Source organism: Bacillus cereus group sp. RP29 (assembly GCF_040459765.1).
GTDB classification, from domain to species: Bacteria; Bacillota; Bacilli; order Bacillales; family Bacillaceae_G; genus Bacillus_A; species Bacillus_A paranthracis.
Genome location: NZ_JARVHN010000001.1, coordinates 3226522 through 3457207 on the forward strand (window position 1 = coordinate 3226522; position 230686 = coordinate 3457207).

Genomic DNA, 230686 nt, shown 5'->3' on the forward strand with positions numbered 1-230686 from the left:
CTTTATATGCATGCTCGAAGTTTTGAAATGTATAATTCCCATATGCAGTATGATCTCCTCTAAAGATCCTATTAAAAATGATCTCCTTGGCCTCAATAAGAGTACACTGCTGCGAATTCATAACTAATCTAAAATAGGATTTAAAGTATTCGACACTAAGCTGGCTTCCATTATTAATAATCATATAATCACCTTATTTCATTTATTTAACGACCTATCTTAACACTTCTTCTCTCCATCAAAATGTTATCTTTCCAAATTCCATTCACCTGCCCTATTTTCTCTCTTATCCCTACAATTCTAAATCCATTCTTTTCATGGATTTTAATGCTTGAAATATTTTCCGCAAAAATATTTGCCTGCAATGTCCAATAATTATTTTCCTCTGATAAATCTACAAGCTCTTTGAGTAATCTGAATCCAACATTATTCCCTATATAGTTTGGATGAACATATACACTCGTTTCTCCTACACCCACATATGCACATCTTGATGATATTTTACTAACAGAAGCCCATCCAATAATAATTTGATTTACTTTAGCTACAATACATGTCTTAAGATCACGGTTCATTTTCCATTTATACCAATCCGGACATTGTGTCTCAAAAGTAGCTGTTTTAGTTGAAATACCCTTTAAGTAAATATCACTAACCTGAGGCCAATCCTTTTCTGTTAGCTGAACAATACTATACTCCATAACTTTCATCCCTTCTACTATTTTGCTTTGAAATATTATTACTACGTTTTAAGGCCCTTAGTCAATATGCTAAGGACCTTAAGATAATTATTTATTCAAAACTTTCAAAACAGATTCCATTTGAGGCTTTGTAGCAAAACTCACTAATGTTCCATTCACCACTACCGCCGGTGTAACGTAACGCAATACAGAATCTTCACTAATGTTCCCAAAGCCACGCTCTTGGATTAACTGACTTAATTTCTTTTGAGCTAATACGCGATCCATTGACAATTCGTAGTTATACAAATGAACATTAACCATTTTATCGAAGTGTTCTTTTAATTGTTCCTTTAATTCTAAGCTTTCTTCAAAAAATTGATTACTCTCTTCACAGCAACCCTCTTCTGAATTATTATCACTGTCACAACAGTCAGTTTGGTTAGTAACAACGCTAGGAAAAATCTCTATTAAATCATTTTTATTCATAGTCATATCCCCCTTAAACTGTCTCATATAAACGATGTACTGGCTTAGGTGGTAATGGACTAAAACATTCATTGTATGTTTCACTCCAATTACTACCTAACTCTTTATTAATAGCACCGATAGAATCTGCTACAACTAAGTTAAGGATAGCAGGAGTTGCCTCAATACGAATATTTAATACGATTCTAAATTCTTTTCCTTCTTTTACATTTTCAACTGTAAATGTAGGTGCATCACCTGTTTGAACCATACTAGCTTTTACATATCCACCTTCAAATCCTACATGTACTTTTAAATGAGCGATAGCCATTTTTTCACGGATAAAGTGCTTATTAAGATTATCCAACAATTTTTCAGCCCATTCACGAGGGTTTATATCTTGCTCTGCTTTGATATCTCCTAAAATATTCATCCAAGCTAACTGCGCTTCACCCTCAGCATACAGTTCATAATCAATATCTAAAACTTTATCTCCGCCTAAATCAGTCGTCAGCCATGTATGAGTTAAAGCTTCTAAGTTATCTCCTCTTTCAGCAGAAAAAGTTTGAATGATAGTTTGCGGGTACCTCTGTTGTAAATATGCTTTCAGTTTAGCAATCTCCTCTTCAGAATAGCGGTCCACTTTATTTAAAGCAATAATATCAGCTTCAGCTAATTGCTTTTCAAAAATATAACTAACTGATTGAGAGAAAAACGGTTTCGTATTTTCATCAAGATTAAGCTCATGTAGCAACCTTGCTGGCTCTACTACAATAGTTAATGGAGCTGTCTTAAACTTATCTGCATAATACTGTTTTAACGGTTGAATAACAGTGGCAGCAAGATCCGTACAGCTTCCAACAGCCTCTGCAATAATTACATCTGGTTGTTTTTCTTTCATTAAAGTGTTTAAGTTATTGTATAAGTCATCGAATTGACAGCAAAAGCAGCCTCCTGTCACCTCTTTAGACTCTAATCCATTTGCACGAGCTAATTCAGTATCGATTAACTCTTTCCCTTGGTCATTTGTTACAATTGCAACTCTATAACCTTCTTTTTCTAACTTTAACGCTGATTTAATCATAGTCGTAGTCTTACCTGCTCCTAAAAATCCTCCTAATAAAACAAGTCTTGCTGTAGACATTTATCGTTCCCCCTATTTTTTATTGTTCATGTATAAATTTATAGACTATTGCTGCTAATAACGCTCCTAACGTTGTTGCAACTAGGTATATCCATAAGTACTCAAACGTACCAGAGATTAAAGCTGGTCCAAAAGATCTTGCTGGATTCATTGATGCACCGCTAATTGGTCCACCAAACATTGCTTCAAGTGCTACAGTTGAACCTATGGCAACCCCAGCAAAGGATTTTGTTGCCTTTCCATGTGTAGCTGAAGTAAAAATAACCATCATTAATATAAATGTTAATACAAATTCAAGAATGAAACTTTGTGTCCAGGATTGACTTGGCAATGTTGCACCCAAATTCGCAATATCCCCAAATATGGAAAGTAAAAATAAGCTAGCGAATGAAGCACCAAACATTTGAATTAAAATATATAGGATAGCTTCTCTTCTAGAAATTTCTTTAGCCGATAATAACGCAATTGTCACAGCAGGGTTAAAATGAGCACCTGATATATGACCAAACGAATAGATTAATGCAAGAACTACTAACCCGAAAGTGATTGCTACACCTATGTGCGTTAAACTTTGAGTTATAGAATTAACAATAATTGCGCCCGTTCCCGCGAAAACTAGTGTGAATGTTCCGATAAATTCAGCTAATAATTTCCTTTTTAATTCTTTTGAATACGCAATTTCACGAAAAGAGTCTAATTTGACAGTGGTAACATAAGAACTCACGACTGATTTATCTCTCATACAAGTTCACATCTCACTAACATTTTAAACAACATCTTTTAAAGATTCCTTCCTCCGGTGGAGTCAACATTTCAAAATATAACTCGTCAATCTTTGAATCTGGATGTTTCCAGTCGTAATGGAACTCATATTCTGTTAACTCTAAGTCTTGAATAGATTGTTTATGCAATAACGGAGATCCTTTATATAGATAAAGTCTTGTTTCATATTGAATTGGATCAATAATATTTCCTAACTCATTGTCTTCTACAAATGATCTAAATGTTGTTAAATCCTCAAAAGTTGTCCAAGGATTGAACATAATAAAAGTAGGATTTAATTTAATATCTATTTCTCTTAAATATGCAATTCCTTGTTCAATATCAGCGACAGAAGTATCTTTTGCTACCGCATCTAAAACCTCTTCTGAAGGGAATTCTAGAGCTGAAGTAATAAATTTAACTCCTAGTTCTTTCATTTCAGCAAGTGTCTTCTTGTTCTCAAGAATGTGATCTACACGAGTTGTGAAATCGTAAGTTAATTCTGGAAATTCTTCGTGTAGCTTTCTTAAAATCTTAATGCCATGATATTTAGCATTAAAGAAATCGGCATCAATAAAAGTTAAATGCGTCATGCCGCCCTCTACTAAGTTTCGAACATCTTGCAAAACAATTTCTTCTGGAACTAAAATAACTTTTCCATCATAAGCGGCAAATACTGAGCAGTATAAACATTTATGATGACACCCTCTTGCAATTTCAGTAGATCCAACCACTTGATCAGATCCAAGTAAACGATTGATTTGTTTTTGTGGATATTTATGTAATGCTGGAAGTAAATGTCTTGAAGGAATATCTAGATGATTGCGTGCCATATATGGATGAACTGATTCTCCTTTAATTGCTTGTTCTGCACTTAAAACTCCAGGTAGGCTCTCTTGAGTTTCTCCTGATAAATGTTTAGCTAACAAAGTTAGAGGATGTTCCCATTCCCCACTTATACAAGAATCACTGTAACGACCCGCAAGTCGATTTGCATTTATAGTTGCATGTTGCCCAAAGAATGTAATATGAGCATCAGGATTTATCTCAGCTACTTTTTTTGCCACTTCAATCCCTGCTGTAACAGCATCAAATAATGGAACAGAAATAGCAACCAATTGTTTGTCTTTAAATTTCTCTTCAACTAAACCTTCTACATATGTATCTAGGATTTCTACATCAAAGCCCGCTTTAACTAGTGGTGTAGCAGCTGTTGCAATTGTGTTGGGCTGAAATCCTCCTTCAAAATTAGAAACCAATAAGATATTCAACTTCTTTCCCCCTATTTCATACTTCAACAATTTCAATATCATTTGTTATACATAATCAACCAATAACACATTCTTGTAACGTTAACTTACGGCCATACTGGATCAATTAAAAACACTACAGTTGCTGCAAAAAGAACTACTTTCATCCCAAATAATTGAACTTTTGTTTTCATAAATTATTTCCCCCTGTTATTAACCTTTTTAACATTTTTTTAAAAATTAGTTTTTGTTACTAACTTTAACTAAATCATAATTCAACAGGTAATCATTGTCAATACATTATTAACATTTATTTTACATTTACTTTTTGTTCAAAATTGTTAATAATAGTGAGTAAGTAGTAAAACACAATATGATTGGAGTTATAATATGTTAGGTCAACGTATCAAAGAGCTAAGAAAACAAAAAAAACTAACTCAAGAGAAGTTAGCTGATGGTATTATTACACGTAGTTATTTAAGTCAAATAGAAAAGGGATTAATTCAACCTTCTTATGAAGTATTAGAGGCTTTAAGCAATAAATTAAACTGTTCTGTAGAGGATTTCTTCGATGTTGTGGAAAACAAAGAATTAACACTCTCTCAAATAAAAAAAGATATTAAGGCAGCAGAAAACCACACTACAGCAAATCTATGGGATAAAGTTAAGAACTTTATTGAGCAAAAGAACTATTTTAACCACCCAGATGTAAATAAGTATGATGAAGGAATTTTGAATTGGATACATGGTAAATATTACGAGCATATTCATGATTTCAATCACGCAATTCCATACTTTACAAAAAGCATTTCCTTATTAAAAGAAGGTAACTATGTAAATGAACTTGTTAGATCGTTAGATTCTCTAGGATACTTATATAGTAGAATTAACAATCACGAAACAGCTCTCTCTACACTGAATAGAGCTTATAAAATAATAATTCATGAACAAATTAGTGGAATTCTACGTGTTTCTTTACTTGCTAATTTAGGTATTGTCCATGGCCGGTTAAGCGAATATTATTCAGCAATTAACTTCTTAGAAGAAGCAATTGAACAAAACGAACAAACACGAACTCATTATAAAGCTGGCGAAATCTATATGGCACTTGGTATTTGTAATATGGAACTCCAACGCTTCGATCAAGCAAAAAAAGCAAATGAAAAAGCCCTTAAGTTTTTCAAACTAAATGAAAACAAACTTTATGAAGCAGGAACATACACAAATCTTGGTATTCTTTCTTCTTATAAAAAAGAGTTTCATCAAGCTCAGTTATCATTTAAAACAGCTCTTAATCTTTATACTCAAAACAATGCAAAACCTAATGAAATTATGAACGTACAGGTCGAATTAGCTAGAAGTTATTTCGCTCAAAAAGATTATGAATCAGCAAAATCAATTTGCTTCGACACGATTGAAACTAAATCGAAGAATAAACATAAAGCACAAGCTTATGAATTGCTGGGCGACATTTACCTTGAAGAACCTAATGAAGAATTAGCACTAAAGTATTATCTGGAGGCAAAAGAAATTGCCGAGTTTATATCGCCAAATAATAAACAAGTTTGTAGACAAATTTGCAAAAAAATTGGAGATTGTTATGTTGTATTGAAAGACTTCGAGAAATCTGCCTATTACTACCAAGAGTGTTTCTAAGTAAAAAAGAACAGTGAATTTATATTGAATTCACTGTTCTTTTTATTTTAGCTATTTGTTAGAAATCAAGTAATTTAAAGAAAAGTATAGGTGTTAATAAATTTTTTCATTTCTCTTTCTAATCCAAATAAATGTCTTATCTTTTGCTAGTGTATAAAAGCAACTTCATTATTATAGTTAGAATAATAATATTTTTTATTTTAAACCTACATTTTCTGTATAATCAGTCTTTTTATAATCTAATTCTTTTCCCACTTCTTTAATTTCCTCATAAGTTTCATCTTTATTAAGCCTATATACTCTCTCTACTTTATCTCCAGAAGATGTGTTATAGATTAATTCAATATATTCCCCATCTTCATAAACTATAATTTGTGTGTTTTTTCTTTTCAAACTCCCTTCCCCATGTTTTTGGTGCGCTTCATTTTCTAATTTAATTACTTGATTAATATTTTTATTGTATTTTTCTTTTCCACTTTCACATGCAAACAAGGTAACAATTACTGTTAGAACACAAATTAGAATTTTTAATTTTCTCAACCAAGTTCCTCCTTTTTTAATGAAAAGTTAGGTACAGGTAATTTATTTTATTTTACAACAAATTAGAATAATTTTACATATTTACAAGGAAAAGAAAGGGATTATTAATATATTCATAGAAATATTATATTTAAGTGCAAAAAATTACAGAAAGAGGGAGTAAAGTGAAAAAAAGTAAAAAGATTGTTTTTTCGTTACTCGGCTTATTGTTATTTGCTACAGTTTTACCATCATCTATTAAAGCGTATATGCATAATGGTTCAAAGATTTCAAACCCAAATAATGCCTACTATTGGATTCATGGTGAATTTAGTAAATATGGGTTAAAAAACGAGGTTTTAAGGGGCATCACCGCTTGGAATCCTTCCTCAAAAATTCAATTTACTAAAGAGTCCAGTCTCCCTGGGGGAGCAAATGTCAAAATTGAATATGTAGATAGATATAATGGAGATATTTATGGCATTTTTCGCGGTAGCGGTAATGTCACTCTTTTTAAAAAATGGCGTGTAGAATTAGACTCAACAACAAGAAAAGAAACTGCAGTTCATGAAGTAGGACATGCCCTCGGTTTAGGACACACTCAAAAAAGCAATAACAGTATTTCTGTAATGCGACAGTATGACTTTAATTATAAAGATTATCCACAATCAGATGATTGGGCTGGAATTAATGCAAGATATTAAAAGGGGGCATTATACAGATGAAAAAAACACTTAAGTTCCTGTCGATAATCGTAGTATTAAGCTTTATCACATTTTTATTTATAGGAAATCCCTTTGTTGAATCTAAGTCAAAAGAGGTCACGTTCGATGCAAAAACTGATGGCTTTAACACTTTGGAAGAACTAGAAAATAATTCTCCAATTATTGTGCGTGGAATAAAAACAGATGAAAAAGAGACAAAAATTTATAGATCTGAAGTTGATGGCGAAGTAAATGGAGGTTTCACTTTATCTGGTTTCAAAGTAAATAACGTATATAAAAATAGTAAACAGGATACTAATATATTAGCGGGCAAAGAAATTCAAATAACCGAAAATGCTTATTATGATAAACAAACAAATACAACTTACAATATCAATGGCTACACAAACATGGTTAAAGAAAAAGAATACTTATTATTCTTAATCCCAGTAGATGATGGCAATTATGCAACTCGTGCCGTTACATTTGGGAAAGTACCTTTATATACACAGAAGACAACCATCAATAAATCCTCTACACTTTCAGAAGATCATATTCAAAGTGATGGTGTTATAGAAAGTATTTTCAAAGATGCACGAGGAAAGTATAAAGATTAATACCAAGAACTATCCAAGTTAAATAAAGCAGAACCCATTCTGGTTCTGCTTTATTTGTTTCTATGTTACTTCGAAAGCAAATTGTTTCATTCTTTTATTATATAATACAAATAACATTAATAAATCCATATAACCTTTATAGCTCTATAGATAATTTATATGATTGTTTTCAAAATATAATATACAACCACCGCTATAATACCAGCCCCTGGCAGAGTCACTATCCACGACAAAATAATATCTCTAATTACAGACCAATTAATCGTTTTTGCCCCTTGCTTCATACCTGCTCCAATGATAGCAGAAGTACTTACATGCGTTGTTGATACCGGTAACCCTAATTGACTAGAAGACATTACTAAGCAAGTTGTCGTTATTACAGAAGATAAAGAACTATTTTCATCAAGTTTTGTTACTTTACGTGCTAATAAATTTGTTACAGCTAATCCCTTCACAAGACTACCAATACTCATTGCAACAGTAACCAAAAGGAATAAGGATAAGTACGATTCATCTCCACCATTTTCAAATCCATTTAATGTTGCTACGAGTAACGCGATTGCTACTATTTTAGGAGTATCATTAACAGATCGTACAAAACAAATAAGTCCACTAGATAACCAAGCAATACCCTTTCCTGCTTGAGGATTAATATGAATTTTATTAACAAATAGATTAAGAATCCAGGCTACTCCGAGACCTAATACAGGACTCAAAAGTAAAGGCAATACAATTTTGCTCACTAAATTTCCCCATAAAACACTGGATACACCATGAGATATACAAGCTACCAAAATTACTGCTCCTATAATTGCGTGGGTTGTTGATACTGGTAATGAAAATTTAGTAGCTAGTGCCACCCATAAAGTTGCCCCAATAGCCATAGCCAATGCCATAGTAGCTGAAAGTTGATAAGAAGAGTTCATTAATCCCTCTGTAAATAGCTTTAATATTTTTGACGCGAAGAAAACCGAAAGCCCTCCTCCTATTGCAGTCATTATAGAACCATATAATAGTGCTGTCTTTTCCGTAGCAATTTCAGCAGCCACAAGAGGCGCAACGCCTTTCGAAACATCATTTCCACCGTTCTCTACGGCTAACCACGCTACAATACTTAAACCAATAAAAGTCATAAATGAATAACCTGGAAAAATACCCAAAGCATAAAATATCATTGTAATTACACACGCCAGTACTAATCCTGTCAAAGGATTGGATGTGAAATTAAACTTCTTATTTATTACTGTTTCCTGTCCAGAACTAACTTCAATAGGTTGTTGATACACACTTTCTTTCATAAACCCCATCATCCTTAATATATATTTAGTTTAAATATCCCTTTTATCCATCACCCAAGTTCCAATATGCTATATATTTTCATGTTGTCTCCCCTTACAAACATAAAACTTTCTCTTAATCAACATATTGGAGGAAAAGAACAATGAAATTCATTTTGATTCCACTGCTCTTTTAATTAACATTTCATAAACCGCTGGAGAAACTAACTTCTTGATTTCTTCATGATTTACTTCATAAAAAGACCATTGCGCTTGATTATGTTTTGTTATGATTTTGCTACTCAACAACAGCTTTAAATGATAAGACATCTTAGATTGAGGCATCTTAAAAATTTCTTGTAAATCGGAAACACACAATCGATTATTTTGTGAAATTTCATAAAGAATCTTGAGTCTTGTTTCATCCGCCAGTGCCTTGAATTTTATTACATTGTCATTAAGCATCCTAAACTACATCTCCACTAATTCACTAATAGCCAATTCAAAGCAACCATTCAACGAATCAGCTATCTTTTTTGAACTTTCTTTTGTATTACCATCAACAATATAATAGCCAATACGATCAAAGTTACTAGTTGTCTTATTTACTCTTTCCCCTTTATTTACATACCAGTGTATTTCTTTAATAGATTCTGCTCTAAAGTTTTCATTGAAAGATATGTAACCTTCTTTATCAGCAATTAAAAAGCGAATTGAAGAAGAAGAAACTAATTCTTTGTTGCAACAACTATTTTTAATAGGCAAACCTAGGTTAATTCTTAATGCTATTCTACGTAAATCTATTCCTGTCACATACTCTACAAGATCAGTTATTCTATCTCCTCCAGGTCTAGCATTAACCTCAATAACCTTAGGTCCGTCACTTGTCACTTTAACTTCAGTATGAGTTACCCCAAAGTCAACACCTATAACATCTAAAGCATTTATTACAGTCTCGTGAATAGATGTTTCTATATCTTCCTCAAGAACTGCTGGGAAGTTATGTCCCACCTCCACAGACAGAGGAAAAGGAGTTACTACCTTTTCAGTAACACCTACTATAGTAGTTTTACCATCTATAGTATAAGATTCAATGCTATATTCTGGTCCATCTAAATATTCTTCTACAATTGCTTCAGGATCTAGAGTTTGTCCCACTAGATTTAATTTTGAGTGACTAATTACATCTACAGCTTGTTTGACTTCATTGTAATCTTTACAAAGATATACGTTCTTACTTCCCGAATCATTAGAAGGTTTGACAATTACCGGGAAAGAAAAGTCTTCTAATTTCTCATTCAAGTTATCAAGTTCCCTAATAAGAACAAATTTCACAGAACTTACATTTGAATCATTTAACTTTTTACGAGCTAATTTCTTATTCCGACAAGTAATGGCCGTTTCATAGGATAAGAATGAATTAATCTCTAAAATTTCACCAACTTTTGCGGCAAGTGGAATACGATATTCGTTTAATGTGTAAACGCCTACTATATTATATTTCTCACTTAACTCCTTACATTTTCCAACAACAGTTTCTTCATCATTTAGATCAATTTCTACTGGTACTTCAACACTGAACATTTCATCAAAGGAAATATTCTTTCTTATCAAAATAACGCCATAACCTAATTCTTTTACTAAATCAACTTCATTATCTCGAGGACTAATAACAAGCACATACTGGTTATTCATATTGCTCCTCCTTATTCACAGCAAGTCGATGTTGTTTTTGTTTCTACTTTGATATCAAGTAGGCTTCTTGTTTTTTCTGCACTTACTGCAATAGCAATCGCATTTACATGACCAAGTTCTTCTTTTGTAAATCCAATTTGTCTCGCTTGTAACACAGCACTTTTCAGTAACTTTTCATTACCTGTTACAGTAGCTGCTGTAAGAATAGCTACAACTTTTTCTTTATCAGTTAGAACTCCCCCCTCAATAACCTCATTGAAAAAACCTTCAAATTTCTCATTTAAATTTTCGTTTAATGCTAACATTATATTTCTCTCCTTTATTAACATTTTTAACTTTTTTAAAAATGCATTATTTTGTTAACTAAATAATACCTATATTATTAACATCAGTCAACAAAAATTCAGAAAAATAAAAATGATAAAAAAGTAAATACGTGTTGACAATGCAATTAGTTGTATTTTACAATCAATTTAGAAACAGTTGCAGAATACAACTAATAATAACTTTAGAAAAGTGGTGGGAATATGACTGATATCTTAGGTTATAAAAAAGAGGCTTATCAACTTCGTCAAATGCTTCAAATTTTAATTAGAAGGTTTGGTTTATTAGAAAAGGAAGGCGCACAATGTTGTGGTGTTTCCCTTATACAAAGTCATATCTTATTTGAGGTACAACGTCAGAAAAATCCTTCTTTAAATGAATTAGCTTCTTCATTAGGATTAGATAATAGTACATTAAGTCGTCACATTCAGGGTCTTGTAAATAAGAATCTTGTAGAAAGAACACAATCTCCTACAGATCGACGATATTTATCTATTACCTTAACCCCTGAAGGTGAGAAATACGAAAATGAAATTGGAAAGCAAATGAACACATATATCGAAGAAATACTATCAAATGTTCCAAAAGAAAAACGTATGCAGGTATTAGAAAGTATTGATTTAATATTGGAGGCTATGCAAAGAAGTAGTTGCTGCTAAAGCCTCCTTCTTCTAAGATCTATAGTTGTAAAATACAACTGTTGAAAATAACAATTATATATTAAGGAGGGATTTATATGTCAGAAACATTGACAAGAATATTTTTTGAATTTTTATCATTAAGTAAGAACTTATTAGTTTTATTTATCGGTATTACACTTTTTATTAACTTCATTCAAGCCTATGTACCTTTTGACAAGCTTGAAAAATTAATGGGCAGCAAAAATCCATTTATCGGGAATCTATCCGGAGCCATCCTTGGCTTTGTTACCCCTTTTTGCTCTTGCTCTACAGTCCCATTACTTGTCACAATGATAAATCGAAACATTCCGTTTCAAACAGTAATGACATTCTTATTTACTTCTCCACTACTTGACCCTTGGATTTTAGCATTGATGGCTTACATATATGGAATGAAAATAACAGTAATCTACACAATAGCTACCTTCTTCTTCTCAATGATTATTGGTTGGATCCTAGATAAACGTGATTATAAGCAATATGTAAAAAAAGTTATGGTTAAAGGGAATATTGCTGAACAAGATTTAGCAAGAAGAAAAAGTTTAGTTTTAAATATAAAAGAATCTGTTAGAGAAACAGTTGAATTAATGCGCTCTGTAATCCTTTATGTTCTAATTGGAGCATTAATTGGAGCAATTATTAAAGAAGCTGTCCCAATGAATTTCCTAATGTTCATTTCAGATCAAAATCAATGGTGGGTTGTTCCTGTCGCAGCTATCGTTGGGGTTCCATTATACATTCGTCTATCAACTATGCTACCTATCGCACAAGCATTACTTATTAAAGGATTTCCGATTGCACCAACTATGGCTTTATTAATTGGAGGAGCTGGGGCAAGTCTTCCAGAAATTATTATGTTGAAGAGTATTTTCCACAAGAGATTACTTGGTGCATTTATTGTTTCTGTGTTTACAATGGCCACTTTCTCTGGCTATTTATTCTTAATACTAAATTTATAATGGAGGATGATAACTATGGGTTTACTATCAATTTTTAAAAGGGACAAAAAAGAAAAGGATTGCTGTAACATTGAAATTATTGAAATAAAAGATGAGCAAAGTGAAAAAGAAAGTTGCTGCTCTAAGAATACTGAAAAAGAAGATAAAAATTCATAATAGCTATTATTACCCTAAATCAGCTAAATCTTCATACGAAGGGATGGGATCAAATTGATCAATGAATATGAGTTTTTAATGTTCGCTAAACAGAAGCAAGAAAAAGAAAGAACTCAGTCAAAAACTTTGGAGTTTAGTTCAACTAGTTCTAATAAAAATAAGGTTATTAATCTATTTGAGAGACGAAGAAATAGCCAACAATTAAAACCTTGTTGTGTAGAATGTTGCTAAGCAGTGAGTATTAGCTATTCACATGTAGTACTAACAAAACAGGTAAAACAAAACACCTTGACTTTAATTTAAGTTAGGGTGTTTTGTTTTAAGTATTAACTTGCTTAAATAAGGTACTTTACCATGCATCGCTAGCAAATTATCAAATTGTTTGTAAAGTTATAGTTAATTAATGTTGAATGTAAATATATTTTTCTGTAAGAATGCACCATTCTTCTCTATTTACCTATACTTATATTTTTACAAATTTATTATAAAATATATATTTATTTAAAATATTTTATTCAAAATGTATTATTGGAGTTTTTATGGAGACAAGGCGGTTGTTTGTTCTCCTTTTCTAAAATCACATAATTTTCAAATATATAAAAATCATATCTTAATATTTGGTGTATACTATAATCAACTCGTGGTTATAGTGTTTGCTCCGATTCAAATTATGAGATAGTTTGTTTCATCTTTTTACATTATCCCAAAAAACTTGTAGGGATTCCTACAAGTTTTTTTGTTCTTCTGATCAAATACGATCGGAAGTCTTCCATCACTTAAATACGCGAGTTTATATTTTTTATTACATTTGAAAATTCCTTTAAGAGGACAGTTTTCGGTGTTAATTCATTTGATTGTATATATGTATTAAATTTCGAACCTAATTTTTTTAGATTATCTAGCTCCAATCTACACTCTGAATTTATTCTTAAATCGTTATATCTCTTTTCAAATACATCAATCATAACCCCAATATTCCGATTCGAAAGTTTAATTATCTTATGAGATAATTCGTCCATATTACAATAAGAAAATACAGGTGTATTATAATATACACCATTCACATCTATTACAAATTGCTGGAAGTTCTTATTCAGATCTTCAATTAACTTATTAAAATCGTTAAATTCTTTTTTTGCCAGTAATGCTCTATTAATTTCAACTGTTTTGCTATTAAATTCTTGTAAATCACTATCCTCCGGATTTACTTCATAACCCCAGAATAAGGTAACTGAATCTACATAATCTGTAGCTTGCTCCCCAGCTTTTTGTAGCCCTTCATATAACTCTTGCTTAAGTTCGCTAATTTCCTTTTTAAATAGCCCTACTTTTATTAATTCTCTGTATAGTACAAAAGCTTTAAAATACCACGTAAATTTCATTTCTCCATTAATCAGTTTACGATAAGCTGTATCCCTAGCATCAATAAACACATCATCATCTAATACCATATACCCACTTCTTAACAATTTTATATAGGATGGTGTATCATCTTTAAATTGAATTTTAATTGCATTCATTTCATTTTCAAAAATTTCTACATTAAATATTCCTTTTCGAACTAGTATTTCGGAGAATTTAAAGTAAATAAGATCATTGTAATTATTAGAGTCATTAAAATACTTAATTTTAAAAGCTTTAATGTAATCTTTTGGTTTATTTTTAATTATCATATCTGAATATGTGACATGTGATAAGAAATCAGAATTAGATTTTATAACTTCTAGTTTATCACTTTCTTCTATACCAGTTTTAATTTCAAATGAAGCGGCAAGCGTAAATTTAAGTATTGAAGAAAGTATTTGACCTTCTAAATCCTTATATTTTTCATTATAGTGTCCATAAATTATTTTGAAATCATCTAAAGCTTGTTTCAGGATACGAATATTTTTAGTACCACTATTTTGAGAAGTTGTTTCTATTATTGATAAATTATCCATCAAAAAAACTCTTAATGAATCGTCCTGATAACTTTGAATTATTTCCGTTGTAATTTCAGTATAATCTGAATTTAATGATAAAGTTTTTCCTATAAGCTTTTCTTTTATTCTCTTGTATGTATCCGTTTTATTAAATAATGATCGTAGTTTATTTTCAATTAATTCGTTAGATTCAACATTTGTCCCTGTAAATGCACCTTCTTTTTCCAAAACAATTGAAGAAGTGATCATTTTCATTTCATAATTTTGAGTATTTAATCGAGTGGATATTTCGTCTTCGTTCCCAATAATAATAACTTTAACACCATCATGTTCCACAAAATTATTAATGTAACCTAATATATCTGCAATATCACAATTAGCTCTTTCTAAGTCATCAAAACATAAAACAGTATCATTAAAATTCAGTAAGTTTTCATAATTTATTTCTGTGTTCATGGCCTCTGATATAATGGGTATCTCAAGTTTTTTCACAACTCCAACAGCCATTTTCCCTAACTCTGTTAATTTTCCTCCCCATTTACTTTCACTTATACTTTTAAACGTTTCACTATTTTTAAAAACATGATCTACTACAATTCTTTTATTAATTTCTTCAATACTAGTAACACCATAAAGAGATAGATAGGCGGTCTTTTGCTTCTTGCCTTTTAATTCAATGTTTTCAATCTCATTCTTAAGGACGTTGTTCCAAAAATAAGTTTTCCCACAGCCCCATTCCCCGTTAATTAAAATTGCATAGTTTGTATCTTCTTGTTTTACATAATTAATGACACTATCAATCATATAATTCACTTGTTAGCCCCCTTATAATTAACAATTTTATCATTTTAACTTTGATTTGAACTATATTGTCGAAAAGTATTAGAATTAGGATACTACAGCGATAATCTGCTTTTTATTACTTTTAGCTTTATGCGTGGGACTTACTTTGGAGTTATGAAGATAATACGAAAGAATTAAATGATATATGCGCTACTATTGGTACTTTTTTCTATGTTATATAGAAACTATATAATAAGAATGAAATCTGATTTTCTTTACCTAGAAGATTTTGAAAGCATATAGAACACTTTAAACAAGAATTTGAAAAATATATCAATTATTATAATCACAAACGGATTAAGGCAAAATTAAAAGGCATGAATCCCGTACAATATAGAACTCATGCCCTAAAGGCTGCCTAATGAAGGGTCAGTTCATACTTGTATCTGCTTTTTTCTTAATATAATGTTATGCATGATATATTATTTATCTCACAAAAGAAAACAATTTCTTGAGTCTTGAAAAATCGCTATGCTGCTCTTTTTCAAGACTCATTCTCCTTTATTTATATTGTTTTCTTACATGTAATAACGCTCTAAAATTTTCAGTTATAAACTAATTTCTACAAATTAAGTGCTCTATGTTTAGTATCTCTATTCTGTTTTATTCAAAAATAAATATAGATGTTTTCTTACTTCCGGTAAACTATCAGAATTACATATATCCTTCCACTTAATTAATATATCAGGTATATTTTTCCCATTTTTCTCGAATGACTTATAAGATACACCAGCCAGTCTCACACATAATTGTTTGTAATTTGCATATTCCGCCCTTGAAAATAGTTGAAACTTACTTTCTTGCATAATAACGTTTATATCAGTTTCTTCAATTAAATATTCCAATCCCTCTAGTATATAATCCCACTGCATCTCATTTAATGCATTAGGGACATAAAGTAAACATGTTCCTATATCTTGTAATATGTGATCTAACCCGGGTTGCCTACGGCTATAAATTTTATTTACCCAATTATAAAGGAGAATAATTGGGATTTCAGATACAATTTTTCTGTTGTTATATATAATCCAGAACAAGCAACCTTGACTAGAGTACTTTACTTTCTCTTCATCATTCGAATCCAATTCCTTTTTTAATTTTTGATATATGTAATTAGTTTCATATATCTCTAAGTGCAAAGTTGAAGGAAGAATATGAGAAATTATAATACCCCTCTCTTCAATTTCTTCAAATAAACTTCTTATTTTTTCCCTTGTTCTATTATCAATAACCTTTAATTTCGGAAAAATAACATGAATCATTAGATAAGTCAGATTATATATATCAGTTATAGGATGTCCTTGAAACATATCTTCATCTAGTATTCTATTTTCTCTCTCACTATCCCACCAAACCAATATTTTTTTTAATAGTTCCATGCAATCTTCTTCACTGTAATTTATATCTTCAGGATCCACCTTGTCTGAAAATATTGAATTGGCACTATTAATCCATTCATTTACGAACTTTTTATATTTACTTGCCCCATTATATACACCATCCTTTACAAAAATAGATGGCACATCTTGTTCTATTATCCAATTATAATAATTTTGCTGAACCTGCTCTTCATTTTTCTTAGGCAAACGTAAAAAGCTACTATTATATAAAATTGAAGTTTTAGGTAATCCAGTCTCATTATCAACATTAGTATATAAAGCTTCAGCAAATTCTCCACATTGCTCTTCAGTTAGTCCATGAATCTGGAACAATTTAAATAATCTTAATACTGCCCGATCCCTGGTAGTGACAGACGAATGTCTAACCAATTTTATTAACCTTGTAATAGCCTGTCCCAAAGTTTCATCCGGTCTATAAACCCTATAATTTTCACCCCATTCTATAAAATGAAACGGTTCAAGCCATGTTGAATCCATCCGCTCATCCAAACCATTTTCTCCAATTATCGGAAGTTCTAATAATTCGTTTAATTGCTGACATATTTCCTCATCGTGCATGCCATACAGTACTCTTTTAAACATAGACCTTAAATTAAAATGTAAAGGGTAACAGTTCTGAATTTCTTTAGAATTATACATTTTTATCATTAAACTAAAAATTTCTTCCTTTTTCTCTTTTGAAAAGCGAAAATATATTCTAGAAATGATTTCTAACAAATTAGGAAAATGTCTATGAGAAAATCCATAAATATCCTCTCCCTGAGATATCCCCTTTAATGCTTGCTTGAGGGCAGGAACAAATAACTCATAGAAATATTCAACTCTCTCATCAGTTAAAGAAACAATATACGCCCTAGTAAATTTATTCTTTATTGCTTTAGAATCGCCTGTTCTAATTAAAGCGCTCATAGATAATAATGGTGCAACAAAATCTATCCACCTGGTAGCATTTATAACAGATTTATTAAAGACTGCTATAATCTGGCACCTCTTAGGCATAGCAACTTCTTCAAACAAACGTAAAAATTCAAAAGATAGATGTACTTTTTCATTATTAGCGCCATAAGAAAAGTGATTAGTTTTTATCCCTGGATCAAAATCCTCATTCACTTTTTTCTTCAAATCAGGAGCAGAATCTTTTAATAATGAATCCATAATCTCAATTTCTTGGAAAGGACTACATTTGTATTGTGAAAGTTTCATCCATCTGTCACGATACTCACCAAGGTCCTTGAAACGCATGCCATCATGTTTAATCATTCTTAGTAAATACATTGTCCAGCCTTCTTGAGAAAGTAAAGAGATATCTATTCTATTGGCCTGTAATCGTATGCGAATTTCTTCTAACGCTTCTTCGCACTCCCTTTCAGCTTCAATGATTTCACCTAATTCGGCAAATATAGATGCCCTTTTAACCTGCCAAAAAGGAGTGTTTTTATTTTTAGGCCATTCTTTTAAAATCCGCTTAACACCATCCTGATCTAGCTTAAACAAATGAAAGAGTGCCTGTTCATAATACCATCTTGAAATCCATTCAGAATTTATTTGCACACTATCTTTAGTAGTATTTAACCACCAGTTAAACTCTTCCACATTATGATTACATCTGGCTTCTCTTATGATTGAAAATATTAATTCAACCCAACATTTTTGGAGAAATTGCCAATCGATATTTGAATCCAGATTTGACTTAAAATTCTTAAGTTGTTCTGGATTTCTATGCAGATAATTAGTTTGAAAAATCTCATTAAATTTCTCAATAATTATAATCATTTTATTCTTCCATCTGGGCTCTATCGGTAATAATGATGTCTCAATCCTCCAATTCAATTCATATATAAGCATTAACGCATCCACATCCGTTAACTTATGAATATTATTAAGTATTTCATCAATTACCCAATCTGTTTCTAACCAAAGATCTTTTCTATTCCTTCTAGGAGTAATTACCCATCCCGGATGTAACAAACGAATATGCTTCCAATACCTTGCAATCTTCAGTAATTCTTCTTCTTTAATTTCCTCTCCATAACCAAAATCGCTTCTTATCGATTCGTTCTTATAATTCTTTACTGGAATATCTGGTATATCCTCATGACCGTCATATTCTATTGTTTCTAAACTAGGCCATCCTAACACATCTGCCTTTCTACCACATTTTAGGTTTAAGAGGAACCATTCTAATGCCTTTTTATGCTTTAATACTCCTGGGTACTTATGATCAGGAAATAAAGGCGAGAAATCAATCGGAATAATCCCTCTAGCTTCTAGCATTCTCCGTTGTGTAGAGGAAACAAATCCACAAAAATAAATAGGTGGCGTATTTTCACCTAGATTATCTCTTACCCAACCTATCCAATTTAAAAAATTCGGATCATCCCCTGAAAAACCAACTAAACATAATACATTCTCCATAATAGTTTGTTGTACCATATTAACAAATGGAGCATATTTTTTAGGATAAGTTCGATAGTCTTCTTCAGTAAAAATAAATGGCCTATGTGACGGGAAACTTCCATGTAATTTTACGATTCTAGGTTTCAGACGATTCGGTATATCTGAGGTATTTAGTACTAAACTATAATTTCTATCATATATATATTTTGTTGTTCTTTCTAAAAGCGTATCATAATTTGTTGTGTAGACATCAGCCCAAGGCAGTGATAACAACATTTTATGTAAGTTACCAGGTACATAATTTTCATCTGGTAGCGAATTTAAAATTAGTTGATCAAGAGCCTGTCTCCCGAAAACTTCTTCATATTCACTTGCAAGCTTTAAAACATCCTGGTTATAACTACTATCATAAGGGTGTAATTCCCTCTTCATTTTTTCTCCCAGTTGATTCCATAGCAAAAAGGAATCTGAATTATACGATAATTTTTCGGCATTTAAACTAAAACCAGCCCCTACCATTATAGAAACATTCCCATATTCCCTTCCACACCAAAGGCTTTCTCTTATCTTTTCAATATGATGTTGATCAGGTAAATAAGTCATATCCCCCATAACACTCCCTCCTCTTTTATTAATAATTTTATTATTACCACGCACATAAAGATAGTAAAATATTCCTTTAAATAACATTTCTTCTCGATCTGTAGCTTTTAAATAAAGTTTGATTAAAAAAATGCTACGAACTTTGATTTTATAATAGAAGACTCCCTGTTATTTTGAAAAGATTGATCAAAATAATAGGAAGTCAACTTTATTTAATATATCTATTTCCTTTCTGATTCTTTCAGTAAGATTTTGTAAATAAACCTCATTAATAATTTTCTAATAACCATATCAAAAGGTACACCTTTAGATACATTTTTAACTTTCATGTACTTGGTGTTAAGTGCACCCCTTGAACCATCTATAAAAGTATACCTTTACAGATACATAGAAAACTATAAAAAATCACGTCTATAAATGTCTATTTTAAACTTTACAGACATCTGTTTATTTTATATACTTTTACAGACATAATTGGTAAAATCACCAGTGAGGTGTAGTATATGAAACATAAAAAATTTGGTTATGTTCGAGTTTCAAGTAAAGATCAAAACGAAGAACGACAAATTCAGAATATGAAGGATTTAGGGATAGAAGATCGGGATATTTTCATTGATAAAGAATCTGGGAAAAATATGGAGCGAGAGAACTATCAAATGCTAAAACGTCTTGTTCGTGCAGAAGATACCATTGTATTTGATTCCTTAACAAGACTTGGGAGAAATATGAATGATACATTAGAAGAATTTAGGTACTATGAAAAGCATAGAATAAATTTACAATTTATAAAGGAACCATATATTAACATCAATTACACTGGAGAAAGTACAAATGATGTCATCCAGAGTGCAATTCAAAAAGCAACTCTTACAATATTATCAGCCTTTGCAGAAAAAGAGCGAATTGATATTAAACAACGTCAAGCTGAAGGAATTGCTCTTGCCAGGAAGCAAGGTAAACGTTTAGGACGTCCGCCTGTCGAAATAACAGAAGAATTTATGGATGCTTACAAGGAATGGAAATCTGGTTCAATTACAGCCGTAGGAGCTATGAAAAAGTATGGTATCAAACGTTCCTCATTTTATAAACTTGCCAAACAGTATGAGGAAAATTAAATTGTATATGTTTTGACAAATTCATTTTAAAGTGTGGGTGGGACCCCATGCCCATCAACTTAAGAATTCAGAATTACCCCAAAACGAAAAAATGAGCTTTTTTGTTACAAGTTAGCACAAAATTTAGTCCTGGGGGTACTATAAAATTTTAGCTTGATGGCGATGGGGTGACCCCTTAATTAAACTTTATTTCAAAGCTACAAGAGTTATCAATCTTACTTAATTTGTTTATTTAACCCTCTTATAAATATTTATAGGTTTTTAAAATCATCTAATAGTGAACGTTTAGGTTGTTGCCCATCTATATTCACAACATTACGATTACTATCGAAATCCATAGACAAAAATTGATCTGCTTTTAAATTAAATATATTTTGAAAAGCATCTTTAACTATAGCATGCATTTCTTCTCCCATTTCCATTAAGTTTCTAATTTTAGGATTACTAACAGCACCATGATTGAACAACTTAAAAATTGTTTCTTGCTGTAATTTTATTTTTCTTTCTAAAGCTGCTATACATATGTTTCGTTCATTCAACCTTTCCTTCAACTGATTTATTTCATCTTGCAGCGCGTTATTTTTGTCCTGGCTTAAAGTTAATTCTTTTTCATACGGAAAAAGATTTTTTTGTAATTGCTTTAGATCCTTACAATGCTCCTTTATAATCTCCTCTATTTTAGGTAATTGCACTGTATTGCAACTATTTTGAGCTAAGGTCTTAGGAACAATAGCATTATACTCTTCAATTAACTGGAATCCTCTTCTTTCAGTTCGAACCCAATAGTTATCCGATATTTCTTCATCTAACCAGGGAATACTCCCCTCTCTAAATAGCTTTTTCGCATACTCGCTTAAAGTTCTTTTAGGAATTTCTGACCTAATCCCTTTATCCTCTACAAAGCTCAAGATAATTCCCTTAATTTTATCTTCTGGGTATTCCTTCTTTCTTCTGCCAACCTTACTCATCTTCTAACCAACTTCCATATTTCTCTGTAAATCCATCAATATTTTCAAGTAATCCCTTAAGTCTTTTTGAATGTATAGCTAAGTCATTCGTTAATTTTAAATTGACCTTACTATATACCTTACTAACTAACTTTAAATGTAAATTAAACACGGTTTTATATAAGGCAAGTGCTTCCTCCCGACTCTCTAGCATCCATTGTTCAATTGTTTCCCTCTTTTCTATAAACTCATCATACTCGATTCTCCAGTATCCACATCGAAAACATTGTGTTTGACAATCTTTAATTATTGCTGTGCAATTCCCTATCTCAAGTTTATCCCATTCATGTTTAGATGTTTTAGCCGGTGAGAAAATAAATTTTTCCCTAAACATTTTCCCTATATTTGAGATATTATTCGAAGGGGTAACATTGGAATTGTGTCCCTTTAAAAATTGACCTGTAAAACTAAACATTTTAATTAACTTGGATATACCTGAATCTGTTAAAAAAAATTCATGCTGTTGATAATGTCGCTGTCCGTAAACTGTATCATGTCCACCCAATCTCGCTATTTCCACTGGATGAAAACCTTGAATCATTAATGATAGAAAAGCTATATGCCTTGTGTCATTGGGTCTTAAACGGCGTTCAAAATCAAAAACTATACTATTATTTCTACTCTGTCTAATCTCTTGCTCTGAATCTTCTCCTACTGATCTAACAGTGAAATTGTATGGAGAAGTCGCAATTACGTCATCATAAAAATCGTTTAATATGGTATGAAATATCCATGTTGTTAAAACATTAGGATTCCTTTTTATTTTTGATGAATTCAATTTATTAGCTAAAGATATCCCTTTGTATGCTCGATAAGAAAGTAATGTTTTGGAGTAACCGTATTCCTCGGTCAATTCTATATATTCTTTCACCATATTATAAAGCTTACAAGATATCTCTATCCTTTCAACCTCTGTTTTTTTGGCTCTACTTTTTTTATTTTTAATTCTAGATAAATAAAGATAATATCGATTCCCTTCATTATCTACACAGTCTCTTCTCAAAAGAAGAAATTCCCCAATTCTTATTGGAATAACTGTCGTTAAATGCCACCAAATACGTACCGGATAAAAATAAGTATACTTCCAATCCGTATTATTAGATTGTGTGTAGAAGTCATTTAAAACCCAAGCAAATTTAAGACAATCCTTTACGGTTGGAATAGTTCGAGTCTTTGGTTTTGAATATGGAATAGTTGACAAGAAGTTTAAATATTCCTTGGCTCCTTCAAAGTTATCATAGTAATTAAAAAAATTTAGTAAAGCTGAAGCTATTGAAGATTTTGTTCTATCTCCTTTTAACATAATTTTCCCAATAAAATCTTCTAATAGACGCATTCTAAAACACTCTGTTGTTATAAGCTCATCAAGTACGTATCTAAAGCTTGTGTGGACAGTTTTAAAATGATATTGAACTAGTAAACTCGCTACCCAACATTTCATTACCAATGTCAATGTTTCTAACTGATTTAATTGCTTTCCTTGCAGCTCTTCTTCCAATCTATTAAACCGAAAATAAAATATAATATCTTTTTCTTCATCGTAAAGCTTCCATAAATTTTTATGAAAATCCACCTCTGAAAGTCGATTTATTTCCATGCTTTTCAAGTTTTCAATAGCAAGTTCTATACTATATTCTAATTCAAAAGCTTCATCACTTAGCTCTGCAATCTCGATACTTTTTTTTACACTAGCTGTCTCTCGCACCTTTACATCTCCCTTCCTTTCGGAAGATACTGGCTAAGGGAAGGCAATTGAAGTAAAATACTCTCAAATTGCTCCTGACTCATATTAAAGAACTCATAAATACAGGATCCAAACTTAGCTTCAGCTTCTTTGAAAAGTTTTAAATCCTTTACAAAAAGAAGTGCATCTCTTTCATTATCCCCTTTATATCTAGGGGTTTCTTTATTCTCAACTAGACTTACAATATGTTTGAGAATCCTTTCAGTAATTGCTGAAAGTGCATAAAAATTGTAAATAGCGAATGGGCACCCTATACAAGTTTCTCTGTTTGGGTACATACAATCTTCTGCTGATAATATACATTGAACATGACTTGTTTTGGAATACAACATATCTAAATTTAATATGTTGTACATATTGTGGATTACCTCTTCATCTAACCCATGAATAATATCTTTTACAATATGCTCTTGCTTAGACAAATAAAGTAAAACATCTGCAATGCCTTCTAACCTCAAATCCTTCCCAATCTTTTCATATATAACATTAATTTGCTGAGTTCTTTCAGCGATATCCTGTGTTGTTCCAAACAAGATATCCGCAAATCCATCTGCTATAAAACCAAAATAATCTCTAGTAAAAATTTGACCACTAAGGAAATCAATATCTCGTTGACTTATGTAAATATACATGTTAGTTGTTTCAATTGATTTATGATTTCGAATAAATTTTAATACTTCAATCTCATGTGCTGAATCTTTATATTTATTAATTATACTAAAGGCAAAAGTTATAAAAGTCCTATTCATTTTTAATGATGAAAATTTAAGGTTAGGCTTTGAAAAATCACAAAAAAATCTCTTATATGGATAACTAGTCAATACTCGATTTTTCGTACGAAAATCTATTAATGAGTCACTTAAAGGATTAAGCTCCCGAGCTCTGATTTCACATAATACTGCTGCATAGGCAACTGGCAATGTTAATTGTTCAGAACAATAAAAATAACGCTCCGCTCCAGTTTTTGAATGTTTCAAATTCTTCATTTGTAATTTTCTTATAATCCTTTTAGCATCTTCCATCGATATATTATTATTCTGAAGCCATTCTATGTTACCCTCTATACTGGTTCCCTCAAAATTTATTCTTGGAATTTCCGTGCAATCCCAATGTCTCCAAGCATTGTTTAAATGGACTAACATATACAACCAAACCGAATCATATCGGTCATAATACTTATTCTTGGAATTACCGTTTACAAATTTATCAATTGCTCCTTTTACGCTATAAATTGCCCTATCCTTATGAACAGCAAGATCAGAAATATAATCAAAAAATTCCTTATACTCTTCCGGTGTATAAACATTAACTTGACTCTTTTTCTTACTTTCCACTTTATAAGGACTATTTATTTCGTTTAACTTAAAACTTTTCTTGCAAGAAGAATAGCCATTCCCCTTACCAAATTCTTTTAAAAATATATAAATTGGTTTTTTTATATGAATTCCTGTATTTTGATTAAAAAACATCAAATTAAGCTCTTTAGAGGAGTACATAAAAATCTCTTTTCCCACAAGTCTTTGAGCTAATATTTTAGTAGCTACAAAATACTCTAAAACCCTCGAAGCTTTTGAAGCACTATTTTGTCCACCATATAATGTGGATTTGGAACGTATAAATTTAAGCCACAATAACTCTGTCTCTTTACAATAAACAGAAAATTCAACCCCTTCAGCCTCTAATCTATATAAGACATTATCATATATAGATCCTCTATCCAGATAAAGGTTCAACCTTTCATTTCTACGCTCATATTCTTTAATAATATCCTTCTTTAAATACAAGTACTTATTAAAAAGATATCTTGAAATACCCCTTACTAATAAAGGTACTTCAATTGTCTTGATATCCTCTTTTATGGTATCTACATTTATTCCATACTCTTTAAATATTTCATTTCGAGTATAATATTTTGATCTAAGGCTATTATCCATTTTTTCTATTCTTTTTTTTAAAGACAATACTTCTTCCTTTACAAAAAAAATATTTCTTCCAGCTTTTTTATGAGTTTTGAGGAGCTCTTCCTCCAAAAATTTCTTATAATTATAACTATTCAAATTGAGTATTTTGCAAGTATCTTGCTTAATTATTAAACTTCCATCAGCTACATTTAGTCGAATCTTCTCTCCAACTGTCTTTTCCCTATATTTTAAAAAGGCTTTTATATCTTCCTTTTTATAAAATGTAAATTCTTTCTTTTTTATAAATTGTATTTTCTTTATATTAAATTTATTAACTATCTCAATTGCATGACTGTAACCTATAGATGCCATCCTCAGAAATTCATTTGTAGATACATACTTATCCAAAATGTTAATTATCTCACTTTTTTTAACATATTGACTTGCTTTTTGATATTCCTTATTATCCAAAGTTAATAATGGATATTTTAACGTTTTAATATGAATCAGTCCTTCTTCTGCAAGTAAAGTAAGATTTTTATAGTATACATAAGTTAATCTTTTATTTTCTAAATTTTTGATCCCCAGATACTTCCACAACTGCTTTACAGTAAAGTATTCTCTACTAAGCTTCATTTCCCACGCTTCATGTTTTTTTAAATCATTTTTACAAAGCAAAATCTTCTTTCCCTCATGTTTAGCTCTAATAATATTATTATCTATAAGAAAATTTAGACCTCTATTAGTAATTTTATAATCTAACTGATTTACATTTACATATTCTTGGTTCATTGCTTTAATCCGCTCCAATTATGTTTATATCGATCAAAAATATTTCTTGTATAAGATGAACTTTCCAAAGAATCTACATTATCTTTGTTCTCTCCATAGACGCTAGTAAGAATATTAACATGCTCTTGTACCCTGCTATAGGATGTTCTCTTTTCAACATACTCAAAAGTTGCTGTCAGCGTCTTATCTCCTCGCAAATTAGCAATTTCTTCAATACTTAGCCCTAAATCAATAAGAAAATTTGTAAAAACTCCTCTACCTATATGTGTAGACCAAGGTAGACTTGTTAAGAATTCTAAATCTTCATAACGACGATTAATTCTTAACTTCTCTAAAAAACGCTGTTTCACTCTATAAAACCGCTTAGTATATCCTGTTCCACTTAACGGTAAACCGGTACTCTTGGAAATAAAGAGGGCATTGTTATTTTTATACCCCCATTGTTTTTCAAACTTTTTCAAGCGTTCCATGTGAATATAATAAATATCCCAAAGCTTTTGGTCACTTAAAACAAAAACTTCTCTAGGTCTCTTAACTTGTACATCATACTTAGAAGATAAATGTGCAAATAATTTTTCTTGATTATCTTTAATCACTAACCACATTCCATCATTCCCTCTAAAGCCTTTTTCATAAATTGATTCCCTTGTTAAATTTACAACTTCCCCCACTCTCAGACCTGCAAGAATTTGAAAACAAACTCCTAATGCTATATCACTGGATTCTGCTTCTTCAATAAACTCATAAGCTAATCTATATCGATTAGGGCCAAAATCTTTTAATTTTAACTTCTCGTTTACTTGATTTCTATTTGGACGCTCAATGTCAAAGATAGATTGACTAAATATAGAAAGAGGTTGTCCTACTTTTTTACTATCTTGTCGATAGAAGACTTGAAAATTTTGATCTATTAATTCATGCTCTTTTAAGTATATAAAAAATTTTGTAAGTATCCTTTCGCAATAATCCGAATGCTTAAAACTAACCCCTTCATAAGTCAAATGTGGAATAAAATCTCCACCATGCTTAAGTTGTAATCCTCTTAATCCCTTAATACTTAATTCATTGTATCCCGCAATATCATCTTCAATATTACTGTAAATAAAATTAAGGAATTTACATACTACCCTTGCTGCTTTAAGTTGAGTATGATAGCCTACTCCCCTATTCCTATATACCTTTCTTATAAAATCTGTAATAGGATGTGGAATAATTAATTCATTAACCTTATTTTTTATACAAATCATTACTACTTCATCTGATTTAATCTCTTTTCCTATCCACCTCTGCAAAGTCACACTTTTTGGCATCCAATACAATTTCCCATCCAAATCCTGCATTTTTCCCTTCCCCCTAGTATCCTAAAAAACACTTGTATTAATATTCGCTGATAACACTTCACAATAAATCTTTTTCAAGATTACCACAAACCATATATCCGTTCTATTATTAAAATAACATTACATTTACCTTTTTTAATTTATGTACAAATAAAAACTACACACCATCACATATATAGTGTGTAGTTTTTATTCCCTTTTCATCCCTGAATATCAGCTTAATTAAATTCTACTTCCCCCATACATTTTAATTTCTGCACAATAATGTACGGAGAAGATTCATCATAAGTTATACCACCTCACATATTTTTCTTCATTGTAAATAAAAATGTATGAAGGGTAAAAAGCGTAAAATAATATATTTTAAAGTAAAAAAGATTATTTTTTATGCTATAAAAGAAAAAAAGAAACCTTACATATTTTAAACATGTAAGGTTTCAAAAATTATACTTCACTGCATGAAATGTAATATCCTCCACGAGCCATCTTTATTTCCGCACGATACAATACTTCTTCTAAGTAAAAAGTTATCGGTTTTACTTTACTCTCAAATTTAAGTTGTTCATTACATTCAGCTGCATAACTTTCAATAGCTGAAGTAATAACTTCTCCCGATGGATACGTTAAAGCATCATCTAGTTCTATGAAAAAACTTTTAGAAAATAATTTTTTCATAATCCCTTTCTTCTCTTTCATCATATTCCATCCACTTCAATTTAAAGTTACCAACATCCATATTATACCACATCATCAATTTATCTTTGAAAATAAAAAAATCCTGCATTTTTCATGCAGGATTTTTTATTAGTCATTTTTCGTAAAGTAAGAAACGAAACGAAGAATTTCTAAGTATAACCAAACTAATGTAAGCATTAGTCCCATTGCAGTGTACCACTCCATATATTTCGGAGCTTGACTACGTACACCATTTTCGATTAAATCGAAATCTAGTAATAAGTTTAGTGCAGCAACTACGATAACAACTGCACTAATAATAATACCGATTGTACCGCCTTGGTGAATGTACGGAACCGTTACACCAAACATGTTTAGTAGAAATACGACTAAGTACATAACCATAATTCCAAGTGTTGCTGCCATCACGCCTGTACGGAATTTATCCGTTACTTTTACTACACGTGTTGCATATAACACTAACATTGCAAATAGAATTGAGATTGTTAGTAAAACAGCATTTAAAACGATAGAATCGCCAAATTTCATTGTATAAACCGCTGAAATACTACCTAACACAACCCCTTCTACTGCTGCATAGATTGGTGCACCAAAAGGTGAAATACGTGGGAAGAACATAGATGCAAATGCGATGATTGCCGCAACGATTAAAGCGCCAATTAATACTGGCATCTTCATCGTACCCTCTATCATCTGTATGTATGAATAGACAGACGTTGCAAGTAGCAAGATAAGCATAATAAACGTTTTGCCTACTGTTCCGCCAATAGTCATCGCAGAAGCACTTGCTCCCTCTTTACGGAATGCCTCTTTTTTCAACATTGGATTAGATGTTCTCATTTTTTCCCTCCTAAAATAGGTTCTACCAATAGTGTAAAGTTTTTCTCTTTACTTTTCAATATATGCAGCTTGTTTTTATTTTAATCCTTCAACAATGTCCGATAGTTCACTCCATCTTTCCATCGTTTTTTCTAGCTCTTCTTCTGTTTTCTGCTGTGCTTCAGACAATTCTTGCGCTTTCGTAAAATCAGAACCAACATTCGCAAGCTCTTCTCCAATTGATTCTAGCTTTTCTTCAAGTTCCGCAATTGTATCTTCAATAGTTTCCCATTCGCGCTGCTCGTTATATGAAAGTTTACGCTTACGTTGTTGTTTCGGTGCTTCTTCCACTACTTTTTTCTCTTTCTGTACTTCCGCTTTCTCAATAAGTTCTCTCGTTTTTTCCATTTCTAAATAATCCGTATAACTACCTAGAAATTCACGCACTTCTCCTTCTCCCTTAAAGATGAATAATTCATCTACTACTTTATCTAAGAAGTAACGGTCATGTGATACAGTTAAAACGACACCGGGGAAATCTTCTAAATAATCTTCTAATACAGTTAATGTTTGTGTATCTAGATCATTCGTAGGCTCATCGAGTAATAGTACGTTCGGTTCTCCCATTAATATACGTAATAAATATAAACGTCTTCTTTCACCGCCAGATAATTTGCCAAGCGGTGTACCATGTGAATGCGGCGGGAATAAGAAACGTTCTAACATTTGAGACGCACCAATTACTTTTCCGTCTGTCGTATGAATGACTTCAGCGATTTCTTTAATGTATTCAATCATACGTTGATTTAAATTCATCTCTTCATTTTCTTGCGTATAGTAAGCGATTTTTACTGTTTGCCCAACTTCAATTTCACCACTATCAGGAGATATTTTACCTGCAAGCATATTTAATAGCGAAGATTTCCCGCTTCCATTCGCTCCAATAATTCCGATACGATCGCCTGGTTTCACGATATGATTGAAGTTGTTTAATACCGTTTTATTATCGAATTTTTTCGTTACATCTTTTAACTCAAGTACTTTTTTCCCAAGACGGCTACCGCTAAGCGCAATATCAACAGACTGTTTTGCAGCTGGACCTTCTTGGCCTTTTAACTCCTCAAAACGTTGAATACGTGCCTTTTGCTTTGTTGAACGAGCTTTCGCACCACGACGAATCCACGCTAGTTCACGGCGATATAAGTTTTGACGTTTTGATTCCTGCGCAAGTTCTTGTTCTTCACGAAGTGCTTTCGCTTCTAAAAACGTACTGTAATTCCCTTCATAACTATACAGTTTTCCATTGTCTAATTCGAAAATACGATTCGTCACACGATCTAAGAAATAACGATCATGAGTTACAAGTAATACTGCACCTGTGTACCTTGCTAAATATTCCTCTAACCACTCAACTGTCTCATGGTCAAGATGGTTCGTAGGCTCATCTAAAATTAATAGATCCGGTGTTTCAATAAAACACTGCGCCATCGCAATACGTTTTTTCTGCCCACCAGATAAATTTCCAACAGTTGCTGTGAAATCCGTAATTCCTAGTTTCGTTAATAACGATTTTGCATTCGCATTTGCTTCCCACGCACTCATTGCGTCCATACGTTGTTGCACTGCAAATAATTGTTCCTGTACCTTTTCATTACTTGGATCTTTTTCGATATGTAATAGCGCCTTTTCATAATCACGAAGAAGACGAATTAAAGGTGTATCACCATGGAAGACTTGTTCTAATACTGTTAATTGTTCATCAAACTCTGGTTGCTGTGATAAATAACTAATTGTATACCCACGTGAATGAGTCATATCACCTGTGTCAGGAATTTCTGCCCCTGCAATAATTTTTAACAACGTTGATTTACCAGTACCATTTACACCAATAATTCCGGCACGTTGTCCTTCTGCAATACTAAATGATAATCCATCAAATAACGGTTTCTCTCCATATGATTTTGATAAGTTTTCCACAGTTAACATTTTCATATTTGTGCATTCCACTCTTTCATAAATTGTTCAATAAACTGTTCCATATAACGATGACGAACTTCAGCCTCTTGTTTTGCTGCATTCGTATTCATTAAGTCTTTTAGTTTTAAAAGTTTTTCATAAAAATGATTTAAAGATGGGTCATTATTTTTTCTATATTCTTCTTTCGTCATCACTTCACGAGGAGGAATAGTTGGATCATACATTAGTCTCCCTTTCGCTCCGCCATACGCAAATGTGCGAGCTATTCCAATTGCACCAAGAGCGTCTAAGCGATCTGCATCTTGAACAATCTTCCCTTCAATTGACTCCACTTTACCGCCATGACCACCTTTATAAGACATATTGGCGATGATATGAAGAACATGCTTGCTTTCCTCTTCTTCAACATGTAACTCTTCTAACCAATCAGAAACTTTTTTCATTCCTGCTTCTTCACTTTCATTTAACTTCTCATCTGCCACATCGTGAAGTAATGCTGCCATTTCAATTATAAAACGATTTCCTCCTTCTTGCTCGGATAAAGAAATCGCCAGTTTATGTACACGCTCAATATGATACCAATCATGCCCACTGGCATCTTTTTCTAAAATATGTTTTACAAAAGTAATTGTTTTTTCTATCTTTTCTTGTTTTGTCATTTTATCTTCACCCAGTTACTTATTGTAACACGCCCGCATTTTTTCATCACATATTTTCTTGTCCGCCCATACACTAGGTGGTAGGCATCATCATGAAGGAGGAATAAATATGTTCTATAATAATCAACCGCCTTACCCACAACAACCATTTTACCCTCAGCAACAAGAACAAAGATATACAGAACAATATGAAGAACAAGAGCAACAATATGAACAAAATCCATATGCAGCACCGCAAACTCAAGAACAACAATTTCAACAAAATCCATATGCAGTACCACAAACTCAAGAGCAACAATTTCAACAAAATCCATATGTAGCACCGCAAACTCAAGAACAACAATTTCAACAAAATCCATATGCAGCACCGCAAAATCAGGAACTTCAATATCCACAAAATCCATATGTAACACCACAAACTCAAGAACAACAATTTCAACCAAACCCATACCCAACTCAGCCACAACAAACTCAATACCAACAACAAATGTATCAACCAAACTACGACGCACGTGTCTCACCACCTAAACCGCCAACATTAGATATTACACAACCACAAATTTTACCGCCTGGACCAACACTGGATATTACACAGCCTCAAATCTTACCACCTGGACCAATTACAGAACCAACGCAACAACAGATTCAACAAGTTGTCGGTACACAGTTCTTACCTTTAAAGAAACCTGTACTAGATTTCGTAAAACCTTGGGTAGATTATGGTTTAAATGAAGCGAAACATACATCACAGAAACACGCTTTAACAGAAGTTGCTGCGATTATGTTTTTAGTTGGGAAAGGATTTAATCCGACAATTGCGCATTATATTGTAGAATCTTGGGAGAAAAATGAGCAGTTTTAGGGTTATTTTATCTAAAACAAATGAAAGTTCCCCATAATATCTATGGGGAACTTTCATTACTATTTCTAAGCAGAATAATGAATCACCATACCTTTGATTTTAACTACTCTACAAAAGAGGTTTAATAATAATTAGTCCCAACTACCCTTCACAACGGTCTAGTAATTTAATTGGAAAACTTCAAGTAATAGAGCTATAAAACGATGAATTCTAAAATGGTTCTTGAAGTAATTGGAGAATTTATATAAAGAGAAATAATTATAATTCTTTATATAAATTCAATCTCGGTACATACCTTTCTGCAAACCTAATATTTTCCAACTATTATTAACTCTTCACTATTTCACTTTATTAGGTTGAGGGTAATCTTCGTCTTCAATTGTATCAATTAATTCTAAAATTATTCGTATTTTATATGATGTTCGAAGGTTATTATTTATTATAGAAAAGATTGATATTATGAAATAGAAAACCCAAGTACCTGTATTAATTATGTAATCAAATTCCTTAGATACATGCACATTCACTATCGCATTTTGTTCTTTTATATACCAAAGTAATACACCCGTTCCAAGCGTAATAAGGGTTTTTACTATCAAATCATAACTTTCTAGATTTTTTTCAATTACCTTTAAATGTGCGGATAATAATTTCACTTTCAATTTTCCTAATTTCACTAATTCTTCTCTAATTAGTTCTAAATTGTTTAGAAAATTATACTTTGGTTTTTTCTTTAATAATTTTTTTTCAAAAGTTCCATACCCTTTAAAATCTGCCTCTGTCCATTCATATAAACTATTATATTTCTTATTTTCCTTTCTAATAATTCTCTTCCTTAAAATAGAACTATTTAAAAAATCATATAAGATTTTTAATATAAATACGCTACTAAGTATTGAAAATAGTGCTTTTCCCAATATAGGATTAATTGTTAATCCTACGATTATCGCTATAACCCCCCCCATTATTCCAGTGAATATATAAATCATAATTCTCTTAAACACTTCTAAGCGACCTCCTTTGTCCATATATATATATATCAGAAAACCTTTTTATTAATAAAAATAGTTTACACAAAACCTGTTATCTTTATATTTTAATATAAATAAAACTTATTATATAGATTTATTTTGTAAAATTCAATTATTTATTTTTACCTACTAAAAGGGCTCAACATTTAACACGTAACCCCAAAAATAAAACTATTTAAACAATAAAGACCGTTACAATATGACAAAAAAATATCAGATTGAAAACTATACAAATTTTTAATATTTTACATAAAGTTATAAAAAATGCGGTAAAATTATAGATTCTCGAGGGGGAAAAATATGCACCTTGAAGAGAATCATTCCTAAAACCCTTACTGTATCAGTATTAATATGAATACATCGCGTAATCTTATAATAAGAATGGAAAGCTTTAGAATTATTTATTAAAAAAACATCAAAAATACCAAATCCTTTATATCACAAAGGATTTGGTATTTTTGAATATCTAGAATTCACCGCTAAATATAAGAAGAAATTAACGGATACTCGTCTGGTACAATAACGTGTCCAGACCCAAGGAGCTGCAACATGAAATAACGTATCTAACCTAACAAGACTAACAACTTTTCCAAATTCCTTTTGTTAATACTCTTCTTTAAGACCTTTTCTTCCTAGGACCTATAATCAATTTAATCGCCGTTCTTTCTTGATCATTAATAGTAACCTCTTGAAATGCTGGAACAAAGGCTAAGTCAATACCACCTGGAGCAACAAATCCTCTTGCGATTGCAATTGCTTTAATCGCTTGGTTTAATGAACCCGCTCCAATCGCTTGAATTTCTACATTTCCACTTGTTCTTAGTACACCTGCAATTGCGCCTGCGACTGAATTGGGGCTTGATTTTGAAGATACTTTTAATATATTTTCCATGTAAGTTGCTCCCTCTATTATTTAATTACTCTTTTGTTACCGTATAAAATATTTCAACGTATCTTTAACTACTATTCACACCAAAAGCAAACAATACTACATATGTACATTCATTCGATACTTTTTCTCTTCTTCCTGCCGTGCTACATAAATAAAGGTCAACGACTCCAAACCTTATATATACAAATATTTAAAAGATATAAATTCACTTAAACAATCACATCATTGTAGCTGAAGATACTCGTTTTACTTTTGCAGGTGCAATTACAATTTAAAAAGCATCCCTGCTACATTTCAAGAATTCGCTACCCAATACTTAACCTTTGTGCCTTCAAAAATTCCCTTTGTACCTTTTTGTTAATCTAATAAACATGAAAAAGCACCGAACTTTACTACTACAAAAGTTCGGTACTTTTTTCTCATTCTTTCTTATTTCTCCACATAAACCGACTTAACGATTGTACGATTATATGGTTGTCCTTCTTTATTCATCCCTTTTATATCCATCGTAACGTTATATACTCCTGGTTGCTTTATGTCCTTCAAAGCACCAGTAAATGTATTGTTATTCACATTTTGTAATTCATTATATTCAGAGACTAGTTTCCCTTCTTTATTCACGACTCTTACTGTTATGGAAAGATTTCCTTTCATTTCAGGTGCCACAGGTGATTTTTTCAGTTTATACTCAGATTTATTTGCTTTTACTTTTGTAGGCATTTGAAGAACAAATGGTGCGCTATTCTTGTAATCGCTTACAACTAAATATGCATCTTTCGACTGCTTCGCCATCATTTTAACTTTCCATTCTCCTACATCCATTTTATCAAATTTAAATGTTTTAATTGTCGCGCCACCAAAGAAAGATTCATCTTCACCAGTAGTTATAACACTATCCTTATTTGTATACACTTTTCCTTTTGGTGATATCATTTGTACTTCTACATCCGACGAAGCAGTTAATATAGAAACAATTCCTTCTGCCTTTTTATCAACCGCAACAGTTTGCTCTATCCACTGATTTTGTGGCAATTCCCCTCCTAAAATGCTTTGATTTGAAGTTGTATTTAATTGTTCTATATTTTCATTTGAACTAGTGCTGGATGCTACTAAAGCTGGAACCGGTACATTTGCTGTACGTAAATACGGTTCAATTCGTGAGAACACAGCAGATCCTTTTCGTATATTATCATGATCAAATCTAGAATCTGTAAATAAATGCGTTCCATACGGCAGCTTAGCACTCCACTCATTTACTAGTCCATCATTTGAACCGTATGATGACAAATATAATCCACCCATTGATAACGCCGAAAATACAGGGCCCCAGCTAGTCCCAGTAACTGTATAATAACGGTTTAATTTAGCTGCTGGATTATTATCAATCGTTGAACGAAATTTTGCCATTTCGCCCATTTGTAATGAATACGTACCATCATCTTTTTGACCTAATATAGAAGCAAGCCATCCTGCCCACCAACTATATGATAAATCCGCTAAGTTTGATCCATGATGTGGCGTCGCAAGTGTAATAACATTTCCGACAAATCGATTTGCCCCATATTCTACTAATGCAGCTTGTGTATCGATACCACCTTTACTATGTGCTACAATATTAACTTTTTTACCGAAATGATTATATATTTCTTCTAATTTTTGTGCTAACAATTTTCCGTTATCCCACTGACTAGCTGACCCTTTCCCAGCAGCATCATATAATTGTATAAATACTGTTTGATAGCCTGCTTTCAAAGCATAGTCATACATATCATTCATATCGTGATATACTGTCTTTCCATACCAACTATCAGCATTCCCATTCCTTCCTTGCACAAAGAGAATTGGAGGCTTACTTTCATCATAATTAGCAGGTTTTTGACCTAAAAACCATTCTCCAGGTGTAAAGACTTCTTGATCTGGAAAGCCTGTTTTAAGCTCTTTTACAACTTCTGCTCGCACATTTGTGCTAATCATTGGAACCATGATAAAAAATACAATTAGTAAGGCAACACATCTTCTCATCAATCGCATGTTACTCCCCCCACATTTTTTGAAAGAAGGTGCTCGTTGTAATATTTTTTATCTTCTCTCTTAATACTAGATAATCTTTGTACTTAAACAAGACCCTGTCCCTATTCTTAAGAGATTACTAGTCCCCCTTCTTCCTTAACACACGTTATTCTCTTTGTTTCTATCTCTTCCTTTTGAGTGAATGCTACAAAAAAGTTTCTCAACAATTGTTAACTTTACTGAATCTAATATCCCCCAATTATTATTGTTTATATAAAGCATACAAATCTTGAAAAAACTTTAGTAAAAAAACACTTTATTATCAGCTAGTTATAAAAAAAGTTAATGAATATATGTGCTTTTATTTAATTAAATACAAACTAAACAAAATAGAAGCTAATATTGTAAGACTTTCCTATCATTAAATATTAAACTGAATTTTATGAATAGATACTAATATTTCCAGAAACATATATTATGATAATTTTCGCAGACTTGAATTAAACTTTTAGAAGTACTAACCTATTGGTGAGCAGAAGAAAATTCTGTAAAAAGAAAGGAGAATGCTTTATGATGACCGATTTACAAAAGGAGTTTTTTAAACGATTAAAAATTCCTGCAAAAGAAATAACATTTGATGATTTAGATGCAATTCTCTTAAAAATGGGATTGATTCTCCCCTATGAAAATCTCGATATTATGGCTGGTACTATTAAAAACATCTCAAAAAATAACTTAATAGAAAAGTTACTTATTCAAAAACGAGGCGGTCTTTGTTATGAATTAAACTCCTTATTGTATTACTTTTTAATGGATTGTGGATTTCAAGTATATAAAGTAGCTGGTACTGTTTATGACCTTTATGATAATAAATGGAAACCCGATGATGGTCATGTCATTATCATATTACATCATAATAATAAAGATTATGTTATAGACGCCGGTTTTGCCTCTCATCTACCTTTACATCCAGTCCCTTTTAACGGAAAAGTCATCTCTTCTCAAACGGGTGAATATCGAATTCGCAAACGAATTACCCGAAAAGGTACACACATTTTAGAAATGAGAAAAGGAGCTAACGGGGAATCTACAAATTTCTTGCAATCTGAACCTTCAGATGAATGGAAAATAGGCTATGCCTTCACTTTAAATCCAATAGATGAGAAAAAGGTTAATAATATCCAGAAAATCATTGTAGAACATAAAGAATCTCCTTTTAATAAAGGAGCTATCACTTGTAAATTAACTAATTATGGTCACATATCATTAACAAATAAAAATTATACAGAAACCTTTAAAGGCACCAAAAATAAACGTCCAATAGAATTAAAAGATTATGCTCGCATTCTTCGTGAATCTTTTGGAATAACGCAAGTGAAATATGTAGGAAAAACACTAGAAAGAGGTTAGCTGACTAAAAGTATTTCATAATAAAGCAGATTCCATATTTAGAATCTGCTTTATTTTATATTTTGTTATAAAGAAATTTGTTTTGCTCTTATCCTTTAATTTTCAATGATATACTCATCATCATATTTATCGTATTGGAGCCCTGACCCTATTTTTGATTCCGTAACTTGATCTCTTAAAAACGGTGCAGCTTCCATCTTGCTAGTTGCAATTTCAATTCCATATTTCTTCGTTAAATGGGCTAATTCTATTAAAAACCACTCTCTTCGCAATGTAACTGGAATATCAAATGTCCTTCTTTTCATATATAATAGCACCTCTTTAATTTTCATAACTTAAAAAACATTATAGTATATGCATGTCCATTTTAAATGTGCTATTAATAAAATATAATTTTAGTTTACATAAAATTATTATGTAATAGTAGAAAGAGGCTTGTCCTCCTCTTTCTACTGCAGAGATTTAAATTAAGAACATCTTGGTACACCGAAAGCTAAGAATAAACCTGCTACTCCCGCTGTAATCGGTACTTTCAAAGTAATTACATCGTCTACCTTCGTTACTAGAAAGTAAGCATTACCTTCTTGTAACACACAATTCACTAACAATTGAAATTCCATTCAAATCTCCTCCTTTCAATCGATATACTATACTTTATGAATTCTCTTTAAAAACGTAATAGGAAATATATCTATTTTTCCTTATATACAAAATAAATGTTTATAAGTCTATTAAAAATATTAATTTTCTAAATTTATATAAATCGTGTAATATCTAGTAAGTTCCTATATAATCAATAATGAAAATCTTACAAATGGAGGTATAAAAATGGCAATTTTGAGTAATATTGGTGCAGCTTTATTTTTTATTGCTTTTATTCTTTTAATCTTATGTATTATTTCATTTTTCAAGAAAAATGGAAAAGCAACACAGTATGGTCGTCCTACTGTTATTCTTTTTATGATTTCGATTATATTGATGGTAACTGGCTCAACAAATTCAGAACATCCAGTCATCGAATTTTTTACTATTTTAAGTTTCATTTTATTTATTTTCTTCCTTGTACTAGCAATCTTATCTGTAATTAAAAAGACAGGTGTAGCAAAAAAACAATTTATTATCACTGCTATTTTATTTGTTATTTTTGGTGCGTTATCAAGTATTTCAAATCCTACTTCTGAAAAAACGACAGCAACTAGTAAAAAAGTTGCTTCTAACACTACAGAACAAAAAGATAGCGACAAAAAAGAACTAGAAAAAAAAGAAGCAGACGAAAAAGCTCAAAAGCAAGAAGATGAGAAGCGTCAAGCCGAGGAACAAGCTCGTAAGCAAGAGGATGAAAAACGCCAGGCTGATGAACAAGCTCGTAAACAACAAGAAGAACAAAAACGTCTTGCTGATGAACAAACTCGCAAACAACAAGAGGAACAAAAACGCCAGGCTGATGAACAAGCTCGTAAACAACAAGAAGAACAAAAACGCCAGGCTGATGAACAAGCTCGTAAACAACAAGAGGAACAAAAACGCCAGGCTGATGAACAGGCTCGTAAACAACAAGAAGAACAAAAACGCCAGGCTGATGAACAGGCTCGTAAACAACAAGAAGAACAAAAACGCCAGGCTGATGAACAAGCTCGTAAACAACAAGAAGAGCAAAAAACACAGCAAACTCAAACACAACCTGCTTCAGGAAATACTAGTAGTGCATATTACAAAAATTGTGCCGCAGTTAGAGCTGCTGGGAAAGCTCCCCTATATAAAGGACAACCAGGTTATGCCTCACATCTTGATCGTGATGGCGATGGAGTCGCATGTGAAAAATAGCAATAAAAAAGAAGCTTCTAGTAAGCTTCTTTTTTATTATTACGTATAAGATCTAATTACTCTTCCATTCTTTTAAGCCCTATATCAATTCAAAATGGCATCTTATTTTTTAAATACTTGTACTATTAACCATTAACTGGAGCAATACTCCAATTAATGATTTCAATATTTTTCACCTCCACTTTCCCTTTGACAAGAACATGTGGAATTAAGTGAAACATCCCAAATCTTCTACCATTTTTGTATTCATCTCTATAATATTCTTTGGTGCAGGTATTTAATTGCTTTAATTCTTTATATTCATTAAAATTGATGAATTCTATTTCACATTCTTTTAATTCGCTATTTGCTCCACCCCAATTGTGCTTTGAGTACTTGTATATTGCCATACACTGACCCTTCAGTGCGCTAATAGGAATTTTATAAAACAATTTATTTGTATGAATGTTTACTCCTATTTCCAACAATACTTTATAAATCTCATAAGGATGCAGTGGTAAAAAATGCACGACATCATTCCATAAACATTCTAGTTTTGGTATTTTACGTATTAATAAGTTCTCTCTTTGAGTATGATCTTTATATTTTTGTATATACTCACGATATAAATTTGGATATACCCTTTTCAATTCATTTAATGGGATTAAATATTCTCCTTTTAGTTCTTCTGGTACCATATGATAAACATATTCCATAAAAACCTCCTATAAAAGATATACTTCCTATCCCAAAATTCTTCGCCATCTTTTCTATAATGTCCTCTGTTGAAGAATAATCCTATTATTCTCAAATCAGACACATAATAAGTGATTTCAATCACCACGTTGTTTTTCATTTATCGCTATTCTTAATTTAGATATTACATTTAAACTTTATGGAGGCATTCATATGGAACATACATTTACTGAAACTTCTATTGTCGGTGAGATTGTTACACAGTTTCCGAAAGCTAGTGATCTTTTTAAATCCTATAGAATAGATTTTTGTTGTGGCGGTAATAAGCCACTTATTGATGCAATTCATGAAAGAAATTTATCAGCTACTGAAGTAATTACAGAGTTAAATACGCTTTATCATAATACGAAACGATTAAATGAATCTGAAATTGATTGGAAAAATGCTTCTTATCGTGAATTGATTGATTATGTAATTCATAAGCATCATCGTTATTTAAATGAAGAGTTACCACAGTTAAGTCCTTATGTGACGAAAGTATTACGTGTTCATGGAGCAAATCAGCCGCATTTAGCTAAAATTCATAAGCTATTTCATGAACTTAAAATGGAATTAGAACAGCATTTAATTAAAGAAGAAACAGAAGATTTCCCATTAATTTTAGAATTTGAAAAAAATCCAACTGATGAAAACTATGCAAAGTTACGTAAAGTAGTAGATGAACTAGAAAATGAACATAACCACGCTGGCAACATTATTAAAGAGCTTCGTAAAGTTACACATGACTTTACTCCTCCAGAAGGAGCTTGCGGCACTTATCGACTTGTTTACAATCGCCTTGAAGCGTTAGAGTCTGATTTATTTGAGCACATTCATGTAGAAAATAATATTTTATTTCCACGTGCCATTACGAGAGCGTAAATAAAGTGCAGGACATGAGTATACATACTGATGTCCTGCTTTTTCATTTTGCGAAACCTATCCACATCACCCTCACATAAATCAGAATTTTAACAATTTGTGAATCATTATAAAAATGTGATAAATATCACATCTCCCCCTTTCTTGATTTTCTATAATAAAAATATAATCCTTTGTTCAACATTTCACATAAAAAGGGGAAACGAAAATGAAAAAACGTTTAGTTATGATCGGAAATGGTATGGCTGGCATACGTTGTATGGAAGAAATATTAAAACATGATTGTGATTCATATGAGATTACTATTTTTGGAGATGAACCACACCCAAACTATAATCGCATTATGCTCTCTCATGTTTTACAAGGTAAAACAAATATACAAGATATCATTATGAATGAATACAGTTGGTATGAAGAAAACGAAATAACTTTGTATACAAATGAAAGAGTTCAAAGTATTGACCGAGAAGAAAAAGTTATTATTACAGAAAAGAATCGTACTCTTACATATGACAAGCTTATTATTGCAACAGGTTCTAGTGCTTTTATTTTACCGGTTGAAGGTTCCACTCTTCCTGGTGTAACAGGTTTTCGAACTATTGAAGATACACAGTTTATGATGGATACTGCTAAAGAAAAGAAAAAGGCCGTTGTCATTGGTGGTGGATTACTTGGTTTAGAAGCAGCAAGAGGTCTTATTGACTTAGGAATGGACGTACATGTTGTTCATTTAATGCCTAGCTTAATGGAGCAACAACTAGATACGAAAGCAGCTTCTCTACTGCGTGAAGATTTAGAAGCACAAGGCATGAAGTTTTTAATGGAAAAGAAAACTGTAAAAATTCTTGGTACAAACCATGTTGAGGGCATTCAATTTGAAGATGGTGAAGTTGTAGATTGTGATTTAATCGTAATGGCTGTCGGTATCCGACCAAATACGCAAATAGCAAGAGATGCTGGTTTAATTGTCAATCGCGGCATTGTAGTCAATGACTATATGCTAACAAATGATGAGTCCATTTATGCAGTTGGCGAATGTGCAGAACATGACGGTATCGCATATGGACTTGTTGCCCCTCTTTATGAACAAGGTGCAATATTAGCGAAACATATAACAAATTTACAAACTGATGGATATTCGGGCAGTATCGTCGGTACGCAATTAAAAGTTGCTGGTTGTGATTTATTCTCTGCAGGCCAAATTTATGAAGATGATCAAACGAAAGCAATATCCATCTTTAATGAATGCAAACGTTCCTATAAAAAAGTATTAATTCGTGACAATAAAGTCGTTGGTATCGTTTTATATGGTGACACAGCTGATGGTACACGCCTCTTTAGCATGTTAAAGAAAGAAGAAGATATACAAGAATATACACCAGCGTCCATTCTTCACAAAGCTGGTGAAGAAAGTGAACTTGATGTTGCTACAATGAGTGCAGATGACACGATTTGTGGATGTAATGGTGTTACGAAAGGAACAATCGTTCATGCCATTTTAGAACAAGAGTTAACGACTTTTGAAGAAGTTAAAGGCTGTACGAAAGCCGCAGGGTCTTGTGGTAAATGTCGTCCGCTTGTAGAACAAGTTTTATCTCATACACTCGGAGATGCTTTTGATGCCTCAGCCCAGTCTGCTGGTATGTGCGGATGTACACCTTTATCACGTGATGAAGTCGTAGCGGCAATTCATGAAAAAGGCTTAAAATCACCAAAAGAAGTACGAAATGTTCTTGGTTTTGTACATGAAGATGGCTGTTCAAAATGTCGTCCTGCTTTGAACTACTATTTACGTATGGCGATTCCAGAAGAATATGAAGATGATAAAGCCTCCCGTTTCGTTAATGAAAGAATGAATGGTAACATCCAGCACGATGGTACATTCTCTGTTATTCCACGTATGTACGGAGGCGTTACAACAGCAGATGATTTAATGAAAATTGCTGAAGTTGCGAAAAAGTATGATGTTCCACTTGTGAAAATTACCGGTGCAAGTCGAATTGGCTTATACGGTGTTAAGAAACAAGATTTACCTAACGTATGGGCTGACTTAAATATGACTTCTGGATATGCGTATTCAAAATCTCTTCGTAATGTAAAATCATGTGTTGGCTCTCGTTTCTGCCGTTTCGGTACGAAAGATTCATTAGGACTTGGTATGCTCCTTGAACAATCATTAGAAATGGTAGATACACCTCATAAAATGAAGATGGGTGTAACGGGCTGTCCGCGTAACTGTGCGGAAGTACTTACGAAAGATTTTGGCGTTGTTTGTGTCGAAAATGGATACCAACTTTATATTGGTGGAAATGGTGGTACAGAAGTACGTGAAGCTGATTTTGTAATGATTGTCCCTACTGAAGATGATGTTCTTCACATCGCTACAGCTTACATGCAATATTATCGTGAAACTGGTATTTACGGAGAGCGTACTGCCTACTGGACAGAACGATTAGGCTTCGATCACATAAAAGAAATACTGCAAGATGCAAATATGGTCACTAAGTTAAATGAACGTTTCCAAACGGCCCGTGGCACATATAAAGAAGCTTGGGGACAAGCACTAGAAACGAAATCATTAAAAGCGATGTATGAAGTAGAAACTGTGAAATAAGGAGCTGTGATCTATATGATACAAACGAAAGATAAATTAAAAGTTATGCGTGCAGAAGATCTTCCTATTCAAATCGGTAAAGAGGTCCAAATGAAAGGTATGTCTATCGCCCTATTCCGCCTTTCAAATGGCGATATTCGAGCTGTAGAAAATCGTTGTCCTCATAAAAACGGACCATTAGCCGAAGGAATTGTATCTGGTGAATTCGTCTTTTGTCCACTGCATGATTGGAAGATTTCATTACTAACAGGTGAAGTTCAAAAACCTGATGACGGTTGTATTCAAACGTACGAAGTAGAAGTCATTGATGGTGACATTTATATATATATGTAATTTACAAAAGGAAGCCTCCCCCCCTGGCTTCCTTTTAAATAAAACTAGATGAGGTGCAATTATATGAACGGATATGTATATTTAGTTGGTGCAGGACCAGGTGATGAAGGGCTTATTACAAAGAAAGCGATAGAGTGTTTAAAACGTGCAGATATTGTTTTATATGACCGTTTACTAAACCCTTTCTTTCTTAGCTATACAAAACAAACATGTGAACTTATGTATTGCGGAAAAATGCCAAAGAATCATATTATGCGACAAGAAATGATTAACGCACACCTTCTTCAATTTGCAAAAGAGGGAAAAATTGTTGTCCGATTAAAAGGCGGAGATCCATCTATTTTTGGCCGTGTTGGTGAAGAAGCAGAAACTTTAGCAGCAGCAAATATTCCATATGAAATTGTACCAGGCATTACATCTAGCATCGCCGCTAGTAGCTATGCAGGTATCCCCCTTACCCACCGTAACTACAGTAATAGCGTTACTTTACTAACCGGACATGCAAAAGGTCCTTTAACCGATCATGGAAAATATAATTCATCTCACAATAGCGATACGATTGCCTACTACATGGGTATAAAAAACTTACCTACAATTTGCGAAAACTTACGACAAGCAGGAAAGAAAGAAGATACACCAGTAGCAGTCATTGAATGGGGTACAACTGGTAAACAGCGCGTTGTCACAGGGACACTATCTACCATTGTTTCTATCGTCAAAAATGAAAATATTTCTAACCCTTCTATGACAATTGTTGGTGATGTCGTTTCCTTACGTAATCAAATCGCTTGGAAAGAACGTAAACCATTACATGGTAAAAAAGTTTTATTTACATCCGCAACAAATAAAACAAGTGTAATGAAGCAAAGGTTACAAGAAGCTGGTGCAGAAATATATCAAATTCCAACTTTCAAAAAGGAAGAATATACATTAACCCTTGAACAAATCAATGAAATTTTTAACGTTGATCGCCTTGTTTTTTGTTCAGCTGAAAGTGTAGAAATTTTGATGCAATCATGTAGTAAATACCAGAAAGATATTCGTTCCTTACAGGCAGAGCTGCAACACATGAACGTTGCCACTCAAGAAAAACTTATGCAATATGGCCTACTAAGTAAAGAAGCAAAGTTCTCTTCCGATACAACTGTTTATTTAGGCAGAAATATTAATCGGATTGCATTTATTCAAGAGAAAATTGGTGCCGGCTCCTATATGATGACTCATAAGTATACAATTGATCATCGTTTCGATGAAGTCCATTCTCGTATGCTTTCAGAATTCTTATGGGATAGCATTGTATTTGAAGGACGCGCTTCTATTGATACGTTTCTAGCAGAAGTAAAACGTCTTGGCTTTATCGATATTGTTACTCTCCCATTCTCATATACCGACGTTCCAACTTTACACTATGCAAATAAAGTCGGGTTTCATAACATTGATCATCAATTACAAGAAACTCTTATGCAGAAAGACATGGTAAGACAATGAAAGGAATTGTATATGTTGGACACGGTAGTCGCTTGCAAGAAGGGAACGAACAATTCATTCACTTTATTCAATCTGTTATGAAAGAACGTAACGAAAGCATTCAAAAAATAGCTTTTCTAGAACTAACGACACCTACCATTTCGGATGCAGTTACAGAAACGATACTAGAGGGAGCAACTGAAATAATGATTGTACCTGTTTTATTATTTGCAGCAGCTCACTATAAATGTGATATTCCTTTTGAGATAGAAAAAATGCAAAAGCAATATCAATATATAACATTTTCAGTTGTACCACCTTTTAGTACGCATCCGCATATGGTTGAACTTGTAGTGAAAAGAATACGTGAAGCTATGCCAATGCAAAATAGTAGTATTTTACTCGTAGGAAGAGGTAGTAGTGACCCCCAGCCCATACATGAATTACAGCAAATTGGAGTAGCTGTCGAACAAAAACTCAGTATACCAGTATCGTGCTCCTTTTTAACGAAAGGAACGCCCTCTTTTACTGCTGAGCTAAAGACAATAACATCAACTGCATCCCATGTATATATCATGCCGTACCTTCTATTTACCGGATTATTGCTTCAAAAAATTAAGTTTCATACAAAAAAATACGATCACGTTACAACTTGTAACTGTCTTCAGTTTGATACATATATGAAATTAACATTACTAGAACGAATGGAGGAATATGTGTATGTATAACATGTACCCTCTTATGTTTAATCTACATAATAAAGTGGTCGTTATCATTGGTGGAGGTAAAATCGCATATCGAAAAGCGTCTGGATTAAAAGATACAGGCGCTTTTGTCACCGTTGTCAGCCCAGAAATTTGCAAGGAAATGAAGGAACTTCCTTATATTACTTGGAAGCAAAAAACTTTTAGTAATGATGATATTAAAGATGCTCATCTTATTTATGCAGCTACAAATCAACATGCTGTAAATATGATGGTCAAACAGGCCGCCCATGATTTTCAATGGGTTAACGTTGTAAGTGACGGTACAGAATCATCGTTTCACACACCGGGTGTCATCCGAAATGGTGAATATGTTGTAACGATTTCAACTTCAGGTAAAGATCCATCGTTTACGAAGCGTTTGAAGCAAGAACTAACATCTATATTGCCTAAACTTATAAAAAAGATTTCTCGTACACATAAATTGTAGTCTATTTCTTAGTTAAAATCGTAATTACCTTTGGACAAACGTTTGTTAGGGGACGTTTGTTCTTTTTGTTGTAGTTCCGTTCTTTTATTCCATAAGCAATCTACGAAGAAAATGAATGGTGTTTGCAACTTGTAAGCAAGTAAATTTCATGACAAGTGCAACATTACGAGCAACTCTTTCTATTCAGTTTTTATATTGGATATTCATTCAACCAATTTAGCGCTTGTTCATAATCGTCAAAAAACTCTACGGATTCTTTTGTATTGGATTGTTGCAAATACTTCAGTATCTCTCCTTCTTCAAGAAGAAATGCAATTGCCTTGCTATGATTCAAAATAGTTTCATTGAAGAACTTCTCTTTCCATACTTTTTGAACAGAAAAATGATTTGGCGTGTATCCTTTTCTATCCACCAACAATTTGTATTTCCGCCCCTCAGAAATAAATTGCTGACAAACCTGCTCAAAGCCATTAAACCATTCATACACATCCTCTGTTTTAATCTGGCCAATTAGATGGGTAACAATCAAATCTCCTGAAATAGTTGTACTAATATTCTGTTTACTCATTTTAGAATCATCTCCCTTAAATACAATTATGAGGAAAAACCTCATAAAATCAATAAAGATAAAATTCTTACTTGACACTCCCGCCCCATCGCTATCATCCTAAGCTCATGTAATCTTAATTATAAGCGAGATTGCGTCTTTTTTCGCAAGTCTATATGTAAATGCTTTAAAGATTTGTATACGAAATAAACCTTAATGAGTTTCCTTTTTTGAATTAAGCCGCTTAATTCTCAGACACGATACAATTGTAAACGACACCTAATATATGAAAGACTGCTTTTTCTCATATCGATTCCCTTCCATCACTCGCCACCTCAAATCTATTCGTTTTTGCATGTAAATTCAAAACAAAATATATGACAAATAAATAACGACAGTTACTGTAACAATACTAAAAAGTGTTGAAAATAAAACGATTTGCGCATGTAGTTCAGGCTCTATTTGATACTCCATAGCAATGGTTGCTGTATTTCTTGAAGTAGGAAAAGAACTTGCAACAAATAATGATTGTGCAACAATACCATCAATGTTTAGTAGGTAGATCATGGTAAGTGCTACTAATGGTCCCATCAGTAACCTTCCAATTAAAGCCCATGTTATGACTCGATGGAAAAATTTAAGCTTAATGTTGGATAATTGCGCCCCTAGCAATATGAGTGCTATTGCAACAAAACCATTTGCAAGCTGATTAAGAGGTAGCAAGATAGAATTAGGTAATTGAATTGTAAAAGATTGAAAGAGAATCCCTAATACGAGCGCATGAAATACAGGCAGTCTTAGAAATGATTGAATAATACCTCCGATTGTTTTTATTGCTGATAGTAAGTTATATATTCCATATGAATAGGTTAAAAGATTCTGGAAAATAACAATGAAAATCTGAATGGAAACCCCCACTGGATTGTGACTAAAAATCAATTGACTTACTGGTAATCCATAATTACCGGAATTCATTAACGAAATGCTATTTTTTAGAGCTGCACTTTCCCCTTTTTCTAACTTTAATATTTTTGAAATAAAATGACTTACTATGATCAGACTTAGACTGTAAAGCATTAAATAGTATATTATCTGGAGCAACAAATCTATTTCTATACGAATATCATATATATTCACAAATACAGCCGCAGGCATCAAGCAATACGTAATAAGTGTAGATAGTTGCTTTAAGTCAAATTGAAACTTTCTTTGTAAGATTGCACCAATTAGCATCAATATTAATATCGGTAATATTACGTCTAATATAATAAATACAAACATGTAAAACCTCATTCTAAATATATTTTAGTTGGATTAAACGCTTTACTACCTATGGATCACATTTAATTCATCGGAAAACACCATTAGTTCTCAATAATCAGAAAAAACACTTATTTCATTCCCCTCCCCTCTCTTTTCTTTAACATAACAAATATGAGCCATAAAGAAAATTATGGATTATTTATAGAAATGTATAATTTTATCTTATCGACCTAAACTGTATTTTTTAGTTTAAGTGTACTATTTCACAATATCTATTAGCCTTACTAAAGAATCTGGTCCTAAAAAATATAGCGAAGCCTATTATATTACGAAAAGAACCACCCCAAAATACTTTGGGACGGCTCTTTTTCTTTATTAATGATTCTTTAACATCACTAACAGCTTTTCTTGACTATACATCCATACTGTAATGATTAAACAAGCAAGTGCGACTTCTGATAATGCCATAAATCCAATTGCATAATGACCTGTTAGTTGGAACAGTAATGTTAAAATTAGTGGCGGGAAGAATCCTCCGAGTCCGCCTAAAGCTGAAACGAGTCCATTTACAATACCAGCTTGTTCTGAGAAATACATCGGAACGAGTTTGAAAATTGTACCATTACCGATACCTGCGCAAAATGCGACTAATAGGCAACCAAATGTATATACGTTCATGCTTGGCATAAATGATAAAAGAATACCTGAAAGTGTTAAACCGATAAATACGAAGATTAATATTTTAAATGGATTAAACTTATCACCCAGCCAACCACCAATCGGACGCATAATTGTTGCGAGTACGATGAATCCGGCTGTCCGCATACCTGCATCTACTTTCTCTAATCCGAAATGAGATACTAAAAAGTTTGGTAAATATACTGTAAATGCAACAAATGATCCGAAAGTTAAAAAGTAAAAGATACATAAAAACCAAAGTTTCTCATTTTTATATACACCTTTTATTTGTTCCATTAGTGGTGTATTCACTTTTTTCTCTTTACGATCACCTAATAAAAAGTTCATAAGTGCAAACGCTGCAAGTAAAATTAAATAACATTGTACTGTCGTTCTCCAGCCAACTGAAGTTGCGATAACAGGCGCTAAAAATGAAGTAATTGCTGTTCCAGCGTTACCGACACCGTAAATACCATTTACAAAACCGTGACTCTCTTTTGGAAAGTATTTTGGTAAAGAAGTTACTCCTACAGAGAATACAGCACCACCGATTCCTACAAATAATCCACCAATAATTAAATCCATCATAGAATTGGCAACACTAATATAAAAAACAGGAAATAATAATAGAATAAAACTAATAAAGAATAATTTTCTTGCTCCGAAACGATTGGTCCAATAACCAATTGGAATGCGAAGAACAGAACCTAAAATAACGGGTACTGCTGTTACCATAGAAATTTGTCCCGCAGTTAATGGAATATCCACTTTAATATAGGGCATCAATGATGATAAAATAACCCACACCATAAAACCGATAATTAGATTAGAAGTTTGTAAACTTAATTGAAAATTAGGACTTTTCATCCTGTTCCCTCCTATGTATACGTAGTTATATTCATTCCCTCCAGCCTAATCACGTTCTTACATGATTAGGCTGAAAAGAATCAACCACCACTTACTGGCGGAATCATTGCTACGACATCACCAGTTTGAATAATGTCATCCTCATTTGCGTATTCTTCATTTATCGCGACCATAATCTCGTTTGAAATTGCTACATTATATTCCTTAATCAGAACTTCCTTCAGCTTCGCGACTGTAATATTTTCACAATCTATGTGTAATGCTGGCTTACTTACTTCTTCTTGTAAATGTGCAAATAATAGTACTTCAATCAAATTCTCATCTCCTTTCCAGGCTCGCCATTACCATATGCTGTTTTCTCTAACTGATCGCCTATCCACGACTCACTATCTTCCCAAAACTCTTTTTTCCATATCGGAATAATTTGTTTTATACGTTCCATAATATATTCATTCGCCTCATAAGCAGCTTTCCGATGCGGTGTAGCAACAGCAACGACAACAGCCAAATCAGAAATTTGTAATGTACCAATGCGATGTGTAATTGCCACATATGTTCCAGGCCATTTCTCCCCTACTTCGGTACCAATTCTCTCAAGCTGTTTCTCCGCCATCGTCTTATAAGCTACATACTCTAAATAAAGCGTACGTCGGCCTTTCGTAAATTCTCTAACAGTGCCAATAAAAGTAGTAATCGCACCACACTCACGCCGAATTACTTTGTTTGTCACTTCTTCAATTGATATAGGTGTATCAATTACTTCATAATACGTATGTGTCATTTCGCACCTCTTATCTTTGTATAAATTAGCAACCTATTTTTCTATTATTTGTATGAACGAAGCGATTCTTTCCATGGCCATTCACTTCCGCTGGTTAATTCTAATAACAGTACCGAAACAGTAATTCCAGCTTTAAATCCTCTCGTTCCCCCTGGCAAAACAATAAATGCATTCGCTTCTGCAAGTGAAGAAATTGCGCTAGATTTATCTAAACCAACTGGTGTAACTTGCAATTGACCATCTACAATTTCTACTCTCCCTCTTACAAATCGAGTAAACGGATTTGCTTTCGGAAAGTCTTTTTGTAAAATTGCCTCTGCACGAAATACGTGCGAATCTTTTCTATGCAAGTATGTTCCAATGACTGGTCTAACATATAATTCACAACCGACATAACAAGCTGAAGGATTACCAGATAAACCAAATAGTAGTTTTCCTTCTACCTCAGCTACAGTTGTCACACTTCCTGGTCGCATCGCTATTTTGTTAAAAAGTACATTAGCTTGTAATCTCTCATAAATAGCAGGCAAATAGTCATAGTCTCCTACTGAAACGCCACCAGTCGTAATTAAAATATCAACTTCTTTTATCGCCTTTTTTACATTGTTATAACACGTCTCAAAATCGTCAACGAATTGTCCATAATACCGTACAACTCCGCCCGCTCGTTCAATTTGCGCTGCTATCATATAGGAGTTACTATTTCGAATCTCCCCTGGCTTTAATTGTTCATGTACTTCAAGCAGTTCGCTACCCGTCGTTACTATTCCAATAATCGGCCGTTTTACAACATGTACGGAACTATAACCAAACGTAGCAAGAAGTGCTGCAACTCCAGGATTAATAACAGTCCCTTCTTTCACAAGGATAGTATTTTGTTTTACATCTTCACCTTTAAAAGAAATGTTATCACCGGCTGCGAAACAGCGTTTTAATGTCATATAAGTCTTTTCGTTTTTTTCAAATCCTTCCGTTAGTTCTAACATAACAACCGCATTACACCCTCTCGGAATTGCGGCCCCTGTCATAATACGGACAGCTTGAAATGCTTTCACTTCTTCTGTAAAAACAACCCCTGCTCCAATTTCACCAATCACTTCAAACTGAATGGGATTACTGCTACTTGCTTCTTTTGTATCTTCCGCTCTAATCGCAAATCCGTCGTACGGAGAGCGATCAAAATGCGGGACATCATGATCTGCAATAACATCTTCTCCAAGCGTTCTTCCGTAACTTTCTATAAGAGAAACCTCTTCTGTTTCACCTTGATAAGCATATTTCATTACTCGTGCAACTGCTTCCACCACTGGAATTGGTATACGTTTTGCTAACATTCTTTTTCACCTCGTTTTAATAAGGAGAAACTTTCTTTCTGTTCATCCTATATATTTTGCGTACAATCGTTTTCCTATTTTCACATCATTTGTCCCATGAACAAATGCCCTACCGTCTGTAAATAAAACGAAACGATATTCATCAATTAGAAATGATAGTAAGTACGGCGTTTTTTGGACATGTACAATTTTTTGTAATCTTTTTTTAATTTCGTTTAAATTTAGAGCTCTCTTTATTCCTGGACGGATTTGAACTGTATTCCGTCCGCATAGCACCTCCGTTTTCACCTGTGATTCAAATGTTAAACTTGGGTACGTACGTGTATTTCCGCAAGATGGACATGTACTTTTTTTCTGTTTATTTACTTTTAATGAGAGAAATTGATTGTTCCAAATATCAAATGATAACATTGTTCCTCGTAGCGTCTCGAAATCATCCACCAATATTTTCATTGCTTCTGTCACTTGGTGAGCAACAACCATCTGTACAGCTGGCTGAATAATTCCCGCTGTATCACATGTTGCACCGCCCATCGGATGATCCATTAAGCAGCGAAAACATGGTGTTTTTCCTGGAAGAATTGTGTACGTTACACCGTAACTTCCAATGCATCCACCGTATATCCAAGGTATATTTTCTTTTTGTGAAATATCATTTATAAGTAGACGCGTATCAAAGTTGTCAGTCGCATCTAATATGAGATCCACTTCTTTCGTTAACTCTTCCATTTCTTTCATTGTGACATCCGTTACAACTGGTACAATTTCCACCTCAGAATTAATCCTTCTTACATGTTCTGCCGCTGCAATTGCTTTTGGTTTGCATTGTTTTGCATCTTCTTCTGTATATAACTGTTGCCGTTGTAAATTACTCCATTCGACATAGTCACGATCGGCAATTGTCAATTTCCCAATTCCCATCCGAACGAGCGCTTCTGCATTTGCAGCTCCTAGCGCCCCCGCACCAATTAAGAGCACATGCTTTTCCCTTATTTTCCTTTGTCCCATTTCACCTATTCCAGAAAACAATACTTGTCTTGAATATCGCTCTTGCATAAGGAATCCTCCTTTCGCTATCCACCAATGTAAGACATCTCAACTTTTTGACGTTTATTTGTACTTTCCGCCGTTCTTTCATCTGAATATCGATCTGTTCTATATCGCCATGTATGTTGTAAAATTTTTAATAGTGATGCATCAGAAATATTTTCTCGAAGAAGCGATCGTAAATCCGTTCCTTTTTCTCCAAATAAGCACGTATAAAACTTGCCGTCTGCCGAAATACGGGCTCTCGTACAAGAAGAACAAAATGACTCAGATACTGAAGTAATAAATCCAACTTCGGCATCGCTTCCTACATATCGATACAATTTCGCAACTTCTCCAAAGTAACGAGGTTTAACAGGTTCAATTGGATATACACGATTAATTTTCTCTATTAATTGTTCCTTCGTAACGACTTGTTCAAAGTTCCATCCGTTCGTACTGCCTACATCCATAAACTCAATGAAACGTAACTGTATTTCTTGTTCTTTAAAATACTGAGCCATAGGAAGAATTTTACTATCATTCATCCCTTTTTTTACGACCATATTTACCTTTACTTCTAATCCAGCTTCCTTCGCTGCTTCAATTCCTTTCAGTACAGGTTTCGTACTTACATGTCTTCCATTAATTTTTTGGAAGACATGATCCTCTATTGCATCTAAACTAATATTTACACGCTTTAATCCTGCTTCTTTTAGCGCCTTAGCTTGTTTTGCTAAATGAATTCCGTTTGTTGTGAGCCCAATATCTTTTAAGCCTTCTAGCTTTGCAAGTCTTCCAATTAACTTCGGTAAGTCTTTACGCAATAAAGGTTCACCGCCAGTAAGCCTAATTTTATTAACTCCCATACTTATAAATAATCTCGCTAACCTTTCTATTTCATCAAACGTTAATAAACACTCTTCCTGTAAAAAAGCATAATCAGGTCCGAACACTTCAGCAGGCATACAATATGTGCACCTAAAATTACAACGATCAATAACTGAAATGCGTAAATCTTGAAGTGGTCGCTTTAAAGAATCTTTCATGTTCTCGTGCATCTATATCCCTTCTTTTCTGCTGCAATCCTTAGTAAGCTTTCATTTTTTTATTTGCCTTTATTATAAAAAAGAAGCTACATATTCAATGTGACTTTTCTCACATCACTTTCCCCATTCAAAAACTTTTCACAAATCCGTTCGCATTTTGTTCACATCTTCAGGCCATACTCCTTACGGTCATTGAAATTTTACATTATTTTTAAAATAGCTCTTGCATTTTCATCATATTTACACTCAAAATAGGAAATGTATTGCTTATAAGAAGAAAGGTGATTGCTGTGGCAAACAGTATGACATTATCTCAAGATTTAAAAGAATTACTTGCATCTGTTGAATATAAAATGCAGATAAAAAAAGGTAGTTTTATTTTTCAAGAAGGTATGGAGGCAACCGAACTCTATATCATCCACTCAGGAAAAGTACAAATTAGTAAACTTAGTGCTGACGGACAAGAACTAACACTTCGAATTTGTTCGGCATACGACATTATTGGAGAATTAACATTGTTCACGGATAATGCGAAGTATTTATTAAATTCAAAATGCCTTGAAGATGTTGAAGTAGGCGTTATAAAGCGTGAAGCGTTAGAAAAAGAATTACTCCAAAAACCAGCTCTTGTATTTGAATTTATGAAATGGATTAGTGAACATTTAAGAAGAATGCAAACGAAGTTCCGAGATTTAGTATTACACGGCAAAAAAGGTGCCTTATATTCTACTCTCATACGAATGACAAATAGTTATGGTGTTTTAAAGGAAAATGGTATTCTCATCGATTTACTGTTAACGAATCAAGAACTTGCTAATTTCTGTGCAACTTCACGTGAAAGTGTAAATCGAATGTTAAATGAATTAAAAAAGCAAGGTACAATTTCTATTCATAAAGGAAAGATTACAATACACGATTTACAATTTTTAAAATGTGAAATTGCTTGTGAAGATTGTTCTGCTTCTGTTTGTAGTATTGATTAGCGTCTTATTTAGGTACTTATACCTATAAGGAAAGCCGAGGTCTCCAATTAGATCTCGGCTTTCCTTATAAATTACGAAACATATAAAACTAATTTATTTTTTCAATTCATTTGGAATACGTCTTCTGTAAATTACATAGCTACGGCTTACATATTTAATTGGGGCACTAAATACGTGTACCAGTCTAGTAAATGGCCATACTGCGAAAAGCCCCATTCCCGCAAGAATATGAATTTTAAACCATACAGGTACTTCCTTCATATAATCAACTTTCGGTTGAAAAACGAAGAGGCTTCGGAACCATGGACCGATCGTTGTACGATAATCAAATCCTTTTGAGTCGATATTTAAAAACGTTGAAGAAAGTCCTGCTAGCATTACGATAAGTAATAGAATAAGCGCAATATAATCTCCCTTTGTACTCGTTGCAATGATACGTTTTACCGTTACGCGGCGGTATGTTAATATAATTAAACCGATGATTGAAGCAACCCCTGCTGGAAGCCCAAAACTAATTGCTACTACATGATACATATGCTCAGAAATACCTATGGAACGGTATACAGCTTCTGGAATTAAAATCCCCATAACATGCCCGCCAATTACGAACATAATCCCAAAGTGGAATAATATACTTCCGATTCGGAGCATTTTCTTTTCTAATAGTTCACTAGATTTTGATGTCCAACCAAATTGATCATAGTTGTATCTGAAAATATGTCCACCGATAAAGATTGCAAAAATGATATAGGGAAACAATACCCATAGAAATTGATCCATCATTTTGACAACTCTCCTTTCTAATTTGTCTGTACACCCCATGTATCGATAGCAAGTAAAACAGCCGAAAGAATTGGTTCATACATACTATCTGCTTCTTTTAACTGAACGTGTAATGCTTGTATATTCTCCTTGTATTTACTCATAATTGGTTCACTGTCTTGCTCATTTGCATTTGCAAAAAACTCGAGTAATAGCGGTAAGTAATCAGGTAGTTCTTTATCTGTTACTTCAAAACCAGATTTTTTATAGTGCTGTTTTAACTCTAGTAATTCAATACCTCTTTCTCTTTGTTCACCGGTGTTCATATACGTTAAATACATATTTGTCTTCTTACCAAAATCAAATGTATATACGTAACTATCAATAAGTTGATCGTTCGTTTTATGTAGTGCTTGTTTTATAAATGTTGTAAGTGATGCTTTAACGTCTTCTTGTTCAATCGCTTCAATCTCTTCTAGTAATTCAGTTAAAGCTTCTCTCCACCCAAGTTCCGGGTAAGAGAGAAGGAATGAAGAACAAGAAAAAGCAGTTTGTAAACTTTGTCTCATAATTTTCTGCCCCTTTATTTAAGAAATTGTCATACAAGAGCCTGGACCACCTGTGAATGATAAACCACAGCTTCCTTGTTCGCTATATAAATCTGCCACTTGTTCACGGTGAGATGTCGGGATGACGAAGCGATCTTTATATTTTGCAATGGCAAGAAGACGATACATATCTTCTACATCCTGTTTCGTTAAACCAAGTTCTTTTAATACAGCTTCATTTGGTTCTTTATTAATTTGCAGTGCTCTCATATGCGTTCGCATAACAGCCATTTTTTTCAATGTAAGTCGAATGTGTGATTCATCTCCTGCAGTGAGTAGATTCGCTAAATATTGAATTGGAATACGCATATTATCGATAGCAGGGAAAATCTCTTCTGCTTGCCAGTTACTACCTTTCCCTTCCACCATATTCATAATTGGGCTAAGCGGTGGGATATACCAAACCATTGGCATTGTACGATACTCTGGGTGAAGTGGTAGAGCAATTTTCCAATCGATAATCATTTTATAGATTGGTGACTGTTGTGCCGCTTTAATCCACTCTTCAGGAATGCCTTGTTTTTTCGCTTCAGCTGCTACTTCAGGATCATTTGGATCTAGGAAAACAGTAAGCTGAGATTCATATAAATCTTTTTCATTCTCAACAGAAGCCGCTTCTTTTACTTTGTCAGCGTCATATAGCATTACCCCAATATATCTGATACGTCCTACACATGTTTCCGAACAAATTGTTGGCATACCAGCTTCAATACGTGGGAAACACATTGTACATTTTTCCGCTTTATTCGTTTGCCAATTAAAGTACACTTTTTTATATGGGCAAGACGATACGCAGAATCTCCATGCACGACATGCGTTTTGATCCACAAGAACAATCCCATCTTCTTCCCGTTTATACATCGCACCAGATGGACAAGACGATACGCAAGATGGATTCATACAATGTTCGCATATGCGTGGTAAATACATCATAAAGACATTTTCAAAATCGGTTTTAATTTCTTCTTCCATTTTCTTTACGTTCGGATCTTGTAATCCTGTTATATGTCCACCAGCTAAATCATCTTCCCAGTTTGGACCCCATTCAATTTTGTCGATAAATTCGCCTGTAATTGCTGATTTCGGACGAGCAACTGGCTGATGCTTACGCTGCGGACTATTTGTTAACGTTTCATAATCATAGTTCCACGGTTCAAAGTAATCATCAATTGTTGGTTGATCTGGATTGTGGAAAATATTCATAAGGCGCTTCATTTTCGAACCGGATTTCAGCTGAATTTCACCATTTTTCAATTCCCAGCCACCTTTATATTTCTCCTGATCTTCCCATTGCTTCGGATAACCAATGCCAGGTTTCGTTTCTACGTTATTGAAATACATATATTCAGCACCTGGACGATTTGTCCAGGTGTTTTTGCACGTTACGCTACAAGTATGGCAGCCGATGCATTTATCTAGGTTCATTACCATTCCGACTTGTGCTTTAATCTTCAAGCCAATCTACCTCCTTCAGTTTGCGAATTACAACGTTTAAATCGCGCTGGTTCCCAGTTGGACCATAATAGTTAAATCCATAACTTAATTGACCGTATCCACCAATCATATGTGTCGGTTTTACGTGAATTCGAGTTGGACTATTATGCGTTCCCCCGCGATTACTTGTTAATTTCGTTCCAGGTACGTTAATGTGGCGATCTTGCGCATGGTGCATAAACGCCATTCCTCTCGGTATACGGTGCGTTACAACTGCACGTGCTACAACAACACCGTTACGGTTAAAGCACTCAATCCAATCATTATCTGCAACACCAGCTTCTTCAGCATCTTCTTTATTCATCCAAACAGTTGGACCACCTCTAAATAGCGTTAACATCGGTAATGAATCAAAGTACATACTATGAATGGACCACTTATTATGCGGTGTTAAATAGTTTAGTGTAATCTCTTTCCCTTCTACTTCAGGTCGTGATTTACGGAACGGTTTATGTTGCAGAATTGGTTTAAATGTTGCCATCGTTTCACCAAATTCTTTCATCATGTCATGATCTAAATAGAAAGATTGTCGTCCAGTGATTGTTCTCCAAGGGATGAGACGTTCTACATTTGTTGTAAATGGTGAGTAACGGCGCCCACCTTTTTCAGAACCTGTAAAGGCTGGAGAAGTAATTACTGTTTTTGGCTGCGCTGTAATTTGTTCAAATGTGAAGCATTCTTCTTCACGTTCTTCTGCTAAATCACGTAATTTTAAATCTGTTTGTTTTTCAAGTGCTTCCCATGCTTTTACAGCCATATGACCATTTGTTGTAGAAGAAAGCGTTAATACCGCTTCAGCAGCATTGATTGCTTCTTTTATGTCTGGACAACCTTTCGCAATAGAATCTGTTCGAACAACTCCTAATCGGCTTTTTAATTGCTCATACTCTTTTTCTGCCGACCAAGAAATTCCTTTCGTACCAATCGGTTGTTTCCCGGCATTTGGTCCAAGTGCCGTCATTTTGTCATAAATCGTTTTATAATCCCTTTCGACAACATGAATTTGCGGCATCGTTTTACCTGGTATTGGTTCACACTCTCCTTTGCTCCAATCTTTAATCTTACCAAGTGGTTGTGCTAATTCTTGCGGTGTATCGTGAAGAAGTGGTGTTGCCACAACTTCTTTCATTGGGTCAAGATCAATTTTCTCTGCTAAATCTGACACAGCTTTAGAAAGTGAAGTGAAAATATCCCAGTCAGAACGTGCTTCCCATGGTGAACCGATTGCTGGATTAAACGGATGAACAAATGGATGCATATCTGTACTGCTTAAATCGTGTTTTTCGTACCAAGTTGAAGCTGGTAAGACGATATCAGAATAAAGTGCTGTTCCAGCCATACGGAAATCTAAATTAATAAGTAGATCAAGCTTCCCTTCTGGTGCATCCTCATGCCACTTAATTTCTTCTGGTCGTAACGAATCACTATCGTCATTCATTAATCCATTTGTTGTACCTAATAAATGTTTTAAGAAATATTCGTGCCCTTTACCGGAACTTGAAATTAAGTTCGCACGCCATACGAATAAGTTGCGCGGGAAGTTATTTTTGTTATCTGGATCTTCAATCGCAAATTTTAGTTCTTTTTCTTTTAATTTTTGTGCAACATATTTTCCGATTTCTTCTTGTGTTGTTGCACCAGCAGCAACAGCTTCTTTATATAGTTCAATTCCATTTTTCTCGAATGTCGGATACGAAGGTAACCAGCCAAGTCGTGCCGCTAATACGTTGTAATCACCGTGATGTTGATAACGAGAGTTGCCTTCGACTGGTGATGCTAAATGTCCAACTGGTGTATCTTCATAACGCCATTGATCTGTTACGAAATAGAAGAAAGATGTACCATTTTGTAATTTCGGTGGCCCTTGCCAATCTTTTGCCATCGCAATTGTTTGCCATCCTTCTGCTGGTCGCAATTTTTCTTGCCCAACGTAATGCGCCCAGCCACCGCCGTTTACACCTTGCGCTCCGACAAGAAGAACAAGATTTAAAACTGCGCGATAAATTGTATCAGAGTTAAACCAATGGTTAATACCAGCTCCAACAATAATCATTGAGCGACCGTTCGTATCAACAGCATTTTGCGCGAACTCACGAGCGATTTGAATGATTAGATCTCGTTTCACTCCCGTCATTTTCTCTTGCCATGCAGGTGTAAACGGCACGTCATCATTGAAGTCTTTCGGCTCTTGTCCACCAAGCCCTCGGTTCACACCGTAATTTGCTAACGTTAAGTCATATACAGTAGTAACGAACACTTCGCCCTCTTCTGTCATAACCTTTTTCACTGGAATTGTACGTTCTAATACTTTGTTTCCATTATCAGAGAAGTACGGGATTTGTACAGTTCCAACATGATCTTCCATTCCAAGTACAGAAAGACGTGGATCAATCTTTTCGCCTGTTTCTTCATCTTCTAAACGTAAATTCCATTTCTTTTCGTTATCCCAACGTGACCCCATTGTGCCATGAGGTGTTGCAAAATCATTCGTGTTCTCGTTCCAAAGTACAGGTTTCCATTCTCCTAACTTTGTTTCGCGTCCAATATCAGAAGCATTTAAGAATCGATCCGCAACGAATTGGTCTCCTTTTTGTTTCAATGTAACGAAGAAAGGAAAATCAGTATATTGCTTCGCATACTTTGTGAAGTATTCCACTTGATTATCTACGTAAAATTCTTGTAAGATCACGTGCCCCATTGCCATCGCAAGTGCGCCGTCTGTACCTTGTTTCACACTAATCCAATCATCCGCAAACTTTGTTGACTCAGCAAAATCAGGACTGACAGAAACGACTTTCGTTCCTTTATATCGAACCTCCGCTAAAAAGTGTGCGTCTGGTGTTCTTGTCATCGGTACATTTGAACCCCATGTCATAATGTAACCAGAGTTATACCAGTCACTACTTTCTGGTACATCTGTTTGATCACCCCAAATTTGCGGAGAAGCTGGTGGTAAATCTGCGTACCAATCATAGAAACTAAGCATCGGTCCACCCATAAGTTGCATAAAACGGCTACCTGCAGCATGACTTAACATCGACATAGCTGGAATTGGTGAAAAGCCAACATTTCGGTCTGGACCGTATTTCATTACTGTATATAATAATGAAGCTGAAACGAGTTGTAACACTTCATCCCAATTCGCACGAACGAATCCCCCTTTACCACGTGCCTGCTTATACTTGCGTGCTTTTTCAGGGTTTTCCACAATACTTTTCCAAGCATCTAATGGTGACTCATTATTTTGTAATTCCTCTTGCCACATACTCCAAAGAACACCACGTACATACGGATATTTCACACGAAGTGGACTATAAATGTACCAAGAAAAACTCGCTCCACGTGGACATCCTCGTGGTTCAAAGTCAGGCATATCTGGACCTGTTGTTGGATAGTTAAGCTCCTGTCCTTCCCAAGTTACAATTCCATCTTTCACATAAATGTTCCAACTACATGAACCAGTACAGTTCACACCATGTGTAGAACGAATTACTTTATCATGCTGCCAACGCTTTCTGTACACATTTTCCCATTCACGATCTTCATATGTTTCTTGTGTATGATTATCGTTATAACGATCTATTGGTGAAAAATATTTTAAACGTCTCATTAGTGCTGAAGGTTTCTTCTTCATACTGTTCACTCCTTTAATACGTCTCTCTTACATACCCTTACTATAAGAGAGGTTGTAAAATACAGATGTGACATTTCGCACAGTTCAAGAGATTGTCAAAAATTCCGAAAAAAATATAAAAAGGTGAAAATCTAATCATTGTGGAGGGCTCACATCCTTCACTGACTGTTAAGTTACTTCCTTGCTTCTAGCAAAGTTTAAGATGAAGTACAGATAATAATGAGCTTGTAAAAAAATTTCTTATATAATAGAGGAAGTAATTTGGGAGTAGTTAAATTTGATATACCTAAATCGTTAGATGAGTTAATAAATGAAAATACAATACTTTAAATTCACCATATCAAGGGCAACTATCCTGAAAATAGTTGAACAAAAAACGCCAGGAAATCCATATGAATTGTCAGCAACTTGGATTGAATCAATAGAAGAATACACCAAGAATGTCAGGATTTTAAGATAATAATAAAAGGAGTATATTATGAAATTAGAACCGCTTTATGCAGAAAACATTATCGTAGCCGTCATATATAAAAATGAGTTTAGATGGTATGTAACAGATAAAGAACTATGGTTTTTAGATTATAATAAATTAGATAATGCATATAAAAATTTAGGTATAAGCATTGAAGATAATGACGAAACAGAAGAAAGAAATGGAATAAAAGTATTAGATCATGAAAATGTAGAAGTATTTTTAGTAAGGATTAATAAATATAAAACAACTAAAGAAGAATTAAATTATTTACTACTTGAAAATATTAAAAGGAAAAATGCAGGAGAAGATCTATTAGATTTTAGTCCAATCTTATTAATTAACTTTGATAATAAAATACTATATTCAATGTTTCCAGAACCGGCATCATATGAAAACTATGTACCAAAAGATTGGAGTGGTACATATGAAGATTTCACTGAATTCATACCTACATCAGAGAAATATTGGATAGATAAGTTTAATAATAATTTACTTTTACTATAATTTAAGTAGGAAAATAGAGATGATAGTATAAGAATTTATTACCTTAATAGAGCTTATGAGATTAATAGAGAAGTAAATAGAGTCACTAAAGCCAGAAATAAAGGAGTAAAATAGTCATGAAATATCCATATAGTTTTGAAGTGCTTAACAGTAGTGATTTAGTTATGAGACTTCCTCAAGAAATTAAACTTGTTGAAACTTTTTTAGGAATTGAAGTTACATCTTTTGGAGATTGGATTTTAGAAGAAATACATAATGTTTTAAACGGAGAAAAAAATTATGTAGTAGTAAATGGCAACATTTGCAGTTTAGAAATTCGGAACGACACAACTACTGTGTTAGACAATTTAGCCGAAGATGGTAAAGGAGAATATTGTGAGATTGAAACAATGGAATTGGTAGAATTAATTCATATTTGGTTAAATAAACGAAAAGAATATAAGAAAGATAAAAAATAAAGGAGTGTAATAATTTAAATAACTGGCCTCTTCATGAGAAGTCGACTTTATTTTTTATTTACAAAGGGGTATTAATATATGTTCCAAACTATACGCGTAGGGTTTCCTACGCTATTTATTTTGCTCATTGAGGTCAATCTTTCCTTCCCCTCTTCTACTTTTACCGACGATACTATTCTATATCAAGATATATTTCACATAAAAAGAGAAATCATTATTTACCATATTGCCCTTAGTTACTGAAACAATTATACTAGATGTAATCAGAATAAATAATCTGAATATTCTTAGAATTAAAGGTAATAGTTTTATACTCGCACATAGAGAGGTACGTTCTATTTTCCACTAAATAGATTAGAAAACGATAATAACATTAGGAGGATTACGATGCACCAACTTGATTCATTACATCCCATTATAGAAAAAATAATGAACAATATTGAAAAAATAATGGTCGGAAAAAGAAAAGAAACGATTTTAGCTTTGACAGCTCTCTTAGCTGAAGGTCATGTACTATTAGAAGATGTTCCTGGCGTTGGGAAAACAATGTTAGTACGCGCTCTTTCTAAATCTATTGATGCTGATTACAAGCGAATTCAATTCACACCTGATTTACTACCGTCAGATGTAACAGGTGTTTCTATTTACAATCCGAAAGAGCTCCAATTCGAGTTCAAGCCTGGACCAATCATGGGGAATTTTATACTTGCTGATGAAATTAATCGTACATCTCCCAAAACACAATCTGCCTTACTTGAAAGTATGGAAGAAGGCAATATTACAATAGATGGTATGACAAGACCGTTACCAAAACCATTCTTTGTAATGGCTACACAAAATCCAGTCGAATATGAGGGAACATATCCTTTACCAGAAGCCCAGCTCGATCGTTTCTTATTGAAGCTAAAAATGGGATATCCTTCACCAGAAGAAGAATTTGAAGTTTTAAACCGGATGGAAAAAACAAATCCCCTCTCCCTTTTACAAGCTATTACTACAATAGAAGAATTACTTTATTTGCAACAAAGCGCACGGGAAATAAGCATGGACAAAGCAATCAAGCATTACATTGTAAAGCTTGTTAGTCAAACTCGCTCTTATAGTTCTATACAACTAGGTGCAAGTCCACGTGGCTCGATTGCTTTAATGAAAGCTTCACAAGCTTATGCATTCATCCATGGCAGAAATTATGTTATTCCAGACGATGTTAAATTTTTAGCTCCTTACGTGTTAGCTCACAGACTCATTCTAAAAATGGAAGCAAAATTTGAAGGAATAACAGGGGAACAAGTTATTTCAAAAATCGTTGCGCGAACTACCGTGCCGACTCAAAGGAAGATGAACCTTTGATGAAACGCATGCTACGAGCACTATATCACGTTTTGAAGTTATTACTAATCCCTTTATGCCTAGTGTTAACATTTGTGTACGCTATGCTTCAAGGAGGATTTGTAAGTTGGTTTTTATTTTACAGTATGGTTCCTATTGGCCTTTATTCACTATTATTCCCCTTCTACGCTTTACGGGGTGCTGAAGTAAAAAGAATAACAAATCAAAACGATTATGTAGCAGGAGAACGATTTGTAAGCACGATTACAATAAAAAGAAAATTTCCTTTCCCCTTACTTTATTTAGTTATAGAAGATGAACTGCCACCACACCTTACAAGTTGTAGACAAACAAAGATGAATAAAACAATACTCTTTCCAGGATTAAAACGAAATTTTTCGTTTCAATATGCAATTGACACAATCCCTAGGGGAGAGCACACTTTTTCAAGCATACGCGTCAAAACTGGTGATCTATTCGGTATGATGGAGAAAGAAGTAACTTTTTCAGTTCCGGATACATTTTTAGTCTATCCTCAGTATGTAGATATAACGTATCAGCAATTGGAAAACCATTTCGAGCAAGGAGCGCTCTCAGCAAATATAAATTTCACAAAAGACTCTACCATTTCTGTCGGTGTGAGAGACTATAAACCTGGTGACCGCTTTTCATGGATTGATTGGAAAGCAACTGCAAGAACAAACAACATTATGACGAAAGAGTTTGAACAACAGCGCAGCCATAATATTATGATATTCATAGACAGAACTGAGTCTCCTCTATTCGAATCAGTCGTCACATTTACTGCCTCTATTGTCAGGGCTGTATTGAAGCAAAATTCACCAGCGTCATTTGTGTCTGTCGGAAAAGAACGAACTTTTTTCCCTTTAGACAATGGAGATAGTCAGTTGCAGCAAATCTTTTGTCATTTAGCGAAAGTACAAGCGGACAGTGTATTCCCGCTCTCCCGGAGTGTAGAAATGGAATTAAGAAAAGTTTATGAGCCCGTAACAATTATACTCGTGACAAGCGATCTTTCTCCCGATATTCAAAAGGCAGCTGACTATGCCGCTATACAAAATAGAAAATTACTAGTTTTTGTCGTGAAAGAAAAACCGAATCAACTCTCACATCGAGAACTCAGTGTTTTAGAAACTCTACAAAAACGAAAAATATTTGTAAATGTGGTTTATGAAAACCGATATACAAACGTGTTTTTTGAGGTGAGCAAATGACAACATTACAAACAAAATACAAATGGGATATGAGCAGATTCTTCATGCATGCATGCGCATTTCTACTTTTACTAGAATGGATACAACCCCTTTTAGGTATTACAAACGTAGGTAGATTAGATATTTTTGTAATATTTATAGGAATTTGCTTCACACTCTCTTTTTTTCAAACAAAGTGGCAGATTCCGATAAAGATCGTGACAATTTTATTCATCATTCATCTCCTATATTATAAAAATATTTTTATAAATCCATCTTGGCTAACGAAATTTTTTACTGATATTTCTCGAAATTCCTCCCTGTTATTCCAGGGGAATTTGCTAGATATTTCTCCAGTTTTTCCAACCGTTTTATTTTTTCTATCATTTTGGTTTTTGAGTGCTTTCATCTCTTTTTGGTTGATTCATAAAAAGCGTGGATTGTTATTTCTTATATTGACTATTATTTATATCACAATTTTTCATAACTTACATTTATACAATGCAAACTACGCTATTATTCGTACTGTTGTCATCGGCTTTTTTATGCTTAGTCTTCTTCGCATAGAACGAATAAAAGAGAGTGAACACTTACAAAATTATGCTAGAGAAATCTCAAAATTACTTAGACCTATTACAATATTTATTGTATTGTCAGCAACCATCGCATACTTTGCTCCAAAATTTGGCCCTCAATGGCCAAACCCAATGGATTTTTTACAATTCAACACATCCGAAGTAAGTAAAAAACAAGAAGTTTCTAAAATTGGCTATGGTTTAGATGACTCAAAATTAGGCGGTCCTTTTACGGCAGATCCTACAATTGTTTTCACAGCACAAACGCAAAACAAACAATATTGGAGAGTAGAAACGAAAGATTTTTATACAGGAAAAGGCTGGGAAGTTTCTGAAAAGCAAAAAAAGGTTACTTTTAAAAATAATAACGACGTCGTAAGTTGGTACGAACAAAATACAAAAACAGAGACAACTAAGGCAACAATCACCATGCAAAAAAGGTATCCTCACCTTACCTATCCAGCAGGATTAATATCAGTTGAGGCTTCTTCCGATGTATCATACAGCGTTGACCCATTTTCAGAAAAAATCTATACGATGGACGGAGACTCTTCCACTACTTTACATTCATATAAAGTAACATATGAGGTCCCGGAGTTTTCCATAGAAAACTTGAAAGCTGTAAAAATGAATGAAGGTCAAGAAACAAATCCTTATTTCATGACAAAGTACACGCAACTTCCCAAATCATTACCGCAGCGAGTAAGAGACTTAGCTGTAAGTCTAACAAAGGATAAAGACACCCGATACGATAAAGTATTAGCTATTGAAAACTATTTCACCGACCATTCTTTTATATATGAAACAACGAATGTCTCATTCCCTGCCCAAAACCAAGATTATGTAGATCAATTTCTTTTCGATACAAAAAGTGGCTACTGTAATAATTTCTCGACATCTATGATCGTGTTACTTCGTTCTGCTGGAATTCCCGCTCGCTGGGTAAAAGGTTATACAGAAGGAACTCTTGATAATACGCTTGTGGGTGCTGAAGGTGAGGATGTTTATAAAATCGCGAACGATAACGCACACTCTTGGGTCGAAGTATACTTCCCTGGATACGGATGGATTCCATTTGAACCAACAAAAGGATTTACGAATCCCTATAATTTTATAAATAATACTCCTGCTCCTACTTTACAAAATAACGAAGTATATAATTCTAATAACGAACCAATACAACAACGAAACAATGAAGCAAAGCTCAAAAGTTTAATAGAAGATACAGAAGAAGCTTCTACTAAAAAGATTCCAAATTCTAAAAATGGATTTTCTTGGTGGTACGTATTCCTCTCTACAATACCGATTAGTATTATAGGATACCTTCTATTCATCACTAGAATGAAATGGATTACGCTTTTTATCATTCATTTCTATAAATATCGAAAAGATGATGCCGTTTATACAAAAGCTTACGATTCTCTCCTAAAACAATTTGCGCGAATTGGTATACGACGAGATGAGAGTCAAACATTCCGAGAATATGCTCTCCATGTTGATACACTTTACAACTCGGCCGATATGCAACAACTTACTTTCAATTATGAGAATGCTATATATCAAAAAGGACAAGCCGCAGCAGAATGGAAAAAATCCGTACACTTATGGGAAGTGCTTATGAAAAAAGCTGCTTCTCCACCTAAATCAAATGACTTCCATTCAGCGATTTAATATTGACAATGTGAATGTAAATAAAATGCCTCAAAGAACAAAATAGTTCTTTGAGGCATTTTTTAATAAAGTGAAACTCCTAGTTATTCGCCAAGTACCTTCTCAATCTCAACCTCTAAATCCACCGGCTTCGTTTGCGGTGCAAAACGCCCTACTACTTTTCCGTCTTTTCCAATTAGAAATTTTGTAAAGTTCCATTTTACTGCTTTCATACCGAGTAAACCTGGTGCTTGTTCTGTCATGTATGTATACAGAGGATGAGCCTTATCACCTTTTACATCAATTTTTGCAAACATTGGGAAGTTTACACCGTAGTTTAATTCACAAAAACTAGTAATATCTGCTTCTGTTCCTGGTTCTTGCCCTCCGAATTGGTTACAAGGGAAACCGAGTATTTCTAGCCCTTGTTCTTTATATTTATCATATACTTCTTGTAATCCTTTATATTGCGGTGTAAACCCGCATTTACTAGCTACATTTACAATAAGAAGTGCTTTTCCTTCGTAATCTTTTAACGATTTTTCTTCACCTGTAATTGTTTTAGCTGAAAAATCATAAATTGTCATTGTCCTTACCCCTCTCTTCACTATCATTCTATGTTTATACTATACTACATTCGTGAATATACGGCTCTTATTACGTATTTACACGTTAAAATGATAGCGCTTTATTTATGTTTAAAAATTCGACACAATCTACTAGACTTTTATGATGGAAAGTTTTACAATTAAATTGTGAACAAAATGTGACAGTTTATATTCTATTATTATAGAAAAGGATGGTGTTCAATATGAAAACTGCACAACATGAAACGATTTCAAATCGCGAGTTTTATTTCGTACTATATATGATGTTATTGTATGTGATTGGCTGGGTAATCGATGTAAATGGTTTATTTTTAAGCTCCTACTTTAATTTAGCGGGAGAGATTATGCTTCCATTAGTTGGCGGCATTGTTGGACTATTCGTTATGTCTATTAATAAACAACAAAGACAATAAGAACATTACAAAAAGGCAGAAGACGAAACTTTCGTTTTCTGCCTTTTTGTATTTTTAGCGTATAATAGTTACATACCGTATACAAGGAGTGGTAAAGATGAAAAAAGTAGAACAATTATCTTCTCACCTATATCTGATTGATGATTTTGATTTACAACATAATGAACGAACTGGTACGTACGTTTTATTAGGTGATGATATTACTTTAATTGAAACTTGTGCAGCCCCTTCTCTTCCGTATATTTTAGACGGCTTACAACAATTACATATTGATTTAAACGAAGTTAAAAACATTATCGTTACACATGTTCATTTAGATCACGCCGGTGCTGCTGGTTTAATGATGGAAAAATGCCCAAATGCTACTTTATATGTGCATTCTCGCGGTGCTCGTCATATGATTGACCCAACAAAACTCATTTTAGGTGCAAAAGCTGTGTACAAAGAAGATTTCGATAAACTTTTTGATCCAATTCTTCCAATTGAAGAAGAACGTGTTCATATTGTACAACATGGTGATACGTTACAAATTGCAGAAGACCGCATCCTTACATTTTATGATACACCGGGACATGCAAAGCACCATATTAGCATTCACGATTCATTAACAAACGGCATTTTTACTGGCGATACAATTGGAATTTATTATAGAGAACTCGCAGACCTTGGTGTAGAACTGTATCTACCATCAACGTCCCCTTCACAATTCCAACCAGATGCGATGATTGCTTCTAAAAATCATATTCAAAGTATGAATGTAGATACTATTTATTTCGGCCATTACGGCGCATCATCCAATGTTACAGAAGTATATAAGCAACTAGAACATTGGTTACCTATTTTCGTTCATACTGGTAAAGAGGTCTTTGAAAAATATAATGATTTCGATGAAGCTACTAAAGCTTTGCAAACTGTATTAATGGATAAGGTCTCTTCTCACCTTACAAAGTTAAACGTTCCATCAGATCATTCCGTTTATAACATTTTACATCTAGATATAGAAATTAGTGCGATGGGCATTATAGATTATTTCACGAAGCAAGAAAAAGCAAACACCACTATTAAATAACTGTAAAAGAAGAGATATACAACAGTAGTTATTGTATATCTCTTCTTTTTTTGAATATATTTTGAGTAAAGGATGGTGGAATATAATGCAAAAAGTGATGCTATACCTCTGCTTTACATTATTTATCGTCTTATTATTATTTGTCGGAGTGAAAATTCAATTTTATTTAGATACAGACGCACAAGTAAACTTTAACGTTTATCCAAGATTATTCTACTTTACACTCTTCCCTCTTATAGTCGGCATTTTATTACGATTCCTTCAATCTATTAATCGTGAAACAAGTAAACAAAACTGGCGCTTTCAACCGGATAAATTTATCGCCATTACTGTGCCTACACTATTCATTTCCTTTTCTCCAGCTCTACTCTTTTCACCAGTTGGTGCGTACCTACCTTATTTAGCTAATATTATTCTTATAAATACAACTTTTGTTACGATAATTAGTTTAATAGCTGGTTATTCACTGTTAGATTCCTTTATACAAAAAGACACTGCAAATATGAAAAAATATAATTAATGACCAATGCTTAAATATCATTGGTTTCGGCGGTTTATTTATAAATGCAATATTACTTGTAAAAGTCGCTACACATGAGAAAAGGAAATTTATATTAAACTAAAGGGGATCACGTACTAAGTCAAATTACGTTTCAATAAAGAAAGCTCAAAGCAAAAGCTATGAGCTTTCTAACTTATCTTACCTTTTCGTCTACATACTCCATAAACTGCTCCGCTTTAATAAACCTTTCTTTGTACGCCTCAGGTATTTCTTCTACTTTTATTGCACCAGTTGATTTTGTCTTCACTCGTACGATTTCATGTGTCATTAAAGCTTCCATATAGCGATCAAACTCTTCTTGCGTTAATACTTCTTTACTTGATTTATGACCATTTAATTTATCAAAGTATGGTTGAAGGCCCATACTTACCTTTTTCATTTCTTCTCTTTTTTCTGATGATAATGCATCATAATCAATATTACCGTTCGAATCTCCGTACGCAAGCTTTGCATTCGTTAATTTCTTTAGTTCTTTTGTAAACACTTCATATTCTTTCGTACCCATTTCATCTTTCGCTTCTGATAACTTTGCACTAAAACGCATGTACGCCTCTAATGTCATCGTTCCAGCATGCTTTTTTAAATTCTCAAAAGATCCGTATATACCATCTGCTATAATAGATTGATACGCAAAACCAGTCGTCGGGATTAAAAACGCCGCTGCAAGTACTCCTGCGATAAGGCGTTTCTTCTTCTTACTTCCCCCACGCTTCATTTTTATTTGAACGATTACTTTTTCTTTCAACTCCGGCGGCGCAACAATCCCCTTCGCTTCTTCTTGTATAGATTCTCGAACTCTACAATCTAAACTCATTTCACATTCCCTACCTCTCCTAAAAAGATTTCTTCTACTTGCTCTTTTTGACGTAGTTTCTTTAAAGCCAAATGAATTCTAGATTTCACAGTACCAATTGGAATATGTAATATTTCTGCTACTTCTTCTTGTGAGTAGTCGTGCAAGTACCTTAAAATAATAACTTGTTTCAATTTATACGGTAATTTATGAATAAGTTCGATTAGTTTTCGATTTGATATTTTACTTACAACATCGTTAGAAAAATCACTTTGTACCGGTTTTCTTTGCTCTTCTGCTTTTTTTATAATTCGTAGTCGCATCCACCTCTTTCTTCTATAAGAGTGAATTTGTTTAATTACAAGTCCAATTAGCCAAGGACGAAATGGCTTCTCGCTATCATACTTACGAAGCGATTCATATAGCTGTATGTATATTTCTTGAACGACATCATCTACATCCGCTTTATCATCTATTAAAAAATGTGCTGTCTTATATACTTCGTGAATCGTTACATCATATAATTCGCTATACGCTTCTTTATTTCCTGATAAAGTTAATTGGATCAAATCTGTATACACTGTTTCATCCTTCATATACCACCCCTCCTTTGTCTTACACTTTATATTGGCAAGTAATCTATATTTCGTTCGATTTTTTCAAAAGTTTTTTATATAAATTAATATAATGATTCAATACGTTCATAAGCTTCACTTATAACCTTGCATAACTATTATATAATTTTCCAATTCCTGATAAAGATTTAAAATGATTTATATAGTCAAATTTAGGGGGATAAATAATGAAAGCTATCATTGTAACATCGTTCGGTGGTCCTGAAGTGATGAAATATACAGATGTGGATATGCCGGTTATTTCAGAAAATCAAGTTTTAATTCGCGTTGTTGCTACAAGTGTAAATTTCGCTGATATTAAATCACGTTATGGCAAAAAAGGAAATAAAGTACTACCTTTTATTCCAGGGATAGATGTCGCTGGTATAGTAGAACGTGTCGACTCTCATGTGAAAAATATAAACCCTGGACAACGTGTCATTGCTTTTCCTCAAAATGGATCTTACGCAGAATACGTTGTTTCAAATGAAAATCTTACTTTCGTTTTACCTGATGAAGTCGACTTTCAAACTGCAGCAGCTTGTCCGATTGTATCTTTTACAAGCTACGATTTACTCGCAAATGTTGCAAAGCTTCAACAAGGTGAATCAGTACTCATTCATGCGGCTGCTGGTGGAATTGGTACTACAGCTATTCAACTTGCAAAACTATTAGGGGCTGGAAAAGTTATCGGTACTGTCGGAAGTGAAGCAAAAAAAGAAATTCCTTTATATGCTGGAGCTGATTATGTAATTTGTCATCAGAATGAAGATTTTGTAGAGAAAGTCAATGAGCTGACAAACGGTGAAGGGGTTGATGTAATTTTAGATTCTATTTCTGGAACTGTTTCGGAAAGAAGTTTAAAATGTCTTGCTTATTACGGCCGCCTCGTTCATTTCGGTAATGCTAGTGGTGAAATTGGCAATTTTCAAACGAAAGATTTACATGCAAGTTGCCGTTCTATACTCGGTTTTAGCTTTGGAACTACACGAAAAAAACGTCCTGAACTACTCCAAGAAACTGCAAATGAAGTATTCCGTTATTTGCGTGACGGACGTTTGCAAATCAAGGCTACAAAATCTTTTCCACTCCAAGATGCAGGGAAAGCACATGAATGGGTCGAAAGTAGAAAAAGTACAGGGAAAGTAATACTAACTGTTCAGTCCTCTTCCTGAAATGAATACTTGAAACCGAGGTGTCATTCATGGGATCACGAATTATGCATGCTATTATCGCTAACGGTATTGCCGAAAAACTATGTATTCAAGATAGAACTTCTTTCATACTCGGAGGTGTAGCACCTGATGCGGTTCATTCAGCAGAAGAAAAAGGAACTTCACACTTTTACGCTGGCACAACGAAAAATTATACGAGAAGGATAGCTTTTAATTCTTTTTTTCAAAAATATAAAGCTCAAATGGATTCCCCTTTTCTCTTAGGCTATTACACTCACCTCATTGCTGATGATAATTGGCTAAGCGGCTTTTTTCTTCCTTGGCTAAAAAATAGAATAGAAAATGACGAGACGATCGCACCTATGTACTATAACGATTTTAAATTGTTAAATGCAAAGTTGCTTCATCATTACGATAAAGAACAACAGCTCTTCTCGCTTCTCAATCAAGATGCTCACATTGTCGATATTGAAGAGGTTTCTAAAGAAAATGTTTTAGAATTTCGAAAATATCTTTTTGAAGATATGTTGTATCCAAAGCAACATTTGCATGAAGACTTACAGGTGTTTACTTTTAATCAAATTGTCGGTTATATGGAAACCGCTATTGAAAAAGGAACATTTTTTATTAAACAACTCTCTCATGATAAATTCATTTCAAAGATTTAATCCCCCTCAATATGTTTGAGGGGGATTTTCACATAACAATATTATTATCGGTTCTTTTCCATAACCGCAAAATAATTCCCTTCACTATCAGCAAAGTTAAATACTTTACCAGAAGGCATAGTTACCATTTCGCCAACAGTAACATTTTTATTTTTTAAATCTGCATATAATTGATCAAGATTTTCTGAGAAGAACATTAAAGACGGTGTACCAAGATTCAATTCTGGGCTCATCTTAGAGATAACTTCTTTATTATGTAATATAATGCTCGTTTCAGCACCGTTAGTTGGAGCGATTTCAATCCATCTCATTCCTTGTTTATTATCTTCCTCTGCAACTACATGAAATCCTACCTTTTCCGTCCAAAAATTTACTGCCTCATCTTGATTATTTACATATAACATAATTTGTCCTACTTTATGGATCATTGCATTTCCCCCTAATGGTTTTTATATTCTATGTAGCTTTCTACAAATACTATCGTTATTCCTTTTGAGTTGGTATGTACTTCTTTGCAAAATTTATCGACTGACTCATCCCATCCAGTTCATCAAAATAATCATTTCTTTCAATCATGTTATATCCATTGAATCCAATTTCATCTAATACCTTGAAGAATATATCGAAATCCACTTCACCATTTCCTACTGCTACTTCAATATACTTACTTGAACTATCGCTTTTCACTTTTGTACAATCTTTAATATGAGTTTGTACTATATAATCTTTTAATAGCAATAAACCTTCTACCGGATTTTCATTTACATCACTAATTAAATTTGCTGGGTCAAAGTTAACCGCTAATCCTTTTGAATTTATATTTTCTATAAATCGCTTTAACACTATCGCTTTTTCAGATCCTGTCTCAATAGCGAAAAATCCTCCAAATCTGAACGCTAAGTCTCCTATTTCATTACAAACACGTATCATTTTATCATAGTACTCACTATTTTCATCATCAGGGATTTTCCCAATATGGGCAGTTACTATGTTAGCTCCTAACCTTAACCCTTTATCAGTAATATATTTAAGACTCTCTATTGCACATCCAGCTTCAGTTCCTATCATTCCATTTTCTCCGAAGCTAATTGCTAATGACGGGACTTGAATCTCATTAAAAGATAAGTTTTCTTTTAATGTGTTCCATTGTACCTTTGAAATGTTAGCTAAGTTGAAAGTCGAATTCATAGCATATAATTGAATATATTCTAACCCCCATTCTCTCGCCTTCTTTATTCCTTCGTTTACTTCAATATGTTTCGTATTTAAAAACATTCCTAATTTCCTATCCATATGTGTACCTTCTTTTTATTATTTCGTATCAGTTTAATATTCGACTTTTTTTATATTATTTCCTCGTATAAACGAAATAAATAAACTACCCTTTTTTCGATACTCCCAGTAAAAGCATATATATGATAGGCACATAAAAAACACTAATACAATTCCCATTATCACTTGATTACAAATAAAAAAGACGTAACTACAAATAGTTACGCCTTCCTCATCATTTATCTAGGCTTTTTCTTCCCAGTAAATGCTAGTTTCTTTTTCTTTGGTGCTTTCGGTTTTGTTTCTACAAATGATCCTTTGAACATTTCTTGCTTCGTAAATACGATACCTAGTTTTTTCGCAAATTGTAGTAATTTACGCTCTTCTTGCGGTGTTACAAGAGATACAACAGTTCCTTCTTTACCCATACGTCCAGTACGTCCAGAGCGGTGAATATATTGGTCTACTGTGTCTGGTAATTCCAAGTGAATTACATGTGTTAAATCGTCAATATCGATACCGCGTGCTGCAATATCAGTAGCAAGTAAAATTTCTAATTTTCCTCCGCGGAAAGCACGCATCGTCGCTTCACGCTCTTGTTTACTTGCTTCTGCATGAAGAGCCGCTGCTTTCATTTTACGGAATTTCAATTTCTCTGTAATTTCGTCTAAACGGAATGGGTCGTTTAAGAAAGCAACTGCTTTTACATCGCCCATATGCATAATTCTTCTTACGTAATCATTTTTCTCGCGTCGCTCACAAATGATATACGTATGCTCAACTAAGCTTTTTGACTCTGCTCGTGTTACACGTACTAATTGTGGTTCAACTGCTAAGTCACGTGCCGCATCTTCTGCAGCTTTTGTCATTGTAGCCGAGAAGAATACTAATTGACGATCGCGCATCGTAGATTTAATTACATCTTGTACAGCGCCCATCATCTTTTGTTTTACAATTTGATCAAACTCATCAAATACAATTGTTTTCACTTCATGCATTTTTAGCTTTTTCATACGAATTAATTCTAAAATACGTCCCGGTGAACCGACAATCACTCTTGGGTGTTTCTTTAATTTTTCTACTTGGCGCTTAATATCTGCACCACCAATTAAAGATGCACCTGAAATTTCAGTTCCTGCTGTAAACTTTTGAACCTCTTCATGAATTTGCATGACAAGTTCACGTGTTGGTGCTAAAACAACAACTTGTGGCTGTTTTACTTCAGGATTAATTTTATGTAAAAGGGGTAATAAGTACGCTAATGTTTTTCCTGTTCCAGTTGGAGATTCAGCTATAACGTCTTGTCCTTCTAAAATAGTTGGAATCGCTTGTTTTTGAATTTCAGTTAACTCTTTAAAACCAGCCTTCTCCCAAGCTTGTTGTAAAAATGGTTGCATATCTTTTATCATTTGTTTTTCTCCTTTATCTCTATTTTTGAAGAAAATGTTGTATTGTTCGCACCGTTTCTATCATGTGTGAAATAACAGCTATTAAATCATCAACATGGTCTTCTGTAATCGCTTTTTGAAATAGAACCTCTACCTTATTATGATATGAAATCGCTTGCTTATTATATTCGTATGAAAGTTTTTGCGTAATCATTCTTTCTTTTCCCCATATAGAATGCATGAAAGTTTCAATTTCTTCGCACATTACTTCTGGTTTTTCTATCGGGAATGAAAATGCTAATTTCATTTCACAACCTGGTGTAAATTGTGGTACTTCTAATATTTCACCAGACAAGTTCTTTGCATCTACAGATAGTGAAAATGTTGCTTCTACTAACGGTTCGAATGGTTCTGTTAATTGAAATGAAATATGATATATACGACTTAATGAAGCAAGGTCCATCATATCTTTTCGATCAGTTACAAGAATATCTCCATGTAAATCAAAATCATAAACAGCGCCTTCTACGATTACTTTTAAATTATCAAAAGCAGTTGGATCAAACATAATTTCCTCCAAAAAACAGGCGCCTTTCGATGGAAAGGCGCCACTTGATGTATATATAGTTTACAGATAAACGAGATGAATTACAACCTTTTAGAATAAACCTACTGCTTTTCCATCTTCATTTACATCCATTTGTAGTGCTGCTGGTTGTTTTGGAAGGCCTGGCATTGTTAACATTGTTCCTGTTAACGCAACGATAAAGCCTGCACCAATAGATGGTTTTAGCTCACGAATTGTAACGATAAAGTCAGATGGACGACCTAATTTCGTTGCATCGTCAGAAAGAGAGTATTGTGTTTTCGCCATACAAATTGGTAGGTTACTCCAACCTTCGCTTTCATATTGAGCTAATTGTTTACGTGCTTTCGGAGCAAATTCAATATCTTTTGCGCCGTACACTTTTTGAGCAATTGTACGAATTTTCTCTTCTAATGGTAATTCTAATTCATAAAGTGGTGCGTAGTTGTTTTCACCTTTTTCAATTTCTTTTAACACTTTTTCAGCAAGGTCAACTCCGCCTTGGCCACCTTTCTCCCAAACTTCTGTTAAGGATACCGCATAGCCACGCTCATTACACCATTCTTGTAAGTATGCAACTTCTGCATCTGTATCTGTAATGAATTTATTAATTGCAATTACGAAAGGCACACCGAAGCTTTGAATTGTTTCAACGTGCTTCTGTAAGTTCTCCATACCTTTTGCTAATGCATCTACATTTTCTTCTTTTAATTGATCTTTTGCTACGCCACCATGCATTTTAAGCGCACGAATCGTCGCAACAATAACAACTGCTTCTGGTTTAATGCCAGCTGCACGAGCTTTAATATCTAAAAACTTCTCAGCACCTAAATCTGCACCAAATCCAGCTTCTGTAATAACATAATCACCTAATTTTGCTGCCATTGTAGTAGCGATAACACTGTTACAACCGTGAGCGATATTCGCAAATGGTCCGCCGTGAATGATAGCTGGTGTATTTTCTAACGTTTGCACTAAGTTTGGCTTTAATGCATCTTTTAATAATAATGTTAACGCACCTTCTACCCCTAAATCTTTAACCGTTACAGGTTGATTTGCAAAATTATAAGCAACTACGATGCGTGATAGACGTGCTTTTAAATCTTGAATATCTGTTGCAAGGCAGAATACGGCCATAATTTCAGATGCTACTGTAATATCAAAACCGTCTTCACGTGGTACACCTTGAACCGGTCCACCAAGACCAATTACTACGTTACGAAGGGCACGATCATTTAAGTCAACACAACGTTTCCAAACGATTTTACGCGTATCAATTCCAAGTGTGTTTCCTTGTTGGATATGATTATCAATAAACGCCGCTAACGCGTTATTAGCAGTTGTGATCGCATGGATATCTCCAGTAAAGTGAAGGTTAATGTCTTCCATTGGTACAACCTGTGAAAAACCACCACCTGCTGCTCCGCCTTTTAGCCCCATCGTTGGTCCAAGAGATGGTTCGCGAAGTGCAATTACTGTTTTCTTACCAATTTTATTAAAAGCTTGACCTAAACCAACTGTTACTGTTGATTTACCTTCTCCAGCTGGAGTTGGGTTAATCGCTGTTACTAAAACAACTTTACCGTCTTTCTCATTCTGTAAGCGCTTAAAAATATCAAGAGATAACTTACCTTTATAATGACCGTATGGCTCTAATTCATCTTCTAAAATATTTAATTCAGCTGCAATTTCTTGAATCTTCTTCATACTTGCTTCTTGTGCGATTTCAATGTCGGATTTAACTGTTGTAGTAGTTGTCATATACCCTAGTCCCCCTTTAATTGGTTCTGATGATATTGTATCAGTTTTTTGTATTTTCTGCACTTATTTACCTCCTAAAAATTCTTTCATTTCTTTATGCTTTTTTAACATAAATACCCATAAGAATGTTAACGATTGTTGTAACTCTGTAGATAGTTGACCTAACATCTTCTCATTTACTCCGCGCTTATATACACCGATACCATCTACAACTTTAAAACCTTGTTCTTTTACTAACTGTTCAAATTCCCAAGGCATCATCGTATTACACACAACGTCTTTGCCGTATAAACGAGGATAACTGTTCTCTCTTGGCTTTGCTGTCGGTCCTAAAATTGCAATACATGCATATCCATCACTTTTTAGAACACGCTTTATCTCATTTAATGCTCGTAATGGCTCCTCGGTCCATTCTAAAGAATTAATTGCCATAATTGCTTCAAATTGTTCATTTTCAAATGGTAAGGAAGAAAGATCTCCTTTTATAAAAGATAAATCAGGCCCTTCTCCGCGCTCCTTCCCTTTTTGAATCATCACTTCTGATATATCCACTCCAACTGCTTTATAGCCCGCGCGACTTAATTTATATGTACCGTATCCATCACCACAACCAACGTCAAGCACCTTGGCTTCTTTCTTCACATATTGTTCAAAAAATGGAATAATCGTACTCCTACTCCCACTATCCCACATCTCCTGACTATTTTGATTCCAAAACTCTGCACTACTATCCCATTTCTTTTCTGCTGATTCATGCCAATTAAATTTCGTCATATATTCCCCTACCTTCACGCTTTATCACTCATTTCATTCTACATCATTTTCCAAAATTCCTGTTTTATCTTCATAAGGAAATGTACATGCTAATGAAGGAATCTTTATTCTCCAATTTTTGCTTTACTTGGGTTTAACTCATACTCATGTTCTTCTCTTGATGAAAGATACTATAGGTACACCCAATTGAAAGAGAGGGATGTACATGCGAAGAAAGAGAAATCATCATTTTAAAAGTGGTGAAAAAAACGAAGAGTATGCAGCTGAAATATCACCAGCTGGCTTACCAATTAGACATAAGCGTAAAGAAATTGCAAATGAAATAGAAGGTACAAATACCGGTGCAATGATAGGCTATGTCGCTTTATTTCTTTCGCTTTTCTCCATTGCATTTTATCCAGTTACACTCGGTTCCCTTGCGATTTTAGTTGGCTTATTAGCTGTCAATTTCGGAGCAAGAACACTTGGATATACAGCAATTGGTTTTGGGAGTTTTTCTGTTTTATTTACTTTACTTTATCCGCTTGCTTTGTCAGCGTTTTAAAAAAACACACCAAGTTATACTTGGTGTGTTCATTCGTGATACAACATAATATGACCGCATCCACAGCAATGTTTCGCTGTAATTTCTTGAAACACTGGATAATTTTCTTCATCCCTATGCTCAATAAACACCTTTTCAAATCGATACATATTTGGTGCATACGCCCAATCTTGTTTTGTACGTGCGTATAACGTTGAGGAAAAAAACTCCTCACCGCCACAAACAATACATTCCTTCTTCATCAATATCCCTCCTATGCTTGTCTTACTTCATCTATATGAACATAAGCATAAGAAAAAGACCTTCTATTACTAGAAAGTCTTCTCTGAAACAAAAAGAAATGTACCAAACATTCCTACCCCGCTATATTCTTTCGTAACATCAGCTTCTGTTTTAAATGTTTGCTTTACAGTCATAAAGAATACACCATTTCGTGCATCTGTACTTTCAAATTTTAGTTTTTCTTTTTTACCATCTACATTTTGTGTGCATTCAAAACTACTCTCGTCACATTTCAATGCATACTTATCTTCTAGATACAATTTAAAATCTGATTCTTTCGGACAAGTTATAAGTAAAATTGCCACAAGAATAATACTTACAATACCCACAATTGTATAATACTTCTTCATTTGTACTCCTTTCAAAAGACAAGAAAACTTGACTGCATGCGCCAAGTTTTCTTAGTCCACAACCCATTGCCACTCTTGTTCTTTCTTATCAAAAATAAGCCAACCAGTCTCTGTTGCTTCTTCTTTCAATTCATCGATATTATCTAGTACCTCATCCGTACTTTCATACGAACCAACTACATATACCGGAATTTCAAGACCCCTTCTTGACTCAATTTTCCCTGCCAGATCAATATAAAGACCATCTTCCATTAATGGAAGAAGCCCCATAATCACTTCTTTTGAAATTGCTGGGAAAATTTTTGATTTTTGGAAGAAAGAAAAACGTTTCTTACCGAAAGCACCGAGTTTATAAGGAATAACTTTACTTAACATCCCTACAAAGTCTGCAATTCTACGATAATACACTTTGTTGTACCATCCGTCATCATGTGAAAAATAAACAAATCTATTTTTCAATAACGGAAAGAACGTTCTTGCAAGTGGTTCTTTTTTGTGAGCCAAATATAAAAGCTCTGCAATTTCTTTTGGCTCTAGTTCATCTAAATCGCTTGCATCATCAAAATCTACCCAACAAAATTCATCAAATTCATCAATCTCTGCTTGAATTAACTTATGTATATTTTCTTCCTCAACATATTCAAATAAAGTATGATAATGAAAATCTGTCCATTCAAAGTTATGCTTTAAAAGCAACACTTGATGAAGCGGTGAAGGGATGTTACTTGCAAACTCTTTAAACGTAATTCCTGATGTAATAAAACAATGACCTCGACGATTACCATTAATATATATCATATTCTTTACTTGGTCAGATCCTCCAGACAAAGCACCTAGCCACCTTCGTTTTATATGTTTCAATTCTATAGCATATTTTAACATGAAAAATTTTAGAAACATAGAAAAAACTTCAAAAACTATTTACAATTTCATGTGTTTTATTACATAGTGATTACAAGAAAAAACACCTGCTCGTGAGCAGGCGTTTTTAAAGGATTTCATCTGGGTTTTGAGGATGATGATTTCCCTCTTTCTTTTCATCTTTTTGGAACATCGATTGAATTTTATCAATTGTTTGTGGAGCTAATTCAATCATTTTTTCCGCTAAATGTGTCGCATTTTGTAAATGAAGAATATTTACTCCATCTTTATTCACCACAAGAAATGCTACTGGTGTAATAGAAACACCACCCGCGCTACCGCCACCAAATGCAGGGTTACCGTTCGCTCTTTGTCCATCATTCGTTTGGAAATCAGAACCTCCTGCTCCAAAACCGAACGCTACTTTAGAAACCGTTAACACTACACCACCGTCAGCCGTCTGAACAGGCTCTCCAACAATCGTATTTACATCGACCATTTCTTTTAAATTTTCCATTGCTGCTTTCATTAACCCTTGAATTGGATGATCCACCGTTCATAACCTCCTTTGTCATATCTTTCCTAGTTTTTCCGAAAGTTTGTGAACTAAACATAAAATTTTATATTGCTTTCAAAAAACTTAAGTTGTAATATTTAGAAAAATAAAAAAGGGGTCGATTCGTTATGATGAGAAAATTAACAAAGAAAGATCATGAACAAGTATTCGCTTACCTAAAAGAAGAAGCAGCCCTTAACTTATTTATTATTGGAGATATTGAAGCTTTCGGTTATGATACAGATTTTCAAGAACTATGGGGAGTATTTAAAGAGGATGGAACATTAAAATCAATTTTACTCCGCTTCCACGATTCATTTATCCCATATAGTAAAGAAGAATTTGCCGCCTCTGACTATGTGGCACTTCTTTCAGCGTATAAGCCGCTTAAACTATCTGGCAAGTCAACTATCGTAGAAAAATTTGAAACTTCTCCTGCTATTCAACTAGGTGTCAAAAGTGATATGTATTTTTGTGAATGTCTAAATGGCAACAACTTACCTAGCACGCCTATCCAAGAAACAATTAAACTTGCCACACTAGATGACTTAGAACGAATTATGCAATTACGAAATAACATCACTGAATTCCGAACTGCTCATGAATCAGAAAAAATTTTACGGCAAGCTATTGAAACAAATACAGGACATACATATTATATTGAAAAAGACGGCGCAATCATCGCATCCGCCTCTACTTCCGCTGAAAATTCATTATCCGCAATGGTTGTTGGCGTATGTACGCATCCGAATTACCGCGGAAATGGATTTGCTTCACTCATATTACAAAAAATGATTCAAGACTTTACGAACGAAGGCCGAACACTTTGTTTATTTTATAACAATCCAGCTGCTGGACGTATTTATAAACGACTAGGATTTAAAGACATTGGAATGTGGACGATGTATCGATAATAAGAAGTACTCTATAAGAGGAAATAGTTGTAACTTAGCAATAAAAGCAGATTACACAAAAACTTCAAACCGTTGTTATGAAGAAACTACTTGAGGAGCGAGGACTCTAACTAAAAAATGGTATGCATTCAAACTAAATTTAGACAGATAAACGCCCCAATTGTTGCATCTACTCCAGCAATTGAGGCTACCTGTTTATTCTCAAATTCTTTCCGCTACAAATAGAAATATTTATGAAAGATTTATCTCACTTATGTCACTATTATCTTTACGTGCAAATGCCCTTCTTAATATTACTGCTTCTTATTATACTTTACTTTAAAATCAATATATTCCTGTCTCGCATCCTGATTATTACCTTGCTGACTATCAAAATATGTGTGTATCTGTGATATATATTTTACTAACTTGCCTTCATCATTTCTCTTCTTATAATTCATTACGATACTTACTTGTAATATCTGCTCTAAGCCATTTTTAGAATCTATATGCAATGCGATTGATCCACCACCATATTCATCATATTGTATTTTCAAGTTATCATTAATAATGCTCTGAAAATCTGATTCAGTTAATTTGTATCCAACAGTACTAGGTTGATCAAACTTTTTTATATCACCTTTGGGCTTCATCTTTAGTTTCCCTATTCCTTTTAAACGATCTACAATTAAGTTCACGTATGAAACATCTAGATTTGAATCCGGACTTTGCACCTTTTCATTTTTATACATAATATTTGTACTATAATTAACTTCTTCTTTATAATTTTTATTATCTACTTCCGAGGTAATTTCTTGTGTTGTATTTCCATATAAACTTTTATCTTTCGTATTATATATGCCTTTCGAAGTTTGATAGATTGTTTTACTGTGCTCTCCATCTTCCTTTTGCTCATATGTACTATATATACCTCTTTGTTTCACATACGCATATCCATCATCACTCGCAGACATAACCGTTTTCATGTCACCTTCATCCAAAGCTTTGACAAATGGCTCATACTCTATCTTCGTCTCCCCAAAACCACATCCACTTAATAAACTTGATACTATTAACAGAACTATCATCATCCTAGCTTTCTTCTTTAACTTCATACTGACACCCCGCTGATTTCTCTAGGCATTTTTAGGTTCATTACATTCCCATTTTGATAGTAATATAGTTCACCTTTACTTACCGGTATTTATTAACTCATACAGATTATATTGAAGATACTTTAATTTTTAATAGCATTGATTTATATACAATCCTTAATTGCTTATATATTCTATTCGAATTTTCAGAAACCAAAACTTATTTTATTTCTTTAGTTTTCTTTTTTCCTTCTCTTCATAAAGCTTTAGTCTTTTCTGACGTTCCCTTTCGTGTTCCTCCCATGAAATATAAAATGATGGAAATTTAAATCTACAATAGGCTAATAATTGGAACTCTGCTGCACCTATGGCTACCGCGTACATTACAAGGGTTCCTGCCATATACCCCACTAAAACCCCTGTTTCATAATTATTATGAACATAAATTAAGATAAGAAGGGTTAGTACATATATCGTAACACCAATCATTGCATTGCCTTTTGTTTTACTAAAAAATGAAGTTGCTCTTTCATCCATACTAAATGCCCCACTCTCTGCTTGTTTAAAGGTATCAATCGTTGTCACCAGATGAACAAAAACTGCTCCTAGAAACAATAAACCCACATACAATAATGTAATTTGATCAATTGAATAATTCGAAATTACTGGAAGTATAAACAATGTGAATCCTATAGTTCCTAGCTGAAATGCAAATAATAATATCACAAGTGCTTGCAACTTTTGATATTTGAAACGAGCTTTTGGAATTAGATATAGAATGAAAAAGATTACTTGCAAACCATATAACACTAATTCAATACTAACAATTATTTTGTCAAAGAGAGTCGGATAGTATCCCCAGCCAATCTTAATTAATGCTACCAAAATAAAAAGCATGAATAATGAACTATAAACTATTCCTCCAAACATAAATCCCACAGAGTCTTCTGGGCTTAAGCGATTTCTACATGTTATTTTAAATTCATCTAAATCTTTTTCTTTTATATTCCACATATAATTACACCATCTTTTCTAAAATCATGTAATAACTCTATTTTTGTAGACAAACTGAGAGTAAATAAATGTTTTTGGTATTTCATATTAAACTAGCCTTTTTTACTTTTTCTAATAAACATAACATATAACAATAGCATCGATATTAACCCTATCCCACCGCCCAACACCCCTCCATATTCTTCTAGATATATGCAAAGAAATATACTACCAATAAAAAATATTATTCCGAAGATAACAATCCACTTCCCCAGAAACTCTGCTACTTTATATAGAATTAAAGAGATAAACATAATCCCAACAATAATAGGTGCTATTACACTTTCAAATAAACCTTTTTCTTTTTTTGCAGCTTTAGAATCTTTATTCAAGATATTACATTCCTCCCTTTACTAGTTAATTTATGAATAATGTATTCATTCTATCTTCAATGTAAGTTTACGAGTATCATTTATAACTTTCATTTCAGTTTTTGTTCTTTCTCTCTTATTCTTTTTCTATTTGCTATAAATTCTTGGTGTTCCTTTTCATGTTGTTTCCACGTAATATTAAATGATGGAAATTTAAAGCGACAATACACCAATAGGACGAATTCTGCTGATACTACAGCGAATATATATAATATTATTGTTTGTACAACATAAATTGCCATTTGACTAAATGTATAATTAAGATTTAGAAAAATTAATATAAGTAGAACCATTACACCAATTGTCATTCCAATCGATAAATATAATTTTGCGTTAGTAAAAAATGAGACAGCTGGTCCTTCCGATTTATATCCTCCATGTTTTGCCTTTTTAAAAACATCAATTGTAGTTACAATGTGAGTACAAAGCGCCCCTAACATTATTAAACAAATATAAACTAACGTTTTATTATTACTTGGAAAATCAAACATTCCTTCAACCATCATAACGATAAATGGTAATGTTGCTAATTGAAAAGAATAAAATAAAGTCACGATGGCTTGGAGTTTCTGTAATTTAAAAGCTACCTTTGAAGACATGAAAATTATTAAAAAAATCAACTCCAAAATGTATAACTTTACCTCAGATCGTACCAAAAATATTTCAAATGGTGTTAAAGAAATCTTATCACCGTTCAGCAAAACACCTAAAAACATGATGAACATTGGTATAGAAGTATATGCAAAAACTCCTACATAAAAGATTCTTATATAATCCGGACTTAATCGGTTTTTATTTGCAATTTTGAATAAACCTAAATCTTCTTCCTTTATTTTAAGCATCCATCATTCCTCATTTCGACGCAAAACTTATTTCTTTATTTTGTTTGCTTCTTTTCCTTCTCTTCATACATCTTTAGTCTTTTCTGACGTTCTCTTTCATGTTCCTCCCACGAAATATAAAATGACGGAAACTTAAATCTACAATAGACTAATAATTGGAACTCTGCTGCGCCTATGGCTATCGCGTACATGATGAATGTAAATATAAAGTAACCAAACATTATGCTCAATGAGTAATTATTTTGTATATAAATTAAAACGAGAAGAATTAGTACATAAATTACCACACCAAACATTACATTTTTCTTTTCCTTATTAAAAAATGAAGTAGATCTTTCTCCCATACTAAACGCACCTTTACTTGCTTGTTTAAAAGTATCAAATGTTGTTACACCATGAACAAGTATTGCTCCTAATACTAGTAAACCTACATAAATAAGCGTAATAAAATTAATAGAATAATTACTCATCCCTGGAAGAACAAATGCCGTAAGACCTATAGTACCTAACTGAAACGCATATAATAATATCACCAATGTCTGGAGCTTTTGAAATTTAAAACGTACCTTAGGGATCAGATATATAATAAAAAAGATTACTTGTAGGCTATATAACAACAATTCCATTCTGACCATTACTGTGTCAAAAAGAGTCGGATAGTAATCCCAGCCAAATCTAATTAATGCTCCAAAAATAAAAAGCATCAATAACGAACTATAAAGCATTCCACCAAACATAAACAACATAGCTCCTTCAGGGCTTAAACGATGTCTACATGTAATTCTAAATTCATCTAGATCTTCTTCTTTTATGTTCCACATTTGTTAGCTTCACCTTTCCCCGAACTATAGTATATTACCAAAATAAAGATTCAATTTTCTTAGTCACTGATTTTATACCTTTTTATTTTCATCGCCACTCTTAACTATCTCTTTTGTTGTACTGCGCCTTGTATTTTAAATATTCCTGTCTCGCATCTTGGTTATTATCCTGTTTTCTATTAAAATACGTTATTATTTGGAACATATTTTCTATTAATTTTCCATCCTCATTCTTTTCTTTAAAATCTATATCTATCCTCATTTGCAAAATTTGTTTTGGATTTTTTGAGGCATCCAGGTGCAATACGATTGTTGCTCCATCAAATTCATCGTATTGTATCTTTAATTTATTATTAATAATATCTTTAAATTCAGATTCAGTTAGTCGATATCCAACTGAATTAGGCTGATCAAACTTTTTTATATCATTCTCGGGCTTCATCTTTAGTTTCCCTATCCCATTTAAACGATCTACAATTAAGTTTACGTATGAAACATCTAGATTTGAATCCGAACTTTTCACCTGTCCATTTTCATACTTAACATGAGTACTATAAATAGTTTCTTTTTTATAATTTACATTTGTCCTTTTCCCCTTGTCTTTTTCTATATCAGTCGCAACTGTTTGTATCGCCTCTCCATATAAACTTTTATCTTTTGTATTATATACACCTTCCGTAGTTTGACGAATTGTCTTACTGTGCTCTCCATCTTCTTTTTGCTCAAACGTACTATAAATACCTCTTTGAGTCACATAAGCATATCCATCATCACTCGCAGACATAACCGTTTTCATATCCCCTTCATCCAATGCCTTTACTAATCTCTCATACTCTATTTTTGTTTCCCCGAAACTGCACGCACTTAGTAAAAACGTTACTGTCATTACAATAACTATTTTTTTAACTAACCTTTTACTCATGCCATAATTACACCTTTCCCCTTATTTTATACATTACTTATTATTCAAATATTGTTTTTCATACTCCTCATATCGGGTTTTAGAAGCTTTATCGTTATCTTCTTTACTATTTAAATAGATTGCTATTTTTTGATCATGCCTTATTAATCGGCCTTCTTTATTCTTTTTTTCATATCCCATTGTGATGCTTATTGTAGTGAATTCCATTGGATTTTCTTTTGAATCTTTCGCCGAACTAAATTCCATTAATAATATTCCTTCATCAAATTTATCGTAGTCCGCCTTTAACTTATCATTAATTATTTCTTGAAATTCCGATTCGGTTAAGTAATATGTTACCTTGGATGACTCACTAAATCTTTTTTTATCTTTTTTGGGTCTTAAACTATCTATTCCCTTTAATCTATTAAATATAAATCGAACATTCGAAACATCCAAATTTTGATCTGGACTTTTTGATTGATTATCTTCATATTTAATACTAGTTCTATATACAATCTCTTCTTTTTTTTGCTCACTATTTAATGAACTAGCAATTTCTTGCAAAGTTGTTCCATAGAACTTTTTTTCTTTAATATTGTATACTCCTCCTGTTGTTTGATATACAACGCTAATGCGATTATCATTTTCCGCCCAAAACGTGCTATCCCTAATCTCTTCTTTTACATAAGCATACCCGCCATCACTCGCAGACATAACCGTCTTCATATCACCTTCATCCAACGCCTTTACTAATCTCTCATACTCTATCTTCGTCTCCCCAAAACCACATCCACTTAATAAATTTGCTATTATTGACAGAACTATCATCATCTTGGCTTTCTTCTTTAACTTCATACTGACACCCCGTTGATTTCTCTAGGCATTTTTAAGTTCATTATGTTTCTTTTTGGAAAGTAATACATTTCACCTTTACTTACTGATATTTACTTACTCATACAGATTATATTGAAGATACTTTAATTTTTAATAGCATCGATTTCTATACAATCCTTAATTGTTCATATATTCTGTTCGAATTTTCAGAAACAAAAACTTATTTTGCTTTCTTTTCCTCTCTCTCTTTATAACGCTTTAAGAATTCCTGACGTTCCCTTTCATGCTCCTCCCACGAAATATAAAATGATGGAAATTTAAATCTACAATAGGCTAATAATTGGAACTCTGCTGCACCTATGGCTACCGCGTACATGATTAGAGTTCCTCCCGCATACAATCCTAAAATATTTTGTGTATAATCATTATGCACATAAATTAAAATGAGAAGAGTTAACACATAAATTAGAGCACACTTATTGCAGTCCTCTTTGTTTTACTAAAAAATGAAGAGGACTCTTCTCCCGTATTAAATGCCCCTTTACTTGCCTGTCTAAAAGTATCAATAGTCGCTAAAATATGTAAAATGACTGCACCTAAAAATAATAACCCGACATACATTAATGTAACTTGATCAATTGAATAATTTGACGCTCCTGGAATTATCAACATTGTAAATGTTATAGTGCCTAGCTGAAACGCATATAATAGTACCACGAGTGTTTGTAGTTTCTAAAATTTAAATCGCATCTTAGGAAACAAATAAATAATAAAAAAAATTACTTGAAGACTATAAAGCACTAACTCAAGGCTAACAATTATTTTATCAAAGAGAGTCGGGTAATAACTCCAACCAAACCTTATTAACCCTCCAATAAGAAAAAACATTATTAAAGAAATAAAAAACATCGTTCCAAACATAAATCCTGTCGCCCAATCGAGACTTAAGCGATTCTTGCAAGTACTTTTAAATTCATTTAAATCTTCTTCTTTTATATTCCATATATAATTACACCATCTTTTCTAAAATCATGTAATAACTCTATTTTTGTAGACAAACTAAGAGTAAATAAGTGTTTTTGGTATTTCATATTAAACTAGCCTTTTTTACTTTTTTTAACAAACACAAAATACAGCGATAGCATTAGTATTAAGCCTATTCCACAAACCAATACACCTCCATATTCTTTCTGGTATAAAAAAATAAACATAGTAACAATATAGCTCGGTATTGACAAAATAATGAGCCACTTCCCCAGAAACTCTGCTATTTTATATAGAATTAAAAAGATAAACATACTCCCCACAATAATAGGTGCTATTACACTTTCAAATAAACCTTTTTCTTTTTTTACAGCTTTAGAATCTTTATTCAAGATATTACATTCCTCCCTTTACTAGTTAATTTATGAATAATGTATTCATTCTATCTTCAATATAAGTTTACAAGTATCATTTACAACTTTCATTTCAGTTTTTGTTTCGCTTTTGTTCTTTCTCTCTTATTCTTTTTCTATTTGCTATAAATTCTTGGCGTTCCTTTTCATGTTGTTCCCACGTAATATTAAATGATGGGAATTTGAAGCGACAATACACTAACAGGACGAATTCTGCTGATACTACAGCAAATGTATATAATATTATTGTTTGTATCACATAAATTGCCATTTCATCAAATGCATAATTAAGGTTTAAAAAAATAAATACAAGTAGAACTATTACAATGATTGTCATTCCAATCAATAAATATAATTTCGTATTAGTAAAAAACGAGACAGCCTTTCCTTCCAATTTATATCCCCCATGCTTTGCTTTTCTAAAAACATCAATCGTTGCCACAATGTGCATACAGATTGCACCTAATAGTATTAAACCAACATAAACCAGTGTTTTATTATCACATGGAAAATCAAAGATTTCTTCCACCACCATAGCCATAAATGGTAATGTTGCTAACTGAAAAGAATAAAATACAGTCACAATGGTTTGGAGTTTCTGTAATTTAAAAGCAATTTTTTTAGACATGAATAACATTAAAAAAACGAACTCCAAAATATACAATTTCACTTCAGTTTGTACAACCATCTTCTCAAAAGGAGTTAAAGAAATCTTATCACCATTCAGCAAAAAAATTAAAAACATAATAAGCATGGGTATAGAAGTATATGCAAAAACTCCTACATAAAAGATTCTTATATAATCCGGACTTAATCGATTTCTATTTTCAATTTCAAAAAGACCCATATCTTCTTCTCTTATATTCCACATTCAGTTTTTTCACCTTCTATATAGTTTTAAATAATTCTCATACACTTAAATTCTATTTCACCCTTATTTACTTTTCGTTTTGAATTTTTTATTTTGTTTTCGAGTTCTCCCACGCATTCTCTCATTTTCTTCCCAAGTCATATTAAATGATTTAAATTTGAATCTACAGTACACCAATAGCTGGAATTCTGCTGCACCAACGGCTACTGTATATAGTAAAACAGTACCTATTACATATCCAATAAAAGTATCAAACGTATAATCATTATGAAAATAAATCAAAATAAGTAGGATTAATGCGTATATTAAAGCCCCTTTCATCATAGTTTCTTTTGTTTTACTAAAAAAGGAAGCGGATCTTTCATTCATGCTAAATGCACCTTCACTTGCCTGATTAAACGTATCAATCGTTGTCACAATATGAACAATCACTGCTCCTATAAATAAGAAACCTACATATACTAATGTAATCTAACTTTTTAAGTACATTCATCTTTGTGTAACTAAATTTAGATAATCTTTTATGTATAATTACCGTACATAATCAGAATGCTTTTGATAGTTCAAATAGCCTTCTTTCTCCTCAAAAGCTCTAAATATTCTTCTCTCTTTCACTTAAGCATATCCCTCATACTCTATTTTTGTTTCCCCGAAACTGCACTCACTTAGTAAAAACATTACTGTCATCACAATTGTATCAAGATAATATAGCTCTTTAATTTTATCTTCAGAAAGGTGATAACCTCCCATCAACAATATGCTAGGAGGTTATTACAGTTATTTAAAATTTGTTTTTTATTTTAATGGATTCGATTTTTGCAAATAATAATGTTATTTAATTTGAGAGAAGCGAATACTAAAAACATACTGCTTAATAACTCGTAATTAAGTCTTCACCCTCATATCTAGGGTCTTTCTCAACTTTACCATCTTTTGTTTTGATGATTTTTAGTCTACCTAACCACTCTGCTCCGTTATATGTCTCTTCACTTACCCATACATTATGCTTTTTACCATCTACCTCAACTACTAGTGTGGGGTGTGTAAACATGAATTCCTTCTCTACATGCCTACCTACAATTTCTGCATGTAATGATGTACCTTCTTCAACTAGTTTACTATTTTGATACCCTTCGATAATAGGTAATCCAATAAATACAAAGAATATCAGTCCAAATACGATTACTTTCTTCTTTGTACTCCATTTATTCTTTTCTTTCAATTCCTTCTGTCTCGCTTCTCTTTCTTCCCGTTCATCCAAACTCTCATTTAAAGCATCTTCCCATGCCTTAATTTCCGCTTCGATTTCTGCTTCAGCTCTTGCTAGTTTTTCTAGTTGTTCATCGGTTGCTACCATCTCATATGAGTTATCTCCAACCAAACGAATTTCAGTACCATTTTCTTTTACTTTTCGCAAGTCTTTTTCTGTACAATTAAACTCTCGAATGATTTCCCCTTGTGTGTTTACCAATCTAACGTAAATGTTTTTTTCTCCTTCTTCTTAAACATCTGCACTCCCCCTTATTTGTTTCCTATCATAGATAACCCTATTGCAATTAAGAGAAAGAAAACGATAATAAGGAAAGTCTTCCCTTTGCTTACTTGTGTTGTAGAACCTTCCAAGACAGCCCATATAAAAATTGGGAAAAGAAGAATACCTAGAAGAATATCAACTAACTTTTTTCTACTCTTCTTTAGTGGTTTTTCTTCTACTATCGGTTTTATCTGAACAGCTTCTTTTCTTATTTGTTTCGGTTTCTTTTTCTTGCGTCTATGATTCACCCAACTTACTCCTTTTAGAATAACTTTTTCCTAACTATAAAAATACCGAAATATCCCCATTTTCCATTTTATAAACCTGTCCAGATATTACAAAATCTGTGGCTTTAATGGCGCCATCCAAAGGACCATATTCATTTATAAGACTGCGGCAATTCTTCATATTGGTCCCGTATACGTACTTAACCACATCCTTATTTAAAACAGGCGCAGGATTTAAAGCTAATACGTTTATATTATCTTCTTGATGTCTTAATGCAACTGTATTCGCTGCTCCGCCACCTAAAGAGTGCCCTAGTAAAGTTATCTTCTTTCCTTTATTACTCGCCTTGACTTTTTCATAAAATTTTTCTGCTTGACTATACTGAAATTCCGCTAATGATCCCAATATAGGTGAATTAGTTAAATTATGCAGCCAAATTGCTCCATCGGTTGCTAAATAGCCTATTTGGCTCGGTTGGTTTCCAACGTATACAATGAAAATTTCATGCGTGTTTCTTTCCTCTAAAGCATATGCCCCAAATCCAGTCACTGAATGAATATCATCAGAAACTATAAGATTAGCATTAAAGTTGTCTTGTAACTTCTGTTTATTTATTATTGGATCAGAATTATTATATTTTTTTCTTGTCCATTATAATCATAAATATCTCTTGCCGATAATCTTAATTTTCCTACATCACTACTTAATTTATAATCTTCCTCGTTCACCATATTCTCCCCCTTATATATTAATGGCTTTCTTTAAATTTCTTTTCATATTGTAAGTAATCTTTTTTTGATTTCCGATTATTTTCTTCTTTATTATGTAAATATGTTGTTATTTCTTGATCATGCCTAATCATATTATTTTCTTCATTTCTTTGTTTATAGCCTATCGAAATTGTTATCTCTGTTATTTCCATCGGATTTTCCTTTGTATCCTTAGCAGAATTAAATTCAATTAGTAGTGTTGCATAACTAAACTTCTCATACTCTAATCCTAAATTCCCATTAAATAGCTCTTTAAATTGAGTTTCTGATAAATTATAGCTTATCGTAGCTGGTTGGCTGAAGCTTTTTTTATTCACATTTGGTTTCAATTCTTTTATTCCTTGCACTCTATTGAGCATTAATTTTATATTAGACATATCTCCCCCTCGATTTGAAGCTTCTAGCTGTCCATTTTCGTATCTTATATCTGACTTGAATACAACTTCTTCTTTATATTGTGGGTTGTCACTATGTTTTTCATCCTCAACTGGAGTATTGACTTTCTTTTGTGCCTCACCAAAAAGAATATTATCTTTAATACTATAAATACCTTGCGTTGTTTGATAAACTACTCCTATTTGCTTATTATTATCCTCAATAAAAGTGCTATCCCTAACCTCTTCTTTCACATACGCATACCCATCATCACTCGCAGACATAACTGTCTTCATGTCCCCTTCATCCAATGCCTCTACTAATCTCTCATACTCTATCTTTGTCTCTCCAAAACCACATCCACTTAATAAACTTGCTACTATTGACAGTACTATCATCATCTTAGCTTTCTTCTTTAACTTCATACTGACACCCTTATTCAATCAAAATAAGCTTTCCTCTTTCCATTTTGGAAGAGGAAAGCTTATTTCCTTTTAAATTTATTTTTTTCCCTTTATTTCTAACTCTTGTGCTTGTTGTTGCTTTTTATTTTTTTCAATTACTTTTTCAACAAACTCATTCCGCCACATTTTAAACTTAGCTGCGAATTGACCTTCAATTTTATTTCGATACCCTTCAAATTTAACCTCTGCAATATCCGTGTGGTTAAATAATTTATACGTCTCTTCGGTTAAACCCACTGGATGCAACACTCCGCCATAATCATAGAATGTGTTTTCATCAAGTAATAAACCTCTCGTAGTAATTACATACTCCGCATCTTCCTCTTCTTTAAGACCCAATCTTACAACACTGCCTAAAGGTAATACTTTATCCATATAGTCTTTCATATTAATTCACTGTCCCTTTTAGTACGCTAATTTTCTCTTCTATTTTTTGTCTTTTTTTCTCTAATTGACGGATACGATCAATAAATGCCTCACGTGTTTTTCCTTGTAATGTGCTATCAATACTACTCTCTAACCTTCTAATATCTCCCGTTAAAGATGCAGCTGCTTTTTCCAATTGCACTACAACGTTTATAATTTGTTCTCGTCCACCACTAGCTGGAAATGTACTATGAACTCTTGACATTATCGTATGTAAATCCACCTTCATACCCCTCTCTTTTAAATTTATAAACTTGGAGTTTTAATAATATGAAACTGCTCCTAATTCTTCGTCTTTTGCAAACATAGAAAATACCGCTTCTGAAACATCGTCGTTTAATTGTTTTAAATCTTTCGATAACTCCTTCACATCTTTAGCAATTTCACCTAATAAAGAACGGTTTATCCCCCTACTGTTATCATTCATAAAGAGATTTAACAATGAGTGACGATGACTTAATATATGTTCAGATACAATTGCAGCTACATTTGTATCAACTACAAAATCTCCTTTAAACAAATCTAGTAAATCTTGCACGTAAGAAGCTGCAACTTCTTTTGCAATATCTAAAATTTCACTTGTAGCTAAATATACTACAACACTTCCAGCTAAAAAATTTATAGCAGTATTAAATACAGACTCTAATACTTCTAAAACTTTTTCCTTACATTTCGCTAAAGTTGTTTCAATCCATTCTACAGCGATATCTACCGCTCCTTTTATTTCAACTGTAGCCATTATACTAAATTGGATTGCTTCTGCTGTAATTTGGGATTTTAGCCCTTCATACTTTGTATTTAATCTTGAAAAACCTTCTTGAACTATATCTTTTAGCTTTTCAAGCTCCTTGCTACCTTGCATAACGTCCGAGTACCATAATATCCCACCTAAAATAGTAGAAATTGGCGTTACGCTTAGTATCAAATTAATTGCATTTCCAGCTATTTTTTCTTCCTGGATAGAAACTTTTCTATGAAATACGTCATTTATAGTTCCTGTATATATTGCACCAGTAGATTGGGAAAGCTCCAGAATCCCCGGAATAATATCCCACCCTGTATCATTATCACTTGCTAGTTTATCAATCCATATTAGATGTCCATTCTCATCATAATCCTTCACTGTAAAAGCATATGAGTGACCAGCTTGATTCGGAATTTTATACATTCTTCCCGGAAGTGTGAAGTCTGCTGCCTTTATCCCAATATGTAGTGGATCATTCTGATTAATGATATTCCGAACATTTTTCATATCAAAGCCATTACCAAACTTATCTACATCTCGATTTAAAACTGGTGCTGGATTTAGCGCCAAAACATCAATATCGTCTTCTTGATGCCTTAATGCTACTGTATTTGCAATACCTCCGCCCAAAGAATGTCCTGTTATACTAATGGTTTTACCATCAGCATATTGTTTCACTTTTTCGTAAAATGCCTCTCCTTGATCATATTGTTTTACTTCTAACTCATGTTCCCAATCATTAAACACTAATTTATTTGCATTGGTTAAATTATGACCACCTATCTCCGCATCCACTACTACATCACTATTATTGTCTTTTCCAGCTTCCGTTCCAACATACGAAATAACAACTTCTCCTGTTTTATTATCCTTAAAGGCATAAGCTGCAAATCCTGTATCTTTATCCACTTCAACTTCTATAAGTGTTGCACCAAATTTTTCTTCTAAAGTATTTATGTTTAATTCCCTGCCGTTTTCTCCTGTTTTATTATATGGCTCTTCGCTGTTATTGAAACTATATATATCTTCTCCTGCTAGTTTCAATTTCCCCCAATCCGAAGTCAATCTATAATTTTCTGTCTTTTCCACACCTTTCGTCAAACCACTTCACCTTCCCATTTAATTACTTATTTTTATATTGTTTTTCATAATTTACAAACTCTTTCTTAGCTTCCTGATTGTTATCTTTTTTACTACTAAAATAAACATATATTTGTTGACTATGCGTTAACATTTTACCTTCATCATTTTTCTTCTCATAGTCAATTGAAATTGTTAATTCTGTTATTTGCATTGGGTGTTTTTCATTGTCTATTGAATCGTTAAAGTTAAGTACAATTGATGCATTTTCAAATTTATTATATTGCAATTTTAATTTATCATTAATTATTTCTTGAAATTGTGCTTCTGTTAAAGTAAATCCAACTGAATTTGGTTCATTAAATTTTTTTCTATTACCATCTGCTTTCAGTTTTAAATTCCCTACACCTTGTAATCTATTAAATATCAATTTCACAGGAGAAATATCTAAATTTGAATCCGAACCTTGAAGTTTTCCGTTTTTATACATAAAGTTGGTATTATATTTTTCTTCTTCTTTATAATTAATATCCTTATGCCTATACTTTATATCTTTTGTTTTACTTGTTATTTTTTGAGACGTTATTCCATATAACAATTTTTCTTTCAAATTATATATACCTTCAGTAGTTTGATATAGTGTATTATGAATTCTGTCATCACCATTTTTTTCTGTCGTAAAATCAATAACCCGTTCCTTCACATACGCATACCCATCATCACTCGCAGACATAACCTTTCTCATGTCACCTTCATCCAAAGCTTTGACAAATGGCTTATAATCTATTTGCTTTTCTCCAAAACCACATCCACTTAATAAACTTGCCACTATTGACACGACTATCATCACCTTAGCTTTCTTCTTTAATTTCATACTGTCACCTCGTTAGTTACTCTAGGCATTTTTAGTTTCATTATGTTCCCTTTTTGATAGTAATACACTTCATCTTTACCTAATGGTGCTTCGTTGCTTATATATTTTATGTTGAAGATACTTTGATCATTTAATGGCATTGCGATAATTGCTGCTGTTAGTTTACTTCTCATTTTCATAGGTAGAGCTTCACGATTTCGGTCCATGTAGTCGTGGTGACCTGCTAATACAAAGTAAATACCTACTGTACGAGATAAATCAATTAAAGTCGCTGCATCCTCCATTTCTAAATAAACAAATTTACTAAACTCTTCAACATTTGTCATGATAATGAGTTGTTTTGTGAATGCAGGAATTTCTCTACCTTCTTGTCTTGCTTGTGCTAATTCAAGAGCTCGTTCACGAATTACTTCCATCCAATACTTCGCATGCATATTGATTTCATTTTCGTCTACAATGTAGTGCGTCACATCGTCTTTATATTGAACGAAACTATACTCTGCTGTATCCACCAACGTCACACTTTCAAAATAATCTTTATTCAATTGAGATAGGATGCTAGATACAATTTGTTTTCTCATACTATCATCTACACTATAAATCATTAAATGATCATTCACTGCAATATCATGAGCTACAACTTCTACGTTTGCAAAATCAAGCCCCATTGGAATTCTTGCTACTTGTAGAGCTTTTGTAACGTCTTTATTTTTACGATAAGTAGCAATATCAATCACTTCTGGCATCATTGGAATTGCCTTCGGACGTTCTCCATCCCATTCTCGATCCATATCATTTGCTTCTTGTTGTAATAATTGAATTTGCTGTAATTCATCTTCTGCTTTCGTAGGTAGTGCAACCTGGAATAATGTAGGAGATTCTAGTTTTATTAACGCTCTTCCTGCTGTTTCTTCCACTTTTATATCAGATCTCCCTACAATACTAGCTACTTCACTTTGATCAATCATATATAGGCAAGTTTGGATTTTAATATTATTGTACAATTGAATTCTAAGTGCATTTTGTCGCCCTGCACTAATTAAGGTATGAATTCCTAAACTTGCACCATCTCGGACAATTTGCATAATTAGCATTTCAAAGCTTTCATAGAACTTCGCTTCTTTTACTGCATCATAATTGTCGATTGCAATAATAATATGTGGTATTTCTTTCCCGCTTGCCTTTTCATACATTTCAATATTTGCAACGTCATATTCACTTAATAATCGTTTACGATTTTTCATTTCTTGAGTTAATCTTTCAACAAACTTTAAACATTTTTCAGATTCATCAATCGTAATCGTATCCGCTACATGAGGTAATCCTTTCAAAGGTAGAAGACCATTTGTTCCAAGGTCCACTAAATACACATGCAAATGCTCCGGACTATGCTGACGAGCTACATCCATAATGACTGATTGTAAGAATGTTGATTTTCCGTAGCCTGGGCTTGAGAAGACCGCTACGTGTCCGTCTTTACTAATATCTAATGTTAATGGTGTTTGTGATTGTAATTCAGGCTGATCTAGTAGACCAACTGTTGCTTGTAATGGTTTCTTTTCTTTCGTCCATGCTTCTTTGAACTGAATTGCATGTAAGTCTTGTAAATATACGCTTTCTGGAAGTGGTGGTAACCACGGTCTAGCTAACGCTTCAATTTCATTTATTTCTGCGTAATCGTGAATGTAGTCAATAACAGCATCCAGTTCAGATGGTACGCTTATTACTTCTTTACTACTACCAAGTCCACTTAAGTCTTCGCTTAATATTTCATATTGTCCTAGATCATTTATTGCATATATCGTTGCGTCTAAATGTTCTTTATCTTCTTTGTTTTCTACATAGTCTGCTCCACTCCAAGCTGATTGGAATAGTTCATATATTTCATTATTCCCAACTTGTAAGTAAGCACGTCCTGGTAATGTAATTTCAGCAGCATCTGGTGTTTTTAAAATTTCATTACTATCTGACGTATTTTGAACTTTTAATGCTAGTTTGAATTTCGAGTTACTCCAAATTTGATCATCTACAACACCACTCGGTTTTTGCGTAGCTAATATTAAATGGATTCCGAGCGAACGACCGATACGCGCTGTTGAAACTAACTCTTTCATAAACTCTGGTTGTTCTGACTTCAGTTCCGCGAATTCATCACTAATTAAAAATAGATGTGGCATCGGTTCACTTACTAAGCCTTCTTTATACAGTTTTTGATACTGATTAATATGGTTTACATCATTTTCCCCAAATAATCGTTGTCTTTTTTGTAATTCAGCTTTAATTGATGCGAGCGCTCTCATACTTTGTGCTCCATCTAAGTTCGTAATTGTTCCTAATAAATGCGGTAAGTTTTTGAATAAATTCGCCATACCGCCACCTTTATAGTCAATTAATAAAAAGGCTACTTCGTACGGATGGAAATTAACTGCTAGAGATAAAATGTACGATTGTATAATTTCCGATTTACCTGAACCTGTTGTACCTGCTATTAACCCGTGTGGTCCGTGTGCTTTTTCGTGTAAGTTTAAGTTTACGATATCTTCTTTACCACGTAATCCAAGTGGTACAGCTAAAGATTTATGCGCTGCATTTTTCTCCCAGCGACTTGTGATATTTAGTTCTTTTACTTTCTCAACACCGTACATCTCTAAAAATGTTACACTTTCTGGGATACTATTTTTTAAGTTTTGCAAATGATTTAAAGGTGCTAATGCTCGTGAAATGTCTTCTAAATTGAACCCTTTCGGTACGTGATTGAGTTTAAATTGACGGTTTACAAGCTCTCCTTGTTCTAAGATGATGTTCCCTTGTTTTGCATCTCTTATATCAATTACCGTTTTCACGTGCTCTGGTAAACTTTGCATAACATCTTGTACAAATACAAGTGATACACCTAATTGACTTGGATCATCATTAAAGAATTCCATAACAACATGATCTAGTATTAGTTTTTCATCTGTAATGAGAACAACATAGTGCGGTGCAAAGTACATTTTTTCATTCGTTGAACTTTTTTCATCTAGTTTTAATTTTCGTTCTTTCAATATTTGATACAAACTATTTAACACTTGATCACGGCTACGGTCATGGTATACAAATCCACGTACATTTATATCGCGAACACTTCCATGTGGTAACCAGCGCATCCAATTCCATTTTTCTTTTTCCTCTTCAGGAAAAATAGTAATAAACTGCAAGTCATAATAACTATGGAATAACGCGGTTTGTACAACTAATAATTGTAATTGTTCTAGCACTAAAGAGCGTTGTCCAATATAGCCAACCGGTCCATTTATCAAATCTGTTACAACAGGTACATCTTCCAAAGTAAGATAACGCTGTCTTAGTTCACGCGCTATATCAATTAACTCATCTTTCGTTTGACTAAATTCTTCTTCATTAAATTGGATTTCAAAACTCGTATTAGCTTGTCCTGTCCCAACGCTAAATGTTAAGAAATCATGATGTAACATTGTTTTTTCATAAATACGTGGATTTACTTGCATAGCCATATTACGTATCACTTCAACATTTGGATAATGATAATGTAATGCATGGCGCTGTTTTTCACTTTCTGCATGTAAGTCTTTCGTTTTTTGTTTTATATACGCTCTATAACTTTTATCACGTTCAACAATGTCAATTTTATATTGCTTTAAATTTTTTATATATGATGTGACAGAAACAATAATTGTTACTAATGTCATCGCAATCGATGCAATAATAAACATCCCATATTTCATAAAGATAGCAAGTAATACGGTTACGACAATCATGACAAGAGAAGGTGCAATAATTCTTGCCAAATGTTCAGTCGGTTTTGACGGCATACTTGAAGGTTTTGCAATTGTCATTTTCTCTTCTGGTTCACGGTAAATAATACGCGGTGAACGATGATAATCTGGATAACCACTTTGATAATTTGTTTCTGATTCTACTAAAATAGGTAACGTAGATTTCACGTTCTCTTCTGAAGAAAGTACTTGAATGTCTTCATTGCCTATTTCTACTAAAACACCATCAAAATATAATACGTCTCCCGCTTCTAACATAACGCTATCTTTTAGCTTCGTATAATTATGAAATACATCCCCGTCATATACATTCACTTTAAAAGAATCGTACAACGTTTCACGAGATAGCATTAAATCTACATTTGTCCCAATAATAGAAATATCATCATAACTGTTTTGACTAATTGTAAGAGAATGTTTCGTTCCGATATCAAACACTTTAGTTGTGCCGATAATAGAGATAAAGATTTTCAAGCTCACATCTTTAGTTTTTCCAATCTCAAATTCCTTATTGAATTCTATTAATTGATTTTGTACCATCCAAGCATTTACTTCATTATTCCACGTTAATTCTATTTCTTGTTCTAAACTTGGATTCGTAATATCATTTGTCCACTCTTTTCCAATCGACACTATTGATTGCTCATTTGGATGTAATGTGCACTTATATATTTTGTCTCCATAAGTCAATACTAATAGTTGCTCCATGCCTGTTCACTGCTCCTTTTCAACTGTCTCATCAAGTGCTTACTCTTTTTTCTCTGTGTCCGACAAATTTTTATCACTTGATGAATTGCCATATTTCTTTTTATATTCATCTAATTGTTGCTCATATGTTTTTAATTTTTGATCACGCTCTTCTCCTGATAAATCCGGATTATTTTTCAATGATTCAATTTGTTTAACAAGGCCGTACATAATAAGCTGAGGATCATCAAGTGTTTTAGCTAAATCTAATGATTTATCAAAATTACCTTTTCCGTTATACATCCAATACAGCAAATACTTTTCATCACTTTTCAAACTAATGTTTTTCATAATCGATTTCTTTTGATCTTCACCTAATTTTTCAGCTGTAATGTATGCAAATGCTAACTCATATTTAGATGCAATCGGTAATGATTCAAATTCCTCTTCACTTAACTGCGTAATGACTTTGTCATAATCAGTTGCTATGAAACCCGCATTTGCTTCTAATAATTTATTTTGATAAGGAAGTTTTATAAAAGTGAAATATATTAAAGGAGCAGCTAAAATAACTGTCGCCGCTATGAAGGAAAAAGCTAAGTATTTAAACGATTTATAGCTTTTTTTAGGTACTAACTGCATATTTTTTTCTGTTTTTGTTTGTTCCTTCTCAAAGCTGTCATCAAGAAACTGCAGTAATGCATCTAGGCTTTCCATTTGAGCAACGGTCTGTTCAAATGTTGTTTCTTTTGCATCTTTTAGTAACCCAGCATACAAATCATCAAAGTTATGTTTTTGGGAGAATAAAGCAATAATTAAACACTTATATTGTGTTAAAAATTGCTCTTCTAATAACGGGGTTGGTGGAACAATATCTCGAATTCCTCTATGTATAATACTTGGTATTAAATTCGCATTAAAAACTATATTGTCTGGATGTAAAAAGAACGTGATTCGCTTATTTAAATATTTACGAAACTGCGCAACATTCCGAAGTAGTCTTAATTTCTCATTTCTTCCAAAACGGCTAAGATCGTCCCACTTATATAATTTTTTATCCACTTGAAATACAAACGTAAACATATCATCCGTTTCTTCTATCGTTAATGGCACGAATTCAGATGATACGCCCGTAATTATATCGAATTGACGGAAGTCTTTTATACGTGTTTGAGATTTGGTCATCTCCAATTTCCAATTTTCTTTTTCTATTTGAAATTGATAGTTCATTGCATCAATTTGAATTATTTTTTCCGTCATGTTTATCCTCTTCTCCTTTTCTTTATACCCGTAATAACTTATTTTCAAATAACTAAAAGTAAGAAATATTCTTTATAAAATTTGTAAAATATCGCCATCTGTTATTTGGTGATCAATTAAACGATCGTTATCTGTTAAAACAATTGACTTATTTTTCACTTTCATTACAAAATGTGAACCTTCATGATTATCAATCTTTAGCGTATCTAATAAGTTTTTCAATAAATATTTAATGGATTGATGATTCGGAATACGCAAATCATATGTATTTCCATTCCATTTATTAAAATCTACTGTCACATTTATATGTGTTTGTATTGCCATCGCTTTACCTCCAACTTTTACGAAGAACCGTATAAATACCGATACAAATAAGTATAATGCCGCCGCCAAATAATAATATTACTGTTATACTAATTGGCTCTGCATTCATTGTTTCATTACTTGCTACTTCATCTGCACTTTTTCTCACAATGTATTCACTGCTAAACAAACTATTTTTCGTATCTTTAACACTATTATTCTCTTTTTGTTTTATAAAAAGAGAATCTCTTAAAGATTCCATCTCTTTTTGTTCTTTCTTTTTCTTTTTTTGAATTTCTTCTTCTATATCTTTATTAAATAATTCAATTGATGCTTTATCTAATTCCGTTTCCTTATGTTCCTTTTTATTTTTTTCTTGGTCTTTATCTTCAAAGCGATCTACTTTAAACTGAATCTTTCCATCATCACCAAGATAACTGTCGGCCGCGCTCCTTATCGGTAGCGCGACAAACAGTAAAAGGAAACAAATAAATGATAACTTAACCACTATGCTCCATTGTTTGATCATTTACTTCTTTTTCCTCCCATTTCTTGTGCCATACAAATAGATTACTAGCTAATCCTATAATGGCAATTACAAACAATACGATAAAAATAAATTTTCCAGTATCTTTACCGCTAATAAAATCATTTAAAAAACCTTCTATATATTGAAGTGGTGAAAATTGACGCATTTTACCTACAGAAGACATTTGATCTACTTTACTTCCAACTGCTTCAGTTAAAAATAGATACATACTTAAAAATACTAATAAGATAAACATCCCTACCATTTTTATTTGTCGCAGTAAGTATGTTGAAACTAGTACAAACGCCATCATAATAAATGTGATAAACGCAATCCATAGTAAACTTTGATCCTGACCGAATTTTAAAAGACGGCCTGAAATGATTCCTATACTAATTCCTTCCACAATCGATATTCCAAATGCTACTACTGTAGTTGGTACATTCATATCAATTAAAGAGAATCTCTCTTCAAAATGATCTGATTGCGTTCGTTTCTTTTCTTGATTGGCAATTGCGTATGCTGTAAATAGCGCAACAATGAAACAAGTTAATACGATTAAGTACGGTGTAAAAGCATTACCTGCTACAATTACCCCATCATTTTGTTTCTGAACTGGACTAGATAAAAACTCATATAGCATTTCATTTTGACGATCTCCAATACGACTATTTGCCAAAATCTTCGTAAAGTTTTTCGAGAATGCTTTGTCATCTTCCATTTTCTTCGTAAAATCATTTAATAAAGAATCTGCTTTTGAAACAATTGTCGTTCCGCTTTCTTGAATTTCTTTTGCTTGTCCATTAATTTGATCAAATGTTTTATATACATCATCTGATGTCGCTAAACTATGCTTCGAACTCTCTACTAATGACTGCGTTTGCATCGTTAAAGATTTAATACCAGAGTCTAATGATAGTACAGCTGTTTGTTCACCTGCATTATTAGTCGTTAATACTTGTTGTTCTTCAGCTAACTTTAAGCTACTCTCACGCCATTTCGCTAAACCTTTTAAATATTCACCTAAATTTTGATTCATACTAGTTGCTTGTTGCATCGTTTCATTTAATTTCTCTGCTAGTAGCATTGAATTTTGATCTGCACTAGTAATGAGCTGTTGGTAAGAGTCCATTTTTTGTTTTAAACCAATCATATCTTGTTTTACTTCACTCGTAATACTAGCTGATACAAGATTTGAAATTAAATCAATTACACTTTGCTTATTTAACATATAGTACAATGAATGATCAGTAGCAATCGCATCTAAACTTCCCTCTTCAAGCTTAGGCCCCACATCATTCGTTCTTAAATCAATACCATAATACATTTGATAAAGACTCATTAAACCTTGATAACTTTGAACGGTCTCGACTGCTTCTTTAATTAATACATTAGATGTATTATCTGTTAACTTCTCAGTTTTTTGATGTACAATATAATTATTTGTACGTTCAATAACTGTTGAGCCACCACCTTGATTTGGGTTTCCTCCGTTTCCGTTATCTGTCCCCGTTCCGCCTCCTGGGTTTCCTCCGTTTCCGTTATCTGTTCCCGTTCCGCCTCCTGGGTTTCCTCCGTTTCCGTTATCTGTCCCCGTTCCGCCTCCTGGGTTTCCTCCGTTTCCGTTATCTGTCCCCGTTCCGCCTCCTGGGTTTCCTCCGTTTCCGTTATCTGTCCCCGTTCCGCCTCCTGGGTTTCCTCCGTTTCCGTTATCTGTCCCCGTTCCGCCTCCTGGGTTTCCTCCGTTTCCGTTATCTGTCCCCGTTCCGCCTCCTGGGTTTCCTCCGTTCCCGTTTTCTGTTCCCGTTCCGCCTTCTGGGTTTCCTCCGTTTCCGTTATCTGTCCCCGTTCCGCCTCCTGGGTTTCCTCCGTTTCCGTTATCTGTTCCCGTTCCGCCTTCTGGGTTTCCTCCGGTGTTATTATTATTCTGTTCTGTCTTTTGAATGATAGGCTTGTTAACAGTGTGTACTAGCGGCATTATTCCATACTGCGCTTTATTAACTACATTTTCTACTTTGCTGTTTCCTGTTTTTGTTCCTTCATTCTCTTTATTTGGTTCTTCTTTATTTGGTTCTTCCTTATTTGGTTCTTCTTTTCCAGTACTAGTTTCTTTCTCGTAATTACCATTCAATTTCCATTCCCACGTTATTGGAGAGAAAACATCTATATTGATATTTGGATCTATTAACTTCACATGGAGGCTAATTTTCAAATCTCCTTCATTACGTGCTGATATTGTAATTGATCCGTTTTGTTGAAATTCACTTGTACGGTCCACACCATCAATTAATAATGAATCTGTACTTCCATAGAGCTCAAAGCCACTAGGTATACTTATATTCATAGTTTGCGAAGAATCCATTCCAATTACTTTCGCTGTATCGTTGAATATAATTCCATCTTTAGATAAGCTTTCTTTTATTTCTTTAATTGAATTCCCTAAAGATATTTTATTTACAGGGTCATAATAAAAGTTATTTTCTTTATTATATTTATTCGTAAATTTGATTACGTTTTTCAGTTGTAATTTCGTTACATCCGGCAAATCACTTTGAACGATTTCTTCCATGTTCAAACTAGGCAACTTCGCAATTAAATTTTCAATTTGTTGTTTAATACGAAGATCTGGTTGTTTCATTAACGAATTTATAACTACTTCATGTTGTCCATCATTTGATATAGACTTTTGTAATCGTTTAAGAATTGTCGCTTGTATGTCACTCTCTAATTTCCCTGCAAGTTCTGTATCATATTCTGACACTTGTTTTTTTACATCTGTTAAATATTTTTGTATCGCTGAAGCATCTGCTAAAATACTAGGATCTTTCTCTGAAAGCGTAAATTGATTTGCGATAATTTTATTTGCAGATTCCAATGCGCTTAACTGCTTTAAAGTATCCCCTGAATTCATATCGCTCATATACTGATTAAATTGATTTGTAAAATTATTCGCTAACAGATTATTATCAGTTTGCATTTTTTGAAAGTTATTAAATCCTTCTAAATACGTATTATTAGATTTATTACCTTCATCTAAAGCTTGACCAAACCCTTTTAAAACATCTTGGAATCCTTTAAAACTATTAACAGAAATACCAGTGTAATCTTGTACCGTTTTAAATTGATTTGTATAATTTGCCAAAGGACTATGTACATCTTTTTTGTACATAGTTGTTTGAGCGGTTCCTTTTTCAATTATTTTACCTATATTATCTTGTGCACCTTGTAACTTACCGATAATACTTGCAAAATAAACATCGATGATTTGCTTATTAAAATCCTCTAAGATAGCAGAGGCTGTATTTTCTGCCTCAGCTTTCAAATCTTTATTTCCAGTTGCATTTACTTTGTAATTTAATGTTAATTTCTCTGGAAGTTCTGAATCAATCGCAACAGCTTTTCTTGAAAAATCGTTAGGTATTACAATCATCATATTGTAATTATTATTTTTCAAACCACTTTCTGCTACACCACGACTCACTACGTACCATTCTTGTTTCGTGTTTTTATTTACATTTTTTACAAATTGATCTCCAAACGCTATTTTATTCCCTTCAAATACAGTACCTTGATCTTCATTTACCAATGCAACTGTCATTTTGGGCGTGGTGTTCTCATTTGCTTTTTTAACATTTTGGTTTAACGCTAAATAGGAGATCCCTGTTGATAACACAAGAGCTAAAATAATAAACAACAAGATGCTCCACTTGAACTTTTTCACTACTTATCACTCCTGCAACTGCGAGTCTATTAAGTTAAAGACTTCGTATCTTACTCTAGTTTTAAAGTAATTTAGCCATACAACCTATAGTTGCATGGCTAAATTATATATTTCTTTTTTATCTGTCTTATTGTAGACCGAAATTACGAGAAAGATCTTCGTCATGTCTTGCAACAGCTTCTGCAGTTTTATTAAGCTGCATATTAATTTCTTGTAATAGCTGTGCGAAGTTTTGTACTTTTGGCTTTAATTGATTGAACTGTTGATCAAAGCCTTCGAAAGCACGACCTTCCCATTCTCCTCTTAATTCATTTTGTAAGTTTTGTAATTGACGTAAAATGTCCTCAATTTGATTTGCACTTTGTCCATATCGAGTCGCTTTCGATTTAAGCTCCTCTGGTGACATGCGAATTTGTCCTGCCATTATTAAATCCCCCTTAAAATTTAAAAATAGTAAAATTAACCAATAATCAATTCTACAAATTGATTATATCAATAATTTAAAAATTTCTAAACAAAAAAATGATATTTTTCCAAATTTTCTCTTTTATTATAATAACATTATATTATATAATTCCAATTTATCATTTTTGAGGCATACTCTATAAAGCGACTATAAATTTAAAGAAAACCTTTTATTTTATATATCTTTAAGAACTTATCCATTTTTAATTTCAACAATAAATTGTTTACTAAATCATGATTTTCCCATCTCCACTGACTGTTCTTTCTCACCAATCAAATTTTTAAGCAAATTGTGCTATTCCAGCTTCAAAAGCTTCCTTGTCATTATTAATCACCCCAAATAACGCTTCCTGAAGCGCAAATGTACTTTTATAAAAATATATTCTTTCCTTTACTTCTTCCAAATTGGGATAATAAGCTGAAAAGAATTGTAAAAACCCCTCTCCATAGCCAGCTAATATCCCAGCAAAATCATAAGCAGGATCTCCAATACTTGCACCACCAAAATCTATGACTCCAGAAATATCCTGTTTTGTTGCACTATATAAAATATTTGTCATACCAAAATCCCCATGAATAAGACTGGGTGTAAAATTAAAATGACTCTCTTCATTTAAATACGTTTCAAAAGATAATGAAACTTCTTTTTTTGCCTCTTCTCTCATGTATGGATAAACATAATCTTTCAATTGACTATATAAACTATTTATTTCTGAATACATATCAGCACTATCATATTGCATAATACCTTCAAATGTAGATAACGGAATTTCATGCAACTCTTTTAAAAATCCCGCCAATGTGCACGCAAGTTTCTGTAATTGTTTCTCTTCATTTATTCCCGTAAAGATATTTTTCCAAAATGGGTCTCCTTCAATCATTTCATATCCTGCAAATACTTTCCCTGGTACTTCATCTTGAAACCCTTGATAACTCGGGTTGGGAATTTGAAGCGTAATGAAGGGTCTTATTTTCTCTAGCAACTGCGTTTCTATTCGCAGTTGCTGAATACCTTTTTCATATTTCGGAAACCGAAATACTATATTATCATTTACAATTAATACATCATTATTTTGGCCTATTTCATTTATATAAGCGGATCTTATTTTTAATTCTGGATATACTCTTTGTAAATACGAAATATACTCATTTTCTTTTCTCATTCTTTCCCTCCTCCCACTCACAATATTTTTCTCACTTCAAAGTCATAATTACCTGTCTTTCAACAAAACCAAACTCTTCGTACATCTCTTTTGCAAAATTCCCAGCAAATACATTCAAACGAATTTCTGAATAATTCTTTTGTAATTCCTTAATACCAGCCTCCATTAATTTTCTTGATAACCCTTTCCCGAGGTACTCTGGAAAAACATACAATTCGTATATAAACCCTAGTTTGTCATGAGAAAAATAGTCCGTATTTTCCCCTATCAATATCCATCCCATTACATTGTTTTCTTCTTTAACGACTAAATAATACGCTCCTTTTTCTACAATCGGCCTTGTAATTTCAATCGCTTTCTCTGTATTTAACCGACAATTTCCTCTCGTACCTTCAAAAAGCGATTGAGCTGCATATTGTATTATTTCGTCCGTTTCTTTCCGGTTTGCCTTTTCTATCATTTTTCACAACTCTCCTCTTTAATAGGCATTAATATCGCTCGTTCAAGATCCTCCGCTTCCATAACAATTGCCATTAATCCATGCTCTGTACTTGTCTCATGAAATTCGCCCTTCTCCCAAAACACAGCCTGTCCCGCCTTCACCTTCACTTTTTCTTTATCTGCTCCGCATACATATCCTTCTCCGTCCACAATAAGAAGCAGTTGCGATACAACTGCTTCATGATATCCAATTATTCCATTCTCTTTTAAATGCATAGCACCGATATGTATATTCCCTTGATGGTTTACTATTTTCGACATTATGAAATTAGATTGAAATGCTGTAATTTGCTTTCCTACTTTTTCACTAAAATCAAAAATCTTCACTTCTAGTCCTCCTTATATGTATAAAACCATCCTTACTGTCTGCATCATATGTCCTTCAAAATCTTCTTCAAATTCCTCTAATTGCGCAAAACCTTTCGCTTTATAAAAACGTTTTCCTTTTTCATTCGCTGCTTCTACATGAATGTATAGTTTCCGAATTCCTTTTAATACCGTTAACCCTTTTTGTAATAAAGCACTTCCTATCCCTTTCCCTTGTTGATCTGGTAACAAATAAATCGCGCCTAATTCTGCTTCGTTTTGCAGTCTAACAGGTGAAAAATTTGCAAAGCCAATTACTTCTCCCTCTTCTTCTGCAACGAATAAATGTGTATTCTCAAGACGATATTTCATTTTTTCGTCAGAATAAGCCTCGTCTAAAAAACTGTCTTGAATCTCTCCCGGAATAATGCCTTCGTATGTATCATGCCAAGCTATTTTCGCTACTGATTGTACAGCATGAATATCTTCTTGCTTCATTTCTCTAATTACATATGTCATCTCGATGTCTCCATTCTCTTTACATTATATTCTGCTAATATACTAGAAGAAATGGCAGAACCATTTTCATAATCCACCTTAATTAATTTTAATTTTTCAACGCTTCCCATTCTTCACGAATCATTCCCATTCGAATAGAGTCATAGTACGTTCCGTTATAATAACGGCATTTGCGCATTCTACCTTCTAAGCTCATTCCTATTTTCTCCGCTACTTTCATCATACGTTCATTACCAGACCAAGTCGTGAGCCCTACTCTACCAATCTCCATCTTTTCAAATAGTAAATCCCGATATAACGTTAACGCTTCTGTACCGTAACCGCCATTCCAGTAAGCCGGATTATAAATGACAATTCCCATCTCCAACCAACGCGTCGGTTTATACTCCCAATAAAATCCGACCGTCCCTATAACTTGACCGTTATGTTCTATAATTAAATTGGATAGCGGTTCTTCTTTTAAACGAGTTTGCATCTTTTCCTTATAGGCTGAGTATTCTTGCATCGAAAACGGAAAATACGGTGCATCCCATTTTTTCCATTCTGGATTTTCTTCTTTAAACACGAGATTCCATAATGTTTTTATATCTGATTCTTCAATTGTACGAATTGTTACTCTATCCCCTTTTATGATTACGCTTTTCATAATTTCCTCCTACACTCCTCTTTATTTCATATATAATTATAATGTTTTTTCTGAAAAATCAAAACAGATATCGTTTATTATATTGTATAATTTTGTTATAAGATACCAATTATTCATGTAGAAAGCTGGTGATTCAATGAATAATCGATTTAGTATTACTTTATTTCTCACTATTGTTACGACAAATATTATTCTCTATTTCTTCTTACCATCAAATATTGTTACGAAATGGGACTTCAATGGAACGCCTACATCAACAATGGATAAAGCTACTTTTGTTATCGTAAATATAATTATATGTTCTTTCGTATTCTTTTTATTTTTAGCTTTATCTAAAGCAGCGAGTAATCAGAAATTTCTCCTTTGGATCGGCAATACTATTTTACTATTCTTATTTTTTGTCGATATTGTCATTGCCCTTATCGCTCTTGGCTTTTCACTTCCTCTTGATCATTTTATATTTTTAGGATTAGGGCTTTTATTTATATTAATAGGTTATTTCAGTTCCAAAATTGATACGACTGAATCAACTGTTTCATTGGAATGGAATGATAAGCACCTCGAAAAAAGAGCTTCAAATATTTGTAGTATTTCAATGATAATAGCAGGTATTTTACTAGCGGGGCTTCCATTTATCGTTTCTACTCCTTATAGAGGTTATGCTATACTAACAATTATTTTAGGAATGACGCTTGTCATTTTACCGAGTACGATTTATTTACTTATTAAAGATAGCAAGCAATCTACTTCTTAAAAAAAATAGGAGGTTACATCCCTCCTATTTCAGCTAAATATTTTCTTTTTCGTCTTTTCTATCTCAACTAAAATCCCTTTCTCTATCCAGCCTTCTACTCCATCTTTTTTAATTAAATCATATCCTGAGCAGCTACCATCAATGAGAGAAACAATATCCCCTTTTTTTACGCTTATTTGCGCACAAGATATATCCGTTTTCACTGTGTATTCACCTGAATCAAGTTGCTTAATATATTCATCTTTCACATAAAGTAATGTATTCGTTTCCCTTTGCCTGCATATTGTGTAATCTTGCTTCTTCTCCATAGGCTCTATGTAATAATGTGGATAGGTAACCCCGCCCTGCATTGTTGCATCGGCATGAAAATCTGCTATTACTTCATATTCTGGAAAATAGTCTACATATGTATAAGAAAACTTATCACTTGCACTTGCACTTGCACTTGTCCTCTGAATGATAAATGCATTTAATTGTCCTGCCTCTTTAATCGTATTTCCACCGTCAATTGCAATAATCTTTTTTTCCTTATCAATAACAGGATTGTTAGATGGTGCCTTCTCTGAATAGTTTACAACAGGCCAATGACCGACAACTACATACTTATTTGCTTTATGTGATTGATTGAAAAACTCCGGCATTGCTATCGCATTTTTTCGTTCTGTCTCTTTCCAATCTTCTCTATCTTCAAGGCCAGCATGTACAAAGATATAATCCTCCGTTTCAATCGCTGTTGGTAATTCTGTTAGCCACTTTATTTCTTTTGAGAAATGGCTCATTAATTTTGTTTTCAATTCACGGATATCACTTTCTTTATGAACGTTAATATTCAATTGCGCTAGCCATTCATTAAAAATTGTATTTTTTCGCGTACACAAATAATTTATTAAAGCAGGATTTTCATTTACAAGTGCTTCAACTACAACTTCACAATTCCCTTCTATTACATACACATTTGGCTTACTAACTACTAGATCCATCACATAGTTTACGACGCCAATACTATTTCTTCCTTTCTCACAAAGATCGCCATTAATAATTAAATAATCTTCATCTTGAAAATTAACTTTATGTAGTAGTTCCTTAAAAAGGTCTAATTCTCCATGAATATCAGAAATAATGATGACTCTTACATCATTTGGTATAGATAATTTCTTTATTTTTTCCAAGTATAAACGCCCCTAACATTCTCTAAATTCAAGATTCCATTTTAAATTTCTAATATTCGACAAATCATATCGCTAGACCTATCCCTAGCTCAAAACTGAAAAAGAAAATAGGTTCCATATATTTTTACACACGGAACCTACTTAGTATTATAACTCTTTATAAAAAGAATAACTTACCTTATTAAAGCCCTCTCTTTCATAAAAACGATGTGCATCAATTCTTGGAAATGCAGATGTAAGTACGATAGAACTGCACCCTTCTTCTTTCCCCCATTTTTCTACATATGACAGCAGAACATTACCATACCCTTTTGATCTATGAGCTTCCGCGGTTACAAGGTCATATACATAAACATGTTTCTCATTATAAAAATTCGTACAAATTGCTACACCAGCTAGACTAACAACTTCATTCTCTTCGTTACGCAGCGAAAATAGTTTATAATTTTCTTCTTTCATTTTTTGAAATAAAGAACTTGCTTCTTCTCTTGAAAGTTTTGTTCGTAATTGCTGTAATACGGGAAATACTTCATGTAAATCAGCTTCTGTTACTACTTCTTTAATATTCATTATGATTCTCCCCTTACTATTTATAAAATTTTCTAAATGTTATATCATCATTATAGAAAGTAACTGCCCTTAACTTAAGTGACAGTTCTATTCTTTTTTATAAGGCCAGTATAAAAAGGAGCGTCTACAAATGGATCTGACTATCCCATTAGTGTTACAAAATAAAACACCTATTTACTTACAAATTTACGAATATATGAAACGAGAAATCTCTCATGGATCACTACGTGCCGGTACACGTCTTCCTTCTCACAGAAATTTAGCTATGCAACTTAATGTGAGTCGTATTACAGTTGAATCCGCTTATCAACAATTACTAGCTGAAGGTTACGTAGAAAGCAAACCGAAACGCGGGATTTTTGTTGCGGAAGTAGATATTGATGTCATTCAAAAGAAACAACAAATTGCGTCAAGCAGTACTAACAATAAAGAAAAAGAACAATATGATTATGATTGTAGTCAAGGACTTATTGATCAAAAAGCTTTTCCCATAACAAACTGGAAAAGAGCGTTACACGAAACTTTATTTCAGTATGAAAATGAATTATTTGCTAAAGAAGATCCACAAGGTGAGCTCGTTCTACGAGAACATATTTCAAAGTATTTATATCATGCTCGCGGGGTACATTCTTCACCTGATCAAATTATTATTGGAGCAGGTACGCAGCCTCTTCTTTGGCTACTCCTTCAACTACTTGGTTCAAAAAAAGAATACGGAATCGAAAATCCTGGATTTCACCGTATACCTGCTATGATTCAAAGTTGTGGCCTTCCTGTTCACCCGATCCCTTTAGACGATAAAGGGATTCATATTTCCGCTTTACGTGAATCCGGTTCCAATGTGGCATATGTCACTCCATCTCATCAATTTCCACTCGGAATCATTATGCCATTATCTAGAAGACTCGAGTTATTAAAATGGGCGAATGATTGTAATGGTTATATTATTGAAGATGATTACGACGGGGAATTTCGCTATATAGGAAAACCTATTCCTTCTTTACAAGGGCTAGATTCAAATGAACGTGTTATTTATATGGGAACTTTCTCGAAATCTTTTTTACCTTCTTTACGAATGGGATATATCGTTTTACCACCTCATCTTTTAAAAGTCTATAAAGAACTTGGTGGTATGTTTAAACAAACTGTCTCTACAATGCAACAACTTACCTTCGCCACCTTTATTCAAAATGGGGATTGGGAACGTCATCTTAACCGAAGTCGTACGTTATATAAAAGAAAACATATTTCTTTAATTAAATCTATTAAAAGCGAAATGGGAAATAACGTGCATATACTCGGTGAACAATCCGGGCTTCATATTGTACTTCACGTTCATAACGGGATGAATGAACAAGAACTTATTCATGCAGCTGCAAAAGAACGTATTAAGTTATACCCTCTCTCCACATACGATTCTGTTTATAATGTAAGGGAGGAGTCATATATATTGCTCGGTTTTGGCAGTATTCCAGAGGAATGTATTGAAACTGTTGTCAAATTACTGAAAAAAGCGTGGTTCCCTAAATAAAAATAGCTCCACGCAAGTTATACTTACGTGGAGCTATTTTTATGCACTATTTTTCTGATCTCATTGCCCTTCCCGGACGTTTGACACCAGTTGTTTCTGTTGAATAGGAAGCTTCAATAATAGCAGTTGGATCTACAGAGAGAACGAGATCTTTCATTTTCGGATAAATGAAACGGTTTGTAATACAATAAATGATTCTCTTATGTTCTCCTAAAAAACCACCTTCTCCATGTAGATACGTAACGGATAATTGCAATTCTTTCATAAGTAGATCGCCTATTTCTTTATTTTTACCAGAAATAATCATAACGCTCTTTCCTTGATTAATGCCATCTAATATGAAATCAATCATCTTCGTAACAATATAGAAAATTGCTAATGAGAACATCGCTTGTTCAATTGAAAACAAAATGGCAACAAAGATGAAAATAACCGCATTTACAGCAAGTAAAAATGTACTAATCGGCACTTTAAAATGTTTATTCATCCAAACAGCTAACATTTCTGATCCATCAATTGCTCCGCCCATTTTTACTACAATTCCTACACCAACACCAAATAGAACTCCTCCATAAAGAACAATTAACAATTCAGAAGTTGTAATTGCTGGAAATGGTTTCAAATAAATCAATCCGAGTGTTGTCACAACATTTGCATAGGACGTACGGATAAAGAACTTCTTTCCCATTACTTTTGCAGTAAATAATAAAATCGGGATATTAATCCCCAAGAACACTCCATAAAGCGGCAATCCTGCAACTTTATTCGCCATAATAGCAATGGCTGTTACCCCGCCATCTACTAATCCATTAGGCGCTAAAATAAGCTCTAATGAACCTGCTACAATAATTGAGCCAATTGTTAATAATACGTATTCAAATACTTTCTTCATTCATTACCCCCAAAACTTATATATTTTCTTAGTATTATTTTAACGTAATTTCTCTACTAATACAAAGATATCAGTTTATATACACAAAAGTTTCACCTTTATAGTGATTTTTATGTAATTTTTTATTGAAACACACTTACCCATTGTAGTAAGTGTGCCTCAAACATTTATTTAAGTTTCAAGTACGAATTCATTTTCATTTTAAATATTTCATCAACTGCCCTTTTATATCCACCAGCCTTTCGAAGTGACTCTCCAACTTTACGACTATTTTCCTTAAACGTTACATCATTCATCACTTTCTTTACAGACTCTCGTAACAATTCAGAAGTGAGTTCTTTACGATTTAGCCTTATTCCAGCCCCTACTTCATTTACTCGTTTCGCAACTAAAGGCTGATCTCCTGTTACCGGAATTACAACTAACGGGACACCGTAATATAGTGCTTCACTCGAACTATTCATACCACCGTGTGTCACGAATACATCAGCATGCTGTAATACTTCTAACTGTGGCACATAATTATACAACTTAAAGTTATCCGGAATGTTTTCAATTTGACTTATATTTATCTTCTTACCAACAACTAATACGACTGTCTCTTCTACATCTTTAAAAGCTTCAAAACATTTTTCATATAGCTCAGGTTGTTCATTAAAAACTGTTCCCATAGAAATGAAAATCACTTTTTCATCTTTTAAATGTTCAATAGGAAAGCTACCTACTTCTTTTCGAGTAGCAATTGATGGACCGACAAACTTATATGATTCATCAAATACATCTGAACGCGGCTGATATTCTTTTGAAGTATACACAATCGTAATATCACCAGGATGGTTCATAATATCATACATACTAGTACACTTCATTCCATACTGCTTATTCCATTTTTCCATTCCCGCTAAACAAGATTGATACAATGGATTCATTTCATCTACTTCTCTTGATTCATGTTCATCGTTAAAAGTAATGTACTGATTAAAAGCAAACGTTGTACAAGAAGAAACACTAGGTAATTTTAAAACATTGGCTATAATACGTCCTACTGGAAAATGATTATCATATATCAAATAATCGTACTTTTCCCCTTTTGTTTCTTCTACAATTTGAGTAACAATACGTTCTGATGCTTCCATCATATGAGATAGCATCGTCAAAGGACTCCCACCTTCATTTACTCGCTCCATAATATTAATTTGAGAGAGAAAATTCTCAAACTCTCGGAATTGTGCACCTGTTGCTTCAATCTTCTTTCTAAAATCTTCAATACAATACGAAACAACTGTCTCCCCTCGCCGAATTAACTCACTTACAATAGCTAAAGTCGGATTTATATGACCTTCTCCAGGGAAATTTATTACGAGTACGTTTGCCATCATATCCTCTCCTATCTAATATTATTAATAATTAATTATATTAATTAATTTAAAACTATTATAAAGGAATCTATTCTATTTCTTCACATTTTTCTCTTCATTTTATTATTGAGAAATATTTTTCATAACCTACTTTATACTCCTATTGAAAGTGTGCTTAGTTCTTCATTTACTGAAAAATATGAGATTTATATTTTGTATTTTTACAGATTTATCATTCAAAAATTATTTTGATAATTCATACAAAAGTAGAAAAATATAATTTTCACACTGATTTCTCACCGTAAATTTATTTAAGTTCTATGTTGTCCCTATCATTATCCACTTCGTACACATTCTGTTATATAATGAATTTATCGAATTTACAGAAAAAGGAGCGATTTCATGCTACAACAACTATTCGCTTCACCTATTTTATCTATTCAAACTTTACACCCAGGTTATGAAGAACATGCAAGCGATGTATTTCTTGTTAAAACAGCATTTGAAGAAGTTATTGTTCGTTCCTCAAAAATGACTGAAGAACCAAACAATGATTTTTGGTGGGGATGTAAAAACCTATTTGGAATTGATCCGAGGAACGTACATCATTTAGAGCATATACACGAATTATTGAAAAAGCATACTAACTTGCCCATCCCCACTATTTTACAAAAACATGTTTTAAATGGTCGGAAGTTTGTTAGTGTCGAAAAACTAACAGGAAATACGCTGCAATCCTTTATCGGACAATCTGATTCAATTTTATTCAGCCTTGGAAAAGGACTAGCAGAAATTCATTCGTTTCAAGCAAAGTTTATAGGAAACCCACCAGGTACTTTCCAAGTTCCACTAGAAGAATGTAAGTCTCACATATTAAAAGTCAGTAAAGAACTTGTAAATAGATTTTATTCCAATAATGCGAGCATCCGTAACGCATTTCCTACTTTTGAACAACAACTTTCTTCCTTACCGGTACCAAAGGAATCTACGCTCGTTTTAATTGATATGGACCCTACTCAGTTTTTATCAGATGGTACAACTATTACAGGTTTAGTAGATACAGAAGCTTACGCAGTTGCTCCCCGAGAATTTGATTTTATCGGCTTAGAATATGTATTTACAGAAAAGGAAGCTCATGCTTTTAAACAAGGTTATGAAACCATCATGCCTATTCCTAATCTTGTAGCATGTAGACGTCCTTATCGATATTTGTACCGTTTATTATCTGTTCAGGGCAGTGTGGAGTTAGGAAAGTGGCTAAATCATCCATCCTATTTTTAAATACGAAGGTGAGGGGTTGTGAAATGAATATTGAACGAAAGAAATCTTTAACAGTAAACGAAATTCAGCAAATGAAAGATTTAGCTCATATTTGCGAGCAACACGATCAAATTGATTACTCTTCAGATTTACATGTAAACTTTTTAACTGCTCGTAATAAAGAAGAGATACATGACTTTTTACTCTATGACGATACTCAATTAGTCGGTGCATTAAGTATGTATGACTTTGAAAGACCTACCAAACTTGAGTTAATAGGCTTTGTTCATCCGAACTATAGGAAACAATATATAGGTACTACTCTTTTACAAACCGCAATGAAAGAAATACGATTAAGAGAGGCAGACGAAGCTCTTCTTATTATGAATGGGGAGTCTGCTTCTGGGAAAGCATTTGCAATACATATGAAGCTGCCTTATTTATATAGTGAATATAGTATGGAGTTCAAAGCAAATGAAGCGCAAAAAAGAACGAAGAATGCTATACAACTTACTCTTGCATCTTCAAAATCACTGCTTGATCTGATTGAAATTTCTAGTAAATCGTTTGGAGATTCAGTAGAAAACACCGCTACATGGTTACAAAAGATGATGGATTCATCTTCCCATCAAGTTTACAGTGCTCTTATCGATGAAAAAGTGATAGGAACAATTACAGTTTCTAAAGAAGACCAATCTACTACACTATCAGGATTCGCCGTTCACCCTTCTTATCAAGGGAAAGGATACGGTAAAGATATTCTTACGTCCATGATACATACCCTTATTACAAAAGGAGTTTCAACAATTAAATTAGACGTCGAAACGAAAAATAACAATGCTTTAAAACTATATACACAATGTGGTTTTGAAATGAAAGCGAAGCATGACTATTATAATGTAAAGAATTTCGGGGTAAATACATATGTCTAAAAAACTAATATATTCTGATTATGATATTTTCGCATCCATTTATAATAAACATTGGGGGCATTATGCTGAACACTCCTATCTACTTTTGGAAAAACTCATTTTACAATATGCACCACCACATTCTCATATTTTAGATCTTTGCTGCGGGACTGGTCACCTTACTAAGAAATTAATTGAGAATCATTTTGTAGTAACTGGTATAGATGGTTCTGCTCAAATGATTGAATACGCACGTCAAAACGCTCCAGACGCAGCCTTTATCGTCGATGATGCTCGCTATTTCAATATAAATGAGCAATTTCAATATGTTATCTCTACTGGCGATAGCTTAAACCATATTTTAAAATTAGATGAATTAAAAAGTGTTTTTCGTAATGTTTATTCTATATTACATAGTGAAGGTACATTCGTATTTGATATGAATATGGAAAAAGGTTTTCTAGAAAACTGGAGCGCTTCCTTTCACATTTCAGAAACGGAATATGTTTGTACAATCGATTCTACATATGATAATGACAATAAAAAAGCAGTCATGAACTTTATACTATTTCAACATGACATAGATAATAATTGGACAAGAAGTGACTTTTCTTTTGAAGAAGCTTGTTATTCCAATGAAGAAATAATTTCTTCGCTAGAATCCGTAGGTTTTAAGGACATTCAATCACACGGTACAAACAGAGCATTTTTCATTTGTCAAAAATAAAAAAAACTGAATCATAACGATTCAGTTTTTTCTTAGTATATTTACAATAGCAGTCGTTTCATTATTTTCTTTATATACACGTGGAATTCTTCTGTCTAACATACATGTAACTTCATAGTTAATTGTACCTAACATATCCGCTATTTCTTCTACTGCAATATTTTCTTCGCCTTGTTTACCGTAGAATACTACTTCGTCTCCCACTTGTACTGGCATTGCTTTTGAAACGTCTAACATGAGCTGATCCATACAAACACGACCAATAACAGGTACTCGAACTCCATTTATTAATGCATACCCTTTATTAGATAACTGACGGTTATAGCCATCCGCATAACCAATCGGTATAGTGGCAATCCATTCTTCACCAGTCGTTACATACGTATTCCCATAACTTACACCGCGATTTTTCTTTGCATGCTTAATATGAGCTACTTTTGATTTTAACGACAACGCAGGCTGCAGAGAAACAACTGAATGATCTACCTCTTTTGAAGGATACATTCCATAAATTCCAATACCTACACGAACCATATTTTGAAATGTATTGCTAAGTTCCATTGAACCTGCACTATTTGAACTATGAATATATGGAATATGAATTCCTAATTCTTTTGCTGTATTGACAGCTTTTTCAAATAAACTTGTTTGCATATTCGTATATGATTTATCGATTTCATCTGCCGTAGAGTAATGTGTAAACATTCCTACTACCTCTACATACTCCATACGTTTTAATTCCTCTAAAAATGGTTTAACCTCTTCTTCCTGTAAACCAATGCGACTCATTCCTGTATCAATTTTCACCTGAATTTGCGCCTTCTTTTGTAGACGGTTTGCGATTTCATTTATACCTTGTAAATCTTCACTTCTATAAACAGTCATCATTACATCATATTGAATTGCTTCTTCCGCAGATGCTACTGACGTATAGCCTAAAATTAAAATCGGCACGTTAATTCCTGCTTCTCTTAACTCTATCGCTTCATCTACAAATGCAACTGCAAGCTGATTTATTCCTGCTTCAATAGCAGCTTTTGCAACTTCAACTGCCCCATGACCATACCCATTCGCTTTTACAGCAGCCATCATTGCAATATTTTCATCATTCACACGTTTTTTAAATTCTTTTACATTATGTTTTACTGCATTTAAGTCAACTTCAACAATTGTATCTCTTCCATATTTCAAACTCATTGGTCTAACTCCTAACTCAATAATTGCATTCCATTCTATTTCACGTTTCATATGACCTTTTACAATATAATACTTTTCAATATGCTAGTCAAACTACTAGAATTTTCGGAATTTTGAGCATGATATAATATCCTCAAGAAACTATTATATACGGAGAAGAGGAGAATTACAATGTTTGTACAATCTGCATTACACCAACTACAAGTTGCTGTTGATACTTCTATTCAAATGCTTAACCGATATAAAGAAGACGAATTAAAAATACAACCCATTCACTCGAAGCGATCATTTTTTGAAATGTGTGCACATCTTTCTCTTATTTGCCATGCTGATTTACTCATTTTAAATGGTAGTACGGAAAAAGAGTTACGTACCTTTTATTTAGAACATACACCAGAAACAATTGCGTACATGCAACAAATAATGCTTGAAGGATACAACCTTCTCTCTAAAACATTTCTTTCCTATTCCCATGAAGAATTAGCGGCAGTTATGACTGCCTATTGGGGTGTTTCTTATTCTCGGTTTGAATGGTTACTTGAAATTGTTGCACACTTTTATCATCATCGTGGACAAATACATATTTTATTATGCGAGCACATTAAAGATCCTAACGTACCTTTATTTCAATAAAGGTACGTTAGACGACACAATGCTTTTCTAAGGCAAATAAAATACCACCTTCACTCGCCTTCTTTGTAACGAAATCAGCTCTTGTTTTTAACTCTTCTCCGCCATTCCCCATCGCAATACCTAATCCTACATACTCTAACATCTCAATATCATTGCTACCGTCACCAAAAGCAATGGCTTCTGATTTGCAAATGTTTAGGTGTTCTAATACCTTTTGAATTGCAGTTACCTTCGATACTTTATTATCTTCCAACACATTCATAACATAACCGTGAAAACGTTCAAACGTAAGTGCTGGATATCTTTCAAGAAATTTTTGAGCTTCTATTTCATCTGCATACAGACATAAACAATAGATTTCTTCTGACAAATTCCTGCTTTTTTCTGGATACTTCTCTAAATTCAACGTCTCGCTAAGCGCTTGCATTACACGTCCATTATGTGCGGCTATTCCGTTCATTGCAAAATCCTCTGTAAAATAAGAAACACCGTGACCATGTAATGCAGCAAACTCTGAGAGATCATGAACGATTTCACTTGAAAGTACTGATTTATGTATAACTGTTTCCCCACACTTGATATGTGCACCATTTGCAGAAATAATTGTATTTATGCCCAGCGCATTAAATTGTGAGCATAAACTATACGGTCTCCCTGTCGTAACAACTACATGAATCCCTTTATCTATTAACCTAAGTATCGCTTCTTTTGTACTTTCGTGCATACTTCTATCAATCTCACTTAAAAGTGTACCGTCAACATCGAAAAATACAACTTTGTACATAATTCTCTACATCCCGTGCAAATGATTCGTATCATTAATGAAATGTACCGTTTTTTGTTCACCGTCAATTTCAATTAAGCTTATTCCCGTATCTCCCATTTTAAAATAATAGTCCATTGAAATTGGCATTTTGAAAAACGCACGTAATAGACTATTTATTACACCACCGTGTGCAACGATTGCAATTCGGTCATATGTATTCTCCGTCACGATTTTAGAAAAGATGCCTTCTATTCTCATTCTAAATCCAATAAATGATTCCCCGTTTTCAAAACGATCATGAAGAAACTGTGGCTCGGGATATTTCTTAGCTTCTTCAAATGAAAGACCTGCTTGCACTCCATTATTGAACTCCATTAATTCCTCTTCTAATTGAATTGGACACCCAATTCCCTCTGCTAACGTTTCACCAGTTTCACGAGCACGTTTTAATGTACTTGCCCAAATGAAATCTGGTGGAAAATCTGCTTTCACTTTCTGTACAAGTCTTTGCACCTGCTCTCTTCCCTTTTCTGTTAATTCAAAGTCAGCTCGTCCTTCATGTACGTTTAAAATATCAGCTTCTGATTCTCCGTGGCGTATTAGTAGTATTTGCATGTTTCTTCACTCCCTTTTTTAATATCCGAAAAATTCCATTATATCATACTCTGAATTTTCTATAATAAAAAAGAGAAATGGCATCCCATTTCTCTTTTTCACTCTTATTGTTCTTTTTCTGTATTATTTAAAGGCAGTTTCTTCGCTTGTTTTTCTTTAAAGATTTCTCCAATTGCCCCGAGAGTACCCAGTGTTTCAATTGCATTAGATGGAATAAAGACTTTATTTGCTGGCCCTTTCGCGACTTCAGCTAATGATTCAAATGATTTGTAAGCAAGTATACGTTCATCTAAATCCGCTTCTCGAAGTAATTGAATTCGATTTTGTTCTGCTTTTGCAATTTCCTCAATCGCTCTTGCTTCCCCTTGTGCTTCTAATTCTTTTGCTTCTTTAATACCTTCCGCTTCTCGAATACGTGCTTCTTTATCCCCTTCAGCCATTAGGATTTTACTTTGCTTTTCCCCTTCAGCACGAAGGACTTTATCTTGCTTTGCAGCTTCAGCTTCTAATATGATCGCACGTTTATTACGTTCTGCTTTCATTTGTTTTTCCATTGACGCTTGCACATCTTTAGGCGGATTAATATCGACAACTTCAACACGTTCAATGCGAACGCCCCATTTTTCTGTTGCTTCATCAAGCGCTAAGCGAATTTCTGTTGAAATTTTTTCACGACCAGATAACGTTTCATCCAGTTCCATTTTACCAATGATTTGACGCATCGTTGCTGAAGTAATGTTACGAACACCGTATTCATAGTTCGAAATACCATATGTCGCAAGTTCCGGTTCAACGACTTGATAGAAAATAATTGTATCAATTTCCACTTGTACATTATCTTTCGTAATTACCTTCTGCGGTGGTACGTTCGTTTGTTGAATACGTAAGTCATGATATACACGAACACGATCCACAATCGGTATTAATAAATTTAATCCTGGCTGCATTACACGCTGAAACTTACCAAATCTTTCAACAACTCCAACTTTTTGCTGTGGAATAATTTTTATTGTTAATGCGATAAATGTAACAACAATTAGTGCAAAAATAATCGTTAACGTTAATGCTACCATATTTATTCACTCTCCTTTTTTACTTGTAATATAGTACTATGCCTCTTTATAACAATAACTTTTTCTCCGGCATCAATTGGATCATCTGCAATAGCTGTCCAAGTATCTCCATCCACTTTCACAATGCCGTTCGCCTCATTTGTAATCGCTTGCATAACAATCCCTTTTTTACCTGCAAGCATATCTACTGTATCAGTAAAACCTTTTGCTTCTCGAAAGTTTTTTGAAATTCTTTTCGTAAAGAAAGTCAATGTTAAACTTACAATCCCACCAACAATAACTTGTAACAGTAGTGCTTCAGGAACAAACAAAGCAATTAGACCTCCGACAACAGCTCCAATTCCAAGCCAAAGCATGTAAAATGTAATCGACAGCATTTCCGCAATAAATAAAATACCAGCTATTATAAACCAAATTACCCAAGCAGCCATATGCAACCCTCACTTTCTTTCTCATTTTCTATATGTATATGAAGAAAAGAATGGTTTATCCGCCCTTTCTAATACGTGGGCGCTTACTACAAGCTATTGTACATTTTCACTGTTACAATGAGTATTATTAAAATACTATATTAATATATTCTTCATTATACATGAAATTTCCTTTCAAAAAGTGACAAAAAATTTAATTCTTTCAAAATTTTATTTTTTAATTATAATTATTATAACTACTTTCATATTTTTCCAGAAAGGTTGTGTGCTTATTGCAAAAACGTTCATTGACTTACTTTTTAGGATCGAAAATATGCATTACTCTCGCTGACATCGTATACATAATGATTATTACTACTCATATGTATATTACAACTAAATCAGCTACAATAACTGCTCTGTTTCCATTGCTCCAAGTCATAACTAATCTTATAGCAAATACATCTGCACCACTTATCATAAATCGTTTTCCATCTTATTCATTACTGTTTACACTACAATGGATAAAAACTGCTCTATTATTTTTATTCATGATATTATTCCCGGCCCTTTCCACAAACATTGTAGTACTATTCATTTTCATTTTTTTCATTTCATTATGTAGTGGCTGGAGCGCTCCATTACTATACGGTATTCTTCCGCGCCTTACACCGAAAGAAAAATTAGTAAAAGTAAATAGTATTTTTTCCTTTTCCACACAAATTGCACAAGCCGCTGCTTATTCATTTACAAGTATTATTGTTCTTCTCGTCGGCGCTACTACTACACTTATGATGAATAACATATTGATGATTTTCGGATGTGTTGCACTACACTTTTCATTACGATCCATACATACTGAACGAGTAATAAAGCCTTCTTCTTCAAAAGGTGATACTTTATTGGAAGGTTGGAAGCTCTTATTTCAAAACCCTTCTCTCCGTACTGTTACATGTATGGACTTAATTGAAACTTTTGCAGGGACGATATGGATCGGTGCTATTACGATGGCTTATGTAACAACTGTCCTTCATAAAGGAGAAGAATGGTGGGGATTTATTAATACAAGTTATTATGTTGGGACGTTAATTGGCGGTCTATTAGCGTGGAAAATGAGTACATACATTCAAAACAATTTAATACGCTCTATGGCGATAGGCTCTCTTCTGTTTAGTATTCTTACATTTTTATATGGTATAACAAGTAGCGGATTCATCGCGCTGTTCCTATGCATTCTAATGGGCCCATGTTACCAAATTAGAGATATTTCTCAAACAACTGTTTTACAATCCAGCGTCGCTCCATCTTTATTATCAAAGATGTATACAGCTCACGGCGCTCTTCTCTCAACAGCTTCTGGCCTTTCTATGCTGAGTGTTGGCATTGTTACCGATTTGTTCGGTGTTCGTACGATCTATATTCTCGCTTCAATCCTTATATTGTGCTCTGCTTGTTTATCATTTAACTTATTAAAATATGATAAGACAAAGCAAAAAAACATGTCACTTTAATGAACAAAATAAATAGGACAGGATTTCCTGCCCTATTTATTTTATTTATGATAAGTTAGGAGATTTCCGATGCTTTGTCGCTTGTTCAAAAGCGTATGCGAGTTTAATTAAAGTCCCCTCACGAAAAGCAGTGCTTGCAAGCGTAATTCCAAATGGTCTCCCGTTATCCATATATCCCGCAGGTATTGCTATAGACGGATAACCTGCTTTCGCACATATAGTGGAGCCTATATAAGAAGGGAACAGAATCGCATCAAGATTATATTTTTCCATTGCAAAATCAATGCCTTGTTCTTGTGAAAAATATATATCTTCTAATCTTGCATTTAAATACTCTGGATTTCTTAACGTATTAGGAAAATCTTTTCTTCTTTCTAACTTAGTTTGTCCATATCTCAGAGCTCTTTCTGCTATGTTTTCATTAAACTCCATTAACTCTGAAATAGAATGGACTGGTATAGTAGAAGGCAATTTCGAAAGATAGTTATCTAAACTATGCTTTAATTCATAAAGCGATACACCCCAGCTCCATTCTCTATGAAAAGACGGAATATTAATATCCTCTACTACTGTCGCACCCTTACTACGTAATACTTCAATTGTTTCCTTAAACAAATTCTCATCATACTCACCAGATTTATAATAATCTTTTGGTGCGTTGTTATATACACCAATCTTTGTTCCATTTAAACCGTTAACATCCAAATACTTTGTATAATCATGTTCTGCTATCCCTTCACTTTTACGAGTAGCTACATCTTTCTCATCTATCCCTGTTAAACTCCCTAGCAAAATAGCAGCATCTGTTACTGTTCTAGCAAATGGCCCCGCTGTATCTTGCGAATACGTAAATGGAATAATACCTCTACGACTAATTAAACCAACAGTCGGTTTAATACCGACTACAGAGTTTTGAACAGCTGGACTCAAAATAGAACCATCTGTTTCTGTTCCAACCGATACTACTGTAAAGTTAGCAGCAACTGCTATGGCAGATCCTGTACTTGAGCCACCAACAAACATATCATCCTCACCCGTACCGTAAGGGTTTATTGTTTGCCCACCTCTTGCACTATATCCAGCCCACATTTCAAATGACATTGCATTTGCTAATTCTGTCATATTTGTTTTCCCTATTATCACTGCTCCTGCTTCTCGCAGCTTCGTAACGAGAAATGCATCTTCACTACTTATATGTTGTTCTAGCGCAATTGTACCTGCGCTTGTATGCATAGAGTCGTTCGTTTCAATATTGTCTTTAAGTAAAACCGGTATGCCATGTAATGGACCTCTTACACCTTTAATCTTTCTTTCATGATCTAACGCTTCTGCAATAAAAATAGCGTCTGGATTTATTTCTAAAATAGAATTAATTTTCGGTCCGTCTTGATCATACTTTGCAATTCTATGAAGATAATACATAACTAATTCTTTTGAAGTTAACTTTTCATCTTCCATCGCTGTTTGTATATCATGAATTGTTAATTCTTTTTGTAATAGTGTATTGAACTGCATCTCCATTTTCATTCTCCTTCTATAACCCTTTATTGATAGCATGTCTCTATTACTTTTTCATTTTCTCCGCTCCTCACATATACAACTACAATCCCTCTATAAGAATTCAACTTACCAATATAAAAACCTTTTATTTCCTGAAAAATAAAAAGAGTCTGAAACGTATAAACGTCCGCTTCAGACTCTTTTCTTACTTTACATATACTTCATCTAACAAGTGTAAAAACTCACCTTGTTTCCCGGCTAATTCAGGGCATTTTACAATATCAACCCAGTCGTAGCAAAATACTAATGCTTCATCTTCCTTACCAGCACTTACAATATGTTCCCAACTATCTTTTACATCTGTTAGTAATGTTACATGGAAGAAATGGCGTTTTTGATATTCCTTTTTTTCTTTCACATGTATGATGTAATCAGCTAGGAATCGTTCTATGCATAAATGACGTAATCCAGTCTCTTCTTGTACTTCACGTAAAATCGCTGCTTCTAATGTTTCCCCTTCTTCCACTGTTCCTCCTGGTATTTGTATACCAGCTTCAGGTATATCACGATGTTTAAAAACAAGCAGTTGCATAACTCCTTCTTTTTCTCTTGTCACATATGCGTGTACTTTTTTCTTATATAACACCGTCATAATCCTTCTCTCCCCTCAATTGTTCACTGCGCTACTTCTTCAAGTGTTAGTTGATTTTCATATAAATATGTAGCTTGTGGATTTCCCACATACCTCACGTGCCATGGTTCAAATCGATAGCCCGTAATCGATTCTTTCTCCTTTGTATATCGGATGACAAAACCAAATTTATGGGCATTTTCAGAAAGCCACTGCCCTTCTTTCGTTTCACCAAAAATTGTCTCTAACTGAAACTTAGCAGATTGTGATGTGATATCCATAGCTAGTCCTGTTTGATGTTCACTCGTTCCAGGAACTGCACTCGACATTGCCGTTTTGGCTTCTCCATCTTGTTTTTTATACATTGTATTTAACGCTTTTTGCCGATCAAAAGATCTAAATCCAGAGACTGCAAATAAGAAAACACGCTCCTTATCCGCTTGCTGAAACATTTCCTCAAGCGCACCGGCCGCCTCTTTCCTCATTTTTTTCTTTTCTTGATCACCTTCACTAGAATAGCGCACTTTCGGAATAACTAAATCTGGCGGTCTATACCCGTCTGGTAAACGCCTACTTTTATTCACAAGCACAAGCATTGAATTCGGATTACTAATTACCGCAATATCTCCATCCATATTCGCAATCGTTTCTTTCGCTTTCGGAAATATGTTATTTACATTCACCTCGCGCGCTTGCTTATCCTTATACATTTTATAATTGATTCCTGCTACTCCAACAATGAGTATCGCCGCTACGATACCAAGTAGTATCCATCTTTTTTTCATATAACGACCTCTTATTTTAATAATTTGGCCATTTCATACTCATCGATGTTCTCTCCATCGATAATAAGAGCAGCTCTTTTGACACCTTCTTTCTCAAATCCAGCTTTTTTATATAGTGCCTGAGCTCTTGTATTGTGGGCCATTACCGTTAATTCTAAACGCCATACATCATGTAATCTTGCCCACTTCTCGACCTCTTTAAACAATCTAGTCCCAATACCTCGCCCGCTATACTCTTGCAAAATCCCAATTACAATACTTGCTACATGTCTCTTTCTTTGAATATGATTTCCATTCACTAAAATAAACCCTACTATTCTCTCTTCTTCAACTGCTACCAATATTGTTGCATATTTATTTTCTACAAAGCGCTGAATCATTTGCTCTTGTTGCTCGGCTGTGAATTTCCTTTCTCCTGGTTCATACAACATAAATTTTGTTTCTTCATCTAATTGCTTACTTAATTGCAAAAATGATGCTGCATCTTCTACTTTGATTTCCCTAATCACTTCAATCACCCTACCAATTTCATAATAAAAAGCTTTCCTTGTAAAAAGATTTTCTCTACTTTCCCGAAAATCCCTTTGTAAATCTCCCAGTATAATTTGACAAATTTCGATCTTACTATAACATCGACAAATTATGTCTATTCTGTGACGCATCATTAATTACAAAAAAACGCAAGCTTTACACTCACGTTTTTTCAGACTCTCGCATTCATTTCTGTTTCACTTTATCCATTCACTTTTTCTGCCTGCCAGAAATATTCACCAAACGCTTTAGCTAGCGCATCAATCGATCGATTTAGTTCTTCCTCTGTATTATCTACGCCACCAACTTCAATTAATATCGCTTGTCCTGACAAATCTTGATTGTAGACACCATTTCCTGTTTGGAATCCTTTTTGAATGACACCACGACTAACGCCTGGATATTTCTTACTAATCGTCTCATGTAAAGCCGTTGCTAATTGCAAGTTTTTTTCATAGTTTTTGTTACCTTTCCCTACTACAAACGCAAGCTTCGCATATGATTTATCACCGATTATTTTTGTCGTGACATTTTTCCGAGCACTATCACGATGTAAATCAAAGAAGTATTGTAATTCTTTATTGCCGGCCATTGCTTCTTGTACAATTTCCCGTGACATTTTATAGGAACTATTACTATTTAACCCTTTACTAATCAACTTTTGACCAACATCAGTCTTGTCGTTAGTTGCTCCGATTCCTTCATTTGCTAATTGTTCACGAAATCGGTCGCCGACTATTGAAATATTCGTTACGGAACTTGTGGCTTTATTCGGATTTGGATCATTTGTTAAATTCAATAATGGCAAATAAGATTCCCAGCTATGCGAATGATAAATAAATGCAACTTGTCGTTTTCCTGTCGTTTGAGCTGGTTGCTTTTTCTCTTTATTCGTATCCGGCTTTTGAGCCTGTCCACCTTCTCCAGTCCGTTCTTTTACTACTTCTTCAAGTGGAACGCTCGACTCTATAGGCAAGTTAGAATAATTTGTTCCTTCACCCGCAATAACAATTTCTGTATCGTACTTACCGAAACCAGGTAGCTCTTTGCCGACAAAACTGCGTACATCGTTAAAACGAATATTCGTAGCCATAGAAAAGAGAAACGAAGATATTGAAAAATCTTGATTTAAATTTCTATATTCCTGTGTAAAATAATGATTCTCTTTCCCAAGAACGTACATGTAACCATTCATTGATAACTCATTTAACCAATTATATAAATACGTTGACTTTGTCTCTTTCATAGAAGTTACCATCATACTAATAAGAAAAAAAGTCGCTAGTACTGTAGCAATAATAAATAATACTAACTTACGTACACTCGTGAATTTCACATAAAAAAAGCCTCGATTCATACTATCACCTCTCTATTTCAAGTTATGTACAAGCTCTAGAGAATAGACCGTCTAAATTCAGGCTATATTGTTAATGAGGTGAAATGAATTGAAACTACTAATAGGAACACTCCCCGTTGTACTATCATTTATTTTTTATTGGCTTGCTAAGCATCCTACCATCCGTGTTGTGTTACATATTTCAGCATATCTAGCACTTTATGTACTCGGTACAATCATTTCTATTCATATATATGATGTTTTAATACAAGACTTAGTTTTTATGACAAGTATTCATGGGATTTTACTAAATCCATTTTTTCTTATATCAGGAGCGTATATAGGGATATACACTTTGTACCTACTTTTGTCCTACATTATTACAAATATAGAAAATGGAGCGCAATGAAATGCAACCACCGTTCATCTGTCATACATGCAAAAAAAGAATTACGCGAAAGAAAGATCTTATTACTACCACATGGTACTTCCGCTTTTATGTATTTCATAGTGATTGTTTTAAACGACAGCAAGTTTTTATCTCACGATTTATCCCTGTGAATACACTTATTAATTTCTTTCTTATTATATATGGGCTGATTGTTGGTAGCATTCTTATGACTGTAGAGCCATCTATCATTTGGCTTGTTTTCTTACTTCCAATTTTATATCGGTTTCTTTCCTATTATTATGTTGAACGTTTTTTCTCTAAATGAAAGTTAGACTTTCCTCTAGGAATACTTAAACATTCCCACTCATTTTCTTTTAACATTTTACCAATGTAAATCATTTGTCCAATATGCAAAGCATAATGAGAAATTTGTCTTTCAATTGCTTGCATGACAGTATGTGCTTCACCGCGAATATATACCGTCTGCAATAAATGTTCTGACGTTAGTGCATTCATCGTTTTAAAAACATATTCCCAACCTTCATTCCATGCTGCGAGTACCTCTTTCTTAGAAGAATAACCACCTTCAAATTCAGCATCTCGGTTACGATCTATTTTTTCACCGTCAGATGTTAAAAAATCCGTCCATCTAGAACGCATATTACCGTGCAGATGCTTAATTATAATTGCTATGCTATTTGTTACTTCATGAGAAGACCATTCAATCTGTTCATATGATAATTGTGAAAGCACCCGTTCCCCTTGTTTCTTTGTTGCTTCAAAATTCGAAATGGCACACTGTACGTATTCGCGTCCAATATCCATGTTCCCCCGCCTTTACATTAACTAATTTTTGTTCCATTTGGTAATTCCATATTAGGCTGCAGTAATACGACATCACCCGCTTCAGGTACTCCTCCTAAAACAAGTACTTCTGATTTAAATCCCGCTACACGCTTTGGCGGAAAATTTACAACAGCAACGATTTGCTGACCGATTAAATCTTCTGGGTTATATCTCTTCGTAATTTGAGCACTTGACTGTTTCATTCCAAGCTCTCCAAAATCAATTTCTAGTTTAATCGCTGGAACTCTCGCTTCTTTAAATTCCTCTGCATGTGTTACAGTCCCAATCCGTAAATCCAAAGTTAAAAAATCTTCAAAATTAGCCATTTTATCACTCCTTTCATTTATTACTTAGACAAAACAAAAAAATCCCCTTTAAAAAAAGAAAGGCGCCTAAGCACCTTTCTTTTGTAATTCACTTGATTCATTTGATTTATAGAAGAAGAAACCGAGGATCCCGCCAATACATGATGGGATTAACCATCCTATTCCTTCTTTATATAATGGTAACATTTGTAGTACGTTAGAAATCGCGTCAATTTTAATATTCGCACTTTCTAAACCGTTAAAGAAACTAATTAACAACGCACCTAAAATAGCTCCAATATAAATGGTATTACGCTTCCCAATCCATTTATGGAAGTAAGAAAGTACAATTAATACGATTGCAACTGGATAAATAATCATTAACACTGGTAAAGTAACTGCGATTAATTGTGTTAAACCTAGGTTAGATACAATTAAACTAAATACACATACCATTGTTACAATCGTTTTATGCGAAAGTTTTGGGAATAAGTTTGTAAAGAAGCCAGCACAAGCTGATGTTAATCCAACAGAAGTTGTTAAACAAGCAAGTACAATAACAAGTCCTAATAAAATTTTACCACTTGTTCCATATAACTCATTTACAACATTCGTTAAAATAAGTCCACCATTCTCTGATACCCCAAGTGATGTACTTGTTGAACCAAGATAAGCAAGTGATAAATAGATTAACGTTAAACCAAGTACAGCGATAATACCTGATACTACTGTTATTTTTGCAATTTGATTACTCTCTTTTATTCCTTTAGAGCGGATAACTTGTACAACTACAATTCCAAATACAAGCGCACTAATTGCGTCCATCGTTAAATATCCTTGAATAAATCCACCAAAGAAAGCATTTTCCTTGTATGCTTCTAGCGGTGCAACTGGTTCTCCAATCGGATCAACAATTGCCTTTCCGACAATTACAGCAACAATTAATACTAACAATGGTGTAAGAAATTTCCCGAACCAATCCACTAATTTTGATGGATTTAAAGATAAATACCAAGTTATTCCGAAGAAAATTATAGTGAAAAGAAATAGCATGTACCATTCGGAAACTAATGCCTCTGATAAAAATGGCTTCATACCCATTTCAAATGAAACGGCTCCCGTACGCGGAATCGCGAAAAAAGGTCCAATCGCTAAATAACTAATTAATGGGAAAACAAACGCAAATATAGGGTGAACTCTAGAAGATAGCGCTTTCAAGTCCCCCTCTACAAACGCGACAGCTGTTACAGCTAATAGGGGTAATCCGACTCCCGTTACAAGGAATCCAATTGTAGCAACCCAAACATTCTCTCCAGCTTGTTGCCCTAAAACTGGTGGAAAAATTAAATTTCCTGCTCCTAAAAATAGTGCAAATAACATTAAACCAATTGCTACCGTATCACCTGGCCTTAAACGTCCCTTCATGCTTTTCATTTGCATAGCACTTTTTCATTGTTTATCTCTATTTTCACAATATGCTATGCATCCTCCTCTCTGTTCAAGCTGATAAAATATGCCCCTTACAAAGCAGTGTCTTTCTCCATAATTTCTCCAGTCCCCTTATTTTTACTCTAATTATTAATTTTTGATTTTTGATTTTTTTGAATTTTTAAATCATCAGAGTGGTATTGCGCGGAGTATAGTTGTCAGACCTCTTTGTTTTTATCACACATATAGTAACATATTTAGTTGAAAAATAAAAACATATTTTCAAATTGACTTTTTTGAAAATCAAAATTATCTACATTTTTTATTCTTTTGCACAAATATTGTTTCAAACTCACTTATTATCCTATCGTTATTTTCAAATAATTTTATACACGTAACATAACAAAAGCCATCCAACATAATTGAAGTGACCCCCGAAAGTTAGACAGGTCGTTTCATTAGGCAGCCTCTAGGGTATGAGCCCGGTATTGTACTGGGCTCATACCCTTTAATTTTGCCTTAATTCTTTTATGGTTATAGTATTCTATATACTTTGCTAATTCTTGTTTGAAATGTGTTATATTTTCAAATTCTTTTCGATACAGAAATTCCGATTTCATGATACCGAAGAAATTTTCAATAACGGCATTGTCATAACAGTTTCCTTTGCGAGACATACTTTGAGTTATGCCACAATTCTTAAGAGAATGACGGTATTGTTTCATTTGATAGTGCCAACCTTGATCAGAGTGAATGAGGAGTTTATCCGGATCGGTTACACAATAAAGTGCTTGGTCCAACATCGTTGAAACAAGGGAATAGGTCGGTCTGGGACCAATTGTATACGTGATAATTTCACCATTAAATAAATCCAACATTGGTGATAGGTATAACTTCTCCCCAAATAATTTAAACTCCGTAATATCTGTAACCCACTTTTCATTTGGTTTTTCAGCTTGGAAGTTGCGATTTAAAATATTTGGCGCAATTTTCCCAACTGTCCCTTTGTAAGAGCGATATTTTTTCATACGAACCAGACATTTTAATCCTAATTCTTTCATAAGGCGATACACTTTTTTATGATTTACTTTGTGTCCACGATTCATAAGTTCATCACGAATACGACGATAGCCATAACACCCATCGTGTTCATTATAAATAGCTTGAATCAGTTCTTTTACCTCCGCATTTGGATCAGGACGATTAAAACGTTTCATCCAGTAATAGTACGTACTACGTGGAATGTTTGCGAGTTGAAGTAACTCCTTGATAGGAAATTCATGCCTTAACTCGTAGATTACTTGCGCTTTGTCTTGTTTGGTGATTTTTCTTTGTTTTGAACTAAGGCATTCAACTTTTTTAAATATGCATTTTCCATACGTAAACGCTCATTTTCCGCTTGTAAGGCTTTGATTGATCCTTCATCTACTGGTTTTATTTTTTTATCTTTCATGGTTGGACGCCCCTTTTTCTTTAATTGTAGGGCATCCAATCCTCCTGTTTCATAAGCTATTTTCCATTTCCGAAGTGTTTCATAAGACGGTATATTGAAAAGTGCCGCTGTTTCTCTGATAGATGTCCCGTGTTCATTCATATAATAAAGTACATCTAGTTTATACTGCGCTGGGTAGAATGTATAGCACTTTTCAAAGGCCTTTTCACCTGAAGACTCATATCGTCTAATCCACTCACGAAGTACGCTAGGGTTAACTCCTACAGATTTAGCAATTATTTTTCCACTTTCTGTACCATCTAAATATCGTTTCACCGCTTGGATTTTTTCTTTTGAAGAAAATTTAGCCATAAAAAATGCACCTCCAATTGTTAGACTGTGTCTAACAATTGGGGTGCACTTCAAATTAGACGGCTTTTGCATATTATTCTATCGTTTCAACTTCACGTGGATTTTTCATCTCTTCCACATACACCACTCTAAATCCGTGATCTTCTAAATCTTTCAATAACGTCTCTAATTCACCATCGTTAAACTCTTCTCCTAATGTAAACATAATTCTACGAACTAATAAGGCATCATTATCAAAAGTCATTAAACTTTGGATACCTGTATATTTTTTTAATACTGTCGATAATTTTTGAATAGCCCCATTATAATCTTGTGTCCCAATCATGACAGAATATTTACTAGAATGAACGCCCCAAGCATCTTCTAATAGCTCAAAAACTTTTTTATGCGTTAAAATCCCAAGAAAGACTCCTTTTTCATCAACTACTGATAAATAAGGTAATTTTTTTATTGTAAAAAATACTTTAAAGAACGAAGAATCTTCTCTGACATATCCTTCTTTATCGTTTAATAGTTGTAATACACTCTCTTCCAGTGAACCTTTATATTCTAAAATATCTACTTTATATATATTCCCTAAATATTTCTCTTTTTTTTCATCTAAAACTGGTACACAACGATAACCAGTTTTATTTAAATGCTCTAGCGCTTCCCCTACTGTAATTGAACTTGAGCAAAATAAAACTTCCCTTTTCGGCACATAATTCCCTTTAATCCTCATAAACAGCCTCCTTATGTTAAAATACTTTCTGTGCCATAACTATATTATATTTTCAGAAAAAAATAAATAATTTATTTTATTTTTCTGAAAATTATTCATTTTCTTGTCATAATTTATTCACGTTTCATTCAATTCTATCCACTACAATACTAAACTTCTTTAAGAAAAATATATTGTAACTTACTCCGAAAAAAGCTAAAATAAGAATAAGAATTTTCTGAATATTCAAAGAGTAGGTGATTACATGTCTTTATTGCGCTCACATATATATAAATTTATCGTTGGTGTTCTCATTATATTTATCATTAGTCCTATTCCAACTTTATTCATTACACATAAATACTCATACATCACCGGCTTTATAAGCATTTTCCATAACTTCGCACAACTTTCTTCGATGACAATTCCAAAGATTGATTGGATGCACGAATCTATCTTTTTCTCAGCAAATGAGATGGTACATACTGCTAATCAATCAACACCGTTATTCCCTTACATGTGGGAAATATATTTTTTATCGATTGTTCGTTTTACCTTTACTCTTGCAATCGGATTCTTCATCAGCTTAGGGATTGGCCATTTATTTTTTAAAGCACCTCAATCGGTTAAAAAGTTCGCTTCTTTATTAAGATGGATTCCTTATTCTTTATGTACTGTATTATTACAATGCGCAGTCTTATTACTACTCCTATACATCACAAAATTTATAAAGATTCCTTACTACTCATCTTTTATCATCGTTTGTAGTACTTCCATGATTATCGTTATGCAAGCAATAAAAAAATGGATTCCTTTCTTAAGTAATACAAATGAATATGAAATAAAACAAGCTTCTTTCCTTGTAGATACATTGTTTTTAGCGCTTACTTCGAATCATAAATCTATTTTAGGTTCCATTATTCTTTCATTCGTTTTTATGGAATGCGTTTTTCACGCAAGTGGACTATTGCAATTTATCGTTCAATTCGGCGGAAATGCACCTATTATTGTTACAATTAGCTTATTACTTTTGTATATCCCGTATTGTATACTCTCATTCCTTCAAACGCTATGGACGACAAACCACTTTAAACAACAATCATACGCTTTAACGAGAAGTATTCCAAAACCTTAATTTAAAATAACCCTCTAGAATCTGAAAGTAGAGGGTTATTCCTTTTGTATAGCGGACAAAATAACAGCAAATTCAAAAACCATTGCAGAAACATACCAATATTTACCCTTTTTCTTTGACTATTCTTTTCATTTGGATTTATTATAAAAGTATAACATAATTGCAGGAGGTGACATCTTTATTCCAAACGACGGAATAGAGAATACACTTGGACATATTAAATATTTTTCTCATCTTTGTTCTTATCCTTATTTCCGGCTTTTTCGTTGCATCAGAATTTGCTGTTGTAAAAGTACGAAAAAGTCGAATTGACCAGCTTGCAAACGAAGGCAATAAACAAGCTTTAGCTGCAAGAAGTGTCATTTCTAATTTAGATGTTTATTTATCAGCTTGTCAGCTCGGGATTACAATTACTTCTTTAGGGCTTGGTTGGCTTGGTGAACCGACTGTGGAACATTTACTACGACCGCTCTTTGAAAAGATTAATATTACTGGAACAATGGCAAATACTTTATCATTTATTATTGCTTTTAGTGTGATTACATTTTTCCATGTTGTATTAGGTGAATTAGTTCCAAAGTCATTCGCAATTCAAAAAGCAGAGGCGATTACGCTTAAGTTTGCACGACCACTTATTTTATTTGATAAAATTATGTACCCATTCATTTGGTTACTTAATAGTACTGCTATCTTTTTCACAAAACTACTCGGTTTAGAACCTGCGAAAGAAAATGAACTTGCCCATTCTGAAGAGGAACTACGACTCATTTTAGGTGAAAGTTTCAAAAGCGGCGAAATAAATCAAACCGAATATAAATATGTAAATAATATTTTTGAATTTGACGACCGAGTTGCGAAAGAAATTATGGTCCCTCGTACAGAAATGATTTGCTTATCTACTGAAAATACGTTAGAAGAAAATATGGACATCGTCGCAACTGAAAAGTATACACGCTACCCTATCATCGAAAAAGATAAAGATGATATTATCGGTATGATCAATACGAAAGAAGTATTTCACGATCAAACGAAAGGCATTCATAAGCCACTTGAATCTTACATACATCCAGTACTAACTGTATTTGAAACTGTTCCAATTCGTAAAACACTAGTACATCTACAAAAGAATCGCGTTCAGATGGCAATCGTTATGGATGAATATGGTGGTACTGCTGGACTTTTAACAATGGAAGATATTCTTGAAGAAATCATTGGAGAAATTCAAGATGAGTTTGATGCAGATGAATCACCCATGATTGAAAAACGTACGCCTAAACTTACTGTTCTAGATGGAAAAGTACTTATTTCTGAAGTAAATGATATGTTTGGCTTACATATTGATGAGAGCGACTTAGATACAATTGGAGGCTGGCTATTATCGCAAGCAGTTGACGTAAATATTGAAGCTGGCTACTCCATCGAATATGCCGGTTTTCAATTTAAGGCATTAGAACTTGATGGACATCAAGTCAAAAAAATTGCTGTACATAAATTAGATATACAAAAGGAGTTATAAAGTGACTGTTTTCTTAACAATCTGTATCATTGCCTGTTTCATTATTTCATTTCTAGCTTTTATTTATCCTATTATCCCGGGCATCCTAGCTGTCTGGGCTGGATATTTCATTTACCATTTTGGTATAAATGGCGGAGAACTAACGATTTCTTTTTGGATTATTCAAGCTATTTTCACACTATTCATTTTCGTTGCTGATTTTATTGCAAATGGATATTTCTTGAAGAAATACGGTAGTTCTAAATGGGGCGAACGTGTCGGAATGATTTCGATCATTGCCGGATCTTTCTTCTTCCCACCATTCGGACTTATTATCATACCGTTCTTAGCGGTATTTATAACCGAATTAATGCATAAAAAAACGCCAAAAGACGCTTTTCTAGTAGGAGTTGCTACTGTAGTTGGTTTTTTAAGCAGTACAGTAGCGAAAGCCATTCTCCAAATCATTATGATTATCATATTTGTATGTTATATCGTCTTTTAACCATCCCAATTTCGGGATGGTTTTTTAATATGAAATACCTACTCGACTATTCTCATATTTGTTTTCACTACACAGATTCCATGTAAATTGCGCTGTATCACCAACTGTTATTTTTGCTCCTCCTTCTGGTAATACATCTTTTTCAGTTCGATATATACCTGTCACATCACCGTCAATTAAATGCGTCGGACAAACGACCGTCCAGCATAAATTACTACTACTAAGTATCTTATATGCAGCTAAATGATCTTCTGCTGCTGTTGTCGACTTTCTCTTTGATTCCGTTGATTGAAAACGATATAAATTTAGATTTGTTCTTGCTTGTAAAATACCGGCTGTTCCTATTGTAATGATTTTACGAACTCCTTCTTCTTCCATTTTCTTTATTATTTGTGGCATACTCTTCGCTAACGTCCCATTTTGATCCGTTCCAAGTGCACTAATTACTATATCGCTTCCTTTTATCGCTTTCTTTATATCATTTTCATTTAATACATTACCTTCTATAACTCGTAATCTTTCATGATTTATTTCTACCCTACTTGAATCACGCGCTAATGCAGTCACTTCTGCTGAATCTTTTAATGCTAATTTAATTATGTTTGAACCTACTCGCCCTGTTGCTCCCAATATACATACTTTCATTTGTTTTCCTCCTCTTTCATTCTTTCTCTATTTTTCAATAATCTCAATCAATTTACAACAAAAAAGCTTCCTCACATAAAAGAGGAAGCTCTATTATTACATTATTTCTTTTCTTTAGAATCCGTAGACTTCTCAGTTCCACTTGTTTCTTTATCCTTTTTATCCTCTTGTTGTGTTGTTGTATCGTCTTCTTTCTTCTTGTCCTCACCTTTACTACAACCTACCATTAATAAAGAACTTGCAAGTGCCATAGCAGTTAATGATTTAACCCATTTGTTCATTTGCGTTTCCTCCTTTTGATAGAATATGTACAATCCCATATTACTCTCTATTTTTAAAGGAAAGATTGAAAAATAGTAAATAAACGGTAAATGTTTGTAAATTTTCTGATAATAAATATGTACATATATTCATTTTTCTCTACGAAAAGTAAAAAACTAAGGCGCCTATCTTTCGGCCTTAGTCTCTTATGCAAATTTCTCATTTTCATATACATGTTTAATCTTATACTCTTTCTTCACGACATATTGCCATACACTATAGGCATAACGATTCATTTTCAGGAAGCAGTTTTCTAAAAACGAGCGAAATTCTGGATTTGCAACTTCAACTGCCACTTGAGCAAACTTTAACGCTAACCGTTTCAAATGCGAAATATAACAAGTTGCAATATACATATCACCTGTATATTTACTATCAGTTTCCTTTTCCATTTCATGAAAATGAAATGAAATTGGTTCACAAGTTATATGCTGTACATTCTCTCCTTCTTGAAAATTCACTTGTTCATTATATGCTTGCAACATATATGGTAAATGATGCTGTAATAGCTCCTTTAATTCTTCGTCTCTTACCTGTCCTGTATACTCCCCAACCTTATATATAAGCATATAACTATACCTCATCAATTCTTTCATACAATCCATGAAAGTGCCTCCCTACTTTTTGTCTATATGCTATAAATATGATGCTATAACATTTGCTATTCTTGCTAAAAACCAATCCCATTTACTAATTTTCTCAAAATCTTCTTCCGAAAATCTTTTTGATTTATGGAAGTCTTCTTTTAGTCGATCCCATACGTCAGCAACAACTGTTTTATCATATACGACACAATTAGATTCACAATTTAAATAAAAACTTCTATTATCAAAATTCGCTGTACCTATATCAACAATTTCTCCATCAATGATTGTTACTTTCCCGTGAAAAAAACCATTCCGATATTGATAGATCTCCGCTCCAGCATGGTTCATCTCTCTCAAATACGGATAGGCAGCTTGTTTTAACAATACTGCATCACTTTTAAATGGTACGAGAATTTTCACATTGACACCGCGGTTTAATGCACCTTTTAACTCTTTCATCATTTCTTTACTTGGTACAAAATATGGTGTAGCAATAATTAAAGACTTTTTAGCCTGCTTTAAAAACGCTCCATATTTTTCCCATAACCCTTTTCCATCTGAAAATAAATATTGATATTTTACATTCCCAATTGCAGGTAGACTTTCATGTACAGGCATTTTTTCTCCCGTATCTTCTTTCCAGTCAGCAGCAAATTTTCTTTCCATATCCGTGGCACCATTCCCCTTAACCCGCACATGATAATCACGCCACTGGCCAAATTTCGGATCTTGTCCAAGGTATTCCTTTCCGATGTTAAAGCCGCCGATATATGATACTTTTCCGTCTATCGTAACAATTCGTCTATGATTTCGCTGATGCAACGAATAGAATAAATGTTTCAATTTAGGTTTTTTACTAAACGTAAACTGGACACCATTGCTTTGTAGTTGACGAATTACCTTTTTCTTCAGCTTATATCCACCTATTCGATCGACTGACAATTTCACTTCTACTCCGCTAGATGCCTTTTTCTCGAGCAACTGCAAAAACTCTTTGCTTATTTCATCTTTACCTACAATATAAAAATGGATATATATGTACTTCTCCGCATTACGTATATCCTCAAATAAATTCGTATATAACTCTTCACCGTTCGTATACAGTTGAAATTCACCTAATCTAACTTGTCCTACTTCATATTCACTAGCCATTTTTTTCCCCATTTCCACATCGATGTTCATCCAAATGAATACACCTATTACACAAAGGATTACAACGAAAAAGTGTTTCATGGATATTTTCCTTTCTCCACTTACTGTTATTTCTATATCTTCCCTTTTTTAATACAATATCATTCAAGAAAATATGTCATTGCATGATATATGTCCATATCAAACGATAGCTCATTTGCATATTGTATGTTGTATCTTAAAATAAAAGGAGGAAATAACAATGGGCTTCGCACATGGTAATGGATTCGCGTTATTAGTCGTATTATTTATCCTCTTAATCATCGTCGGTGCTGCTTGCTTCTGCTAAGTAGTTATTGTCACATGATATGCGGATAGAAAAACTATAAAAGCGGACACCTATTTTTAGGTGTCCGCTTTTCATATGAAGAACATTTCGCTCTGTTATAATACTTTTAACAACTAAATATTCAATTCAAAAAGTTAGTAATGTAGCTACTTTCTTACTCTCTGCCTTACGTATATGACGTTGTTCTGCACGTAACACTGCAATGCGATGTAATTCTTTCTCTTCTTCTGTTTCAGGGATTACTCGCGGCACAGGAACTGGATTATTTTCCTTACTCAGTGCAACAAAAGTAACAAAAGACGTTGCCGCGATACGCTTCTCACCTGAAATTAAATCTTCCGCTACTACCTTCACAAATACTTCCATAGACGTTCTACCCGTCCAAATTACGAAGGATTCATAACTAACACAATCTGAAGAGCGAACTGGATGTAAGAAATCAACCCAATCCATAGAGGCTGTTACACATTCTTTTCTTGCATGCCTCGTTGCTGAAATAGAAGCAACCATATCCATCTCGGCTAATATCTTTCCACCAAATAACGTGTTATGATCATTTAAATCTGTTGGAAATACTCGGCTCGTTTTGAACACCCTTGATTCATTGGCTGTTTTCCCCTTTACTTCTGTCATTGTTATCACCCCTTTAATGATGTATCCTTAATATCTCAATAATCGCTATACTAAATGAACTACACGTTTAATATTAACAACATTCAGAACTTTTAGTCCATAAAAAAGAACCGATGTTATCAATCGGCTCCTCTAAATACATATTGTTCTTTTGGCTGTTCAACTTTATTCCATTTCGTTACTTCTAAAACAGGAATGTTCGCATGGAACGGCTGATAAAATTCAGTAGAAATTTCTCCCTCTATTTGAATCCAATCATCGTTTTTCCATTCTACACCTTCTGGCTTTTTCACTAACATACCATATACACCAGAATCCGCTACACAATGTATAATACCGAAACGGAATAAGAAGTATTGTTCTTTTTTAGAAGAATCATCTTTGAAAACAAAACCTTTAAATGATAATTTTTTCCCAGTAAACTCACCAGGGTAATTGTAAATCGTCTCCATTCCTTTTAGGAAGTTTTCATCATTTAAAGTAACACTATCCTTTGTTACAAACTCTTTCTTCCCTTTCTCCATTACACCACGGTATCCTTCTTTTCCGTAATATATACTCGTATCAGGTCTTAAAAATTGCCTTCTCATAAATGGATCTGTACTTTCTGCTTGTGCAACAGGAAAATGAAACCCTTTTGCCTTAACAATATCTGAATCTAACGTTGCAATCGGGAAAAACAAACCTGAGACTATCGGAAAACAAAACAATGTGTACGAAAATGCTTTTTTCCACCAAGTATTTTCATCTTTCGAATGATCATGCCCGCAATGGCTATGATCACAACCACAATTATGCTGTTCTCTTTCTTTTTGATGTTCTTTTTGGAAAACGATTATAATTTGAACAACAGTTAAAAAACCTAATATAATAGCTGCTGTTTTTGATAAGTAGGCATACTTCATATTAATATACTTCGTAATATTACCTGAAATATGAAGCTGCGCGATTAAGATTGTAAAACCTAATAATATATATGCTCGAAACATAACCTACCACCCCATCGCATAAATGAGTAGTGAGCTTGCATAAACAACAACTGTAACTGTAACTGTAACGACAATTACAAATTTTGTTTTAAATGTCGCAAGCATCATAAACATATTTTTAATATCCACCATCGGTCCATATACGAGGAACGCGATAAGTGATGCTGTTGAAAATGTACTTTGGAATGACGAAGCAATAAATGCATCTGCTTCTGAACAAAGTGATAAAATGTAAGCAAGTCCCATCATAACAGCTGGTGAAGAGAACGGCCCTTGTCCTATAGCAAGAAGTGTTGAAGTTTGTACGAACGTTTGAACTGCAGCTGCAATTAATGCACCTAATACTAAATATTTTCCCATCGAGAAAAATTCCTCAACAGCATGCGTACATACATCCCACATTTTTTTACGTAATGGACGCTTATGATTCACTTCTGGGAAGTGATCATCTCGTAATTGATGTTCTTTAAACATAAATGATAATATAATTCCAACAATGATTGCTACGATAATCGCTACAATAGAACGATACCATACCATGTGCATACTACTTCCAAAGGCAACGTATGTTGCAAATAATACGACCGGATTAATAATTGGACCAGTTAACATAAATGCAATCCCGGCATATGGCGGAACCCCTTTTCCAATTAATCGCCTAACAATCGGAACGATTCCACATTCACAACCTGGAAACATCATCCCTAAAAAAGTAGCCATTAAAACAGACAGAAATCGGTTTTTCGGCATCCATTTTGCTACCATATCTTCTGTCACAAACATTTGAATGAATCCTGAAATAAATACACCAATGAGCACAAAAGGAAGTGCTTCGATCAATATGGAGATAAAGATTGTATTCATTTGCAGGAATGCTTTCGGTAATTGAAACAATTCCATGATGTATTTCCTCCAACTTTTCATTAACAATATGTAATTTTAACCCCATTTTATTGATTGGACAAGACTTATACGGAATTCATCCCTTTCATATACATTACATTTTATAAGTTATATTCTATTCAAAATTTGGGATTTCATAGCAAAAAAGCTGCTCTAGCGCAGTTACACAACTATGCTAGAGCAGCTTTCTTATCGTTAAAAGTAACGTTTCTTCCAAAATACAAATGCTAAAGCGCAAGATAATGTTGCACATATTATGAGTACAATTACAAAACCTTGAGCCTCACCTTCAAATGGAACCTTTACGTTCATTCCGAAGAAACTAGAGACCATTGTTGGTAATGATAAAATGATTGTAATAGACGTTAACAGTTTCATAACACTGTTCAAATTATTCGATATAACAGAGCTAAAAGTATTCATCATTCCACTTAGAATATGACTATATATTTCCGCCATTTCAATAGCCTGTTTATTTTCAATTAATACATCTTCTAATAAATCTTGATCGTCTTCATACATTTTTAAAAATGTACTGTTACGCATTAATTTTTGAATTACAATTTTATTCGCCTTCAATGATGTTGTAAAGTAAACTAAACTTTTTTCAAGACCTAGCAATGTGAAAATCTCTTTATTTTTCATCGACTGATTTAATTGATGCTCTAAATCGATTGTCTTTCTGTTAATTTGCTTTAAGTATCTTAAATAGTAAGTAGAAATCGTATATAAGAGCTGAAGTGCAAAGCGTGTCTTTTTAAACGTATAAAATTCTTTAATACGTTGATTAATAAAACGTTCAAAAATTGGATTTTCTTCTAAACAAATTGTCACAAAGCAATCTGGCATTACAATCATACCTATTGGAATCGTGTCATAAATCGAATTTCCTTCTTCATCATGTCTAACTGTTGGAATATCCACGATTATTAAAGTATTATTGTCTTCCTTTTCAATACGAGAGCGTTCTTCATCATCTAAAGGGTCTTTAATGAAATCTAAGTCCACATTTAAAGTTTGTACTAGATATTGAATTTCTTCTTCCGTTGGATGAAGTACATTAATCCAGCAACCCTTTTGCATTTCCTCAACCTCTTGTAGTTTTCCGTTTCGGTCTGTTAAATAAATATTTAACATACTATCACCCCGATTCTTTTTACATGTAGGAATCTACCTCTCTTACATAACAGTTTTTGAACCGCCATTCTCAGCATATGAAACATACGTTTAAATTTCAATAGAAAAATTATTTTGAAAACGTTTTTATAAGAAAAATATTATAAAGTGAAACTTTAATAAGTGGGGGGCTTCATCCCCCCACTTATTTTCAGCCCTCACCAATCGGGCTTTTACGGGCAGCCCGCCCCCAACCAAACTTCTTTTCTTTCGCTGAATTTTGAGGTGAGGATCTTACTGCCCGTTAAAGCGGGATAAACAAAGAAAAAGACAGAGTGCTCTCTGCCTTAAAAAGCTTATGTTGCCTTTATAACATATTTAGAAAGCATCCACAAGTTAAAGCCAACTGAAATCGTATAACCAGCGTATGTTGAAATAATAAAACTTACATAATCAAAATACGGAAGCAATACAATATTTAAAACGATCTTCACAATAATGCCAATCACTAACCCTAGCACTGTTTTCTGTTGTTGATTAATTCCTTGCAACATTGCAGCCGTTACTGTAAAAAGCGAAAATAGTATACAAGCAGGAGCGTAATACTGTAAAATAACGCTTCCCATCTCCGGATCATTTCCGGCACCAAATAAAAGAGTATACACTGGTTTTGCTAACACCATCATTCCAATTGCCGCGGGTACCGTAATACCTACTACTAATAGATTCGTCCTCGTAAAATGTTTGTACAGTAACTTCACATTTCCTGCTGTATAAGCTTTTGTCATCTCAGGTACGAGTGACATACTAAAAGCAGTCGCAACGGAAACTGGGATAAGTACAACCATCTGAACAAGTCCAATTATCGCATTAATCTTCTCCGCTTCTCCTTGCATATATCCTATTTGTATAAGTAATTTATTAATTGTAAATGTGTCAATCGTCTGATACAACGGAATTGCTAAACCAACCACAACAAATGGTATTGAATATGTAAAGAGCTCCTTATATAGTGAAAAAAAAGATTTCGTTGTTTGCGGTATACTTGCCATTTCTTTTTTCTTTAAGTGCTTTCTCCTCCTTATGTAATACGCACTTAAAACAGTTAGTCCACCTATCGCTCCCATAAAAGCACCGAACGTTGAAATACCAACAGCTAGTGAGATAGAAGCTTTTAAAACATATAAAACGACAAAGCTTCCTATCAAGATGGTTAAGACTCGAAAAAATTGCTCTACAACTACACTTAGAGCAGAAGGCCCCATCGATTGAAATCCTTGAAAAAAGCCCCTTAATAAACTCATTACTGGTACGAGTATTAACGCAAAACTGACAATTTGAATATTAGTAGTGACCGCCGCTACACTATTCCCCGTTTGATCATTTCCATCGATTACAAGTTTAGCCAAATGCGGAGCTAGCATATATAACGTAAAACACGAAATAACTCCCATTATAAACATAAAAACAATTCCACTTTTCAACACTCTCTTAACCGTATGATAATCATTTAATTGATCATATTTTGATACCATCTTTGAAACTGCAAGTGGTAGTCCCATCGTCGCAATGCTAAGCATAATTGTATATGGACGATAAGCATACGTGTATAAAACGTACCCACTCGTACCGACCATAGCTGTAAATGGTATAACATATATAAACCCTAACATTTTAGATATCATCGTTGCCATTGTTAAAAATATCGTTCCACGTATAAACGGTGACCCTTTCATCACATTCCTCCGCTACGCTTTATTATTACACATTATGGACAACTCCTTTTTTTTAGAACCAAAACAAATAAAAAAGCCAATGAAAAATCATTGACTTTAACGCGCTGCTTTTTTCTTTTTGAAATACTTTAAACCGAAGTATAGAGCAACAAAGAGAACCGCTCCTATAATTATGTAATGTGTGTAGTCAGATGCATACTCTTTAATATGTCGCCAATTTCCACCAAGCTTTTCACCTAAATATATAAATAGTATTGACCACGGAATAATCGCAACTACTGTATACAGTGTGAATAGTTTTAATGGCATCTTAGCTAATCCTGCTGGAATAGAAATTGCATGACGTACGACTGGGATAAAACGTGCCGAAAAGATTACTCCTGCTCCGTAACGCTTAAACCAATTTTCTGCTATGTCTAAATGGTGTTTATTAATAAGCAGATATTTCCCATATTTCTCTACAACTGGACGTCCACCATAGTATCCAAGCCAATATAAAAAGATTTGGGCTAAAGTACCACCGATTGTTCCAGCAATAACTGCACCGACAAAGCTAATTTTACCATCTGCGACTAAAAAGCCAGCATACGAAAGTACAATTTCACTTGGGATAATTTCAATCATTAAAGCTAGCGCTACTCCAAAGTAACCTAAACTTGCAAAAAATTGCAATAACTGATCTATTATGCTTGCTAACATCTTATTTTCTATCTCCTTTTTTCTTCACATACCATCTCATTATTACATAAAGGTTGCATTCTGCCAATATCTTCATGCCGACAATATCACAGGCATACGCATTATTAATCTATTACTATTTCTTTCTGAGGTTCTTTTATGTAGGCAAACATTTGTTTAATTTGCTCTTCTGTATTTCTAGCAATCGATAAATTAGGCAATTCATTTTCACCAAAAAACTCCACATCATCTGTTTCAATACTAGTTTTCTTTTCACCGCCAATAATTTTACAGCCAATAAAAATTTTATATACATGCGTTGCTGAAGGCGATGGTTGATGTTTTTCTTTATCAAATATAGCGAGTAACTTAAAATGATCTACCTCATAACCTGTCTCTTCGAAAACCTCTTTTGCTGCTACTTCTGTCGGCGTATAACCGATATCAGCCCATCCACCTGGCAATGCCCATTTCCCATCACTTTTTTCTTTCACAAATAATAACTTTTCATTTTGAAAAACGACTGCTCTTATATCGACTTTAGGTGTTTGATAGCCTGTCTCACTTGCAAATAACTTCTCTACAACTTCCCAATCTGTCTTTGTATAATGTGACATCATCGAAATGGAAATATCCCGTAATTGTTGGAAACGTTCTATATCATACACATCCTTAGAATACGTTAAACCCGCTTGAGCTATAGATTGTATTTGTTTTACCCAATCAATCCATTTTACCGTCATGTTTCCACATCTCCATCCTTTATTAAGTATATATTACGCCAATTCTACCAATACTTCTTTATTATACAAAAAAAGAGATTGATAATGTTCCAATCTCTTTCAAAATTAATCCAATTCATGTAAATGATCTTGTATATACTTTCTTCTTTTATTTATATATTCCTCAATCATATCAGCTTCTTGATCAAATATTTCTAATTTTCCTTTCATATATGGATCTTGTAGTAAATAAGGACGAATCGACTCACACAAACTTTCTACTTTCGGCATCATAAATGAAACGGTAAATTGTTCTTCTAATATTTCTTCCAAAATACCTCGGTATTGCTTTCTAAATACAGGTATATCTAACAATCTTGCACTTAACGTGTTATAACCTTGAATACGAATATATTCATGATTAAGTGGTCTCCCTTGTACATCTCGCCCCCAAGTCGCATCATAATCCCACGGTATTACTTCAAATAAATTTGTTTCATCATTATGATATAGTGCATAGTTATGAACGAAACCATCAAAGTTTTGTGTAAAAATAACGCCAGCTAACCATCGTAAATATTTATCAACATGCAAAAACTTCCCAATTTCTTTTTCATAAGATTCCCTCGACAAAGCGTTCGCTTGAAATACAAATTCACTCAGCTGTTCTTCACTATTTTCATTCGAGTATTTAAATTCATAACCCGCAAAGAGCTCGGTCTTAACATCTTTATCTCTCTCACTCATTAAAGAAAAATTCGCATCATCATCTATCGCATAATAAATAGAACCACTCGGTAATCCTCTATTTTTCAAAAAGTTTTCGTCAACTGATTCTAACTGTAAATATACACCTTGAATTTGACCATTAATTTTTATAAACACATGTTGTGATTTCGGTGAAAGTACACCAATATCATGAAAAAAGTCTAAAGATAATTTATTTCGTATGAGAGACGGATCCATAAACTCAGAATTTAAATGAATCTCTTTCGCACCTTGAAATTTTTTAGGCTTATAAAACATAACATGATAAGATTTTTTCTCAAATTCACGAATATGAGCACCACGGTATACGATATCAATATCATACTTCTTTTTTCCATAAGTTAATTTTGCTGGTACTGGACTGTCTGACCAAATGTCTTTTTTCAATTCCACTAAGTACATTGGATGAATAAAAAAATCATATGAAGGTAGCATGTTTTCTCATCCCTTCTCAGTTCTCTTCATTCAATGTATGCAACTCGCCTTGTCCATACATCCGCTATCATCTATTTATATAAAATTACACTCTTGTCCTGTTCAGAAAGATACCTACATACATATCCTGTTAAGGAAAAAGAATACCTTTTCAACTTAATACATGATAAGGAGGATTTCTATGAAACGTGATATTAGAAAAGCGGTTGAAGAAATCAAAAGTGCTGGGATGGAGGATTTCTTACACCAAGATCCAAGTACTTTTGAATGCGATGATGATAAATTCACTCATCATACTTGTACAACCGGATGTAAATGTACAACTGGGGGTAAATGTCCAAGAACAAGATGTACTCGCGTGAAACATTGTACGTTCGTTACAAAATGTACGCATGTGAAAAAATGGACATTTGTTACGAAATGTACTCGTGTACGCGTTCAAAAATGGACGTTCGTTACGAAAGTGACGCGTAGAAAAGAATGCGTTTTAGTTACAAAACGTACTCGCAGAAAACATTGTACATTCATTACAAAATGCATACGCTTTGAAAAGAAATTTTTCTGGACTAAACGAAGTTTCTGTAAAAAGTGCGAATTCTTCCCGCATAGACACGGTGGCTCTTGCGATGATTCATGCGATCATGGTAAAGACTGTCACGATGATGGACACAAATGGAATGATTGCAAAGGCGGACATAAATTCCCATCTTGCAAACACAAGAAATTTGATCACTTCTGGTATAAAAAACGTAATTGTTAGTTTTTATGCCTACAAAAAAAGGCCGTTTTGCGGCCTTTTTTACGTTTATCCCGCTTTATTGAAAATGACTTATATCTGCAAATTGCTTCACTTCACCTTTACCATCTTCAAATTCTATTATACTGAGACTAGCACTATGCATAAATGGATCATTCCACACATTTTCTATTTCAATACCCGCAAAATGTCCTACAAGTAATTTTGCTGCTGCCGCATGGGAGACAATTAATATACTTTCTCCTTTATGCTTTTCTAAAAGAATCTGCATCCCCTCAATTACCCTTTTATGAACAGCCTCAAAATTTTCTCCTGATGTTGACTGAAAAAGATGTGGCTCATACCAAAATAACTGTATGTCGTCTGGATATTGCCTTTCTATATCATCAATTGTCTGTCCTTCCCATATACCCATGCTAATTTCATAGAAATGCTCATCCGCGATTATCGGTATATCACGTTCTCCCTTTATTAACTCTGCAGTATGAAGGGTTCTTTCACTCGGACTACTATAGATTGCATGAATAGATAAATCTTTCATTCGCTCTCCTAATTGCTTAGCTTGCAGTATACCATTTTCAGTTAAAGCAGAATTTTTCCGTCCTTGCATTCGCTTCGCTACATTCCATTCCGTTTCACCATGCCTTGTTACATATACCGTTGTCTTCACTTCAATTCCCCCTTACCATGTTGGCCGCAATTCCCACGGTTCTACTCGTCCTACAATCCATTCATTACATTTACGTTCAATTCCTTTTATTACCCCATCCGATATTTCTTCATGAGTAAGCCATCTTGCGTATGTATCTTCTAATATAAAACCTAAAATTATTCTATGATAGCTACATCGCGTACCACCTATTTTTTGTGAGGCTATTCTCGACGCTTTACTGCCTAAAATATGAAAAACTTCGTATGTTTCAGGCGACAAGTCTAATTCTCTACAAATAAGTGATAACGCATCTTTTGCACTTGAGTGTATCCATGCGACAACTAATGTTATTGGGCCATTCCGCTCAATTGTGCTTTTAATAGCTACCTTTACATCGTCATCATTATGATAATCTAACGGAAGGCATGTGATATTTTCTGGTATAGCACTCTCTCGTTTAACATTTTCTAATTTCACTTCATCTCTTCCAATAATAGAAACATGAAACCCTTGCTCACAAAGCCACATAGACACCCTCTTTAGCATTCCTGTTCCACCAATTACTAGCGCATGCAACTTTCTTTGCCCCCCTTAATAAAACGTCATATGAGGTTTATCTTCCCTATAATAATTAAGCCTGTCTTGCAATGTCCCTGAATGAAACTCAAATTTGTGGCCGTCAGGATCAACAAAATAGATAGATTCACAGTCCCTTACATCCCGTTCTCTTCCTTGTAAAATATGAACATCGTTTTCCTCTAATCGCTGCAGTAGACGTTCAAAGTCTTTCTGTTCAACAGAAAACGCAATATGCGTATAAGATTGATGAATCTCATTTCTTGGAATATGTATTTCTTCATTAAGCGCTATCCATACTCCACATATATTAAAATATGCAAGTTTTCTTCCTCTAACTAATAATTCTCCTTCCAATACTTTTTCGTAAAATGTAATAGAATCTTCTAAATTAGATACTGAAAAACAAAGATGATTGATTCCTTTTAACAACTCTAATTCCTCCTATACAAATAAAAGATGAGCGAAAATTCTCTCATCTTTTATTATACTATTTTTTTGTAATATATGCCCATTTATAACTGAAGTCCCCACCAAACGTATGATTTGCAATACCTTTTACGTATGGTTTCTCTAAGTATGCGGTACTTTGTTGGTACGTAGGAGAAATGGCAGCATCTTGACCAATTAAGATTTTTTCCGCTTCTGCAAGTGCATTCCAGCGTGCTTTATCATCTTTTAATAGCTCTCCTTTTGATTTTGCTACTAACTCATCATACTTCGGATTAGAATAGTCCATTTCATTAAATGAGCTGCCAGTAACAAACATATCAATATAAGTCATTGGATCTGGGTAATCTGGACTCCATGCAGATAACGAGAATTCATATTCAAATTTCTTTTCTAAATCCAACTTCTGCTTATATGGCTGTTGTTTTAAATTCACTTTAATACCAGGTAAGTTTTTCTCTAACTCTTCTTTAATAAAGTCTCCTACTTTTTTACGACTACCGTTATCATCATTTAGTAATTCTACTGTAATTGTATCTTGGCCAAGTTCTTTCTTCGCTTCTTCCCATATTTTTTTTGCTTTTGCTGCATTATCTTTACTGTCACGGAAATTTTTATTTACAGTACGGAAATCTTTCCCATCAGGTCCTGTCGTAAATTTTTCAGGTACTAAGAAATATGCTGGCAATGATCCGTCATTTAAAATAACATTTGCAATTCCTTTTTTATCATATGCTAGATCAATTGCTTCACGAACCTTTTGGTTTTTAAACGTTGCATTTTTTTGGTTAAATCGTAAGAAATACATACGCGGATCTAACTTCGTTTTAAATTCATCTGGCTTATTCTTTTTATATTTATCAACAAATTCAGAAGTTAAAATAACACGGTCCGCTTGATCACTATCATATAAATTTACTCCTGTGCTTGTTTCCTTCACAATATTCACATTAATTTCTTCTAACTTCACAGTATCTTTATCCCAATAATTAGGATTTTTCTTTAACTGATAACTTCTTTCATGTTTCCATTCACTCATCGTAAACGGTCCATTATATAATAATTTATCTGCTTCTAATCCGTATTTATCTCCTTGTTCTTTCACATATTTTTCATTTAAAGGGAAGAATGTTGGGAATGAAGTAAGCTCAAGAAAATATGGTGCTGGTTGTTCTAATTCTACTACTAACGTTTTATCATCCTTCGCTTTCACTCCTAATTGATCTAACGGTAACTCTCCTTTATTTACTTTCTGTGCATTTTTCACATCAAATAAAATAAATGCATACTCAGCTGCCGTTGCTTTATCTAATGTACGTTGCCATGCATATACAAAATCTTGCGCTCGAACTGGATCACCATTTGACCATTTTGCATCACGTAATTCAAATGTATATGTCTTTTTATCTTCACTAATTTTCACATCTTTTGCCATACCTGGAGTTGGTTTATTATCCTTATCTAAACGATATAATCCTTCCATTGCATTTACAAAGGCACGGAATGATACAGAGTCTGTTGATTTTGACGTATCCATTGAAGGAATTTCTGCTGTTTCTAGTAAGTTTAATACTTGCTTATCTGCTACCTCCTTACCTGCTTCTTTCTTCGTTGTAGATGCCTTCTCCCCATTTCCGCAACCTGCAACTAATATACTAGTCGATAATGCAACTGCAGCAATCGTTGTTACCTTTCTCTTCATTGTTCCTTCCCCCAATCTATATGTATAAATGAAAGCCAGTATAATACATATTATTATACAAAAGATTCAGATTATTTCAAATATTATTTTCGTATATACAAAAAAAGAAGCGGATAGAGAGCTCTACTATCCACTTCTTTTTCTTTTACTTGTAATCCATCCTCTATGTCAAATGGATTTTGAACTTTAAATATTTCGTCCATTATCTTTAAAAATTCTTCCTCATTTTTAGATTCGCCATTAATCATAAGTGAGTATGGCTCAATCTCACCCAATTTATAATCAACAACAAATTGGATCGTAACCTTTTTCTTCGACATATCCGGACTATCCCCTTGGAACTCTACCAATTCTAATCCTTCAGTGCCACGATAATATGCCCAACCCGGATTTCTAAAATAATTTTCAAACGATTCACCAATTGAAAGGAATGGATATTCATATAGCGAGCTTGTACGAACTTTTTGAATAATATCTCGATCAGTCGGGAAAAAGAAATGGCTGATAAAAATACTAGCAACCGCTAAAATCGTAACAATTGTTGCTCCCATTTTACTCGTTCCACCACTATCACGAATGAGGTACTTTTCAACCGATCCATCTTGAATTTCTCTTGCTTTTATTCGATATATACGCCTTTCTGCAAATTGATAATATAATCCATTCGCAAAAATCGCCATTCCAAATAAAATAAAAACGAGTAATAGAAACGTAAGAGGCACCATATTAATGATCGGCAATGCTACGTTGAAGCCCATATAATAAGAAAACGCATCACACGCTAATAATAACACTACAAATAAAGCTGCAGGTAAATAATACTTACGATATCCGAGCCAACCTACATTGAAAATAGCTGCCCAACCATTCCAGCTCCACCTAGCAATCCGCTTTTCCTCAAGCTCCCATTTCCTTTTGTAATACGGATATTGTCTCCCTACATATACTTCTAATTCCTTGTCTATTAGCGAGCTTCCTTCACTCTGTTCAGTATGCAAATTCCGCTGGCAACTTTCACAATTCAGCTGATTTCCCTCGCAAAGTTGCCCACAATTTATACATTTCAAAACAATCCCTCTTCCCATCCATACGTCATTTCAAAATACCTTCGTGTTTTAATAACCACTCTTTCCTCCATAAACCACCCGCATACCCAACAAGTTTTCCGCTCTTCCCTATTACACGATGACACGGAACGATTATTGAAATGGGATTGCGACTATTTGCTCCTCCTATTGCTCGTACAGCTTTCGTATTTCCGACCTTCTCGGCAATATCTAAATATGAAGCACTTACGCCATAAGGAATCGTATAGAGCGCATCCCATACGTTTTTTTGAAATGATGTTCCCTCAGCAGACAGCGGAACTGTGAACTCTTTTCTCTTTCCCTTAAAATATTCATCTAATTCATTTATACATTGATCTATCATTTCATTTGTATGTTCTTCTTGTCTCTCATCAACAAATATAACAGACGTAATTCCTTTATCGTTCGCTGTAATTTCTAGCAAGCCTAATTCACTTTCATAATAAGCCTGATACATATGCCATCCTCCAATTCAATTCATATTTGTTATTGTAACACGAATAGACAAAATTTTTCGTATAAGCGTTTTATTCGAGAAACAAAAACGAGAATGATACAATGTAAGAAAATTCAATCTAGGAGGCTATTGGATGAATTACAAACTTTTTTCACCTTATACAATTAAAGACGTTACATTAAAAAACCGGATTGTTATGTCACCTATGTGCATGTATTCATCGAAAAACGAGGATGGCCAAATAACGAATTTCCATCTTATTCATTATGGAACAAGAGCTGCTGGTCAAGTTGGTTTAGTTATGATTGAAGCAACAGCCGTGTTACCTGAAGGTCGAATTTCAAATAAAGACTTAGGCATTTGGGATGACAGTTTAATTGAAGGCTTACATAAAGCGACAACTTTTATACACGATAATGGTGCAAGAGCTGCCATTCAACTCGCTCATGCTGGAAGAAAAGCAGAATTAGAAACAGATGCGTTAGCTCCTTCAGCCATTCCATTTAATGAAACAATGAAAATGCCAATAGAAATGAGCAAACACCAAATTAAAGATACTGTATTAGCTTTTCAGCAAGCTGCAGTACGATCCAAACAAGCTGGATTTGACGTTATTGAAATACACGGTGCTCACGGTTATCTTATTAATGAATTTCTTTCTCCACTTACCAATAAGCGGACTGATGAATATGGTGGTTCACCTGAAAATCGATATCGTTTCTTACGTGAAATCATTGAATCGATAAATGAAGTTTGGAACGGACCGTTATTTGTTCGTATTTCAGCAAATGATTATCATCCTGACGGGTTAACAGTTCAAAATTATGTACAATATACAAAATGGATGAAAGAACAAGGAGTAGATTTAATCGATTGTAGCTCTGGGGCTGTTGTACCTGCGCGCATCGATGTTTACCCTGGGTATCAAGTACAATATGCTAAACATATTAAAGAGCATGCTAACATTGCAACTGGTGCAGTTGGATTGATTACGACCGGGGCACAAGCAGAGCAAATTTTAAATAATAACGAAGCAGATTTAATTTTTATCGGACGTGAGTTACTTCGCAATCCTTACTTCCCAAGAATAGCCGCCAATGAACTTGGCTTTGAATTAGAAGAACCGTATCAATACGAGCGAGCGCCTGGGAAAATCAGTACAAATAAATAAAACCGAGAAGCTTTTCTTCTCGGTTTTATTTATTCTATCGTTGTAATTTCATTCGAATTATAAATGTGGATACCTGATTCTTCTCGCAAAGCAGTTATATACATCCCTTTTGCCACATCTTTAGCGGAAATTGGTTTATACTTTTTGAAGGCTCCTTTAAATATAAAAGGAATCATACGAGATAATTTTTCCGCCATTCTTTCACCAAAGCGAAATTCTTGTCGATTTCCCACTAATAAAGATGGCCTAAAAATGTGAATACCACCAATTACTAACTTTTGCAATTCCTCTTCCATTCTTCCTTTCACTTGTGAATAAAAGAAAAACGATTTAGGATTCGCTCCCATTGAGGACACAACAAGGAAATTTTGCACCCCTTGTTTTTCAGCTAAACAAGCCGCTCGTAACGTATATTCATAATCTACCTTTTTGAAATTAGCTTTCGTTTTTGCTTTTTTGATTGTTGTTCCTAGACAACTAAATACGTCATCTACAGCAAAGAACTCTTTATATTCCTCTAATGCCAAATAATCTACTTGCTTTTGCTGTAACTTTTCATGTTGCCATTGCATTGGTTCTCTTACAAAAATAGTAACCGAATCGTAGTAATCTGATTCAAGTAATAGACGCGTTATCTCTTGCCCAACTAAACCACTTGCACCAAGTACTAACGCTGTTCGCTTATTCATATATGCATATACCTCTTATTTTACTTTTCTCTCCTTTAGTAACATACAACTTTTAGGAGTTTCCTTCTCTCATTTTACCACAAGTAAAGCACTATGCGTACGCATAGTGCTTTACTCACTCTTTTTTCTCATCTTTCTCTCGTAATTTTGTTACGGTTGATGCATCTCCTAAATTACTTATTAATCTTCTTAAAAAAATTAAGACTACGGCTAATGGTAATACTACCGCTAATATCAATAAAATAGCTTCCATTAAGTAACCCAAACACTCAGCCCCCTCTACACCCTCCTTTCATATATATGAACACAGCGTTGTCACATATGCATGTATTCGCAAAAATAACACACCTATATTTGACAACTTTATAACAAAATCAAATCGGAATGATTATTATTTATTGCAACTTTATAAAAGATGTATTATACTAAGTTCGCAAACTGAAACGTAATTATTCCGTTTTGTGTTAAAATGATATTTTTCTTCTATAATTGGGGAAAATATATCCGTAAAAAAAGAAAAGAGGAGAACTTCATGCCTAAAAGATTGACTATATTTTCATTCTTACTTATTTTCACTTTAATTTTTACTGGCTGCTCAAATACAAAAGAAGGTAATGCCAAGAAAGACGGAAAGCTAACTGTTTATACAACTATTTTTCCTCTTGCAGATTTCGCAAAAAAAATTGGTGGCGACTATGTAACTGTTGAAGCAATTTATCCGCCTGGTGCCGATTCTCATACATTTGAGCCAAGTCAGAAACAAACAGTACAAGTTGCAAAAGCCGATTTATTCGTTTATAACGGTGCTGAATTAGAACCATTTGCTGAAAAAATGGAAAAAACATTACAAAAAGAAAACGTTAAAATTGTAAATGCATCAAAAGGTATTGAACTGCGTACTTCTACTGAAGAAGAGCATCATGATCACGGAGACGGCCATAAAGAGGATGAACATCATCACGATAAAGACCCACACATTTGGTTAGACCCTACTCTAGCAATGAAACAAGCAGAAAAAATTAAAAATGCACTTGTAGCATTACAACCTGACCATAAACAAGAGTTCGAAAAAAACTTTGCAGCACTTCAAACAAAATTTACTGATTTAGATGATCAATTTAAAGCAGCAGTTGCGAATGCAAAAACGAAAGATATTTTAGTTTCTCATGCGGCTTATGGATACTGGGAACAACGCTATGGCCTGAAACAAATTGCTATAGCCGGTATTTCAGCTTCTGATGAACCATCTCAAAAACAACTTGCTGACATTACAAAAACAGTAAAAGAACATAATCTAAAATATATTTTATTTGAAACATTTTCTACTCCAAAAGTAGCATCCGTTATTCAAAAAGAAACAGGTACAAAGATTTTACGCTTAAATCACTTAGCTACTATTTCTGAAGACGATGCGAAAAATAATAAAGATTACTTCACTTTAATGGAAGAAAACGTAAACACATTGAAAGAAGCTACTAACTAACCAACTTTTGATAAGAAGCTGAATACGACATTCAGCTTCTTTTTTTATGTGTTTCTGCTTGACTTGACCAAAATAACAAGTAAAATTATCCATATTAGCTTTTAAGCTATATTAATTTAGAAGGTGAGTTGGAATTATGACTCTTCACATTTGTGAAGTAACAGAAAAAAATTGGCGTTCGGTAGCTGCTTTAAACGTCGCAAAAGACCAGCAACAATTTATTGAAAGCAATGCGTTTTCTTTAGCAGAATCATTATATGAGGGAAACGGAACGTCAGTAGGTTTATATGATGGAGAAACACTTGTAGGATATGCAATGTATGGATGGTATTGTGAAAAACGTAAAAGCGTATGGTTAGACCGCTTTATGATTGACCAACAATATCAAGGAAAAGGATACGCAAAACGTTTCCTTCGCTTGCTTATTCAATTCTTACAAAATAAATTTGAATGTAAAACAATTTATTTAAGTTTACACCCAGACAACAAACTTGCAATGGGATTATATGAGTCATTTGGCTTCCGTTTAAATGGCGATATTGATGATGAAGGCCCTGTTGTAGGTGTTGTAATGGAGTTACTTTTAGATGAACATACAAACCTGTGAAAACAGGTTTTTTTAGTCCTTCGTTTTTGGCAATCTAGTATTTTTCTACAAAACACTTAGTTAAGTCCAAAAAATAAGCCTGCAATAAACGCAGACTTATTTCACACACTCCTCGAAATGTGCTTGGAACCATTCTTTATTAATATCTTTTCCGATGAAAACAACTTCACTTACTCGATCTTCGCCCTCTTGCCACTCTCTATCATACGAAGCAGCAAATAACGTATGTACGCCTTGGAAAACGATACGTTTATCCACTCCATCAATCGATAAAATTCCTTTGTAGCGATATAAATATTCTCCTAGTTCTTGAACGACAGCTGACATCCACTCATTTAGTTTTTGTAAATCTAACGGACGCTCTTCGCGTAGTACAAACGATTTTACACCTTCTAAATGATTATGCTCTGTATGAGGATAAATTTGTAACGTATCTTTCGTTTTAAACGTTTGAATTTGTAGTAACGATGGAATATCCACATCACAATTAGTCGACTGAATTAACTTTGCAGTCGGGTTTATTCCTTGCAATTCATGTAAGAGATTTTCTTTTTCACTCTCTTCAATTAAATCTAACTTATTCACTAATACAACATCAGCAAATGCAATTTGTTCTTTTGCTTCTAGCCCTTTTTCAAAATGTTTATGTATATGATAACTATCTACTACTGTTACAACACCATTAATTTGGTATGCAGATTGAATAACAGGATCTAAAAAGAATGTTTGAATAATAGGACCTGGATTTGCAAGACCCGTCGTTTCAATTACTAATCCATCAAAGTCCATTTTCCCTTCTGCTTTTACGTCCAGTAATTGTTTTAACGCAACGAGTAAATCCTCACGTACAGTACAGCATAAACAGCCGTTTGTCATTTCCATAATTTCTTCTTCAACATTCATAATCAACTGATTATCAATACCAATTTGCCCGATTTCATTTACGATCACCGCCAATTTCTGACCGTGATTCTCTGATAAAATGCGATTTAATAATGTCGTTTTCCCTGATCCAAGAAAACCAGTTAATATTGTTACTGGAATCATTTTGTACCTCTCCTTATAGCTATATGTTTCTACATTATAGCATATAGAAAAAATCGTTTTTGTAGCAAAACATATTTATTGTATGTACGACACTGTAACTATATAATAATATGTAGCAAGAAAGCCTTTTCAAAATATTATTCATTCATCAAGGGGGCACTTATAATGGAACGAGTTCAAATGGCCGAAACACTCGAATTTTCTCGTATGATTCAAGGTTTTTGGCGTTTAGCAGAATGGAATATGACAAAACAAGAATTACTTTCTTTCATTGAAGATTGTATGGATATGGGAATTACTACTTTTGATCATGCTGATATTTATGGCGGTTATACGTGTAAAGGACTGTTCGGATAGGCATTACAACTAAAGCCTTCCTTACGTGAAAACATGCAAATCATCACAAAATGTGGAATCGCTCCCCCATCACCGAAATTTCCAGAGCGTTATGTTGCTCACTACAACACTAGTGCAAAACATATTATTCAAAGTGCAGAAGCTTCACTTAAAAATTTACATACAGATTATATTGACGTATTACTTATCCATCGTCCTGATCCTTTCATGGATCCAAATGAAGTGGCAGAAGCGTTCTCACGCTTAAGACAAGAAGGAAAAGTTCGTCATTTCGGTGTATCTAACTTTTTACCTTCCCAATTCAATATGTTAAGTTCATACTTAGATTTCCCGCTTATTACGAACCAAATTGAAGTATCAGCTCTGCAGCTTGAGCATTTTGAAAAGGGAACAATTGATTTATGTCAGGAAAAACGAATCAATCCAATGATTTGGTCACCTCTTGCTGGCGGAGAAATCTTTACTGGTCAATCAGAACGTGCTGTACGTGTACGTGAAACTGTGCAAAAAGTTGCTACTGAGCTAGGTGTTTCTAGTATCGATACGGTTATGTATGCTTGGTTACTTGCACATCCAGCTAAAATGTTGCCAATCATCGGCTCTGGTAAATTAGATCGTGTTAAAACAGCCACTCTTGCTACAAAAGTTAACTTAGACCGTCAACAATGGTTTACAATTTTCGAAAGCTCTAACGGACATCCTGTACCATAATACACAAAAAGAAGAGCCGTTTCTCTACAGCTCTTCTTTTTCATATGTATTTCTAGTCATCGCAAATACACACATATCCCTTAAGCCATTTCCATCTACTGCAACACTCGCACTTTCTAAAACACCCTCTAATTTAAAACCTAATTTCTCAGGGATCGCTCTACTTTTCTTATTTAAAGAATCACAACGAATTTCTACGCGGTTTGCTTTCAGTTCAGAAAAAGCATAGTCTGTTATCCCCTTTGCAGCCTCAACCATATAGCCCTTTCCACTAAACCTCGAATCAATCCAATACCCGATTTCAAATTGGGGTATATCCCAATTAATGCGATGCAATCCGCTAGATGCGATAAACTCGCCTGTTTCTTTCGAAAAAACTAGTAATCTTAAGTCCTCACGCTGTAAAAATTGAATATGTGATTTTCTAATACTCACTTCTACTTCTTCCTCTGTTTGCTCTTTTTGTGCAAAAACCATCCATGGTTTTAATTCTTTCATAGAAGCTTGAATGGCATCGTATACAGCTTTACCATCACCTGGTTTCGGCATTCGAATCAATAGCCTTTCAGTATAAAATTCAGAAGGAAAATCGAATAATAATGGATTCACTGTAAACACTCCCTATAATTCTTTTATATATAATAATATCCATCTCAAACTATACAGTAAAGAAATTTCTGAACTTTATACATTTAATTCATTTACATCTACCGCAACACGAACGCCAGATTCAATTGCCCCTTGTATCCATCCGTGATATAACGTTGTATGGTCTCCAGCAAAGAATATTCTTCCCTCTGGTTTGACAATCGCTGGTTGCAACTCTGATTCTTGACCTGCCTGAAATAGAGCAAACCCTCCAAGTGCATATGGATCCAACGTCCAACTTTTTGATATACCTGATAAGAATTCATCATATACTTGACCACCTAATATCGTTGCTAAGTTTTGTAATGTGTAATAAATACGGTCACCCTTTGATAAGCCATCCCATAACAACGCATCATAAGACCATGTATAGCTTCCTAGCATCATAGCTGGTCCCTTCTCTCCAATTCCATAGCTTGGATAATAGGCGTAACGAATTGGCAAATCTGTTATAATTCTGCCACCTAACTGTCCTTGTTCTTCCCAAAATCGACTTTTAAATTGAATTCCTATTTTTGTCGCTGGCATATAATGCAATTCACGAATTGCTTTCCATTTCTCATGAGATATAGAATCAAATGGATCTACTTCTACAAACCGCATTGTCGAAAACGGAATGGTAACAATAACTAAGTCCCCTGTAATACTACTATATTCAAACGTTTCTTCGTTTCGATAGAAAGCTGTCACACCATTATCATGCTGATGTAGCTTCATTAATTTTTGATTATATATAATATCTTCCTCTAATTGTGGTAAAAAAGATTTTGGCAATCTATCATTACCGCCTATTATTTCACAAAATCCGCTCTCCTCTTGCATAATGTATAAAAAACGTAATGTCTCAACGAATGACCTTTCTAAAAAACCTTCTAAATCCAACAAAACGCCAATCATCTCAATTGTTACTGGTGAAAAGTAAGTATTATATTGATAAGGGTGATACTTTAAAAATTGTCCTGTAGAGTATCTGCCAAAATCATTTACTACAACATCCCAATTTTTCTCTGGGTTCTTTTTAATAAAATTTATAATAGGCTGTACCGCTAACAATAATAGCTCCTCAGATGTTTTCCCAACTTCATTCATTTCCACAGGATACTTTAATATACTTGGCTCTTTTTCATATTGTTTTAATGTCGTTTTTCGGCCGTTTACGTAAATAATATCAGTCTCATTCCTATTAATAAAAGGGCCTACCTGTAGCCCAAATTTTCTTATATATGCCATCGTTAATGTATGCGAATACGGAATTCTCATCGCCCCTACATCCAAATATAAACCGGTATCTTCCATTCTAACTGTCTCTATGCGGCCACCTACCCGGTTGTTTGCCTCAAAAATCTTCACTTCATGTCCCGCAGCTTTTAATAAAGATGCCGAAACTAATCCAGCCATGCCAGCCCCTACTACAATAATTTGCTTCGGACTCGTCGTCTTCTTTAATCCTTTATTTATAATTTTTAACGTTTCATCCATCTCCGTGTTATACATTATATCTTTCTGCACAATTCCACCCCTTACTTCATCAAATGGGCATTAGTCGTTTAGTGCATTTTATTCATAAATTTCCATAAACATAACAACAGAGCAAGTTGAATATTCACTGAAAATACATAAGAGATCGCTCTCACATCTCTTCACGCTTCGTATAATATAGCAACAGCAAATAAGGAGTGGTTAAAAATGAAACCAACTTACGACTACAATGCTACAAAAAAGTATTTAGAAGAAAAGAAACAACAGCTATGCAACAAACTTAGTAATATGCATCTATCTAAAAAAGAGCGTGAACAAATAAAACTTGAGATTGATAACTACGAATATATTTTAAATGTAGTCGAAATGAATCATTATGAACGAGGATTTTTACATTAAAAGTGGATATATAATTTATCCACTTTTTATTTTGAGCATTTCATTACGCATTTTTCGTAAGTAAATATATAATAGGATGTACATTAAGATTGAGAGGTATATTCTATGATCAAATTAAGTGTATTAGACCAATCCCCTATTTCAGATGGTAGTACGGCAGCCCAAGCTTTTTCACATACAGTTACGCTTGCACAAGAAGTTGAAAAACTCGGATATACACGCTTTTGGGTATCAGAGCATCACAATTCTGTAAGCCTTGCTGGTTCAAGTCCAGAAATACTTATTTCTCATATTGCAGCAAAAACGGAGCGTATGAGAGTTGGTTCGGGTGGTGTTATGTTACCTCACTATAGCCCGTATAAAGTTGCTGAGAATTTCCGTGTTTTAGAAGCGCTTTATCCAAATCGTATTGACCTTGGTGTCGGCAGAGCACCTGGTGGTATGCCCATTGCAACTCGCGCACTTCAAGAAGGAAAAATGGTCTCACTTGATCAATATCCAGAGCAAATTGCAGATGTTGCAATGTACTTACATGATCAAGTACCAGAAAACCATCATTATGCAAATTTAAAGGCTACTCCTGTAATTCCCACATCTCCTGACATGTGGTTGCTTGGCTCTAGCGGAGAGAGTGCAAAGATTGCCGCACAACAAGGTGCTTCCTTTGCATTCGCACAGTTCATAAACGGATACGGTGGACCCGAGGTAATGGAGGCCTATAAAAAACAATTCCAACCTTCCTATTTAGGAGATAAACCAAAATCAATCGTAGCTATTTTTGTTATTTGCGGAGAAACAAATGAAGAGGCGGAAAAAATTGCTTCTAGTTTAGATTTATCAATCTTATTACTAGAACAAGGAAAGCGTACAACTGGTACTCCTTCTATCGAAACTGCTCAAAATTATTCATATAGCACGTATGATTTATTCCGTATAAAAGAAAATCGTCAACGTATGATAGTAGGCGATCCGTCTTCTGTAAAAGAAAAAATCATAAACTTAAGCAAAGCGTACAATACTGAAGAATTTATGATTGTCACTATTACTCATCGATTTGAAGATAAATTGAATTCTTATCGCTTATTGGCAAATGCTTTTAATTTATAATTTTAAAAAGGAGATACATCACATATGATGCATCTCCTTTTCTTACTACTTATTGTTTTCATTCCCTATATATTCAATAGCTTCTTTCAATACCTCTTCAAAGTGAATAGGATAATCATGATTTAAGTTAGGTATAATTTTATACTTATGTTCTATATTCTTATCTCTTAATAATTGTACAAATTGCTGTGTGCATTCGAAACAATCTTCATCTTGATCACCGCAGACTATATATCCCTTTATATGTTTATCCTGTAGTACTCCCAGCAACTCATTCCATTCTTCAACCTCTGGAAGCCACGGTGCCATAAAAATAAACCCATCCACAGCTATATCTTTTTGTAAAATTGTATATAGAGCTACTCTTGCTCCAGCAGAAAAACCACCAATTATTACATGTTCTACTGTACGGTTCTCTATAAGCTTATCGTAATGCTCTTTTAATTCTTCTTTCCCTCTATGTAAATCATCCCATACAAACCCATCTGAAAACTGGATTTTCGAAGACTGTGGTAAAGCTAACGTATAATTTTGTGCCAAAACAGATTTCCAATATGGTTCTATTATTCCTATATTTTCTTGATCACCGTGCATTGCAATAAATAGTTTTTCTTTTTTCTTACTTTCTATATATTTCACATCTGCTCGTTCTGTTTTCTTTGCTAACTCTTCTCTTTCTTTACATAATTGAACCATTTGATGAAACTCTTCAAATTTATGTAGTGGTTTTAAATCGTCGTCCGAAATTAAATACTCATTTCCATACCAAAAACCCTTTTCTATAATAGCTTCCTTCATTAAATGCAACGCTTCTTCTTCAAGTCCTGCTGCACTCGCTAATGCATATTTAAAATTATATATTTGAGCCTCATTCCCTACTATACCTTTAGCATGCTCCATTATATAAGTGTACGCTTCTAAACTTCCTTTACTTGCATAGCAATGTAACGTTTCATTTAATAATTGAATGTAAGTCATACCATTTTTCATACATCTACTCCCCCGTAACCTGTTATAATATTTATGTCTCAAACCTTTATATCATTCTGTAATCGTTATATAACTCAAGCTAACAATAACTTTATTCTTAAAATGATACTCAATTATTACTCCTCTTTACCCAATAAATTTAGTATAAAGTTTAATAGACTGAAAAATAAATATTTTTACAACCAAAAAAAAGACAACAATATATTTATTGTTGTTCTCAATACATCTACCCACTCTTTTGTTTTTTTCTATCTGGTTTACTTGAAACTAAATAATGTTTTTCTGAAATATATAAGTCTCTTTTTAATATACGATCTAAGTAAGGTCCTAGTTTCATTCCGCATATGAGGCGATCTTCACTACCTTCTACAATTGGAAACATTTCTTTTTCTGTTACATACTGATCTACTGCCTTTTGTACAATATCAATTTCTTTCACTAGGTTTAAGTTTTCTTCTGTATGTTCAAATACCTCAAGCGTTTCCTTCGTAATAAGAAAATGGTTTGTTGGAAATGCAGGTAAATACGGCTTTAACAAATCATAATTCACTGTATAATCATCATTTACTAATACTGTATAAACGATATTAGCATTCTTTTCTAGAAACTTAGCCATCGCTTGTTCCAATTCATCTTTCGTAATTTCACGCTCTTCTTTTCTAGTTTTGAAAAAGCGAAACATCGCATCGCCTCCTTTTTACTATATTATAGCATAAAAGAAAACTGAAAAATCACAAAAAAGTCATTGAAAGAATTTTTCAATGACTTTTTTCTTTATATTCTTATATTTATCCCGCTTTAATGGGCAGTAAGCCCCCACTGATTAAAGTTTCACTTTATTTTAAGAACGCACTTAGCATCCATACATGTTGTTCTAATGTTGTATGAATTGCTAACAACATGTCCGCTGATGTTTCATCTCCAGCTTCACCAGCAACTTCCATGCCTTCTTTTAGTTCTTGAATAAGTGCTGAGTAATCATTTACTAATGTTTGCACCATTTCTTCTGCAGATTCCTTGCTTGTCCCTTCATTCACACTAGATGTTGCAAGATATTCTTTCATTGTCGCTAACGGCTTACCTTCCAATGCTAAAATACGTTCTGCTAATTCATCAATATACGTTCCAGCTTCATTGTAAAACTCTTCAAATTTCTCATGTAATGTAAAGAAGTGTGGTCCTGTCACATACCAGTGATAATTATGTAGTTTCACATATAACACATTCCAGTTTGCTACCTGCTTGTTTAATACTTCAACAACATTTGTTTTCGTACTCATACAATCCACTCCTCTTATCATTTTGTAATGATTATCTTTTCATAACCTAGTTACATGTTACCATACATTTCCTATCCTTTCGAACGATTAGCTTATATGTAACAAAGTTTTAACACCTTTAATATTTCCCTAATATGTATTAATTCATGTATGTTTTCAAACACTTCATACGTCTAATTGTCCAAGCTCATACATATGCATAATAGTAAATCAAGCTCATCGTAGTAGAAAGAGGGATAACATGGACAATCAACAATGGCAAGTAGCAAAGAAAGTCGCTGCTACTTATATTGGAACAGTCGTTGGAGCTGGATTTGCTACTGGACGAGAAATTGTTGAATTTTTTACAGTGAACGGATTTTATGGAACTATTGGTATATGTGTAAGTGGATTTTTTTTTATTTGGCTTGGCACAAAGATGATGTTACTCTCCTCGCAAATCGGTGCATTTTCAGCGCAAGAATTTAACAAATACTTATTTGGGGATGTATTTGGAAATGTTGTAAATACACTATTATTACTCGTATTATTTGGTGTAACGAGCGTTATGTTATCAGGCGCTGGAGCGGTATTTGAAGAGCAACTTCGTTTACCAAGACAACTCGGTATTTTCATTACAGTAATCGCCTGTCTCATTATAGGTAGTCGCGGATTACAAGGGGTTTTTGAAGTTAATACACTTGTCGTACCTATTATGATGATTTTCATTATCGGACTTGCTATTACAACGTTTTTTCACGGTACAACTCCTATTAGTAACACTATTCCTGCAGAAAGCTGGAATATGAAGTGGATAACTAGTCCTATTACATATGTCGCCTTAAATCTTTCTCTCGCCCAAAGCGTCCTCGTCCCGTTAGCCAGTGAAGTAAAAGATCGAAAGGCCATTTTATGGGGCGGTATTTTAGGTGGGGCAGGACTTTCTTTAATATTATTATGTAGCCATTTAGCTATCTTATCAGTCGACCAATTTTATCAATATAACATTCCAATGGCTGAAGTCATAAGAAAATTCAATGCCACTTTTCACTTTTTCTTTGTTCTTATCATTTTCGGTGAAGTATTCACAACTTTAGTTGGCAATGTGTTCGGAATGACAAAACAAATGCAATCCATCACTGGCTGGAAAAATAACAATATTATTTTCTTCATTTTACTAATAAGCTATTGCTTTAGTTATGTTGGTTACAGTGAATTACTCCACATTCTATATCCTATAATCGGGTGGGTTAGCATCGTTTTACTTCCGATTATTGCTTTTAAACAACTTCAAAAAACATAAAAGAAGCATCCATGTTATTGGATGCTTCTTTTATATGTTCATTCACAATCATCACACACTTCCCAGTACGGCCCCATTTCGAGTGCTAAATACGGCTTTAATTGCAACCGAATCATCCGACTAGGCATACGTTCTAAAACGAATTGAATCCCTTCTTCTTCTTCATCTAATTCAACTTTTGAAATCGCAATTCTTTGCATCGTCGAAATAGGCATTCCCTCTTTATATAAAGTGATTTTCACCTCATCATATTCATTAAAATACAATTCAACACTCATTTGATTTTTCAACATTTCATTAACAATTTCATATTTATCATTTCGTTCCTGGATTATATATTTCCAGCCGCCTCTACCTTCTTCTTTCGGAGCTGCTTGAAACAATGTCATCAAATCCTCGTATAGCATAAGATAACCCCTCTCTTACTAAAAAACGATGAGTATTTTATATACCCTTTATCTCTATCAATATCCATATGTATTGTACCATATATCGCCGTTTTTACCGTATTCATTTGCTTCATACTGCATATAAAACAGCTGATTCTATTCATTGCTATATAAATTGTCTCTCATTGTATTTCTTAATATACTTCCAAACATTACCAATCCTACCAAACATAAGTAAATGCACTCTTACCCTCCGCTTAGTATTTCCTTACAATAACAAAAAAAGAAGAGTGACTTACATCACTCTCCTTAAAAGAACTTTCCAGTAGCTGCTAATGCTAATACTAGTATTAAAATTGTAAATACTAATGATACAATGAAACTAAAAATAGGTAATGCTTTCTTTTCATTCTTCTTAAAGAGTAACTTTAAACTAAGAAAGATGTTTACTGGTACAAATATAAAATAAAAGTATTTAACAATTTGCACCGAACTATTTGAAAGTGCTTTTAAAATAAACACTTCAATGAGAAAAACAATGAAAAACGAAATACTTAACCAAAATGAGACATAACTAAGCCAAGAATGTCTTTTTGTCCCCCAATACACTCCCATACGAATCTCCTTTTATTTGTATTCTATATGATTATAATTATACACAAAGTTAACAAATACCTTTATTTTTCGACAAATATTATACAAAATATATATTTAAACCTCATAAAAGTATTGTGTATTTCTATTTAATTTTACAAAAAAAACAGACTACTCCAATAGCATACTGCTATCTTGGAGTAGTCTGTTCTCTATTAAACTTTAAATCTTTCAATTAATACTTGTAACTCTTCAGCCATTTGAGAAAGCGTACCAGCTGCAGAACCAATTTCCTCCATCGAAGCTAATTGTTCTTCCGCTGATGCTGCAACGTTTTGAGTACTCGTCGCATTATTCTGCGCTGTCATTGCAATTTGTCCTACCGAAATAGACACTTCATTTGCACCTTTTGACATCCCGTTAGCCGTTTCAACCATCGTTTTAATTTGATCGGCAATTTCGTTTGTAGATTGTAAAATCTCAGTAAAGTTTTGCTTCGTTTCATTCGCAATTACAAGTCCAGATTGAACTTCTTCATTTACATGCCCCATTGATTTTACCGTCTTACTCATGTCATCTTGTATTTCACTTATTAATTTACTAATTTCACTAGAAGATACGCTAGACTTCTCCGCCAATTTACGTACTTCATCTGCAACGATTGCAAATCCTCTTCCGTGCTCTCCTGCTCTTGCAGCTTCAATTGCCGCATTCAAAGCTAGAAGATTTGTTTGATCTGCAATATTTTGAATGACTTCCAGTATGTCACCAATTTGTTTTGATTTATTATTTAATAACTGTATAACTTCATCTGACTGTGAAACAGATTCTGCAATAGACTGCATTTGATTTACTGTTTTTCCTACTAGTTTTCCACCATCTTCTGCTTTTTCACGAGTATGCGCAGAAGCCGTACTAATTGATGATGAACTATTTGCTACATGTTGAATTCCTTCTGTTACATTAAATAGTAACATTGCACCATTTTCTACACTTGTTGTTTGTGTTGTTGCCCCGCTCGATATTTCATCCATTGCCATTGTAATTTGCTCAGTCGCTTCACTCGCTTGTCTTACACTTGCCGTTAGCTCTTCTGATGCTGCTGCAACATGTCCAGCCGAAGTATTAATTCTTCCGATTAATGTTCGCAATGCATCAGTCATCTCATTAAATCCTTTTGCAAGTTGACCAATTTCATCATTAGAATGAATTTCGATGGTTTGCGTTAGATCTCCCTCACTTATTTCTTTAGAAGTGACAACTAATCTTTTTAATGGCTTCGTTATAGAAAGTGTCACAAAATAAATAAGTGCCCCTCCTATAACTAATGAAATGAACATAACAATTAACATATTATAAAATACAGGCTGCGCAGCTTCAATTACTTCATTTGAGTACATCGTCCCACTAATTTTCCAACCTGTTTTTACATTTGTAGCAAATACCATTTGTTTTTCGCTACCGTCATACATATATGAAAAAGCACCATGATTATCTTCATAAATTTTCTTGGCCCAAGAATCAGATGCTTTTTCTCCTGACTTCTCTTGAGGATGTGCAATTATTTTTTGTTTCCCATCTAAAATGAAAGCATATCCCTTTTTACCAATATTAATTAACTTCGTTGTTTTTAATAAATTATCTAAACTTAAATCTATCGCTACAACACCGTTTTTATCTTCTGCTTGTTTTGCAATCGTTACGACAATATGTCCATTTCCTTTTGCCTTATACGGCTCAGTAATTACAATACCACCTTGTTTTGCCACTGCATCTTTATACCAAGAACGTTCTGTTGGATCATAGTCCGCTGCCATTTGTATATTTGGTTCTTGCACAAATTTCTTATCATTTCCAGCAACGTATACTTGTTCAACATCTTTATTTAAATTAATATATTGAGATAACATCTTTCTTAATTCATCTTGATTTTCCCCTTGATACATATTCCCTTGAATCACTCGCGCAAAATTATTTATATCATTAAATTTTGCCTCAATCATTTGATTGATTAAATTATCTAATATTTTTATATTGTCGTGAGCACTACTCGTAATTTGTGATTCAAAATTCTTTTTAGTTGTTTGATAAGACATGCCTCCAATAATAGAGACAGCTGCAATTAAAATGACGAAAAATGAAATTAGTAGTTTTTTTGCTACTTTCATATCACGAAACCAATTTAATAGTCTACCCATTACAAACCTCCTGCTTTTCAATTTTATAAGATAAATATTGTGAATTATAAATATTTCCCATTCCCTAATTATTATTTTCATAACCTATTATGATGAATACTTTGTAAAGTTTAAACAAATAAATTCTATTTGTCTATATATTTGAATAATATTATTATAAAATTTACAAATGTAAAAAACCAAAGGAATATACCTTTGGTTTTTTACATTTTTTTATGCTGTTTAGAAATCTTTTTCCACTTATCACGCTCTGCTCTTGCAAGAACAGCATCTTGTTTTCTCATAAAATAGGCTAGTTCTCTTTGTAATTTTTTATAGCTTTGCAATCGATTTATCGTAATCATTCCGTTATCAATTGCCTTATGCACTGCACACCCTGGCTCATTTTCATGCTTACAGTCCCTAAAACGGCATGTATTTGCTAGTTCTTCAATATCAGAAAATGTTGTTTGAATCACATCGCTTCCTTCCCAAAGCTGCAGCTCCCTCATACCCGGAGTATCAATAACTAAACTACCACTCGGTAATCGGAACAATTCACGATGAGTTGTCGTATGCCTTCCTTTACTATCTTCCTCACGAATATCTCCCGTTTTTGCTACTTCAATTCCTATAAGTGCATTTAACAAAGTAGATTTCCCAACCCCTGATGACCCGACTAAAGCAATTGTTTTTCCTGAAGTAACGAATTGCTGCAACGATTCAATACCGGTATGCTCTACACTATCAACGACGAAGATTGGAACACCAATTGCCACAGCTTCCGTTTCAACAATTTTCTGCTCTATGTCCTCACATAAGCTACTCTTTGTTAAAACAATTACAGGCATTGCACCGCTTTCATACGCTAATAGTAAATAACGTTCCATTCTTCTTACATTAAAATCATGATTAAGTGCATTCACTAAAAATAGATAATCTACATTTGCTGCTATTACTTGTTCTTCCGTTCGAGTACCAGCCTCTTGTCTAGAAAAAGAGCTTCTCCTTGGAAAAATACGATGAATAATTGCTTTCTTCTCATTCTCTATTTTCTTTATATACACCCAATCACCAACTGCTGGATAATCTCCCTTCGTTACTGCTTCATGTCGAAACTTTCCAGACAGCTCTGCCATATATTCACCATCATTACAAATAATTCGATATATATGCTTATGCTCAAGTAAAATTCGTCCTACTTCAAAGTTCTCAACAGCTTGTTCCTCAAAAAAAGAACCCCAGCCGAACGATTCTAAAATATTTTGATTCAAATTGATATCCTCCCTAGTTTAAGCTAAGCGGAAGGATCGTGCGCTCCCTTATATAGTCTCGCCCTTTCCATCCACCTTTGTATTTGGTTTATGATTCATATAAGTTATTTTCGCCATAATACATCACCCCGTTCTCATTTTAATTACTCTCATTATATGGAATATTTATTTAAAAAGCTACCTTATTTAACTTAATTTTCAAACATTTTATTTTTCATCATTCTAATTTGTCCACGGTGATTAATCTCATCTTCTAGCACATGAAACCATAGATAGTACTGGTTATGCGCTACACCGTTAGGCCACTTTCTTTCTGACATTAGCCATGCATCATCTTGTTCACTCAAATACTTCAGTGATTCTTCTCGAACACTTTGTAGAAGCTGTACATAATACTTTATTTCATGACCACGGATTGTTCTCCCCACTTCGCCTAAATACAGTGCGTCTTTCCATATTTCTAATTCTTCCTTTGTAAAGTCACGCTCTTGAAATGAAATAAGCTGATGTGCTTTTTCAATAGCTGCTATATGCTTTAGTAACGCTCCAATGGAATTCCCTCCACTCGGTATCATTAAATCTAATTACTCAACCGATAGATCTCTTATTTCCAGGAATGCTACAGCCCTTGTATGCTCCAGCATGCTTACTAATTCCCCTATATTTTTTGTATAACCATCCACACTTCTTATTCGGTAATCTATATTCATATCACGCAACCCTTTTTACATTCATATTAAGGAATAACTGCTTCGTATAATAGACTCCTATATATCAGATTTTTCTCATATAATTAAATTGAATATAGAACAAAAACCAAACAAACTTTCTCAATATGCTTCTATGAAATATTAAAAGGAATCAATATAAAATAATCGAATCTTATTCACTAAAAGGAGTGGATTCGATGGAAATGTATCAATGGCTAACTGCTATACTCGTTGGTGGCATTACCGGTTTCGTTTCCCATCTAATCAATAACCAAGGTAAGTTATTGCTTCCACGCCGTTTGAAGACTTTTTTTCACTTTGGGTTTTTGACTGATATTTTCACTGGTAGTCTAGCTGCACTTCTTGGACTCGTTTTATTTGATGTCACCTTAATAAAAGAAATTATTAAAGTATCCATTGTGACTGCTATTTCCGGTCAGACTTTTTTACTACATCAAGCTCTTGGTGGCGAACAGGCTAAAAATACGCAAATCGGGAAAGCTGATGAGAAGATTCAAGAAATTGACAAATTATTGCGACGTTAGTCTATACTTTTTTTGAAAATTATTGCTATAATAAACAATAAATATTTTCTATTGCGTCGTTTGTCAGAAGAAAGGGTGTTTCGTATGACAAAAAAGAAAATAGAAGATTTCTTAACAGACACTGAAAAAGAGGAACTGCTAGAAAACTATAAATGTTTACGAGAAGCCCGCACAAAAAGCGAAGCTAACTATTTTGGAGAAGCAGTAAACCATCTATTAAATAAAGCTAAACAACGAATTATTAAAGATGCAGGCATACATGATGAAAATGCAGCAACTGTTCAATCAAAGAGAAAAGCACTGTTTTAGTTCATTAGCTAAAACAGTGCTTTTTATTATGTTATTTTTCACATTACTTTCACATCTATTTCACAATTATAAGTAGTCCTATATGTTATACTCAGTATATCCTTTTCCAAGGAGCTATATGCCGATATATGAATCCCTATCTCTATAGGGATTTTTATTTTTGGGCTTTTTTTATTTGTAAAGACTTTATGACGCAATTCCTGTTTCACGATTCTCAGTTAGTCTTTCACTTTTTCTAAACAGAAATAAAGCTAAAATATATAATAACGCAGTAAAACTACCTACAAATATAAAATTGTGAGATGCTGCAAATAACATTCCTGCCATTGCCGCTCCAATCATTTGACCAATATACATAGAAGCATTAGCTAGAGCCGCTCCTGTTCCTCTTGCTACGATAGATATGTTTTGTAAGTGCCTCATCATTAATACAAACAAAATTCCTGTCATAAAAAATAAAACAAAGAATAATAACTCCACAAATATAATGTTATTTACATGAGGGAGTAATACATATAGCACTGCTGTAAATATAATTCCACCATAGAAAGAAAGGTTATAACCAATTTTATTTACGATTCTAGGACCAAAAATATTACCAGTTAAATTTCCTAATCCTAATACGAGCATAGCTGTTCCTATTTCATGAATTTGCAAGCCAAATTGAATAGACAGCCACACACCGAAAAATGAAAATGCAGCAAAATTACCAGTTTGAAAAACAAAATATGCAAAATAAGAAAGTGAAACCTTTGAATCTGTAAGTAATTGTTTATAGCGCTCTAAGATGTTTGTTTTACTTTCACCTATATGAACCGGTTGTATTTCTGGTAATACTACATAAATAAGAATGACAAGTAATGCTGATAATATACCAATGACGAAGAATGGTGTTGTATAGTGTATCATTGCCAAATACGATCCAACTGGCAGTCCTAAAATTTGAGAGAGTGACAATCCTGCTGTTGCAATCCCAATTGCCTTTACAATTTGTTCCTTCTCTATAAGCAGAGGAATAGATGCCCACACTTGTGGAGATACAAAGGCTGCACTTACACCTGCTAAAAATCTAAATATTAACATCCATAGAAAACTCGGTGCAATTCCACATAAAAACGTACTTAATGCAAAAAAACTCATTCCTATTACCATCACTTTTTTTCTGTTTAAACTATCTGATATAGGACCAGCGATAAGTGCAAATGCAGCATATCCTACAGCATATGAACTCACCATCCACCCTGACAACTCAATTGAAATATGATACACCTGTTGTAATGTCGGTAAAAGTGGTGAAATTAAGAAAGTATCTGTACCGATCATAAACATGATTGTAAAGAATACAGCTAGTACTCTTTTCATTTAAATCTTCTCCTTTTATATGAAAGGAGGGAATTATCCCTCCTTTCAACTAATCTTCTAAAATAGATTCAATCTCTTTCATGACATCTTCATTCAATGAAACTTCCACCGCTCTTACACTTTCTCTTATTTGCTCCGCTCGTTTCCCACCAGGAATAACAGTATCAATTCCTTTTTGGTTTAATAACCATGCTAAAGCTACATGCGATAATTCGAGTTCCTTTTCTTTAGCTATGTCTTTTAACTTTTCAACTTTCTTAAAGTTACTCTTATATGTATTCTCTTCAAATAGATTTACACTTTGACGCCAATCTCCTTTATTCAATTTGAAATCTTCTGTATATTTTCCACCTAGTATCCCAAAAGCAAGAGGCCCGTAAGGAATAAATGAAATACCTGATTCTATACAATATGGCAAAAGTTCTTGCCCAGCAGTACGATCTAACATATTATACGGTGATTGTACAACATCTATGTGCCCATGCTGATTCGCTTCTTTTAATTGCTCTACGTTTACGTTAGATATTCCAATTGAACGAATTTTCCCTTCTTCTTTTAGGCGAGTAAGTTCTCCAATTGAATCTATCTAACTTGTTTCTGGATTTGTAAAATGTAAATAATATAAATCAATATAATCAGTTTGCAATCTTCTTAAGCTATTTTCCACAGCATTTCTTAAATAGCTTGGTTCATTATTCATATAAACCTCTCCATTTAGTAACGGCTGTATTCCACCTTTTGTAGCAAATACAACTTCGTGACGTTTTCCTTTCAATACTTCCCCTACCAATTCTTCTGATCTGCCGAAACCGTATGAATCTGCTGTATCAAAAAATGTAATCCCTTGCTCCATAGCTTCTTCTATTAATTGTTTTCCTTCTCCCTCATTCACATCAGCATATAAATTATATCCCCCTACAGCGTTTGTTCCTAACCCCAACTTTGAAATATGTAGTCCTGCCTTTTGCAATTTTGTATACTTCATTTTTTCTCCCCCCCTATATTTCTATTGTTCGAATATATTCGAACAATAGAAATATACCATTTTATATGTTATAGTGCAAATATATTAACTTATACAAGCAGGTGAAAAAATGCGTACTCTCTATCATCCAAATCGAGAAGAAATTCAATTCTCTTCTGTTCTATATGCACTTAGCGATCAAATTCGTTTACAAATTGTAACTATGCTACTAGAAAAAAACGAACAATCTTGTGGCGCGTTAAACATTCCAATCGCGAAATCAACTTTATCACACCATTTCAAAGTTTTACGTGAATCCGGTGTTATGTATACACGCCTTGAAGGAACTCAACGTTTCATTTCAATTCGTGAAGATGACTTAAATGCTAGATTCCCCGGTTTATTAGATGTCATAATACATGCGACAGAACCATACTAAAAAACATCTCATATGAATATGAGATGTTTTTTAGTATTTTCTATTCTTTTAATAAATCTAATAAACCATTCCCTTCAGATGTACGTTCATATCCTAAAGGTACAGTTCTTTTAATAAGTTGTGCATATATTTCTGGTTCTGATAACTTTCTACCATATTCCCTTTCACACTGCTTTATGAGCAATGCCAGTGCTCCAGCGACATGCGGTGTGGCCATAGAAGTTCCACTTAATACCGCATATTTCCCTTCAGGATACGTAGATAATATTTCATCGCCTGGCGCCACTAAATCAATTTCTTGATTTGAATTACTAAAACATGCGATTTTCCGCTCTAAATTGACGGCACCCACTTCAATTACTTCTGAGTATGCACCTGGGAAATCTAGTTCCTCCGTATTATCATTACAATCTCCATTATTTCCAGCAGCACATACGACGAGAACATCTTGCTTTACCGCATTTTGAATTGCTTCATGTAATTCTGGAACATCTTGCGGGCCACCAAGTGACATGGAAATGACTCTAACTCTTTCTTTATTAGGCCCTCTCCAATTTACAGCATAATGTATCGCCTCAATAATTTGCTCATAACTTCCAGAACCATCTCCTGCTAAAACCTTTAACACTAACATTTTAGCAAGTGGTGCGACTCCTAAAACACCAACTCCATTTTCAGTCGCTGCAATTGTCCCAGCTACATGAGTACCATGTCCGTTATTATCAAGATAAATATTTGGATCTCCTTCGTAATCTTTCGTGAAATTTCTTCCGCCGATAATACGATCCTTTAAATCTATATGATTCATATCACACCCTGTATCTAATACTGCAACAACAATATCTTTTCCTTTTGTACTCTTCTCCCATACTTGTGGAGCATGAATGAGTTGTACACCTGGCGGAATTTCATTTACTTGTTCAACCACCTTATCTACTGTAAAAGGAATCAATTGTATACCTTTTTGTTTATTCGCTGTACTACTATTCATTGTAATCCCTCCTGAAAATATATTATTTTCATTTCAGACCACTTTTGAAAACACTTACATGTAACATTCGTTTTATGTGTTTCGTTTTCCTTCCTTAAAAATGTTTCTCAATAAGGCTTACGAAATTTATACTACTCTTTTATTTATCTCGTAATTTGTAGACATCAAAAATCCGATTGGTACAACCAATAACCAAAATAAAAGGACCACTAAATTGGTCCTTTTACTGTCTTTCAAGAATGATATGAAATTTTTAAAATAATATAAATTAAGACTAAGCCTCACTCTTGTTTAAAAACTTCTCTATTTCTTTTATTAAATATTTCGCTCCATCTATACTAACAGTAATGTTTCCATTTGCTAATGATATGTTTTGATTTGAAACATCACCTGTTATTTGACAAGCATTGTAAGGTTGATATTTTTGTAAAATGACTTTGTCTTCTTCTACGAAAATTTCAAGCGGTGATTTAATTTGTATTCCCAATACATCACGTAATTCTTTAGGAATTACAATTCGTCCTAATTCGTCTACTTTTCGAATAACTCCTGTTGCTTTCATATTACTTCCTCCCTTACTATTTATTAATTTTTTCACCTCGCTTTTTCCATTTTATCACTTTTTGGTAATACCTGCCTCTTTTTAGAAAATTTTGTACTCAAGTTAAAAAAACACATTTAACGAATACGTAATCTCTCTTTCAATTGTTTTAAATAACGAAATCGAATCAGTAAAAAATATACAACTTGAATTCCTACGAAAATACTTAATACAATCGCATTTTCTTTAAATAGTGAGTACTCAAACATCTGTCCGAGTGCAGTTAACGCTACTGCCCCATGTAATGTTGCAACACCTATTGGAACAAAGAATAAAAGCGCCAATCGAATTGTAACTACTTTCGATAATTCTCCACTTGTTAAGCCTACTTTTCGAATCATTTCAAACAAACGAGTATCATCCTCCAAGTCAGAAAACAAACGGAAATAAAGGAAGCTTCCTGCACATACGAAAAATACAATACCGATAAAGAAACCTACAAATAGAATTGGTCCTGCAATTTGTAAACTTTGGTTTTGTGCGTACTCTTCTGCACTAAACGTTGCATGTTCTTCGTAAGGTTTCATCTGATGCGTTAGTTCTTTCCCAACCTCAATTTCATCTTTCGTTCCCTCTGTTTTGTATACATAATTTTTTTCCTCTTTAAATCCATCTTGTAATGCATCATACTGCTTGTTAGAGATTACATAAACGTTACCTCTTATTATTTTACTTAATGAAGACGTATTAATTTTTTTCACTTTTAAAGGTTCATTCAAATGTGGCAACGTAATTTCTTTTCTTTCTTTCATCGGTGGTCCTGGTATATCAACTGCCAAAAATAAAACTTCTTTTTTGGATCCCTCATGAAAGGGTTCTCCTGTTAACTTCGCATATTCCTTATAGTCTGATTCCTTTATAAACGTGGCGCTTCTTAACGACTGCTCCTCCGTTTTCTTTGTTGAAATATTAGTTTTTGAAGCTGCTATACTATGTTTCTTTAACCCTTCGTCAATCATCTTCAAATGCTGTGATTCATTACTATTTCCTTGCTTAGAATGATAGTGAAACGCAATTGGTCTCTCCATAACCGCCTTTGTCATTGATGTAAAGCCAACTAATGTACCTATTGCTGAAAATGCTACAGTTGAAATTATCGTTACAATAAAGAACATTCTTGCGTTATCTCTCATACGGTAAGCTAAATCTGACAACGTAATAATATTTGTCTGTGTCCAATAAAAACGTTTACTTTTTTTACATAGTCTAATAATAAAAACACTCAACTGCTTGTACAGCAAATACGTACCAATAATGACTACCGTTGTAACAGGAATCATCATGATAAATACCATTGCACCGTGTGACATAAGCGCTCCTGTATATCCGGCACTAAGCAATATAACTGCTAATATAGAAGAAATAATGGATGCTTTCGGTTCCGGCTTCGCTTCTGCCGATCCTCTAAACAATTTCATAATTTTATTTTTTCGAATCATTCCTGCACTAAACAATGAAATGATCATAAATAATACGAAAAACATAATACTCGTTACAACAATGGCTTTCATTGGAATGTAATAAGGTAAGGAAATATCTAACTTTAATATCATTGGAGCTATAAATAGTAATATTCCGGAAAATAGCATTCCAGCAAGTATCCCAAAAATAATTGCCCCTATTCCAATCATAATATTTTCAAAAAAGATAAGACGCTTTAATTGATATTTCGTCATACCTAACATCATTAAAATTCCTAGTTCACGCTTTCTCGTTTTTAAAAACATTCCCATCGAATATAAAATAAAGAAAAATGTAAATAAGTAAATAATGGACTGTGCAAAAGACATACTTACGAACACATATCGTCCCAATTCTCCAGCACTTAATGCCGGATGAAACGCAAAAAACGAATAAACAAAAAAGGCCATAATAGCAAATGCACTACTTAAAAAATATGCTGAATATGTTCGTCTATTTCGCGTCACATTCCGATATGCGAGTTCTCTAATATTCATATTACTTCTCCGCCCTTCTACTAACTATGTTCTTATATTAGTAAAGTACGGAAATCCCTTCCATCGATTCAAATGACAAAAACCTTACATTATTGAAAGGTTTCAAAAAAAATTGCTTAAACGATGCAGTTTCATTATAATGACTACATTCATATTCATACACACATCCTATTGTATATTCGTTAATTTTGCGAAATAATAAAGGATAGAAGTATGTACCAATATACATATAAACTTATTTACCGCTTTAATATGAATAGGAGGAAAACATAATGACATTGCAAGAACAGATTATGAAAGCATTACACGTCCAACCTGTAATTGATCCGAAAGCAGAAATCCGTAAACGTGTTGATTTCTTAAAAGATTATGTAAAAAAAACAGGTGCGAAAGGATTTGTACTTGGAATTAGTGGCGGACAAGACTCTACATTAGCTGGACGTTTAGCTCAGCTTGCAGTGGAGGAAATTCGTAATGAAGGTGGTAACGCAACGTTTATTGCCGTGCGCCTTCCTTATAAAGTGCAAAAAGACGAAGATGATGCGCAATTAGCATTACAATTTATTCAAGCTGATCAATCTGTTGCATTTGATATCGCTTCAACAGTTGATACTTTCTCAAATCAATACGAAAACTTATTAGGTGAATCATTAACAGATTTCAATAAAGGTAACGTGAAAGCACGTATCCGTATGGTTACGCAGTACGCAATCGGTGGTCAACAAGGGCTACTTGTGATTGGAACAGATCACGCTGCAGAAGCTGTAACAGGATTCTTTACAAAATTCGGAGATGGTGGTGCAGACCTATTACCATTAACAGGATTAACGAAACGCCAAGGACGCGCTCTATTACAAGAATTAGGTGCAGACGAGCGACTTTACTTAAAAATGCCAACAGCTGATTTATTAGATGAAAAACCAGGTCAAGCTGATGAAACAGAGTTAGGTATTACGTATGATCAACTTGATGACTACTTAGAAGGTAAAGCAGTTCCAGCTGACGTTGCAGAAAAGATTGAAAAACGTTACACAGTGAGTGAGCATAAAAGACAAGTACCAGCATCAATGTTTGATGATTGGTGGAAATAAATAAAACATAAAAAAGAAGCTAATCTCATTTAGCTTCTTTTTTTATATGTTAACGATATACCCCTACCCTTTTCTCCAATAAATCTTGCAGGCAATCTTCATGCTGTTTACAAAATAACGGTGGCATGTCGTCTAACGGGAAAAACTTCAAATCCAACGTTTCATCACCATCTACTTTTTTGTCGCCTCCAACTATTGAGCATGAAAAACACATCACAATTGACTGCGCCTTGTCTCCATTTGGATATGATTGAAAATATTTTGTATACACTCCAATAAGTTCATTTATTTCTACATCATACCCGGTTTCTTCTTTTATTTCTCGAATTGCAGTTTCCGCAGCCGATTCTCCTATCTCCATTGCCCCCCCTGGAAAGCCCCAAGCGTTAAAGTCGCCTCTTTTTTGCAGTAATACTTCTCCTTCTTTATTAAATACAAAACCACCGGCAAAGTTTAAGAAAACATAATCATGCCCTACTTTTTCGCGTAATTCTTTTATATAATTGGCCATTCTCTTTCCCCTTTTCATACTTCTTTTATCGCTATTCCTTATCTTTTTCAAGCAATTCAATAATTCGATCTAGCTTCTGATTCATATGCATCACTTGTTGTTTTTTTGCAGCACTGCTTTGCAATACTCTTTTAATGAACAAAGTAAATGATAGGAAAAACAAAACGATAAGTCCGATTACTAAACAAGTATATATCAATGTAAAAATATCACTCTCGAACAAATTCATTTAGATTCCACATCCTTCCTCCTTTCATTTTATCATATAATTCTGATTTTTGTAGTAATACATAAGGAAAAGAGCATCCTTTACAGATGCTCTCTTTCACCGATTAATACGTAAATGTAATTGTCACTAATGAATAATCTGCCATCGCACTATAAGGTGCTACTTGATAAGACACACGCTTTGCACCTTTTGGCCAATTTATTTCATTTAATACTTTCTTTATATCTTGCATCGTCCCATCCATAGACTGCTTATATCGTACTTCTACCTTTTCTGGCTTAGAAGCAAATTGTTGCTGTAATTTCTTCTTAAACTCACTATAATTCTCTGCTCCGTATTGTGTAGACATATATTTTAAATTTGTTTCTTTTAACATTTGTTCATACGCCGCAGTCTTTGAACTACCCACTTTTATTTTGTTTGTTAATTCATTAAAGTAGCTTGTAGATGCTGCAGGATATTTGCTACGATCCCATTCGTGATCTTTACTTAACTGCTCGTCAGACATATTAAAATATGAATATGTTACACGTCCAGCTTTATCTGGCACTGGATCATCGAATGTAGTATCAAGGTGGTACCATTTGTTTTCAATGTTCACTAAATTCCATGCGTGAGCTTGTCCATTTCCTGTACCTGTTACAATATGGTTTTGGATACCTGCTTCTTTTAGTAATTCATATGTTAATAACGTATATCCTTGGCAAACAGCAGAGCGATTCGCTAACGCTTCATATGCTGTATATGCTTGATACGACGTGTCATACGATACATATTTTACAACGTAATCATGAATAGCTTTTACTTTCTCATGATCATCCATCCCTGGTTTTACAATCGAGCCGATAATCGCTTTTGCCTGAGATTTTACATATTGTGTTTGCTCCTTCGATTCACGGTACTTCACTTGCAGTGTAAACGTATAGTTTCCTGGTAACCCTTTAATGGAATATCTAGTAGACGCTACATTATATTTTACATACTCATCTGCATCTACAATTTTATTAAACTCGCCATACAATTCATCCATAATACTTCTAGCATTTCTATCTTTTGTTTTATATGTGATTGTAATATTTTCTTCTCGATTATCAACCTGTTTTTTTAATTCTTTTTTGAAATCATTTAACAACTTTGTATCTGATTGCGATGTCGCTACAGTTTGATTTGTAGCTGCATAAGATACAGATGACGCGTGTAAGCCCCCCATTACTATAGTTGAACAAAGTGCGGCAGCTGTCACATACTTACTTGTCTTTCCCATCATGTCACTCCTTACATTCTATAACTATACGAAAAAGTATCGTATAGTTTCAGAGTATACAATACTTTTTCGTATAGGTCATATGAGATTATGCATATTTAACATTGTAAAAGGGTTGTTCTTTTTACAAGAACACCCCTTTTCATTAACAAGTTTGTAATACACAACATGCATTTTCAAAACGTCGATTTTTCAAGTCTTCATTTCCTATACAGAAATAAAGCATCCCTAAATCTCCCCACATCATATTACAATTTTTAGTATCTGAATCAATTTGGAATAAAAGCGTCATTTGCTGCGGATCTATGTCCATATATTGTCCAGTCTCGTATAATACCTCATCTTGTACAGAAAATGGCTCACCAAATATTTGATGGTTATCATAGTTGTCTGGGATTAGCTCTTCAAGTAATTGCAAGAAACGGTCCGAATCAGCCTCATCTTCAATGAAAAGCTCTGGCAATTTATACGTTAATTCAAAAGTAATTGCACACTGGTTATAATTCGTTTGCAATTCATCTCCTCTTCGTAATTGCTCTACAGGAACATCATAATAAAGCACACGCCCCGCTCCAGTTGGATTCACATCTTCTTCAAAGTAATTTTCCACGGTAAAGAAATATAACATCCCCGTCTTAGGAAGATCGTGATTCATACCAATATTTTGTAAATCCTTTAAATTAAATTGTGCAATAAACTGTAACGTATTTCCTTTATGCGTTGGATATTCAAATGTAAATGGCAAGTCAGGAACCCCTCCCATTTTCGAACTACCTATCGCTACTGTTTCCTCCTGCTTTGGCACAACTTTTATACAAGGAAATACAGTATTCATAAGTTCCTCTTTTAAATGCGTCAGCCCATATTTATCAATTAATACTTCAATTTGTTTATTCATACATTCTCCTTATATTTACATACTTATTTGTATCATCGCACAAAAATTATACTCCATTCTTTATAAAAACAACAAGCCTCCAAAAAAACGGGCTCTTCCTTCATACGCGAACAAGTTTAAAAAAGCATAGTATACATTGTTCCTACAAACACGATAGTTCATTATTTCTTCCAGTACATTTTCCCCTCGTTCATTTTTATTTTTAATTTAAGGAGGAATTCCACATGGGTTACGGATATAGTTGCGGCGGTTACGGTTACGGCGGTTACGGCGGTAGTTGCGGTGGATGTGGTTATGGAGGCTTCGCTTTATTAATCGTTTTATTTATCCTTCTAATCATCATCGGAGCTAGCTGTTGGGGTGGCTTTGTAGGCTGCTAATAAATTTAAAAACTATTGTAAAAAAGCACGTATAATACGTGCTTTTTTGCCATTTTCAAATATTTTATGTGAAAGGAAGTATGACTTTATGAAGATTGATGGTGTTTTTGAAGGAGGCGGTGTACGCGGAATTGCGCATGTAGGGGCAATTTGCGCGTTAGCTGAAAAAGGCTATGAATGGGAACGTGTAGCTGGAACATCAGCTGGTTCGATTATCGCTGCGCTCCTAGCAGCAGGATACTCTTGCTCAGAGCTAAAAACGATTATAACAAATATTGATTATGATAAATTTACGAAGAGAACCTTCATTGACAGAATCCCGTTTATTGGAAAAGGATTAAGCGCATGGACTACTCTTGGTATTTACTCTAATATTTTTATCGAAGAATGGATTGAAGAATTACTTCGAAAAAAAGGAGTTCACTTATTTACAGATTTACCTGATTTAAATAAGCTTAAAATTATCGCTTCTGATATAAGTAATGGTAAAATGGTTATCTTTCCTGATGACTTACCGAACTACGGATTTTTAAATTATCGCTTCTCTATTGCTAAAGCTGTACGAATGAGTAGTACAATCCCCTTCTTTTTTGAACCGGTAAAATGGAGAACCCCAAAATGGAAGCAGCCTTGTTATATGGTTGATGGAGGAATTTTAAGCAATTATCCAATTTGGATTTTCGACTCCCCTACCTCTCCCCGCTGGCCGACTTTTGGGTTTCATTTCGTAAAAGATGAGATTCAAGCTGACCCAGCCCACTACAACGAGCCTATCTCCATGTTCAAAGGACTTTTTAAAACAATGATGCAAGCCCATGATTTACGTCATTTAGACAAGGAATCAAAAGCAAGAACAATTACAATCCCAACAGGATCCATTACTAGTACAAACTTTGAGTTAACAATGGAAGAAAAAGAGTGGCTATACAATTCTGGTTATAACGCCGCAAATAAGTTTTTACAATCGTGGAATTTCAGACAATATATTGATAACTATAGAAACGGAAATCAGGATCGAAAATCAAATCGTTATTTCCGTCAACTTGACTCATAATATTATTATCTTTTATACGAGAACACGTAACGCTTTCAAAAAATAAGCCTAGTAATATAATATATTACTAAGCTTATTTACTTTCTGTATCATTATTATACGTTGTTTAAGGATAAGTTAACCCTTCTGCTTCCTCTGCAGTAATAACAGTGTATCGATTTCCCGTTCGTAATCCTAACAATTCTGCTTTTTCAATTGCTTCCTGCTTCGTCTCCGCATAAGCAGCTAAATATTTTTCTCCATTGATAATTTGGCAAATTACATATTGTTTCATTACTTTCTCCTCTTACTTTTTCATTAGTTGTGCAAGTTTTTTTATACCTATTTCAATTTCTTCTAATGTTGCGTATGAATATGGATACAAATTTTCATTTCTTCTATACAATATACACTATCATAATAAATTTAAATAGGAGGAAATATGATGAGTGAAGCAATTATTCATGGGATCATTCTTGCATTTGGTCTTATCATTCCATTAGGTGTTCAAAATGTTTTCGTCTTTAACCAAGGTGCGAGCCAACCAAATATTTGGAGGGCAGCCCCTGTCGTATTAACTGCCTCTATATGTGATACGTTACTCATATTGATAGCGGTACAAGGTGTTTCCCTTGTACTCCTTACTTTTTCTTGGCTAACTAACTCGTTATATATAATTGGATTTTTCTTTCTCCTATACATGGGCTTTGTTATTTGGAGAAGTAACCCTTCCAACGATGTAAAACAAGAAAAAAGTATGCCAGTAAAAAAACAAATACTTTTCGCTGCATCGGTTTCATTATTAAATCCACATGCAATTTTAGATACAATCGGTGTAATTGGAACAAATTCGATTCAATACATAGGAAATGAAAAATGGGCTTTCACACTTGCAACTATTATCGTTTCTTGGATTTGGTTTATAAGCTTAGCTTTAGCGGGGAAATTTCTAAAAAGGCTAGACTCAACCGGAAAGACAATCGTATTATTAAATAAATGTTCTGGTCTCATCATATGGAGTGTCGCACTTTATATGTTAAAACAAGTTATTTATTCCTAATGAACGAAAGAGAATTGCATGTTACTGAAAACATCATGCAATTCTCTTACAAATTATGAAGTAGGTTCTGGTTTCTTTTTTACGTTCTTTGCATCTTTTGCTGGTTTAATCCAAATGATTGCTATAGCAGCACCAATCCCAGCGAGAATACTTGTTACATAAAACACTTCATGGTCAGCACCTTTCATGAAAAAAGAGTATAGAGGTGGTCCAGCTGCTACACCGATAAATCGCATAGAACTATAAAATGACGTAACCGTCCCCCTTTGCTCCTTTTCAATTCCTTGTGTAATGAGAGCATCTAAACATGGGAGTGCCATACCAATTCCTACCCCCATAATAACGAGACAAAGAAGTAGTAAATAAATTCCTTTTATAAATAAAGGAATGATGACTGATGCAGCAGCCATTAAAAAACCAATGTAAATACACTTCTTCATCACATTTTGGTTATCTCCAATTTTTTTGCCAGCCATATATGAACTAAGTGACAGTACAAGTAACGGGATTGCAAGTACACACCCTTTCCAAATACCATGAATGTCATACTTTGATTCCAATATAGTTGACAAATAAAAGAGAATTCCGAATAAAATAAGCATAATAATTGCACCTAATGCAAAAATGGCAATTAACCATCTTCCTTTTTCTCGAAACGTAGCAAGAATTGATTTTATAAACTCTTTAAGCGGTGGTACTTCTCCTTCTTGTTTCTTTGCCTTTACTAGAACAAGTAATAAAACAATTGATACTACGCATAAAACTGGAATCGCCCAAAACGGCAAGAACCATACAATGGCAGCCAGAGCAGACCCTAAAATAGGGCTCAACACTTTCCCAAATGTATTGGATGTTTCGATGATTCCTAAACCTGTACTAACTTGTTTTTCATCTTTGTATAAATCACCAACACACGGTATAACAACTGGCATTGCACCAGCAGCACCAATACCTTGAATCGCTCTACCGATCAATATCCAAGTGTAGGGATTATCAACTTTCCAAGATACCCAACCAGTTATCGCTCCTCCTATAGCCGCAATCAGCAAACTCGGAACCATTACCATCTTTCGTCCCCATCTATCTGATAAATAACCAGCAATCGGTATAAGTAGAATGGCTACGATAGAATAAATGGTAATAATCATGGATACTTGAAACGATGAAATATGTAATTTCTTTTCAATAGTCGGCAGAATTGGAATGAGCATTGAATTCCCTAATGTCATAACAAGTGGAACTGATGCAAGCGCAATCAAACAACAGTTTTCTTTTTTTAACATGTTGGCTTCGAAACCTTTCATCATATATTTCTTACCATATAATAGCCCTGCTGGAACGTAACTTTTCATTCCACCAGGGCTATTACATTTTTACTACTTCCCATTCACAACAAAAGAAATTGGGGAAAATATAGTATTATTCCTATTCTTTGAATCCAGTTCACAATATATCCATACCAATTAATTGAAAAAAAAAGAAAGGAAGAATCCTTCCTTTCTCCTATAACCTTCTACAATTAGCGAGTATATCCGCCACCAAGTTGTTGTTCTGCCATCGCTACAAGGCGTTTTGTAATTTCACCGCCTACAGAACCGTTTGCACGTGAAGAAGTATCAGCGCCAAGTTGTACACCAAACTCTTGTGCAATTTCATATTTCATTTGATCTAAAGCCGCTTGTGCTCCATGTGATGCTAATTGATTAGAATTACGATTTCTAGCCATTACCAATCACCTCCTTATTTATATATAAATTGTGTTAAATTTTAATTTAAATACATGGTAATTTTTGGTTATTTATATTTAAAAAAAAGAGTCTCTACAATGAGAGACTCTTACATCATTTTATACTAAGAAGTTACTACTTCTAAATTTCTATTTGTTAGTACTTTCATTTCTTCTTTTCATATATCTTTCGCATTATGTCCAAACCATTCGAGTGAAACAAAAAAGGTATACTTTAATTGGTATACCTCTTTCAAATATACACTTTACATAATAATATTATTAATATCTTTCCAATAATACGCTGTCTCTTCCACCTGTACTCGTTCTAAAAATTTCGTATCCATTTTTTCTGGATTAAATTTTTCATAAAACTTTTTAGAAGGATTATTCGTAACAACCCAAACTAATAGCGATTGCATATCATTGTTTTTACAATCCGATAAGAAAGCTTGAAATAACTTTTGTCCTATTTTCATTCCTTGATACTCTTGTAAAAGGTAAATCGCATATAATTCTCCCTCACAATTGTATGTACCAGTTCTTTCTACTCCTCCATCGATGAATCCCACTATTTCTCCATTTAACGTCTCTGCTACAAATCTAAATTGATGGTTACTTTCTTTTTGAAAAATGTTTTCCCATTGTTTTTCCCGTTTCTCATATGTTATATTTTCTAAAATCTCGTTAGGGAATATGCCTTGATATGTCGTTTTCCAACTATCAGCGTGGACCTTTGCTATACCTGGTATATCATCTTTTATCGCTCTTCTAATATGTATTTCCATCATTTCTCCCCCTCGTTTACTCATCATTATATCAATTTACTTCCTTAAAAATCCAAACAAAAAAGAGTGAATTCACTTCACTCTTTTTTGTTACAATTATCTACTTTCCACTTCAACTGAAACAACACGATCTATCTCTTTTAGTGAGCTATATAACTCAGTTGTATATAAATCTTCTGGAGCTAAAATAACCATCTCTAATTGCTGAAATGCTCCACTATCTATATCTTTAATCTTCACGCGTTTTACATGCATTCCTAAATTTTTAATCTGCTTAAATATACCATCTAACTCATGATGCTCTTTTACAGTAATTTTAATAGACAAGTCCTTTTGTCTTAATGAATACGGTCCTGCAATTTTCACAAGTTGCGGAAGTACATTAATTGCTAAAATAATTAAAATCATAGCAACCGTCGCTTGTAAATAAAATCCTGCTCCAATCGCAATACCTAAAGCTGAAGCAGCCCACACCATAGAGGCGGTCGTTAATCCAGAAATAACGTCATTACTTCTTCGTAAAATAACACCTGCTCCAAGAAAACCAATTCCACTCACAATTTGAGCAGCTAAACGCATGGGATCCATATTTGTATGCCCTGGAACAGAATATACATGTACAGATTCAATTGAAACCATCGTAATTAAACAACTTGCTACAGAAATAACCATACTTGTTTTCACACCAAGTGGTTTATTCTTTAGCTGCCTATCTATCCCGATGAATAATCCTAAAAAGAGTGCTAAACCTAATTTGAGTAAAAATTCATATGACATATTTCCAGTCTCCTTACTTTACAATGTTTCCCTTGGAATAATTCACTATAACTCTTTTATGATATCAATTCCAGTCTTTTCTATCCATTTAACGTAAAAAACCGAAAAAACATTTGTGACGATGTTTCTCCGGCTTTTTATTACGCTTAAAACTCTTCTTTATTTCTTATCTTTAATCTTAATCTCTGCATCTTTGTAGAATGCTAATTTACTGTCATTATACTCTTTTGTAAAATTGTTAAATTGCTCTTTTGATTTTTGTGCTTCCATAGTTAATTCATTAACAGCCTTAACTTTTTCACCAATCTCTTTTAATTTCGTTTCTTTTACTTTTAATTTTTCATACAATTCTTTTTCGGTCGCTAACGCCTTCGTATAATTTTCATTCATCTTTCGGAATGCATCATAACGATTTTTATACGACTCTTCTACTGCTTTCGCTTGTTTTTGTAACTTTTTATCTTCAAGCTTCTCTATATTTCCTTGAACAGATTTCGTTTCTTTCTGAGCTTTTTCTAGCATTTCTTTCTCATTTTTCAAAGCTTTTTCACGATTATCTACATTGGCAGTAGCCTGCTCTATTTTCTTCATAACAGCGTCATTATGATCTTTACCTTCTTGTAAAATTTGAGAATATAGTTCTTGGCCTTCCTTCTCTAACTTCTCTAATTTTTTCGCTTCATCAACTAATGATTTCTCTTGTGTCGCCGCTGTTTCAAAAGCTGTATATAGGTTTTCTTCTGGTTTTTCACCGAAACAACCTGTTAATAGTCCTACTGATAGTGCTCCAACTACTGCTACTTTTCCATACTTCAACGTTCATTCCTCCATTACATACGGTTATCATGCCAGAAATTCACTGGGAAGTGACTCTCTTCATGATAAGCTTCAAACTCATAACCCTTTTCTTTTAACCCTTTTAAAATTGCTGGCACAGCAGCAACTGATTGCGGATGAATATCATGCATTAAAATGACTTCTTGTGGTTTTGTTGCATTTGTTAATACATTTTGAGCAATTTGTGCTGCAGCTGCATCAACTTGCATTTTATTATATTTCCAATCTAATGAATCAATTGTCCAATCCCACACTTTAAAGCCGCCCTCTACCACTTTATTTCGAAGACTTTCATTTAATCCAGGCATTGAACCGTATGGTGGACGTGTTAATTTAGGTGATTTCCCAATAATATTGGCGATTAAGCTTTGATCTTCTTTCATCTCATTTACATACTCGCCATTTTTATATAACTTTGCAAAATTATGCGTCATACTATGCATTCCTACATAATGACCTTCTGCATTTTCTCGTTTCACTAAATCTGGAAACTCTTTTACATTCGCTCCAATTAAAAAGAATGTCGCCTTCGCATCATGTTGTTTTAACGTATTTAATAATTCAGCCGTATATTTCCCCGGGCCATCATCAAATGTAAGATAAGCAACTTTTCTTTCCTTGCCATTAAAACGACTTGGTGCCGTTTTATTCATTTCTACTTTCGGTTGTTCACTTGCGAGTTGTACTACATTTTCTTGTTTTGCAACAGCCTTTGCTGGTGAAGTAATGGATTGAAACATGAAATACCCAATAGCTACTGCTGCAATCGCTATTAAAACGAATACTACTCGTTTAATTTTAAAAGCTTTTTCCATTCTATCGAATTCCTCTCCCTATTAATCTTATATATAAATCACCCAATATAATTATACATCTATTTATTTTATTACACTATATAAACAGATTTTATATGTATTATAATGGGAGTTTTATCAAAATGGTCGTTCCTATTCCTTCTTTACTTATAATATTTATTGTACCTCCATGAAGCTCCACCATTTTTTTAACGATGGCTAAACCAAGACCCGCACCTGTAGCATAATTATTAATCTGGTAAAATGACTGTTCTATATACGGTAAATGCTCTTTAGCAATTCCAATCCCTTCGTCTTTCACCTTTATCACTGCTTGTCCTTTATTTTTAGTCACTTCAATATATACTTTACCATTTTTATGTGAATATTTAATGGCATTTTAAACAATATTCAAGAAAATTTGCTTTAGTCTATTTCGATCTCCTATCAATTCGATTCTTTCTATAGTTTTGATGAATTGCATTTGCTTCTCTTCAGCATTAGGAGTTAATTGCCAAATCTTCTCCTCTAGTATATCGTATAATTGCACCTTTTGTTTATATAAATTGAAATGATTTAAGTATAAAAAATCGTTACAGAAAAGTTACAAATCCATCTCGATAAAAAAAGATTGGCAAAGGCCAATCTTTTTTTATTATTCATTTCGAACTGGCTTTGGTGTTACACCTAAATGTTCATTTAATTTTTTCGAAATATCTTTCACATTTTTTTCATTTGGAATGTAATAATAAATGCCTCCGATACGTTTATCCGTACCTTCCACTTGCATTTTTTCCATTTCCAAATTAGATCCTGCCATATTTTTCGTAATAGCAAGCATATCATCGAAAGTTAAGTTCGTTTTCATATTTTTATCAACCGCATCAAGTAAAGAGCCCATTTTGCTAATAGATTGAACAGACATCGCTTTTTTAGCAATTGCTTCAATTACAAGTTGTTGTCTTTGACCACGCATTGCATCACTGTCAATTTTACGCGTTCTTGCAAGCGCAAGTGCTTGTTCTCCATTTAAATGTTGGTAGCCTTTCTCTAAATGAATCATACCTGCTTGGTCTTTACTATCTTGTTCAGTGAAAGTAACTGGTACATCAATATCAATACCACCAAGTGAATCGACAATTTGTACGAATGATTCAAAGTTAAACTTCACATAATAATCAACAGGAACATTTAAAAATCTTTCCACTGTATCGCGTGTACTTTCAACACCACCAAATACGTGTGCATGTGTAATTTTATCTAATTTCTTTCTAGATGGAATATATACACGTGAATCACGCGGAATACTTACTAATTTAACTGATTTATCATCTTTATTAATTGTTGCTAATAAAAGTGCATCTGTTCGAACAGCTTCTCCGTATTGGCTTTTTCTCATTTCACTACCATCAACACCCATAATTAGAATTGAAATGTTATCCTTTAAAGGTTCAACTTCTTTATCACGCTTCGATGATTTATCAATTTGTGCATATGCATCACTTACTACTGCTTTTGCTTTATTATATATTAACGATCCATATCCTACTCCACCAAAAATAAGTAAGAACAATGGAATTATAATGAACCATTTTATTGATTTTCTTTTAGAACGTTTTTTACTGCTTCTCGTATTCTGTTCTAATTCAGAGCTCATATCCATTCGCCTCTCTTTCTCTTTCCCAATTATAATGCAAGTCTATTAACCTTCATATTGAATTTCCTTTCAATTACCTTACAATTTTGTAAGGTTACTGCGCAAATCCAATATGTACTCCATTTCACATTATACTCTCGTGCTTATTTTTGGCAAGTCACTATTTATATAAAATTATTTTTAAATTCATATATTATAATTTTATTAGTTTGGTGTATACATAGTTTGCTTTCCATTATTAATAATGAAAACTGATTTTGCTTTTATTTTCGTCTTTTGTATTTCTATCTCTTCATTTGAGAAATTCACAATAATTTCAATATTTTTTCCATACGAAGCTGATTGTACTAACTTATCTTCTGACAAATATGCAAAGTTCGTCATTTCTTCTTTTACTGCCTTTTCATGAACTTCATTCCAAACTTTCAGGTGCTGCGTAATTTCTTGTTTATGCTTATTCCACTCTACTTCATCTAAATGGTACAACGGAGGAACGTTATACAATAATTCGTATAACATACGGTTTCTAACCTCATCTTTTATTTTTAAACTTCCCCATTCCCAGTGATGCGTTGTAATTATAGAATCATTGTATACTAATTTATATAATGGTACTGAATATGCAGGATTTAAATATACTTGTTTATACTCTTCTTTTAACGGTACTTGTTTCGCATATTTTTCTGGAACATTTTGATTCGGTGACCAATATCCACCTACATAATACGGACTTGTTTTGTTTTTCCTCATATCTTCATCGTCCCATTTAATTACAGGCGTTTCAATACCATGAGCAAATGCAATCGTACTACTAGCAAAATCATTTCCGCCTTCAGAACCAACGACCATACCCTTTTCTTGCGCAATGTAGTCCATTCGTTTTAAACGTGCTTTTAAATCTTGCTCTTGTGTCGTTATATGTTTCGCTGAATAGTCATCGTAAATTTCACCTGTCGCATCACAATCAATAAACCATGAATTATATTTAGGTCCATTTTGTAATATATCGTTCATTCGTTCTTTTACACTAGGAAGAGATAAAGTTGGATTTAATTTTCGCCCTCTACCTAAAAACCCTTGCACCTTTTCTCCATTTTTCTTCGTTACAGTAGCCTCTTCGTATAATGATGGGTCATTAAAGGATGCTGTGTTCCAATTTTTATCACTTTTTTCGTGAATGGAATGATATGAGTCATACGGACCAACTAAATACCCCATTTCCTTAGCTTCTGTCACGAAATTAGGTTGCATAAATCCTTGTTCCCAGTTTGGCAGACCAATCCACGCTTTTTCTATTCCTGCCTCTTTCATTTCCTTTAGTATGTCCGTTCCATCTGCATTACCCCATTTACTTACCTCTTCAACCGCATCACCAAGTAGCGACTTTAATAAATGCTTATTTAAGCTATACAATTCTGTATTCGTTAAGTGACCTACACCTTTCTTTAATAGCACACTAGCTTCCTGATTAACGTTTTGAAAAATATCATCTTTATAAAATTCTTTCATTGATAACACTTCGTTTATATAACGTAAAATAACATTTTTTTGATACTTATCAATGAAATCTTGTTTACTTACTTGATCTAATACATTCAATTCCCCAGGCTCTGAACTATATTTTTGAATAAGCTCTTTTATATGGCTAAACAAAGGGCTATTTATTTTCTCTCTTAGCTTTGGCCAATTTACATTACTTTCTGATAAGCCATTTTGATTCCAAAAATAAAAATGAGCTGCACCGTAAAGCTTTTCTATCTCTTTATTTTTTCTAGCCTTTTCTTTTAATGTTTTAAATTCACCTTTTCGAACGATATTGTCTTTATACAGTTTAGCAATACTTACTACATCATTATTTGTCACATATACTTGAAATCCATATGTTTTATTTTTATTTATACGCGGAAATTCATGTATAAAATCAAACCCGATTTTCGGATCCGAATGAAATTTCACCTCATTATTAAACATATTGTTCGCGATATATACAATTGAATATTTCAAACCATTTAATGCGAAAAACTTCATAGAAAATGATTCAGCAAATGAATATGCATCATCCTTTAAAAACTTCTTCCAATTTTCATCATTACTCGAAATTTGCTTCCCTTCCCATAACGGAAGTGTATAATTTTCAGCTTGTACTTTCGGCCAAGTAAAGCTTTCTGCACCAGTCGATTCTACTTCAATATTTAAGTGATCTTTTTTCTTCTCTAGACTCACTTTTACTTTTTGATCTGGATATTCCCAAGATGTACGATCCTTTTCTTTTTTTACATTCAACACCTTCATTTTCGGCAAGGGCTGTGATGCCAGTTCCTTTACGCCATCATGTTCTACAATTAACGTGAAAGTCTCTGGATTGACATCATAAGTAAATTCTTTATACGTTGCTTTCTTTATTTTAGACTCTTGAACAGTATTGCTACCTTTTACATCACACCCGACTAAAGTCGAAAATGACATCGTTGTAAGAAGACATATTGCTATCATTTTTTTCATCTTCTGCACCTCCACCACTGAATATACAGAGGCTTTGTTACAGGAATGTGGCAAAAAAATAGAACCAGCATAATGCTAGCTCTATTTTTGGGATTAAAAATAAATATATATGGGCAACTATAATCTGCTTAATATATATAGTACAATAACCGTGTTTTTTCATCCTCACTAATTATAAAAGCAAATCATTCAAAGCTTTAACATGCATTTCTTAACTAAAAAAATAAGTGTATATAATATACGCTAAAACTAGCACTAAAATTACTAGCGCTGTACCTTTCCAATTCATACCACCCGCCATATCAACTGGACTACCCGTTTCAGCTCTGTTGAGCCCATCATGTAAAGAACCGGTAGAATTGTTTTTCAATTCACTTTGCCTTATACGTTCTCTTTTTTCTTCCGGTAACTCTTTCTTCATATGATCCGTTTACCTCCAAGTTAATATACTCTTTACTAAATTATACATTCATATTTTTCTTTTATATGCAAACATATTTACAACATAAAGAAAGCTAGCGATACTAGCTTTCTTTATAATCCAATATGTTCTTCTTTATTTACAGTAATCCCTCTATGATCAATTTCTAGCTCACACACTTTCATAGACGTAAATACTCTCGCTAATTGCTCAGCAATTTCTTGACGTTTCTCATACGGCGTTAATATAAAAATAGATGGTCCTGCACCGCTAAGCGCTGTACCGTATGCACCGAATTCTTTTGCACATTTACGAATAGATGGTAATAACGGTACAAGCTCTAAACGATACGGCTCGTGAAAATGATCCCTTTCCATCATTTCGCCTACAACTTTCCATTTCTTTTGACATAAAGCAGCTACTAATACATTACTTATTGCACTGGCCTTAACAGCTTCATGAAACGGGAATACATCTGGTAATACAGATCGACTTTCATCTGTATTTAGCTCTTCATTTGGAATAAGAGAAATAACACCTAATTCCTTACTTTCAATTCTTACAACCGAAACATTCTTCCCATCAAGTGCTCCGATTACAGTTCCCCCTAATATAGAAGCAGCAACATTATCAGGATGACCTTCAAAATTTGTAGCAATTTGAACTCTTTGATCAGTCGTTAAGTTCAATTTTCCGAGTTGATTCGCAAGCTCTATCCCAGCTACAATTGCTGATGCACTACTTCCTAGACCTCTTGTTAGCGGAATGTTACTAGTAACTTCTATTATATAGGGTGATAAAGAAGGACATACTTTACATGCCGTGCTAACAATTAAATTTTTATCGTCTGTCGGAATTGAATCTTCAAAGGAATGGATTACTTGCCATTTATCAGCTTTTTCTTTAACTACTACATGTAAATATAATGACAAAGCTATTCCTACTGAATCGAATCCAGGTCCAACATTCGCTGTACTAGCAGGGACACGAATACTTAATGGTATCACGACATAATCACCCCTTTAATATGCTCTTTAATTTGTTCTATATTATTTGAAACACTTGCAATATCTAATGTATTAGAAGAGATTGCGATATCAGGATCTTTCAAGCCGTTTCCAGTTAAAACTGCAACAACTGTTTCTCCTTTTTTGATTTTTCCAGATTGAACATGTTTCATTACGCCAGCTAATGAAGCATTTGATCCTGGCTCAGCGAAAACTCCTTCCGATTTTGCTAATAATCTATACGCATGTAAAATTTCTTCATCTGATACCATATCTATTTCACCGTGAGATTGCTCAGCAGCCTCTACTGCATATGACCAACTTGCTGGGTTACCGATGCGAATCGCTGTTGCAATTGTTTCTGGCTCGTCAATTACATGCCCTTTTACAATAGCAGCTGCTCCTTCCGCTTCAAATCCATGAATTCTTGGCTTCTTATATCCTTTTTCTTTCTCATATTCACAGAAACCCTTCCAGTACGCTGTAATATTCCCAGCATTCCCAACAGGAATCGCTAAAACATCTGGTGCACTTTGCAATTGGTCACAAATTTCAAATGCTGCTGTTTTTTGCCCTTCAATTCGATAAGGATTTACCGAGTTAACTAATGTGATTGGCTCTTCTGCAGCAATATTTCTTACAGCCTTTAGTGCATCATCAAAATTTCCTTCTATTGAAATAATTTCAGCACCATAGGCAACTGCTTGCGCTAATTTTCCATGTGCAATTTTCCCTTCTGGGATTACAATAATACATTTCATTCCAAGACGTGCCGCGTATGCTGCGGCCGATGCTGATGTATTACCTGTCGATGCGCAAATAATGGCCTCTGAACCTTCTTCTTTCGCCTTCGCAACTGCCATTACCATACCACGATCTTTAAAAGAACCTGTCGGATTCGCTCCTTCATACTTACCGTATAACTGAATTCCTAATTGTTTTGATATATTTAATAACGGGATAAGCGGTGTATTCCCTTCCATTAAGCTCACATCAGGTGTGTTTTCGTTTACCGGTAAATAAGAAGCATATTGGTTTAATAGTCCTTTATACATATTGTTTTTCCTCCTCAATAATGTAGTAACTGTTTATTTCACTTGCGACATCTTCTATCGCTCCTAAAACTCGTTCGAATTGATACTTTGAAGTCTGATGTGTCACAACAACGACTTCTGCAAGTTCACGATTTAAAGGTAATTGAATCACTTCTTTTAAACTTACAGAATAATCAACGAAACATTCTGTTATTTTTTGCAACATCCCAGGTTCATCTCGTAATGAGATACGTAAGAAATATTTCGAAACGACTTCTTCATCCCCTTGTAATTCATACGGTTCCGGTTCTTTTAACGCACTTTTATTTTTCTGAACTTGATTCATATTTTTAACGATTGAAATAATATCACTTACTACAGCAGAACCAGTCGGTAACTTCCCAGCTCCAGGTCCGTAAAACATTACTTCTCCTACCGCTTGCCCGTGAACATATACTGCATTAAATTCATTATTTACATTCGATAATGGATGATGACTAGGTAAAAGAGTCGGTTCTACACTTAAATGAATGGCTGATCCTTGTTTCTCTGCTTTACCAATTAATTTCATTGTAAACCCTAACTTTTCAGCCATTTGTAAATCTTCTTTTTCGACCTTTCGAATCCCTCTTACTTGCACATCATCTAAAGAAACATTCATCGAAAAACCTAAGTTTGCAAGAATCGCTACCTTTCTCGCCGCATCTAGCCCATCTACATCCGCTGTCGGATCTGATTCTGCGAAACCTAATTTTTGTGCTTCCTGTAAAGCCTCTTCATACGACCATCCATTTTGACTCATCTTTGTTAACATGTAATTTGTTGTACCATTTACAATCCCCATTATTTTTTCAATTTGATCTGATGCTAATCCGTCTGTTAACCCTCTTAACACCGGAATACCGCCCGCTACACTTGCCTCATAACATAAATCACAATCATTATCGTTCGCCAGTTGGAGAAGTTCTGCACCGTATACAGCCATTAAATCTTTATTTGCTGTTACGACATGTTTCTTATTTCGTAAAGCTTTAACAATATGCTGCTTCGCTTCTTCAATTCCGCCCATTACCTCTACTACAATATCAATATTTGAATCATTTAGAACTTCATCAACATGACTTGTTACTACGATTCCATCAATACAAACATCACGTTCTTTTTCTAAATCACGTACAGCAACTGTCTTCACTTTCACTTCATACCCTGTATCAAGTGCAATTTTTTTATAATGTTCTTTCAAAATATGGACAACACCACTTCCGACCGTACCTAATCCTAACACCCCTACATTAACAACATTATTCATCTTCTAATCTCCTCCTACAATTTTATTTTTTATCTTTATCAATCACCTTACTCTGCTTTTCAATCATGCAGGTGGTGTTTATTTCCGTACGTACAAATCGTTTCATGTTACAGCACCTCCTTTCAAAGTAATAAAAAAACACACTCATCCCTAGGAAAGGGACGAATGTGTTTTCGTGGTTCCACCCTTGTTCCAACCTAGACGTATTTCTCTCTAGATTGCTCAAGTTCAGATAACGGCTGATTCCGTCAATAATTACTAGATTACTCGTTCACTATTGAAGTTCAAAGGTGGTAAAATCATTTCTCGTGTTAGGAAGCTCACACCCTTGACTTCCCTCTCTGTAAACCGTAAAAATGATTCCGTGTCCTTATCGTTACTTTTCGTTCATGTTTATTTGTTAACTCATTATACTCGCATAAAAAACAAAATCAATACTATTTTTTAATTATTTTCAATTTTCAATCTGTAACCCATAAAAAAACACACTCATCCCTAGGAAAGGGACGAATGTGTTTTCGTGGTTCCACCCTTGTTCCAATCCAGACATATTTCCTCCTAGATTGCTCAAGTTCAGATAACGGCTGATACCGTCAATAATTACTAGATTACTCGTTCACTATTGAAGTTCAAAGGTGGTAAAATCATTTCTCGTGTTAGGAAGCTCACACCCTTGACTTCCCTCTCTGTAAACCGTAAAAATGATTCCGTGTCCTTATCGTTACTTTTTCGTTCATGTCTATTTGTTAACTTATTATAGTTATCAACTTTTTAAAAAGCAAGCCTATTTTTGTTCATTATTTTTAAAAATACGAATCATTTTATTTTAAAATAACAAATCATCTAATATAGATTTCTACTCTTGCACATGTATTCATCACTTACAAACTAACAAGATTGATATTAAATTCTCATTCTAAAACGTTTAGAGTTTCACACCTCAACACTATATTTAAAAAGTAATTTTCTTAATATAATCTTTCCCTATAACTTTCTTCTAAAGAACGTGCAACATCTTCTTCTGAAGCATTCACTTTCGCATGCTCCAACAACATTTTTGCTGCTGAAGGTAACTCTTTTTTATGTAACCAAGATTCCGGATCCCACATTTTAGAACGAATAAAAGCTTTTGCACAATGAATATAACACTCTTCTATTTCAACAACAATTCCAAGTAGCGGATTGCGTCCATTTACCTGCATTTCTTGCAAAATTTCTTCGTCGTTTGTTATATACGCTCGGCCATTTATTCTGAGTGTCTCCCCAAGGCCTGGGATAAAAAAGATTAATCCTACACGTGGATTGGAAATAATATTCAAAATGGAGTCTATACGACGATTGCCTGGTCTTTCTGGAATGATAATTTTATTATGATTGAATACGTATACAAATCCAGCTGCATCTCCTCTCGGCGAAGCGTCACACTCTCCTAATTTATTTGCCGTAGATAATACTAGAAAAGGAGATTTAGACAGAAAATCTACGCAATGGTGGTCTAATGATGAAATAACCTTTTTCAAAGCTCGCTCACTTGGTTCCCCTAATATTTTCCGTAATTCTACCTCAGTTGAAATAATCGATTTTATTTCCTTACTCTCTATTCCCACTAATACCGACCTCCCTTTTCTTTATTTTCCCAAAATTCAATACAAATATTGTATAATAAAGTTTGCAGAAAGGGGAATTAAAATGACAGAGTGGTTAACAATATTTGATACTGAAAAAAATATACTTGGGAAGAAATTACGTGATGAAGTGCATCGTGACGGTGATTGGCACGAAACATTTCATTGTTGGTTTGTAGAGAAAGATGATGAAGATATGTTTTTATATTTCCAATTACGCTCTAAAAATAAAAAAGAAGCTCCGAACATTTGGGATATTACTTCAGCTGGACATATTATGCATGATGAAGATGTACAAAGTGGTGGTCTTCGTGAAATTGAAGAAGAATTGGGGCTTTCTTTTCAAACGACTGATTTAGCATATAAGGGCATCTTTAAAATAGATTATGAAATTTCAAATCTTACGGATCGCGAGTTTTGTCATATGTATTTCCACAATGTCATCAATCCACTTCCATTCGCACCAGGTGAAGAAGTAGACGATGTGATGAAAATACATGCAACTTCTTTTCTACAGCTATTAAAAAGAGAGATTCCATCTTTTACAGCTACTTCTGTTTTGAGCAATAAACCGCTAACGATAACTTTTGATGATATCTATCCATATGATCTTGCATACTATGAATTTGTTGTTGAACAAGGAAAAGACTTACTAGAAAATAATAGTTTATAAATAAAATAGGACTCCTAGCATTATATTGCATGAAGTCCTATTTTTTCATTATTGTTCAAGCATTTTTAATCTACTCTCTACTCGTATAAATAAACGAATGATTAATAACAGCATAATCACCATAATCGCTATCATTGTATGTGGATATCTAAACAGTATACTAACAACACTTCCAATTAACATCATAATGAATCCGTTTTGCTTCATCACTTCTGCACTATACCTATTACCTACATCCCATAATTCTTTATTTTTCATAGATCGTTTCGTACGATAACCATATGCCGCATTAATATCGGTCGGTGGATTTTTTTGAAGGACAATCGCCGCAAGTATAAATATAATACCTATTAAAATACTCATTCCTATGTTTATTAGTGCATACATCAATTATATTCCCTCCTAACAACCTACAGCTTCATTATACGACAAAATCCTTCTTTTTCCAATTTAACAACACATTCACTTCCGCTCTTTCGATGTTTGGAACATACTTGGCAGCGTTACAAAGCGCGCCCCTTTCGTTTTTAACTGCGGAATCATTTTGTCTAGCGCCTCTACAGATCCTTGCAGGCGTCCACCTGGAGTTGAATGTTGAAGTATGATACTACCAGGGAATGAGTTCCCTAACACATTATTTGTAATCGTATCAGCACTTACACCTTTCCAATCAACTGTATCCACACTCCACTGTACAATCATAAAGTTTTGCTCAGTTGCCCAATGCAATTGATTTTCAAGTATTTCACCATACGGCGGGCGTATAAATTTAGGAGCATAGCCGGCTATACGTTTTAATATTTCTTCCGTTTTTATAATTTGATTACGGTACTCATCCTCATTTACTTTCGCTAAATTAGGATGACTATACGTATGATTACCAATTACATGCCCTTCATTCGCAATACGCTTTACTACATTTGGAAACTTTTCTGCATTTTCACCAAGCAGGAAAAAAGTCGCTTTTACATTATGTTGTTTTAACTTATCTAATATTTTTGGCGTAAATTCTAAATCCGGTCCATCATCAAATGTAAGTGCGACTTCCGCTTTATTGTACGGTCCTGAAAATGCGTACGCATATTTTTCGACCCAAGAAAATGGTGTCCACGATCCACGTTCATCTGCTTTCATTTGTACTTCATAGCTTTGAGGGATATATGTGTATGGCAATGTTCTTATATAATCTCCGTAATAAAATAAGTTATATGGCATATAGGCATACGAAACATCTCGTTCTAGCCCCCATTGATATGGAGCAAACCCTTCTGGTGAATAAAAATAATACATAATAAAAACCTCCCTAAAGTTTCATATGTGATTCATCTGCACTTTGTTAGAGAAATTGTTATTCATAAACAAAAATAAGACTGTCCGTCATTTGGACAGTCTTACTGCTGACTATTATTAATAAATTGATGTACTATCTTTCGGTAAAGCTTTCACATGTTTTAAATAACTTGTCACTCTGTCATCATCACCTTGCGGGTACGAATATCCATAAGCGTTAGCAATTTCGTTCGCCACTTCCCTAAATAAATTACCCATGACAAAGAATGATTCCCATATGTTTTCATATTCTGCATTAGAAAATGTCCTCTTAAATTGCACCCACATATCTTTTTCAATATATTTCTCGAAATGCTTTCCAAACTTCCCTGCATTAACTATAAAGTCTGTTTTCATACCAATATGCCATTCTAGCATTACTATGAACATATCTCGCACTGGGCCATCAAGCATTCCTTTTGCATAAGAAAGCTCTTCTCTCCATAACCCTTTTGCCACATTCGTACTACACCACCAAAATTCATTACAGCAACCTAAAAACTCTTTTTCTGTAGGCTTTTTTATTAAGTAATCTTTATCGCTTGCTGGCGGGAATTCTTCCATACAATTATCTTTATCGAGAAGTAATTTACTTAAACTATCTTGTCCAACGAACTTTTTTATTAAATCAACCGGAACTAATGTTAAATCAATCCGATTTCCATCCATGAACTGCATTAAATACGGAAACTTCCCGTCTCCATCTGGTGGAACTAATGACATTTCTTCTGGCATTTGTACAATCATTATTTCTCCAAACCTATGAATCCAATTATGATTAGACGTAAAAGAGCGTATATCTTTTACAACATATATAATATCGTAGTCTTGAAAACAATCTCTTTTCACATTTGGATTTACACGCGATCCATTCATGATGACAGCTCGAATTCTTTCATCCTCTTTTGCTGTATTTATAATTAAGTCCAGCATTTCTTTTTCAGTTCTCATCTATTCCTAACCTCCAATTTTTAATATAAACTTATATTTTGAAGTATGTTGGAGGTCCACGAGCTAACTGCGTTGTATACGATACAAGTTATAATTTTTCAAACATCTTTTTCATTCTATTTATCTCCTTTCGTTATTCTTTTACGAAAATGTAAAATCTTTCGGTATTCATACATCACTCATATATTGATCAACAGCCGTCCACTTCTCAATCATACTCATGGAAATACCATCGCTTTCAATACTTTTCTACTATTCACTTTCAATTATACATAAAATTCTGTCTTATATACAAAAAATAAAGAAGGGACATCTACTTCATTACAAAATAGATATCCCTTCTTTTGTTTATACATGTATCCCTTACGGATTAGTAGACCAAAGTCCTGCTGATTTAATAAATGTACGTTTATTTAATTTCAGCTGCGCTACGATAAACTCTGCAATATCTTCTGCTTGCATAACTTTATCAGGATTTCCATCAGTTAGCCCTAAATCTACAGCCATATCTGTTGCTACTGTACTTGGAGTTAAAGCAGTTACGCGAATGTTATGTTTACGAACTTCCATCGCTAACGATTCTGTTAAGCCAAGAACACCAAATTTAGAAGCACTATATGCACTTGTTACAGGTGCACCTTTTTGTCCTGCTGTAGATGAAATGTTAATGATATCACCAGATTGTTGTTCAATCATGCTTGGTAAAGCTGCACGAGTTGCATAGTATACACCCATTAAGTTTACTTGAATGATTTTTTCCCAATCAGCAACGTCTAGTTCTAAAAACTTACCGAACTTAGAAATACCAGCGTTATTAATTAAAATATCGATAGATCCTAAACCGTTTTTTAACGTCTCAATTGCAGTAGTCACTTCTTCATATGAAGAAACATCAGCAGTCGCAATAACAGCTTTTACGCCTTCTGCTTCTACTTCTTTCGCTACAGCTTTTAAGTTTTCTTCTGAGCGAGCTAAAAGACCTACATTTACGCCCTCTTTCGCTAATGCGATCGCTACAGCGCGACCAATCCCTCTACCTGCTCCTGTAATTAAAGCATTTTTGCCTTGTAATAATTCTGCCAAGTATAACACTCCTTAATCATCTCAGTTATGTATTATATTAAAATTGTATCTATGTTTATGTAAAAAGGCAATGATGCACTTTCATGTGCGTAGGTTACTTGTAGGTAACTATAGAAAGTTCTTATTTATAATTCTCATCTTTTTGCCATAATTCATGTAAAATAGAAATAAATTCCATAAAGGAGAGCATATGCGTATGAAAAGAAAAAATGGTTCTTGTCACTATCTGCAGTCGGACTATTTAGCATATTTTTGGCTATGTACTTTATATTTGGTAATCCACTATATTATAAAGTAATAGAAAAAGAAACTAACGAATATCTCCATACTATAAAAGGATATAAGCAAAAAGAAATACAAAGCATAACCGGAAAATATACTTCCCTTTATAATATCGGCTATTATGCAGAGGTAGTATATAAAGACGAACCTTATTTTACATACTCTTATACATACGATAATAATAAAAAAATAATACAAGACAATGGCATTTTAGGAAAACATACTGAATCATTTGAGCATCTTAATTTAAATTGGTCACTGTTCGATCAACTAATACAAGGGATTCATACGAACTTACAAGAAAGAGGTTTAAGTGAAAAAAGGATTATTCTATACGACACATTCATTTCATTGATATAGATGATGATAAAAACGATGCAGAAGCATACGTTGACTTTAAAAAAGATGAATAATGAAGGAAAAGCTTATCAATATAGTTGCAGTAATGGGAAATGTATTTTTAAAGAAAAATAGTGTTAGAAGCTTCCCCTTCTAACACTATTTCTCTTCATGATTCGGAATACGTACAATAAATTCCGTACCACTGCCTTCCTCACTCTCGACTTTTATTTCTCCTTGATGAAGTTCGAGTACTTTTTTTACGATAGCCAAACCTAAGCCACTCCCTCCATAAGCACGATTTCGTGAAGAATCCGCTTTATAAAAGCGCTCAAAAATATGTTGCTTCTGTTCTTTTGATATACCAATTCCTGAATCGCGAATACGTACTTCCACTACTTTCTCATATTCTTTTAACTGGATTGTAATTGTGCCACCACTTGGAGTAAATTTAATACTATTATGAATTAAATTAATCCAAACTTGACTCATACTTTCTTGGTCAGCAGTAATGTGCACTTTCTCTAAATTAAGTTCCAATTCAATTTCTTTTTCAGCCCAGAGCGGTTCACTATTTAACACAATTTGCTTTAACTGTTGATCTAATCGATAAGTTACTCTTTCTGGTGTATATTCTTCCGACTCTAAAAGGGTAAGCTTCAGTAAATTTTGACTTAGTTTAGATAATCTCGTCGTTTCCGTTTCAATAATGGTAAGGTAATGCTCTCTCTTTTCCTCGGAAAGATTGTTATCTTGTAGCGCTCTCGCAAATCCTTTTATAGAAGTTAATGGTGACTGTATTTCATGAGAAACATTCGATACAAATTCCTGGCGCATTTTCTCCATCGCATTTAGTTCATCTGTCATATCATTTATACTTTTTACGAGCACACCAATTTCTCCATCATATTTCTCTTCATTTCGTATTTTTACGGAGAAGTCCCCTTTTGCAATTTTTTGTATCGGTTCAATAATAGTCCAAATCATCGCCTCTCGCTTCGGTCTCATTAATACTGCAATTAATATCCAAAGAAGAATCATAAATATAAAACTGAGTATGTCACTAATGAGGTAGGTAACAAAAGGAGATAAATGTATTGCAAGTGCATCCAATATACTAGATGATACATAAAATGCTGTAGACCAAATAATAGTAAGAAAAGAAAAGAGTGCTATTATCGCTCCCGTTACTTTTAGCATCTTGAATTTACTCATTCGCTCTCTTCTTCTCATTTACTTACCTCTAAGCGATATCCTAAGCCTCTTATCGTTTTAATACTAAATCTCGATTTCTCTTCTTGGAACTTCTCACGTAACCGATTCATATGAACATCTAATGTTCGCTCATTTCCTTCAAAATCATATCCCCATACATCTTCAATTAATTGCTCTCTCGAACAAGTTCTTCCCGCTTTAGAGCCTAAAGTAAATAGCAATTCGAATTCTTTTAGTGGTAACGTAACTGTTTGTTCACCAATTGTAACTTCAAATGTTTTACGATTTAACAGTACATTTCCAACTTGAATTGATTGCGATACTGTAATTTGGTAACGTTTCAATAACGCCTTAACTCTCACTACTAGTTCTATCGGATCAAATGGTTTTACAAGATAATCATCCGTTCCAAGATGAAATCCTTTTACTTTTTGAGACGTTTCTCCTTTAGCAGTTAACATCAAAATCGGAATATCATAGTATTTCCTTAATTCAAAACATACATCAAATCCATCCATATTTGGCATCATGATATCAAGAATAACCATATCAACTTTCACTTCATCTATTTTTTGAAGTGCATCTAGACCATCAATTGCTTCATATGTTTGAAATCCTTCCCGCTCTAAAAATACAGAAACAAGTTCTCTAATATGCGGATCGTCATCTACTATTAAAATTTTTGGTAGCAAAGAAAACCTCTCCTTTCTACGTAGCATCTTTCATATAACTTTTAAAAATGAATCACCAGCGGAGTATAAGCCCCACTGATGATTCATTTTATAATACGCCCTCTTTAATTTTCAATTGTTGCGTTGCAAATTCACGATACATGTCATGTGTGCGTAACAATTCATCATGTGTACCACTACCTGTAAGATTCCCTTTTTCTATAAAGATAATTTTATCTGCATCTACTACAGTAGAAAGTCTATGTGCAATAACTAACGTTGTTCTGCCTTTCATTAAGTTATTTAATGCCTTTTGAACGACAGACTCTGATTTACTATCTAAACTAGAAGTTGCTTCATCTAACATAAGAATTTGTGGATTTCGAAGTAACGCTCGGGCAATGGCAATTCGCTGTCTTTGTCCTCCAGAAAGTTTCACACCACGTTCTCCAACTTCTGTTGCATATCCATTTGGCAAATCATGAATAAATGCATCCACATATGCCATCGCCGCTACTTTTTCAATTTCTTCATCTGTCACTTCTCCCTCAACGCCGTAACAAATGTTATCCCGAATCGTTCCATCGATTAACGGACTATCTTGTGAAACGTAACCAATTTGACGTCGCCATGACTGTAACGAATAGTTCGTAATTGTATCTTTCCCTAATTTAATAGCACCGCTAGTTGGCTCATAAAAACGTTCTAACAATGAGAATAACGTCGTTTTCCCGCTACCACTTGGTCCTACGATTGCTGTTACTTTTCCTGATTCAATTGTGAAATCAATATTCTTTAACACTTGCTCTTCTTCGTTATACTCGAAATGTACATTTTCAAGAACGATTGGCTGCTTAGCATTTGTGACTTTCACACCTGTTTCATGATCTTCTACTTCATATTCTAAAATTGTATTAATTCTTTCCGTTGCACCAATTGCCTTTTGGAATTGTGTAAAGAACATAGATAATTGACTCATCGGCATTATAATTTGAACTAAATATAAAATAAACGCTACAAGTTCACCTGTAGTTAATGCACCGCTAGAAACACGCATCCCACCATACCCTACGATAATAACAAGCAATGCCATTAAAACAAACGACATAACTGGTGAAATTAACGCTTGCACTTTCCCTTCTTTCAAACCAAATTGCAATAACTTTTCGATACCTTTATTTCCAGTTTCATATTCTCTTTTTTCTGTGTTCGAAGATTTTACTAAACGAATTTCTGATAATACTTGCGTTAGCACACTTGTAAAAGAAGCCGTTTCATCTTGAAGTGCTTTTGAAATCTTATACATTTTTCGTCCAAGTGGAACTAAAATAAGTACTGATAATGGAATAACCGTTAAAAGTAAAAGTGTCATTTTCCAATCTAAAACAAATAATACGATTAATGATCCGACAATTGAAATACCGCCTGTTAATAAATTTGACAAATGCTCAGAAATTAATGTCTTCACAACACCTGTATCATTTGTCATTCGGCTAATTGTATCGCCTGTTCTATTTTGATCATAATAAGATACTGGCAATATAAGTACCTTTTTCCACAAACGTTCTCTTAATCCAGCTACAATCCTCTGTCCTATATAATTTAATAAATATATAGATAATCCTGCAGCTATAGTTTGCATAATAAAGAAGGCAACTAGCCCAACAATTTGTCCTGTACTAATTGACGAAAGTGAAAAATTATCTACTAATCCTTTTGTTAACATCGGAATAAATAAACTCGCTCCTGTAGAAAGTAAACTCATGAATAACGCAAAAATTAATATCCCTTTCGGAGGATTTGTATCTTGAATAAGGCGTAAAAACTGCCTCCAGCTCCCTTTTTTCTTCATTTCATTTTTAACTTCCATTTCTGTCATCTCCTCGTGTTAAACAAAACTGTTCTTTCTAAAAGTAGAATACAATACGAATGTAAACTGAATGTAAACACACTTTTTCTATTTTTACAAAATATACATAAAAACTCATCTTTACAACAGATATAAATATCTGATATTATTACCTAGTGCTAAATATTATTCTATGCGAATGATAAATAATCAATTTACAATACTATATAAATCTCCCGTTATTGAAAGGAGTATCCTTTTTGCAAACAAATATACATTCCGAAAAGGAAACAATTATTTTTATTCATGGATTAGTCGGCAATCGTCGCGCCTTCAAAAAAGAGCAAAAACGATTTTCTGCCTCCTACAACATTATAACTTATGACTTATTAGGTCACGGTGATGATAAAGGAGAAGCAATCGACTTTTCATTACAGCGCCTCGTAGATCAATTATTAAACTTATATGAACAAGAAGGTATTAAAAAAGCACATATTTGTGCGCTAAGTTACGGCTGTTACATCTCTACAATTTTTGCACAAATGCATCCAGAAAAAGTATTAAGTATTTGTCATATTGGAGGACATTACAATAACCCTTCTCGTTTATATAATGTATTTCAAAATTTTTGGGAGAAGCGAGGAGATGAATACTCTAAATGGCTTTCTCAATACGCAAATACTATTTTTCCAAGCGGTATACTAAAAGCAAATCCGTTCGCAGTCATTTCAAGAAATATTTACTACCGTTTCGGATTACAATTACATTCATCCATAATTGCCCAGTCATTACGACATCGGTTAGAATTCGATTTAAAATCTAAATTAAAATCACTTCCTCACCCTATACTATGGATAATGGGAGAGCATGATCATCTCTATAAATCTTGCCTATTTGATTTAAAATCTATTTTACCCAACGTTTTATATAAGGAAATACCTTTAGCAGGACATGCAGCGAACTTATTTCGTCCTAACTATTTCCATGACTTATATGATCGATTTTTAAATGGAAAGTTAAAATAAAAACTATTACACTTCCAATTTATTTAACTATAAAAAGGCTTCCCAAGTTTCCTTGGAAAGCCTTTTCTCTATACGAAAAGTATATAAAACTACTTTTTCTTAGTATGCTTTTGTGTAACCAGCTAGATGTTTGCTCCAGTATGAATTATTTACTGAACTAATTTTCACACCTGTTGAAGTTGTTTCCGCACTAATAAACTTACCATTTCCTAAATAAACTCCCATATGAGTTAAACCACCAGCTTCTGTAGTATTGCTAAAGTATACTAAATCTCCTGGTTGTGGATTGTTAGTTTTTGTTAACTGAGCCCAATATCCCTTAACATTTGTGCGCTCTATGTTGTGACCTGTTTTATTTAATACATAGTAAATAAAACCACTGCAGTCAAAACCAGCAGGTGTTGTACCAGCAGTTCTGTATGGTTTACCCTCTAAAGATCTAGCGAATCCAGCGATTGAAGATGTATCTCCACCTGTTGTTGGTTTTTGTACGTCTTTACCTGGTTGTTGAACGTTATTTGTAACGTTATTGTTATTGTTATTGTTATTGTTATTGTTATTGTTATTTGTAACGTTGTTTACTCCGCCTTTTACAAACTTAACGAAGTCTGCACTTACGTAACCTGTGCGGCCGTTATGGTTAATTTTGTACCAACCATTTTCAGCGCCAGTAACGTTTAATACTTTACCATTTGTTACTCCACCGATTACAGCGTTATATGTAGCTGGGCCTGTACGTACTTTTAAAGCATCAGTGTTAACAACATAAGAACCACCAGTTTGAACCGTTGTAGTATTGTTGTTTGTAGTTGGTTGTTTTGTTTCGTTAGATACAGCAGAACCACCTTTTGTTACGAAGTCTTTGCTTACGTATCCAGTTCCACCATTGAAGTTGATTTTAAACCAATCTTGTACTTCACCTACAACTTGTACTGTTTTACCTTTGTTTACAGAACCTAATACTGTATGAGATGTACTTGGGCCTGTACGTACGTTAAGTGAAGAAACGTTTACTGTGTAAGTACCTGTTCCTTGTTGAACAGTCGTTCCTGTTTTGCCACCAGTCGTTACGAAGTCACCACTTACATAACCTGTTTGACCATTTACGTTTACTTTGAACCAACCATTTTCTTGTCCAACTACTTGTAGCACTTGGCCTGATTTTACTTTAGAAATAACGTTATGTCCTGTACCAGCACCTGAACGAACATTTAATACATCAGCAGTTACTGTGTATTTTAATTCAGAAGTTGTTTCTACAGTTTTTGTTTCAGTTACAGTCGTTTGAGTTTGAGTTTGTCCATTAATTTCTTTTAGCGCTTCATTTGAAACTTGTGCATGAGCAGAATCCATTCCTGGAACTGCAACGCCAGCTACAGAAGCTGCTGCTAAACCTGCAATTACTTTTTTCATAAGTTGTCTTTACTTCCTTTCCCTACTATCCTCTTAAAAAAAACTTAAAACTTTAATACTTTACAATATTATCAAAGTAAAATATTCATCCAGTTCCATTTTTTAGCAAGAGTTTTATTTTTCACACAGAGTTCATTTTAAACGAGCGAAGTGAAATCCGTGTGAACTTCATGTGAACTTTACCATTAAACTTACTCTTTTTGCAATGCTTTTTTTATATTTCTTATGTATTTTATTGAAAATTCGACATACCATTCATTATCTTAGTATATATTTTCTATCCACTTAAAAAAATTCTATTCATCTAACACAATGCAAAGAATGTATTTCCTATTATAGTTCCTCCTATGAAGTATACTCTTATCATGACAAAAAACACTTTTTTTATCAATAGTATAATATTTTTAGAACACTATTTTTGATACTATCTATCACTTTTAAAAGATTTGACGATTTGTAAGATTTAACTTCAAAAATTCTGTTCTAATTTGACGAAAGTACACATTCCGCTACCCATTTTTAACTGTCTATGGAATTTATAGGGTATTTATATTATCATATATATAGTAGCGTCTTAATCTATACACATTTTATTTACCCTACACGGAAAGCAATTGAATTTTAAGATGAACGTTTTATTGCTTGCAAATAGTGGAATCAAAAGGGAGGTATATTTATGAATAACATAATAGATGATCCTATAAATAAAAATATAGAACTGTACTATGCTTTTTTTCAATTCGTTTCAATTATTACCTTACAAAAAATATCAACTATTGAAACACGTAAAAACGAATTAAAAAATCAGATGAAAAATTCCTATCAAAAAAATCCTTACTACTTATAAAAAGGTGAACAGGTTGTATCCCTGTTCACCTTTTTATAAGTAGCAAAACCCCGATTGGTTCAAATAATAATTAGTGGGGGATAAACAATTCCCCCACTCGTTCCTACATTATTTATAAATTTTTACACGGTTTTCTAAAGGCTGGTATTCTTTTTCACCTGCAGGTACAACCGGTTTACCAAACGGCATTTGCGCAATAAGCTTCCAATTTTCTGGAACTCCCCATTCTTTTCTCACTTCTTCATCAATTAATGGATTGTAATGTTGCAATGTAGCACCAAACCCTTCAATTTCCAAAGCTGTCCAAATTGCAAATTGTAACATTCCAGAGGATTGCTGAGACCAAATTGGAAAGTTCTCTTTGTATAATGCAAATTTTTCTTGCAGTTCTTCCACCACTTCACTATCTTCGAAGTATAGAACTGTTCCATAACCACTTTTAAATGCATTCATTTTTTCTTCCGTAGAAGCGAAGTTATTTTCAGGTACAATTTTTCGTAACGTTTCTTTCGTAATATCCCATAACTTATCGTGTTGTTCTCCAAGCAAGACGACAACGCGAGCACTCTGAGAGTTAAAAGCTGAAGGTGTATGTTTTACAGCATGATAAATCACTTCTTGAATTTTTTCATCAGAAACTACTTGTTCTTTACTAATTGCGTAAATAGATCTTCTGTCTTCAATCGCTGAGTAAAAATCTTTTGCCATCATAATTCCCTCCAATTTTCATTTGAGGCTTTTTCCTATGTACACATCATATGCCCCTCAAAACTTATCATTAATAAGTTTCTAACTTTATAATATAAACAAACAATAATAAACTCAAATAATAACACTCACATTTTTTACCTTTTTACTTTATTAGTGCTAAAAAATAAAAGGCAATTTGCTGTTACCGATAGTACGTAACAACAAATTGCCTTTCTTATATGATGATCCAACTCAGTATTTCACTTAATTAACTAAGCCAAATGCATAAGACATTAGCTTATTCGTCTCTGTAAAACGCTTCGTTTTACCTTTTGTTCCCATAACAACTGTAATAATACGAGTATCACCTTGTTTTGCTGTACCCGTAAAACAATACCCTGCGCTATCTGTAAATCCTGTTTTTAATCCGTCTATTCCTTCTATATATAAAGCTTTATTATTTTTGTTTAACATATCATTTGTACTTATAACATTAATATTATTAAATGCTAACTGACTTTGACGTAAGTGAGTCACTTCTAATATTTCTGGGTAATCTTTTATAAGATGATACGCCAAGTTTGCTACATCACCAGCCGTCATTTTTGTTTCACTTCCATCTGGCTCTTGTAATCCAGAAGCATTTGCAAATTTAGCATGTTCCGACATTTTGAACTGTTTCGCTTTTGCATCCATAAGCTGAACGAAATCTTTCTCCGATTTTGCCATATGTTCTGCTAAAGCCACAGCTGAATTATTAGCTGACTCAATCATTAATGCATGATATAAATCTTTAACGGTTAATGTGTCATTAACTTGTACTGGGATTCTCGCTCCCTCTGTTTGTGCCGCTTTCGCACTCATTTTCACCGGATCTTCCCAGCGAACTTTCCCATTATGTACATTTTCTAATAGAAGATATGCTGTCATCATCTTAGACATACTTGCTGGCGCAAAAGCCTCATTTTCATTATGTTGATAAATAATATCTCCATTACTCGCATCAATAATCATAGCTGCTTTTGCATCAATTTCCGGTGGTATGTACTTTGGTGGGACTACTTTTTCAACTAATCCTGTTTTAGGTAGTTCTGCCACTTGTAAAGGTTGTCCCTCTATACTTGTTGCACTCTTTTGAGTTCCTTGGAATAAGAACCAACATATCCCTAAAACAATGACTAATAGGACTGTCAGCCTTCCCCATTTTAACCGCTTCATTTCAAAACTCCTTTAACAAACCTTTTATACACTCACATTTAACCATAACAACTTTCCCTTTATATCGTCAAGGTAAAAAGCATATTTATTCATCTACAGCAATTATTATTTCAATGCATGTATGTTACAATATCAATACCGAAATATGAGAATATTCAATGATAAACCTTATGAATAAAACTATTAATAGAAGGGATTCATACAAATGCCACTTCCAAAATCATTAAAATACGGAGACACAATTGGGATTTACTCACCTTCTTCTCCAGTAACCTACACTTCTCCTAAAAGATTTGAACGAGCGAAATCTTACTTACAACAGAAAGGATTTCATATATTAGAAGGTTCACTAACAGGTCGATATGATTATTATCGTTCGGGTAGTATACAAGAGCGTGCTGAGGAACTAAATGCTTTAATAAGAAACCCTAATGTTTCTTGTATCATGTCAACAATTGGTGGCATGAATTCAAATTCCTTATTGCCTTATATTGATTATGATGCTTTTCTAAATAACCCTAAAATAATGATTGGGTATTCAGATGCAACAGCTTTATTACTAGGGATTTATGCAAAAACAGGACTCCCTACATTTTACGGCCCGGCACTCGTTTCCTCCTTTGGAGAATTTGAGCCTTTTGTAGATGATACATACAAATATTTTGTAGAAACATTACTGCATGATCAAACGCTTCCATACAACATAAAACAACCTTTATTTTGGTCAGACGAATTTATTAATTGGGAAGAGAAAACGAAAGAAAAAGAACTTAGACCAAATAATTGGATTTCTGTAACAAATGGACAAGCTACCGGACGGATAATTGGCGGCAACTTAAATACAATACAAGGAATTTGGGGCAGCTCTTTTATGCCATGTATTCAAGAAGGCGATATTCTATTTATTGAGGATAGCTCAAAAGATGCAGCTACTATTGAAAGAAGCTTTTCATTACTTAAAATTAACGGTGTATTTGATAAAATTTCAGGTATTATTCTTGGAAAACATGAGCAATTTGATCATTGTGGTACAAATCGAAAACCTTTTGAAATACTATTAGAAGTACTTCAAAATCAAAGAATTCCTTTTCTAGCAGACTTCGATTGTTGCCATACACATCCAATGATTACCATACCTATCGGTGTTCAAGTAGAATTGGATGCAACAAATAAAACGATACATATTGTAGAACCTTGGAAAAAATGAATACATGGCTTTTATTGTTTTACAATAAAAGCCATGATACTATATAATTTGGAATGTGAAAGATTAAACTAAATACGTTCCAATATCTATCATTAGAAAAATTAGGTATAAATATATATTTATATGCAAAAGAGAGTGAATAAATGAAACCAACTATTAAAAATTACTTATTTTTACATGTAGCTTTTTTGATATATTCTATCATTATGGTTTACATGAAATGGGCGGCTAAATTCCCCATTGCTTCCATCTCATTTTTTATGGCTTATTTCGGACTAGTTATACTTTTATTTGGATATGCAATTTTATGGCAACAAGTAATTAAACATTTCGAAATATCAAAAGCATATTCACATCGCGGGATTATTATACTATGGTCAATGCTTTGGTCAGTATTTCTATTTGGAGATACGATTCAGTGGAATCATTTACTTGGTGCAGCTATTATTATCGTCGGAATTGTGGTGGTGACAAAAGATGAATAGTTATATGTTATTATTTATTTTCGGGATAATTTTAGCTAATTACTCACAAATATTATTAAAAAAAGCTACTTTGCAACAATACGATTCTAGAATAAAAGAATATGTGAATCCTTATGTTATTATCGGCTACTCTTTATTTGTAATTAACGCTGGATTAAATGTTATCGCCATGAAGGGCATGGCATTAAAACAAGCATCAGCATTAGAATCCTTAAGTTATATCATCATATTAATTTTCGGTTGGTATTTCCTAGGAGAAAAAATAACGAAACGTAAACTCATCGGCAACATGATTATTATCGTTGGTGTAATCGTTTATTGTATCCAATAGTAAAAGGCTCCGTTTGTGATAAACGGAGCCTTTTACTATTGACCTAAATTTTGCACCTTCTCTTTCAAATCTCGAACTTGATCTACCGTCTGCATAAGCTCCGAGTTTTTAAACTCTTCTACATTCACTTTCCCTTCTTCTATCTTTGTCATCGCCGTATCAATTAACGTATTTAACTTTTCGTTATACCCGACGATTTGCTGATGAAGATCCTTTGCTACATCAGGCGGTGTTAATTCATTAAAAGCGGGTATATCTTGTTTAATTTCACTAAGCTTCGCTTCTAATTCTTTTCGAGCTTCACTATCATTAACAGCCTTTTCAGCTAATGCTGGTGCATCATTTGCAAACGCACTTATTTCATTTATATAGTCTGTCGCTTTTTGAGCATAATCTATGGAGTTCTTTCCTTGTTCTACTAGTGAACATCCCATTAAGCCAATTGTAACTATAAATACTACTAAAGTTGATTTTATTTTCATTTTAGGCTCCCTTCGTCTTTATAATTGTCTGTAAGTTTCTCTATCCTAACTTCTAGCTACATTACTTATAACCTTTTTTCAAATAGCTATTTACCCTCTTACATGCCCGATTACTGTTACAACATCTACTTCTATATGTACGCTAATAATATCTTCAATTATATCCGTATATCCTTGTCCTATAGCTGTTCCATAGTGTAATGTAAGCCCCTTCTTTTCATACACTGACTTTGGTACTGAAAAAATAAATCTCCTCAGATTTCTTTCATCAGCCGGTTCCATAATTAAAACAATCCCATCCTCATCAAACATATACGCTCGCCCTCCAACTTTACATTCACTATGGGTCAGTATTGCCTTGGTCAGCAAAATTTAAAACATAATACGTTTATATACACACTATGCTGCACCATAAAAATAAAAAACATTCCTTCTTTTTGTTAAGAATGAATGTTTTTTAAAAAATCAATTTCTAACTCTAGCATCTTTCTTTGACGAGGTTTTACTTTTCTTACGGGAACTCCCGCATAAATATACCAATCATCTAAACTCTCTTTTACCATACTCATCGCACCGACTGCCGTACCTTCTCCTATAGTTACATTTGGAAAAATAATAGAATTAGCACCAATAATCGCATGTTTTTTTAAAATAACTTTTTCTGTTTTCACATTCCTATATTGACTCGGAACAGTTGGTCCCATTAATGTATTCCCACTGAAATCATCTAGTACTGCATATACGATTGTTTTAGCTGAGATATTTGCAAAGTCATGCATTTCAATCCCAACTTCCCCTCCATATAACGCTGTATACGCTGATATATGCGAATAACTTCCAATTGTAATTTTGCCACTTAAAATGCAAAAATCATCAATCCTTACATGATTACCTACTGATATAACACCTGGATTATATATACTTGCTTTTTTACTAATCAATACATTCTTCCCAATTGATAAAAATCCAATTTTCTTTAGCTTTTCTTGACTATAAAAACTATTCATCTGCCAACACCGCCCTCTGACCTAAACATCTTACAATTTGTTCTACTATTTCTTTCGTCATTCCTTCCCATAAAGGCAAACTTACTATTCGTTTTGCTATTTTATTCGTTCTTGTTAAATCTGTAGACTTATAGTTTCTAAAAAGAACTTGTTGGTGGCAAGAGGGCGAAAAGTATAATCTAGCTTCTATTTTCTGTTTTTTCAGGTCTTCTATTACTTGTTTGTTGCGAACTTCTTCCGGACAAAGAATAGGCATAAATTGCTGAATAACTGCTTCTGTCTTTTGGAGTTGCCACCCTTTTTTCATTAATCCATTACTTTGTAACAATTGTTTATACCATTCAGAAATACGGGTGCGTTCTTTTAATTTTTCATCCCATTTTTTCATAGTTGCAATCCCAATAGCGGCTGCATATTCAGACATTTTACAATTAAACCCCATCATCGTACATTCACGATTTGTATCAAATCCGAAATTCCCCATTCTTTTAATACGTTGTATATCTTCTTCATTTTTACTATATATGAGCCCTCCTTCACCAATTCCAAAAGGCTTTGTTGCATGAAAACTATATACGATCATTCCACTAAAATCCTGTCCATAATGCACACTTCCATTCATCAATCCGAATCCCGGTGCCGCATCTACGACAACCGGAACACCCCTCTTCTCTAATTCTTCATATTCTTCTAAGTTCATCCATGATCCAAAAGTTGCGTACGGGACAACAATCGCAACCTCTTCTTTTAATTCTTCAATCTTATCCAAAAGTACTGTTTTATCCATATACCAATCATCTATTGAAATATCAATAAAATAAGGTTCCAATCCACACCAAATAGCTGCTAATGGAGTCGCTGGGAATGTAAAACTAGGCATGAGAGCATATTTTCCTTTTTTTCTTTTCTTAAGTTGAATGGCCGCCATTAACCCTAACGTTGCGTTTGCTACTGTTGTAACAGCTCCCCTGTTCTGAAAAAATCCCGACATAATTGTTTGTTCAAAACGTTGATTTATAGGTCCGTAATTCGTATATATGTGAGATGTATCAATTTCCTTCAATTCATCCAAATACTCAATTACAGGTACAGTTGAAGCACGTAAAAAAGGAATATTCTCCATATCTATCTATTCCTTCCTATCATTTTCGGACAATATAGAGCATATCTGTTTCAGATAAGCCAAATTTCCTAGCACTTTTCATCCCTTGTTTTTCAGCTAGGTTATATAATTCCACCTTAAATCCCGCATTCATTAATCGTTGAATGAACCCTGATTGATTATAAATTCTCACATGATCTTCTTGACCAAAAGCTAATTTCCTCAATTGTGGAGTTACAATTAATTCATTCTCTATAATAGAATCCACATTCATTACGATGGGTACTTGAATAATTCCCCATCCACCTGGTTTTAGAACCCTATATAACTCTCGCATTGCTTTGCCATCATCAAGAACATGTTCTAATACGTGGCTACATAAAATTACATCAAAAGTATTACTATCATATGTAATGCTTGTAACATCAATTTCCTTCATTAATGGATCCTTTGGCTCTAAATCCCCACATACATACGTAATATTTTTATACTCGTTAAACCAATCTCTTACATTCGCTTCAGGTGCAATATGAAGCATAGTATATTTTCTACTTAACAAGTCCGTTTCCGTTTCAATGTACACACGATACAATCTTTCACGATCCATCGAACTACAAACTGGACATATCCCTGTATCTTTATTCCACATCTCAAATTTATATTTTGGAAAATCATAATGTGCTGGCCAAGGTGAAAATTTTTCAAATTGTTGATTGCAATATTGACAATAACAACATTCTTTCTCAAACATATGGGCAACTAGTTTGTTTAACCCCTTTTTAATCTTTTCATTATAAATTTGATCTAGTTCTCCATTTCTTACTGCATCCTTAACTATAAATCCCGCATTCTCTAAACAATAGGATAAGCTCTCTTTATAATCTCTTTCAGAACTTAAAAACCCACTATTATATGCATCAATAATTAATTCAATCCATTCTTCAATTGTCATTAAAATAAAATGCATTTGTTTTTGATTTTGTCCACTATGTTGTCTAAAATAACTAAGAGGTTCTTGTATATAAACTACTTTTCCTTTCCTCATCATGTCTAGCCAAGTTGCAATGTCATTAATAGCAGAATAAGCCTTCCCTTTAAAATACCCAAACTTCCCTTCAAACAATTCCCGATTAAACAAAACAGTTGTCGGCTCACCAACTACATTTTTCAAATTTTTTAACATATAATTCCCTAATTCTTTTCCTTCAAAAAGCGTAGTTTCTTTCGCGATTTTCATATTTAATGTTGAAGGTGGTAATATCTCTCCATTCTCATCAATTAGTTCACGATAAGACGTCACAAATGAAATATTTTCTAACGTCAAAAAGTATTTCATCATTCTCTCGATCTTTTCATGATGAAATAAGTCATCATCTAATAAAAAGTTTATATAATCCCCGTTCGCAAGTTCTATACACTTATTAAAGTTTTCAGCAACTAACGGCGTTTCATTTTTAACATATGTAATACGCTCATATTCACGTAAATACGGTTGAATCATCGCATTGATTTCATTATTTGTACTGTCGTCAGAAATAATAATTTCAATATTTTCATATGTTTGATTCAGAGCACTATTAAGCGCCAATTCCAAGTAATACGGTCTATTGTACGCAGGAATAAGTATACTTACTTTCGGTAAAGGAGAATTATTATTTATATATTGTTTTTTCTTTTCTATGTTTATTTTCTTTTCTTTAATTTTTTGATAATAGTCTAATGTATATAATATTGATGATGGAACTATCCTTCTTGCATATTCTAGAAAATTAGTTATCGCTTCATCTAACTCTTTTTCGTTAGATAAGAAACCATATTTTTCTCCAGCTATAATACTATGTGAAAAATCTTCTAATCCATCCATCATTTTATTAGATTCATTTAACTGTTGATCTGGATGTAATCGAAAGTAACTCAGTGTCTCTGCTATATATACCGCTTTTCCTTTACTTAATAAAGATAACCATGAAGCTATATCTACGTTACAAAGATACCTCCTCTTATCAAAAATCCCATACGGTTCTTGTAAATCATTTTTACGAAATAAAACTGTTGTCGGTTCTCCAATATAATTTTTTTGATCGACAATTACCCTATTTGCTAATTCTGTTCCCTCTATAATCGTATCCTCTTTAAATAAACGGACAGTTGAATAAATATGTCGTAGTTCTTTCCCTTTTTCATCAATTACTTGACGATGGGATGTTACAAGCTTAATTTCATTATCTAAATCATTGAAAAAATACTTCATCATTTTTTCAATTTTATCCACATGAAAGATATCATCGTCCATTAAAAAATTTATATATTCACCGCTCGCTTTATTAAATAACATTAGAGCATTTTCAAACTGTCCGAGAGTTGACCTGTTTTTTATATAAGTAATATTTGAATGATCACATAAGTATTTTTGTAACACCTTTTCTGTTTCATCATTCGTACTATCATCTCCAACTATAATTTCTATATTAGAGTACGTTTGTTCCAGCACACTACGTAACGCCTCTTCAAAGTAGCGAGGACGATTATATGTAGGAATTAATACACTTACCAACGGAAGTTGATCTACCACCTCTTCATTTCTTTCAATACGAGTTCTCATTTTACTCTCTCACCTCTTCGCATATTATTTATATACGCGACACAAAAATCACATTACTGTAACCGAATGGAGCCTATATACTTTTATGCAGAAATGAAACGAAATATCATACTTTTCGTTCCTGAATAAACATATTTAATAACACGGACATTTTATTTGCACCTTTTTTATTCATATGATCACTATCATAAAAATCTTCATCACAAAATAATGGCGAATCAAATAAATCTATAATTTGAAAAGAATATTGAGCTTGAAAATCGTTTATAACTTTATAAAAATCTTCTTTTAATTTCTTACTACTACAATTGAAATAATGTGAAGTAACAGGGAATACAACAATTAGTGGTTTTATATCATGTTTTAAAAGTAATTCTAAATATGTTTTAAAAATTGTTTTATTTTCAACTAAAGTATGAGGATATGACAATTTAGCATGTGAAGCTGCTCTTATTTTTCCGTGTTCTTCAAAAGGAATGTGAAGAGGAGTAATATTCCATTCAGCATTTATCCAGGGCAATATCAATGATTCATCTGTTAGTTCGTCTAATAAAATATATTCAAAATGCAAATTAAAAATAGAAAAAAGTGGTTTCGGGGTATCTAGATGTGAGAATCCATCAGTGGATAGAGGAGAATGAACTACAGTATGATGGCCGTCTTGAAACAATGGATAATATACTTTGTGAATTCTATATGATTCAGATGATAACGACATGTCAAAGTAAAACGAGAAATAAGCTATTCCTATCAAACAATATTGAAAGGAATGATTGTTTGATAGTAGTTGTGATGCTATTAAATAATCATAGTATAAATCTTGTGATGGAAGTGTTAGTTTTATTGACTTTTTTGAGAGGAGCTCTGTACTTATGCCACAATGCGGATAAGACAAGCCCGTCGCAAACAATTCATACGTCGGATCACCCTTTGCTTTTTTCATAGAAATGTATAAAGACATAAGATCCGGATTTATTTGATAGATAGAAATTAATTTATTCCTCCATTCATACATGTATTTTGTTAAATTAATAATTTTTGTACTTTGCACGCCCCTGTTTATTAATTCATTTACAAGTTTTTCTGCGTCGACTCTCCAAATAACTATATATTGAAAAGAACTCTCTATACGAACAATAGCTGAAACGTCTACAACATGAACGATTGTTTTACATTTATTTTTGTCTAATGTATTTTGAATCTTCTCCCTTGATAATTCATCACTTAAAACAATAATTTTACACTGCTCCTTCACGTATATCCCCTCCATTATATGTATAATATGAAATTCATTTTTCATTCGTAACGATCATATACATTTGCCATCCATCAAAAAAAGAATAGAATATTTATTTTAAAACAAAAAATAGCTCCACCATTAGGCGTAGCTATTTTTCCATTACATACTTAATAAAGTGAAGCTTTAATCAGTGGGGGGTTTTTCATCCCCCACTGATTATTAGTTGAACCAATCGGACTTTTATGGGCAGTTGATCCCCCACCTAACTTCTTTGCTTTCACTGCATTTTAAGGCGGGGGTCTTACTGCCCATTAAAGTCGGATAAAATTATATTCCTTTGTCTAACTCATAAAGCATACGATACTTTTCATTTTCTTTCAGAAGTTGTTCATGACTACCTTGCATCACAATTTGACCCCGATCAAGGAATATTACTTCATCAACATGCTCCATTCCTACAAGATGGTGCGTAATCCAAATTACTGTCTTTTCTTCCGTTGCAGAAAACATTGTTTCTATTAAAGATAATTCTGTCTTTGGATCTAAGCCGATTGTAGGTTCATCTAGTACAATGATTGGTGCTTCTTGCATTAGCGTTCTAGCAAAAGCAACCCGTTGTCTTTCCCCGCCAGAAAACCTTTTCCCCATCTCATGCATTTTTGTTTGTAATCTATCTGGAAGAGAAGCAACATGCGAAGCTAATTGTGCTTTCTCTAAAGCATTCCATATCTCTTCATCTGTTGCCTCTGGTTTGCCGATTCGCACATTATTCCCAATTGTCGTATCGAATAAATGCGGCTTTTGATTCAATACAGAAATATATTTTGATAAAAGATTCGTGTGAGCATGTTCACTATTCAATAAAACTTCACCCTGTAATGGGCTTAGTGCACCTGTTAACAATTTTAACAAAGTAGATTTTCCAGTTCCGCTTCTTCCTAAAATGGCGATTTTTTTTCCTGCTTTTATTTGTAATGATACGTCTTTCAATACAAATTCATTGCTATCTGGGTAACGATACGATACATGATTTAATTCAATGTCTATATGTTTTGGTGCAACATAATCTTTATCTCTAGGTAATTCCTTTTCATCCTGTAAAACACCATTACCTTCTACTTGATTGAGACGATGAGCGGATTCTACATATGATGGAATTCGATCGATAGCATCTGACAGAGGAATTAACGCGTTTGTGACAGATAACGTCATTAAGACGAAAGCCGCAATAACGGTAGGAGCAATCTGTTCACTCGCCGCCTCATTTCCAGTCCATATAATCATTGAAATAACTACAATACCCACTACTAATTGAATAATACTGTCCCGAATATGATTCCAGCGCTTCATTCTTTTTTCCGTTTTTAACAACTGAGCATTTTGATCTACATACTTATCAATGAATTCATCTTTTCTACCACTTGCTTGCCAATCAGATAATCCAAAAACAGCATCTGTTAGTTGTTGGTACAAACGGTTTCTTCCTTGCTTTAAAGTAACATGATGTTTCTTCATTAAAAGTAATGATATAAATGGAAGAAGAAAAACGATAATAGCCAACATACATGCTGCAATAAGTGCAAACACTACGTCAAATGTACCGATAACAAGTACGAATATGCTATATACAACTAATGCTAATATGCTAGGAAATATTGTACGTAAATATAGGTTTTGTAAATGCTCTATATCTTCGGATAATACGCCTAACATATCGCCCGTTTGAAATCGTGAACGGAAAAATAACGCCTGTGGTTCTACTATCCCATATAGTTTCGTTCTCATCTTTTCTAATATGCATAATACAACATCGTGTCCAACTAAACGCTCTACATAATGAAATACCGCTTGTCCTATACTAAACGCACGTGTTGCAACGATAGGAACATATACAGCCATTACATTTTCTGGTCTAAGAGCAGATTTAGAGATTAAATAACCTGAAATGAAAAGTAGCATCGCACCTGAACTAACTCCAAGAAGACCAAGGAAAATAGTTACAGTCATTCTACCTTTATTTTGCTGTATATACGGTTTAATCCAGTTACTCATCTCTATCCCCTCTCTTTCCTGCGAAAATGTAATGCTTCATTCTTTACAAGTTCTTCATACGTTCCGCTTTCTATCATTTTCCCTTTATTTAAAATAAGAATATGATCCATCTGTTTCATCCAGTGAAGACGATGTGTTGCAAGAAATACTAACTTACCTTCAAACAGACGTAACATCGCTTGCTTTATTTCAAATTCAGTTTCAATATCAAGATGTGCTGTAGGCTCGTCTAATAAAATAATTGGCTTTTTGCTTAAAAGGGCTCTCGCCATTGCGACACGTTGTTCTTGTCCGCCACTCAGCATACGCCCACCTTCTCCAATTCTTTCATACATTCCATTTGGAAGCGATGTAACGAGTGAACGAAGACCAACTTCATTCATAACTCTTTCCACTTCTTCATCCGTTGTATTTGTTTCATAGAAACAAATGTTATCTTTTAATGAAAGCGGGAAAATATAAGGTTGCTGCGGAATATAAGCAATATTCTTTTGCCACTCTTCACGAGTAGCCCCGTCAATTTCCACACCATTTACAATCATCTTTCCAGCTGAAGGAGTTAAAAACCCTGCTAATACGTCGATTAACGTTGATTTCCCTGCTCCACTTTCACCAATTACACCTATAGCGCCAGTGCCTTTCCAAGTAAAATCAATTTCCTCTAATATAGCTTTTTCAGATTCATCATTCTTTACTTTTACATCTTGTAATTTCAAGTTACTAGTTGAATTCCATATTAAGTCTACATTAGATTCTTTCTTCCCTATTTCTTTTTGTCGCTGTAAAATCTCTTCTATTTGCTCCATTGCAAGTTGTCCATCTAACGTAGCATGATAATTTGCTCCAACTTGTTTAATCGGCAAGAAGTATTCCGGAGCTAAAATTAAAATCGTAAGGGCTGGCAATAGTACAATTGTTCCATCTATTAAACGTATCCCTAATCCGACCGCTACAAATGCAATTGATAAACTCGTAAAGAAATCTAATGCAAATGAAGAAAGAAAAGCAACTCGCAAAGTACGCATCGTTGCTTTTCTATATCTTTTACTTACTTTTTCAATCTTTCCTTCGTGTTGTTTACTTTGACCTAAATACTTTAATGTTTCTAATCCTTTTAACGTATCTACAAAATGATTAGAAAGAACACGATATGTTTCATATTGGCTATCCGCCATTTTCTGCGCTGCTAATCCTAGTAGGATCATAAAAATAATTATGATAGGAATCGTTACAACTAAAATGATTCCTGACTCAATATCTAGTGTAAAAACATATAGTACAATTAGTCCTGGTACGATACTACTTCTAATCATTTTAGGAATTGTTAATTCAATATATGTTTTAAATTTCTCAATACCCTCTATCGATAAGGTAACCAGATGACCTGTTCCAACAGTTTGAACATACCGTGGACCTAATGTGAAATACGCCTCTATTAATTGTTTTCTCAGTAGCGATCCTGTTTTTTCAGCGAAACGTTCCACTAATATTTGTGACATTCGAACTAGCAAATGACGTACTGCAAACGTGATTCCAAAATAAACAGTTTCATTTAACATAGATTGCACTGCTTCTCCCTGAAATAAAAACGTAATAGCCCGCGCTAAAAACACTGTTTGTGCAATAATACTAAAAGCTTCTAACATGCTAATGATTGTTAGCACTACATATAAAACTCGGCTACCAGGATACGACGGAAGTCCTCTTTTTCTTTTCATTAGTACTCCAAATCTTTATCTGACTTAACAGGTTGTCTAAACACATAGAAACTCCATATTTGACTTCCCAATACAAATGGCAATATAGCAATTGAAAAATACGTCATCAGTTTTAGTGCATAATCTCCTGATGCTGCATTATAAATTGTCAAATCGTATATTGACCCTAACGAACTAATTAAGACACGCGGGAACATGCCGGCAAACACACTCGCACTTAGTAAAATGATTGTTAAACTTGTCATAAAGAAAGCCCAACCATCTCTTCTTCTTTTATTTAATAATGTTGACACACATAATGCTACAAAAGCTCCAATCGGAACCATAATCCATTCTGTACCATGACCAGTGAAAATATCTGTTTTCCATAACCCTACACTAGCAAAAATAAGAAGCGCTATAATTGCAAGTGGTGCAATTTTCAGTGCAGCAATACGTGCACGTTCTCTTAACTTACCAGTTGTACGTATTGTAAGGAATTGCAAGCCGTGAACAATACATAGCAGAAGGAACATAACTCCTCCAAGTAATGCAAAGGGATGAAGTAATTGTAGGAATCCACCTACAGCATTTTTCGTCTCATCAATTG

230 protein-coding genes, 10 pseudogenes and 2 other annotated features (1 of these 242 cut by a window edge) are annotated in these 230686 nt (G+C 33.7%); of the genes and pseudogenes, 65 read left to right on the forward strand and 175 right to left on the reverse strand.

Annotated features, from left to right (window positions below):
* Window positions 1–206: 206 nt before the first annotated feature.
* The 5 genes from QCI47_RS17220 to arsL all read right to left on the reverse strand — a co-directional run bounded on the left by QCI47_RS17220 (window position 207) and on the right by arsL (window position 4325).
* Window positions 207–701: a GNAT family N-acetyltransferase gene (locus tag QCI47_RS17220; RefSeq protein ID WP_048556853.1), complete on the reverse strand. Its 495-nt coding sequence runs from the start codon at window positions 699–701 to the stop codon at window positions 207–209.
* 87 nt (window positions 702–788) lie between these two features.
* A complete protein-coding gene (gene vcpD, locus QCI47_RS17225) occupies window positions 789–1169 on the reverse strand; it encodes an ArsD-related vicinal cysteine protein VcpD (protein ID WP_048556854.1) in 381 nt (126 codons plus the stop codon).
* A 13-nt stretch (window positions 1170–1182) separates the two neighbouring features.
* A complete protein-coding gene (locus QCI47_RS17230) occupies window positions 1183–2292 on the reverse strand; it encodes a GTP-binding protein (protein ID WP_000100984.1) in 1110 nt (369 codons plus the stop codon).
* A gap of 19 nt (window positions 2293–2311) precedes the next feature.
* Window positions 2312–3034 carry an MIP/aquaporin family protein gene (locus QCI47_RS17235; RefSeq protein ID WP_080349388.1) on the reverse strand — a complete coding sequence of 241 codons (723 nt, stop codon included), beginning with the start codon at window positions 3032–3034 and terminating at the stop codon, window positions 2312–2314.
* Between the two features lie 16 nt (window positions 3035–3050).
* Window positions 3051–4325: an arsinothricin biosynthesis radical SAM protein ArsL gene (gene arsL / locus QCI47_RS17240; RefSeq protein ID WP_001023735.1), complete on the reverse strand. Its 1275-nt coding sequence runs from the start codon at window positions 4323–4325 to the stop codon at window positions 3051–3053.
* A 369-nt stretch (window positions 4326–4694) separates the two neighbouring features.
* Here arsL and QCI47_RS17245 point away from each other — a divergent pair, with 369 nt between their 5' ends.
* Window positions 4695–5960 carry a tetratricopeptide repeat protein gene (locus QCI47_RS17245; protein ID WP_048556855.1) on the forward strand — a complete coding sequence of 422 codons (1266 nt, stop codon included), beginning with the start codon at window positions 4695–4697 and terminating at the stop codon, window positions 5958–5960.
* A gap of 195 nt (window positions 5961–6155) precedes the next feature.
* On the opposite strand, the gene QCI47_RS17250 is transcribed toward QCI47_RS17245, so the two are convergent.
* A complete protein-coding gene (locus QCI47_RS17250) occupies window positions 6156–6500 on the reverse strand; it encodes a hypothetical protein (protein WP_048556856.1) in 345 nt (114 codons plus the stop codon).
* A gap of 164 nt (window positions 6501–6664) precedes the next feature.
* Between QCI47_RS17250 and QCI47_RS17255 the strand changes: the two genes are divergently transcribed.
* Window positions 6665–7183 carry a matrixin family metalloprotease gene (locus QCI47_RS17255; protein ID WP_230458411.1) on the forward strand — a complete coding sequence of 173 codons (519 nt, stop codon included), beginning with the start codon at window positions 6665–6667 and terminating at the stop codon, window positions 7181–7183.
* A 17-nt stretch (window positions 7184–7200) separates the two neighbouring features.
* On the forward strand, window positions 7201–7800 hold the full coding sequence (locus QCI47_RS17260) for a hypothetical protein (protein ID WP_048556857.1): 600 nt from the start codon (window positions 7201–7203) through the stop codon (window positions 7798–7800).
* 155 nt (window positions 7801–7955) lie between these two features.
* On the opposite strand, the gene QCI47_RS17265 is transcribed toward QCI47_RS17260, so the two are convergent.
* The 4 genes from QCI47_RS17265 to QCI47_RS17280 all read right to left on the reverse strand — a co-directional run bounded on the left by QCI47_RS17265 (window position 7956) and on the right by QCI47_RS17280 (window position 11077).
* Window positions 7956–9098, reverse strand: a complete 1143-nt coding sequence (locus QCI47_RS17265) for an inorganic phosphate transporter (protein WP_230458410.1) — start codon at window positions 9096–9098, stop codon at window positions 7956–7958.
* Between the two features lie 150 nt (window positions 9099–9248).
* On the reverse strand, window positions 9249–9542 hold the full coding sequence (locus tag QCI47_RS17270) for an ArsR/SmtB family transcription factor (RefSeq protein WP_000930885.1): 294 nt from the start codon (window positions 9540–9542) through the stop codon (window positions 9249–9251).
* A 6-nt stretch (window positions 9543–9548) separates the two neighbouring features.
* Entirely contained in the window at window positions 9549–10772 is a 1224-nt protein-coding gene (locus QCI47_RS17275; protein WP_048556859.1) for an ATP-grasp domain-containing protein, read from the reverse strand.
* Window positions 10773–10783: 11 nt separating this feature from the next.
* Window positions 10784–11077: a carboxymuconolactone decarboxylase family protein gene (locus QCI47_RS17280; RefSeq protein ID WP_000880521.1), complete on the reverse strand. Its 294-nt coding sequence runs from the start codon at window positions 11075–11077 to the stop codon at window positions 10784–10786.
* Window positions 11078–11299: 222 nt separating this feature from the next.
* Between QCI47_RS17280 and QCI47_RS17285 the strand changes: the two genes are divergently transcribed.
* From QCI47_RS17285 to QCI47_RS17295, 3 genes are all read left to right on the forward strand, one after another.
* On the forward strand, window positions 11300–11755 hold the full coding sequence (locus tag QCI47_RS17285) for a MarR family winged helix-turn-helix transcriptional regulator (RefSeq protein ID WP_001992779.1): 456 nt from the start codon (window positions 11300–11302) through the stop codon (window positions 11753–11755).
* Window positions 11756–11832: 77 nt separating this feature from the next.
* Entirely contained in the window at window positions 11833–12735 is a 903-nt protein-coding gene (locus QCI47_RS17290) for a permease (protein WP_048556860.1), read from the forward strand.
* Between the two features lie 15 nt (window positions 12736–12750).
* On the forward strand, window positions 12751–12891 hold the full coding sequence (locus QCI47_RS17295; RefSeq protein ID WP_000523765.1) for a hypothetical protein: 141 nt from the start codon (window positions 12751–12753) through the stop codon (window positions 12889–12891).
* 776 nt (window positions 12892–13667) lie between these two features.
* Here the strand turns inward: QCI47_RS17295 and QCI47_RS17300 are convergent.
* Window positions 13668–15617, reverse strand: a complete 1950-nt coding sequence (locus tag QCI47_RS17300; protein WP_230458413.1) for a P-loop NTPase fold protein — start codon at window positions 15615–15617, stop codon at window positions 13668–13670.
* A 222-nt stretch (window positions 15618–15839) separates the two neighbouring features.
* Here QCI47_RS17300 and QCI47_RS17305 point away from each other — a divergent pair.
* Window positions 15840–16018: pseudogene (locus QCI47_RS17305) on the forward strand (IS3 family transposase); the annotation flags it as partial.
* A gap of 231 nt (window positions 16019–16249) precedes the next feature.
* Here QCI47_RS17305 and QCI47_RS17310 read toward each other — a convergent pair.
* The gene (locus QCI47_RS17310) at window positions 16250–20065 is read right to left on the reverse strand and encodes an SIR2 family NAD-dependent protein deacylase (RefSeq protein ID WP_048556862.1); all 3816 of its coding nucleotides are present in this window, start codon (window positions 20063–20065) and stop codon (window positions 16250–16252) included.
* A gap of 494 nt (window positions 20066–20559) precedes the next feature.
* On the opposite strand from QCI47_RS17310, the gene QCI47_RS17315 reads away from it, so the two are divergent.
* Window positions 20560–21171 (forward strand): recombinase family protein, encoded by a 612-nt coding sequence (locus QCI47_RS17315; protein WP_048556863.1) that lies wholly within the window; start codon window positions 20560–20562, stop codon window positions 21169–21171.
* A gap of 251 nt (window positions 21172–21422) precedes the next feature.
* Here QCI47_RS17315 and QCI47_RS17320 read toward each other — a convergent pair whose 3' ends face one another.
* From QCI47_RS17320 to QCI47_RS17355, 8 genes are all read right to left on the reverse strand, one after another.
* A complete protein-coding gene (locus QCI47_RS17320; protein WP_353811890.1) occupies window positions 21423–22139 on the reverse strand; it encodes a hypothetical protein in 717 nt (238 codons plus the stop codon).
* The gene (locus QCI47_RS17325) at window positions 22132–23883 is read right to left on the reverse strand and encodes a hypothetical protein (protein WP_001209314.1); all 1752 of its coding nucleotides are present in this window, start codon (window positions 23881–23883) and stop codon (window positions 22132–22134) included. Before QCI47_RS17325 ends, QCI47_RS17320 begins: the two co-directional genes overlap by 8 nt.
* Before the next feature lie 2 nt (window positions 23884–23885).
* Window positions 23886–26615, reverse strand: coding sequence for a hypothetical protein (locus QCI47_RS17330; RefSeq protein ID WP_353811891.1), 2730 nt, complete (start codon window positions 26613–26615; stop codon window positions 23886–23888).
* Entirely contained in the window at window positions 26612–27955 is a 1344-nt protein-coding gene (locus tag QCI47_RS17335) for a site-specific integrase (RefSeq protein WP_353811892.1), read from the reverse strand. Before QCI47_RS17335 ends, QCI47_RS17330 begins: the two co-directional genes overlap by 4 nt.
* 444 nt (window positions 27956–28399) lie before the next feature.
* Window positions 28400–28654, reverse strand: a complete 255-nt coding sequence (locus tag QCI47_RS17340; RefSeq protein ID WP_000975123.1) for a DUF4318 domain-containing protein — start codon at window positions 28652–28654, stop codon at window positions 28400–28402.
* A gap of 105 nt (window positions 28655–28759) precedes the next feature.
* Window positions 28760–29491, reverse strand: a complete 732-nt coding sequence (locus QCI47_RS17345) for a Bax inhibitor-1/YccA family protein (RefSeq protein WP_001260642.1) — start codon at window positions 29489–29491, stop codon at window positions 28760–28762.
* 75 nt (window positions 29492–29566) lie between these two features.
* Complete coding sequence (locus tag QCI47_RS17350) at window positions 29567–31462, reverse strand: ABC-F family ATP-binding cassette domain-containing protein (protein ID WP_309422809.1); 1896 nt, start codon at window positions 31460–31462, stop codon at window positions 29567–29569.
* Window positions 31459–32106 (reverse strand): HD domain-containing protein, encoded by a 648-nt coding sequence (locus QCI47_RS17355; protein WP_000165943.1) that lies wholly within the window; start codon window positions 32104–32106, stop codon window positions 31459–31461. Before QCI47_RS17355 ends, QCI47_RS17350 begins: the two co-directional genes overlap by 4 nt.
* A gap of 109 nt (window positions 32107–32215) precedes the next feature.
* On the opposite strand from QCI47_RS17355, the gene QCI47_RS17360 reads away from it, so the two are divergent.
* On the forward strand, window positions 32216–32968 hold the full coding sequence (locus tag QCI47_RS17360; RefSeq protein ID WP_309422808.1) for a hypothetical protein: 753 nt from the start codon (window positions 32216–32218) through the stop codon (window positions 32966–32968).
* Between the two features lie 338 nt (window positions 32969–33306).
* Here the strand turns inward: QCI47_RS17360 and QCI47_RS17365 are convergent, their stop codons facing one another.
* The 3 genes from QCI47_RS17365 to QCI47_RS17375 form a co-directional block, all read right to left on the reverse strand.
* Window positions 33307–33972, reverse strand: coding sequence for a hypothetical protein (locus tag QCI47_RS17365; protein ID WP_042511387.1), 666 nt, complete (start codon window positions 33970–33972; stop codon window positions 33307–33309).
* Between the two features lie 643 nt (window positions 33973–34615).
* Window positions 34616–34891, reverse strand: coding sequence for a stage V sporulation protein SpoVS (gene spoVS, locus QCI47_RS17370; protein ID WP_000427804.1), 276 nt, complete (start codon window positions 34889–34891; stop codon window positions 34616–34618).
* A 429-nt stretch (window positions 34892–35320) separates the two neighbouring features.
* Window positions 35321–36922, reverse strand: a complete 1602-nt coding sequence (locus QCI47_RS17375) for a lipase family alpha/beta hydrolase (protein WP_001238724.1) — start codon at window positions 36920–36922, stop codon at window positions 35321–35323.
* Between the two features lie 549 nt (window positions 36923–37471).
* Between QCI47_RS17375 and QCI47_RS17380 the strand changes: the two genes are divergently transcribed.
* Complete coding sequence (locus tag QCI47_RS17380; protein WP_000988051.1) at window positions 37472–38311, forward strand: arylamine N-acetyltransferase family protein; 840 nt, start codon at window positions 37472–37474, stop codon at window positions 38309–38311.
* 95 nt (window positions 38312–38406) lie between these two features.
* On the opposite strand, the gene QCI47_RS17385 is transcribed toward QCI47_RS17380, so the two are convergent.
* Both QCI47_RS17385 and exsG read right to left on the reverse strand, forming a co-directional pair.
* Window positions 38407–38616 carry a hypothetical protein gene (locus QCI47_RS17385; RefSeq protein WP_000830253.1) on the reverse strand — a complete coding sequence of 70 codons (210 nt, stop codon included), beginning with the start codon at window positions 38614–38616 and terminating at the stop codon, window positions 38407–38409.
* 162 nt (window positions 38617–38778) lie between these two features.
* Window positions 38779–38931 carry an exosporium protein ExsG gene (exsG, locus tag QCI47_RS17390; protein WP_000395675.1) on the reverse strand — a complete coding sequence of 51 codons (153 nt, stop codon included), beginning with the start codon at window positions 38929–38931 and terminating at the stop codon, window positions 38779–38781.
* Between the two features lie 208 nt (window positions 38932–39139).
* Here exsG and QCI47_RS17395 point away from each other — a divergent pair, with 208 nt between their 5' ends.
* Window positions 39140–40135, forward strand: a complete 996-nt coding sequence (locus tag QCI47_RS17395) for an excalibur calcium-binding domain-containing protein (protein ID WP_000996473.1) — start codon at window positions 39140–39142, stop codon at window positions 40133–40135.
* A 125-nt stretch (window positions 40136–40260) separates the two neighbouring features.
* Here the strand turns inward: QCI47_RS17395 and QCI47_RS17400 are convergent, their stop codons facing one another.
* A complete protein-coding gene (locus QCI47_RS17400) occupies window positions 40261–40830 on the reverse strand; it encodes a group-specific protein (protein ID WP_309422806.1) in 570 nt (189 codons plus the stop codon).
* A 193-nt stretch (window positions 40831–41023) separates the two neighbouring features.
* Between QCI47_RS17400 and ric the strand changes: the two genes are divergently transcribed.
* The 6 genes from ric to QCI47_RS17430 all read left to right on the forward strand — a co-directional run bounded on the left by ric (window position 41024) and on the right by QCI47_RS17430 (window position 47339).
* On the forward strand, window positions 41024–41731 hold the full coding sequence (ric, locus tag QCI47_RS17405; protein WP_000401354.1) for an iron-sulfur cluster repair di-iron protein: 708 nt from the start codon (window positions 41024–41026) through the stop codon (window positions 41729–41731).
* Between the two features lie 208 nt (window positions 41732–41939).
* Complete coding sequence (nirB, locus tag QCI47_RS17410; protein WP_000746898.1) at window positions 41940–44345, forward strand: NADPH-nitrite reductase large subunit; 2406 nt, start codon at window positions 41940–41942, stop codon at window positions 44343–44345.
* A 15-nt stretch (window positions 44346–44360) separates the two neighbouring features.
* A complete protein-coding gene (gene nirD / locus QCI47_RS17415; RefSeq protein ID WP_000616674.1) occupies window positions 44361–44678 on the forward strand; it encodes a nitrite reductase small subunit NirD in 318 nt (105 codons plus the stop codon).
* Window positions 44679–44741: 63 nt separating this feature from the next.
* Window positions 44742–46166: a uroporphyrin-III C-methyltransferase gene (locus tag QCI47_RS17420; protein WP_001014949.1), complete on the forward strand. Its 1425-nt coding sequence runs from the start codon at window positions 44742–44744 to the stop codon at window positions 46164–46166.
* A complete protein-coding gene (locus QCI47_RS17425; RefSeq protein ID WP_309422805.1) occupies window positions 46163–46873 on the forward strand; it encodes a sirohydrochlorin chelatase in 711 nt (236 codons plus the stop codon). The genes QCI47_RS17420 and QCI47_RS17425 overlap by 4 nt, the downstream gene beginning before the upstream one ends.
* Window positions 46866–47339 (forward strand): precorrin-2 dehydrogenase, encoded by a 474-nt coding sequence (locus tag QCI47_RS17430; RefSeq protein WP_309422804.1) that lies wholly within the window; start codon window positions 46866–46868, stop codon window positions 47337–47339. Before QCI47_RS17425 ends, QCI47_RS17430 begins: the two co-directional genes overlap by 8 nt.
* A gap of 190 nt (window positions 47340–47529) precedes the next feature.
* On the opposite strand, the gene QCI47_RS17435 is transcribed toward QCI47_RS17430, so the two are convergent.
* The 8 genes from QCI47_RS17435 to moaA form a co-directional block, all read right to left on the reverse strand.
* Window positions 47530–47952 carry an STAS/SEC14 domain-containing protein gene (locus QCI47_RS17435; protein ID WP_073535995.1) on the reverse strand — a complete coding sequence of 141 codons (423 nt, stop codon included), beginning with the start codon at window positions 47950–47952 and terminating at the stop codon, window positions 47530–47532.
* Window positions 47953–48249: 297 nt separating this feature from the next.
* Entirely contained in the window at window positions 48250–49167 is a 918-nt protein-coding gene (locus tag QCI47_RS17440) for an AEC family transporter (RefSeq protein WP_309422803.1), read from the reverse strand.
* A 357-nt stretch (window positions 49168–49524) separates the two neighbouring features.
* Entirely contained in the window at window positions 49525–50694 is a 1170-nt protein-coding gene (narK, locus tag QCI47_RS17445) for a nitrate transporter NarK (protein WP_353811893.1), read from the reverse strand.
* Between the two features lie 80 nt (window positions 50695–50774).
* Window positions 50775–51008: a molybdopterin converting factor subunit 1 gene (gene moaD, locus QCI47_RS17450; protein ID WP_000573674.1), complete on the reverse strand. Its 234-nt coding sequence runs from the start codon at window positions 51006–51008 to the stop codon at window positions 50775–50777.
* On the reverse strand, window positions 51005–51475 hold the full coding sequence (locus QCI47_RS17455; RefSeq protein WP_000149956.1) for a molybdenum cofactor biosynthesis protein MoaE: 471 nt from the start codon (window positions 51473–51475) through the stop codon (window positions 51005–51007). The genes moaD and QCI47_RS17455 overlap by 4 nt, the downstream gene beginning before the upstream one ends.
* Before the next feature lie 44 nt (window positions 51476–51519).
* Complete coding sequence (gene moeA, locus QCI47_RS17460; RefSeq protein WP_309422802.1) at window positions 51520–52809, reverse strand: molybdopterin molybdotransferase MoeA; 1290 nt, start codon at window positions 52807–52809, stop codon at window positions 51520–51522.
* Window positions 52810–52851: 42 nt separating this feature from the next.
* Window positions 52852–53865, reverse strand: a complete 1014-nt coding sequence (locus tag QCI47_RS17465; protein WP_061130737.1) for a molybdopterin-synthase adenylyltransferase MoeB — start codon at window positions 53863–53865, stop codon at window positions 52852–52854.
* Between the two features lie 17 nt (window positions 53866–53882).
* Entirely contained in the window at window positions 53883–54896 is a 1014-nt protein-coding gene (gene moaA / locus QCI47_RS17470; RefSeq protein WP_309422801.1) for a GTP 3',8-cyclase MoaA, read from the reverse strand.
* Window positions 54897–55174: 278 nt separating this feature from the next.
* Between moaA and QCI47_RS17475 the strand changes: the two genes are divergently transcribed.
* On the forward strand, window positions 55175–55867 hold the full coding sequence (locus QCI47_RS17475) for a Crp/Fnr family transcriptional regulator (protein ID WP_353811894.1): 693 nt from the start codon (window positions 55175–55177) through the stop codon (window positions 55865–55867).
* A gap of 93 nt (window positions 55868–55960) precedes the next feature.
* On the opposite strand, the gene narI is transcribed toward QCI47_RS17475, so the two are convergent.
* From narI to QCI47_RS17495, 4 genes are read right to left on the reverse strand one after another with little or no spacing between them, the layout of a single operon-like run.
* Entirely contained in the window at window positions 55961–56650 is a 690-nt protein-coding gene (gene narI, locus QCI47_RS17480) for a respiratory nitrate reductase subunit gamma (RefSeq protein WP_000969201.1), read from the reverse strand.
* Window positions 56651–56667: 17 nt separating this feature from the next.
* Window positions 56668–57198 (reverse strand): nitrate reductase molybdenum cofactor assembly chaperone, encoded by a 531-nt coding sequence (gene narJ / locus QCI47_RS17485; RefSeq protein WP_001249920.1) that lies wholly within the window; start codon window positions 57196–57198, stop codon window positions 56668–56670.
* A gap of 18 nt (window positions 57199–57216) precedes the next feature.
* Window positions 57217–58692, reverse strand: coding sequence for a nitrate reductase subunit beta (gene narH / locus QCI47_RS17490; protein WP_000692687.1), 1476 nt, complete (start codon window positions 58690–58692; stop codon window positions 57217–57219).
* Window positions 58682–62365 carry a nitrate reductase subunit alpha gene (locus QCI47_RS17495; RefSeq protein WP_309422800.1) on the reverse strand — a complete coding sequence of 1228 codons (3684 nt, stop codon included), beginning with the start codon at window positions 62363–62365 and terminating at the stop codon, window positions 58682–58684. The genes narH and QCI47_RS17495 overlap by 11 nt, the downstream gene beginning before the upstream one ends.
* A gap of 478 nt (window positions 62366–62843) precedes the next feature.
* Between QCI47_RS17495 and QCI47_RS17500 the strand changes: the two genes are divergently transcribed.
* From QCI47_RS17500 to QCI47_RS17520, 5 genes are all read left to right on the forward strand, one after another.
* Window positions 62844–63344, forward strand: coding sequence for a hypothetical protein (locus QCI47_RS17500; RefSeq protein WP_000764323.1), 501 nt, complete (start codon window positions 62844–62846; stop codon window positions 63342–63344).
* Window positions 63345–63460: 116 nt separating this feature from the next.
* Window positions 63461–63802 carry a hypothetical protein gene (locus tag QCI47_RS17505; RefSeq protein WP_000877041.1) on the forward strand — a complete coding sequence of 114 codons (342 nt, stop codon included), beginning with the start codon at window positions 63461–63463 and terminating at the stop codon, window positions 63800–63802.
* A 387-nt stretch (window positions 63803–64189) separates the two neighbouring features.
* On the forward strand, window positions 64190–65152 hold the full coding sequence (locus QCI47_RS17510) for an AAA family ATPase (RefSeq protein ID WP_071742409.1): 963 nt from the start codon (window positions 64190–64192) through the stop codon (window positions 65150–65152).
* Complete coding sequence (locus QCI47_RS17515; RefSeq protein ID WP_086707707.1) at window positions 65152–66366, forward strand: DUF58 domain-containing protein; 1215 nt, start codon at window positions 65152–65154, stop codon at window positions 66364–66366. Before QCI47_RS17510 ends, QCI47_RS17515 begins: the two co-directional genes overlap by 1 nt.
* Window positions 66363–68591 (forward strand): transglutaminase TgpA family protein, encoded by a 2229-nt coding sequence (locus tag QCI47_RS17520; protein WP_353811897.1) that lies wholly within the window; start codon window positions 66363–66365, stop codon window positions 68589–68591. Before QCI47_RS17515 ends, QCI47_RS17520 begins: the two co-directional genes overlap by 4 nt.
* An 83-nt stretch (window positions 68592–68674) precedes the next feature.
* Here QCI47_RS17520 and bsaA read toward each other — a convergent pair whose 3' ends face one another.
* On the reverse strand, window positions 68675–69157 hold the full coding sequence (gene bsaA / locus QCI47_RS17525) for a glutathione peroxidase (RefSeq protein ID WP_000158181.1): 483 nt from the start codon (window positions 69155–69157) through the stop codon (window positions 68675–68677).
* 224 nt (window positions 69158–69381) lie between these two features.
* On the opposite strand from bsaA, the gene QCI47_RS17530 reads away from it, so the two are divergent.
* From QCI47_RS17530 to QCI47_RS17540, 3 genes are all read left to right on the forward strand, one after another.
* Window positions 69382–69591: a DUF3925 family protein gene (locus QCI47_RS17530; RefSeq protein ID WP_000844978.1), complete on the forward strand. Its 210-nt coding sequence runs from the start codon at window positions 69382–69384 to the stop codon at window positions 69589–69591.
* Between the two features lie 97 nt (window positions 69592–69688).
* The gene (locus QCI47_RS17535) at window positions 69689–70660 is read left to right on the forward strand and encodes an MBL fold metallo-hydrolase (RefSeq protein WP_000754987.1); all 972 of its coding nucleotides are present in this window, start codon (window positions 69689–69691) and stop codon (window positions 70658–70660) included.
* 85 nt (window positions 70661–70745) lie between these two features.
* Window positions 70746–71180 carry a hypothetical protein gene (locus tag QCI47_RS17540; protein WP_137052561.1) on the forward strand — a complete coding sequence of 145 codons (435 nt, stop codon included), beginning with the start codon at window positions 70746–70748 and terminating at the stop codon, window positions 71178–71180.
* Between the two features lie 175 nt (window positions 71181–71355).
* On the opposite strand, the gene QCI47_RS17545 is transcribed toward QCI47_RS17540, so the two are convergent.
* Window positions 71356–72036 carry a DUF3600 domain-containing protein gene (locus QCI47_RS17545; RefSeq protein ID WP_076873631.1) on the reverse strand — a complete coding sequence of 227 codons (681 nt, stop codon included), beginning with the start codon at window positions 72034–72036 and terminating at the stop codon, window positions 71356–71358.
* On the reverse strand, window positions 72033–72611 hold the full coding sequence (locus tag QCI47_RS17550; RefSeq protein ID WP_309422798.1) for a sigma-70 family RNA polymerase sigma factor: 579 nt from the start codon (window positions 72609–72611) through the stop codon (window positions 72033–72035). The genes QCI47_RS17545 and QCI47_RS17550 overlap by 4 nt, the downstream gene beginning before the upstream one ends.
* 206 nt (window positions 72612–72817) lie before the next feature.
* On the opposite strand from QCI47_RS17550, the gene QCI47_RS17555 reads away from it, so the two are divergent.
* Window positions 72818–73804 (forward strand): quinone oxidoreductase family protein, encoded by a 987-nt coding sequence (locus QCI47_RS17555; RefSeq protein WP_309422797.1) that lies wholly within the window; start codon window positions 72818–72820, stop codon window positions 73802–73804.
* A 29-nt stretch (window positions 73805–73833) separates the two neighbouring features.
* The gene (locus QCI47_RS17560; RefSeq protein WP_000535596.1) at window positions 73834–74472 is read left to right on the forward strand and encodes a zinc dependent phospholipase C family protein; all 639 of its coding nucleotides are present in this window, start codon (window positions 73834–73836) and stop codon (window positions 74470–74472) included.
* A gap of 44 nt (window positions 74473–74516) precedes the next feature.
* Here the strand turns inward: QCI47_RS17560 and QCI47_RS17565 are convergent, their stop codons facing one another.
* The 6 genes from QCI47_RS17565 to QCI47_RS17590 form a co-directional block, all read right to left on the reverse strand.
* Window positions 74517–74900, reverse strand: a complete 384-nt coding sequence (locus tag QCI47_RS17565) for a VOC family protein (protein ID WP_000581474.1) — start codon at window positions 74898–74900, stop codon at window positions 74517–74519.
* Between the two features lie 55 nt (window positions 74901–74955).
* Window positions 74956–75765: a sugar phosphate isomerase/epimerase family protein gene (locus QCI47_RS17570; protein ID WP_000375197.1), complete on the reverse strand. Its 810-nt coding sequence runs from the start codon at window positions 75763–75765 to the stop codon at window positions 74956–74958.
* A 218-nt stretch (window positions 75766–75983) separates the two neighbouring features.
* A complete protein-coding gene (locus tag QCI47_RS17575; RefSeq protein WP_309422795.1) occupies window positions 75984–77153 on the reverse strand; it encodes a DEAD/DEAH box helicase in 1170 nt (389 codons plus the stop codon).
* 19 nt (window positions 77154–77172) lie between these two features.
* Window positions 77173–77700, reverse strand: coding sequence for a hypothetical protein (locus QCI47_RS17580; RefSeq protein ID WP_000460208.1), 528 nt, complete (start codon window positions 77698–77700; stop codon window positions 77173–77175).
* A 90-nt stretch (window positions 77701–77790) separates the two neighbouring features.
* Window positions 77791–79479 (reverse strand): formate--tetrahydrofolate ligase, encoded by a 1689-nt coding sequence (locus QCI47_RS17585; protein ID WP_309422817.1) that lies wholly within the window; start codon window positions 79477–79479, stop codon window positions 77791–77793.
* 63 nt (window positions 79480–79542) lie between these two features.
* Entirely contained in the window at window positions 79543–80253 is a 711-nt protein-coding gene (locus tag QCI47_RS17590; RefSeq protein ID WP_309422794.1) for a class I SAM-dependent methyltransferase, read from the reverse strand.
* Between the two features lie 205 nt (window positions 80254–80458).
* Here QCI47_RS17590 and QCI47_RS17595 point away from each other — a divergent pair, with 205 nt between their 5' ends.
* Window positions 80459–80797, forward strand: coding sequence for a hypothetical protein (locus QCI47_RS17595; protein ID WP_001253207.1), 339 nt, complete (start codon window positions 80459–80461; stop codon window positions 80795–80797).
* A 29-nt stretch (window positions 80798–80826) separates the two neighbouring features.
* On the opposite strand, the gene QCI47_RS17600 is transcribed toward QCI47_RS17595, so the two are convergent.
* The 4 genes from QCI47_RS17600 to ytfJ all read right to left on the reverse strand — a co-directional run bounded on the left by QCI47_RS17600 (window position 80827) and on the right by ytfJ (window position 82843).
* Entirely contained in the window at window positions 80827–81039 is a 213-nt protein-coding gene (locus QCI47_RS17600; protein WP_000711202.1) for a hypothetical protein, read from the reverse strand.
* 69 nt (window positions 81040–81108) lie between these two features.
* On the reverse strand, window positions 81109–81429 hold the full coding sequence (locus QCI47_RS17605) for a hypothetical protein (protein WP_000761180.1): 321 nt from the start codon (window positions 81427–81429) through the stop codon (window positions 81109–81111).
* A 51-nt stretch (window positions 81430–81480) separates the two neighbouring features.
* Window positions 81481–82257: an oxalate:formate antiporter gene (locus tag QCI47_RS17610; protein ID WP_000014091.1), complete on the reverse strand. Its 777-nt coding sequence runs from the start codon at window positions 82255–82257 to the stop codon at window positions 81481–81483.
* A gap of 160 nt (window positions 82258–82417) precedes the next feature.
* A complete protein-coding gene (ytfJ, locus tag QCI47_RS17615; protein WP_000349987.1) occupies window positions 82418–82843 on the reverse strand; it encodes a GerW family sporulation protein in 426 nt (141 codons plus the stop codon).
* Window positions 82844–82974: 131 nt separating this feature from the next.
* Here ytfJ and QCI47_RS17620 point away from each other — a divergent pair, with 131 nt between their 5' ends.
* Window positions 82975–83760, forward strand: coding sequence for a GNAT family N-acetyltransferase (locus tag QCI47_RS17620; protein WP_309422792.1), 786 nt, complete (start codon window positions 82975–82977; stop codon window positions 83758–83760).
* 293 nt (window positions 83761–84053) lie between these two features.
* Here QCI47_RS17620 and QCI47_RS17625 read toward each other — a convergent pair whose 3' ends face one another.
* The 31 genes and pseudogenes from QCI47_RS17625 to QCI47_RS17775 form a co-directional block, all read right to left on the reverse strand.
* The gene (locus QCI47_RS17625; RefSeq protein WP_000768483.1) at window positions 84054–84854 is read right to left on the reverse strand and encodes a DUF3952 domain-containing protein; all 801 of its coding nucleotides are present in this window, start codon (window positions 84852–84854) and stop codon (window positions 84054–84056) included.
* A gap of 204 nt (window positions 84855–85058) precedes the next feature.
* On the reverse strand, window positions 85059–85847 hold the full coding sequence (locus QCI47_RS17630) for a hypothetical protein (protein ID WP_309422790.1): 789 nt from the start codon (window positions 85845–85847) through the stop codon (window positions 85059–85061).
* Window positions 85848–85939: 92 nt separating this feature from the next.
* Window positions 85940–86218 (reverse strand): hypothetical protein, encoded by a 279-nt coding sequence (locus QCI47_RS17635; protein ID WP_001030792.1) that lies wholly within the window; start codon window positions 86216–86218, stop codon window positions 85940–85942.
* 89 nt (window positions 86219–86307) lie between these two features.
* The gene (locus QCI47_RS17640) at window positions 86308–87099 is read right to left on the reverse strand and encodes a hypothetical protein (protein ID WP_098213268.1); all 792 of its coding nucleotides are present in this window, start codon (window positions 87097–87099) and stop codon (window positions 86308–86310) included.
* 35 nt (window positions 87100–87134) lie between these two features.
* On the reverse strand, window positions 87135–87920 hold the full coding sequence (locus tag QCI47_RS17645) for a hypothetical protein (RefSeq protein ID WP_000267098.1): 786 nt from the start codon (window positions 87918–87920) through the stop codon (window positions 87135–87137).
* Between the two features lie 100 nt (window positions 87921–88020).
* On the reverse strand, window positions 88021–88842 hold the full coding sequence (locus tag QCI47_RS17650; RefSeq protein ID WP_309422789.1) for a DUF3952 domain-containing protein: 822 nt from the start codon (window positions 88840–88842) through the stop codon (window positions 88021–88023).
* Between the two features lie 33 nt (window positions 88843–88875).
* A complete protein-coding gene (locus QCI47_RS17655; RefSeq protein ID WP_309422788.1) occupies window positions 88876–89679 on the reverse strand; it encodes a DUF3952 domain-containing protein in 804 nt (267 codons plus the stop codon).
* Window positions 89680–89878: 199 nt separating this feature from the next.
* Window positions 89879–90663: pseudogene (locus tag QCI47_RS17660) on the reverse strand (hypothetical protein).
* A gap of 92 nt (window positions 90664–90755) precedes the next feature.
* Complete coding sequence (locus tag QCI47_RS17665; protein WP_001030798.1) at window positions 90756–91034, reverse strand: hypothetical protein; 279 nt, start codon at window positions 91032–91034, stop codon at window positions 90756–90758.
* 94 nt (window positions 91035–91128) lie between these two features.
* Entirely contained in the window at window positions 91129–91926 is a 798-nt protein-coding gene (locus QCI47_RS17670) for a hypothetical protein (protein ID WP_063220156.1), read from the reverse strand.
* Window positions 91927–91989: 63 nt separating this feature from the next.
* Window positions 91990–92397, reverse strand: a pseudogene (locus tag QCI47_RS17675) (hypothetical protein); the annotation flags it as partial.
* Between the two features lie 400 nt (window positions 92398–92797).
* Window positions 92798–93397, reverse strand: a complete 600-nt coding sequence (locus QCI47_RS17680) for a hypothetical protein (protein WP_002198445.1) — start codon at window positions 93395–93397, stop codon at window positions 92798–92800.
* A gap of 50 nt (window positions 93398–93447) precedes the next feature.
* The gene (locus tag QCI47_RS17685; RefSeq protein WP_309422787.1) at window positions 93448–93708 is read right to left on the reverse strand and encodes a hypothetical protein; all 261 of its coding nucleotides are present in this window, start codon (window positions 93706–93708) and stop codon (window positions 93448–93450) included.
* 37 nt (window positions 93709–93745) lie between these two features.
* Window positions 93746–94419: pseudogene (locus QCI47_RS17690) on the reverse strand (lipase family protein); the annotation flags it as partial.
* Between the two features lie 17 nt (window positions 94420–94436).
* Window positions 94437–95258 carry a DUF3952 domain-containing protein gene (locus QCI47_RS17695; protein WP_000768463.1) on the reverse strand — a complete coding sequence of 274 codons (822 nt, stop codon included), beginning with the start codon at window positions 95256–95258 and terminating at the stop codon, window positions 94437–94439.
* Window positions 95259–95333: 75 nt separating this feature from the next.
* Window positions 95334–95684 (reverse strand): DUF4176 domain-containing protein, encoded by a 351-nt coding sequence (locus QCI47_RS17700; RefSeq protein ID WP_000656382.1) that lies wholly within the window; start codon window positions 95682–95684, stop codon window positions 95334–95336.
* A gap of 1 nt (window position 95685) precedes the next feature.
* Window positions 95686–95946: a hypothetical protein gene (locus QCI47_RS17705; RefSeq protein ID WP_000363098.1), complete on the reverse strand. Its 261-nt coding sequence runs from the start codon at window positions 95944–95946 to the stop codon at window positions 95686–95688.
* 39 nt (window positions 95947–95985) lie between these two features.
* A complete protein-coding gene (locus QCI47_RS17710) occupies window positions 95986–97569 on the reverse strand; it encodes a lipase family protein (protein ID WP_000160313.1) in 1584 nt (527 codons plus the stop codon).
* 22 nt (window positions 97570–97591) lie between these two features.
* Window positions 97592–98422, reverse strand: a complete 831-nt coding sequence (locus QCI47_RS17715) for a DUF3952 domain-containing protein (RefSeq protein WP_309422786.1) — start codon at window positions 98420–98422, stop codon at window positions 97592–97594.
* Window positions 98419–102924, reverse strand: a complete 4506-nt coding sequence (gene essC, locus QCI47_RS17720; RefSeq protein WP_309422785.1) for a type VII secretion protein EssC — start codon at window positions 102922–102924, stop codon at window positions 98419–98421. Before essC ends, QCI47_RS17715 begins: the two co-directional genes overlap by 4 nt.
* A 39-nt stretch (window positions 102925–102963) precedes the next feature.
* Window positions 102964–104163, reverse strand: coding sequence for a type VII secretion protein EssB (gene essB / locus QCI47_RS17725; protein WP_000136621.1), 1200 nt, complete (start codon window positions 104161–104163; stop codon window positions 102964–102966).
* Between the two features lie 72 nt (window positions 104164–104235).
* A complete protein-coding gene (locus QCI47_RS17730) occupies window positions 104236–104487 on the reverse strand; it encodes an EsaB/YukD family protein (RefSeq protein WP_001007567.1) in 252 nt (83 codons plus the stop codon).
* Between the two features lie 4 nt (window positions 104488–104491).
* Complete coding sequence (gene essA / locus QCI47_RS17735) at window positions 104492–104995, reverse strand: type VII secretion protein EssA (protein WP_000595664.1); 504 nt, start codon at window positions 104993–104995, stop codon at window positions 104492–104494.
* A complete protein-coding gene (gene esaA / locus QCI47_RS17740; protein ID WP_353811899.1) occupies window positions 104967–108716 on the reverse strand; it encodes a type VII secretion protein EsaA in 3750 nt (1249 codons plus the stop codon). The genes essA and esaA overlap by 29 nt, the downstream gene beginning before the upstream one ends.
* Window positions 108717–108843: 127 nt before the next feature.
* Window positions 108844–109140 (reverse strand): WXG100 family type VII secretion target, encoded by a 297-nt coding sequence (locus QCI47_RS17745; RefSeq protein ID WP_000918605.1) that lies wholly within the window; start codon window positions 109138–109140, stop codon window positions 108844–108846.
* A gap of 322 nt (window positions 109141–109462) precedes the next feature.
* Window positions 109463–110344 (reverse strand): phosphotransferase family protein, encoded by an 882-nt coding sequence (locus tag QCI47_RS17750; RefSeq protein WP_001990263.1) that lies wholly within the window; start codon window positions 110342–110344, stop codon window positions 109463–109465.
* Between the two features lie 31 nt (window positions 110345–110375).
* Window positions 110376–110804 carry a GNAT family N-acetyltransferase gene (locus QCI47_RS17755; protein ID WP_309422783.1) on the reverse strand — a complete coding sequence of 143 codons (429 nt, stop codon included), beginning with the start codon at window positions 110802–110804 and terminating at the stop codon, window positions 110376–110378.
* Window positions 110801–111172, reverse strand: coding sequence for a cupin domain-containing protein (locus tag QCI47_RS17760; RefSeq protein WP_000688088.1), 372 nt, complete (start codon window positions 111170–111172; stop codon window positions 110801–110803). The genes QCI47_RS17755 and QCI47_RS17760 overlap by 4 nt, the downstream gene beginning before the upstream one ends.
* Before the next feature lie 12 nt (window positions 111173–111184).
* Entirely contained in the window at window positions 111185–111670 is a 486-nt protein-coding gene (locus QCI47_RS17765; protein ID WP_000222818.1) for a GNAT family N-acetyltransferase, read from the reverse strand.
* Window positions 111667–111780 (reverse strand): annotated as a pseudogene (locus QCI47_RS17770) (2'-5' RNA ligase family protein); the annotation flags it as partial. The pseudogene QCI47_RS17770 and the gene QCI47_RS17765, both read right to left, overlap by 4 nt.
* Window positions 111759–112316: a GNAT family N-acetyltransferase gene (locus QCI47_RS17775; RefSeq protein ID WP_061130910.1), complete on the reverse strand. Its 558-nt coding sequence runs from the start codon at window positions 112314–112316 to the stop codon at window positions 111759–111761. The gene QCI47_RS17775 and the pseudogene QCI47_RS17770, both read right to left, overlap by 22 nt.
* Window positions 112317–112452: 136 nt before the next feature.
* Here QCI47_RS17775 and QCI47_RS17780 point away from each other — a divergent pair, with 136 nt between their 5' ends.
* Window positions 112453–113070 (forward strand): DUF1648 domain-containing protein, encoded by a 618-nt coding sequence (locus tag QCI47_RS17780; RefSeq protein ID WP_001065185.1) that lies wholly within the window; start codon window positions 112453–112455, stop codon window positions 113068–113070.
* A 29-nt stretch (window positions 113071–113099) separates the two neighbouring features.
* Here the strand turns inward: QCI47_RS17780 and QCI47_RS17785 are convergent, their stop codons facing one another.
* Window positions 113100–114239, reverse strand: coding sequence for a metallophosphoesterase (locus QCI47_RS17785; protein ID WP_353811901.1), 1140 nt, complete (start codon window positions 114237–114239; stop codon window positions 113100–113102).
* Window positions 114240–114386: 147 nt separating this feature from the next.
* Window positions 114387–114809: a GNAT family N-acetyltransferase gene (locus tag QCI47_RS17790; protein ID WP_001021919.1), complete on the reverse strand. Its 423-nt coding sequence runs from the start codon at window positions 114807–114809 to the stop codon at window positions 114387–114389.
* Between the two features lie 130 nt (window positions 114810–114939).
* On the opposite strand from QCI47_RS17790, the gene pdxR reads away from it, so the two are divergent.
* Window positions 114940–116340 (forward strand): MocR-like pyridoxine biosynthesis transcription factor PdxR, encoded by a 1401-nt coding sequence (pdxR, locus tag QCI47_RS17795; RefSeq protein ID WP_309422782.1) that lies wholly within the window; start codon window positions 114940–114942, stop codon window positions 116338–116340.
* 46 nt (window positions 116341–116386) lie between these two features.
* Here the strand turns inward: pdxR and QCI47_RS17800 are convergent, their stop codons facing one another.
* Complete coding sequence (locus QCI47_RS17800) at window positions 116387–117232, reverse strand: YitT family protein (protein ID WP_000755132.1); 846 nt, start codon at window positions 117230–117232, stop codon at window positions 116387–116389.
* 167 nt (window positions 117233–117399) lie between these two features.
* Window positions 117400–118608 carry a macrolide family glycosyltransferase gene (locus QCI47_RS17805; RefSeq protein ID WP_071742453.1) on the reverse strand — a complete coding sequence of 403 codons (1209 nt, stop codon included), beginning with the start codon at window positions 118606–118608 and terminating at the stop codon, window positions 117400–117402.
* A gap of 384 nt (window positions 118609–118992) precedes the next feature.
* Between QCI47_RS17805 and QCI47_RS17810 the strand changes: the two genes are divergently transcribed.
* The 3 genes from QCI47_RS17810 to QCI47_RS17820 are packed head-to-tail and all read left to right on the forward strand — an operon-like array spanning window position 118993 to window position 121488.
* Entirely contained in the window at window positions 118993–119871 is an 879-nt protein-coding gene (locus QCI47_RS17810; RefSeq protein ID WP_000941346.1) for a hypothetical protein, read from the forward strand.
* A 23-nt stretch (window positions 119872–119894) separates the two neighbouring features.
* A complete protein-coding gene (locus QCI47_RS17815; RefSeq protein ID WP_309422781.1) occupies window positions 119895–120782 on the forward strand; it encodes a GNAT family N-acetyltransferase in 888 nt (295 codons plus the stop codon).
* Complete coding sequence (locus tag QCI47_RS17820; protein ID WP_071742461.1) at window positions 120775–121488, forward strand: class I SAM-dependent DNA methyltransferase; 714 nt, start codon at window positions 120775–120777, stop codon at window positions 121486–121488. The genes QCI47_RS17815 and QCI47_RS17820 overlap by 8 nt, the downstream gene beginning before the upstream one ends.
* A 21-nt stretch (window positions 121489–121509) precedes the next feature.
* On the opposite strand, the gene alr is transcribed toward QCI47_RS17820, so the two are convergent.
* On the reverse strand, window positions 121510–122685 hold the full coding sequence (alr, locus tag QCI47_RS17825; RefSeq protein WP_309422780.1) for an alanine racemase: 1176 nt from the start codon (window positions 122683–122685) through the stop codon (window positions 121510–121512).
* A 171-nt stretch (window positions 122686–122856) separates the two neighbouring features.
* Here alr and QCI47_RS17830 point away from each other — a divergent pair, with 171 nt between their 5' ends.
* Window positions 122857–123318: a DinB family protein gene (locus QCI47_RS17830; RefSeq protein ID WP_071679457.1), complete on the forward strand. Its 462-nt coding sequence runs from the start codon at window positions 122857–122859 to the stop codon at window positions 123316–123318.
* A gap of 7 nt (window positions 123319–123325) precedes the next feature.
* On the opposite strand, the gene QCI47_RS17835 is transcribed toward QCI47_RS17830, so the two are convergent.
* The 4 genes from QCI47_RS17835 to QCI47_RS17850 all read right to left on the reverse strand — a co-directional run bounded on the left by QCI47_RS17835 (window position 123326) and on the right by QCI47_RS17850 (window position 126203).
* Window positions 123326–124102 (reverse strand): Cof-type HAD-IIB family hydrolase, encoded by a 777-nt coding sequence (locus tag QCI47_RS17835; RefSeq protein ID WP_076868412.1) that lies wholly within the window; start codon window positions 124100–124102, stop codon window positions 123326–123328.
* Window positions 124103–124108: 6 nt separating this feature from the next.
* On the reverse strand, window positions 124109–124699 hold the full coding sequence (locus QCI47_RS17840) for a histidine phosphatase family protein (RefSeq protein WP_309422779.1): 591 nt from the start codon (window positions 124697–124699) through the stop codon (window positions 124109–124111).
* 104 nt (window positions 124700–124803) lie between these two features.
* Entirely contained in the window at window positions 124804–125772 is a 969-nt protein-coding gene (locus tag QCI47_RS17845) for an SPFH domain-containing protein (protein WP_076868411.1), read from the reverse strand.
* Between the two features lie 2 nt (window positions 125773–125774).
* Window positions 125775–126203, reverse strand: a complete 429-nt coding sequence (locus tag QCI47_RS17850; RefSeq protein ID WP_071724594.1) for an NfeD family protein — start codon at window positions 126201–126203, stop codon at window positions 125775–125777.
* A gap of 263 nt (window positions 126204–126466) precedes the next feature.
* Between QCI47_RS17850 and QCI47_RS17855 the strand changes: the two genes are divergently transcribed.
* Window positions 126467–127693, forward strand: coding sequence for an MFS transporter (locus QCI47_RS17855; RefSeq protein WP_076868410.1), 1227 nt, complete (start codon window positions 126467–126469; stop codon window positions 127691–127693).
* Window positions 127694–127738: 45 nt separating this feature from the next.
* Here QCI47_RS17855 and QCI47_RS17860 read toward each other — a convergent pair whose 3' ends face one another.
* The 5 genes from QCI47_RS17860 to spoIIP all read right to left on the reverse strand — a co-directional run bounded on the left by QCI47_RS17860 (window position 127739) and on the right by spoIIP (window position 132497).
* On the reverse strand, window positions 127739–129214 hold the full coding sequence (locus QCI47_RS17860; protein WP_076868409.1) for an amidase family protein: 1476 nt from the start codon (window positions 129212–129214) through the stop codon (window positions 127739–127741).
* 184 nt (window positions 129215–129398) lie between these two features.
* Complete coding sequence (locus QCI47_RS17865; RefSeq protein ID WP_076875719.1) at window positions 129399–129845, reverse strand: NUDIX hydrolase; 447 nt, start codon at window positions 129843–129845, stop codon at window positions 129399–129401.
* 23 nt (window positions 129846–129868) lie between these two features.
* Complete coding sequence (locus QCI47_RS17870; protein ID WP_000747655.1) at window positions 129869–130609, reverse strand: M15 family metallopeptidase; 741 nt, start codon at window positions 130607–130609, stop codon at window positions 129869–129871.
* An 11-nt stretch (window positions 130610–130620) separates the two neighbouring features.
* Window positions 130621–131118, reverse strand: coding sequence for a GNAT family N-acetyltransferase (locus QCI47_RS17875; protein WP_000617586.1), 498 nt, complete (start codon window positions 131116–131118; stop codon window positions 130621–130623).
* Window positions 131119–131342: 224 nt separating this feature from the next.
* Window positions 131343–132497, reverse strand: coding sequence for a stage II sporulation protein SpoIIP (gene spoIIP, locus QCI47_RS17880; protein WP_001079296.1), 1155 nt, complete (start codon window positions 132495–132497; stop codon window positions 131343–131345).
* An 88-nt stretch (window positions 132498–132585) separates the two neighbouring features.
* On the opposite strand from spoIIP, the gene QCI47_RS17885 reads away from it, so the two are divergent.
* Both QCI47_RS17885 and QCI47_RS17890 read left to right on the forward strand, forming a co-directional pair.
* A complete protein-coding gene (locus QCI47_RS17885; protein WP_000770753.1) occupies window positions 132586–132885 on the forward strand; it encodes a hypothetical protein in 300 nt (99 codons plus the stop codon).
* Window position 132886: 1 nt separating this feature from the next.
* A complete protein-coding gene (locus tag QCI47_RS17890; protein WP_002091944.1) occupies window positions 132887–133192 on the forward strand; it encodes a hypothetical protein in 306 nt (101 codons plus the stop codon).
* Here the strand turns inward: QCI47_RS17890 and QCI47_RS17895 are convergent.
* From QCI47_RS17895 to cbpA, 5 genes are all read right to left on the reverse strand, one after another.
* Entirely contained in the window at window positions 133165–133692 is a 528-nt protein-coding gene (locus tag QCI47_RS17895) for a DUF1572 domain-containing protein (RefSeq protein ID WP_000351110.1), read from the reverse strand. The genes QCI47_RS17890 and QCI47_RS17895 overlap by 28 nt on opposite strands.
* A 17-nt stretch (window positions 133693–133709) precedes the next feature.
* Window positions 133710–134039: a chaperone CsaA gene (csaA, locus tag QCI47_RS17900; RefSeq protein WP_001263033.1), complete on the reverse strand. Its 330-nt coding sequence runs from the start codon at window positions 134037–134039 to the stop codon at window positions 133710–133712.
* A gap of 66 nt (window positions 134040–134105) precedes the next feature.
* Window positions 134106–135443, reverse strand: a complete 1338-nt coding sequence (gene brnQ4 / locus QCI47_RS17905) for a branched-chain amino acid transport system II carrier protein BrnQ4 (RefSeq protein ID WP_074543014.1) — start codon at window positions 135441–135443, stop codon at window positions 134106–134108.
* A gap of 461 nt (window positions 135444–135904) precedes the next feature.
* A protein-coding gene (locus QCI47_RS17910) for an IS3-like element ISBth10 family transposase (RefSeq protein ID WP_152692390.1) occupies window positions 135905–137250 on the reverse strand; the annotation gives its coding sequence in 2 pieces (ribosomal slippage) (window positions 135905–136809 and window positions 136809–137250; 1347 coding nt in all).
* 73 nt (window positions 137251–137323) lie between these two features.
* Complete coding sequence (gene cbpA / locus QCI47_RS17915; protein WP_001220514.1) at window positions 137324–137971, reverse strand: cyclic di-AMP binding protein CbpA; 648 nt, start codon at window positions 137969–137971, stop codon at window positions 137324–137326.
* 244 nt (window positions 137972–138215) lie between these two features.
* On the opposite strand from cbpA, the gene QCI47_RS17920 reads away from it, so the two are divergent.
* From QCI47_RS17920 to QCI47_RS17930, 3 genes are all read left to right on the forward strand, one after another.
* Window positions 138216–139085, forward strand: coding sequence for a hypothetical protein (locus QCI47_RS17920; RefSeq protein ID WP_000055301.1), 870 nt, complete (start codon window positions 138216–138218; stop codon window positions 139083–139085).
* Window positions 139086–139293: 208 nt separating this feature from the next.
* A complete protein-coding gene (locus tag QCI47_RS17925; RefSeq protein ID WP_000353728.1) occupies window positions 139294–140601 on the forward strand; it encodes a hemolysin family protein in 1308 nt (435 codons plus the stop codon).
* Window position 140602: 1 nt separating this feature from the next.
* Window positions 140603–141085 (forward strand): DUF456 domain-containing protein, encoded by a 483-nt coding sequence (locus QCI47_RS17930; RefSeq protein ID WP_061130921.1) that lies wholly within the window; start codon window positions 140603–140605, stop codon window positions 141083–141085.
* Between the two features lie 24 nt (window positions 141086–141109).
* Here QCI47_RS17930 and QCI47_RS17935 read toward each other — a convergent pair whose 3' ends face one another.
* From QCI47_RS17935 to cls, 4 genes are all read right to left on the reverse strand, one after another.
* A complete protein-coding gene (locus QCI47_RS17935) occupies window positions 141110–141730 on the reverse strand; it encodes an NAD(P)-dependent oxidoreductase (RefSeq protein WP_000861632.1) in 621 nt (206 codons plus the stop codon).
* Between the two features lie 101 nt (window positions 141731–141831).
* Window positions 141832–142011, reverse strand: a complete 180-nt coding sequence (locus QCI47_RS17940) for a hypothetical protein (protein ID WP_001045960.1) — start codon at window positions 142009–142011, stop codon at window positions 141832–141834.
* A gap of 186 nt (window positions 142012–142197) precedes the next feature.
* A complete protein-coding gene (locus QCI47_RS17945; RefSeq protein WP_000340560.1) occupies window positions 142198–142656 on the reverse strand; it encodes a spore coat protein in 459 nt (152 codons plus the stop codon).
* 30 nt (window positions 142657–142686) lie between these two features.
* Window positions 142687–143871, reverse strand: a complete 1185-nt coding sequence (gene cls / locus QCI47_RS17950; protein WP_000680142.1) for a cardiolipin synthase — start codon at window positions 143869–143871, stop codon at window positions 142687–142689.
* Between the two features lie 160 nt (window positions 143872–144031).
* On the opposite strand from cls, the gene QCI47_RS17955 reads away from it, so the two are divergent.
* Window positions 144032–144118 (forward strand): YjcZ family sporulation protein, encoded by an 87-nt coding sequence (locus QCI47_RS17955; RefSeq protein ID WP_000505094.1) that lies wholly within the window; start codon window positions 144032–144034, stop codon window positions 144116–144118.
* Between the two features lie 126 nt (window positions 144119–144244).
* Here QCI47_RS17955 and QCI47_RS17960 read toward each other — a convergent pair whose 3' ends face one another.
* From QCI47_RS17960 to cotH, 8 genes are all read right to left on the reverse strand, one after another.
* Window positions 144245–144751: an acyl-CoA thioesterase gene (locus tag QCI47_RS17960; protein ID WP_000141167.1), complete on the reverse strand. Its 507-nt coding sequence runs from the start codon at window positions 144749–144751 to the stop codon at window positions 144245–144247.
* 119 nt (window positions 144752–144870) lie between these two features.
* Window positions 144871–145740 (reverse strand): TIGR03943 family putative permease subunit, encoded by an 870-nt coding sequence (locus tag QCI47_RS17965; protein ID WP_000488037.1) that lies wholly within the window; start codon window positions 145738–145740, stop codon window positions 144871–144873.
* A 3-nt stretch (window positions 145741–145743) separates the two neighbouring features.
* Window positions 145744–146640 (reverse strand): permease, encoded by an 897-nt coding sequence (locus QCI47_RS17970; protein WP_353811902.1) that lies wholly within the window; start codon window positions 146638–146640, stop codon window positions 145744–145746.
* Window positions 146641–146838: 198 nt separating this feature from the next.
* Window positions 146839–147780 carry a magnesium transporter CorA family protein gene (locus tag QCI47_RS17975; protein ID WP_000932396.1) on the reverse strand — a complete coding sequence of 314 codons (942 nt, stop codon included), beginning with the start codon at window positions 147778–147780 and terminating at the stop codon, window positions 146839–146841.
* Between the two features lie 335 nt (window positions 147781–148115).
* Window positions 148116–149495, reverse strand: a complete 1380-nt coding sequence (locus QCI47_RS17980) for a putative polysaccharide biosynthesis protein (RefSeq protein WP_000678837.1) — start codon at window positions 149493–149495, stop codon at window positions 148116–148118.
* Between the two features lie 96 nt (window positions 149496–149591).
* Window positions 149592–150194, reverse strand: coding sequence for an undecaprenyl phosphate transporter UptA (gene uptA / locus QCI47_RS17985; protein WP_000881208.1), 603 nt, complete (start codon window positions 150192–150194; stop codon window positions 149592–149594).
* A gap of 104 nt (window positions 150195–150298) precedes the next feature.
* Window positions 150299–150916, reverse strand: coding sequence for an NUDIX hydrolase N-terminal domain-containing protein (locus QCI47_RS17990; RefSeq protein ID WP_000216914.1), 618 nt, complete (start codon window positions 150914–150916; stop codon window positions 150299–150301).
* A gap of 105 nt (window positions 150917–151021) precedes the next feature.
* Window positions 151022–152098 carry a spore coat protein CotH gene (gene cotH / locus QCI47_RS17995; protein ID WP_048556892.1) on the reverse strand — a complete coding sequence of 359 codons (1077 nt, stop codon included), beginning with the start codon at window positions 152096–152098 and terminating at the stop codon, window positions 151022–151024.
* A gap of 181 nt (window positions 152099–152279) precedes the next feature.
* On the opposite strand from cotH, the gene exsB reads away from it, so the two are divergent.
* On the forward strand, window positions 152280–152858 hold the full coding sequence (gene exsB / locus QCI47_RS18000; RefSeq protein ID WP_000817501.1) for an exosporium protein ExsB: 579 nt from the start codon (window positions 152280–152282) through the stop codon (window positions 152856–152858).
* A gap of 55 nt (window positions 152859–152913) precedes the next feature.
* On the opposite strand, the gene QCI47_RS18005 is transcribed toward exsB, so the two are convergent.
* The 6 genes from QCI47_RS18005 to QCI47_RS18030 form a co-directional block, all read right to left on the reverse strand.
* Window positions 152914–153525: a phosphoserine phosphatase 1 gene (locus QCI47_RS18005; protein WP_061535803.1), complete on the reverse strand. Its 612-nt coding sequence runs from the start codon at window positions 153523–153525 to the stop codon at window positions 152914–152916.
* 12 nt (window positions 153526–153537) lie between these two features.
* Complete coding sequence (locus tag QCI47_RS18010) at window positions 153538–154083, reverse strand: short-chain dehydrogenase (RefSeq protein WP_061535804.1); 546 nt, start codon at window positions 154081–154083, stop codon at window positions 153538–153540.
* Window positions 154084–154098: 15 nt separating this feature from the next.
* Complete coding sequence (gene fosB, locus QCI47_RS18015) at window positions 154099–154515, reverse strand: FosBx1 family fosfomycin resistance bacillithiol transferase (protein WP_000911692.1); 417 nt, start codon at window positions 154513–154515, stop codon at window positions 154099–154101.
* A gap of 58 nt (window positions 154516–154573) precedes the next feature.
* Window positions 154574–156235 (reverse strand): peptide ABC transporter substrate-binding protein, encoded by a 1662-nt coding sequence (locus tag QCI47_RS18020; protein ID WP_061130924.1) that lies wholly within the window; start codon window positions 156233–156235, stop codon window positions 154574–154576.
* A gap of 83 nt (window positions 156236–156318) precedes the next feature.
* On the reverse strand, window positions 156319–157302 hold the full coding sequence (locus tag QCI47_RS18025) for a DUF2628 domain-containing protein (RefSeq protein ID WP_002170269.1): 984 nt from the start codon (window positions 157300–157302) through the stop codon (window positions 156319–156321).
* A gap of 25 nt (window positions 157303–157327) precedes the next feature.
* Complete coding sequence (locus tag QCI47_RS18030; protein ID WP_000283892.1) at window positions 157328–157780, reverse strand: methylated-DNA--[protein]-cysteine S-methyltransferase; 453 nt, start codon at window positions 157778–157780, stop codon at window positions 157328–157330.
* 133 nt (window positions 157781–157913) lie between these two features.
* On the opposite strand from QCI47_RS18030, the gene namA reads away from it, so the two are divergent.
* Window positions 157914–158951, forward strand: a complete 1038-nt coding sequence (gene namA, locus QCI47_RS18035; protein WP_353811903.1) for an NADPH dehydrogenase NamA — start codon at window positions 157914–157916, stop codon at window positions 158949–158951.
* 29 nt (window positions 158952–158980) lie between these two features.
* On the opposite strand, the gene QCI47_RS18040 is transcribed toward namA, so the two are convergent.
* Window positions 158981–159640 carry an oxidoreductase gene (locus QCI47_RS18040; protein WP_001042754.1) on the reverse strand — a complete coding sequence of 220 codons (660 nt, stop codon included), beginning with the start codon at window positions 159638–159640 and terminating at the stop codon, window positions 158981–158983.
* 115 nt (window positions 159641–159755) lie between these two features.
* Window positions 159756–159905: a hypothetical protein gene (locus QCI47_RS18045; protein ID WP_000540927.1), complete on the reverse strand. Its 150-nt coding sequence runs from the start codon at window positions 159903–159905 to the stop codon at window positions 159756–159758.
* Window positions 159906–160172: 267 nt separating this feature from the next.
* Here QCI47_RS18045 and QCI47_RS18050 point away from each other — a divergent pair, with 267 nt between their 5' ends.
* Together QCI47_RS18050 and QCI47_RS18055 are read left to right on the forward strand one after the other, a co-directional pair.
* Window positions 160173–161123 (forward strand): metal ABC transporter substrate-binding protein, encoded by a 951-nt coding sequence (locus QCI47_RS18050; protein WP_001126173.1) that lies wholly within the window; start codon window positions 160173–160175, stop codon window positions 161121–161123.
* Window positions 161124–161259: 136 nt separating this feature from the next.
* Entirely contained in the window at window positions 161260–161730 is a 471-nt protein-coding gene (locus QCI47_RS18055) for a GNAT family N-acetyltransferase (RefSeq protein WP_000172423.1), read from the forward strand.
* Window positions 161731–161826: 96 nt separating this feature from the next.
* Here QCI47_RS18055 and QCI47_RS18060 read toward each other — a convergent pair whose 3' ends face one another.
* Window positions 161827–162777, reverse strand: coding sequence for a CobW family GTP-binding protein (locus QCI47_RS18060; RefSeq protein WP_000613439.1), 951 nt, complete (start codon window positions 162775–162777; stop codon window positions 161827–161829).
* A 165-nt stretch (window positions 162778–162942) separates the two neighbouring features.
* Between QCI47_RS18060 and QCI47_RS18065 the strand changes: the two are divergent.
* Window positions 162943–163845, forward strand: a pseudogene (locus QCI47_RS18065) (aldo/keto reductase).
* A gap of 24 nt (window positions 163846–163869) precedes the next feature.
* Here the strand turns inward: QCI47_RS18065 and QCI47_RS18070 are convergent.
* The gene (locus QCI47_RS18070; RefSeq protein ID WP_001068763.1) at window positions 163870–164454 is read right to left on the reverse strand and encodes a GNAT family N-acetyltransferase; all 585 of its coding nucleotides are present in this window, start codon (window positions 164452–164454) and stop codon (window positions 163870–163872) included.
* A gap of 75 nt (window positions 164455–164529) precedes the next feature.
* Window positions 164530–166002, reverse strand: coding sequence for a flavin monoamine oxidase family protein (locus tag QCI47_RS18075; RefSeq protein WP_001168138.1), 1473 nt, complete (start codon window positions 166000–166002; stop codon window positions 164530–164532).
* 177 nt (window positions 166003–166179) lie between these two features.
* Between QCI47_RS18075 and QCI47_RS18080 the strand changes: the two genes are divergently transcribed.
* The gene (locus QCI47_RS18080) at window positions 166180–166371 is read left to right on the forward strand and encodes a DUF3896 domain-containing protein (protein WP_048556901.1); all 192 of its coding nucleotides are present in this window, start codon (window positions 166180–166182) and stop codon (window positions 166369–166371) included.
* Window positions 166372–166476: 105 nt separating this feature from the next.
* Window positions 166477–167478, forward strand: a complete 1002-nt coding sequence (locus QCI47_RS18085; RefSeq protein WP_000594051.1) for an LLM class flavin-dependent oxidoreductase — start codon at window positions 166477–166479, stop codon at window positions 167476–167478.
* 45 nt (window positions 167479–167523) lie between these two features.
* Here the strand turns inward: QCI47_RS18085 and QCI47_RS18090 are convergent, their stop codons facing one another.
* The 3 genes from QCI47_RS18090 to QCI47_RS18100 all read right to left on the reverse strand — a co-directional run bounded on the left by QCI47_RS18090 (window position 167524) and on the right by QCI47_RS18100 (window position 169748).
* On the reverse strand, window positions 167524–168468 hold the full coding sequence (locus QCI47_RS18090) for an alpha/beta hydrolase (protein ID WP_309422699.1): 945 nt from the start codon (window positions 168466–168468) through the stop codon (window positions 167524–167526).
* A gap of 226 nt (window positions 168469–168694) precedes the next feature.
* Window positions 168695–169150, reverse strand: a complete 456-nt coding sequence (locus QCI47_RS18095; protein WP_000488196.1) for a DUF3939 domain-containing protein — start codon at window positions 169148–169150, stop codon at window positions 168695–168697.
* Window positions 169151–169304: 154 nt separating this feature from the next.
* Entirely contained in the window at window positions 169305–169748 is a 444-nt protein-coding gene (locus QCI47_RS18100) for a Dps family protein (protein WP_000105198.1), read from the reverse strand.
* Between the two features lie 241 nt (window positions 169749–169989).
* On the opposite strand from QCI47_RS18100, the gene QCI47_RS18105 reads away from it, so the two are divergent.
* Entirely contained in the window at window positions 169990–171030 is a 1041-nt protein-coding gene (locus tag QCI47_RS18105; protein WP_048552123.1) for a YkvI family membrane protein, read from the forward strand.
* Between the two features lie 38 nt (window positions 171031–171068).
* Here the strand turns inward: QCI47_RS18105 and QCI47_RS18110 are convergent, their stop codons facing one another.
* The 5 genes and pseudogenes from QCI47_RS18110 to QCI47_RS18130 all read right to left on the reverse strand — a co-directional run bounded on the left by QCI47_RS18110 (window position 171069) and on the right by QCI47_RS18130 (window position 176174).
* Entirely contained in the window at window positions 171069–171437 is a 369-nt protein-coding gene (locus QCI47_RS18110) for a DUF3979 family protein (protein WP_074607232.1), read from the reverse strand.
* Between the two features lie 291 nt (window positions 171438–171728).
* Window positions 171729–172034: a hypothetical protein gene (locus QCI47_RS18115; protein ID WP_000539567.1), complete on the reverse strand. Its 306-nt coding sequence runs from the start codon at window positions 172032–172034 to the stop codon at window positions 171729–171731.
* Between the two features lie 194 nt (window positions 172035–172228).
* Complete coding sequence (locus QCI47_RS18120) at window positions 172229–174211, reverse strand: HAMP domain-containing methyl-accepting chemotaxis protein (protein WP_086707668.1); 1983 nt, start codon at window positions 174209–174211, stop codon at window positions 172229–172231.
* Window positions 174212–174414: 203 nt separating this feature from the next.
* Window positions 174415–175464 (reverse strand): ribosome small subunit-dependent GTPase A, encoded by a 1050-nt coding sequence (rsgA, locus tag QCI47_RS18125; RefSeq protein WP_309422698.1) that lies wholly within the window; start codon window positions 175462–175464, stop codon window positions 174415–174417.
* A gap of 191 nt (window positions 175465–175655) precedes the next feature.
* Window positions 175656–176174 (reverse strand): annotated as a pseudogene (locus QCI47_RS18130) (DinB family protein).
* A gap of 197 nt (window positions 176175–176371) precedes the next feature.
* Between QCI47_RS18130 and QCI47_RS18135 the strand changes: the two are divergent.
* Both QCI47_RS18135 and QCI47_RS18140 read left to right on the forward strand, forming a co-directional pair.
* Window positions 176372–176719 carry a DUF4257 domain-containing protein gene (locus tag QCI47_RS18135; protein ID WP_000426313.1) on the forward strand — a complete coding sequence of 116 codons (348 nt, stop codon included), beginning with the start codon at window positions 176372–176374 and terminating at the stop codon, window positions 176717–176719.
* A gap of 84 nt (window positions 176720–176803) precedes the next feature.
* Window positions 176804–177028 carry a hypothetical protein gene (locus QCI47_RS18140; protein WP_000162601.1) on the forward strand — a complete coding sequence of 75 codons (225 nt, stop codon included), beginning with the start codon at window positions 176804–176806 and terminating at the stop codon, window positions 177026–177028.
* A 186-nt stretch (window positions 177029–177214) separates the two neighbouring features.
* Here QCI47_RS18140 and QCI47_RS18145 read toward each other — a convergent pair whose 3' ends face one another.
* Window positions 177215–178390, reverse strand: a complete 1176-nt coding sequence (locus QCI47_RS18145) for an MFS transporter (protein WP_074540774.1) — start codon at window positions 178388–178390, stop codon at window positions 177215–177217.
* Window positions 178391–178439: 49 nt separating this feature from the next.
* Window positions 178440–179375: pseudogene (locus QCI47_RS18150) on the reverse strand (aldo/keto reductase).
* A gap of 109 nt (window positions 179376–179484) precedes the next feature.
* Here QCI47_RS18150 and QCI47_RS18155 point away from each other — a divergent pair.
* The gene (locus QCI47_RS18155; protein WP_001259915.1) at window positions 179485–179793 is read left to right on the forward strand and encodes an ArsR/SmtB family transcription factor; all 309 of its coding nucleotides are present in this window, start codon (window positions 179485–179487) and stop codon (window positions 179791–179793) included.
* 40 nt (window positions 179794–179833) lie between these two features.
* Here QCI47_RS18155 and QCI47_RS18160 read toward each other — a convergent pair whose 3' ends face one another.
* The 3 genes from QCI47_RS18160 to QCI47_RS18170 form a co-directional block, all read right to left on the reverse strand.
* Entirely contained in the window at window positions 179834–180784 is a 951-nt protein-coding gene (locus tag QCI47_RS18160; protein ID WP_001089047.1) for a serine protease, read from the reverse strand.
* 274 nt (window positions 180785–181058) lie between these two features.
* Window positions 181059–181346: an AbrB/MazE/SpoVT family DNA-binding domain-containing protein gene (locus QCI47_RS18165; RefSeq protein WP_000648330.1), complete on the reverse strand. Its 288-nt coding sequence runs from the start codon at window positions 181344–181346 to the stop codon at window positions 181059–181061.
* A gap of 116 nt (window positions 181347–181462) precedes the next feature.
* Complete coding sequence (locus QCI47_RS18170) at window positions 181463–183343, reverse strand: FtsX-like permease family protein (RefSeq protein ID WP_061130931.1); 1881 nt, start codon at window positions 183341–183343, stop codon at window positions 181463–181465.
* A gap of 272 nt (window positions 183344–183615) precedes the next feature.
* Here QCI47_RS18170 and nadE point away from each other — a divergent pair, with 272 nt between their 5' ends.
* On the forward strand, window positions 183616–184434 hold the full coding sequence (gene nadE / locus QCI47_RS18175; RefSeq protein ID WP_061130932.1) for an ammonia-dependent NAD(+) synthetase: 819 nt from the start codon (window positions 183616–183618) through the stop codon (window positions 184432–184434).
* A gap of 49 nt (window positions 184435–184483) precedes the next feature.
* Here the strand turns inward: nadE and QCI47_RS18180 are convergent, their stop codons facing one another.
* From QCI47_RS18180 to QCI47_RS18195, 4 genes are all read right to left on the reverse strand, one after another.
* Window positions 184484–184945 carry an NUDIX hydrolase gene (locus QCI47_RS18180; protein WP_000035005.1) on the reverse strand — a complete coding sequence of 154 codons (462 nt, stop codon included), beginning with the start codon at window positions 184943–184945 and terminating at the stop codon, window positions 184484–184486.
* Window positions 184946–184976: 31 nt separating this feature from the next.
* Window positions 184977–185174 (reverse strand): DUF4083 domain-containing protein, encoded by a 198-nt coding sequence (locus tag QCI47_RS18185; RefSeq protein ID WP_001048092.1) that lies wholly within the window; start codon window positions 185172–185174, stop codon window positions 184977–184979.
* A 103-nt stretch (window positions 185175–185277) separates the two neighbouring features.
* A complete protein-coding gene (locus tag QCI47_RS18190; RefSeq protein WP_309422697.1) occupies window positions 185278–186438 on the reverse strand; it encodes a transglutaminase domain-containing protein in 1161 nt (386 codons plus the stop codon).
* Window positions 186439–186583: 145 nt separating this feature from the next.
* A complete protein-coding gene (locus QCI47_RS18195; RefSeq protein WP_001041265.1) occupies window positions 186584–187336 on the reverse strand; it encodes a YwqG family protein in 753 nt (250 codons plus the stop codon).
* 224 nt (window positions 187337–187560) lie between these two features.
* Here QCI47_RS18195 and QCI47_RS18200 point away from each other — a divergent pair, with 224 nt between their 5' ends.
* On the forward strand, window positions 187561–187716 hold the full coding sequence (locus QCI47_RS18200; RefSeq protein ID WP_000540426.1) for a YjcZ family sporulation protein: 156 nt from the start codon (window positions 187561–187563) through the stop codon (window positions 187714–187716).
* A gap of 88 nt (window positions 187717–187804) precedes the next feature.
* Window positions 187805–188770, forward strand: a complete 966-nt coding sequence (locus QCI47_RS18205; RefSeq protein ID WP_000686816.1) for a patatin-like phospholipase family protein — start codon at window positions 187805–187807, stop codon at window positions 188768–188770.
* Between the two features lie 106 nt (window positions 188771–188876).
* Here the strand turns inward: QCI47_RS18205 and QCI47_RS18210 are convergent, their stop codons facing one another.
* Window positions 188877–189044 carry a DUF3933 family protein gene (locus QCI47_RS18210; RefSeq protein WP_000816383.1) on the reverse strand — a complete coding sequence of 56 codons (168 nt, stop codon included), beginning with the start codon at window positions 189042–189044 and terminating at the stop codon, window positions 188877–188879.
* Window positions 189045–189194: 150 nt separating this feature from the next.
* Between QCI47_RS18210 and QCI47_RS18215 the strand changes: the two genes are divergently transcribed.
* The gene (locus QCI47_RS18215; RefSeq protein WP_220778740.1) at window positions 189195–189809 is read left to right on the forward strand and encodes a LysE/ArgO family amino acid transporter; all 615 of its coding nucleotides are present in this window, start codon (window positions 189195–189197) and stop codon (window positions 189807–189809) included.
* Between the two features lie 53 nt (window positions 189810–189862).
* Here QCI47_RS18215 and bcbE read toward each other — a convergent pair whose 3' ends face one another.
* The 14 genes and pseudogenes from bcbE to QCI47_RS18285 all read right to left on the reverse strand — a co-directional run bounded on the left by bcbE (window position 189863) and on the right by QCI47_RS18285 (window position 204268).
* Window positions 189863–191092 (reverse strand): bacillibactin exporter BcbE, encoded by a 1230-nt coding sequence (bcbE, locus tag QCI47_RS18220; protein ID WP_033670231.1) that lies wholly within the window; start codon window positions 191090–191092, stop codon window positions 189863–189865.
* Window positions 191093–191328: 236 nt separating this feature from the next.
* The gene (locus QCI47_RS18225; protein ID WP_000113545.1) at window positions 191329–191535 is read right to left on the reverse strand and encodes an alpha/beta-type small acid-soluble spore protein; all 207 of its coding nucleotides are present in this window, start codon (window positions 191533–191535) and stop codon (window positions 191329–191331) included.
* Between the two features lie 266 nt (window positions 191536–191801).
* Window positions 191802–192326, reverse strand: a complete 525-nt coding sequence (locus QCI47_RS18230; protein ID WP_048520149.1) for a GNAT family N-acetyltransferase — start codon at window positions 192324–192326, stop codon at window positions 191802–191804.
* 93 nt (window positions 192327–192419) lie between these two features.
* The gene (locus QCI47_RS18235; protein ID WP_000119508.1) at window positions 192420–193100 is read right to left on the reverse strand and encodes an MgtC/SapB family protein; all 681 of its coding nucleotides are present in this window, start codon (window positions 193098–193100) and stop codon (window positions 192420–192422) included.
* A 159-nt stretch (window positions 193101–193259) separates the two neighbouring features.
* The gene (locus tag QCI47_RS18240) at window positions 193260–193916 is read right to left on the reverse strand and encodes a YkyA family protein (protein ID WP_309422695.1); all 657 of its coding nucleotides are present in this window, start codon (window positions 193914–193916) and stop codon (window positions 193260–193262) included.
* A 14-nt stretch (window positions 193917–193930) separates the two neighbouring features.
* On the reverse strand, window positions 193931–194752 hold the full coding sequence (locus QCI47_RS18245; RefSeq protein WP_000409387.1) for a peptidoglycan-N-acetylglucosamine deacetylase: 822 nt from the start codon (window positions 194750–194752) through the stop codon (window positions 193931–193933).
* A 100-nt stretch (window positions 194753–194852) separates the two neighbouring features.
* A pseudogene (locus QCI47_RS18250) lies at window positions 194853–195317 on the reverse strand (sensor histidine kinase); the annotation flags it as partial.
* Between the two features lie 69 nt (window positions 195318–195386).
* The gene (locus tag QCI47_RS18255) at window positions 195387–196388 is read right to left on the reverse strand and encodes an LCP family protein (protein WP_002163688.1); all 1002 of its coding nucleotides are present in this window, start codon (window positions 196386–196388) and stop codon (window positions 195387–195389) included.
* Window positions 196389–196592: 204 nt separating this feature from the next.
* On the reverse strand, window positions 196593–198890 hold the full coding sequence (locus tag QCI47_RS18260; protein WP_076875041.1) for a glycoside hydrolase: 2298 nt from the start codon (window positions 198888–198890) through the stop codon (window positions 196593–196595).
* 211 nt (window positions 198891–199101) lie between these two features.
* Window positions 199102–199311 (reverse strand): DUF6366 family protein, encoded by a 210-nt coding sequence (locus QCI47_RS18265; protein ID WP_000711909.1) that lies wholly within the window; start codon window positions 199309–199311, stop codon window positions 199102–199104.
* A gap of 113 nt (window positions 199312–199424) precedes the next feature.
* Window positions 199425–200318: a homoserine kinase gene (gene thrB / locus QCI47_RS18270; RefSeq protein WP_000612668.1), complete on the reverse strand. Its 894-nt coding sequence runs from the start codon at window positions 200316–200318 to the stop codon at window positions 199425–199427.
* Window positions 200315–201373 (reverse strand): threonine synthase, encoded by a 1059-nt coding sequence (thrC, locus tag QCI47_RS18275; protein ID WP_000276454.1) that lies wholly within the window; start codon window positions 201371–201373, stop codon window positions 200315–200317. The genes thrB and thrC overlap by 4 nt, the downstream gene beginning before the upstream one ends.
* The gene (locus QCI47_RS18280; protein ID WP_353811906.1) at window positions 201366–202661 is read right to left on the reverse strand and encodes a homoserine dehydrogenase; all 1296 of its coding nucleotides are present in this window, start codon (window positions 202659–202661) and stop codon (window positions 201366–201368) included. The genes thrC and QCI47_RS18280 overlap by 8 nt, the downstream gene beginning before the upstream one ends.
* A gap of 154 nt (window positions 202662–202815) precedes the next feature.
* Window positions 202816–203047 (reverse strand) — a binding site (T-box leader).
* Between the two features lie 113 nt (window positions 203048–203160).
* Window positions 203161–203392, reverse strand: a binding site (T-box leader).
* 237 nt (window positions 203393–203629) lie between these two features.
* Window positions 203630–204268, reverse strand: a complete 639-nt coding sequence (locus tag QCI47_RS18285; RefSeq protein WP_242264993.1) for a pyridoxamine 5'-phosphate oxidase family protein — start codon at window positions 204266–204268, stop codon at window positions 203630–203632.
* An 82-nt stretch (window positions 204269–204350) separates the two neighbouring features.
* On the opposite strand from QCI47_RS18285, the gene QCI47_RS18290 reads away from it, so the two are divergent.
* Window positions 204351–204959, forward strand: a complete 609-nt coding sequence (locus QCI47_RS18290) for an NUDIX hydrolase (protein WP_000141398.1) — start codon at window positions 204351–204353, stop codon at window positions 204957–204959.
* 48 nt (window positions 204960–205007) lie between these two features.
* Here the strand turns inward: QCI47_RS18290 and QCI47_RS18295 are convergent, their stop codons facing one another.
* The 4 genes from QCI47_RS18295 to QCI47_RS18310 all read right to left on the reverse strand — a co-directional run bounded on the left by QCI47_RS18295 (window position 205008) and on the right by QCI47_RS18310 (window position 208322).
* Window positions 205008–205346 (reverse strand): SdpI family protein, encoded by a 339-nt coding sequence (locus tag QCI47_RS18295; RefSeq protein ID WP_000271090.1) that lies wholly within the window; start codon window positions 205344–205346, stop codon window positions 205008–205010.
* 75 nt (window positions 205347–205421) lie between these two features.
* Window positions 205422–206249, reverse strand: coding sequence for a peptidoglycan-N-acetylglucosamine deacetylase (locus QCI47_RS18300; protein ID WP_061130945.1), 828 nt, complete (start codon window positions 206247–206249; stop codon window positions 205422–205424).
* Between the two features lie 117 nt (window positions 206250–206366).
* Window positions 206367–207239 carry an aminoglycoside 6-adenylyltransferase gene (locus QCI47_RS18305; RefSeq protein WP_309422693.1) on the reverse strand — a complete coding sequence of 291 codons (873 nt, stop codon included), beginning with the start codon at window positions 207237–207239 and terminating at the stop codon, window positions 206367–206369.
* 363 nt (window positions 207240–207602) lie between these two features.
* The gene (locus tag QCI47_RS18310; protein ID WP_000818985.1) at window positions 207603–208322 is read right to left on the reverse strand and encodes a 3-ketoacyl-ACP reductase; all 720 of its coding nucleotides are present in this window, start codon (window positions 208320–208322) and stop codon (window positions 207603–207605) included.
* A 258-nt stretch (window positions 208323–208580) separates the two neighbouring features.
* Here QCI47_RS18310 and QCI47_RS18315 point away from each other — a divergent pair.
* Window positions 208581–209078: pseudogene (locus QCI47_RS18315) on the forward strand (DUF3139 domain-containing protein).
* Between the two features lie 24 nt (window positions 209079–209102).
* Here QCI47_RS18315 and hitS read toward each other — a convergent pair.
* The 3 genes from hitS to QCI47_RS18330 all read right to left on the reverse strand — a co-directional run bounded on the left by hitS (window position 209103) and on the right by QCI47_RS18330 (window position 212699).
* Window positions 209103–210176, reverse strand: a complete 1074-nt coding sequence (gene hitS / locus QCI47_RS18320) for an envelope stress sensor histidine kinase HitS (protein ID WP_309422692.1) — start codon at window positions 210174–210176, stop codon at window positions 209103–209105.
* The gene (gene hitR / locus QCI47_RS18325; protein ID WP_000937025.1) at window positions 210173–210850 is read right to left on the reverse strand and encodes an envelope stress response regulator transcription factor HitR; all 678 of its coding nucleotides are present in this window, start codon (window positions 210848–210850) and stop codon (window positions 210173–210175) included. Before hitR ends, hitS begins: the two co-directional genes overlap by 4 nt.
* Window positions 210851–210938: 88 nt before the next feature.
* Window positions 210939–212699 carry an ABC transporter ATP-binding protein gene (locus QCI47_RS18330; RefSeq protein WP_353811907.1) on the reverse strand — a complete coding sequence of 587 codons (1761 nt, stop codon included), beginning with the start codon at window positions 212697–212699 and terminating at the stop codon, window positions 210939–210941.
* Window positions 212700–212938: 239 nt separating this feature from the next.
* Between QCI47_RS18330 and QCI47_RS18335 the strand changes: the two genes are divergently transcribed.
* Entirely contained in the window at window positions 212939–213703 is a 765-nt protein-coding gene (locus QCI47_RS18335; RefSeq protein WP_353811908.1) for an alpha/beta fold hydrolase, read from the forward strand.
* 99 nt (window positions 213704–213802) lie between these two features.
* Here the strand turns inward: QCI47_RS18335 and entFM are convergent, their stop codons facing one another.
* Window positions 213803–215116, reverse strand: coding sequence for an enterotoxin EntFM (gene entFM / locus QCI47_RS18340; protein ID WP_353811909.1), 1314 nt, complete (start codon window positions 215114–215116; stop codon window positions 213803–213805).
* Window positions 215117–215792: 676 nt separating this feature from the next.
* On the opposite strand from entFM, the gene QCI47_RS18345 reads away from it, so the two are divergent.
* A complete protein-coding gene (locus QCI47_RS18345) occupies window positions 215793–215963 on the forward strand; it encodes a hypothetical protein (RefSeq protein ID WP_001059583.1) in 171 nt (56 codons plus the stop codon).
* Between the two features lie 108 nt (window positions 215964–216071).
* On the opposite strand, the gene QCI47_RS18350 is transcribed toward QCI47_RS18345, so the two are convergent.
* Both QCI47_RS18350 and QCI47_RS18355 read right to left on the reverse strand, forming a co-directional pair.
* Window positions 216072–216674: a nitroreductase family protein gene (locus QCI47_RS18350; RefSeq protein WP_001993708.1), complete on the reverse strand. Its 603-nt coding sequence runs from the start codon at window positions 216672–216674 to the stop codon at window positions 216072–216074.
* Window positions 216675–216917: 243 nt separating this feature from the next.
* On the reverse strand, window positions 216918–217871 hold the full coding sequence (locus QCI47_RS18355) for a D-alanyl-D-alanine carboxypeptidase family protein (RefSeq protein WP_000825885.1): 954 nt from the start codon (window positions 217869–217871) through the stop codon (window positions 216918–216920).
* A 205-nt stretch (window positions 217872–218076) separates the two neighbouring features.
* On the opposite strand from QCI47_RS18355, the gene QCI47_RS18360 reads away from it, so the two are divergent.
* The 3 genes from QCI47_RS18360 (at window position 218077) to QCI47_RS18370 (ending at window position 219894) form a co-directional block, all read left to right on the forward strand.
* A complete protein-coding gene (locus QCI47_RS18360) occupies window positions 218077–219078 on the forward strand; it encodes a S66 family peptidase (protein WP_076868156.1) in 1002 nt (333 codons plus the stop codon).
* A gap of 143 nt (window positions 219079–219221) precedes the next feature.
* The gene (locus QCI47_RS18365) at window positions 219222–219563 is read left to right on the forward strand and encodes an EamA family transporter (RefSeq protein WP_000805123.1); all 342 of its coding nucleotides are present in this window, start codon (window positions 219222–219224) and stop codon (window positions 219561–219563) included.
* A complete protein-coding gene (locus QCI47_RS18370) occupies window positions 219556–219894 on the forward strand; it encodes an EamA family transporter (RefSeq protein ID WP_001089868.1) in 339 nt (112 codons plus the stop codon). The genes QCI47_RS18365 and QCI47_RS18370 overlap by 8 nt, the downstream gene beginning before the upstream one ends.
* A gap of 35 nt (window positions 219895–219929) precedes the next feature.
* On the opposite strand, the gene QCI47_RS18375 is transcribed toward QCI47_RS18370, so the two are convergent.
* The 9 genes from QCI47_RS18375 to cydB form a co-directional block, all read right to left on the reverse strand.
* The gene (locus QCI47_RS18375; RefSeq protein WP_000695301.1) at window positions 219930–220376 is read right to left on the reverse strand and encodes a DUF6376 family protein; all 447 of its coding nucleotides are present in this window, start codon (window positions 220374–220376) and stop codon (window positions 219930–219932) included.
* A gap of 90 nt (window positions 220377–220466) precedes the next feature.
* Complete coding sequence (locus QCI47_RS18380) at window positions 220467–220688, reverse strand: hypothetical protein (RefSeq protein ID WP_000459104.1); 222 nt, start codon at window positions 220686–220688, stop codon at window positions 220467–220469.
* 128 nt (window positions 220689–220816) lie between these two features.
* On the reverse strand, window positions 220817–221383 hold the full coding sequence (locus QCI47_RS18385) for an acyltransferase (protein WP_309422690.1): 567 nt from the start codon (window positions 221381–221383) through the stop codon (window positions 220817–220819).
* Window positions 221376–222506: a DegT/DnrJ/EryC1/StrS aminotransferase family protein gene (locus tag QCI47_RS18390; RefSeq protein ID WP_109631176.1), complete on the reverse strand. Its 1131-nt coding sequence runs from the start codon at window positions 222504–222506 to the stop codon at window positions 221376–221378. The genes QCI47_RS18385 and QCI47_RS18390 overlap by 8 nt, the downstream gene beginning before the upstream one ends.
* A 19-nt stretch (window positions 222507–222525) precedes the next feature.
* Entirely contained in the window at window positions 222526–225087 is a 2562-nt protein-coding gene (locus QCI47_RS18395) for a glycosyltransferase (protein WP_309422689.1), read from the reverse strand.
* Between the two features lie 106 nt (window positions 225088–225193).
* Window positions 225194–226342 (reverse strand): hypothetical protein, encoded by a 1149-nt coding sequence (locus QCI47_RS18400; RefSeq protein ID WP_163072622.1) that lies wholly within the window; start codon window positions 226340–226342, stop codon window positions 225194–225196.
* A 312-nt stretch (window positions 226343–226654) separates the two neighbouring features.
* A complete protein-coding gene (cydC, locus tag QCI47_RS18405) occupies window positions 226655–228379 on the reverse strand; it encodes a thiol reductant ABC exporter subunit CydC (protein WP_309422688.1) in 1725 nt (574 codons plus the stop codon).
* A 2-nt stretch (window positions 228380–228381) separates the two neighbouring features.
* Window positions 228382–230097 (reverse strand): thiol reductant ABC exporter subunit CydD, encoded by a 1716-nt coding sequence (gene cydD / locus QCI47_RS18410; protein WP_309422687.1) that lies wholly within the window; start codon window positions 230095–230097, stop codon window positions 228382–228384.
* Window positions 230097–230686: the 3' portion of a cytochrome d ubiquinol oxidase subunit II gene (gene cydB / locus QCI47_RS18415; RefSeq protein WP_000950063.1), read on the reverse strand. The gene runs 427 nt beyond the window's last position; 590 of the gene's 1017 nt are visible here — the last part of the coding sequence; the start codon falls outside the window, past its right edge; it ends in the stop codon at window positions 230097–230099. Before cydB ends, cydD begins: the two co-directional genes overlap by 1 nt.

Coding starts and splice junctions, on each gene's coding strand:
- QCI47_RS18380 (WP_000459104.1), bottom strand. CDS start 220,688: ATGTTTGATGAGGATGGGATTGTTTTAATTATGGAACCGGCTGATGAA.
- QCI47_RS17815 (WP_309422781.1), top strand. CDS start 119,895: ATGAATATTGAACGAAAGAAATCTTTAACAGTAAACGAAATTCAGCAA.
- QCI47_RS18370 (WP_001089868.1), top strand. CDS start 219,556: ATGAATAGTTATATGTTATTATTTATTTTCGGGATAATTTTAGCTAAT.
- alr (WP_309422780.1), bottom strand. CDS start 122,685: ATGAGTTTGAAATATGGAAGAGATACAATTGTTGAAGTTGACTTAAAT.
- QCI47_RS18305 (WP_309422693.1), bottom strand. CDS start 207,239: ATGAGAACTGAAAAAGAAATGCTGGACTTAATTATAAATACAGCAAAA.
- QCI47_RS17670 (WP_063220156.1), bottom strand. CDS start 91,926: ATGTGGAATATAAGAGAAGAAGATATGGGTCTTTTTGAAATTGAAAAT.
- QCI47_RS18385 (WP_309422690.1), bottom strand. CDS start 221,383: ATGAATAGTTTTTATAGTCAAGAAAAGCTAAAGAAAATTGGATTTTTA.
- QCI47_RS17765 (WP_000222818.1), bottom strand. CDS start 111,670: ATGACATATGTAATTAGAGAAATGAAGCAAGAAGATATTCATGCTGTA.
- essA (WP_000595664.1), bottom strand. CDS start 104,995: ATGATCAAACAATGGAGCATAGTGGTTAAGTTATCATTTATTTGTTTC.
- QCI47_RS17510 (WP_071742409.1), top strand. CDS start 64,190: ATGCACCAACTTGATTCATTACATCCCATTATAGAAAAAATAATGAAC.
- QCI47_RS18100 (WP_000105198.1), bottom strand. CDS start 169,748: ATGAGTACGAAAACAAATGTTGTTGAAGTATTAAACAAGCAGGTAGCA.
- QCI47_RS17630 (WP_309422790.1), bottom strand. CDS start 85,847: ATGTGGAATATAAAAGAAAAAGATTTAGATGAATTTAAAATAACATGT.
- QCI47_RS18205 (WP_000686816.1), top strand. CDS start 187,805: ATGAAGATTGATGGTGTTTTTGAAGGAGGCGGTGTACGCGGAATTGCG.
- QCI47_RS17895 (WP_000351110.1), bottom strand. CDS start 133,692: ATGGATATTGGACGCGAATACGTACAGTGTGCCATTTCGAATTTTGAA.
- QCI47_RS17655 (WP_309422788.1), bottom strand. CDS start 89,679: ATGAAGTTAAAGAAGAAAGCCAAGATGATGATAGTTCTGTCAATAATA.
- QCI47_RS17865 (WP_076875719.1), bottom strand. CDS start 129,845: ATGACGGTGTTATATAAGAAAAAAGTACACGCATATGTGACAAGAGAA.
- spoVS (WP_000427804.1), bottom strand. CDS start 34,891: ATGGAAAATATATTAAAAGTATCTTCAAAATCAAGCCCCAATTCAGTC.
- QCI47_RS17585 (WP_309422817.1), bottom strand. CDS start 79,479: ATGACAACTACTACAACAGTTAAATCCGACATTGAAATCGCACAAGAA.
- QCI47_RS17845 (WP_076868411.1), bottom strand. CDS start 125,772: ATGGTAGCATTAACGTTAACGATTATTTTTGCACTAATTGTTGTTACA.
- QCI47_RS17335 (WP_353811892.1), bottom strand. CDS start 27,955: ATGCAGGATTTGGATGGGAAATTGTATTGGATGCCAAAAAGTGTGACT.
- QCI47_RS18195 (WP_001041265.1), bottom strand. CDS start 187,336: ATGAATAAACAAATTGAAGTATTAATTGATAAATATGGGCTGACGCAT.
- QCI47_RS17295 (WP_000523765.1), top strand. CDS start 12,751: ATGGGTTTACTATCAATTTTTAAAAGGGACAAAAAAGAAAAGGATTGC.
- QCI47_RS18140 (WP_000162601.1), top strand. CDS start 176,804: ATGACAAAAAAGAAAATAGAAGATTTCTTAACAGACACTGAAAAAGAG.
- QCI47_RS17890 (WP_002091944.1), top strand. CDS start 132,887: ATGCAACCACCGTTCATCTGTCATACATGCAAAAAAAGAATTACGCGA.
- QCI47_RS18080 (WP_048556901.1), top strand. CDS start 166,180: ATGAAACCAACTTACGACTACAATGCTACAAAAAAGTATTTAGAAGAA.
- QCI47_RS17320 (WP_353811890.1), bottom strand. CDS start 22,139: ATGAGTAAGGTTGGCAGAAGAAAGAAGGAATACCCAGAAGATAAAATT.
- uptA (WP_000881208.1), bottom strand. CDS start 150,194: ATGTTAGCAAGCATAATAGATCAGTTATTGCAATTTTTTGCAAGTTTA.
- QCI47_RS18090 (WP_309422699.1), bottom strand. CDS start 168,468: ATGAAAAATGGTATGACTTACATTCAATTATTAAATGAAACGTTACAT.
- QCI47_RS18350 (WP_001993708.1), bottom strand. CDS start 216,674: ATGATGGCAAAAGATTTTTACTCAGCGATTGAAGACAGAAGATCTATT.
- QCI47_RS17645 (WP_000267098.1), bottom strand. CDS start 87,920: ATGTGGAACATAAAAGAAGAAGATCTAGATGAATTTAGAATTACATGT.
- QCI47_RS18190 (WP_309422697.1), bottom strand. CDS start 186,438: ATGGGAAAGACAAGTAAGTATGTGACAGCTGCCGCACTTTGTTCAACT.
- QCI47_RS17495 (WP_309422800.1), bottom strand. CDS start 62,365: ATGAAGAAGAAACCTTCAGCACTAATGAGACGTTTAAAATATTTTTCA.
- QCI47_RS18135 (WP_000426313.1), top strand. CDS start 176,372: ATGGAAATGTATCAATGGCTAACTGCTATACTCGTTGGTGGCATTACC.
- QCI47_RS17955 (WP_000505094.1), top strand. CDS start 144,032: ATGGGCTTCGCACATGGTAATGGATTCGCGTTATTAGTCGTATTATTT.
- QCI47_RS17530 (WP_000844978.1), top strand. CDS start 69,382: ATGAAAACTGCACAACATGAAACGATTTCAAATCGCGAGTTTTATTTC.
- QCI47_RS17455 (WP_000149956.1), bottom strand. CDS start 51,475: ATGACACATACGTATTATGAAGTAATTGATACACCTATATCAATTGAA.
- QCI47_RS18110 (WP_074607232.1), bottom strand. CDS start 171,437: ATGCTATACGAGGATTTGATGACATTGTTTCAAGCAGCTCCGAAAGAA.
- QCI47_RS17245 (WP_048556855.1), top strand. CDS start 4,695: ATGTTAGGTCAACGTATCAAAGAGCTAAGAAAACAAAAAAAACTAACT.
- pdxR (WP_309422782.1), top strand. CDS start 114,940: ATGGATCTGACTATCCCATTAGTGTTACAAAATAAAACACCTATTTAC.
- QCI47_RS18355 (WP_000825885.1), bottom strand. CDS start 217,871: ATGAAGCGGTTAAAATGGGGAAGGCTGACAGTCCTATTAGTCATTGTT.
- essB (WP_000136621.1), bottom strand. CDS start 104,163: ATGACGGAAAAAATAATTCAAATTGATGCAATGAACTATCAATTTCAA.
- QCI47_RS18200 (WP_000540426.1), top strand. CDS start 187,561: ATGGGTTACGGATATAGTTGCGGCGGTTACGGTTACGGCGGTTACGGC.
- cls (WP_000680142.1), bottom strand. CDS start 143,871: ATGAAACACTTTTTCGTTGTAATCCTTTGTGTAATAGGTGTATTCATT.
- QCI47_RS18055 (WP_000172423.1), top strand. CDS start 161,260: ATGACTCTTCACATTTGTGAAGTAACAGAAAAAAATTGGCGTTCGGTA.
- QCI47_RS18185 (WP_001048092.1), bottom strand. CDS start 185,174: ATGAATTTGTTCGAGAGTGATATTTTTACATTGATATATACTTGTTTA.
- QCI47_RS17990 (WP_000216914.1), bottom strand. CDS start 150,916: ATGACGGTAAAATGGATTGATTGGGTAAAACAAATACAATCTATAGCT.
- QCI47_RS18265 (WP_000711909.1), bottom strand. CDS start 199,311: ATGAAGAAAGAGTTACCGGAAGAAAAAAGAGAACGTATAAGGCAAAGT.
- QCI47_RS17340 (WP_000975123.1), bottom strand. CDS start 28,654: ATGATGAAAGAGAAGAAAGGGATTATGAAAAAATTATTTTCTAAAAGT.
- QCI47_RS17535 (WP_000754987.1), top strand. CDS start 69,689: ATGAAAAAAGTAGAACAATTATCTTCTCACCTATATCTGATTGATGAT.
- QCI47_RS18365 (WP_000805123.1), top strand. CDS start 219,222: ATGAAACCAACTATTAAAAATTACTTATTTTTACATGTAGCTTTTTTG.
- QCI47_RS18115 (WP_000539567.1), bottom strand. CDS start 172,034: ATGGGAGTGTATTGGGGGACAAAAAGACATTCTTGGCTTAGTTATGTC.
- QCI47_RS17300 (WP_230458413.1), bottom strand. CDS start 15,617: ATGATTGATAGTGTCATTAATTATGTAAAACAAGAAGATACAAACTAT.
- QCI47_RS17840 (WP_309422779.1), bottom strand. CDS start 124,699: ATGCAAATACTACTAATACGCCACGGAGAATCAGAAGCTGATATTTTA.
- QCI47_RS17555 (WP_309422797.1), top strand. CDS start 72,818: ATGAAAGCTATCATTGTAACATCGTTCGGTGGTCCTGAAGTGATGAAA.
- QCI47_RS17440 (WP_309422803.1), bottom strand. CDS start 49,167: ATGTTTGTATTTATTATATTAGACGTAATATTACCGATATTAATATTG.
- QCI47_RS17970 (WP_353811902.1), bottom strand. CDS start 146,640: ATGGAATTGTTTCAATTACCGAAAGCATTCCTGCAAATGAATACAATC.
- nirB (WP_000746898.1), top strand. CDS start 41,940: ATGAAAAAACGTTTAGTTATGATCGGAAATGGTATGGCTGGCATACGT.
- QCI47_RS17465 (WP_061130737.1), bottom strand. CDS start 53,865: ATGCAAGAGCGATATTCAAGACAAGTATTGTTTTCTGGAATAGGTGAA.
- QCI47_RS17500 (WP_000764323.1), top strand. CDS start 62,844: ATGAAATTAGAACCGCTTTATGCAGAAAACATTATCGTAGCCGTCATA.
- essC (WP_309422785.1), bottom strand. CDS start 102,924: ATGGAGCAACTATTAGTATTGACTTATGGAGACAAAATATATAAGTGC.
- QCI47_RS17620 (WP_309422792.1), top strand. CDS start 82,975: ATGATGAGAAAATTAACAAAGAAAGATCATGAACAAGTATTCGCTTAC.
- QCI47_RS17870 (WP_000747655.1), bottom strand. CDS start 130,609: ATGAAAAAAAGATGGATACTACTTGGTATCGTAGCGGCGATACTCATT.
- QCI47_RS17590 (WP_309422794.1), bottom strand. CDS start 80,253: ATGACGAAATTTAATTGGCATGAATCAGCAGAAAAGAAATGGGATAGT.
- QCI47_RS17290 (WP_048556860.1), top strand. CDS start 11,833: ATGTCAGAAACATTGACAAGAATATTTTTTGAATTTTTATCATTAAGT.
- QCI47_RS17235 (WP_080349388.1), bottom strand. CDS start 3,034: ATGAGAGATAAATCAGTCGTGAGTTCTTATGTTACCACTGTCAAATTA.
- QCI47_RS17350 (WP_309422809.1), bottom strand. CDS start 31,462: ATGAAAATGTTAACTGTGGAAAACTTATCAAAATCATATGGAGAGAAA.
- QCI47_RS18395 (WP_309422689.1), bottom strand. CDS start 225,087: ATGAGAACTCGTATTGAAAGAAATGAAGAGGTGGTAGATCAACTTCCG.
- QCI47_RS18345 (WP_001059583.1), top strand. CDS start 215,793: ATGAATAACATAATAGATGATCCTATAAATAAAAATATAGAACTGTAC.
- QCI47_RS17810 (WP_000941346.1), top strand. CDS start 118,993: ATGCTACAACAACTATTCGCTTCACCTATTTTATCTATTCAAACTTTA.
- QCI47_RS17750 (WP_001990263.1), bottom strand. CDS start 110,344: ATGAGAAAAGAAAATGAGTATATTTCGTATTTACAAAGAGTATATCCA.
- QCI47_RS18230 (WP_048520149.1), bottom strand. CDS start 192,326: ATGATGGAAATACATATTAGAAGAGCGATAAAAGATGATATACCAGGT.
- QCI47_RS18215 (WP_220778740.1), top strand. CDS start 189,195: ATGAGTGAAGCAATTATTCATGGGATCATTCTTGCATTTGGTCTTATC.
- QCI47_RS17755 (WP_309422783.1), bottom strand. CDS start 110,804: ATGATAGAAAAGGCAAACCGGAAAGAAACGGACGAAATAATACAATAT.
- QCI47_RS17265 (WP_230458410.1), bottom strand. CDS start 9,098: ATGAAAGAAAGTGTGTATCAACAACCTATTGAAGTTAGTTCTGGACAG.
- QCI47_RS17375 (WP_001238724.1), bottom strand. CDS start 36,922: ATGCGATTGATGAGAAGATGTGTTGCCTTACTAATTGTATTTTTTATC.
- QCI47_RS18330 (WP_353811907.1), bottom strand. CDS start 212,699: ATGGAAGTTAAAAATGAAATGAAGAAAAAAGGGAGCTGGAGGCAGTTT.
- narI (WP_000969201.1), bottom strand. CDS start 56,650: ATGATGGATCAATTTCTATGGGTATTGTTTCCCTATATCATTTTTGCA.
- QCI47_RS17695 (WP_000768463.1), bottom strand. CDS start 95,258: ATGAAGTTAAAGAAGAAAGCTAAGATGATGATAGTACTGTCAATAGTA.
- QCI47_RS18160 (WP_001089047.1), bottom strand. CDS start 180,784: ATGAATAGTAGTACAGCGAATAAACAAAAAGGTATACAATTGATTCCT.
- QCI47_RS17570 (WP_000375197.1), bottom strand. CDS start 75,765: ATGGATAGGAAATTAGGAATGTTTTTAAATACGAAACATATTGAAGTA.
- QCI47_RS17940 (WP_001045960.1), bottom strand. CDS start 142,011: ATGAACAAATGGGTTAAATCATTAACTGCTATGGCACTTGCAAGTTCT.
- hitS (WP_309422692.1), bottom strand. CDS start 210,176: ATGAGAAGAAGAGAGCGAATGAGTAAATTCAAGATGCTAAAAGTAACG.
- QCI47_RS17600 (WP_000711202.1), bottom strand. CDS start 81,039: ATGAAGAAGGAATGTATTGTTTGTGGCGGTGAGGAGTTTTTTTCCTCA.
- QCI47_RS17565 (WP_000581474.1), bottom strand. CDS start 74,900: ATGATCCATAAAGTAGGACAAATTATGTTATATGTAAATAATCAAGAT.
- QCI47_RS17310 (WP_048556862.1), bottom strand. CDS start 20,065: ATGGGGGATATGACTTATTTACCTGATCAACATCATATTGAAAAGATA.
- QCI47_RS17850 (WP_071724594.1), bottom strand. CDS start 126,203: ATGGCTGCTTGGGTAATTTGGTTTATAATAGCTGGTATTTTATTTATT.
- QCI47_RS18255 (WP_002163688.1), bottom strand. CDS start 196,388: ATGAGCTCTGAATTAGAACAGAATACGAGAAGCAGTAAAAAACGTTCT.
- QCI47_RS17640 (WP_098213268.1), bottom strand. CDS start 87,099: ATGCTTAAAATAAAGGAAGAAGATTTAGGTTTATTCAAAATTGCAAAT.
- QCI47_RS17360 (WP_309422808.1), top strand. CDS start 32,216: ATGTTCTATAATAATCAACCGCCTTACCCACAACAACCATTTTACCCT.
- QCI47_RS17385 (WP_000830253.1), bottom strand. CDS start 38,616: ATGAAAAGAAGGACATTTGATATTCCAGTTACATTGCGAAGAGAGTGG.
- QCI47_RS17790 (WP_001021919.1), bottom strand. CDS start 114,809: ATGAATATTAAAGAAGTAGTAACAGAAGCTGATTTACATGAAGTATTT.
- QCI47_RS17315 (WP_048556863.1), top strand. CDS start 20,560: ATGAAACATAAAAAATTTGGTTATGTTCGAGTTTCAAGTAAAGATCAA.
- QCI47_RS17575 (WP_309422795.1), bottom strand. CDS start 77,153: ATGATAAAAGATATGCAACCATTTTTACAACAAGCTTGGGAGAAGGCT.
- QCI47_RS18120 (WP_086707668.1), bottom strand. CDS start 174,211: ATGGGTAGACTATTAAATTGGTTTCGTGATATGAAAGTAGCAAAAAAA.
- QCI47_RS17280 (WP_000880521.1), bottom strand. CDS start 11,077: ATGTTAGCATTAAACGAAAATTTAAATGAGAAATTTGAAGGTTTTTTC.
- QCI47_RS17595 (WP_001253207.1), top strand. CDS start 80,459: ATGCGAAGAAAGAGAAATCATCATTTTAAAAGTGGTGAAAAAAACGAA.
- QCI47_RS17515 (WP_086707707.1), top strand. CDS start 65,152: ATGAAACGCATGCTACGAGCACTATATCACGTTTTGAAGTTATTACTA.
- QCI47_RS18235 (WP_000119508.1), bottom strand. CDS start 193,100: ATGTCATATGAATTTTTACTCAAATTAGGTTTAGCACTCTTTTTAGGA.
- QCI47_RS18060 (WP_000613439.1), bottom strand. CDS start 162,777: ATGATTCCAGTAACAATATTAACTGGTTTTCTTGGATCAGGGAAAACG.
- QCI47_RS18155 (WP_001259915.1), top strand. CDS start 179,485: ATGCGTACTCTCTATCATCCAAATCGAGAAGAAATTCAATTCTCTTCT.
- QCI47_RS18050 (WP_001126173.1), top strand. CDS start 160,173: ATGCCTAAAAGATTGACTATATTTTCATTCTTACTTATTTTCACTTTA.
- nadE (WP_061130932.1), top strand. CDS start 183,616: ATGACATTGCAAGAACAGATTATGAAAGCATTACACGTCCAACCTGTA.
- narK (WP_353811893.1), bottom strand. CDS start 50,694: ATGAAAAGTCCTAATTTTCAATTAAGTTTACAAACTTCTAATCTAATT.
- entFM (WP_353811909.1), bottom strand. CDS start 215,116: ATGAAAAAAGTAATTGCAGGTTTAGCAGCAGCTTCTGTAGCTGGCGTT.
- QCI47_RS17380 (WP_000988051.1), top strand. CDS start 37,472: ATGATGACCGATTTACAAAAGGAGTTTTTTAAACGATTAAAAATTCCT.
- QCI47_RS17960 (WP_000141167.1), bottom strand. CDS start 144,751: ATGACAGAAGTAAAGGGGAAAACAGCCAATGAATCAAGGGTGTTCAAA.
- QCI47_RS17285 (WP_001992779.1), top strand. CDS start 11,300: ATGACTGATATCTTAGGTTATAAAAAAGAGGCTTATCAACTTCGTCAA.
- QCI47_RS17420 (WP_001014949.1), top strand. CDS start 44,742: ATGAACGGATATGTATATTTAGTTGGTGCAGGACCAGGTGATGAAGGG.
- QCI47_RS18170 (WP_061130931.1), bottom strand. CDS start 183,343: ATGAATATTAGAGAACTCGCATATCGGAATGTGACGCGAAATAGACGA.
- QCI47_RS17700 (WP_000656382.1), bottom strand. CDS start 95,684: ATGAAAGACTATATGGATAAAGTATTACCTTTAGGCAGTGTTGTAAGA.
- QCI47_RS18085 (WP_000594051.1), top strand. CDS start 166,477: ATGATCAAATTAAGTGTATTAGACCAATCCCCTATTTCAGATGGTAGT.
- QCI47_RS17745 (WP_000918605.1), bottom strand. CDS start 109,140: ATGGCAGGACAAATTCGCATGTCACCAGAGGAGCTTAAATCGAAAGCG.
- QCI47_RS18300 (WP_061130945.1), bottom strand. CDS start 206,249: ATGTATTATTTTTATTCACCAGAAGGGTTTGCTCCATATCAATGGGGG.
- brnQ4 (WP_074543014.1), bottom strand. CDS start 135,443: ATGAAGGGACGTTTAAGGCCAGGTGATACGGTAGCAATTGGTTTAATG.
- QCI47_RS17355 (WP_000165943.1), bottom strand. CDS start 32,106: ATGACAAAACAAGAAAAGATAGAAAAAACAATTACTTTTGTAAAACAT.
- QCI47_RS17505 (WP_000877041.1), top strand. CDS start 63,461: ATGAAATATCCATATAGTTTTGAAGTGCTTAACAGTAGTGATTTAGTT.
- QCI47_RS17975 (WP_000932396.1), bottom strand. CDS start 147,780: ATGTTAAATATTTATTTAACAGACCGAAACGGAAAACTACAAGAGGTT.
- nirD (WP_000616674.1), top strand. CDS start 44,361: ATGATACAAACGAAAGATAAATTAAAAGTTATGCGTGCAGAAGATCTT.
- QCI47_RS17860 (WP_076868409.1), bottom strand. CDS start 129,214: ATGGAGATGCAGTTCAATACACTATTACAAAAAGAATTAACAATTCAT.
- QCI47_RS18020 (WP_061130924.1), bottom strand. CDS start 156,235: ATGAAGAGAAAGGTAACAACGATTGCTGCAGTTGCATTATCGACTAGT.
- QCI47_RS17820 (WP_071742461.1), top strand. CDS start 120,775: ATGTCTAAAAAACTAATATATTCTGATTATGATATTTTCGCATCCATT.
- cbpA (WP_001220514.1), bottom strand. CDS start 137,971: ATGAGGATTAAAGGGAATTATGTGCCGAAAAGGGAAGTTTTATTTTGC.
- QCI47_RS17800 (WP_000755132.1), bottom strand. CDS start 117,232: ATGAAGAAAGTATTTGAATACGTATTATTAACAATTGGCTCAATTATT.
- QCI47_RS18040 (WP_001042754.1), bottom strand. CDS start 159,640: ATGAATAAGCGAACAGCGTTAGTACTTGGTGCAAGTGGTTTAGTTGGG.
- QCI47_RS17275 (WP_048556859.1), bottom strand. CDS start 10,772: ATGAATAACCAGTATGTGCTTGTTATTAGTCCTCGAGATAATGAAGTT.
- QCI47_RS17625 (WP_000768483.1), bottom strand. CDS start 84,854: ATGAAGTTAAAGAAGAAAGCTAGGATGATGATAGTTCTGTTAATAGTA.
- QCI47_RS18210 (WP_000816383.1), bottom strand. CDS start 189,044: ATGAAACAATATGTAATTTGCCAAATTATCAATGGAGAAAAATATTTA.
- QCI47_RS17270 (WP_000930885.1), bottom strand. CDS start 9,542: ATGCTTAATGACAATGTAATAAAATTCAAGGCACTGGCGGATGAAACA.
- bsaA (WP_000158181.1), bottom strand. CDS start 69,157: ATGACAATTTATGATTTTTCAGCTAAAACAATTACAGGTGAAGAAAAA.
- QCI47_RS17980 (WP_000678837.1), bottom strand. CDS start 149,495: ATGAAAGGGTCACCGTTTATACGTGGAACGATATTTTTAACAATGGCA.
- cydC (WP_309422688.1), bottom strand. CDS start 228,379: ATGAGTAACTGGATTAAACCGTATATACAGCAAAATAAAGGTAGAATG.
- QCI47_RS18375 (WP_000695301.1), bottom strand. CDS start 220,376: ATGAAAATAAAATCAACTTTAGTAGTATTTATAGTTACAATTGGCTTA.
- QCI47_RS17540 (WP_137052561.1), top strand. CDS start 70,746: ATGCAAAAAGTGATGCTATACCTCTGCTTTACATTATTTATCGTCTTA.
- QCI47_RS17835 (WP_076868412.1), bottom strand. CDS start 124,102: ATGTACAAAGTTGTATTTTTCGATGTTGACGGTACACTTTTAAGTGAG.
- QCI47_RS17715 (WP_309422786.1), bottom strand. CDS start 98,422: ATGAAATTAAAGAAGAAAGCTAAGGTGATGATAGTCGTGTCAATAGTG.
- QCI47_RS17780 (WP_001065185.1), top strand. CDS start 112,453: ATGAATAATCGATTTAGTATTACTTTATTTCTCACTATTGTTACGACA.
- QCI47_RS18245 (WP_000409387.1), bottom strand. CDS start 194,752: ATGGAAAAAGCTTTTAAAATTAAACGAGTAGTATTCGTTTTAATAGCG.
- namA (WP_353811903.1), top strand. CDS start 157,914: ATGAATTACAAACTTTTTTCACCTTATACAATTAAAGACGTTACATTA.
- QCI47_RS18165 (WP_000648330.1), bottom strand. CDS start 181,346: ATGAAAGCAACAGGAGTTATTCGAAAAGTAGACGAATTAGGACGAATT.
- QCI47_RS17830 (WP_071679457.1), top strand. CDS start 122,857: ATGTTTGTACAATCTGCATTACACCAACTACAAGTTGCTGTTGATACT.
- QCI47_RS18145 (WP_074540774.1), bottom strand. CDS start 178,390: ATGAAAAGAGTACTAGCTGTATTCTTTACAATCATGTTTATGATCGGT.
- QCI47_RS17395 (WP_000996473.1), top strand. CDS start 39,140: ATGGCAATTTTGAGTAATATTGGTGCAGCTTTATTTTTTATTGCTTTT.
- QCI47_RS17805 (WP_071742453.1), bottom strand. CDS start 118,608: ATGGCAAACGTACTCGTAATAAATTTCCCTGGAGAAGGTCATATAAAT.
- ric (WP_000401354.1), top strand. CDS start 41,024: ATGGAACATACATTTACTGAAACTTCTATTGTCGGTGAGATTGTTACA.
- QCI47_RS17220 (WP_048556853.1), bottom strand. CDS start 701: ATGGAGTATAGTATTGTTCAGCTAACAGAAAAGGATTGGCCTCAGGTT.
- QCI47_RS17920 (WP_000055301.1), top strand. CDS start 138,216: ATGTCTTTATTGCGCTCACATATATATAAATTTATCGTTGGTGTTCTC.
- moeA (WP_309422802.1), bottom strand. CDS start 52,809: ATGTTAGCAAAACGTATACCAATTCCAGTGGTGGAAGCAGTTGCACGA.
- QCI47_RS18225 (WP_000113545.1), bottom strand. CDS start 191,535: ATGGCTAGAAATCGTAATTCTAATCAATTAGCATCACATGGAGCACAA.
- thrC (WP_000276454.1), bottom strand. CDS start 201,373: ATGTATAAAGGACTATTAAACCAATATGCTTCTTATTTACCGGTAAAC.
- narJ (WP_001249920.1), bottom strand. CDS start 57,198: ATGAGACAAAGTTTACAAACTGCTTTTTCTTGTTCTTCATTCCTTCTC.
- QCI47_RS17650 (WP_309422789.1), bottom strand. CDS start 88,842: ATGAGTAAAAGGTTAGTTAAAAAAATAGTTATTGTAATGACAGTAACG.
- bcbE (WP_033670231.1), bottom strand. CDS start 191,092: ATGTTAAAAAAAGAAAACTGTTGTTTGATTGCGCTTGCATCAGTTCCA.
- QCI47_RS17560 (WP_000535596.1), top strand. CDS start 73,834: ATGGGATCACGAATTATGCATGCTATTATCGCTAACGGTATTGCCGAA.
- QCI47_RS18105 (WP_048552123.1), top strand. CDS start 169,990: ATGGACAATCAACAATGGCAAGTAGCAAAGAAAGTCGCTGCTACTTAT.
- QCI47_RS18280 (WP_353811906.1), bottom strand. CDS start 202,661: ATGAATAATGTTGTTAATGTAGGGGTGTTAGGATTAGGTACGGTCGGA.
- QCI47_RS17545 (WP_076873631.1), bottom strand. CDS start 72,036: ATGAGTTTAGATTGTAGAGTTCGAGAATCTATACAAGAAGAAGCGAAG.
- QCI47_RS18030 (WP_000283892.1), bottom strand. CDS start 157,780: ATGTATCAGGCTTATTATGAAAGTGAATTAGGCTTGCTAGAAATTACA.
- QCI47_RS17580 (WP_000460208.1), bottom strand. CDS start 77,700: ATGTTTGATCCAACTGCTTTTGATAATTTAAAAGTAATCGTAGAAGGC.
- QCI47_RS17425 (WP_309422805.1), top strand. CDS start 46,163: ATGAAAGGAATTGTATATGTTGGACACGGTAGTCGCTTGCAAGAAGGG.
- QCI47_RS17945 (WP_000340560.1), bottom strand. CDS start 142,656: ATGGATTGTATGAAAGAATTGATGAGGTATAGTTATATGCTTATATAT.
- QCI47_RS18295 (WP_000271090.1), bottom strand. CDS start 205,346: ATGTATGCACTAATAAACATAGGAATGAGTATTTTAATAGGTATTATA.
- QCI47_RS17435 (WP_073535995.1), bottom strand. CDS start 47,952: ATGAGGTTTTTCCTCATAATTGTATTTAAGGGAGATGATTCTAAAATG.
- QCI47_RS17605 (WP_000761180.1), bottom strand. CDS start 81,429: ATGAAGAAGTATTATACAATTGTGGGTATTGTAAGTATTATTCTTGTG.
- QCI47_RS17730 (WP_001007567.1), bottom strand. CDS start 104,487: ATGGCAATACAAACACATATAAATGTGACAGTAGATTTTAATAAATGG.
- csaA (WP_001263033.1), bottom strand. CDS start 134,039: ATGGCTAATTTTGAAGATTTTTTAACTTTGGATTTACGGATTGGGACT.
- exsG (WP_000395675.1), bottom strand. CDS start 38,931: ATGGAATTTCAATTGTTAGTGAATTGTGTGTTACAAGAAGGTAATGCT.
- exsB (WP_000817501.1), top strand. CDS start 152,280: ATGAAACGTGATATTAGAAAAGCGGTTGAAGAAATCAAAAGTGCTGGG.
- QCI47_RS17520 (WP_353811897.1), top strand. CDS start 66,363: ATGACAACATTACAAACAAAATACAAATGGGATATGAGCAGATTCTTC.
- cotH (WP_048556892.1), bottom strand. CDS start 152,098: ATGCTACCTTCATATGATTTTTTTATTCATCCAATGTACTTAGTGGAA.
- QCI47_RS17550 (WP_309422798.1), bottom strand. CDS start 72,611: ATGAAGGATGAAACAGTGTATACAGATTTGATCCAATTAACTTTATCA.
- QCI47_RS17775 (WP_061130910.1), bottom strand. CDS start 112,316: ATGAAAAGCGTAATCATAAAAGGGGATAGAGTAACAATTCGTACAATT.
- QCI47_RS18260 (WP_076875041.1), bottom strand. CDS start 198,890: ATGAAAAAAATGATAGCAATATGTCTTCTTACAACGATGTCATTTTCG.
- QCI47_RS17260 (WP_048556857.1), top strand. CDS start 7,201: ATGAAAAAAACACTTAAGTTCCTGTCGATAATCGTAGTATTAAGCTTT.
- QCI47_RS17230 (WP_000100984.1), bottom strand. CDS start 2,292: ATGTCTACAGCAAGACTTGTTTTATTAGGAGGATTTTTAGGAGCAGGT.
- QCI47_RS18390 (WP_109631176.1), bottom strand. CDS start 222,506: ATGGAGAATATTCCTTTTTTACGTGCTTCAACTGTACCTGTAATTGAG.
- vcpD (WP_048556854.1), bottom strand. CDS start 1,169: ATGAATAAAAATGATTTAATAGAGATTTTTCCTAGCGTTGTTACTAAC.
- cydD (WP_309422687.1), bottom strand. CDS start 230,097: ATGAAAAGAAAAAGAGGACTTCCGTCGTATCCTGGTAGCCGAGTTTTA.
- QCI47_RS17400 (WP_309422806.1), bottom strand. CDS start 40,830: ATGGAATATGTTTATCATATGGTACCAGAAGAACTAAAAGGAGAATAT.
- QCI47_RS18290 (WP_000141398.1), top strand. CDS start 204,351: ATGACAGAGTGGTTAACAATATTTGATACTGAAAAAAATATACTTGGG.
- QCI47_RS18095 (WP_000488196.1), bottom strand. CDS start 169,150: ATGTTTCGCTTTTTCAAAACTAGAAAAGAAGAGCGTGAAATTACGAAA.
- spoIIP (WP_001079296.1), bottom strand. CDS start 132,497: ATGAATCGAGGCTTTTTTTATGTGAAATTCACGAGTGTACGTAAGTTA.
- QCI47_RS18180 (WP_000035005.1), bottom strand. CDS start 184,945: ATGGCCAATTATATAAAAGAATTACGCGAAAAAGTAGGGCATGATTAT.
- QCI47_RS17965 (WP_000488037.1), bottom strand. CDS start 145,740: ATGTTTCGAGCATATATATTATTAGGTTTTACAATCTTAATCGCGCAG.
- QCI47_RS17935 (WP_000861632.1), bottom strand. CDS start 141,730: ATGAAAGTATGTATATTGGGAGCAACAGGGCGAGTAGGTTCAAACATA.
- moaA (WP_309422801.1), bottom strand. CDS start 54,896: ATGCACGAGAACATGAAAGATTCTTTAAAGCGACCACTTCAAGATTTA.
- QCI47_RS17430 (WP_309422804.1), top strand. CDS start 46,866: ATGTATAACATGTACCCTCTTATGTTTAATCTACATAATAAAGTGGTC.
- QCI47_RS17345 (WP_001260642.1), bottom strand. CDS start 29,491: ATGAGAACATCTAATCCAATGTTGAAAAAAGAGGCATTCCGTAAAGAG.
- QCI47_RS18360 (WP_076868156.1), top strand. CDS start 218,077: ATGCCACTTCCAAAATCATTAAAATACGGAGACACAATTGGGATTTAC.
- QCI47_RS17330 (WP_353811891.1), bottom strand. CDS start 26,615: ATGAACCAAGAATATGTAAATGTAAATCAGTTAGATTATAAAATTACT.